Origin of the sequence: Blastomonas aquatica (assembly GCF_014639875.1) — a bacterium.
GTDB classification, from domain to species: domain Bacteria; phylum Pseudomonadota; class Alphaproteobacteria; order Sphingomonadales; family Sphingomonadaceae; genus Blastomonas; species Blastomonas aquatica.
Genome location: NZ_BMGD01000003.1, coordinates 512,847 through 743,532 on the forward strand (window position 1 = coordinate 512,847; position 230,686 = coordinate 743,532).

The following is a 230,686-nucleotide window of genomic DNA, read 5'->3' on the forward strand; positions in this document are numbered from 1 at the left end:
AAAGACCCGATCGCGGCGGCGGTGAGCAAAAAGCGCTCGACCCCGGCGGCATTCGCGCCCGGCGCGAACCGGTCATAGAAGCGCAGCACCGATGGCACGATCCCCGCTGCGCCGTTTGTGGGTGCGGTGACGACCTTGCCGCCCGCCGCGTTCTCCTCGTTCACCGCCAGCGCCCACAAATTGACCCAGTCGATGACGGTCAGCGGATCGGACAGCATCCGCTCCTGCCGCTCCATCAGCCGCGCCAGGATCAGCGGCGCGCGGCGCTTGACGCGCAGACCACCGGGCAGTTCTCCGCCGTTGCGCATACCCCGGTCGATGCACGCCGACATTGCGGTGGCAATCTCGTCGAGCCCCTCGGCAAGCGCCTCGGCATCGCGTGCGGCAAGCTCGTTGGCGCGGGTGATCTCGGCAATCGACAGCCCGGTGCGCGCGGCGATCGCAAGCAGCTCGGCGCCTGAGCAGAACACGTGCGGCGGATCCCACAGGCCGCCCGCGCCCGGTGCGTTCGCAGCGGTTTCGTCCTGATCGACCACCGCGCCGCCCCCGACCGAAAAATAGGCGCGCTGCTCGATCGGCTTGCCTGCGCCATCGAACGCGGTGAAGGTCATTGCGTTGGAATGATAATCGAGCCGTTCGCGCTGCAGAAACAGCAGATCCGCCGGTTCATCGAAGGCGATCGCGTGGCGTTTGCCCAGCAAGATTTCGCCCGACCCGCGAATCGCGGTCACCAGCCGGTCTGCGGCATCGGGATCGCAGCTGCGCGGCTCTTCCCCTGCCAGCCCGAGCAAAATCGCGCGGTCGCTGGCATGGCCCTTGCCGGTGAGCGCGAGCGATCCATAGAGCCGGGTCTCAATTCTGCTCACCCGCTCGAGCAACCCCATTTCGGCGAGGCGTTCGACGAAACGGTTCGCGGCGACCATCGGCCCCATGGTGTGCGAGCTCGAAGGGCCGATGCCGATCTTGAACAGATCGAAGACCGAGGCGACCATAAAAATCCTTGCGGTTGACGGGGAAGGTGCGGTCAGTCCGCAGAAGCGTCCTTAGCGCCAAGCAGGTGCCGCTGCCAGAAGGCCAATGTCGTCCAGAACAGGAAATCGGCATTTTCCTTGCGGCGAAAGCCATGGCCCTCGTTGCGCGCGAGCAGATGCCAAGCGGTACCGCCGCGCGATCGCACCGCATCGATGATCTGGTCCGCCTCGCTTGCGGGAACCCGCGGGTCGTTGGCACCGGTCACCACCAGCAGCGGCATCTTGAGCTCGTCGACCCGGGTCAGCGGGCTGATTTCCTGCAGTTTGGCGCGCAGCTCGGGAACGCGCTCGTCACCATATTCGATCCTTCGCAAGTCCCTGCGATATTCCTCCGTATTCTCGAGGAAAGTCACGAAATTGGAGATGGCTACGATACAGGTCGCGGCATTGAACCGGCGGCTAAACCGGATTGCACTGGCATAGCACATATAGCCGCCATAGCTGCCCCCCGTGACGCCAAACCGGCGCTGATCGAGCGTCGGGTACTTGCCCAGCCGGTCCAGAAACGCGCCGATGTCCTTGACCGAATTCTCGCGCAGATAAGGGCCATTGTCGAGGCTGACAAAGCGTTTGCCAAACCCGGTCGATCCGCGGACATTGGGATAGAACAGAGCAATTCCAAGCTCGTTGATCAGATAGTTGCCACGCCCCAGAAAGCCCGCCGAGGCTTGGCCCTCAGGTCCGCCATGGATCGACATGATCAGCGGGCGCTTGCCGGGGTGGCGCTTGGGGTCGGGGCGATACAGCAATCCGGAAATCGGTTCGCCATCGAAGCTCTTGATCTCTACCAGTTCGGGCATCACGTTGGTGTCAGGATCGAGCCCGCCGGTCTCGCTTTCGGTCCAGCGCGTGATAACCCCGGTCGCGATGTCCAAGCTATAGGCATCGCCTGGCGACTGATTGGAGTAAACCGTAAAGCCAAGCGTTCCCCAAGGCGCGAACTTCATCCCGGAGCCGATTTCGCCGGGCGGAAAGCCTGTCACGACCTGGCTGGTGGCAGTGGCGACATCATACAGGTGCAGTCGCGAAAACCCTGCTTCGTTAACGACATAGGCGATGGTCTTGCCATCCTTGGCGATATCGAAATTGCTGATGTCCCAGCGGCCGCCGTCGATCATCGGCGTAAACATGCCGGTTTCCAGATCGACCAGGCCTAACCGCTGGGTGTCCGAATCCTTGTCGCTCGAGACCCACAACCGTCCGTCAGGGGCGAACTGAAGGTTGCCATAAGCAACCGGGGTCGCATCGCGGGTGACCTGGCGGACCGCCCCGGTTTCGATATCGACGATATGCAACTGGCTGTCGGTCACCGAAATGTAATTGAATGCCAGCAGATCGCGGCCATTGGGGGCGAAATCGATCGCCGCCCAGCCGCCGCTGTCGGTCGACAGCACCCGCCGTGCCGATCGGGGATCGCGCGGGTCCATCACATAGATGTCGTTGTAGACCCCGCTGCGCATGTTGCTGCCATAGGCGACCAGCCTGCCATCATCCGACCACGGCCCCAGCGTGTGGCGGCTTTTGCCGTCGGTCAGCAGTGTCATTCGCCCGGCGGCGAGCGCATATATCTGCGAGACTTCGTTGCCACCGGCATCCTTCTCGACCAGCAGCGTCGATCCATCAGGTGACCAGCTTCCGCCAAAGATCGGTTCCTCCTCGAAGCTGATCTGCCGACGCGCGCTGCCGGGGGCCGCGACCCGGTGCAGCTGCGGGACGTTGCCGAACCGGGTGGTGACCAGCATCGACCGGTCCTGCGGGTGCCAACCGACGAAGCTGGCAGTGCGGTATTCGAGATAGGGCCGGGTGTCTGCCACCAGCGACAGCGGGATCGGCGGCACGCCATCGGCCACCATCGCTGCGGGCGGAGAAGCGGCCGGCAGAGTAGATGGCGGCGAGGCGGGCGGCACGGTCTGGGCTTCCTGCGCGAAGACCGATCCCGAGCCAGACAAGGCGATCAGGCCGCACAGGCTGGTGGCAGCCGCCTTCCATTGTCCCATGCCCATCCGCGATCCTCTCGTGTTCTTGATTGCGCGCTCATCTATGCACGGGGGTGCAGATTGGCAATCGGCACCACGCCTCGCAGGACCCGATTGCAACCGTTTAGGCCCTAGGCAGTCCGGACGACAGGTCCTAGAAGCGCCGTCCATGGACCGCACCGCCACCCGTTCCCACGCCAGCAACGCTCCAACGCCGTTCGTCCTTCTCGACGATGCCCGCACGGATCACGCCAGTGCCCCGCGGTTGTATCGCGATCCAGTGCGGTGTCTTTCGGCAGCCACGGGGCCAGAGCTAGACCGGCTGCTCGACGATCTGCGCGAAGCGGCGCGGCAAGGCCTGCACGCAGCGGGGTGCTTTGCCTATGAGGCAGGCCTCGCGCTCGAACCCCGGTTGCGCCCCTTGCTCGAAGACCTGCCGCCGATGCAGCTTGCCTGGTTCGGTCTGTTCACGAACTATGACGTTATGACACCTGATGAGGTCGATGCCTGGCTGTTGGACGCTGGTGGCAGCGGCGAGGCGTTCCTGACCCCGGCCCGTCCCGCGATGAGCGAAGCCGACTACGCCGCCCGCTTTGCCCGGGTGCACGCATGCATCGCCAGTGGCGACATCTATCAGGCCAACCTCACCTTCCAGAACGCGGCTGCGATTTCGGGTCATCCGCTGGCGTTGTACCGCGCGCTGCGAGGAGGATCGGCAGCAGGGTATGGCGGGGTGGTGTTCGACGGCGCCGACTGGCAGCTCAGCCTGTCGCCCGAACTGTTCTTCTCGCTGCGCAATGGCGAAGTAACCGCACGGCCGATGAAGGGCACCGCGCCGCGCCACAAGGATCCCGAACGCGACGCCGAGGCGGCCCGAGCGCTGGCAGCATCGCAGAAGGACCGTGCCGAGAACCTGATGATCGTCGATCTGCTGCGTAACGACCTGTCGCGGATCGCCGCGCCGGGCAGCGTATCGGTGACCGATCTGTTCCGGATTGAGAGCTATCCCACCGTCCACCAGATGACCTCGACCGTGCGCGCTGCCGTCGCGCCGGGACTGGACGCGGTGGATATCCTGCGCGCGATCTTCCCCTGCGGATCGATCACCGGTGCGCCCAAGATCCGCGCGATGGAGCTGCTGCACCAGATTGAGGCCGGGCCGCGCGGAATCTATTGCGGGTCGATCGGGCGAATCGACCCCGCACAGCAAGGCCAACCCGGGGACGCTGCGTTCAATGTCGCAATTCGCACCTTGCATCTGGCCGCCGATACGCAAAAGGTCAGCGTGGGGCTGGGATCGGGGGTGGTCGCGGACTCGACCACCCCCGATGAATGGCGCGAATGTCTGGTCAAGGGGGCGTTCTTGAAGGCGGCGACGAAGAATTTCGATCTGATCGAGACGATGGGGTTCGATCCAGCTCAGGGCATCGTTCGCCTCGAACTGCATCTGGAGCGGATGAAGGCAAGCGCGGCGGAGCTGGGCTTTTCGTTCGACCGGCATGCGGTGCGCAATGCGCTCAATCATGCCTGTTTCTATCTCGATGCCCCTACCCGCATTCGGCTGTTGCTGGCAGCGACCGGCGATACCGCGATCGAGATGCGCCCTGCGCCCGCACCGATTGCGGAACCGCTTCAGGTGGTGATCCGCGCCATGGGATTGTCACCCGATGATATCCGGCTGGCGCACAAGACCACTGACCGGGCGTGTTACGATCAGCCCCGGCACGATGCATATGCCGACTGCGGCGCAGACGAGGTGGTGTTCGCCGATGCCGACGGGGCCCTTACCGAGGGCAGCTTCACCAGCCTGTTTGTCGAGCGTGATGGCAAGCTGCTGACCCCGCCACTCGCCAAGGGTCTGCTACCCGGCATCTTGCGAAGCGAGCTGATCAATCAGGGGCGCGCGGTCGAGGCGGCCCTGACCGAGCGCGATCTGGCCGGTGGATTCTGGCTCGGCAACTCGCTGCGTGGGTTGATGCAGGCGCGCGTCCTACCTTGATCGACACCTGAATGGCGCCTGTCTAAAAAGCTGAACGCTCGCCTGTGCCGTGGTTCACAGCGGATACAGCCGAAACAGGCCAGGTTTGTGACGGTCAAGCAAAGCCATCCGGCAGGTAGCTTGATTCGCACCAGGTGCGGCTTATGTCGCTCCCAAGACATGTAACCCTGCACGCCGTGACGACGAACACGGGCATGCGGAAATGAGAAACGAGGTCGTTGTGAGCACCATCCTGACATCGGAACTGTTCCGCAACTTCATGGGCGGATTTGTTATTGGCGCGGTAGCCTTGTTTGCGCTGCAACCGGGCGAAGCCGATGCCGCGCGGCACAGTACGGCCATATCGGTCGAAGCCGCCATCGAAAGCCCCGGCACCTGATGACATACCGCACCCGCACCCTTTCTGCGCTTGCGGCGCTCGGCTTGCTGGGTGTGGCCGCATTCTCGCTTGATGGAGGCGCGGTTGCCTTCGCGGCCGAGGAGGCAAAGATCATCCCCGCGCCTAAATTGAAGGTCGCCGAAACCGGCAATCAGCGGGTGGCGATTTTCGCAGGCGGATGCTTTTGGGGTGTCGAAGGTGTGTTCAGCCACATGAAAGGCGTCAAGAGCGCGGTGTCGGGCTATCACGGTGATGGCAAGGCGAATGCCAGCTACAACGATGTGTCGAGCGGGGCGACCCGGCATGCCGAATCCGTGCGGGTGGTTTATGACCCCGCACAGGTCAGCTATGCTCAGCTGCTGCAGGTCTATTTCTCGGTGATTGCCGATCCAACGCTGCTCAACCGGCAGGGCCCCGATACCGGGCGGCATTATCGCACAGCCCTGATCCCGGTGGACAAGAGCCAGGCGCAGGTCGCGCGTGCCTATATCGCGCAGTTGGGCACGTCCGGTGTATGGAAGAAGCCGATCGTCACGACGGTCGAGCCGTACAAGGCCTTCTATTCGGCAGAAGCGTATCACCAGGACTTCATGTTCAAAAATCCTGATCACCCTTATATCCAGCGATGGGATGCGGTGAAGGTGGCCAACCTCAAGCGCGTCTTTCCGTCGCTCTATGTCGCAAAACCGGTGCGCGGCTGATCGCTTCGACCGATTGTCACCATTGCAACCTTCCGGTGCGATGCGTAGGTATGGCGCATGTCCACCGTTAAAGACCATGGCCACAGGCACAAGGAGCATGAGGGCGCCGATCTTGCCCACGCTGCCCGCACATCGCTGGAAGCAGCAGGCGAGCAGTGGACCGACATGCGCGAGTCGATTTTCACCGCTCTGGCTGCAATCGAGAAGCCTGCCTCTGCTTATGATATCGCCGATTCTGTCAGCAAGGCGCGCGGCAAACGCGTTGCGCCCAACAGCGTCTATCGGATCCTCGACCTATTCGTGCGCACCAACCTTGCGCGCCGGGTTGAGAGCATCAACGCTTATATCGCCAATTCGCACCCCGGCTGTCTGCACGACTGCATCTTCCTGGTGTGCGATTCGTGCGGTTCGGCCACGCATATCGATGACGACGGCCTGTCGCGCAGCGTCCGCAAAACCGCTGAGTCCGCCGGTTATGTCGATATCCGTCCGGTGATCGAAGTCCGCGGTCGGTGCGCGCAATGTGACTGAAACTCCGCATTTGCGGAACTGTCCAAAAAACTTTACACTCATATCGCCTTTCCGTGTCGGTCAATCGACAGAGGCTCCAAAGGAGTCTAGGATAAGCGGTTGAAAGGGAACTTAATGACCAATCTGCCCGCAACGCCATTGCTTGATACCGTCGATACGCCTGCAGACCTGCGCAAGCTCAAGCCTGCGCAGCTTCGCCAGTTGGCAGACGAACTGCGGCAGGAAGTGATCTCGGCCGTGTCGGTCACCGGCGGGCATCTGGGCGCGGGTCTGGGCGTGGTCGAGCTGACCACGGCAATCCATTATGTTTTCGAAACACCGCGTGACCGTCTGATCTGGGACGTCGGGCATCAGTGCTATCCGCACAAGATCCTGACCGGCCGACGCGACCGTATCCGCACCCTGCGCACTGGTGGCGGGCTTTCGGGTTTCACCAAGCGTTCGGAGAGTGAATACGACCCGTTCGGCGCAGCGCATAGCTCGACTTCGATTTCCGCGGCCCTTGGCTTTGCCACCGCGAACCAGATGACCGGCGCGCCGGGCAAAGCGATCGCGGTTATCGGCGATGGCGCGATGAGCGCGGGCATGGCCTATGAGGCGATGAACAACGCCGAGCGCGCGGGCAACCGTCTGGTCGTCATCCTCAACGACAACGACATGTCGATCGCGCCGCCGGTGGGTGGGCTGTCGGGCTATCTGGCGCGGATCGTATCCAGCCGCGAGTTCTTGGGCGTCCGCGAGGCGCTGAAGCGTCTGGCGCGCAAGCTGCCCAAGAGCCTGCACACCGCAGCGCGCAAGACCGATGAATATGCCCGCGGCATGGCGATGGGCGGCACGCTGTTCGAAGAACTGGGCTTCTATTATGTCGGCCCGATCGACGGGCACGATATGGACCAGCTCGTCGCGGTGCTCGAGAATGTCCGCGATGCCGCCGAAGGCCCGTGCCTGATCCACGTCGTGACCCAGAAGGGCAAGGGCTATGCGCCTGCCGAAGCTGCTGCCGATAAATATCACGGCGTTGCCAAGTTCGATGTCGTCACCGGCAAGCAGGACAAGGCCGCCGCCGGCCCGCCCGCCTATCAGAACGTGTTCGGCGAAACGCTCGCCAAACTCGCCGAAACCGATCCCACCATCTGCGCGATCACCGCAGCGATGCCTTCGGGCACCGGGGTCGACAAGTTCGCCAAGGCACACCCTGACCGCACGTTCGATGTCGGGATTGCCGAGCAGCATGCGGTGACTTTCGCCGCCGGCCTCGCCGCGCAGGGGATGCGCCCGTTTTGCGCGATCTATTCGACCTTCCTGCAGCGCGCCTATGACCAGGTGGTGCACGATGTCGCGATCCAGAACCTTCCGGTGCGCTTCGCGATCGATCGCGCAGGGTTGGTCGGCGCCGATGGCTCGACCCATGCCGGTTCGTTCGACATCACCTATCTTGCCACCCTGCCCAACATGGTGGTGATGGCCGCGGCCGACGAGGCCGAACTGGTCCACATGACCTATACCGCCGCGTGCCACGACAGCGGACCGATTGCGTTCCGCTACCCGCGCGGCAACGGCATCGGCATTGCGCTGCCTGAGGTTCCCGAGCGGCTCGAGATCGGCAAGGGCCGCATCGTGCGCGAAGGCAAGAAGGTCGCGATCCTCTCGCTGGGCACCCGCCTTGCCGAAGCCCGCAAGGCCGCCGACGTGCTCGATGCCAAGGGGCTTTCGACCACGGTGGCCGATCTGCGCTTTGCCAAGCCGCTCGACGAGGAAATGATCCGTAAGCTGCTCGCGACGCATGATGTGTGCGTCACGGTGGAAGAAGGCGCGATCGGCGGTCTGGGCGCGCATGTGCTGACGATGGCGTCGGACGCTGGCCTGATCGATGCGGGCCTCAAGCTGCGCACCATGCGCTTGCCCGATACCTTCCAGGACCAGGAAAAGCCCGAAGTGCAGTATGCCGAAGCCGGGCTGGATGCCGATGGCATTGTCGACACGGTACTCAAGGCGCTGCGCCACAACAGCGCGGGCGTATCTGTGGTTGGGGATGGCGCGCGCGCCTGATCGCGCCGCCGCCAGCTTTACCACCCGCCATCAGAGCAGGCACAAAAAAGCCCGGGAATCTCACGATCCACCGGGCATTTTTTGTGATCTCGATAAGGCGCGCTTATTGCGGGATCGAAGCCTTGGCGTCCTGGCCATCGCCTTCGGGCGCTGCGACGATATCGCGGGTGGTGGCGCCCTTGTCGGTGGTCTGCGTTCCGGGATCGCCGACCTGAGAGCGGATCGCGGTGTCGGGCGTACCTGCACGGTCAAGCGCTGCGCCTTCGACACCGGTGCGCTGCTGCGGACCACCGAACAGCGCATCAAGCGCCTGCTGGCTGGCAGGTACCGACTGCGGGCGCGCCGCGCCGGGGGTGGGCGGGGTCAGCGCGAAATCGGGCGGGATCACCAAAGGCGCCTGGCGCGATACCGCGAATTCGTCGGGACGGTCGCGGTTGAATACACCGCCGCTCGATCCGCAGGCCGACAGCGTTGCCGCGGCGAGCGTGACACCGGCGATCAGGGGCAGTTTGCGCCCGGGTTTAAACATGGTCATTCTCCGTTTTGGCGGCGGGGGCCATATCGCTAGGTCCGCCAGCCTGAACCCCGGATGTAGGGGCTTCAGATTTGCCGGACTTGTCGCCGATTATCAGAACGCGGGCAAGCAATAACAGCACCCCGATGGTGATCGCGGCGTCGGCAATGTTGAAGATCATGAACGGCCGAAAAGCGCCGAAATGCAGGTCGGCATAATCGACGACATAGCCCAGCCGCGCGCGATCGATGATGTTGCCCAACGCCCCGCCCAGGATCATGCCCAGCGCGATGATGTCCCCGCGCGCGCGCTCTTTCCACATCCACAGCAGCACCACGGTGGCGATGATCCCGGTCAGTGCGACCAGCAGCCAGCGCGCGGTATCGGTCTCGGCGGTGAGAAACCCCATCGAGACGCCGCGGTTCTCGGCCCAGGTCAGGTTGAAGAACGAGGTGATCTCGATCTGCAACCGGCTCTTGAGCGCCAGCGGTCCTGCGACGATGAACTTGGCGATCTGGTCGATCACCAGGATCGCGACGGCCAGTGCGACGCCTTCGGTGCGATAGCGAGCGAGGCTCATGCGGCGCACTCCGCGCTTCCATTTTCGTCATGCTGAACTTGTTTCAGCACCCATCGTGCCGATGCAACCGAAGGCGCGCGGGGCGAAATGGGCCCTGAAACAAGTTCAGGGTGACAGGGAGAGAAATTGGTAGCACTCACGCTAGCATCTCCGTGCAGCGATCGCACAAGGTGCCGTCCTCGGTCACCTCGGGGAGGTGACGCCAGCAGCGGCCGCATTTGTGGTGGGTGGTACGGGTGACTTTGATTGTCTCGACCGCAGCCAATTCTACGTCTGCGGTGATGAACAGTTCTGCCATTTCGGCAGTCGAGAAATCGCCTTGGGACGCTGCATCGCTGCCGACTTTTACTTCGGCCTCGAGGCTGGAGCGGACAGTCTTGTCGCGGCGCAGTGGCTCGATCGCTTCGGTCACGTCGCGGCGCAGCTTGCGCAGACGGTCCCATTTGCGTTCGATGTCATTGAGACCATCAATATCAAGATTGCCTTGGTTGTTACCAAGATCAGGCAGCACTGGCCACTCCAGCAGGTGCACGCTGCCGCCATCGGGATAGCGCGTGGTCCAGACCTCTTCGGCAGTGAACACCAGCACCGGCGCGGCGTAGCGGACCAGCGCCTCGAACAGCACGTGCAGCACGGAACGATACGCGCGGCGCTTGTCGGTGCCATGCGGGTGCGCGGGGCCGATGTCGCAGTACAGGCAGTCCTTGCGGATATCGAAGAAGAACGCCGACAGGTCGTTGTTGGCGAAATCGGCCAAAGTTCGGACATAGGTGTTGTAGTCGAAATCCTCGACCGCCTGGCGCAGCTTGGCGTCCAGATCGGCCAGCAGGTGCAGCACATAGCGCTCGAGCTCGGGCATGGCCTCGACCGCCACGCCTTCGGCCTTCTCATCAAATCCAGCAAGCGCGCCGAGCATGTAGCGGAAGGTGTTGCGCAGCTTGCGGTACTGGTCCGAGACGCCGGCGAGGATTTCCTTGCCGATGCGGTGATCCTCGGTGAAATCGACCGACAGAGCCCACAACCGCAGGATGTCCGCGCCCGAATCCTTGATCAGCGTGAGCGGATCGATGGTGTTGCCCAGCGACTTGGACATCTTCATGCCCTTGGCGTCCATCGTGAAGCCATGGGTCAGCACTGCCTTGTAGGGCGCATGGCCGCGCGTGCCGCAGCTTTCCATCAGCGAGGACTGGAACCAGCCGCGATGCTGATCCGACCCTTCGAGATACAGGTCCGCCCAGGGGCCGACATGGCCTTCGGGCCGCGTCAGATCGGGCCATTTGCCGCTTTCGAGCACGAACGCATGGGTGCAGCCGCTGTCGAACCACACGTCGAGAATGTCGGTGACGCGCTCGTAATCGGCGATGTCGTAATCGGGGCCGAGCAGGGCAGGGGCGGCGTCATCGTTCCATGCATCGACACCGGCCTCACGCATCGCGGCAACGATGCGGGCGTTGACCGCGGGGTCTTTCAGATACTGGCCGGTCTTGCGGTTGACGAACAAGGTGATCGGCACGCCCCAGGCGCGCTGGCGGCTGATCACCCAGTCGGGGCGACCCTCGACCATCGACCGGATGCGGTTCTCGCCCTTGGCGGGGACCCAGCGGGTGTCGGTGATCGCCTGCATCGCGGTTTGGCGGAGTGTCTTAGCCCTCTCCCCTTCAGGGGAGAGGGTTGGGAGAGGGGACTGCGAAGAGGTGAGCGACTGCCCCTCTCCTTCCGCCACTGCGTGGCTCCCTCCTCTCCCCTGAAGGGGAGAGGGCAGGATTGGCGCATCCATCGGAATGAACCATTGCGGGGTGCAGCGATAGATCACCCGCGCCTTCGAGCGCCACGAGTGGGGATAGCTGTGCTGGAAAGCGGCTGCTGACAGCAACGCGCCTGCCACGCGCAGATCTTCGCAGATCGGGCCATCTGGCGCGTTGAACTTGGGGTTGATCACCGACATCCGCCGCTCATCCGCGCCGCCGAGCCAGGCCCAGTCATCGCGATAGCGCCCGTCGCCCTCGACCGCGAACACCGGCTCGATGCCATGCGCCTTGCACAGATCGAAGTCGTCCTCGCCATGGTCGGGCGACATATGGACAAGGCCCGTACCCGCATCGGTGGTAACGAAATCGCCGGGCAGGAAGGGGCGGGGCTTGGCGAAGAAGCCGCCGAGTTCGTGCATCGGGTGGCGGGCAGTGGCTCCGGCGAGCTGCGCGCCAGTACCCTGCCAAACCACGTCCTCAAGGCCCTCAAGACCAAGCCGTGCATGGATAGCACCACTTTCCAGCAAAGCCTTCGAGACCAGCAATTTGTGTCCACGATGTTCGCCAAACGCAATGTACTCAACCTCAGGCCCATAAGCCAAAGCCTGGTTCACCGGAATCGTCCAAGGCGTCGTCGTCCAGATCACCGCATACGCCCCGACCAATTCGGGCGCATTGGGAGCATCGACAATCTCGAACGCCACATCGATCTGCGTGCTCGTCACATCCGCGTATTCGACCTCGGCCTCGGCGAGCGCGGTCTTTTCGACCGGCGACCACATCACCGGCTTGGCGCCGCGATAGAGCTGGCCGGTTTCGGCGAACTTCATCAGCTCCTGCACGATGGTCGCTTCGGCGGCGAAATCCATCGTCAGGTACGGATTGTCCCAGTCGCCGTTGATACCCAGGCGCTTCAATTGCTCGCGCTGGGTGTTCACCCAATGCTGGGCATAGGCGCGGCATTCGGCGCGGAAGGCAACCGGATCGACCTCGTCCTTGTTGAGCTTCTTCTTGCGATACTGCTCCTCGATCTTCCACTCGATCGGCAGGCCGTGGCAGTCCCAGCCGGGAACGTACGGCGCGTCCTTGCCCAGCAGCGACTGGGTGCGGCAGACCATGTCCTTGAGGATATGGTTGAGCGCATGGCCGATGTGCATGTCGCCGTTGGCGTACGGCGGGCCATCGTGGAGGATGAACTTCTCGCGGCCTTTTCGTGCGTCGCGGAGCTGGCGGTAGAGGTCCGCCTCCTGCCAGCGCGCCAGAATAGCCGGTTCCTTCTGGGCGAGGCCAGCCTTCATCGGGAAGTCGGTGGCGGGCAGAAAGACGGTGTCTTTATAGTCCGTGGCGGTGGCAGCAGTCTGGTCAGTCATAGACGCTGGCGCTTAAGGCGCGCAGGGCTTTCAGGCAAGCAATTCCCGCGCGCGCACGCAGTCTGCCTCGATCTGCGCGGTCAGTTCCTCCATCGAGCCGAACTTCGCCTCGGGGCGGATGAAGTGACGCAACGCGACCTCGATCGTCTGGCCATACAGGTCTTCGTTGAAATCGAAGAAATGCGGCTCGAGCAGTTCCTTGGGCGGATCGAACTGCGGGCGGATGCCGAGGTTCGCCGCGCCCTTCAGCACCCGGCCATCGGCGAGGTGCCCGGTGACGGCATACACCCCGTACATCGGCCGCAGATAGCTGCCCATGTCGATGTTCGCGGTGGGATAGCCCAGCAGACGCCCGTTCTTGTCGCCATGCTGGACCACGCCGCGCACCGCAAACGGCCGGGTCATCAGCCGCTCAGCCTCGTCGGGGCGGCCCTGGAGCAAGCATTCGCGAATGCGGCTGGACGAGATGATCGCGTCTTCGGTCGACACCGGGCCGACCGCCTCGCTGCGCAGGCCGAGCAACGCGCCTAGATCGCGTAGTACCTCGATGTTGCCGCCGCGCCCCTTGCCGAAGGTGAAGTCCTCGCCGGTGACCACGCCCTTGGCGCCAAAGCGGGTGACCAGCAGATCCCCGACGAAATTGCCTGCGGTGGTGTTGGCGAGGATCTCGTCAAAGGCGAACACCAGCATGGCGTCGGCCCCTGCCTCGGCGAACAATTGCTGGCGTTGCTCGAGGCTGGTCAGCCGGAACGGGGGGATATCAGGCTTGAAATAGCGCACGGGATGCGGATCGAACGTCGCGATGATCGCCGGGCGTGCCTCGGCCTTGGCCCACGCGATGGCGCGCCCCGCCACGGCCTGATGCCCGGCGTGAAAGCCGTCGAAGTTCCCCAGCGCGATGATGCCCCCGCGCAAGCGTTCTGGCAGCCGCTCGCTGCCCTCCACCCTGATCATGCTAGAGCCTGATGACATGGGATTGCGCCACCGCGAGCGGCGGGCAAAATTTGGCCGATTGCGGCGTCAATCGTCGGTCACTATGCGACAGCATAGCTCCCTCCTTTTTCCTTGCACTCGGCCAAATTTTGCTCCGTCACGGCGGCGTAATCCCATGTCATCAGGCTCATGCCTATAGGGCCTTGCCGGGCAGGGGTTCAATGCCCTGTTTGATGATGCGCAGCGCATTGCCGCCCATGACGGCGCGAATCTCGGCCTCGGTGAAGCCGATGTCGAGCAAGGCCTGCGTCACCTGGACGATCTGGCTGGCGTCGAACCGGGTGGTCACCGCGCCATCGAAGTCGCTGCCGAGGGCAACATGCTCGATGCCGACAAGGTCGCGGACATGGGCGATCGATTGCGCGATCTTGACTGGATCGGTCGAGCACAAGGCCCCGTCCCAATAGCCGATGCCGATGATCCCGCCGGTCGCAGCCACGCCGCGGATCTCCGTGTCGGAGAGGTTGCGGTTGACCTTGCACACCGCCTGCACGCCGCCATGGCTGGAGACGACGGGGCGCCGCGCCATGCTCAATATATCCGCGACCGCAGGATGGCTGGAGTGCGCGATATCGACGATGATGCCCCTGGCTTCCATCGCGCGGATCATCTTGCGACCAAAGGGTGTGAGGCCGCCCTTGGCCTCACCGTGCATCGATCCGGCGAGGTCGTTGTCGAAGAAGTGTACCAGCCCCGCCATGCGCATGCCGACGCCATACAGCCGATCGAGGTTTTCTGCCTTGCCCTCGAGGTTCTGCAGCCCCTCGACCGAATACAGCGCGCCGGTGACCTGTTTGCCCGCAGCTCGCGCGGCGAGCAGTCGGTCGATATCGCCGGCGCGGCGAACCAGCATCAGCCGACCGTCCGAGGCCTTGGCGGCGGCGGCGAGCTTCTGCCCATGCCACATCGATCGTTCATGCACCGAAAACCAGGTGCGGAACGGTTGCAACTGCGCCATTGCCAGCAGGGTGATGTTGTCGGTCTCGGCAGAGTTGCTGTCGTAATTCTGTCCACGCGGGGTCTTGGAGACTGAGGAAAACACCTGCAGCGCCACATTACCTGTCTCGAGCCGGGGCAGGTCGATATGCCCGCGCGCCGCCTTGTCGAGCAGATCGCGTTTCCACAGTAAGGTATCGCCGTGCAGATCGGCGATCTGCAGCGTCGCGTGCAGCTTGGCCGCATCGGCACGGACTGCCGGCAGCGGCTCGTCGGTCACGACATTGGTCTGCGCCTCGAACTGCGCTGGCAGCACGGTAACCACGAACACCAGCCCTGCGACAATAACCAGCAGCAGCCCCAGAGCTATCTTGCGGATCACGGCAGGATCACTTGCGCACCAGCGTGACGAAGCTGAACGCAGGCCGATCGCGATGGTCAGGGTCGGCGGGGTGATCGGTGCGCGCGCTTTCCTGCCAGACATTCGGGTCGAACGCAGGCATCACGGTGTCGCCTGCTGGTTCGGCATGGACCTCGGTCAGTTCGATGCGGTCGGCGCGGGGGAGAAACAGCGTGAAGATCTCCGCCCCGCCGATCACTGCAAAATGCGGCGCATTGGCAGCCGTGATCGCCTCATCGACGCTGTGCACGACTTCGGCGCCCTCTTCGGCCCATTCCTGGCGGCGGGTCAGCACGATATGGCGCCTGCCGGGCAGCAGGCCGGGCAGGCTGTCGAAGGTCTTGCGGCCCATGATCATCGGCTTGTTCTGGGTCAGCGCCTTGAAGTGGCGAAGATCCATCGGCAGGTGCCAAGGCAGGGTGCCGTTCGCGCCGATAACGCCATTGCGCGCGCGCGCCAGCACCAGAAAGATGTCAGGATGGTTCATGGTTGGCTGGCCCCAGGCTCAAGCGAAATGCGTGTGACGTGGCCCATCTTGCGGCCCGGCACCGCGCGGTGCTTGCCGTACAGATGCAGGTGGTTGGCTGGATCGCCAAGCAGTTCGGGCCACTGGTGGGCATCTTCGCCGATCAGGTTGCGCATCTGCGCGCTATGGCACGCCAGCGCGGTTTCACCCAGCGGCAGACCGCAGATCGCGCGGATGTGGTTTTCGAACTGGCTGGTGAACGCGCCTTCGATCGTCCAGTGCCCGCTGTTGTGGACCCGGGGGGCCATCTCGTTGAACACCGGGCCGTCTTTGGTCGCGAAGAATTCGAGCGTCAGCACGCCGACATAGTCGAGCGCTTGCGCCACCTTGGCGGCAAGTGCTCGGGCGGCGGGCACCTGCGCGGTGATCGCGGCACTGGCAGGCACCCTCGAGAGGTCGAGGATCCCTGCGACATGCTCGTTCTGCGCGCTGTCCCAGAAACGGATATCGCCGTCCGGCCCGCGCGCCAGGATCACTGAAAACTCGGCATCGAACTCGACGAACCCCTCGATGATCGCGGGAACACCGCCGGCTTCGTGCCAGCGCGCCACCGGATCGTCGCCGGGCATGACGCGCGCCTGGCCCTTGCCGTCGTATCCCATGCGGTTGGACTTGATGATCGCCGGTATGCCCGAAACCGCGATGGCGGCCGCAACATCGCCTTCGGTCTCGGCAAAGCCATAGGGTGCTGCGCGGCCACCCAGATCGGAGACAAAGCGTTTTTCATCGATCCGGCTTTGCGCGATCTCCAGCGCTTTTGGCGAGGGACGCAGCGGCACCTTGTCCGCGATGGCGGCAAGCGGCGCGACGGGAACGTTCTCGAACTCGTATGTGACGACATCGCAGGCTTCGGCGAACGCCGACAGCGCTGCCAGATCGGTGAAGTCGGCGCTGGTGGTCGCGGCAGAGACCTCACCGCCCGGGCTGGTCGCTTCGGGCGCAAAGATATGGCAGCGATAGCCCAATTGGGCTGCGGCGAGGCTGAGCATCCGGCCCAACTGTCCGCCGCCCATGATGCCGATGGTACTGCCCGGGGAAATCACACCGCTCATACTGGGCGTTCACCCACAGATTCGCTCTGTGCTGTGCGCCACGCATCGAGCCGTTCGGCGAGCGCCGCATCGTTTGTGGCAAGAATCGAGGCTGCGAGCAGCCCAGCATTCTTGGCCCCTGCAGGTCCGATCGCAAGCGTCGCCACGGGGATGCCGCCGGGCATCTGGACAATCGACAGCAGGCTGTCGAGACCGCTCAGCGCCTTGCTTGAAACCGGAACGCCCAGCACCGGAAGCCGGGTCATGCTGGCGACCATTCCGGGAAGATGCGCCGCACCACCTGCGCCTGCAATGATCACCTTGAACCCTGAATCGACCGCGCCTTTGGCGAAATCGATCAGCCGATCGGGCGTGCGGTGCGCAGAAACGATCCGGCAATCATGGCCGACTCCCAGAGCGTCGAGAACAGATGCTGCACCCGACATCGTCTCCCAGTCCGACTGGCTGCCCATGATGATGGCAACCGGCACCGGGTCGGGCTTTTGGGATGGCTCGGCCACGCATTTCTCTCCGCATGATTGCTGGTTGTATCAGCGTCTTAAAGCCAAAGACCGGACCCCGCAATCGCCATGCAACGGAAATTCAAACCCGGCGTCCGACGCACTCATCTGTCCCGCTTGTGCACAGATTATACAAGGTTGACCGAATTTTCATCATGCTGCGCGATGGCATACTTGCTATGTCGATGGTGGGGATCGCATCGAGGGACCTTCAGGTAACACGACATGGAAATGCGCGACGTTCAGGGCGATGTGGGGGTTGTTTCACCCCAGGCCGACATGGCGATGAGCCATGAACAGCTCGCGTTGCTGTGTGCCGATCTGCGCCAGCAGAATGCGCAGCTGTCAGCCCGTGTGACGGTACTTGAGGACGAAATCTGCCGCGATACCTTAACCCCGTTGTACAACCGGCGGCACTTCGAGCAGGCCGTGGCGTTGTCGATCGCCCATTGCCAGCGCTATGGCAGCCGCGCTGCTTTACTGTTTGTCGATGTCGACGACCTGAAGTCGATCAACGATACTCATGGTCATGCCGCAGGGGATGAGGCGCTGCGCGCTGTCGCCGACGTGCTGCTCGCCAATGTCCGTACGACAGATGTCGTCGCGCGGATCGGCGGCGATGAGTTCGCTCTGCTGCTGGGCACTATCAGCGATGCTGACGTCGAGCAGAAGATCGCGCAGCTAAAGGCCGATGTCGCTGCATGGCGTCCGCAGTTTTCCGGCGGCAAACCATGCCTCTCGGCCACCTTCGGACATGCCTTCATTCATCCCGATGACCGTGCCGACAAGGTGTTGGCCCGAGCCGATAGCCAGATGTATCGATCAAAGCGGTCTCGGGGAGCCGCTCGCCGCTGATTGACCGGGTCGATGCGGGCCATCTGGCGAGCTGTATTAGTTTTTACGGATCGCGATCTGCGCAAATCCATGGCGTAAAGCCGGTTGGGACGATGATCGGGTCCGCGTTGTGGTGGCGGCTTAACATCCCGATTGCAACTGCGTCTACCCGCTGCAATGTTGATCTCAAGCGGGTGCAGATTCCAGACACCCGCACAGCGACAGAACAGGGGTTTGCGATGCGATTGAAGACGGTGGGCCTGTTGATGGCCTGTGCAGCCATGTCGGTTCCGGCAGCGGCACAACCGGGACCGGCGACCGGGCAGGTTGCGGTCGATTATTCTACCCAGCTCAAGCAGGGCTTTGCGATCCTCAAGGATTTCAGGTTCGGCAGCGGCGAGACGATGGCCGAATTGCGGATGCATCACGCGACATTGGGTACGCCCAAGCGCGATGCGCAAGGCAGGGTGACCAACGCGGTAATGGTGCTCCACGGTACCGGTGGCAGTGGCATGCAGTTCCTCCAGCCGCAGTTTGCGCAGGAGCTTTTCGGTCCCGGCCAGCCGCTCGACATCACCAAATATTACGTAATCCTTCCCGACAACATCGGCCATGGCAAATCGTCCAAGCCGAGCGACGGGCTGAAGATGCGGTTTCCGGCGTATGATTACACCGACATGGTCAGGGCGCAGCGGCAGATGCTGGTCGAAGGGCTCAAGGTCGATCGGCTGCGGCTGATGATGGGCACATCGATGGGGTGCATGCACGGCTTCGTCTGGGGCCAGGTCGATCCCGGTTTTGTTCAGGCGATGATGCCGATGGCTTGTCTGCCGATGCCGATCGCGGGGCACAACCGGATGTGGCGCAAGGCGGCGATCGAGGGAATCAAGGCCGACCCGGCATGGGCAGGCGGCGAATATAGCGCGCCGCCAATGATGGGGCTGCGCGTGGCTGCCAGCCTGTTGCAGGTCGCAGGCTTCGCACCGCTGTATCTGCAAAAGGCGTTCCCGACTCGCGAGACGGCAGATGAATACATTAACCAGCGGGTCGCGGCGTCGATGAAGGGCATCGATGCCAACGACATCATCTATCAGATCGAATCCTCGCGCAATTACGATCCCTCGGCGACTGTCGAGCAAATGACCATGCCGGTCACCTGGATCAACTCGTCGGACGATTTTATCAACCCGTGGGATTACGGCGTGGCCGAAGACTTCGGCAAACGGCTGCCCGATGGCAAATACCTGCTGATCCAGGCGACGGATGACACCCGCGGCCACGGGACGCACACTTGGGCGAAGTTCTGGAGGGACGAACTCGTCGCGCTGCTTGAGCGTAGCGCGAAGTAAATCCGGCCCGGACCGTTTTCCGGCGAAAGCCGGAATCCAGACTGGCTACAACGCAACCCCGCCCTGGACCCCGGCTTGCGCCGGGGAACGGTCAACGGTCGGATAACCGCCAGCTCAGGCGAACACGCTGGCCAGTTGGTCGCTGCTGGTGCCTTCCTTCGAACCGCGCAGTTCGATGTACACTGCAGCGATACCGGCGGCGCCGACGGCTGCGCTGATCGCGCTGAGCAGCGCGCTGCTGACCACCGTCAGGCTGGGGCTGAGCAGTGACAGCACGCCGATCGGGATCGCGATGATCATGCTGAAGATGAAGAACACCACGATCAGCCCGAGCAGCTTCCAGCGCGCTCCCTTGGTGAGCGCCGAGCTGCGGCTGAGCGATTCGAATACGCCCAGATTTTCGACCATCAGCACAGGCACCGCGACCATCCACATCAGATAGAGGATTACGCCCGGTACGATCAGAAAGAGGAAACCGATCGTCACGCCGAACGCGACGACGATACCAAGCCCAATCAGCGGAAACAGCTTCGCCACCGCACGATTGACGCACTCGCCAAAGTTGACCGGCTTGCCCGCCAGATCATTGGCCGAGGCAACGATCAGCGCAGCCTGAAGCACGATCGAGAGAAACAGGAACACGATATACCCGATCATGCTGGTAAAGATTGCAGCCGGGTTGGCCATCAGCGCCATCGGATCGGATGCATCAGGGGTGAAAAGCAGCCCGATCAGCAACTGCGGAGCGCCGACGATGATCAGCGACAGACCCAGAAACAGTGGTGCGTTGCGCGCAATCACGCCGAAGGTGTTCGAAAATACATTGGAAATGCTGAAGTCAGCAGCTTTGCTGGCCATAACTAGTCTCCCCGGTTTCAAGTCCCATGCGCCCGAATCCTGTTCTTGGCTGCCAGCCTAACAGGCAGGACCGGTGCGTCCAGTGCCTGGCGACACAGGGGATGGGCAAGCGGCCTGTGCCTTTTGCGCAAATCGCCTTGCTCCACCGGGCGCCATCTGCAATCAAACCGGCTGTGACTGCAGGCCCAGCCCTTTCCGCACCCCGCCGCGACGGCTTTGACACGGCCTATACGCAGGTGCGTGGCGAGAGCGACATTCAGTTTGCCCCCAGCTTTGCCAAACCTCCCGATCCGCCACCCGAATGGTGGAGCGATGTCACCCGGTGGCTGTCCGAGGTTCTGGGGCCGCTGGCGCAGGCGCTATCGGCATCCTGGCCGGTGCTCAGCAAGCTGTTGCTCGGCGCTCTGGTTGTTGGGGTTGCTGCGCTGTTGTGGGTGATCCTGGCTCCGTACATTGCCGATTGGCGCGAACGGCGCGCGGTTGCCACAGCCGATTGGGCCCCCGACCGCGCCCAGGCCCGCAAGTTGCTCGAGGAAGCCGATGCGCTCGCGGCACAGGAGAGGTTTGACGAGGCGGCGCACCTGCTGCTGTATCGCTCGATCGAGGATATCGCGGTCAAGCGGCCTGAACTGTTGCGGCCATCGACCACCGCGCGCGAGATCGGCGCGTTCGAGGCGCTCTCGGCGCGCGCGCGATCCGCGTTCTCGGTGATCGCCGGGCACGTCGAGGCGAGCTTCTTCGCGCGCCGTCCGCTCGATCGCCAGGCGTGGGACAGTTCGCGTGAAGCCTATCGCGCCTTTGCGCTGGATGGCGGCTGACATGGCAGGAAAACCGTTGACAGCGCAATCTGCGGCGGGCCCAGGCGGCAGCAGCGCCAATCCCTTTGCGCGTGGCACGGTGCTGCTGATGGTCGCGATCGGTTTCGCGGCGTTTCTGGCGCTGCTGTACGCCATCGGTGCGGGTGGATCGCTGCGCCCCTCAAACAATGGTGCGGCGCATGGCGCGTCGGCCAGCTCGATCGGCTATTCGGCGCTCGGGCAACTCCTCGAAAAGACCGGCACAAAGGTCAGCTTTGGCCGCAGCGCCAATGCGCTGCAGCAACAGGACCTGCTGATCGTGACCCCTGCAGTCACGGCCGATCCGGAAGATCTTGCGGCATTGGTCAACCAGCGCGCGTTCATTGGCCCCACCATCATCATCCTGCCCAAATGGCAGGTGACCCCCGAACAGGGACTGAAGACCGGCTGGGTCAGGCTGGAATCACCGTTCCTGGCGATCCAGGCGCCGCAGGTTCTTTCCAGGCTGGTACAGGTACGGACCAGGCTCGAGGGGCTGGACAATGCCTTTATCCCGGTTCCGTTCATCCAGCCGGAAAAGCCGCAGGACCGCGGCACGATGATGAAGCAGGCGCTCACATCGCGAGTCACGATCAGCGGCGACAAACTCAAGACCGTGCTCTCCGATCAGGCGACCGGTCGCGCTCGGGTGGCGGTTATTGACGATGGCGGCTGGTACCCCTCGCTTGATGCCAGCGCGCCCGCAAACCCTGAAAGCAACCCCGGCGTGCAGCAGGGCCGTTACCCGGTGGTCATCGTCGCCGATGCCGATCTGATGAACAACATGGGGCTCGCCAACCGCGACACCGCGCGCCAAGCGTTGCAGATCATCGATTCGGCCTGGTCGGGTGGCGGCCAGGGCGTGGTGTTCGACCTCACCCAAAATGGCCTCGGCACATCGGACAACCTGCTTTCGGTTGCCTTCCGCCCACCGTTTGTCGGTGCGGTGATCGCGCTGGCTCTGGCCGCGATCGCCTTTGGCTGGATGGCGTTCTGCCGCTTTGGCCCTGCACTGGCCGAAGCTCAGCCGTTCGGTTTCGGCAAGACCGCTTTGGTCAAGGGCAGCGCGGGGCTGGTCCGGCGGCTGGGGCGCGATCATCTGACAGCGCCCGCTTATGCCGATCTGGTGCGCGACAGGGCCGCGCGATCTTTGGGATTGCCGCCGGGCCTTTCGCACCAGCAGATCGATGACCGGCTGGCCATTGTATCCCCCGATGCCGAAGGCCGCAGCTACGAAACATTGAGCGCCAATATGCGTGCGGCGCGCGATCGCCCCTCGATCGTGTCGGCGGCACGCGCGCTCTATGCCTGGAAAAAGGAACGTTTGGGATGAACATTGCCGATATCAACGCGCTGGGCGGGCGCATCCGGGCAGAGATGGCCAAGGCGATCATCGGCCAGGACGACACGATCGATCATATGCTGATCGCGTTGTTCTCGTCGGGCCATGTTCTGCTCGAAGGGCCGCCGGGGACAGCCAAGACCTTCATGGCGCAGTGCTTTGCCGCGTGCCTGTCGCTGGATTACGGACGCATCCAGTTCACCCCCGATCTGATGCCGGGCGATATCGTTGGCTCCAATCTGTTCAACTTCCAGACGAGCCAGTTCACCCTGACCCGCGGGGCGATCTTCACCGATCTGCTGCTTGCCGACGAGATCAACCGCACCCCGCCCAAGACCCAGGCCGCATTGCTCGAGGCGATGCAGGAGCGCAGCGTGACATTAGACGGCACCCGCCATGCGCTCTCTCCGCACTTCATGGTGGTCGCGACGCAGAACCCGATCGAGCAGCAAGGCGTGTATCCGCTGCCCGAGGCGCAGCTCGATCGCTTCCTGTTCAAGCTGCTGGTCGGCTATCCCAGCGCCGAGGAAGAAACGCGGATCGTTGCCGAATATGGCAGGCGCACCGGGGCGCAGCCGCCATCGGCGTTCGACATCCAGCCTCAGGTCAGCGGCGAAGATCTCGTCGCCGCGCGCGCAGCGGTGGGTGAGGTCAGGCTGGTCGAGGATGTGGTCGCCTATATCGTACGGCTGGTGCGCGCGACGCGTGAGACCGCCGATTTCGAAAGCGGCGCCAGCCCCCGCGCCGCGATCATGCTGGCCAACGCATCGCGGGCGCGTGCTGCTCTGCAAGGACGCGATTATGTGATCCCCGACGACGTCAAGCAGCTCGCAGCCTCGGTGCTGCGTCATCGTACCTTGCTCTCGCCTGCTGCCGAGATCGAGGGCCGGAGGGTCGAGGCGATCGTCGCCGATCTGGTCGAACGCACAGAAGCGCCGCGTTGATAGCCTTCTACCCCAGTCTGCGCGCCGGGCTGCTGATCGCAGCAGGCGCGCCGGTCTCGGTGCTGCTCGCGGCGCTGTCACCGGGACTGTGGGCGCTGGGGCCGGCCTGGTCGGCGGCGATGCTGCTGCTGGCACTGCTCGATGCGCTGGTCGCGGGGCGTGCGCGTTTCATCCGGCTGGTGGTGCCTGCGAGCAGCGAGCTGGGGCAGGCGGTCAGCATCGGGGTGGAGGCAGAGCTTTCGGGCCAGATGCCGGTGCGCCGCGCCGAGGTCAGCATAGCGGTCGAAACCCGGCTGGTGCCCAGTGGTCGCGGCGATGGTGCCTTGGTTGCTTTTGGGCCCTCGGGAACGCTGAGCGGTACGATCAAGCTGCAACCGGTGCGCCGGGGTTCGTTGATGATCGAGAAACTCTGGCTGCGCTGGCAGGGGCCGATGGGGCTGGGCTGGCGTCAGGCCACGCAGGCGAGCGGCGAGAGCATCGCGATCCTGCCCGACATCGCCGCCGTCCGCGCGCCTGCGCTGCAGGTGTTCCTCAAGGAAGCGATCTTCGGCATCCTTGCGCGCCAGATGCGCGGCGAGGGCAGCGAGTTCGAAGCGCTGGTGGAATATCAGCCCGGGTTCGACCGGCGCGCGATCGACTGGAAAAGCTCCGCGCGGCATTCCAAGCTGCTGGCGCGCGAATACGACACCGAACGCAACAACCAGATCGTGTTCGCACTCGATTCAGGTTCCGACATGTGCGAACCGGTTGCGGGGTTGCCTCGGATCGATCGTGCGGTCTCGGCGGCGCTGCTGACCAGCTACGTCGCCTTGAAGGCAGGCGATCAGGTGCGGCTGTTTTCGTTTGCCGCGCGCCCCGAGCGCACCACCCCGTTCGTCTCGGGCAGCCGCAACTTCTTCCGCCTGCAATCCGAAGCCGCGCAGATCGACTATCGGTTCGAGGCGAGCAACTACACGCTCGCACTCTCGACGCTGGCCGCACAGCTGCAGCGGCGCTCGCTGATCGTGGTGTTCACCGATTTCACCGACCCGACCAGCGCCGAACTGATGCTCGAATCTGTCGGGCGGCTGATCGACCGTCACCTGCTGCTGTTCGTGGCGATCGAGGACGAGGAGCTGTTGGGGCTGGTCGATCAGGTGCCCGAAGCCAGCGAGCAGGTCGCGCAGAGCGTTGCGGCCGCAGGACTGCTGGCGCAACGGCGGCTGGTGATCACGCGCCTCAGGCATCTGGGGATCGAGGTGATCGAGGGGCGGCATGACGAGATCGGCACGCGGTTGATGAATGCGTATCTCAAGATCAAGCGGCGGGGGCAGCTGTGACCGGTTCGGCGACCATCACTGGCGAAGAGCAGGCCATCGCGGCTGCAGTTTTGCGCAGCGATCGCTTCCGGCTCGAGCGCGAGGCCGATTGGGTACGGCTCGATGCCATGGTCACCGCGATGGAGCAGGGGCGATTGAAGCGGCTGGCAGACGAGGACGTGCTGGCGCTGCCGGTGCTGTATCGCCACCTGATCTCCAGCCTGTCGATCGCGCGCGAAAGCTCGCTTGATGCCGGGCTCATCGCCTATCTCGAAGCGCTGACGCTGCGCGCTTATTATGTCGTCTACGGTACACGTACGACCTTCGGAGGATGGTGCCGCAGTTTCTTTGGTGGTGGGCTCAGCCGGGCTGTGCGCGCGATCGGGTTCGATATCGCGGTCGCGTTTGCAGCGATGGTCATCGGGGCGGTGCTGGGCTTCATGCTGGTCGAGGCGGATCCGCAATGGTTTTTCCGGCTGGTGCCCGCGCAGTTCAGCGATGTGCGTATTCCCGGAGCCTCGCGCGATGCGCTGCTGGGCACCCTGTTCGGCAAGCAGGAAGGCGATGGGCTGTCGGTGTTCGCCGCTTATCTGTTCAACAACAACGCGCAGGTCGCGATCCTTGCCTTTGCGCTGGGCTTTGCGTTTGGCGTGCCGACGATGCTGCTGCTCGTCTACAACACTGCCACCTTGGGCGCGATGCTCTGGGTGTTCGCCTCGCGCGGGCTGACGGTCGAGTTCGTCGGATGGCTTTCGATCCACGGCACGACCGAACTGCTCGCCATTCTGCTGGCGGGCGCGGCGGGGCTGCATATCGGCAGGGCACTGGGCTTTCCGGGGCGGAGAAGTCACCTCGCTGCGCTCAGTCAATCGGGTCGTACCGCCGCGCAGGTGATGACCGGGGTGATCGTCATGCTGATCTGCGCCGGGCTGCTCGAGGGCTTTGCCCGTCAACTCGTCCAGTCGACCGAAATCCGCTACGCGATAGGCTATGGTATTCTGGCGCTCTGGCTGGCGTATTTCTTCGCCTATCGCCCGAGGCGCAGCTGATGGCGCGGGCAGCCACGCTGGGCCGCACACGCGGGACCGATCCCAGGCTGAGGCGAACCTTGGTAACGCCCGAAGGCGTTGCTCTCGATGTTGCTGTTGCTTCGGCGAGCGCCCGCATCGGTGCCTTGTTTATCGATCTGACCATATTGTTCGGCCTGGTGCTGGGTTTTGTGCTGACCTTGATGCTGCTGGCCTGGGCCTATTCGACCACCGGGCTGCCTGCGGTGTCGGATGGCTTCATGAACTTCCTGTTCGTCCTGTTCATCATTGGACTGTTTCTGGCACGCAACGCTTACTTCCTGTTTTTCGAACTGGGCCAGCGCGCCGCGACGTGGGGCAAGCGTTCGGTCGGGATCCGGGTCGCTTCGCGCGATGGCGGACGGTTGACGGCAGAGGCGATCATCGCGCGCAATCTGTTGCGTGATATCGAGATGTTCCTGCCGCTGATGTTCATGACCTCGGGCGGGTTGCAGGGCACGCTCAGCGAATTCGCCGCTTGGTCGGGAATCATCTGGGTCGGGATTTTCCTGCTGTTCCCGCTGCTTAACAAGGACCGCCTGCGCTGCGGTGACCTGATCGCGGGCACCTGGGTCGTCGATTCACCGCGCTCGGCGCTAGGTGCTGTGGTGGCAAGCGGCGTAACCCCGGCGCTTGCGGCAGGCGACGACATTGCCCTTCCGGCCGATCGCTACCGCTTCGGTGAGCGCGAGTTGTCGGTCTATGGGGAATATGAGCTGCAGATGCTCGAGCAGGTGCTGCGGACCGCCAATCCCGATGCTCTGGAAACGGTGGCCGCCACCATCTGCGCCAAGATTGGCTGGAGTGCACCGGTCGGTGACGAGCAAGCCTTTCTCGAGGCTTATTACACCCAATTGCGCGCGCGGCTTGAACGCGGTTTGCGCTTTGGCAGACGGCGAGCAGACAAAAACAGCTAAACAGATATCAGATGCGGTTTTGCAATATGATTGCCCTCTGCCGTGTCGATGCAACGCTTCGTCGTGCGCGGCGTAATGAAGATGTTGAAATTGAAACTGCCCGAAGAACCAGCGGATCGAGTGATCCGTTTAGTTATATCGGTGACGTTTTGGACTAGAGGGAAACATCATCATGCCAATTCTTAGCCTAATTCTCGTTCTCGTCGCAGTCGGTGTCGGCTTGTGGCTGATCAACAATTACATCCCTATGGATGGCAAGATCAAAAGCATTTTGAATGCCGTGGTTGTAATCGGCGTGATTATCTGGCTGCTGCAGGTGTTTGGTATCCTCGGGTCGCTTCAGGGCGTTACCGTAGGCTGATTGTTTTTCCGGGCCACCTCAGCTGTTCAGCTGAGGTGGCCCGGCATGAATCTCAGACTGCGCGGTTAGGCGAACTGTTCGCCCAACAGCGCAGTTACGCTTTCAGCTAACGGTGCAGGCTGCGCGCGCAAGGTCTGCATCGGGTCGGCAAGCATAGCCTGCGCAGTCTGCCAGGCAAACACCTCCATCACCGCATCCGATCGTTCAGGGCTTTCCATCGCCATCAAACGTGTTGCAGACGGGCCGACTGCTGAAGGCTGGCTGATCAGGCTGATCACCCCATTATCCGCAGCTAGCGTTCGGGGTGGCTCGGTCGATGGTGGAATGCTCGCGCTAGTCTCGGTCGATGCGCGCAAATACACCGTTCGCATGACTGGCGATGCTGCTGGGTCTGGACTGTTGTTGATCATCATCACGCATCCCGGCTAAATTTCTGGCAGAAGATGCCGGAGCGGACCTTAATCGGTCGTTCCCAAACGTGACAGACGCAGATTTAACGATGTTTTGCGGCGGTTCAGCGTCGGTTGGCGCCCAGTTTTGCCCACGCCATATCCGCGAATTCGCACAGCAACGGCCTGGTATCCCGCGGATCGATGATGTCTTCGACCGCGAAATGTTCCGCGCTGCGAAACGGACTGCGCACCTTGTTGAGGCGATCCCGGATGGTCTCGAGATGCGCAGCGGGATCGCTACTGGCCTCTAGTTCCGATTTATATGCGACCTCGACCCCGCCTTCGATCGGCAGCGAGCCCCAGTCGCCGCTGGGCCAGGCAAAGCGATACTGGAAGCGCTCGGCGTTCGACATGGCAGACCCAGCAATCCCATATGCCCGCCGCACGATCACCGAGGCGAGCGGCACCTGCGCGCGATAGATCGCGTTCATCGCGTTGACGCCGTAACGGATGGTACCCGCGCGTTCGGCATCGGCACCGATCATGAAGCCGGGGTTGTCGACCATATGGATGATCGGCAGGCGGAACTGGTCGGCAAGCTTGACGAAGCGCTCGGCCTTTTCGCTGGTCTTGGCCTCCCACGAGCCGCCCAGAAAGCTGGGATCACTGGCGAGCACCGCGACCGGCCAGCCATCGAGCCGGGCGAAAGCGGTGATGACTGCGCGGCCCCAACGCCGACCCATCTCGAACACGCTGCCGCTGTCGAACACCTGCGCCAGTACCCGGCGCATTGCATAAACCTGCGCAGGATTACGCGGCACGGTGTCAAGCAATGCCTCTTCGCGCCGGTCGGTGGGGTCATCGCATCCCGTGCGTGCGGCAAGCGTGTCGACCGATGAGGGCAGATATGACAGGAAACGCCGCGCAACGGTGAAGGCTTCGGCTTCTGAGGCGACTTCTTCATCGACCACACCGTTGCGGCAGTGGATCTCGGTGCCGCCCAGACCTTCCTTGTCGACCGTCTCGCCGATCGCGGCGGCGACAGCAGGCCCCGCGGCGAACAGTTGTGACAGTCCCTTGACCATCACCGAATAATGGCTGGCCACGGTGCGCGCGGCGCCGAGTCCTGCGGTCGGGCCGAGGGCAAGGGCTACAACCGGCACGGTTTCCAGATTGGTGACGATATGGTCCCAGCCCGGAACCATCGGCACATAGGTATAGCCCATCGTCTCAAGCGTCTTGACAGAGCCACCGCCGCCGGTGCCATCGATCATCCGGACCAGCGGAAGCCGCATCTCGTGCGCCATGGCCTCGCACTGGACGAACTTGCGGTGCAGCGCTGCATCGGCTGCACCCCCGCGTACGGTGAAGTCATCGGCGCTGGCGACGACCGGGCGGCCAGCGATATCACCACGCCCGAAGATGAAGTTGGAGGGGGCGAAGTCTGCAAGGTCGCCATTCGCGTCATAGCTGCCACGCCCGGCAATCTTGCCAATCTCGCGAAAGCTGCCCGGATCGAGCAGTCCGTCGATCCGCGCGCGGGCATCCATCTTGCCGCGGCCGTGCTGGCGCGCAACCTTCTCGGCGCCGCCCATGGCTTCGGCCAGCGCGCGGCGCCGGTTGAGCTCGTCGATTTCGTTCTGCCACGTCATGCCAGAACGCTAGCGTGCCGTCTTCACCGGGTCACGCGGGAAAAAGCGTTAGCCCTTGTTGCGCTTGGCGATTGACTGGACCGCACCCAGCGTCAGCTTGACATGGTCGCGATAGTCCATGTCGTTGTGGACGAAGGTCACGCGGCCGTTGGGCGCAACCACCATGCTGGTGCGTCCGGTCATGTTGGCGCGACCCGACAGGCCAACGCCGTAGGCCTGGATCATCTGCGGGGTTGCCTGCGCAACGGCAAACTTGCTCTGGCACGCTTCGGTCGAGAACTTCTTGAGCTCATCGATACCATCGGCGGACAAGCCGATCACGGTCGCGCCGGCCTTTTTGAAGTCATCCATTCGCGTAGCAAATTCATGCGCTTCAGCGGTGCAGCCGCTGGTGAACGCCTTGGGGAAGAAATACAGCACCACCGGGCCCTTCTTGAGCTCGCTCGCAAGGTCGAGCTTATAGGCCTTGCCCGCCTTCGCGCCGGTCGTGGTGAAAAGCGGGGCCTTGCTGCCGATCGCGATCTTGCCTGCATCTGCGGCGTGCGCGGGGGCATCGGCCAGCATCGCAGCTGTGCCAGCGGTCAGTGCGACGGCGGCGAGGGAGAGAGCAAAGGAAGCGCGCATGATGGATGACCCCTGATGTGATGGTATCTGCAAAATTGGTGACGCGCAGGCCGAATTCCAGTGCGTGAGCCGAGCTTGCGGTATTTTTTGTCGATCTGGCCGACCTGCCCAGCCTTGCGGACAGATACAAAAAACCCTCCCCCGGTCAGAGGGGAGGGTATCGTGGTCTCGCGAGGCTTACGCCTTGCGCGTGCCGCTCATAGCCATCGTGCCGAAAGCGCCTGCCTTGATCTGGCCGGTGATGGTGTCGCCATCGACCGTTGCGGTACCTTCCAGCTTCATCGGCATGGGCACTTTCATGTCCATGGTCCAAGTGAGGGTGTCGCCATCGACCTTGCCGTCGTTGATGTCGAGCGCGCCCATCTGGCCGGCGTTCGAACCGGTCCAGGTGTCGCCATCGACATTGACGGTCAGGACCGACTTCTGATCGCCCATTGGCGATTTGGTGACGCAATCATATTGTCCTGCAACTGACATAATAGTTCCTCTCTTCAGGTGGTTGAACCGGGTATCGGCTTATTTGTCTCCGGCTGCCGGGGCAGCGCGGCGAACTTCGATCGGCATGTTCAATGCCTTGAGCTGGTCCTCGATCTTGGCGGCATCGCCGACGATCAGCCAGGTCATCGTCTTGGGGTTGAGCGCTTCGCGCATCGCCCCGTTGAGCTTGTCCGCATCCATCTCGCGATACTGCGCCGCCAGGCTTTCGGCGTAGTTGGTCGGCCGGCCGTACAGCGCGTCAGACTGCATCTGCGAGAGCACTGAGGCCGAGCGTTCATAGGTTCCGGCGAGCTCGAGACTGTTGCCCTTCACGGTGCGATCCAGCTCTTGCGGGGTCACGCCCTTGTCACCGATGAAGCCGTTCATCTGCTCGATGATCGCGGCGACCGACGGTCCGGTCTGGTTGGTCTGCACCGGCGCGAAGATCAGGAACGGCACATCGTTCTTGGGGCGCTGGATCAGCGAGCGCGAGCCATAGGACCAGCCCTTGGTTTCGCGCAGGTCCATGTTGATGCGTGAAAGGAAATCGCCGCCCAGAATGTCGTTGGCGGTTTCCAGCGCGAGCAGGTTGTCGGTGCCCTTGGCGTTGAGCACCTGGCCCGCCAGGATCAGCGACTGCGGCGAATTGGGCCGATCGACCAGGATGATGCGGCCCTGGCCTTCAGGGACGGCCGCGCTGAAATCCTTCTGCAGCAACGCCATGCGGTTCGAGGGCCATTTACCGAAGCGCGCCTCGAGCATTGGCAGCATGTCCTGCAGTGTCGTGTCGCCGACGACGAAGATCGATGCACGCTCGGGCCGCATCCACTGGCTGTGATAGGCTGCCAGCTGGTCGCGGGTCAGCTTCGACACGACCGCAGGATCGCCGGTGCCGGTCAGCGGCACGCCATAAGGGTGGCTTTCGCCATAGAGCAGCGGCGGCAGGTTGCGCAGCGCTATTCCCTGAGGCTGGGTGTTTTCCGCCTCGATCCGGGTGAGCTGCTGCACCCGGACGCGCTCGAGCTCCTTGGCATCGAACGCAGGGTTGCGGATCACGTCTGCGAGCAGATCAAGCGAAGCGCCGAGGTTGGGCTTCATCGCGCTCATCGAGACAATGGTGCGATCAAGGTCCGACGAGGCGTTGATGTTGGTCCCCAGCCGCTCCTGCGCTTCTGCGAGCTGCACCGAATTGAGCGTGCGGGTGCCTTCCCGCAGCAGCGCGATCATCAGGCTGTTGGTCCCAAGCGCCTCCTTGGGATCGCTGGCATAGCCTGCATCGAAGCTGACCGCGACGCGCACCACGGGGACCGCGGTCCGGCGGGCAAAGCGCACCTCGACACCGTTGGATAGCGTGGCTTGTTCGACATCGGGGAAGTCCAGATCAGGCACCGCGCCAGCTTCGGGAAAGGTCGAGCGATCGACGGCTGCGAGCGGGCCCTTGCTGGCAACACCTGCAGTCATCGCCTCGCTGGCCATGGCCGAATAGAATGCCGGAGCTGCCAGCACGCCGGTACGCGTCGCAGGGCCGTCACCCGTTGCCGTACCTGCGCCGGAGACAGCTTCGTCATAGGCATCGCGTTCGCCAGGCAGCACATGCAGCCTGGCGACGGGACGTGTCAGCCACTTGCCCATCGCTGCAGTCACCTTTTCGGGCGTCATCGATGCGAGCCTGTCGAGCTGGGTCTTGTAGAACGCCGGATCATCCGAATAGAGCGCACCCTCGGCGAGCGTCACGGCCTTGCCGGAGAATCCGCCAACCTGTTCCAATCCGGTGATCCGGCCTGCAGCCTCGCGGGTCGCGACCCGCTGGACCTCATCCGCAGTTGGACCCTTTGCGATGAAATCGGCCAGGATGGCATCGAAGCGCTGCGACACGGCATCGACATCGGCGCCCGGCTTTACGTCGACATAGGCTTCGAAGATGCTGCCATGCACGAACGGCAGGGCAGACGCGGTGACCGCCACTGCGGTCTGCTCATCGCGGACCAGGATATTGTCGAGCCGCGAGCTGGCAAGGCCGCCCAGCACGGTGGCGGCCACATCGAGAGCGGCGTAATCGGGATCGTTGAGCCCGGGCACTGTCCAGAAGCGATAGAGCCGCGCGGTGGGGACCTTGTCCTTCATCTCGGCGATTTTTTCGGCATCGAGTGTCGGCAGTGGCGGGTTCAGCTTGGCGACCTCGGGTCCCTTTGCGATATCCCCGAAGTACTTCTCGACCAGCGGCCGGGCTTCCTTGGCGTCGATATCGCCCGCCAGCACCAGGATGGCGTTGTTGGGGCCGTAATGATCGGTGAACCACTTTTTCATGTCGTCGAGCGAGGCGGCCTGAAGGTCGGCCATCGATCCGATCGTCGAGTGACCATAAGGATGCTCGGGCGGGGTCAGCATCTCGATCTGCTTGTACTCGACCAGACCATAAGGCTGGTTGTCCCCTTGGCGCTTCTCGTTCTGCACCACGCCGATCTGGTTGGTCAGCTTTTCCTGGGTGATGCCGTTGAGCAGATGGCCCATGCGGTCGCTTTCAAGGAACAGCGCGCCTTCCAGACCCGCCTTGGGCACGGTCTGGAAATAGTTGGTGCGGTCAAACCAGGTGGTGCCGTTGAAATCGGTCGCGCCCAGTCTTTTCAGATACTCGAAATAGTCGCCTTCCGCGTTTTCCGATCCATTGAACATGATATGTTCGAACAGATGGGCATAGCCGGTCTTGCCCTCTGGCTCGTGCTTGGATCCCACATCATACCAGATCGATACCGCGACGATCGGTGCCTTACGGTCCTCATGAACGATGACGGTCAGCCCGTTGGGAAGCGTGAACTGCTGGTAGGGAATGTTGATGGTCTTGACGAGTTCGGCAACCGGCGCGGCGTCCTGCGCATAAGCAGGCGCAAGGGCCACGGTCATCGCCAATGAAGAGACGGCAAGAAACGAGCGGAAGGGCTTGAACATGAAGAAGAGCCTCTCTTGGGAGCATGTCTGTGCTTGTAGTCTTGATCGTGCGAACACATCCGCCGGCAGCGAGCCCTGCTCACACGTTGTGATGTGAAACCATAATGGCTGCGGGTCCTGATTCAAGCGTCAATCAGGGGCGATAGCGGCGTTTGGCGTGCGGCATCAGCTGTTCACGGGTGAAATAGACGGGCTTGGTCTTGTGTTCGACAAACAGTCTGGCCTGGTCTGCATAATGCGGGTTGTCGGGTCGGGTTGTGGCCGCACCAAAAGGCTGGATCGAGCGCGACGACACCGCGCCATCGGCGGTCCATTCGACGAACTGGATAAAGCTGTCGCCATGGCGTACCGCAAACCGGCCATCCTTCTCGTCGACATCCCACAACGTCGCCGCGCGCAGCGTGTCCGATCCGCCATCCATCGGCAGATCGACATCGCCCTGCCGAAGCCGCAGCACTGTGCCCAGCCTGGGGTCGAGCGAACCAAAATGCTTGGACAGATGCGCGATCGCTCCCGTCAATTCTTCGCGTGCATCGGGAAGAGGCAGGCGGCGATAGCTCTGCCGCATCGCGGGACGCATCAGCATCAGCGCAAGGGCATCGCCCTTGCCCTTGCCATCGAGTTGCCAGTCCCAAGCGCGCAGCAGCGCCTGCGCCTCGCTCACCTTCTCGTCGCCATCGGGCTTCACCGCGAGCAATTGAGCCATCCATTGGGTCGCATAGTCGGACTTGTCATAGCCGACATCGTACTTGATCCGCTCCAGCGTCGCGGCATCGATCTGTCCCGCCGCTTCGAACAGCTTGATCGCCTGCCGCGCGCGGTTGGTCATGTCGGTTTCGATCCCCATCAGCGGCGAGAAGCTGGCAGAATCGAGTTCATCGCCCGGTCCCGCCGCGACATAGGGCGTGTTGTTGGCGTTCATGATGTAGCCCGATGCCGGATTGACCAGCAACGGCACCTTGTCCCAAGGCAGGTGCGCCTTCCAGATCAGGTCGCCGCGGTCGCCGGGCAGCACCCCGCGCCAATTGGCTCCCGGTTTGCGATCCGGGAACAGCGCGTTGTACGACATCGCGATGTTACCAGCGGCATCGGCGTAGATGAAGTTGGTCGCCGGCACCCCCTGGATCGCCATCGCCGCCTTCCACTCGTTGAAGTTCCGCGCCTTGTTGATCCGGAAATACTGCTCGAGCATTTTTAGGTCGTCGATACCGGCATAGCGGATGGCGAACGCGCCTTTGGCGTTCATGATCACCGGACCATGTGCCGAGCGATAGATGGTCTGTGGGTAGGGCAGGGTGAATGGCCCCATCCTGACCTTGAGCCAGATTTGCTTCGCCTCGAGATCGCGCCACTCGCCATCGAGCCGATACTGCGTCCTGTCCTCGTTGAGCACGAGTTTATAGACATCGATCAGGTCGGGGCGGTTGACGGTGTTGGTCCAGCCCAGCGTCTTGTTGTGGCCTAGGAACGGATAGGGCGATCCTGGGAAGGTGGCGCCGGCAAAATCCCAGCCATCTTCCGAATGCACGACGAGCTCGTACCACGCGACACCGCCGCGCCAGGGCTGGTGTGAGTTCGACACCAGCCGGGTGACGTTGTCGGTCGAGCGGGTAGGGGCCACCGCAAAGGCGTTCGACCCGTTCATGTCGGGCTCGGGTCCGATCGGGGTGACCCGCGCGGTTTCCCTGCCGGTCAGCCTCGGGCCGCCCTCGATCGGCAGGTCCTTGCCTTCGACCAGCGCACCGAGCACCGAATCGAGCCCGAAGAAGAACGGCGAGCGCAGCGCAAAGCCTGCGGCGATATCCTGCCCGTTGAGCGGGAACAGCCCGCTCAGGCGAACCTCATCGGGGTGTTTGTCAGCATAATGATTGAGCCCTGCGGCATAGGCATCGAGCAACGCGCGAACATCCGCGGGGAGTGCGCCGTACTTGCGGTCAACCGTGCCGCGGATGTCGAGCAAATGTGCGGCGAAATCGATCTTCGCTCCGTCCTGCCCGGACAGCGCACCCATCCGCGCGCGGGTCATCGCCGCGACCTCCTGCAGCGTGCTGAAGTCATCCTCGGCATGTGCATAGGCGATGCCGTAGGAAACGTCGGGATCGGTCTTGCCGAAGATATGCGGCACACCGAAATCATCGCGGACGATCTCGACGTCATAGGCTCGCGCAGACGGGGCCTTGACCTCTTCGGCCACCAGCGGTTCCCAGATGGCAAGGGCGATAGCTGCAATAAGGATCAGGACGACGAGTCCAATAACGAGACGTTTGACGATACGAAGCATGCCGCGCACCTTATCAGCAGAACACGCGGCGTCTACTGACAATGCTGTAGGTAGTGCGCGGCATTACTCCACGCTGCCGACAGGTTTGGGCCCCAGTCGCGCTTTGCCGCCGAGCGGCGCGAAACGCTCGGGCACCACCCGCGCCACCTTGTTGAAGGCTGCGGCCAATTCGGGGCTTTTGGCAAGAAGCAGATGGGGTTGCGGATCGGTCCACGCTGGCGGCGTGTCTTCCATATAGCGAGGCTGCAGTACAGAAATGGCACCTGCCCGGTGCGTATCATCGGCCAGAGCCTCGAGTGCCCAGGCGATAGCCAGATCATCACGACCGGAGCACATGGCAAAGCCGATCGCACGCGTCGGTGCCTCGGTGCGCATGCTCTCTAGCGTCGTTAGCACGGCTGCCGCCTCGGTGGATCGTCCGAGAGCCTGCAACGAGCACGCGCGCTGGCCTGCGATGATCGCGCGGGCATAAGTCGACCCCTGTTTTTCAGCGATGGGTTGCGCGCGTTCATAGGATTTCAGCGCATCTTCATGGCGCTCCTCGCCAGCAAGCGAAGCGGCGTGGTTGATCGCGAAATTGACAATCCACGAATGCTCGTTGGGGTCGAGCGAGGCAAGTTTGTCGAGCGCTGCAAGGCCCTCCTCGGCACGGCCGCTGGCCCGCAGCGCAATTGCCATGGAATTGATTGCCCAGGCAATCTGCTCGTCAAGGCCGTTGTAATCCATGCCCGGCTCGCGAAACGCCTTTGTTGCATCGATCAGCGGTTCGAGTTCCCCCGATTGCAGCATCGAATAGATCGCCGCAGCAAAACGCTGGGTCATATTGGGCTGTGCCTTGAACCGGGTCGCGGTAATCTGCCGGTCCAGCGTAAGCAACGCAGCCAGATTGTCTCCCGCCCGTGTTTCCAGATAGGGCCACAGGGGGGCATAGCGTCTTTGTGCCAGCATCGCGGCATAGGCGTTGGAGTTGGTCACCAGATCGGCAAGGTCATTGTCCTTGTCGGATAGCAGGCCGGCGTCCGCCTTTGCCTTCAACAGGTTGATCCCTGTTCCGCCGATCACATCGGGATCAAGCTGCCGGAAAGACCGCGCCGAATAGATCGACGACCAAAAGGCCAGCAGAAGATCGGTCCGTTGCGCCTTGAATGCGCTTCGGCTGATTTCAAAGATGACATCCTGCGGGAGCTTGGTCAGCGCCTCGCCGCCATCTGTTGTCGCAACAACATCGATCCGTGCAACTGCCTTTTCGGGCCGGGTGAGAAAAGAATGCAGCGAAAGCGCGACCCGGTCGAACCGCTCCTGCCGACCAAGCGTTGCCTCGGTCCGCTCGATGGTGGACGATGCGTCTTCGTACCGCTTCTCGTCGATCGCGCACCACAGTTCCGCGTTGGCTGCCGCAAAGGTCTCGTCGGGTGCAGGAGCAGGCGCGCGTCGCAGGACTTCTGCGGTCAGCGGAACAAGCTCGTCGCAAAGCCGCGGTTTATCCCGTTCTTCGGCTTCGGCCAGCGCTGCTGCCAATGTTGCATCGTCAAGCTTTGCGGCATCGACCGGTGCTGCATTGAGGGGAATGCCAGTAATGAAGGCCGACATTGCAGTAATCCACACCAGGTACCTTGTTCGGAACTGCCCGGTCGTCAGATTCATCGCAATATCCCCCAGCGTTTGTGCAAAAAATGGACGGATGCAGGGAGTTCGTCAATCGGGTCTTAAAGGATTGGATGAATTGGCAGCAAACGCCGAGCCGTGGTCGATCAGTTGCGGATAGCAGGAATGTTCGGGCCGTGATGCCTCGCAGCCAACCGGCGTCAGGCGACCTGACGCGGCCTGGTCGCCTCGGGCGCGGTTGTGTCGTTGTGCTGGATATAGCGCATATTGGCGATCATCGCATCGACATGTTCGATCCCCACCGGACGGCTGAAAAGATACCCCTGAATGTTCGAACACCCCTGCGAGCGCAGCGCTTCGAGCTGGACGATGTCTTCAACGCCTTCGGCAATGGTTTCCATGCCCAGCGCAGAAGCCAGCGCGGTGATGGCACCGATGATAGCCCGCGAACTGCTGTCAGTGGCCAGATCGTTGACGAAGCTCTTGTCGATCTTGATCTTGTCGAATGGGAACGAACGCAGATAGTTGAGCGAGCTGTAGCCGGTACCGAAATCATCGAGCGCAATCCGGACGCCGCATTCGCGCAACGCATTCAGCATGGCAGTCGTTCGTTCGACGTTTTCGATGAACAGCGATTCGGTCACTTCAAGCTCAAGCCGGTTGGGTGCCAGCTTGGCAGCGTCCAACGCCTGCATGACCATCAGCGGCAGACCCGGATTCTTGAACAGCACCGGCGACAGGTTGACCGCGATCCGTACGCTTTCAGGCCAGTGACGCGCATGCTGGCAGGCCTCGTTCAGCACCCATTCGCTGATCGGAACGATCAGCCCAGTGTCTTCGGCGAGCGGGATGAATTCTATCGGAGACACAATGCCGCGCAGCGGGTGCTGCCAGCGGACCAGTGCCTCAAAGCCCATCACCCGATCCTGCTCAAGACTGAACAGCGGCTGGTAATTGAGGATGAACTGCCCCTCGCGCACCGCCTCGCGCATATCCAGTTCCATCTGGTGCCGCTTTCGCGCCTCAAGGTCCATCGCCTGCTCGAAAAAGCACGAGCAGTTTCGCCCCTCGTTCTTGGCACGGTACAGCGCCAGATCGGCGTTCTTGATGAGCTCGTCCGGGCAATTTCCATCCGTCGGCGCGACCGCGATGCCGATGCTCGAACTCGTCTCCAAACGATGCCCGTCAAGCTGGAACGCCGATTGGAACACGCCGCTGACTCGGTCTGCCAACAGTGCGAGGTTGGCCTGAGGCTCTATCTTGTCGATCAGAATAGCAAATTCATCGCCGCCCTGGCGGCTGATCAAAGCCCCGCTGATCGTGTCACGCAGCCGGTCTGCGACCGCGCGGAGCAATTCATCGCCGACCGGATGACCCAACGTGTCGTTGACCGCCTTGAAGTTGTCGAGATCGAAATACATCACGACGATCCGCTCGTCGCGGGTGCGGCGGGCAAGCGCAAACTCCAATTGCTCGGCAAACAGTTTGCGGTTGGGTAGCCCCGTGAGTTCATCATGCAGCGCGATGTGCGTGATCTTCTCCTCGCGCTCCTTGATCGAATCGACCATCGAATTGAAGCTCACCGCGAGCCTGCCGACCTCATCCTGTGAAGTGATCGAGACCTTCTCGCGCGATCCGTCGCTGATCGCGCGTGCAGCGCGTTCCAGAGCCGCAACCGGCCGGGTGATTCCGCGCGAGACAAGCGCGCCGATCAGGATCGAGATCAGCAGGCCTAGCCCGCTGAGCGCGAGCAGCAGATACTTGATCGGCGCGTATTGCTCCAACGCCGCGCTCAGAGCGTAGCGGAGCACCAGACGCGGCTGCATTGCGTTGTCCATCGAGGCAAGCGGTGTGGACCAATAAAGCGTGCGCTCGCCGCCGATCCGGGTTTCAACAGGAGCCTCGCCGCTGGCTTGTGCAAGGCTCATCCCCCCGGGCAGGTCACCTGCGGTGCGAATGCTGGCGGACATGCCCTTGGGCGCAAGGCCGGACATATCGCGCATCGCTGCGGTGTCCATCGGCCGCGCAATCACCAGCCAGCCGGCAAGATCAGGGATCATTATCGGAGCGGCAACCGCATTATAGAACCGCCCGCTCGCTCGAAAGACGCCGCGATCGGTCCCTGAATCCATGGCCCCCCAAATCGCGTCCTGTTCTGTCGGGGTGAGCGCGGTGCCGGAACTGATGAACTCTCCCTGCAGCGGCACCATGATGGCAAGCGGCACCCCGGCGCGCAGGCGCAGACTGTCGAGTGCACTGACAATCGTCGGCTGGTCGCTGATCGCAAAGGCTTCACGGAAGCCGAAATCGGCCGCTAGCACATCGGCCGAGGTACGCATCTGCGCTGCCTGAAGTTCGAGGATCTTGTCGAACGTGGCCGCGCTGGTCGCCATTTCGCTGGTTGCTACGCCTTCGGCATACCGTTCGACCCCGCCTGTGGCGACGATGATGAACGCGCCGAAAGTGGCCGTGATCACCACCGCGTACCACAAGGTGATACGGGTCGCGAGCGAGCGGTATCGGCCCGATCCAGGAAGCGAAGCAGAATTCATTGCGGGTTAGCTGATCGGACGCAGTTCGACGGAAATGGCCCGCGATGTTGCCTGGCCAGCGCTCAGCGTCACCGCTTCGCTATGCTCGCCAGTCCTGCTCCGCAACGCGGGGTGCCACACCTTGACCGATGCTGCACCGCCGGGGATCTGCGCGATCCTGACCTGGCCGTTGTGATCGGTCTTGGCGGCATAGGGCGTATCGACGACCTTGATGTAGCCGCGCATTTGATCGTGGATCTTGCACCCAAGCGATACGCTGCCGGGAACGGCAAAGGTGTGCGACCGGGTTTCGTCGCGGCCATAAAGCTGGATGTCGATCTTGGCGGCTTTGGAGAAGCTGTAGATGCTGTGCCGCACCTTATCGAGATTGGGGAAGCGCACTGTGGCCCCTGCAGGAACGATGAGTGTCCCCGGGCTGAAGGCGATGTTGGCCTGCGCCATGTCGCTCTTCCAGCCGAAGCGGATCGGCCCGTTGGCGCCGCCCGACTTGGGATACACCATGACCACCGCATCACGGACCGGAAGCCCGTTGGCCTGTTTGACGGTGACCGCCAGAGCAGCAGGGCCTGCGGCTTGGGTGGCGGGAATTGCGATCAGGGCGGTGGCCGTTGCCAGAAACGCAGCGGCGGGCATAAGGCGGGGAATCAGCATGGGTCCGGCCTATCCGTGACCGGTTAACAATTTTTGCAGAAGCCATTCATTTTAAAGAATTATAGCGGGCCTATTGGCGCGAGTGGATAATTTTACATTGCGATACAATCTATGCCGGCCATGCTTAACTTATGATTAGGCAGTTCAGGCTTACCCGTCTGATATGAAAGACCTTTCTGTTCTGCGTGTCGCTGCCTGCCTGTTCAGCCTCTCGGCCTCCACCCTCGTTTCCGCCAACCTGCCAGCCCAGGCACAGGATTTGCGCAATGGCGGCAAGTTGCTGCTCACCAACGGCGTCAGCACGATCGAAGGATCGGGCGGCGGTGGGCTCGCGACGTGGAGCACGATCGCGGGCAATGCCACGCAGGAGGGCATTGGTGGGTCGGTGCACGGAACCGTGATCGAATTGCCCGACTATAACTGGACCAGCTTCGGCGTATCGGTCGGGTTCTTCGACCGGCTTGAACTGAGCTATGCCCGGCAGAACCTCGACACCATCGACATCGGCACCGCGCTCGGCCTGGGGCGAGGCTACACGCTCAACCAGAATGTGTTCGGCGCGAAATTGAAGCTGGCGGGCGATGTCGTTTATGGCGACCCGCTGCTGCCACAGATTGCGATCGGGGTTCAGCACAAGCGCTCGAGCGATGCGGCGGTTGTCGCAGCAGTGGGCGGCGCATCTCCCAACGGCACCGATTTTTATATCAGCGCGACCAAGCTGTTCCTGTCGCAAAGCGTGCTCGCCAATGCGACCGTGCGCTTTACCAAGGCCAACCAGACGGGTCTGCTTGGCTTTGGCAGTGCGACCGATAGCAATCATAAGCCCCAGTTCGAAGGATCGCTTGCCTATCAGCTCTCGCGGCGGTTCGTCGTAGGCGGGGAATACCGCACCAAACCCAACAATCTGGGGATCGCGCGCGAGGATGACTGGGTCGATCTGTTCGCTGCGTATGCCCTGACCCGCAACGTCACCGTAACGGCAGCATATGTCGATCTTGGCAGTATCGCGACAGCGGACAACCAGCGCGGCGCGCTTTTGTCGCTGCAGGCTGCGTTTTGATACCGGACGGGAATTTTTCATGATCAGCATCGCTTTTGCTCTGGCGCTTATGGGCGTGCAGGACCTTCCGGCAGCAGCCGATATCGAGCCTGAGGTGACTACCGAGGTGGCGCCCGCGCCCGCGCCCGCGCCTGAGCCTGAGCTTGAGCGTGATCCGGTCACCGGCGAACTCCCGGTCGATCCCTATGAGATGTCCAATGCGCATGCTGGCGCAACGCCCTTCACCGGCACCGCAATGCGCGATGCATTTCACGGGCAGGAGGGCATTCGCCGCGTCGTTGACAACATGGTCGATCGTGCCGTCATCGATCCGCGAATTTCGGAGATCTTCGTTGCGCACGACCTTGTGAGGTTGCGGCGAACCCTGTTCGAGCAGTTCTGCCACATCCTCAACGCGGGCTGCGACTATACAGGCCGCGACATGGAATCGTCGCATCGCGATCTGGGGCTTCAGGTCGATGACCTCAACGTGCTGGTCGAGAACCTCCAGGCCGCCATGGCAGACGAGAAGGTTGGCTTTGCAGCACAGAACCGGTTGCTGTCGAAACTGGCCCCGATGAAGCGCGATGTCGTGACGCGGTAACCTGTTTTCAAAGGCCGGGTGCCGTGGTATTTACACAGGTGTAAGTGTATTCCGTCCGATGTTGATCAGGTGCCATGATGACCGAACAAGTCTTTCGCCATCCCGACCGCCCTGTGCCGAAGTTCCGGCCGTTCAAGGCGATGCACCATTTCCGCAGGCTGATCGCCGACAAGGAGGACACCGAGCAGGTGTTCCATATCTTCCAGTGCCTGCCGCGCATGGGGCTGGTCGATGAAGCGCGGGCGTTCGTCTACAGCGATTTCGGCAAGGCGTTGCGTGCCAGTGAGCCCTACCTTCCCGATCTGCTCGACGATCACGATCGGCTGCGCGCAATGCCCAGCGGCAGCGTCGCGCATGCCTATGTCGATTTCATGGAGCGCGAGGGGCTCAGCGCTGCGGGGCTGGTCGAGGAGTATGACCGGTTTCAGGGCGGGCGCCGGTTTGGTGATCTGATCGAATGGTACGTCAACCGGCTGCGTGACACCCACGACCTGCTCCATATCCTCACCGGCTATGGCCGCGATGCGCTGGGCGAGCAGTGCGTGCTGGCATTCACCTATGGGCAGAACCCTGCGCCCGGGAACATTTTCATCGCTTATATGGGCGGGCTCAACATGAAGCGGACAATCCGCAGCGATGCGCCGGTGTTCAACGCGATCAACGAGGCACGCGCGCTGGGCAAGGGGTGTCCGCGGATATCCGAACAGTCGATCGCATCGCTGCTCGCCGAACCGCTGGCAGAGGCGCGCAAGCGGCTGAACATCACCCCGCCACGCTTTTACGGCCTGGCGCACGACAGGTTCAGGGCGCGCGGGATCGATCCCTATGATCTGCTCGGCAAGGCGCAGGCCGCCTGAGCGCGATCTCGGCTATTCCGGCAGCGATCGCATCGCCATCAGCACCCGTTCGGCCCATTCGGGGCGGCAGATCAGCAGATCGGGCACATAGGTGTTCGACTGATTATAGGCGAGCGGTGATCCATCGGCGCGGCTGACATGCAGCCCGTGTGCGGACGCGACCGCAACCGGCGCGCAGCTGTCCCATTCGAACTGCCCGCCGGTGTGGAGATAGATCTCGGCCTCGCCGCGAACGATCGCCATCGCCTTGGCGCCGGCGCTGCCCATTGGCAGCAGCTCGGCTTCGAGCACTTCGGCGACTGCCAGCGCTTCTCTCGCGGGGCGGGTGCGGCTGACGACCATCCGCGGGATCGGCGCGCCGGGCGGCAGCGGCTGCGGCTGGTCGCTGCGCAGCACCACATCGAGCGCAGGCAGCGCGACCGCGCCAATGCTGGCGACGCCATCGATTGCCAGCCCCACATGCACCGCCCAGTCGGCACGCTCCTCGCCATATTCGCGGGTGCCATCGACAGGGTCGATGATCCAGACACGCGAATGCGACAGCCGCTCAAGATTGTCCTGTTCCTCTTCGGAAAGCAGACCATCATCGGGCCGCTGTTGGCGCAGCGCGTGGAGCAGGAACTGGTTGGCGGTCTGATCGCCGGCCTTGCCCAGCACCTCGCGCGACAACAGCCCCGAGGTCCGCACCTGCAGCAGGATGCGCCCGGCGGCATCGGCCAGTTGCGCGGCGAGCTCTCCGTCGGTCAGGCTCATTTGAGCGGCATCAGTTGGCGGACGATATGCTCGGCAGCCTCGACCGGGGTCATCGCGACGGTGTTGACCCGGATGTCGGGGCTTTCGGGCGGTTCATACGGGCTGTCGATCCCGGTGAAGTTCTTGAGCGCACCGGCGCGCGCCTTCTTGTACAGGCCCTTGACATCGCGCGCTTCGGCGATCTCGAGCGGGGTGTCGACGAAGATCTCGACGAACTCACCCTCGGGCAGCATCTTGCGGACCATTTCGCGCTCGGCACGGAACGGGCTGATGAACGCGGTGAGCACGATCAGCCCGGCATCCGCCATCAGCTTGGCCACCTCGCCAACGCGGCGGATGTTCTCGATCCGGTCGGCCTCGGTAAAGCCCAGGTCACGGTTGAGCCCGTGCCGGACATTGTCGCCATCGAGCAGGAACGTGTGCCGGTTCATCAGGTTGAGCTGCTTTTCGACCTCGTTGGCGATGGTCGACTTGCCCGATCCCGAAAGCCCGGTGAACCACAGCACCTTGGCCTTCTGGTTCTTGAGCGCGGCATGGACATCGCGGGATACATCGGTCGCCTGCCAGTGGACATTCTGCGCGCGGCGCAGGCTGAAGTGCAGCATCCCCGCTGCCACCGTGGCGTTGGTGATCTTGTCGATCAGGATGAACCCGCCCAGCGTGCGGTTGTGAGCATAAGGCTCGAACACCAACGGCTTGTCGGTGGCGATTTCGGCAACGCCGATCGCGTTCAGCTCGAGCGTCTTGGCAGCCAGATGTTCGAGCGTGTTGACGTTGATCACGTATTTTGGCTGCTGCACGGTCACCGACACCGTCTGGGTGCCCAGCTTCAGCCAATAGGCCCGGCCGACCTGGAGCGGATCATCCGCCATCCAGACGATGGTCGCCTCGAACTGGTCCGCCACCTGAGGCGGGCTGTCGGCGGTCGCGATCACATCACCGCGCGAGCAATCGATCTCGTCGGCCAGGCACACGGTCACCGACTGCCCGGCGAGTGCTTCATCGAGGTCGCCTTCCATCGTGACGATGCGGCTGACCGTGCTGGTCTTGCCCGAGGGCAGCACCCGCACCTGGTCCCCGGGCTTGACCGACCCGGTCGCGATCAGCCCGGAAAAACCGCGAAAGTCGAGATTGGGGCGGTTGACCCATTGCACCGGCATGCGGAACGGCTTGTCGGCATCGAGCGAGGACAGAACCTCGACGGTCTCGAGATGCTCGATCAGCGTCGGCCCGGTGTACCACGGCGTATTGTTCGATCGGGTGGTGATGTTGTCGCCCCTGAAGCCGCTGATCGGCATCGCGGTGAAATTCTCGATGCCGATGCTCGTGGCAAATTCACGGTACTCGGCGACAATCTCGTCGAAGCGGCTCTGGTCGTACTCCACCAGGTCCATCTTGTTGACCGCCAGCACGATGTTGCGGATGCCGATCAGCTGGCACAGATACGAATGCCGCCGCGTCTGGACGAGCACGCCCTTGCGCGCATCGATCAGGATCACGGCAAGGTCTGCGGTCGATGCGCCGGTCACCATGTTGCGGGTGTACTGCTCGTGCCCGGGGCAGTCGGCGACGATGAACTTGCGCTTTTCGGTGTTGAAGAAGCGGTAGGCGACATCGATGGTGATGCCCTGTTCGCGCTCGGCGGCGAGGCCATCGACCAGCAGCGCAAAATCGATGTCCTGGCCTTGCGTGCCCACCTTCTTGCTGTCGTTTTCGAGTGCGGCGAGCTGGTCCTCGAAGATCATCTTGCTGTCGTAGAGCAGCCGCCCGATCAGCGTCGACTTGCCGTCGTCCACCGACCCGCAGGTGATGAAGCGCAGCATCGTCTTGTGCTGATGGATATCGAGATAGGTGTCGATATCCTCGGCGATCAGGGCTTCGGTCTGGTACGCGCTGTCCATCAGAAATACCCTTCCTGCTTCTTCTTTTCCATGCCTGCGCCGCCTGCATCCTTGTCGATGACCCGGCCCTGGCGTTCCGAGGTGGTGGTGAGCAGCGTCTCCTGGATCACCTCGCTCAGGGTGCTCGCGGTGCTTTCGACCGCACCGGTGAGCGGAAAGCAACCCAAAGTGCGAAAGCGGATCGAGCGTTCGGTGATCTGAGGCGCGCGGCCCAGCACTCTGGTCAGCCGCTCGATGTCATCGGCCATGAACAGCTGGCCCTCCCATTCGAAGGTCGGGCGGACCGCGGCGAAATACAGCGGAACGATCGGCACATCGTTGAGCTGGATGTACTGCCAGATGTCGAGCTCGGTCCAGTTGCTGATCGGAAAGACGCGGATGCTCTCGCCCCCGCTGCTGGTTCGGGGGGCCTTGCGGGCGTTGTAGAGGTTCCACAGCTCGGGGCGCTGGTTCTTGGGGTCCCAGCCGTGTGAAGCAGTGCGGAACGAGAAGATGCGCTCCTTGGCGCGGCTCTTCTCCTCGTCGCGGCGCGCGCCGCCAAAGGCTGCGTCGAAGCCGTAGAGGTCGAGCGCCTGTTTCAGTCCCTCGGTCTTCCACATGTCGGTGTGCAGCGGGCCGTGATCGAACGGATTGATGCCGCGTTCTGTCGCTTCCGGGTTCTGGTAGACCAGCAGCTCCATCCCGCTTTCGCGCGCCATCCGGTCGCGTAAGCCATACATGTCCTTGAATTTCCAGGTGGTATCGACGTGCAGCAGCGGAAAGGGCGGCGGCGAGGGGAAGAACGCCTTGCGCGCCAGATGCAGCATCACCGCGCTGTCCTTGCCCACCGAATACAGCATCACCGGCTTGTCAGCCTGCGCCACGACCTCGCGCATGATGTGGATCGCCTCGGCCTCGAGCCGTTGCAGATGGGTGAGGGTGCGGGTCATCGCGCAAAAACTCCGTTCGATATCGCTGATTACATTGGCATGGCACGTGCCGACTTGAACCTCCCATATGGGAGGGTATAGAAAACCCATGCGTTTTGACGATGGCCTGCTGGAAGCACTGCACGAGGGGATGTTTCAGACCCCGCTGTGGGACGGCTTTCTGCATCGATTGCGTACCATGACCGGAGCGCAGATGGCGATGCTCGCCATTCGCCCGCATGGGCAGACAGACGTGGCCGAACTTGTGGCAGGCGAGGGTCCGGCCGGGGTCGTGCGCCAGCTGATGGTTGGGCATGCGATGCGCGAAGGGCGCGGTTATGCTCTCGACGATCTGCTCGACATGACCGACCCACATGACCGTGCGCAGGCTCGCGAAACCCTGCTCGCGGCGCGGATTACCAGTGTGCGCGCCGTGCGTGTGACCGAGGCCAGCGGGGTCGATGGCTGGCTCGCCTGCGCAGGCGGGCGGTCTTTGGGATCATCGGCAGGCGCATTGTTGCTCGGGCTGGCACCGCATCTGCGGATCGCCTTGCGCAATTTTGCCGCGCTCGAGCACGAACGCTTCCGCTCGGCGGTGACCGGCGAAGGGTTCAACCGGCTCAACATCGCGTGGCTGACGCTTGATGCGCAGGGGCGGATCGTCGAATCGACGCAGAATATGGAGCAGATGTTCCAATGGGGCACGCTGTTGCGGCGGGGACGCTACGACCGGCTGGTGCCTGCATCCCCCGCGATCGATCGGCAGTTGACAGGCTACGTCAAGCAGGTCGCGGCGGGTCAGGCGGTGCGGCCGCTTGCGGTCAACCTCAGCCAGGATCCGTGGTTCGACATGCTGGTCGCGCCGCTGCAGGGCGAGACGATCTCGGGCCACCGCTCGGCAGCGGTGATTATCTATGTCAGCGGCGATCGGCGCAGCCAGGCGGATCGCTGCGAGCAGCTGGTCGATCTGTTCGGGCTGCTGCCCAGCGAGGCGCGGCTGGCATGGCTGTTGGCGCAGGCAACAAGCATATCCGAAGCTGCCGAGACGTTGGGGATCACGGTCGAGACCGCGCGCAATTATTCGAAGAAGATCTACGCCAAGACCGGCGCTCGCGGCCACGCTGAACTGGTGCGGGTGATCATGACGAGCGTCCTGGCGCTGAGTTAAGGCTGTAGCAGGTCAGGCGGCGCACCCTGCGTTCTGGCATTGACCTGAATGCTATAGTGTCACATTCCTGTCGGCCATAACCAGACCGGGGCACCAAGCCCCGACTTAAGGGGGTCGTCTTGCGTCACTTATTCTCAACGTCCGTATCCGTGCTCGCGTTCGCCGTCTCCGTTGTTTCCACCCCGGCGCTCGCCAATCCGGTCGAGCAGACCAAGGGCACTTACGAGGACAAGTTCCGCCAGCTCGAGGGCGAGGACTGGCCGACCCCGACCGATTACCGCAACGCCTCAGGCGCGCCGGGCTATCGCTACTGGCAGCAGCAGGTCGACTATGACGTGCAGGTGCGGCTTGACGAGACTAGGCGCACGCTGAGCGGCACCCAGACGGTGCGTTATCAGAACAATTCACCCGATGCTCTGCCTTACCTTTGGCTGCTGCTCGACCAGAACGACTACAAGCGTGATTCGATCGCGGCGATGACCGAGACGGTCTCGGGCGACAAGATCAGCCTGGCCGAAGTGCGCCGGGTCAAGCGGATGCAGGAGTGGGAAGGCGGCTTCACAATCTCGGCGGTGCGCGATGCCAGCGGACGCGCCCTGCCATTCACCGTGGTCGACAGCCTGTTACGGATCGATCTGGGGCAGGCGGTCGCACCCAATGGTGGCGAGACCAGTTTCTTCATCGAGTGGTCGTTCCCGATGGTCGAAAACAAGGTGGTCGGCGGACGATCGGGTTATGAGTGCTTCACCCAACCTGGCGAGGACGGCAACTGCATCTTCGAAGGTGCGCAGTGGTTCCCGCGGCTCGCGGTCTATTCGGACTATGAAGGCTGGCACAACAAGGCGTTTCTGGGATCGGGCGAGTTCACGCTCGAGTTCGGCGATTACCGCGTAGCGCTGACCGTGCCCGCCGACCATGTCGTTTCGGCCACCGGCGTGCTGCAGAACCCCGATGCGGTGCTGTCTGCGGCGCAGCGCCAGCGGCTCGAACAGGCCAAGACCGCGACCAGCCCGGTCTATGTCGTGACGCCTGAAGAGGCGGTCGCGGCAGAACGGAACAAGGCATCGGGCGAGAAGACCTGGGTGTTCGCGGCGGAAAACGTCCGTGATTTCGGCTGGGCCTCGTCGCGCAAGTTCGCCTGGGATGCGCTGGGCGTGAAACAGGATTACGCCGAACAGCCGCTGGTGATGGCGATGTCGTTCTTCCCCAAGGAAGCCCGGCCCTTGTGGGATGCCTATTCGACCAAGGCGATCGCGCACACCATCGACGTCTATGGCAAGTTCGCTTTCCCGTATCCCTATCCCGTCGCGCAGTCGGTCAACGGCCCGGTTGGCGGGATGGAATATCCGATGATCACCTTCAACGGCCCGCGCCCAGTGAAGGACAAGAAGACCGGCAACCTGACCTATACCGAGCGCGCCAAATATGGCCTGATCGGTGTGGTGATTCACGAAATCGGCCACAACTGGTTCCCGATGATCGTCAACTCGGACGAGCGGCAATGGACTTGGATGGACGAGGGGCTCAACACCTTCCTCCAGTTCCAGGCCGAAAAGCTCTGGGACAAGGATTATCCCGTCCGGCGCGGCGAGCCCAAGGACATCGCCGAATACATGCTGTCGACCAACCAGATGCCGTTGATGACGCAATCGGATTCGGTGCTGCAGTTCGGCGCGAACGGCTATGGCAAGCCCGCGACCGCGCTCACCATCCTGCGCGAGACGATCCTGGGCCGTGAACTGTTCGACCGGGCGTTCCGCGAATATGCGACACGCTGGCGGTTCAAGCACCCGACGCCCTATGACTTTTTCCGCACGATGGAGGAAAGTTCGGGCGTCGATCTCGACTGGTTCTGGCGCGGGTGGTTCTATTCGACCGATCACGTCGATATCGCGCTCGACAAGGTGGTGCGCGCGACGATCGAGCCTGCGGATGCGACCGCCGCTGCTGCTGCGCGCAAACGGGAGCGCGATGCCGAGCCCGGATCGCTGACCGCCCAGCGCAACGCTGGTCAGCAGACCGTGGTGGAACGTGATCCTTCGACCCGGGATTTCTACGATGCGGTCGATCCGCTCGATGCCACCGCCGCCGACAAGCGCAAGGCGTCGGAGAGCTATGCTGATCTGACCGCCGAGGAAAAAGAAGCGCGGCAGGTGACCGACAACTTCTACCGCTTCAGCTTCTCCAATCGAGGCGGGCTGGTGATGCCGGTGATCCTCAAGATGGATTTCGCCGATGGGTCGAGCGAGACCGCGCGGATCCCGGCCGAAGTCTGGCGGTACAACCAAAGGGCCGTGACCTGGCAGTTCGTCACGCCCAAGACGCTGACCCGGGCCGAGGTCGATCCGCTGTGGGAGACCGCCGATGCCGACCGGTCGAACAACATTTATGCCGGCCAGATCGCGCCCAAGACCTTGGAAATCGATACGCCCGAGGACGCCAAGAACCGGATGAAGGATTCGGACATGAAGGTGCTGCCCGATTCGCTGCGCACCTATGATGCGCCGCCGAAATGATGCAGCAACGTCTGTTTGCCACCGCACTGGCGCTGGTCGGCGCAGCGACGATGGTCCCGCAGGCCGGCGCGCACCGGGGTCACGATGCGATGAGCGTCGTGACGCTGGGCGAGAACGGTTCGGTCACCGTGTCGCACCGCTTCGAGGCGCATGATCTGGAACCGGCGCTCGCGGAAATCGCTCCTGATGCGCAGACCAGTCTCGACGATCCCGCGGCCATCGAGGAGCTCAAGACCTATCTCCTCGCGCACTTCAGCGTGTCAGCCGATGGCGTGGCCGTGCCGCTCGCGGTGTCTTCGGTCGAGATCGGCGTGCGCGATGTGCGGGTCGATTACACCGGTGTTGTTTCGGGCGAACCCAAGACGCTTGAACTGCGATCGACCATCCTGCGCGACATTTACCCGCGTCAGGTCAACCAGGTCGTCGTTCGGCGCGGCCAGAACGTCCAGACGCTGCGCTTTTCCGGAGGCGAGGCCAAGGTCGTGGCGCTGCGCTGAACGCCCAGCAGGGCGGTCGCGATCAGACCTTGTTCCAGGGGCCCGTGATCGCCAGCGTCATCGCAGGGCTGTATAGATTGACGAACAAGGTCGATCCGTCTGGCGAGAAGCAGGCCCCGGCTAGCTCGGTCTGCAGCCGGCAACGCGCCAGCGTGTAGAGCTTGCCGGCGGGCGTAACACCGCGCAGGTGGTTGTCGACGATCAGCGAATACTGGTCCTCACACACCACCAGATGGCCGTTGGGCGCGACGGTGAGGTTGTCGCCGAAATTGAACATGTCCGGGTCGTCTGACTCGACAAAATTCTGGAGCATCCCGGGAGACGACCGTTCATCGGCTTGCCCCTCGAAGCGGCTGGGGCGATAGCACATCACCTGGCCCAGCTTGGCGGCACCCCCCGATGTGCAGCAGAAATAGATCGAACCGTTACCGAAATGCACGCCTTCGCCGCGCGCAAACCGTGCCGCGCCGGCGGCATGGCCGCGTAGCCGCAGGTCGTCATCGGGGCTGTGCGTGCCGCTAAGGTCGATCCAGCGCACCGGGCGTGCCGCGCCGCGGGGCAGCGTCACGCCGGACCAGTTGCGGGTGTCGTCCAGCCCGCGTTCAACAAACGCCAGCGCCTGCAACCGCCCGCCTGCCGCCAGTCGACCCGGCTGGTCGGGCAGGAAGCGATAGAACAGCGAATCGTCGCGGTCCTCGGTCAGATAGGCAATTCCGGTGGCCGGATCGATCGCGGCGGCTTCATGGTTGAACCGACCCATAGCCTTGAGCGGCACCGGATCGACCAGGCCCTTGTGCGTAGCAGGCACCTCGAACACCCAGCCATGGTCGCGTGCCACGCCATTGCCCGCACGGGTGACATCCTCCTCGCAGGTCAGCCAGCTGCCCCAGGGGGTGATGCCGCCCGAGCAGTTGCGGATTGTCCCGGCAAGGCTCTGGTATTGCGCTTCGACCTTGCCGCTGCGCTGATCGTAGATCAGCGTCGATGTGCCCCCGGGCAGCGCGCGGTCATCATCGGTGCGGTCATAGGCAAGCGCCACCGGGCGAGACCCGAACGGCCCCGAACGATAATGCCGCACCTGCAGTTCGTGGTTGCGGACAAGGGCAACGCGCCCCTCGCCAAGGGCAAAGCACCCCATGCCATCGGCGCGGTCGCCCACGACATGGCCATCGTCCATCGCATCGCCCGCGCGCGAAATGACGCTATAGGCATAGCCCGGTGGCAGATCGAGCACGCCTTGCGGATCCTCGACCAGTCCGGAATTGGCCGACTGCGATGATCGCCCGCCATACGCGCACCCGGCAAGCCCAGCGAAAGCCATGGCGGTCAGGCTTCTGGTAAATTCGCGGCGATCCATCTGGTTCACTTTCTTGATCATGCGGTTTCGTTTTCCGCCTCCCGCGCCGGGACGCGGCGGATCAGGAACACCAGCAGCACCGCAAGCACCGTCATTAGCCCAATCAGCAGCCAGGCATCGTTGATCGCATCAACCAGCGCCTGCCTTTCGACCAGCGGGCGTACCAGTTCCTCGGTGAACTCGTCGGGCGGAGTGCCGATCTGCTCCAGAAACGCATCGCGCGGGATGCCGATCTTGACCGCGGTTTCGACGCTGCCCGCTTGGAGCTTTGCGGCGATGTCCGCGCCATAGGTCGCCGCGCGGCTGAAGATCGTCGTGTCGATCAGTGCCAGACCGATCGCTCCGCCCAGATTGCGCATCAGGTTGAACAGCCCGCTACCATCGGCGACCTTGTCGGTGGAGAGATAGCCCAGCGCGATTCGGGTCGGGGGCAACAGACAGAACATGGTGGCGACCCCGCGCATGATCTGCGGCCAGAGCATTTCGGCGAAATCGGTTTCGGCGCTCTGGCCCGTGCTGGCGAGCAACCCCCCGGCGAACAAGACGAAGCCGAACAGGCTGAGCGTGCGTGCGCCCACTCGTTGCTCGAGGTACACTGCGAGCGGCGCGGCAAGCAGCTGCGCGATCCCCGTCACCAGCATGATCTCGCCGATCCGCAGCGCATTGTGCTCGCGTACCAGTCCCAGAAAGAACGGCATCAGATATGTCGACCCGAAAAGCCCGGCTCCCAGAATGAAGCTGAGGCCACACCCGACCGCAAAATTGCGGTCGCGAAAGCATCGCAGTTCGACCAAAGGCGAGGCCGATCGCCAAGTCCGCCAGACGAACCAGACCGCGCAGGCCGCAAAGCCGATCAAAAGCGCTGCCACCCAGGGCGAGAGCCATCCCAGCGACGGTGCGTCCTTCAACCCGATCTGCAGCGCCGTCAGCCCGGCCGCGAGCAGGAGCAGCGCAACCAAATCGATCGACCGTTCGCTGCGAGCATTGCTCGCGGCACCGCGCAGGGTCAACGCCGCGCCAATCGCTGCGAGGATGCCGGGCACGATGTTGATCCGAAACAGCCAGTGCCACGAATAGGTTTCGGTCAGCCAGCCACCGACGATCGGTCCGACCGAGGGGGCGAACACTGCGGCGACCCCCGCGATGGTGGTCGCAAGCCCCTGCGAGCGTGGCGGGAACAGCAGGAACACCGCCGAAAAAACCGCCGGGATCAGCGTGCCACCGGCAAATCCCTGCACGATCCGCCACCCGATCAGCATCTCGTAGCTATCGCTCTGTCCACAGCCTGCCGAAGCCAATGTAAACACCGAGACCGCGCACACGAACAGCCAGCGCATTCCCATCTTCGCGGTCAAATACCCGGTCAGCGGGATGGCGACGATCTCCGCCGTCAAATAGGCGGTCTGCACCCAGATCATCTCGTCGGGGGTCATCCCCAGTGCCTGTTGAATTGCCGGGAGCGAGGTCGCAACGATCTGGATGTCCAGAATGGCCATGAACATGCCAAGGGACATGCACAGAAAGCCGATCCAGGGCAGGATCCGGTAGCTCAACGTCTCGGTTTGGCTCATGCGTGCCTCGTAACCCAGGCGTCACCGGGTGGCCAAAGGAAACTTCTGGTGGGTTGCCCTGGCGCGATTGTCGGCGCGAGCGCCAACGGATCAGCGCTTGCCGCTCTCTTCGCGTTGGGCTTTGATCTTGTACATTGCTGCCTTGCAGCTGGGCGATGTCTGCTCGACCTTGGCGATCATGCACGCCTCGACCCGCTTGCGGCTCATCGCCTTCATCTCGGCAGGGCACAAGGTGCGCGCTTCACGGGCGCAGGCCTGTTTACCGGGATCCGCTGCCGCATATGCCGGGCCACTCAACGCCACCGCCAGAACCGCGCCCGATACAAGCAGGCGGATAGAGCGAGAGGCTTTGCTGCCTGCGCTGTTTTGTGCACCGGTCATCATCATTCTGTTCAACACCCTTGTTTTCCGCGTGAAATGTCGCGCGCGCACCGCAGTATAGGCCCTGGCGATGCGCTGATGGCGTGGGAAAGGAGTATCCGTCTTCCCCCGGCAGTTCAACCTCAGCGCGACGTGCCGAGGCTCGGCCCCGTCGCAAGCGCGGCAGTGGTGGACATTGACATGGCGCCCGGGGCACCACAGCTAGGCAGGATGTGCAATCGGTACCAGCCCGGCGAACGCCAACGGATCCAGGATCATTTCAACGCCAGGCTGCTGCGCGAATACAATGCGGGCCCGCCGACCGTGCACCCCAAAGAGCCCGGCTGGGTGGTCCGCATCAAGGACGGCGAGACCGTTCTGGAGCAGATGACCTGGGGCTTCCCGATGGTTCTGAGGGGCAAGCAGGGACAGCCGCTTAAGCCCAAGCCGGTCAACAACGCGCGGTTCGACAAACTGGGTGCGTTCTGGAAGCGCTGGGCATCGCAGCCCGATCACCGCTGCCTGATACCAACATCGCGTTACGCCGAAGCCGTTGGTCCAGCTGGGAAAATGACCGAAACGTGGCTTTCGCTCAAGAATGAGCCGCTGTTTGCCTGGGCGGGGCTTTGGCGATCGTCGGAAGAATGGGGCGATTGCTATACCGGGGTGATGACCGAGAACGCACCCGAGCTCGCGGACATCCACGACCGCTCGCCGGTCATCCTGCTGCCGGACCAATGGCAAGCCTGGCTTACCACACCGCTCGAAGACCTCTACCGGTTCGACACACCGTTTCCAGCCGACGCCATGGAGGTCGAGGCGACGTCTGATCTGTGGGCGCGCCCGAAGATGAAAGGAAAAGCAGCATGAAGCCTGAGCGTGACCCGGTAGCGCCGGGACAGCGCAGCGTCTGGGATTTTCCCCGGCCCGCGATCGCTGAACCGTGCGATGCGCATGTCCGGATCGAACATCGCGGCACCATCATCGCCGAGACGCGCGAGGCGGTCTGCACCTTCGAGACGAGCCATCCGCCGAGCTACTACATCCCCCCGCAGGCGATCACCCCGGGTGTGCTGCGACGTGCGACAGGCAGCTCGTTTTGCGAGTGGAAAGGCGCTGCGGTCTATTGGGATGTTGTCGTTGCCGACACTGTCCTGCCGCGGATCGGCTGGAGCTATCCGAGCCCGAGCGCGAGTTTCGCTAGGCTGCGCGACCATGTCGCGTTTTACGCTGGGCCGTTTGATCGGTGCACCGTCAACGGTGAGGTGGTCATTCCCCAACCCGGCGCATTTTACGGTGGCTGGATTACATCGGGCTATGCGGGACCCTTCAAGGGCGGGCCTGGGAGCATGGGATGGTGACCTGCAACGAGGATGGGCAAAAAGCAGGCATGCATCGGACATGGTCTGCACCGACCCCTGGCGAGTGGTGGGCGTTTGCCAGTGGTCTCAGCTGTTGAAATGGAGGGAGCAAGGCGCGGTTTGCGCCGTTCAAAGGGTGAATCAGGCGAGCGCCTTGAATATCGCCTGTGCCAGATCGGCGTGGCGAAACGGCTTGTTGAGCTGAGGCAAGCCCAGTTCAAGCTCACCTCCTGCATAGCCGGTAACGATCAGCACCGGCAGTTCAGGTTTCAACTGTGATGCGCGTTCGGCAAGGCTTGCGCCATTCATCCCCGGCATCATGTAATCGGTGATCATCATATCGACCTGCAGACCGGCCTCGAGTTCGCTCAGCGCCTGGGTCGCGGTCGCGACATCACGAACATGATGACCTATCTCCCGCAGCATCTCGGCGGTTCCAAAGCGGACCACGTCCTCGTCGTCGATCAACAAGATGTTCAACGCTCGCATTTCGGGCAGGTTATGCTGGGATCGAATTAGGGGTTCAGAGAAGGTCGCCGTTTCACGGGCAACCGGAAGAATAAGGTCCGCCTGGGTCCCAGCGCCCAGTTTGCTGCTCAGCGATAGCGAGCCGCCAAGCTGTGCTGCCAATCCGTGCACCATGGAAAGCCCAAGGCCCGTGCCCTTGCCGGTTCCTTTGGTGGTATAGAATGGCTCGATCGCGCGTGACAGCGTTTCCGCGTCCATGCCCGCGCCGGTGTCGCGGAGCGAGATGCACACATAGTCGCCAGACGGAATATCCCTGGTTGGCAGATCGGTAAGCGAAGCCGTGTTCGTCACAATCTCCAACCTGCCCCCGTCGGGCATGGCATCGCGTGCATTGACGCACAGGTTCAAGATGGCGAGTTCCAGTTGACTAGCATCCGCCAGCACCGCAGGCGTATCGAGTGGACAATCGATCTCGAGCCGGATCGCCGGACCGATGGAACTGCGAATCAGGTCCTGCATACCCAGCAGGAGGGCAGTGAGATCGATGGGCTTGGTTTCGAGGGCTTGCCGGCGGGCAAACCCGAGAAGGCGGCTTACCAGCACGCGCGCGCGTTCAGCAGACTCGAGCGCGCCATTGATCAATCGCTTCATGCGCGGATCCTGATCGCCATAACGATGCCAGAGCAGGTCCAGCGCGCCTGTAATCGGTGTCAGTAGATTGTTGAAATCGTGGGCTACGCCGCCTGTAAGCTGGCCAATTGTCTCGAGCTTTTGCGCCTGATGCAGCTTTTCATCCGCGATCTGCCGCTCGGCGACCGCATCTTCGACCCGCCGCTCGAGTGTTTCGTTCAATTCGCGCAGCGCGGTCTGCGCCCGGGTACGAGCCGTCACGTCCTGGAACAAAACCGCGACTTCGTTCCGTGCGGCAGGTTCGATACGGAATGCCGATAGTTCGAGGTGACGGCGGGTGGCCAGCAACTCACGCTCGAAACGGATCGGCTTTCCTGTTTGCAATACATCGCGGTAGAGTTCTATCCAGCCGTCGGCCTCATCGGGGACCAATTCGCGGACCCTGCGGCCGATGGCATTGTCGATCCCGGTGTGCCGCTCATAAGCTGCATTCATTTGTACATGAACATAGTCACTCAGCGGGCCGTGTGCGCCATCGATGAACCGGATGACGCAAAACCCTTCGTCCATCGTTTCGAAAAGGGTTGCGTACCGTGCCTCGCTCTCGCGCAGAGCGACTAGCCTGCTGCGGGCTTCATACTGTCTGCGGCGCGCGCGCAGGGCTGATTGCGCAAGGCTGAGCAATGTGGTCGGGTGGAATGGCCTTTCCAGAAACGTGACGTTGCCCAGAAGCTCAAGATGGCGACCAGCGGCAGGGTTACGCTCCAGCCCACCACCACGGTTTGTCAGCAGAATGAATGGAAAATCCGACCACTCCTGCTGATTACCCAGCCAGCGCACCAGCGGCGCAATATCGCCGGACTGAAGCGCCTCCTCGGTGATGAGCGCAAAAGCGGCGCCATGGTCCAGCTCTTCAATCAAGGCGAGCAGCGACGAGCAGACGAGCGATTCCAGTCCGCCTTCGGACAATAGGGCGCTTGCGATCGCTGCATCGAGTCCGACCGGTGCGAGGACCAGCGCCCGCTCGGAAAGCGTGGCTCGAATCACTGAGGTTTGACCCCGGGCAGTGGAGCTGAACCGACCAGCACCGGAACGCCCTTCAGGACGCCTTGGAAATCGGTCAGTGGCGGGCCGAATGCCATGCCCTGGTTGTTGATGCTATACTCGCGAATGGAGTCCTCGTGCATGCTCATGCGCTTCTTGACCACTGAGATTGCTCTGCGCACCCGGCCCATCGCCTCAAAATAGCGGAGCAAGATGACCGTATCTGCGATGTAGGTTACGTCGACCGGCGTCTTCATGTCCCCGACCAGCCCATGCTGGGCCACTGTGAGAAACGTCGTGGCGCCTTGCCGGTTCAGATATTGCAGAAGCTCGTGAATATGCAGGATGAGGGCGTGCTCGCCGGGCATCGATGCGTTGTAGCCATTAAGGCTGTCGATGACGATCGTGCGCGCACCCAGGGTTTCGACACAATGACGCACGCGGGAAGAAAATTCGCCTGGCGTAAGTTCGGCTGCATCGACCTGTTCGAGGACAAGGTTGCCAGTCTTAATCATCGCCTCAAGATCGATATCGAGTTTCAAGGACCGCTGGATCAGCAGGTCGATTTCTTCATCGAAAACGAACATTGCTGCCCGCTCCCCCCGCGCTACAGCAGTCTTGATGAAGGTCAGCGCGAGAAGCGATTTTCCGGTGCCGGCAGGTCCTAGCAGGAGAACGCTCGATCCGCGCTCGACGCCCCCGCCAAGCAGCGCGTTCAACGCGAGGGAATCGGTTTCAAGCATCGTCCGTTCGAACCTTTTGTGATGCTCGCCGGACACAAGCCGGGGGAATATCTTCACCCCGCCAGTGTGGATCGACAGATCGTGGAAACCTCCCCGGAACCTGCGTCCGCGGTATTTGATCACCCGCATCCTGCGCCGTTCCGGTCCATAATCCGGGGCGACCTCTTCAAGGCGCACGACGCCATGCGCAACCGAGTGCACCGTCTTGTCGTTGCTGTCGGTTGTCATGTCATCGAGCATCAGCACCGTAGCATCCTGGCCGGCAAAGTAGTGCTTCAGCGCCAGAATCTGGCGGCGGTAGCGCAAAGAGCTTTGCGCCAGCAGGCGGATTTCGGAAAGACTGTCGAGCACCACCCGCGAAGGGCGAATTTCCTCGAACTTGTTGAAAATGCGTTTGGTGGTTTCGCCCAGTTCAAGGTCTGAAGAATACAGCAGGCTCTGCTGCTGCCGCTCGTCGAGCAAATTTTCCGGCGGGACCAGCTCGAACAGATCGAGGTTGTCCAAGGACCAACCGTGTGAGCGCGCGGTAGCGTGCAGTTCGTCTTCTGTTTCGGACAGGGAGATGTACAGACAGCGCTCACCCCCGAGCGCGCCGGTCATCAGAAACTGCAGCGCAATGGTAGTTTTACCGGTGCCCGGGTTGCCCTCGAGCAGATAAGATCGCCCGCGCTCGAATCCGCCGCCGAGCACATCGTCCAATCCTTCGATCCCGGTTTTTGCCTGTTGGTTCTCAGTTGTTTCTGTCACGCATCGTCACCTATCGACTTGCTAACTTCCCGGCTTCAACCGAAGCTTGTTATCCGGCCGTGTTCCTTTTTGCCGCTGTTGCCTGATGTCCTGAGTTTTTGCCGCGACTGTTCACACATCGATTTTTCCTTGCTGGACCTCGGAAATTGAAGACGCTTGCGATCATTGCCTGGTTCCCTGCGAGGAACAATCCACGCTGGCACGTACCAGCACATGGTTTCGATCTAGACTGTAGGGAGGATCTTCGACGCGCGGCCGCAAATGTCCGGAATGGTTCAGACGGAGGCCTGCACTCGACAAGCCCGCGCTGGTGGCTGTATTCGAGCTTCATGAAGCTGACTGATGGAAGATGGCATCGGAACGATGTCGGGAACTCGAAGAGTGAAGAGGCAACCAGCCGATTGCTCGCATGTATTAGAGTTATGCCCGAAGCAAATCAGCCATGAGCAGCGGAACCGAATTGCTACTTCAAGAACTCGGGATGTTTGCCCGGGCTGCCAAGACGGTCCATCTTCCGATAATCTTCACCGATGCCAAATCCCCGGGCGATCCGGTGGTGTTCGTCAACGATGCCTTTGTGGCGCTGACCGGGCTGGGCCGTGAGGCAATTTTGGATCAGCCGCTCGATACCTTGCTTGGCGAGGTTACCGATCTCACCAGCCTCTCGGCAATCCGGCGGCAAATGCTGGTGGAAGAGTCCGGGGCATGGGAAATGCCATGCCGCCGTACAGATGGTACGGCATTTACAGCGGCGATATTTTTCAGCCCCGTGGAGGATGATAACGCCATTGTCCGCCGCCACTTTTTCGTCATTGTGGAGCTGGGCGGGCAAGTTGAATGGCTGCTTGAGCAACGCAACGCGATGCACGCGCTATATGCGCAGGCGCCTGGCTTCATCTCGACCTCGACCGGGCCGGAGCATCGGTTCAGCTTTGCCAATGCATCCTACAAGCGGTTCGTTGCGAGGGACGATCTGATCGGCAAGCCTGTGGCGGAAGCCTTGCCTGAAATGGTGGATCAGGGGTTCCTGAAAGTGCTCGACGAAGTGTACCACACCGGCAAGCCCTACACCGGAACCGGGATGCCGATGGGAATCGTTATCCCCGAGACCGGTGAAATCGAGATGCGTTACTGCGATTTCGTCTATCAGCCGGTGCGTGATGCCAGTGGCAAGATCACCGGGCTATTCTGCGAAGGCTATGATGTCACCGAGCAGCGGGAAACCGCCGACCGGTTGTCGATGCTGCAGGCCCAGATGATCCATCTTTCGCGGGTCAATGCGATGGGAACCATGGCCACCACGCTGGCGCACGAACTGAACCAGCCGCTGGCTGCGATCGGAAACTACGCCACTGGCCTCGCACGGATGGCCGAGGCCGGACCGATCGATCGCGAGAACCTCGGCCTTGCGCTGCGGGGGATCCAGGAAGCAACCCAGCGCGCGGGCGATATCATCCAGAACCTGCGCGACCTGACCCGCCGCAGGGGACCAGAGCGAACCAGCTTCGATCTGGGAGATGCAGTCAGCGAATGCATCAGGCTGGTGCAGGCAACGGTACCCCCCAGCATCATCATCACGACGGAAATTGCGCCTGATACCCGGTTGGCGGCGGACAGGGTGCAGATCCAGCAGGTGATCATCAACCTGCTGCGCAACGCCTGCGACGCGGTGATGGCCACCCCGGTCAAGAACGTGACGGTTTCCACCAGAACCGTCGACGCAAACCTGGTGGTCTGCATTTGCGACAGTGGCGCCGGTGTTCCGGTCGAGGTCGCCGAACGGATATTTTCCTGGTCGGAATCTTCCAAGGAGGGCGGAATGGGGTTGGGCCTGTCGATCTGCCGGACGATCATTGAAGCGCATCACGGTCGTATCTGGCTGGAGGACAGCGGGACGGGGGGGTCCGAATTCTGCTTCTCGATGCCCATGCAGGAAGGTCTGCTGCCGACGAAAGGCAGGCATCACAGATGACATCTCCGACAACCCCCGGCAATCCTATCGTTGCGAGCGCTAAGCGCCCGGCGCGCAGAGTCTATATCATCGATGACGACAGCCAGATCCGCAAATCCCTCCATTTCCTGCTCGGTTCGAGCGACATTCATGCTTGGCCATTTTCATCTTGCGGGGATTTTCTCGAGCAGCTTGCCGATCTTGCTCCAGCGCCCATCCTGCTGGATATCCGCATGCCCGAAATCGACGGGCTGCAGATGCTCGAAATCCTTGGTGAGCGCCAGATACCCTGGCCGGTGGTCATCATGACCGCGCACGGCGATGTTTCTATCGCGGTGCGCGCGATGAAGCTTGGGGCAATCGACTTTGTGGAAAAGCCGTACCGACCCGATCTGCTAGACGCCGTGTTGGAGCAAGCCTTCACCCAGCTTGATCGGATGGAGCAATCGGTCCACCGCCGTGATGAAGCTCGGCGGCTGATCGAGCATTTATCAAAACGCGAGCGCGAGATCATCGCAATTCTGATGGAGGGAGTTCTCAACAAGGAGGTCGCCCACCGGCTGGGTCTGAGCATTCGGACGGTCGAGATGCACCGGGGCAATGCCTTGGCCAAGCTGGGACTGCGCAGCGTTGCCGAGGTGGTCACGTTGATCAATGCTGCCAAGCTTGGCCCCGACGGTCTGAATTCCCTGCAGTCCAAGGTCTGACTGGCGCCCCAGGGATTGGGTCGATCAATCTTCCAGACATGCGAAGGCCAGGGTGGAAATAGCGTTGTACGCCTTGAACCCGATCTTGCCAGCGGCAGCCCACTGGATCCGCCCATAAACGCAAGGTGCATTACCGGCTTTGACGATAATGTGCTGGCCGGGCCTCAGGCCGGGACCTGTATCGATCAACATTCCGGTCGATGAGACATTGCGGATCGTTGCGGGGCGAGGGGGGCGGCCCGCAAGCAGGCGAGCAGTCGCGTTGATCTGCTGACGCAATGGGCGCGGTTGATGACCCTCATACATGCCATGATCGACATATTCGGGATCAACATCGAACATCTGGAGAGCGTTGGGAAGATTGAGGCCGAACTGACGACCAAGCACCCATTTGACCGTTCCGGCGTGATAGGTGAGTTCGTCGGTCGTGATGTGCATGACCTGCCCAACGCTCAACTCGACATTGGCTTCGCCCTTCACACCCATTGCCGATGCATCGCAAATCCGCACATCACAGAACACATCGACGGGGTAGACCGTGGCATGCAGGAACACAGTCCGGCGGCGGCTGGTGCGCCGTTCGGAAGGGTCAAACGCCGCAACGCTGGGGGGCGACGGATGAACAAGATAATTGCGAATTTGTTTCAGAAGCATTTTTTTGACCTTTCCCCGACCGATTGCAGACGGTGTTTGGGGCTCAGCGCGTTAACACCGCGTAGTTTGAGATACGGTAGTTCCACGGTATGACGATCCGCGCTCTCGCGTTATCAGCCGCGGCCCTCGGGTGCTTTGTGCCACCTGCAGAGCGAAGGCTTCATTTTCTTCCAATGATGGTTTGCCACCCCTGCGTAAGTTGAGGGTGTTGACCTTGATGCCCGCACACGCCACACGCCGGGCTCATCGTGCTGCTCAGGATTTTTTGCATTTGCCCATACCATTGCCCCGGCCACTTGCCGATCAGTCCTGGCAGGCGATCACCATCACGTCGGGACTCGCATTGGTTGGCGGGCTGACGTTGTTTTCGGTGGCCGATGGTTCATTTTCGCCCTGGGCTGCCTCGCATGGTGTCCGGTTTTTCCTGTTCCTGGCGGTCGCTATCGGAATATCCTACATCCCGGTCACCTTCTACAAGCCTTTGGTCTATCCGGCTCTGGCAGCAAGCCTGCTGCTGCTTGTCGCGGTGCTGTTGCTGGGCGCGATCAAGGGTGGCGCGCGAAGCTGGCTCGACCTTGGGTTCATGCAAATTCAGCCCTCCGAACTCGTAAAGATCGCGCTGCTCGGGGTGCTCGCCCGGTTCTTTGAGACGGTTCCGCCGACCGAGATGCGGTCACTCAGGGCGTTGTGGCCACCCATCGTGCTGACGGCGGTGCCTTTTCTGCTCATCGCGGCTCAACCCGATCTGGGGACGGGTATGTTGCTGCTGCTTAGCGCCGCAATCAGCTGCTTCCTTGCGGGCTTTCCATTGATGTGGTTCGTCGGAGCCGGGCTCGCGATCGCGGTTTCAATCCCGGTCATCTACACGTTCCTGCTGCTTCCGCACCAGCAGCAAAGGCTGACGATCTTTTTGAACCCCCAGGATGACCCGCTTGGCGCGGGGTATCATGTCTCGCAATCGCTGATCGCAATCGGGTCCGGTGGGATTGACGGCAAGGGTTGGCTGGGCGGCAGCCAGAGCCATCTGCAGTATCTGCCCGAAACGCATACCGATTTCATCTTTTCCGCGATTGCCGAAGAGTGGGGCCTGATCGGCGGGATCGTCGTCATCATGCTGTTCGGGCTTTTGGTGCGTTGGGGAATGAAGGTTTCGCGCAAAGCGGGCGGTCGATTTGAAAAGCTGTTCGCGGGAAGCCTGATCAACAGTCTGTATCTTTACATTGCGATCAACCTGATGATGGTGATCGGTCTGGCGCCCGTCGTCGGCATTCCGTTGCCGCTGGTATCTTATGGAGGTTCGGCGATGATGGCCGCGATGCTGTCCATAGGCCTGCTGATGGGAATCGACCGGGCCAATCGGCGCTCCCCCCGCGACATCCGCCCCTGACGGGGGTGGCTATCTCCGCAGAGTTTGGTCGGGGTCGGGGGCCGGGCGGGGGTCGCGTTAGCGCGGCAGCGCCTTGGTTGCGCCTTTTTCCAGCCGAACCCGCGTGATTTTCAGCCCGCTGATCTCTTCGATCGTCAACCGGTATCCTGCAATGTCCAGCCGATCGCCCTTTTCGGGAACAACGCCTTTCTCAGCGAGGACTAGCCCCGCGATGGTAACGATATCTTCCTGTTCGAGGTCGATGTCGTGGTCTTCCGAAAGCTCGGCCAAGGTCACTTCGCCGTCGAGCAAAAGGCTGCCTTCGGGGGTTTCGAAAATCCATTCGGCCTTGGTTTCATCGATCTCTTCGATCAGGTCTTCGACCAGATCATCCATCGTCACAAACCCCAAGGTTCCGCCATATTCATCCACCACCAACGCCGCGTGGGTGCGTTGCTTCTTGAACAGCGCCAGAAGTTCGGTTGCCGTGGTGGTGGCGGCGACCCTGGGGAGCGGCCTGGTGACACCTGATAACGTCGTCAACGTGCCAGACATCCGGGCGCGGATGAAGTCCTTGACGTGCAGCACCCCGCCGATGTCATCGAGCGACCGCGAGTAAACAGGGTAGCGCTGACGCGTGGATGTGCCGAGAAGTGCGGCGATGTCATCGACAGGGGTGTCGAGAGCGATCGCGTGCATCCGCGACCGCGACGTCATCAATTCCTCTGCCGTCCGGTCCTCCATCTCGAAGATGTTCTCGATCAGAATACGTTGAGCTTCGTCGAGTTGGCCGCTCGCGGCAACCTCATCGGTCGCGATCTCGAGTTCCTTGCTGCTGTACAGCAACGAGGTCTTGCCAGGATCGGGGATTCCCAGAATGCGCATCAGCCCGAAAGCGGTCTGGTTCAGCACGAACACCATCGGACGGAAGACAAAACCGAACAATTGCATCAGGGGGTTGATCGACAGGCTCACCTTTTCGGGCAGCTGGAGCGCCAAGGCCTTGGGGATCATCTCACCAAACACGACGTGGAGATAGGTTATGCCGCCCAGCGCGATAACAAAGCCCGCGACGTGCGCCTGATCATAGCTGAATCCGGCACTTTCGAGCCCGGGGTAAAGCCATGCGGCCACCGCTGGCTCACCGTACATGCCAAGTCCGATACTGGCGAGCGTGATGCCAAGCTGGGCAATCGCGATGTAGGAGTCCTTGCCCCCCTCGCGGTCGAACAATTGGACCAGCCAACGCGCGGCAGAGTTGCCGCCCGCCGCGAGGGTCTGCAATCGGCTGCGCCGGGCTCCGACAAGCGCGAATTCAGCAGCAACGAATACGCCGTTGATCGTGATGAGAACCAGGATCACCAGGATCGGAAGCAGATACTCGCTCATACCTCCTGCTCCTCTCGCTGCTCTACCCGGACAAGGACACGCTGGACGGCATATCCGGTCATTTCTTCGACCCGCAGACTGTAGGGCGTGCCCGGGACCAGCATCTTGTCGCCGACCACCGGCAGGCGCCCCAGTTGGTGCCATACCAGCCCGCCGATCGAGTCAGCGCGATCAATTGGCAGCTCGATATCGAACCGGTCGGCAAGCGTTGACAGGCCAACATCGCCGCGCACGCTGCGCCCGCCATCGCGCGCGATGACCAGCTCCTCTTCCTGGTCGAATTCGTCTTGCAGTTCGCCGAACACTTCTTCCAGGGCATCTTCGAGCGTGACCATGCCGGCGATGCTGCCATATTCGTTAATGACCATGGCTGTCCGCCGGCCCTTGTCGCGCAGCGTCTGCCACAGGCGCGGAACGGCCATCATCTCGGCAACGATTAACGGGGATTGTGCCACCGATCCCACCGTCGCCCCCGGGTCGCGTTCGAACGTTGCGAACAATGTCCGCACATGAACGATGCCAACGATGTCTTCGGCATTTTCGCCTGTTACCGGAAAACGCGAAAAGGGTGTGCTGACGACCCTGCCGAGTGCGGCCTCGACCGTTTCGGACGCCTCGACCACGGTCAGCCGGGTGCGCGGTGTCATCACCTCGCGCACGGTGCGCTCGCTGACCTTGAGCGCTCCCGACAGCATGTTGCGCTCATCGGCGTCGATCAGACCACCGGCGGCGCTATCGCGATACAGGCCTTCCAGTTCATCGGGCGAATGGATGTGGGTATGGCTGTGGTCGGTGTTCAGCCGGAACAAGCGCATCAGCGCAAACGCTGTTCCGTTAAAAACGAAGATCAGCGGCTTGAACACCAACAGGCTGGCGCGCATCGGCATCAGCGTCGCCATCGCCAACCGCTCGGGATAGCGCAGCGCCACGGTCTTGGGCAGCAGTTCGCCCAGCACCACCTGCAAAACCGTGACCGCAAGCAGAATAACGATAATCGATGCGGCCGGCCCGCCGATTGGTCCCAGCACCGGTGACAACAAGGGCGTCAGCTGTGCCTGACCATAGGCGCCCGCGATCAGGCTGCTCAGGGTGATGCCGATCTGGCAACCGGCGACATAGGTGTCGAGCCGCTTGGGATCGCGCAGGATCACGAGCAGTCGGTCCGCCGTCCCGTTTCCAGCCTCGGAGATTTCCTGAACCCGCGACTTGCGCGAGCCGACCGTGGCAAACTCCGCCGCCACATAAAGCGCGTTAGCCGCGACCATCAAAAGGATGACGGCTATCGGCATCAGGACACTGCTGAAACTCATAAATCTCCGTCCGAACCGTCAGCAAGACGGGTCCCTTGACCTGAAAACCAACACATCGTCGCAGCAGGCGCTGGCTTCAATCCCCGATGGGTCGGGCCCGCATGCTGAATTCAGACGCCACTAGCGGGTTGTTCGCCAGGCCACCATTCTTTAGTCCTCTCGATCTGTGAGAAAGCGCTAACTTAATCAAGGCCGTGCGCCTTTGCAGTTTTTGGGCGAAATCGAAGCAGACAGAGTTGTGCCGACGCGAGGCAGCAGCGTGATACCCGCGCAGGCTCCCGCCGCACAGTCCAAATCGGGGATCAAAGGTTGCAGCCAAGGGTTTGCGGGCAGGGGCTTAATCGGGTGCTGGCCGCCCCGGTATCAACGGATCGGGTCCTGCCGGGACTATCCCCGTTGGATTGATAAAGTCATGACTTGCGAAGTAGTGATGGCGGATATGCTTGAAGTTCACCGTCTCGGCGATACCGGCCACGTCGTAAAGCCGCCGCGTGAATGCTGAGAGGTTGGGATAATCGGCGATCCGGCGCACATTGCATTTAAAGTGGACGTAATACACCGGATCAAAACGGATCAGGGTTGTCCAGAGCCGGATATCGGCCTCGGTGAGTTGACCGCCGACCAGCCATTCCTGGGCCTCGAGATGCTGCTCCAATTCATCGAGCATCGCAAAAAGAGGTTCGATGGCGTCATCATAGGCACTCTGAGAGGCAGCAAAACCCGCCTTGTAGACGCCATTGTTCACCGCGTCGTACACCTTGTCGTTGAGCGCATCGATCTCTTCGCGATACGGCTGCGGGTACAGATCCAGATCGTTTGCTCCGCATTGATCGAAGGCGGTCCCCAGCATCCGGAGAATGTCAGCGCTTTCGTTGTTCACGATCGTATCGGTCTTGGTGTCCCACAACAGCGGCACCGTGACATGGCCCGAATAGTCGGGCTTGGCCTTGGTGTAGATCTGGTGCAGATTTTCGGCACCCAAAAGCGGATCGGGGGTCACGCATTCGCCGTCACGGAATGACCAGCCACCGTCCTTCATCAACCAGTGGACCACAACCAGTTCGATCGCGCCGGTAAGCCCTTTCAGGTGCCGTGCGATATTGGCGCGGTGCGCCCACGGACAGGCCAGGCTGATATAGAGCCGATAGCGGCCCGGCTCTGCTGCAAAGCCTCCCTTGCCGGTCGGACCAGGCGCACCGTCGGGCGTTATCCAGTTGCGAAAGATGCTGTCGTCCCGCTCGAACGCGCCGCTTTCTTCGTCGCTATAATCCCACTCATCGTGCCATTCGCCGTCCTTGAGGAAACCCATAATCTGACCACCCTTGTTGTGTTGCTATGACCAAAAAGCGAAGCACGCGCGTTTACGTTCCGGGTAATGTTGAAATCACCCACCCAAAGCGAGAATCCAAGCACGAGAACGGCAGGCTCGACAGGCTTCAGCGTCAATTCGGGCCTTGATCAAGCCCGGTTATCTCGCGTGCTTGCAGGAGGGGTGGGCGGCCGCAAAGAGAGTGCCGTGCACTTTGATAGTGGCAGCCAAATGCGCTGGTGCAAGGGCGGTTCGTGTGATGGTGTCACTGTAGCGCGCGCTGCGGGGTACACTGTGTCAAAGGCATCCACATCATGGCTGCAATCTATCGGGAAATGACGCGGTCCGGACCTTTCCCATGACGCAACCAAACATTCCTTCACCGGTATGCTCTTGGTTGCACACATCACCGATCCCGGCCTCGATCATTTTCGCAGCGGTCCGGTGACGCGTCACCAAAATTGACGATTACACCTACGGGTGCGGCACTGACGGTTCCTCCGGGATACCTTGTATGGGAGTCTCAAAGGGTTGCGTATCGGCATCATTTCTCATCTCAAGCACCCCATTGCAGAGCCATTTGCCGGTGGGCTGGAGATGCACACGTTCCTGCTCGCCAAGATGCTGCGGCTGCGCGGTCACGACGTGATTTTGTTCGCCACTGCCAAGTCCGACCCTGATCTGGGGTTAGAGGCGATCTGTTCCGAAACCGCGATCGCGCGGGTCGGAGTTGCCGAAGCTGGCGATGTCGCGTTCTTCCGCGAGCACCACGCCTATCTCACCTTGATGAACGGGCTTCGTACGCGCAACTTCGACGTCATCCATAACAATTCGCTGCATTATCTGCCAGTGTCGATGGCGGACGGGCTGCCGATGCCGATGATCACCACGCTGCACACGCCGCCATTCTGCTGGCTGGAAAGCGGTGTGCGATTGAGCGATAGCCCCAACCATTCGCTGGTGGGGGTTTCGCAGTCGATCCAGCTTCAATGGGCGCATATCAGGGGTGTCGATGCGGTGATCCCCAACGGCATCGATCTCAACAATTTCGCATTTCGGCTTCACGCCGATGCAGATCCCTATCTGGTCTGGTACGGACGGATCGTACCCGAAAAAGGTTTGCACCTGGCAATGGATGCCGCACGGCAGGTCGGGTTGCCGTTGCGGATCGCAGGGCCTGCGCATGACGAGGCCTATTTCCGCGACGAGATCCAGCCGCGGCTAGGGGCCGATGCCCGGCACGAGGGCCATCTTGCGCATGCCGAACTTGCCAATCTGATCGGCGGAGCGCGTGCTTTCCTGTGCTCGCCGATGTGGGATGAGCCCTATGGGCTGGTGGTGGCCGAGGCGCTGGCTTGCGGCGTGCCTGTCGCTGCCTTTGCGCGCGGTGCGATTCCTGAGATCATCGATGCAGGCTCGGGCGTGCTGGCCACGCCCGGCGATGCGGGCTCGCTCGCGCTGGCCACGCTGGCCGCGATGCGGCTCGATCGGCGCGCCTGCCGTGCTCGGGCCTTTGCGATCTGCGATGCCGAGAAGATGATCGATGGTTACGAGGGGATGTATGCGCACATGATCGAGCGCATGCAGGCGCAGGTTCTCGCACCGCGTGCTGGGGCAATTGCGCCGCGGGCAGAGCCCTATCCGCATCACACTCTCCAGACCACAATCCGGGCCATGGTCCATGGGTAACGCGAGTGCGACACGGCTGTGCGTGTGTGTCCCTGCACGCGATGAGGCCGACCGGCTGCCCGTGCTGCTCAAGGCAATCGCGGCGCAGGACTTTCCAGGAGTGATCCCGGTTGCGATCGTCGTCAACAACACGACCGACAACAGCCTTGATGTGCTGGGTCGCTGCTTTGCTGACTATCTTTCCAGGCTCAGTATCGACGTCACCGACGTTCGGTTCGCGCCGCACGAGGCGCATGCAGGATCGGCGCGCGGACTTGCGATGGACCGGGGCGCTGAGATGCTCGGAGACGACGACAGTGCGATCCTGGTCAGCACCGACGCCGATGCACGTCCTCCGGCAAACTGGCTGACGGCGATCGCAACGGGGGTCGCGCGCGGCGCTGACCTGATTGGGGGGCGCATTGCGATTGACCCAAAGGAACCATTGCCTGTCCGGGCCGCCATTCTGCGCGAGGCGCTGGACCGCTATTGGGAGCAGGTGCGTGCGATCGAGGATGAGATCGACCCGGTTGCCTGGGACCTGCCTCCGCGGCACGGCGATCACACTGGCGCAAGTCTGGCGATCACGCTTCGCGCCTATCGCGAATGCGGCGGTGTGCCCAGGATCGGCTCCGGCGAAGACCGCGCACTGGTGATGGCAGCGCTGGCCCGCGGCGCCAAGCTCGCGCATCCTCACGATGTGTGGGTTAACGTCTCACCCAGGCGCGATGGCCGCGCAGCAGGCGGCATGGCAGACGATATGGCGCGGCTGGTGGACGCTGGCGCCGATAGCGCTCCAATCATGATGCCTGATTTCGTTCATTGGCGGGCCCGCGCGGAGTGGCGACGCACGATGCGCACAAGGGCGTCCAGTCCAGCACAAATGGTCCGCGACGAGGCCTTGCTGCCACCTATGCCGCACGACATGGCGCTGGAGGTGATGGCATGACCGCGCGGCCGATCGGCTATTATGTCCACCATCACGGCGCGGGTCACCTGACCCGCGCACGGGTCATCCGCGATGCCACGAACTTGCCGGTAACCATGCTTGGCAGCCGGATTGGCGCAGAGGGCATCGCGCTGCCAGACGACCGGTTGGACGAAGGTTTCGATGGCCGGGATCACGCGGCTGACCGCCCCAAGGTGCTGCACTACGCCCCGCTCGACCACGACGGCATCCGCAGCCGCGTTGCCCGCATCGCCCAGTGGATCGAGCACGCCCGCCCGGCGCTGATGATCGTGGATGTATCGGTCGAGGTGGCGATGCTGGCGCGGCTGGCGTCGGTACCCGTGCTCAATGTCCGTCTCAGCGGTCGGCGCGATGACCCTGCGCACCTCGAGGCGTTTCGCGGCGCACAGGCACTGATCGCGCCGTTCGCGCGAGAGATCGAACATCCGACTACACCCGAGTGGGTTTGCGCAAAGACGTTTTATGCGCCGGGACTCACCGATGCCGCGCCGGTACAGAGCACCGCGAGTGGCGGCGTGCTGGTGATCCTGGGCGAAGGCGGGACATCGCTCACCGCGCAGGCGATCGCAGAGGCCGCCAGCGCCTGCCCGCAGCACCAATGGCGGGTTGTCGGGAACATGTCCGCGCCGCCCGCTTGCCCCACCAATCTGGTGTTCGCGGGCTGGTGCGAGTCTGTCGGCAACGAGGTCGCCAACGCCTCGGTCGTGGTCGGAGCAGCAGGCAATGGCGTCGTCGGGCTGGTGATGGCGTCCGACCGCCCTTTCGTGTGCATCCCGGAGCCGCGCCCGTTCGGGGAGCAGCATGCGACTGCATCCGGGTTGCAGCTTGCTGGCGCGGCCATCATTCACCCGTCATGGCCGGATGCGCAGGATTGGCCCGCGATCATCGCATCGGCGCTTGCGCTTGACCCGGCGGTGCGCCGGACGATGTACGACCCGCAAGCCGCGAGCAAGCTTGCTCGCTGGCTGGAGGAACAGGCCTCTGCCCGGGGCACCCAGGAGATGGCAGCATGAGCATGGCCAGCCTGCCTGTCCCGGCATCTCCTGATTGTGTCGCCGCCGCAGCAGCCCTTGCAGAAAGGCTTGGCCATCTGGGCGCGCGCTACGATGCCGCGCCGGTCTATCCTGCCGACAGCATCGCGCTGATCGTGCGGGCAGGGCTGCACCGGACCTTCGCGCCGGTTGCAAGTGGCGGACATCGGTTCGCAGGCGAGGCAGCGCGCCACCTGGCAATGCTGGACGTTCTGCGGATCATCGGCCGCGCCGACCTCAGCGTCGGCAGGCTGTATGAAGGGCATGTCAACGCGTTGCTGCTGTTCGGCTGGTACGCCACGCCCGTTCAATTGAAGGCGCTCGACCGCTCGCTCGCTGCAGGTTCCATCCATGGCGTTTGGGCGACCGAGCCACCTCCAGGAGTTGCTATCACCGAGTCAGCAAACGGCCCTGTGCTGAAGGGGGGCAAGTCGTTCGCCACCGGCGCGGGCGGAAACTCCCATGCCCTGATCACTGCGCGCAGACCAAGTGGCGAGACCCAGCTGGTGATCGTGCGCGCCGATGACCCCGAGCGCGCCGACCTGTCGAACTGGCGGGTCCGTGGAATGCGCGCGACCGGCAGCGGCAGCTATGCGCTCGATGGGATCGCGGTGACGCACGAAGACTGCCTGGGCGAGGCGGGTGTGTACCACAGCGACCCGTGGTTCACGACCGGCGCGTGGCGTTTCACCGCAGTCCAGCTTGGCGGGATTGAAGGATTGCTAACCGAAATCCGCACGGCGATGCGTCCGGCAGCGCGCGAGGACTCTGTCCAGCGCGCGCGATTTGCCGATGCTGTCGCGGCCACCCGCACCGCCTATCTGTGGGTCCGCGAATGCGCGCTGCGCGCCGCGTCGCAAGATGCCGATGGCCCGGCATTCGCGCAGATGACGCGCGGGATCGTCGAGCGCGCAGGGCTCGACGTGATGGAGGCGGCAGCGCGGATCACCGGCACCTACAGCGCGCTGGACGGAACCCGGATCGACAAGATCAGTCGCGATCTCAGCCTCTATCTGCGCCAGGCAGGACCTGATTACGCGCGCGACCAGGCGGCGCAGGCTTGGCTAGAGCGCGATCCGTGGGGTCATAGGGACCGGTTGTGGTAGACGGGCAATTGAGCGCGCGCAGCCTCTCGGCGCAGCCGTGGCGCAATTTGCGCTGGCTGGTTATCGCGCCGCACCCGGATGACGAGACGCTGGGTGCGGGCGCGCTGATCCACCAGACCGCGCGCGAGAATCGGCTGGCAGCCATCGCCTATTTGACCGACGGCTCAGGCTCGCACCCCGCTAGCGCGGGCCGCGGGCTGGTGAGCGCTCGCAAGCGAGAGGCGGCACTGGCGATACGGCGTCTGGCGGGCGGGCCGGTCAAGACGCTGCATCTCGGCTGGCGCGATGCATCGCCGGCGTGTCCTGGCGAAGCGCTGTTCGAGCGGACCTGCAGGCGGCTGGCGCGGTTGTGCGAAACGCGTCGGGTGGATGCGATCGCGGTAACCGCATTGCACGAGCCGCATTGCGACCACGCCGCTGCAGCCAGGCTGGCCTATGCCGTACGCGATCGCACCAGGCGATTGCTGAGAGTCGCTGAATACATCGTTTGGGCAGAGCGACCTTCATCCCATGACGGCCAGCGATACAGATCTCAGCCCATGCCCCCAGGGCGACGCCGTCACGCGCTCGCCGCGCACCGCAGCCAGACCGGAGCATCGCAGGGCCCCGGGTTCCGATTGCCGCGTTCTTTCAGGCGGATGGCGGGCATCGATATTCTGTATCACACCGGAGAGTGACCATGCGGCACCAGACCAGCCTTGATGCGAAATATTTCGAACAGATGTTCCGCGACAAGCCCGACCCCTGGGGCTTTGAGACCAGCGCTTACGAGCAGGCGAAATATGCGCGTACGCTCGAGGCGCTGGGTGACCGCCGGTTCGATCGTGCACTTGAGGTCGGCTGCGCGAACGGCGTGCTGACCGCACTGCTGGCACCATATTGCGATCGGCTGCTGGCGATTGATATCAGCGAGACGGCGCTTAGGCTTGCGCGCGAACGTTGCAGCGACCTTGCCGATGTCGCGTTCGAGCAGCTTGCGTTTCCCCGGCAGACGCCGGAGGAAAAATCGTTCGATCTGCTGCTGCTGTCCGAGGTCGTCTATTACTGGGACGATGGCGATTTGGAACGCGCCGCCGAGTGGATAGCGCGCACCGTGGTTCCCGGCGGCAAGGTGCTGCTGGTTCATTGGACGGGGGAAACCGACTATCCGCAAAGTGGCGATGAAGCGGTGGAGAAGCTCTACGCGATGCTGACTGACCGGATCGACCTGGTGCGCACCGATCGGCAGCCCGAATATCGGCTCGATCTGTGGCGGATCAGTGCATGATGTCGGTCCTGACCATTGTCCGAAACCGCGCCGGTCATCTGGCGCAACTCGTCGAAGGGCTGCGCCGCAGTATTCAGTTTCCTGCCGAACTGGTGGTGGTGGACATGGCGAGCGATCCTCCGGTCGAGGAGTTCGACGCTGACTTTCCTGTCCGCGTGACGCATCTGGCTAGCGAGCGCTTGCCGCTGGCCCAAGCGCGCAACCTCGCCGCGCGCCATGCATCTAGCGAAAACCTACTGTTTCTCGATGTCGACTGTATTCCCATGCGCGCGCTCACCGGGGCGATCGATCAGGCGCTGGATCAGAATGACGCGCTGATCTGTGCCGAGGTGCTCTATCTTGGCCCTGATGATGCACGCGGGGAATGGGTCGAGGAGGATCTGGCAGGATCGGGCAAACCGCATCCCGCGCGCGAATTTCCCGCGCATGGCATGCGCGCAGAATCCAATCCGGGGCTGTTCTGGTCGCTGGCGTTCGGTATCCGCCGCGCACGGTTCGAAACGCTGGGCGGTTTCGACGAAGCCTATCGGGGCTATGGCGGCGAGGACACCGACTTCGGCTTCCGTGCCGATGCTGCAGGGCTACCGCTGCTGTTTATGGGAGGGCCTGGCGCCTTTCACCAGCACCACCCCAGCCCCAATCCACCGCTTCAGCATTTTGATGACATCGTGCGCAATGCGCAACTCTTCCGCGCGCGGTGGGGCTTCTGGCCAATGGAGGGCTGGTTGCAGCAATTCGAGGCGATGGGCCTGCTTCGCATCGAACCGTCATCGTTGCATGTGCTACGCCGGCCCGCCGGGTCATAGCGGGTGCGGACCCGTCAAAATGTTCCGGGCCTGGGGTACGGGATGTCCCGGGCAGGGAGTACGGGCATACCGGGGGGGCAGGCTTGGCGGGAACCCCACCATCGCTTGCTCGTTCAGATCTCATGACCGCAGTCACAGCCAGACAAACATTGCTGCTCGAAATCAGGCGGCCGAAGATACTCTTTGCCGTCAGTCTGACTCCGACCGGGATCCTGGCCATCGGTGCGCTTACATCAGGCATTCTTCTCGCGACCAGCGTCCTCGTAAAAACGTCCATCAAAGGGTCCGCACAGCCCAAGCGAGGGTGACGTCGGGCAGTTCCTTCTAAGTGCATGTGCTTGCTAGCGTTTCTAAAGTCGGGGTCGTCGGATGTGAGCATTCGCCCTCCTGAAACTAATGCGCACCAGCTAATCTAATTTCTCGAACTTTCAAAATCTCTTGAAACATCGGGGTCGTCGGCTATGGGTCTGCAATGCAACCCGCCGAACCGCCCGCGCTGTCGATTCCCGAGCAGCAGATGATCGACCTGATTGGCGACCAGCTCAAATACCATCGCTTTGCTCGCCCGGCGGGGCGATTGTTCGGATATGCAATCGTCACCGGTGAGGCGTTCACGTCGCAACAGGCAGAGGAGGCGCTCGGGATGAGCGCTGGCTCCGTGAGCAGCGGATTGAAGCCGTTGCTCGATATGCGGCTGTTGCGCCGGGTCGATGTGCGCGGTGACCGGCGTCATCACTATGTTCATGACGAAACCGCGCTCGACCGGATGCTCGAGGTCTCCATTGTCGCGATGGAACGCCACCGCGCCCAGATCCAGCAGCGGTTGCGCTCAGTGACCCGGCCAGGGGCCGCCAAGCGGATCGAGCGCCTGTGCCGCATGTCCGAGATCATCGGCGAGACGATGCAGGAGGCTGCGCGGCGTTTCAGCAGCGAACACGATGATTAAAGCTGATAACACGACCCGGGAGCGCGCTGGCGCGTTGCTGCGTGCAGGATTGCTGTGCGCAACGTTGGCGGGCTGCGCCGCCGTGCCCACACGTCCCGAGCCGCCAGTGCCGCTGCCCGAGCGCTTTGTCGCGCCTGCAGAGGCACCCGCCGGTGACGCCGTTGCGGTGGCCGATCGCTGGTGGACCAGCTTTGGCGACGAGCGGCTCGAACTGCTGGTCGAAGCGGCAGTGAGCGACAATCCCGCGATCGGCCAAGCGGTCGCGCAGACCGAGATCGCTGCCGCACAGGCGCGGATTGCGCGCGCCGACCTCTTCCCGCAGGTCAGCGCTGCGCTCGCTGCCTCGCGGCAGCGCCAGAACCTTGCCGGGCTCGGCCCGATCGGCGCGCTGCCTGGCACGCCTGGCGGGGATCTGCCGAGCGGTTTCACCTTCAACAATTTCTCGACCGCGCTCGAAGTCCAATGGGAACTCGACATCTGGGGTCTGCTGTCGAGCCAGACCGCTGCCGCGCGCGCCGATTTTCTGGCGAGCGCGGAAAACCTGCGGGCCACCCGGCAGGCGATCGCGGCTCAGGCCGGGCGGCTTTATTTTCAGGTCGTCGAGTCGCGCGCACAGCTCGCGGTCGCGCAGACAACCGAAGCAGCGCTGACCGAGATCGAGCGGCAGATCGCCAACCGCGCCCGCGCAGGGATCGCCCCGCCCAGCGATCAGCTGCTCGCGAGCGCCAATCTGGGAGCCGCGCAGGCCGGGGTCGAGCAGCGCCGCGAAGCGCTCGAGCAAGCGACCCGGCAGTTCGAAATTTTGCTGCGCGACTATCCCGCCGGCACCATCGCCACCCCCGACACGCTGCCCGCGGTCCCTCCGCCGCCGCCCGCGGGCTTGCCTGCCGACCTCCTCGTGCGCCGCCCTGATGTCGCCGCCGCCGAACTATCACTGCACGCCGCAGGATACCGGCTCGAGGCCAGCCGGCGCTCCTTCCTGCCCGGAATCGGGTTGACCGGATCGATCGGCACCGCGAGCCAGGATATCGGCCGGCTGTTTGACCCCGGTTCGCTGGTCTGGACCATCGCCGGGCGATTGCTCCAGCCGATCTTCCAGGGCGGGCGGCTGCGCGCGCAGGTCCGCAGCGCCGAAGGCCAGCGCGACGAGGCGCTCGAGGTCTACGCCGAAGTCGCGCTACAGGCGCTCTCCGAGGTCGAGACTGCGCTCGCCATCGAGCAGGTGCTGGCCCGCCGCGAGGCTGCTTCGGACACCGCCGCCCGCGCCGCCGAAGGCGCGGTCGAGATCGCCTTCAACCGGTATCGCGAGGGGCTCGACCCCTTTCTCAACGTGCTCGAGGCGCAGCAGCGCGCGCTGGACAGCCGCAGCGCACAGATCGCCACCCGGCGGGCCAGGCTCGAAAACCGGATCAACCTCCATCTTGCGCTGGGCGGCGATTTCGTCGCGCCCGCCGAAGCGACCAGGAATTGACACGCATGCGTCCTCCCCGCCGCCCCCTTCTTGCACTTGTGGTGCTCTCGGTTGCGTTGCTGACCGCCTGTTCGGAACAGGAGGAGGCCGCCGAGGAAGCGGTGGTGGTGAGCGTTCGCGTCGAACCGGTCCAGCGCCGCGCGCTGCAGGCCTGGGTTTATGGCCAGGGAACCGCGCGCGCGGTGCAGCGCGAGTTCCTCACCTTTGCCGATGCCGGCCGGGTCGAATGGCTCGACCCGCAGCTGAGGCTGGGCAGCAGTGTCGCGCGCGGCAAGCTGATCGCCTATCAGGAGCCTGCGCGCTCTCGCGCCGGGCTCGCCAACGCAGAGGCCGCCCTGATCACGGCACGCAGCGAGATTGCGCAGGCACAGGCCGCCGAACGCGAGGCGCGCGCCACGCTTGAGCTCGCCCGGGTGACGCTCGAGCGTTACCGAACGCTGATCGCGCAAAATTCCGCTTCGCAGCAGGAGTTCGACCGCGCCGAAGCCGAGTTTGCGCAGGCGCAGGCGGCGCAGGCACGGGCGCGGGCCCAGACACGCTCGGCACAAGCGCGCGTCGGTTCGGCGGATGCAGAGATCGCGCAGGCGCGTCTGGTCGTGGGCGATTCGCGGATCGTCTCGCCAATCAACGGGGTGATCTCGCGGCTCAACATCGAACAGGGGCGCTACTTCACCCCGCAGACGGTCCAGACAACCTCCGAGGCGAGCGCATTGCGCACTGTTCCGGTGGTGGTGATCGATCCGTCCGCGTTCGAGATCCGCGTCGATCTGCCCTCCTACGCCTATCGCCAACTGGCGATAGGCTCGCGGGTGATGATCGGCGCGGGCGAGCGTCCTACCGGAAACGCGGCCGAGAACGGTAACGGTGACGCGGCCGCCAGCTCAAGCCTGCCCGGCGGACCGCCGATGCCGGTTGGCGACTACCGTATAGCAGGCACGGTCCACGCGATCAGCCCAGCGCTCGACCCCGAGAGTCGTACCTTCGAGGTGATCATCCGCACTTTGGGCCGCGCGCCGCAGCTGCAGGACGGTGAATTTGTCGCAACCTGGATTGCCCAGCCAACCCGCCAGCCTGCACTCACCGTCCCGCTCAACGCGCTGCGCACCCGTAACAACCGCAGCTTCGTCTTCGTCGTTGATCGCCAGCGCAACATTGCGGTCGAGCGAGAGGTGCGTCTGGGTGTCCAGTCCGAAGGCCGCCAAGCCGTGCTCTCAGGCCTGCGCGAGGGCGACATGGTGGTGACTGCAGGCCGCGCACGGCTGTCGAACGGGGTCGCGGTGCGGATCCTGGGCCAACCGCAGCCCGCCGCAGCGCAACGACCGAAGCGGTGACGAGCGCGATGGCGGACAGCGACCCGGTAGATCGCGAACCGACAGCCGGTGGACACGGGCAGGCAGCAGATGCCGAAACTCCGGAGGTGGCTGCTGCCGGCAGCCTGGTGAGATTCTTCTTCCTCAAGACGACCTTCGGTATTCTGCTGGCCATCACGCTCGCGGTTGGCGGGCTGTTTGCTTATGGCGCGCTCGTCAAGGAGTCGCTGCCCGATCTTGAGATCCCGCAGGCGATCATCAACACCGCCTGGCCAGGCGCCGATCCGCAGACCATGGAGCGCCAGATCACCGAGCGCATCGAGGACGAGATCACGACGCTTCAGGGCGTTCGTCGGGTCGATAGCGCCTCGTTCGACAGCTTTTCGGTCATCTCGGTCGAGTTCGAAGCCTCGGTCGAGGTGAGCGATGCTATGGGCCGATTGCGCGCGGCGGTGAACGATGCCGAGGCCGAATTGCCCGCTGAGGCCGAACGCCCAACAATCAATCAGATCTCAGTCAGCGATCTCCCTATCCTGACAATAGCAATCGCTGGCGACGTCACTCCCGATACGCTCAACCGCGCTGCAGAGCAGTTGCGTGATCGGCTCGAACGGGTCACCGGAGTAAGCGAGGTCGAACTCGGCGGCAATCGCGAGGAGATCGTCCAGGTCCTGCTTCAGCCCGAGCGGATGCTCGCACTGGGCCTTTCGCCGACCCGCGTTCGCGATGCGATCCAGCAGGCCAATCTTGAACAGCCGTTCGGCGAGATCCGCAGCGACGAAATCGGCGCGATCGTCCGCCTCGAGGGTCGGTTCTCGACGATCGAGGAACTGCGCGCACTCCCCGTCGTGCGGCTGAGCGACGGCGCATCGCGGCGCGCAATCCGGCTCGAGGAGGTCGCGACGATCGAGCGGCGGCTCGAGCCCGAGACCACCCGGGCGTTCGTGGGAGGTGCCGAACGCGCATTCGTGCCCTCGGTCGAGATCACCGTGACCAAATCACCCGGGGCCGACACCGTTGCGCTGGTCGACCTGATCCGCTCCGAACTTGCCGCAATCCAGAACGGCGCCGACTGGCCCGATGGTATCGAAACCACGCTGATCCAGGACGAGGCCGAGCAGATCTGGTCCTCACTGAGCGAGGTCTTCGTCTCGGGCCTGCAGGCGATGCTGATCGTCTTCGTCGTGCTGTTCCTCGCCATCTCATGGCGCGAAGGGCTGATCGCCGGGCTGTCGATCCCGATCACATTTGCCGGGGTTCTGCTTGTGGTGCTGCTGCTGGGCTATTCGCTCAACGAACTCGTCATCATCGGCATGGTGATCGCGCTCGGGTTGATCATCGATGTTTTCATCATCATGCTCGAGGGCCTGCACGACGCGATCTATGTTCGCGGCGAGACCTTCGGCCAGGCGGTGCTCTCGACGCTCGACCGGTTCGCGGTCCCCGCAATCGCGGGACAGCTGACCACGATCCTGGCGTTGGCGCCCTTGATGGCGATCTCGGGACCGGCGGGCCAGTTCATCCGCGTGCTGCCGGTGACGACGATCATCTGCCTGGTGCTCGCGCTGATCGTCGCGCTGCTCGTGTCGGTGCCACTGTCGCGCTACCTGCTGGGTCACCAGACCCGAACCGGCGATCAGGAACCCAGTCGCGCGGACCGGTTGACGGCGCGTGCCATGGACCGGCTTGAGGCCTGGCTTGCAGCGACCGTGCTGCTGTCGCGCAGGCGAGCAGGCTTTTGGGTAATGGGCGCGACCGGTATTTTCGCGCTTTCGCTGGTCGCCTTTACCCAGACACCGACCGAATTCTTCCCACAAAATGACGGTGAGCGGCTGGGCATCAACATCGAATTGCCCCCGAGCACGCAGCTTGATGAAACCCAGGCGTTGGCCGACGCGGTGGGTGCGATCCTGCGCGAGCGCCCCTATTTCGCGCATGTGATCAAGCTGGTGGGACGCAAGAGCCCATTTGCCGGGGGCAATGTGGCCGCTGCCCTCCAGCCTAGCGACAGCGAAAACTATATCGGCTTCTCGGCGATCTTCGTCGAACGTGGCGAGCGCGAGGCCAGCTCTTACCGGCTTGCCGAACAGCTGCGTGTCGAGCTCGGCGACTATCTCGATGCCAATGTCGCCGGTGCCGAGCTGCTGGTCGTCGAGGAAGCTTCGGGCCCGGGCTCGGGCGAACCCATTGAAGTCGAGATCCGCGGGCCCGACATGGACGAACTGCAGGTCCTGGCGACACAGGTCAAGGCCATGCTCCAGCGCGTGCCCGGCACCGGCGGGGTGCGCGACAATCTTGGCGCACTGAGTTCGCAGATCGCGCTGCGTCCCGATCGCGAGGCGGTCGATTATCTGGGCGTGACCCAGGCTGAACTGGCAGGCCAGATCCGGATTGCGCTCAGCAATGACGAAATCGGTCGTTTCGCCACCGGCCCGGGGGAGGACGATATCGACATCCGCCTGGGCACCGAATGGCCCAGCCGGCCGGGCGAGGCACGCGGACCGCGCGACCTGGAAGAGATCGCGCTGGTGCGCGCGTTCAGCGAGTCCGGGCGTTCGATCTCGCTGTGGCAACTGGTCGATCCGGTCAGCTCTGAGGGCGCTGTCGCCATCGCCCATAGCGAGGGGCAACGCGGAATCCGTGTTCTGGCAAGCAACGAGGGCCGCACGGTTGAGGACATCATCGAGCAGATCCGCCCCGAACTCGATCGGATGCAGGCCGAATGGCCTGCGGGCTATCGCTATCTGATCGGCGGCGAATCGGCGGATGCGGGCGAGGCCTTCGGCTCGGCGGGTATCGCGCTGGTGGTCGCTATCATCCTGGTTTTCGGGGTGCTGGTGATCGTCTTCGATAGCTTTAAACAGGCCTTCATCATTCTGGCGACAATGCCGTTGGCGCTGATCGGAACTTTTCTTGGTTTCTTCGCCTTCAAGATCCTGTTCTCCTTCTTCGCGATGATCGGCGTCATCGCACTGGTGGGGATCGTGGTGAACAACGGCATCGTCATGGTCGATACGATGAATCGCTATCTCGCTGAGGGACGCAGTGTGACAGAGGCCGCCGCCTCAGGTGCTGCGCGGCGGCTCCGGCCGATCGTCACGACCTCGGTGACCACGATCGCCGGGATGGCACCGCTGGCGATCAGCAGCGATCTCTATCGCCCGCTGACGCTGACCGTGATCCTCGGGCTGATCTCGGCCACGGTGCTGTCGCTGGTGATCGTACCTGCGCTGTATATGCTGCTGACGAAATCGGGATCGCGGGCCAGCGGCCTCGACTGACGCGGTATCCTGGCTTTCTACCCCGGTTAAACATCACCGTCCGCAGGTACGGTCCCGCGCCCGCGCCGTTGACGGTATATGAATAAGCATGCTGTCGAGCACCGCCAGCTCCGCCTCCGAGAAACGATGGCGCATCTGCACGACGCGTCCATGGAAAGGACACGCATAATCCTGTCCGATTACGACATCCTAATGTTGCGCAGCGACCCTGGAGAGGAACTGACCACCTGCAACTGGGCGCCGTCCTCGGGGCTGCTGTTCAGAGGACCACCGCTCGAACATCTTGGCAGGCGGCGGGGTCGATATCGCCGGGGATAAGATGATGGAGGTCAATATCGACACGCCCTGCGGGATCAACTTCATGGACGATCTGGCGGGCGTCGACTTCAGCGGTGCGATAGGGTTTTCCGATCACCGTGGATCGCTGAGCTAATCCGGAACTATCGCGCAAAACATGCGTCAATACTTCATCGAAAACGCATCTTCGGGCGAGATTGCATTGCTGTTTTAGCAAGGCCCTGCCGCATCGTCCGGACTCAACCGATCCAGTGCCCGTGTTGGCGGAGCAGGAAGAAGCCCAAGTGAAGATAACCGACTATATTTCAAGTCGCCCCGCAGTTATGACAGCTGCGGCCATAGGCGTGGTTGCAACAGGCGCGGCAATTGCCGTCGGCATCCGCAAATTCAGCGACACTGGCGATGCGACCAGCAGGATAAGCACCGATGCGCCGCACTGGGTGCTCCATAAACCGTCACAGCGCACGATGTTCGGCAAGTCGGTGCTGATCAACCGTCCGCGCCAGGAGGTGTTCGATGCGTGGCGCGTGGACCGTTTTGCCGAGTTCATGGAAAATGTCGTATCCGTTGAGATCGAAGGTGCTGACGTCGCGCGATGGCATATCAAGGCACCTGCTGGTCGCGAAGTGACGCTGATCAACCGAATAACCAAGACCGATCCTGGCAAGGCGATCTTCTGGCAGAGTGATCCGTCTTCGGACATAGCCAACAGCGGCGAGGTGCGGTTTAGCGATGCGCCTGCTGGTCGCGGCACCTATGTCACCCTGATCCTGGCCTATTCGCCGCCTGGTGGCGAACTCGGGCGGCTGGCGGCCAAGCTGTTCCAGCGCGAACCCGAAATCCAGGCGCGCCGCGATCTATACCGGTTCAAGCAGCTGCTCGAGACCGGCGAGGTTACCACCAATGCATCGCCTTCGGGCCGGTGATCCGAGTCCGTCACCCAGGCCCATATCTGATAACGGTCTCACGACCGGTTTCAGTTTCATATCTGATCCAAGGAAATTCCCATGCGCGCAGTCACCTGGCAAGGACGCCACAAAATCAGCGTCGATACCGTACCCGATCCCAAGATCGTCAATCCGCGAGATGCTATCCTAAAGGTCACATCGACCGCGATCTGTGGATCGGATCTGCACCTGTATGACGGCTACATCCCCGGAATGCGCGCAGGCGACGTCGTCGGTCACGAGTTCATGGGCGAGGTCGTCGAAATCGGGGCGGAGTCGCCGCTGTCGATCGGCCAGCGCGTGGTGGTGCCGTTCACAATAAGTTGCGGCAATTGTTTCTTTTGCGAAAAGCAGCAGTTCAGTGCGTGCGACAACGCCAATCCGTCCGAAACTCGCGACGCATCCGAGATGATGATGGGGCATGCGATGGGCGGGGCATTCGGATATGCCCACCTCACCGGCGGCTATGCTGGCGGACAGGCGGAATATGTCAGGGTACCATATTCGGATGTCGGGCCCGTGGTAATTCCGTCGGAAATGCCCGACGATGATGTGCTGTTTCTGTCCGATATCCTTCCGACCGGTTGGCAGGCGGCGGTCAACGCCGACATCGAGCGTGGCGACACGGTTGCGATTTGGGGCTGTGGTCCCGTCGGGCTGTTCGCCATTCAATCTGCGCTGTTGCTGGGGGCCGAACGGGTGATTGCAATCGATCATTTTCCGTCTCGGCTAAAGCTTGCGCGCGACATGGGTGCCCAGATCCTCGATTATACTCAGGTCGATGTCCGCGAGGCGCTCGACGAAATGACCGGCGGCATCGGTCCTGATGCCTGCATCGATTGCGTCGGCATGGAAAGCCATGGCTTCACACTGGATAACGTGCTCGACCAGGTCAAAGCTCAGTTGATGCTGACCACCGAGCGCCCGCACGCGCTGCGGCAGGCGATCCTTGCCTGTCGCAAGGGCGGGAGGCTCTCGATCCCCGGCGTTTATGGCGGATTTGCAGATAAATTTCCGCTGGGTCAGCTGATGGAGAAGGGGCTGACGGTCAAAAGCGGGCAGACGCATGTCCAGAAATACACCGACGAGTTGCTCGACATGATCAGGGAAGGCAAGTTCGACACGACATCGCTGATATCGCATCACGCGTCGCTAGAGGATGCAGCCGACATGTATCGGAATTGGCACGACCGGCAGGACGAGTACACCAAGATCGTTCTCAAGCCGGCGCTCGCCAGAGGCGTGGTGCAGACCCGCGATCAGCTTGCCATGGCATGATCGATCTCACTTGAAACTGCGGGTTGCCTGCACCAGCAGGTCACCCCGCAGTCGTCAGGACCAAGTTTGCCTTGCGGTGGTCGAGCCGCAGCGGGTTAAGTTTCGCATCCGTCATCACGGCAAGCCGATAGTCGGTGCAGCACCGGTGAATGTCCGCACGGTTGATATCGCAATGTCGTTCACTGGAGCGTGACGAAGGCTCGGCGGTTTGCAATCCGTGCTGTCAAGGGCTGCCGCGAACGCCCGTTGTTGCAGGTGTGCCATTCGATTGGCGACAGTGCGCAAGGCGATGGGATTAAACCCAAAGCCGCAATGCGCGCTTCGCACTTCGATATTGAGCGTTGTCGACTTGTGGGGCTCGAGTGCCAAGAGACAACGCCTTCGGAAACGGGGTCGTTCGCAGAACGGCGGGTCGTGGGAAACGAATCCGTAATCACCGCCATTCGCGGCCTGAGCTGGGCTGTGTCGATTGTCGCCCCAGAGCCGGACGTTCATTTTGTTCGCGCAAACGGGCGGTCTTACCGAAAGCCGGCCTTGGTGCTTGCTAGAGCTTACCATCAGCGTCGCGGTCCAATGTCGGCCACACGGCAACCAAAGCGGTCGACCTCAAGGCTGCTTTGGCCCGAATTACCTCGTAGGCATCTGGCCGAAGAAATATCCGCAAGATATTGCGCAATATACTGCGGAATGATATTAGGCGGCTATGAAACAGCGCGAATTCTATGACGATCCGATCATTCAGAAGGCCTACACGGCCAAAAAGCTGCTTGATCTTGCGTTCCTGATCAAGGCCCAGGTGACCGAAGTTTACGTGCACAGGGGCATGATCTTTCCGGTCAGTTGCTCATCCACCCTCCTGTTCCTCAACAAATGCGGCCCTGCGTCGGTGACCGAGGTGGCGCGGGCGTTGCAGCACCCGCATCAGACCGTGGCGCAGCACCTCACGACACTGAGCAAGCTGAGTATAATCGACAAGCAAGCCGATCAAACTGACCGGCGCCGTGTCGAATATGTCTTGACCGATCTTGGCGCTGCTCAGGCCAAATTGCTGGATGAGTACAACCAGGATGCAGCCCGGGTCTTCGAGCAGCTCGACCAGGACATCGGCACCGATCTTGGAAGCGTACTGGACACCGGGATAGCCGCGCTCAAGCGCCAAAGCATGGGCGATCGCTTCTGGGATCAGTTTGAAGCGGAAACCGTACAGTCATGAAGCGTGCCCTTTACCCCGTGCTGGCCATCGGCGTTGCAGCAGTGCTTTACTGGGGAGTTGCCCCCAGGCAGGCGGAAACCTCAAAAAATGCGAAATCCCTCGGTGGATTTGCGGCAGCCCTGATCGAAGAGGACGCCATTCCGGGCATGGCCGTCGCCGTCGTCAGGGACGGAAAGGTGGTCCACATGCAGGGCTATGGGTTTGCAAACGCATCAACCCGCAGGCCGATGACGCCCGATACGCCGATGAATATTGCCTCGATCAGCAAACCGATCCTGGGCATAATCCTGCTGCAATTGCGCGACCGGGGGCTGCTTGACCTCGATGCGGACGTCAACTCGCTGTTGCCGTTTCGCGTCGAGAACCCTCATGCCCAAGGCGTGCCCATCACCATCCGGCAGCTGGCTACGCACACATCGAGCATCGGCGACTATTATGACACCGCCGATTATCAGGAAGGAGCCGATTCCCCGCTGGCTCTGACCGACTATCTGCGCAGCATTCTCGCGAAAGACGGATCGCGTTATGACAACGGCGCGCACTATCTGGACGCCAAGCCGGGCACTGTGCGCGAGTATAGCAATCCAGGGGCAGGAGTAGCCGGAGCAGCTGCCGAACGAGCAGCCGGTACTTCGCTGTCAGCGTTGGCCAGAGACAACATCTTCGAGCCCTTGGGGATGGCCAATAGCTCATGGTCGTTGGCAGATTATCCCGCTGACACGCTGGCAACTCGGTACGAGGTCTATCAATGTCTGCCCTATACCAGTCTGTGCGCCAGCACGGAGGAGCCCAAACGCAACTGGCTCATTGGCAAAATCTTCAACCCCACTAAGGCTGACCGCCGGCTAAGGGCTTATCCGCAATACGGTAATCCCAATTATCCCGACGGTGGCGTGAATGCGTCTGCGAAGGACTTGGCCATTTTAGCCCAGAGCATTCTGGCAGGCGGCAAAACCAGCGGCGACCCGTTGTTGTCACCCGCCTCGTTCAACGAGATGTTCAAGCTACAGCTGCCACCAAGCATCGACGACCGACAAAGATTTTTCTGGCGGGACCGGTACGGGATGGTTGGCCACTCCGGCTCTGACAACGGCGTGTTCACATGCCTCTATCTTGATCGGGACAAAGGCAACGCCATCGTAATTCTGATGAACCGAACCCCGGATTTACGGACTGAACAAGCCATGGAACGGCTTGTTGAACGCATCAAAATTGACCTCTTGAGGGAGTAGGCCGGCTCCCTCCAAGTCGTAACGCAGTGACCATCTACGTATAGCACACCTCGCGGTCCGTTGGGCAATAGCGGTTCATCTCGCGCCATCCAAATATGACAACCGATGTCAACGAGCAGATTGATCAAGCTGTTCGCTGCTATGGCGAATGGGATTCAGACAGACAGGCCGTTCGCCAATTGACGGACAGGGCAGACCATATCCACTAATCCACCTGGAATGTGTGAACTGATTGGCCGACGGGCGACCATCAATCTCGGCAGCTTCAATGCTCTAAAAAAATGGGGGCATAGCCTAGCTAAGCCCGTTTTTGTTAGTCGCGGGCTTGCAACTGGCCAGCTAGTCGTGCTCGCATCTAACCTTAGGTGCGAGCTTGCCGGGAACGGCCGGTCGTTTAGGAAGCCGTCATTAGCGTAGGCCATCGGAAGGAGAGGAATGTCCCCTGATCCGGCATCCGTGGTCCGAGGCTGCAGTCGACCAGTTTGAGACGTTCGCTACTGCCTTGCGTACGTGCGACCCCGACAATAGCGGTCGTTCTGGTTGATCGAGGCTATATGGCAAGATCGCCCTGACAGCTGACACTCAAAGGCGATTGACCCGCCTTAAAAGCGGCCATCCATTCATTTGCTCTGGCAGCGACAGAACGTGAAGGAAGACAGGGATAGTGTATTGCTCTCTTTGCTCTATTGTGCGGGTGCGCGGAGCAACAACTAGGAATGCGTCACCTTCGTGTTAGGCGCTCCCAATACCGACCAGATCGGCGCAAGAGGCTGGGCCGGCAAGACGCCGAACCTGCTCAATGTTGCTGTGACGCGTTCCAAGGAGGTGATCTACGTTGTCGGCAATCGGTCGCTCTGGCGATCGTCCGGCGTCTTTTCCGATCTCGACACTCAGCTTGTGCGATGGGAGGCTAGACAGTCCAAAGGCAAGAGTGGTGATCGTGCAGAAGCCATTGACTGCTAATGGTTCTGCCGACCTCATCCGGCTGCCAGCTTTTGTTGAGTGCGTCTGGAAGGAAGTTGGACGTCTCCCCGGTTCGGAAGGCCAATTCCGGCTTAATAGCTGTCGTTGTGAGAGGCGGATTAGTTTGGCAAAGTCTGCGCTATGTTCGTGGCCCCCAGCCGTGGGATCGGCTATTTGACGCAGTGGTTAGATGCTCCGTCGTAACATTAAACCACGGTTTCTACAGATATGAAGCGGCTAAAAATCGGCTGCCATACTGAAACATCTGTTAGCGCGCTGCGGTGCCGCTGGTGATGCCCGCCTCAATGAACTGAGCCGCATTGCGGCCGCGTCGGATCTCATAAACGACTGTCGGCTTCAGGAAATTCTCCATCCTGAAGCGGACTAACCGGATCGTCCGCAGGCCTGGACAGTCGAGAAAGGGCTTTTTGCGGGCCGACGAACAGCCGCTTCCAGCGTAGCCGGACATTCCATTCCGCAACGCTGAGCGGCAGAAATGTCCTATCCAACGCTGGTTACTTCCGGCACCTTCCGACCCACTTTCATCGCCTGAAGTCTCCGGCAGTACAAAGCCAGGCCATGTTGAAATAGAACGTCGGCTTTGCCCGTTCGCCGAAACCTGTCGGACGGCCAGCCAACAAGGTTGTGTAAATACTGCCGACCTCGAGCAAGGTCGCTGCGATTGCATGCAGAGGCCGCAACGATTGTAAGCGCCTACGGATAGGCGCGTTACAGGGCTCGCGGATAGCAAGCCCTGTAACGCACAGCACGCGGTGTATACGCGTCAGAAATCCAGACGCAGCGTGGTCGAAATCGCCCGACCGTTGAGCAAACGCCCACGCACGATCCCGCTCGCCGGGATGGTGGCTTCGTCGATCCCGGTCAGCGCGATGGTGTCGAACAGGTTGGTGGCGTTGAGCGACAGCAGCACCCGGTCGACCGGGCGCACCTGGACGAAGGCGTTGGCGGTGACATAGCCCGGCGTCTTCAGCAGATTAACGTCCTGCGCATAGCTGTCGGTTGTGCCGATGAAGACCGCACCCACCGCGAAGCGATCGTTGCTGATCTGCGGCGTCGCCTGGAAGATCAGGTTGGCCTGATGCCGCGGCACGTTGCCCCCCAGCGCGGGGTTGACCCGGTCCCGCACGATGGTCGCGTCGGTATAGGTCGCGCCCGCAGTCAGGCTGAACAGCCCCTTGCGGAAGCTGCCCTCGAACTCAAGCCCCTTGGCCTTGTAATCGCGCGCAATGACGCTGCCATTGGCGGTGTTGATGTTCGAATCCTGCGCTTCGACATGGAAGCCGGTCAGGTTCACGCTCAGGTTCGCGTCGCGATACTTTACGCCGATCTCGGCCTGCTTGACCGGGTCGTAGGCGGCCTGCGGGATGGCGAGCGCGCCGGTGCGGTTGTCGATCACCGCACCGAAAGTGATGCGATCGGCATTGGCGCGCGCGCCGCGGCTGTAGCGCGCGAACACCGCGAACGGATCGGATACGCGGAAGTTGATGCCGGTCGAATAAGACAGATATTTGTAGCTATAGTCGACCGGTGCGGGCGAGCCGACCGGGGTGATGCCGACGCGCTGTTCGGGCGGGGAGATCACGCCGTTGCCGTCGATGTCGCGCGCGACCTGGCCGATCCGGCCGCCGCCCAGCTCGACGCCGAACACCTGGCCCTTCGCGCTGCCCATGTCGTAGCGCAGGCTGGCGCCGATCGACAGCCGGCCGACGCGGTAATTGGCCGACGCGAACGGCGCGTTGACGTCGTAAGCGAGGCGCAGCGTGCGGCGCTGCGTGCCCGACAGCGGGTTGTAGGCGAAGATGCCGCCCGCCGTGACCGGGTTGCCCGCGGCATTGAACACGTCGAGCAGCGCGGCATCGCCGCCGCCGCGGATATCGGTCACCGCGACGCCGTACAGGATCGACGTGTCGATCTCCTGCCGCGCCTTGTAGAAGCCGACCGTCGTGGTCAGGCTATTGGCGCCGATCGCCCATTCGCGGCTGGCGCGGATGTCGTTGGTGATGTTGCCGACGTCCTGCTGGCGGCGATCGCGGATGTTGTAGATGCCGATCAGCCCGTTGCCGTTGAGCGATGCCGGGTCGGCGATCGTCTGGCCGGCATCGGCGCCGCTGGCGTAGCGAAAGCTGCCGCCGGTCGCGCCGAGCCGGGTGAGCGCGGCGGCGGGCGACAGGATCAGGCTGCTGAACGGGCCGATCAGCCCGCCCGAACGGTTGGCGTAGCGGAACCGCTCGATTACGGTCCAGTCGGCGATGTCGAACCGGCCCTCGACCCCGAACGACTGTTCGCGGACCCGCTGGCCGTCGCGGATATCCTCGACGATCGGCTCGTTGCGCTCGTCGAGCAGCGTTACCGACTGCAGCGCGCGCGTCGATAGCGTGTCGCGGGTCGGGTCGAACCCGGGGATCGCCTGCAGCTTGGGATCGGCATCGGTACCCGTCGCGCGCAGCGGCACAGCGTCGTAGAAGGGCGAGCGATCGTCGAGCACCTTGCCGTAGAGGCGGACATAGCCGCTCGCGAATTCCTTGGTGATGTTGGCCTTGATCTGGCCACCGCGCTGGCCATCGAAGCCGATCCGGCGCGGTCCTTCACCCTGGCGGAAGAACCCGCCGACATGATAGCGCACGCTTGGCGTCAGCCGGCCGCCATAGTCGAAATCGGCCCGGAACTGGTCGAAATCGAGCCCCGCGGTCAGCGCGACCGCACCGCCCTCGACCTCGCCGGTCTTGGAGATGAAGTTGATGATGCCGCCGGGCGAATTCGACGCGAAGGTCGACGCCGACCCACCGCGGATCGCCTCAACCTGCGCCAGATTGAGATCGACGCGCAGGAACGAATCCGAGCTGGCACCGACGATGTCGCCGAACTCCATCACCGGCAGGCCGTCTTCCTGCAGCTGCACGAACTTGGCGCCGGACGACGACAGCGGCAGGCCGCGGATCGTGATGTTGGCGATGCTTTCGCCGTTGGGCGCTTCGGACAGGATGCCGGGAATGTTGCGCAACAGATCGCCGATCGAGCGCGGCGCCATCTTGGCGATGTCGTCCTCGCGCAGCGCGCTGGTCGAGGTCGCGCTGTCGAGCCGGTCGCGGCCCTTGGCGACGCCGGTCGAGAAGACTTCGGCGACGGGAGCCTTTTTCTTAGGGGCTTCGGCTGGTACAGTTTCGCGGCCGGTTTGGGCAAATGCAGGCAGGGCGAACGCGAAACATGCCACGCCGGTTAGGAGCAGTTTCTTCATCTTAGGGGCCGCTTTCTTGAAGAATGGTTTCGCAGGATCGGCAAAATTGGATATCCGGCCGCCGGGTCACGCAGGCGTTCGAACGTCCAATGCCTGCTTTGTAGGAGGGCGGGACGCGCAAAGGGCGGGCGAGCGGATATTTTTTCTGTGCAGGCTCGGTGATCGAGGGGCGATCGGAGAATGATCACGACGACGCAGAGGCTAGGGGGCGCCACATGGAACGGGCTCAGATTTACGCGCTGATGACTGCCATCCGAGACGCTGGCCGAGTTTACTCGTTTACTGGTCAAGAGACCGGCGGTCGCGTTGACCTTGGCGGGTGTGCCGTGGGCGCCTGATCGACGATGATTGATCACGCTCTCATCGGCGGGTTGGCCGCCGAACTACCCGTATCCGTCGCTGGGCCCATCCTCCGTCTAAATCCGGGGGTCGGACGAGCCTGCCCCACCGTACACCGTGGATTGCCCGTCACTGGCGGGTGCCCGCGGCACGCCTACCAAGGCTCTGCAAATGGTGCGCTGACGCCTCCTCTCGTAATCGTTGCGATTGGGTCAGCCAGCCACCGACGGAGACACCCGCCGGGCGATGTCCCAGGCTTAGCCGACCAGTTCACGCGCGATAGCGGTGGTCACCTTGGGCTGGGGTTTGCCTGCGCGTGTCATCCCACCGCGCTGGGTGCGAGCGCGACTGGAGTGTTCAGAGGGCACCTGGCCGACATAGGCCATCACCTGTTTGGGAGTGTCGAAACGGGCGAGGTCTCCGACCTCGGTCACCAGCGCCGCGGCGCTGGCCAGCCTGATGCCGCGCAGGGCCTGAAGGTTGCGGACCAACGGCGAAATACGCCATGCCTCCACCGCTTCGCCCAGCGCTGCCTCGAGACGTCCGACCCGTGCCTGCGCTTCCAGCACCCGCTTCGGCATTTCCGCGAAGGCCAGCTGCTTCCTCGCGAAAATGCCGGATACCATCACCGATACCATCAACTGTACGGGGCGTTTATCAAGGGGACCGAGGCCCTTGGTAGCGTCGGCTTCTATGCCCGCGAATCACAGTTGCCATAGGTAGCCTTGGGAGCCACCTGGACTTTTTGAGATGCAGCTCCACCAGTTTCCTGGTGATCCATCAATCGCTGGGCTTGGGCAAATGCGGAAGCTCTCTGCCGGGTTCGCAAAGTCGTGTGTCGGTTGGCCACCCAAACTCGGTCGCTCAGCTCAGCCAATGTGGATATCCGATTGTGAAAGCAGCTGCTGTTCGGATGCCCCAAAGCGGCCGGTCAGCTTTGCGCTCAAAGAGCGCTATTTTCCGCCGCGATCCTCCATCGGCTTTTCCAGCGTTGGAAACTGAATTCCAAGCTGGTCCAGGTAGGTCGGGTATTTCGCCGGGTCATAATAATGTTTGCTGAGTTCGGGTTTGTAACGGGCCATGATGTCGGCGTTGAGCTCAATCGCGGGTTTGTCGTCCGCACCGATCATCGGTACATATTTTTGCGTCTTGGTCTGGATGTTCGTGAAATAGTCCCTCGCCGATTGGCGCAGCTTGGCGTCGGTGAGGATGTCGAGCGTCGTCATCGCAACGACTTTGGCGCCCGACACCACGCCTTTGTGAGCGATCGGTGTCGCCATGGCGATTGCATCTGTCCAGTTGTGCCCGGGGAGATCCGGAATGTTGGATGGATAACGAATTGTGATCGTCGGCACCGTCCAGGAGACATCGCCAATGTCGTCGGATCCGCCGCTCTTGGGCTCGGCCAAAGGCGGCTCGAGCTTCTTGAGTTCGACGGCAAGACCGTCTTGCTTCGGTGCTTGGGCGTTCTTCTGGACGAGCTTTGCGAAAGCTTGTTCATCAGCAGTCCATTTGGGAAGTCCGACCTTCTTGATATTTGCGTAGGCCGCTTCCGCTATGGGCCGGTTGAAGTGTCTGGGGGCCGCAGTGCCAATGATCCGACGCGTGACCGTTGTGCCCGTCATCTGTGCGGCTGCTTCTGAAATCACATTGCCGATGTCGAAGCTGTTCTGGATCTCTGTAAAACCCTGCTCGCGAAAGAAATACCAGACCGACGCCACAGATGGCACGACGTTTGGCTGATCGCCGCCATCGCTGATGACATAGTGCGAGCGCTGCTCGGGGCGAAGATGCTCACGCCGCATGTTCCAGCCCATGTTCATGAGCTCGACAGCGTCGAGTGCCGAGCGACCACGCCATGGTGACCCAGCCGCATGCGCGCTTTCGCCGTTGAACGTATATTCTACAGATACAAGACCTGTGCCCATAGGTTGGCCCCATGCTGTTTCGAGGTTGTTGCCGACATGGGTGAAGAGCACTGCATCAACGCCTTCGAACACACCCTCACGCACCATGAAAGCCTTGCCCGCGACGAGTTCTTCGGCGACACCCGGCCAAAGCACCAATGTGCCAGCTATTTTGTGGCGCTTCATCAGGTCCCTGACGGCCAGCGCCGCGACTATGTTAACCGCCTGACCTGAATTATGCCCTTCCCCATGCCCGGGAGCTCCGGCAACGAGCGGCTCGCGCCACGGGATGCCTGGCTTCTGGTTCGACTTCGGGATGCCGTCAATGTCGCTTCCAAGCGCGATTACCGGACCACCGGTGCCGTTGGTCCAGCTGGCAACCCAGCCGGATGGCAGACCTGCAACGTCACGTTGAATTGCAAAACCTACGCTTTCGAGGATGCCGGTCAGATACTTGGCGGTCTCAAATTCCTGAAACGCGAGTTCGCTGAAGCTAAACAAAGAGTCGTTAATCTCTTGCGCCAGCTTCGCCCGCGCCTCGACTTCGACAACAGACTGAGACTTCAGCGCGCTCACCGGCGGGGCAGCGCACACGGCAGCCGCCGTCCCGACACCCATTAGCCAAGCCGCAGCCCAAATAGCCGACCTTTGACTGATCATCCCGTTCTCCCGTTTTGAAGCAATCCGCATTGTTATCGCCCAGTTGCTCGAAAGCAATCTATCGTTCGGAGGCCTTCGTTCCCGAGTTGCAGCTTCCAATGAAATCCAAGATAACTGCGATTGGCCGATGGCAGGGCTATTGCCGAGAGGGCAGCCTAGGCCATTCCGGCAGTGCGCTTCATGGGGCCGTAGTTAACAGCGGGGTTCGAGCAACGAAATGAGCATGACCGGCATTTGCGACCTGAGCAGGCCAGTCGGCCGCCGACCCAGGCCCGGTCGTTCAGTGGCGTCGACATGAATGGTTGGTCCTGACAGAAGCCGCAGTAGCGGTAATTGATTGCGGGTGCCCGGCAAAGCGACTCAATATCTCGCCATTCAGCTCAGCGTTTCCAATTCAATATATTCAATTGCGTGACAACATCCTGGCCGAAGCAACGATACAGGGTGGAGCCAACCATCGAAACCAGATGCTCAAAGCGCCGCGCCGACCATGCGACCGATACCCGCCGTCAGTCCCATGGCGATAGCACCCCAGACGGTAACCCGTGCGCTGGCGCGCCAAATTGATGCGCCGCCTGCCCTGGCGCCGATTGCACCAAGCAGTGCCAGAAAGACAAGTGAGGCGACCGCAACAGCGATTGATAGGCTTTCGTGCGGAGCCACCACAATGGTCGCGAGCGGCAGCGCCGCGCCCATCGAGAACGTGGCAGCTGATGTAAGTGCTGCCTGGACAGGCCGGGCCGTGGTGACCGACGAAATCCCCAGCTCGTCCCGGGCGTGCGCGCCAAGCGCATCGTGTGCCATCAGCTGACGTGCGACAACGTCAGCCGTTGCCGCATCCAGCCCGCGACCCATGTAGATACCTGCCAGCTCTTCGATCTCTGCGTCGGCATCGTTTGCCAATTCACTGCGTTCACGCGCAATATCTGCATTCTCGGTATCCTGCTGGGAGCTGACCGAGACATATTCGCCCGCCGCCATCGACATCGCGCCTGCGACCAGCCCAGCGGTTCCGGCGATCAGCACGTCAGCCGACTGCGCGGAAGCAGCAGCCACGCCGATGATCAGGCTTGCGGTTGAGACGATACCGTCGTTCGCTCCCATAACGGCGGCGCGCAGCCAGCCAATGCGGGCGACGAGATGGCGTTCGGGGTGAATGTGCAGTCTAGTCATGTCGGGGCGCCTTTCTGGCGATGGCTTATTGGTCGTCGTCACCGATCCAGATGCTGTGACTGTCGATCATGATCCGGCTTATCGCACGCAATGCCTGGGTGCGTGCGAGTATTTCCGCACGGAACATGTCGTGCGTCTGGCGTTCTGCCAGCAGCAGGTCGGCAAGGTCGATCGCTCCCAGATCATAGCCGCGCCGCATCTTGAGCACGGCATCGACCTGGGCCTTGGCTCCCTCCCGGCTGCGTAGCCATGCCTGCCAGGCCGAGTTGGCATTCACCAGATCGCCATCGGCCATTTCGCGCACATCGAAGCCGACCGCCGCCGCCTCGGCAGCGACGGCTACGGCCTCGCTGGATGCGCGGTCCGCGATGGCGCTGCGGTGGCTGCCGCCAAGCGGGATCGTGGCGATCAGGCCAAGACCGGATTCCATGCCATCGCGCTCGCTGAAGGCGCGAACACCGATGGTGGGATCGGCAAAGCGATCCCGCCGGGCGCGGTCCGCCAGAGCCTGCACCCGGTCGGCCTCGGCGCGCGCGGCAAAAATCTCGTGGCTGCGCTGGATCACGAGATTGCGCAGCACCGGCAGACCCGTCTGCGGCAACTCGGGCAGCGGCAGTTCCTGCGCGGCCTGCGGCAGGACTAGACCCGGAAACTGCGATGTTAGCCGTGCGCGAGCCAAGGCCGCCCGGCCCGCCGCCTGCTCGGCCTGCAACCGGGCCGAGCCTAATGCCGCTGCGGCCTGATCGACCTCCAGCGGGGATGCATCGCGCAGTTCGGCGCGGCGTTTGACGCTGGTCAGCGAGCGATCAAGGTTGACCGCCGCCTGCCGGTCAACGGCCTCCTCCGCGGATGACCCAAGCCAGTCCCACCACAATTCCGCCAGCAGCAGCGCAGCCTGGTGTTTCGCATCCTCCATGCGGTTTTCAGCGGCGATGAGGCCGAACTCGCCGGCCTTGCGGTCGAGCGCCGCCTTGCCGGGCAACCGAATCGGGCGGCTGATCGAAGCGTCGAATTCGGTAAAGCGGCCTTCGCGGTCCACCGAACGCTGCATGACGCTGGTGGTGACCGAAAACTCCTGCGTTCCCGCCCGCAACGCCCGGATATCGGCACGCGCCACCTCCACCCGCGCCTTGGCTGCCAGCACCATTGGGTGTTCTTCCAGAGCGATCTGCACCTGCGGATCGGAGGGCAATCCGGTTTGCGCCAGCGCTGTGGCCGAAGTGCCCAGCAGAGCAGCGGCGGCGATCAGCGAGCGGATCATGCCGGTTCTCCTTGAGCAAGCCTGAGATCGCCAGCCTCTCGCTCCGCCCGGCTTTCGCCGAAGCGTTCGTAGAGGATCGGCAGCAGGATGAGCGTCAGCAGCGTCGCGCTGATCAGTCCGCCGATCACCACGATGGCAAGCGGCCGCTGGATTTCGGAACCTGGCCCACTCGCAAACAGCAGCGGCACTAGGCCGAACGCCGCGATGGTCGCGGTCATCAGCACCGGTCGCAGGCGACGAGCCGCACCTTGGCGCACGGCCTCAGCCAATGTCAGCCCAGTTTCACGCAACTGGCGGAAGCAGGTGACCATCACCAGCCCGTTGAGCACCGCGATGCCCAGCAAGGCGATGAACCCGACCGATGCAGGAACCGACAGATATTCGCCCGATACCGCCAGCGAAACCATGCCGCCGACCATGGCAAAGGGGATGTTGACCAGGATCAGCAGCGATGATCGCACCGAAGACAGCGTGGCGTAGAGGACGAGGAAGATCAGCACGAGCGAGATCGGGAGCACCACCATCAGCCGTGCCGAGGCGCGTTGCTGGTTCTCGAACTGTCCGCCCCACACCAGCCTATAGCCCTGCGGCAGCTTTACGTTCGCTTCGATGTCGCGCTTGGCCTCGTCGACATAGCCGACCAGATCGCGACCGCCGACAAAGGCCTGCACCATCGCAAAGCGCGATCCGTTCTCGTGCTCCAGCTTCACCGGTCCTGCGACCTGTGCAATGCTGGCGACGTCGCTGGCGCGCACAAGCTGCCCGGTGGGGGAGCGGTACATCTGGTCTGCGAACGCCTGCGGGCTCATGCCCTCGCTTCCTTGCCCCTTGATCATCACCGGGATACGGCGGTTGCCATCTGTCACCGATCCGGCGCGGACCCCTTCGACGCTGGCGCGCATCATGTCCTGCAGCATGTCCACCGGCATCCCGGCGCGACCTGCGGCCATGCGGTCCATGTCGAGCTGAAGGTAATCGACGGTATCGTTGGCGACCGTCATCGCCTCGGTGGTACCCTCGATCATTTGCAGCCGTCCCTGAATTTCGCCCGCTAGCCGTGAAAGTTCCTTAAGGTCCGGCCCGAACAGCCTGATCACCAGATCACCGCGCGCACCGGTCAACATCTCGGAAATGCGCATCTCGATCGGCTGGGTGAAGCTGGGTTCGATGCCGGGAAAGTCCTGCATCACGTCACGGATCTGGTCGGTCAGCCACGCCTTGTCATCGACGCGCCACGTATCGCGGGGTTTCAGTGCCAGGAAGCTGTCGGTCTCATTCGGGCTCATCGGATCGAGTCCAAGCTCGTCGCTGCCGACGCGCGCAATCACCGCCTCGATCTCGGGCACATCCTTCAGCAGCGCCTGCTGCACCTTCATGTCGCCGGCGGTGCTGTGTTCGATGCCGATGCTGGGCAGCTTCGTCAGCTGCACGATGATCGAGCCTTCATCCATCGTCGGCAGGAAGGTCTTGCCGGTAACGGTGTAAGCACCGCCCGCCAGCAGCAGCGCAACGCCAGCAGCGATGAACACGCGTGGCTTGTGCGCGAACGATGCATTGAGCAGCCGCTCGTAACGCGGTGTCAGTTGCCGCATCAGCCAGGGCTCGTGGTGGCTCTCGCTGCGCTTCAGGCCAAAATATGCGAGCACCGGCACCAGCGTCAGCGACAGGATCAACGCCGAGATCAACGACAGCACGATCGTCATCGCGACGGGCGCGAACAGCTTGCCCTCCAGCCCTTCGAGGGTCAGCAGCGGCAGGAACACCAGCGCGATGATCGCCATGCCCGATGCCACCGGGGTCGCAACCTCTGCGGTGGCAACGAACACGCAATTGAGCTTGCTCGCCCCCTTGTGCCGCGCATCGGACAATCGCTCGACGACGTTCTCGACCACTACCACCGCGCCATCAACCAGCATGCCAACCGCGATCGCCAGCCCGCCGAGGCTCATCAGGTTTGCCGTCAAACCGATGGCGCGCATGCAGATGAAGGTCATCAACGCCGCCATCGGCAGTGCCAAAGCCACGATGACCGATGCGCGGACATCGCCCAGGAACAGCAGCAGCAGGATGACGACCAGCACGATCGCTTCGAGCAGCGCGTCTTCCACTGTACCGACCGCGCGGCCGATCAGATCGGACCGGTCGTAAAACGGCGCTATCGTGACGCCCTTGGGCAAGGTGGCCTGCACCTCGGCCAGCCGGTCCTTGATGCCTGCGACCACCTTGCTGGCGTCTGCCCCGCGCAGGGCAATGACCAGACCCTGCACGGCCTCTGCCGTGCCGTTCTTGGTGACCGTGCCATAGCGGGTCAGGCTTCCCATCCGCACGGTGGCGACATCGCCGATGCGCACGACATTGCCATTGGCGCTGCGCACGACCACCGATGCGAGATCGTCGAGAGATTGGATCGCGCCCACCGAACGCACGATCAGCGCCTCTTCCGCCACCGCCAGACGCCCCGCGCCATCGTTGCGGTTGCTCGCCTCGACTGCGGTCTTGATATCTTCGATGGTGAGGTTGGCCGCTGCCAGCGCCGCAAAGTCAGGCTGCACCTCGAACGTCTCGACCATGCCGCCCAGCGCATTGACGTCTGCGACACCGGGGACAGTGCGCAGCGCGGGCCGAATCGTCCAGTCGAGCAGCCGCCGCTTTTCGGTCAAAGAAATCGGCCCTTCGACGGTGAACATGTAAATGTCCGACAAGGGCGTGGAGATCGGGGCCATGCCGCCTTCGACCGTGGCAGGCAAACCACCGGTCGCATTGGCCAGCCGCTCTGCGACCTGGCTGCGCGCCCAATAGATGTCGGTGCCGTCCTCGAAGTTGATCGTGATGTCGGCAATCGCGTATTTCGCCACGGAGCGCAGCACGGTCTGATTGGGGATGCCAAGCAGTTCCATCTCGACAGGCGTGATCACCCGGCTTTCCACCTCCTCGGGCGTCATGCCGGGGGCTTTCATGATGATCTTGACCTGTGTCGAACTGATGTCCGGGAAGGCATCGATTGGCAGGTTGGCAAAGGCATAAGCGCCGAATGCGGCGAGCCCCAGTGCGATGCCGATGACGGCCAGCCGCATGTTGAGCGCGGCTTCGATGAGTTTGCGGAGCATTACAATCAGCCCCCGGCCAGCAGCATCTTGAGTTCGCTCAACCCCGATACGGCAACCTGCTCGCCAGGCTTGAGGCCACTGGCGACGAAGACCGCGCCATCAGAGCGGCCAGCAACCTCCACAGCGCGTTGCACGAAGCGTTTGCCGGTGCGCACGAACACATGGTCCTTGCCGTCGATCTTGGTCAGCGCGCTGGCAGGGATGCTGGTACCGGATGCCGCGCCGGCGCCATTGATGGTGGCCATCACCGACTTGCCCGCCACCAGCGCGGGCGCGCCATCGATGCGCGCCTTTGCCAGCACCGAACGCGTGGCAGGATCAAGCGAACCGCCGACCGACACTATGGTCCCGGTGACACCCTGCAGCACTCCGGGGCCGGACAGGCTGATGCTCATGCCGGTACGCACCTGTCCTGCCATCCGCTCGGGCAGTTGCAGATCGAGCGTGAAGGCGGTGCTGTTCTCGATCACGAATGGCGCAGATGTTGCCATCACAGGTCCGCCAACCTGCGCGGTCATTGCCGCGACGCGGCCCGAGATCGGCGCGCGCAGCGTGACTTCGCCGCCTGCGCTGGCGCCCGCCTGCCGCAGGATGCGCGCGTTTTCCGATACATCCGTTTGCGCGACGCGGATTTGCGCGTTGACCTCGTCGCCCCGCGCGCCTGCGATGATGCCTTCTTCGACCAGCTGGCGGGTGCGGGCGGCGGTTGCCTGCGCCAGCCCCAGCCTGGCCTGTGCGCGTGCCAGTTCTGCGCCATATTGCAGAGGCTCACGGCTCTTGACCGTGGCGAGCGGTTGCCCGCGCGATACCTGCTGACCGGCGATAACGTAGACCCGCAGGATCGCGCCATCGAATGGTGCGGTGACCGCGACCTGTGCTTCCGGCGGCAGAGTGACGACTGCGGGAACAGTTCCCAAAGGAACGTCCACCGCAGCGGACACCGATTTGGTCTGGATACCCAACCGCTGCAATTGCTGCGCGGTCAGGGTTCCAGGTGCGACCCGAAGATCGGTGGAAACCGAAGCGGGCTGCGGGGTATCGCCCGGCCCGCTCAGTTGGTTGTAGGCAACAAGGCCTGCGACGATGGAAAGCGCAATCGCGCTGGTTGTGATGATTTGCTGCCTGTTCATGACCGGTACCTGCCAGCCGAAGCTGACAGCAACCTGACGGAGCGATCTTTCAGCTGAAGTCGAGGATCAAGGCGCTATTTTGAGGATCGGTGCGGATCGCACCGCCATGCACCTGCATAATGCGATCGACGATGGCGAGGCCAAGGCCCGCGCCATCCGGGCTGGCATGGTCGGCGCGTCGGTTGCGCTGGATCAGGTGGGTGAGCTGCTCCTGCGATAGGCCCGGGCCGCCGTCGACAACGCGGATTGCACGCGTGCCGTCGAGCACCACCTGAACGGTGCCGCCATCCGGCGTCACCCGCACAGCGTTGTCGATCAGGTTGCGCAATGCCGCTGCAATCGCCTCGCGCCTCCCGCGGACCGGCAACGTTTGGCCTTCACTGACCAGCTCGATGGTCCGGCCCTGGGCAATCACCGCCGGGGCACATCTTGCAACGACATCGCTGGAAACCTCAAACAGATCGACATCGTCGGTTGCGGTGGCTGCGGCTTCCTGCGCATCCATTTGCGCCAGCAACATGAGCTGATCGATCAACCGCCGCATCGCAGCGACATCGCCTTTCAACCGTGCAGCAGCAGGATCGCTCATGTCGTCCAATTCCAGCATCATCGCTGCCAGCGGGGTGCGCAACTCGTGCGCAATATCGGCGGCGAATGCTTCCTGGTGCAACGCCGATTGCTCCAGCCTCCCCAGCAGGGTGTTGACCGCCACGGTGAACGGCCGGATTTCGGTCGGCAGCTCACGATCATCGATGCGGATGTTGCGGTCGCGCCCCGTAATGGCGTTCAGCTGCTTTGTTGCAATCGTCAACGGCAGGAACGCCCGCCGCATGACAAACAAGGCTGCGGCAGTCATCGGCACGACCAGCGCGATCACGGGCAACAGCACGTGTTCCACCATTTCGTGCAGCGCGGCCCTCAGCGCGTCTGCCGTTGCCATCTCGGCAAAGCTGATGCGGTATTCGATGAGCACGGCGACCAGCAGGAACGCGGTGCCACCCAACCCGACAACCGCCAGGCCTCGCGCCAGAGACCTGAAAATGGACGTGAGCTGTTGTGCCATTCAGCTGCTCCGCAGCATATAGCCAACACCGCGCACCGTATGCAACTGCCCGGCAAGCCCTGCCTCGTCCAGCTTGCGGCGCAGTCGCGACACAGTGGCCTCTACCGCATTGGGGGTCACCGGCTCGTTGAAGCTGTAAAGCGTGGTTTCGATCGTATCGCGCACCACAACCGTGCCCAGTCTGCGCATCAGCAGTTCCAGCAGGTCAGCCTCACGGCGGGACAGGTCAAGTACCCGCGCGTCGCAGCGTGCCTCACGGCTGACAGGATCGAAGGTGAGCGACCCTGCTTCCAGCATTGTCGATGCGCGCGGGCCAGGCCTGCGCAGCAAGGCGCGGACCCTCGCTGCCAGCTCCTCGATATCCACCGGCTTGACCAGGTAATCATCCGCGCCAGCATCGAGCCCCGCGATCCGGTCTTCTAGCCCGCCACGCGCAGTCAGCATCAGAGCCGGGATCAGCTGGCGCAGGCTGCGCTGGCGCTGCAACCATGCCATACCGTCGCCATCGGGCAGGCCAAGGTCCAGGATGACAGCATCGAAGGCAGCGCTTTCCAGGCAGGCATCCGCCGTCGCCAGGTCAGAAGCGATGTCACAGGAAAAACCCCGCCGGCCCAGACCTTGTGCGATCAGGCCAGCGAGGCGCTCATTGTCTTCCACGATCAGCAATCGCACGGGTCAGGCCTTGTGTGTCGCAGGGCCACTGTGGAACCGCGGCGCCGACTCTCAGTCATTGTCATGATCGCCATCGGTGCCGACTGCCTCGCCTTGCTCATATTCGCCTGCTTCGCTCGATACGCCATCAAAAGCCGTCTTGTCATAGCGCAATATGCCTAGGACAGACATCACAACCACAGCGCCGCCTGCCAGCGCGGCCAGGGCGCGGGGGCGTTCGGACTGCTGCACCGGCAGCCCCGCCGCCGGTTTGCGCCCGGTGATCATGGCGCGGACAAGGTTGTCGCGCGTCATCATCGACATCACGATCACGCCGATCACATGCACCGCAATCAGCCCAAGCAGCCCGTAGGCAATCGTTTCGTGCAGATCCTCGCTGCCGCCTACGCCGGTCAGCTGGACGCCGGTCCACACCACCGCAGCAGTGCCGCCGAGCAGCGCCAGAACCGCCAAGCCACCCAGCGGATTATGGCCCACCGACCGTTCGGCCTTGCCCTTGAGCAATTCGCGCAGATGCGGCAGCAGCGCTCCGGGCCGGACGAAGCTGGCAAAGCGTGCATGCTTGCTGCCGATGAAGCCCCAGCTCAGTCGAAATACGATCAGCACGGCAGCAATCCATCCAGCCGTCATATGCCAGGTCGCGAGCACGCTATCCTCTTCAGACGAAAGAAATGCTACCACGATGGCCGCGACGAGCGACCAATGGAAAAACCTGACGGGCAAGTCCCAAACAGCGATCTGACTTTTTACTGATGCAATACCATGTGCCATAACAGCCTCCTATGAGGTGTTATTGGCCGAGCTACCTGACACCAGCCTGACGGCCGCCGAAATTTTCAGGTCGCCACCTTGAATCTACGTACCCAATGGTCGCTGGATCCAAGTTGACTCAGCAGCATTGGGAAAGGATGGTCACTTTGAGGCCCCCCGTGGCACCTGTGCGCATGTCGTTTCCCGAAAGATGAATTTCAGCACCTGGCACTGTAGCTGGTGCTATGTCTTGACGATCGTGCGAACTCTGGTTGTCGGCTCTTGGCGAAATCTGCCAGTCGACACACCGCCGGGGAACGGCAAATTTGTCCCAGGCCCGGCTGTTCGGACTGATCGAAAGACATGTCCGCTTTTGGGCAACGGGCTGGCAAGCTCTAATGACCGAGATTGGGACGCCAAGTTGACTGGCGGCTTACCGATCCGACTGCCGTCTGCAATGCCTCGACGTGCGATATGGACTGAGCCCGCCCCCTCGGTGGAGACAAGCCTTAAGTTGCAGCATTGGCTTCAGCCAACTCGGCCCGCTCAATCGCTAACGTCATAGAACATCGGATTTCGAAGCCACTCCTCGATAGCCGGTTCCCGCCACCCGCAGCACCGCTCGGCGAGTTTGAACTTCCTGGGGAACGTTCCCGCCTGGATCTTGCGGTACAGCGTCGCCCTGGAAAGCCCGGTGCGATCGAGCACGGCGTTGAGCCTCAAGAACCTGTCGGGTGCATGGGATGCCATGGCCGTTGTCTCCATCTTGTGATGTGATCTGCCCCTGCCTGCCACACAGATTGGCGATGTGCCGCTTCGTGTCAATCGAGCCATTTGCGGCAGTTTCGCAGGCAATAGGGCAGGGGAGCGCTGCTGGTGTGCTGAGGGAAATGGCAGCGTCAGCAGAATATCTCAGCTCACGGCATCTCACTGTGTTTCAGCGTGCAGCAGCGCATTTGTGGTCGCAGCAAAGCTGCGGCGGTTACCCCGCTCGGGCGGGACACAGGGGGCCGTAAATCGCCTCTAGCCACGCCAGGCCAGCGCTCAACCAGCGTTGCTGGTCCTGCACTGCGTTGCGGTGCTTGTCGCATGCGCGCCTTCCGTTGCAGCGTGGCTGCCAGCTCTTCTTCGCCGCCCCCCAGCGCCCCTTCCGGGCCGGGGCCGGATGGAAGGAGACAAGGCCATGGAAAACACTACCACTCGTAACAGCCCCTATACCGAGGTCACCCAGGGTATCATCGCCGATCTCGAGCAGGGACGTCTTCCCTCGGTACAGCCCTGGGACACATCACTTTGCGGCTGCACCATGCCGCACAATGCAGCAACCGACCGGCGCTACCCGGGCATCAATGTCCTAATCCTCTGGGCCGAGGTTGTCATGATGGGCTACGGTTCCCAGCGGTGGCTGACCTACCGCCATGATGGTCACTCCTTCCAAGCGACCGGTCCGATACCATCAAAAATACCATCAGCTTGTTGGTGTGCAGTGATATCTCGCCAGTCCAACTGGCATCATTATATCAGGAAAAACCGCGGAAAACAGCCATTTTAGGCACATTGTGGGATGCTGTGAGAAAGCATCCTGGTGACCCCTACGGGAATCGAACCCGTGTTTCAGCCGTGAAAGGGCCGCGTCCTAACCGCTAGACGAAGGGGCCATCTTCGCGGGAAGCGACCCATTAGGGATTCGCTGCGGTGCAGTCAAGCGCCCTATTGGGGCTGGCACCGCTTTTTCATTATTCCACTGCTGCAAGGTCGTCGATGTGCATTTCAGCGGCGTGGTTGCCGTTCCAGTTGTCGATCTTGACCCGGCCCGCCAGCCAGAAGCGGCGATCGCGCGGGGCACCGAGCAGCGCCTGGCCCAGGGGCGTATCGACGCTGCGAAAGGCCATCGCCTTGAACGATGCGCCGTCATCGCCTGCCACGATCGCACGGACATGCGTGGTGCCGACGACATCGCAGCGCACGATCCGCACCGGGCCGGTGGCCAGCCGCGGTGCGGGCCAGCCCATGCCATAGGGGCCAGCATTCTCCATCCGTTCGATCAGGTCCGGGGTCAGTCCGCGCGGGGCGACCAGCGCATCGACCAGCAGCCGTGACGTACCCGAAGCGGCGGCGACCTTGGCCGCCAATTGCTCCTCGAGGAAATCGCCGAATCGCTCGAGGTTATCGGCGTTGATCGTAAGGCCTGCTGCCATCGCATGGCCGCCGCCAGCGACCAGCAGTCCGGCATCCTTGGCGGCGATGATCGCTGCGCCCAGATCGACGCCCGGGATCGACCGGCCCGATCCCTTGCCGATGCCGTTGCCGTCGACCGCGATCACCAGCGCAGGCTTGTTGGTCCGCTCCTTGATCCGGCCCGCGACGATACCGATGACGCCCGCGTGCCAGCCCTGGCCCGAAAGCAGCGCGACCGCGCGGTTGTGCTGGCTGCCAAGCATCGATTCGGCTTCTTCCTGGACCATCGCCTCGATCGCGCGGCGTTCCTCGTTCAGCCGCGAGAGCTGCGCTGCGATATCGGCGGCCTCGGCCTCGTCCTGGGTGGTCAGCAGCCGGACGCCCAGGTCTGCGGCACCGACGCGGCCGCCGGCATTGATTCGCGGGCCCAGCGCGAAACCAAGATCCGCGCAGACCGGCGCGCGGGTGAGGCGGCTGACGTCGACCAGGGCCGCCATGCCGATGTTGCGCCGCCGCGCCATGATCTTGAGCCCCTGCGCGACGAACGCGCGGTTGAGGCCCTTGAGCTGCGCGACGTCGGCGACAGTGCCCAGCGCGACCAGATCGAGCAATTCCATCAGCGCGGGTTCTGAGCGGCTGGAGAAATAGCCTTGGGCGCGCAACGTGCGGACGAGTGCCGCGCCCAGCAGGAAGGCGACCCCGACCGCGGCGAGGTGACCGTGCGCGGCCGCCTCGTCGTCCTCGTCGAGCCGGTTGGGATTGACGAGGGCAAAGGCGCGCGGCAGCTCTGCAGCGCATTTGTGGTGATCGACCACAACGACATCGACCCCGACGTCATGCGCCATCTGCAGCGCCTCATACGCCATCGCGCCGCAATCGACGGTGACGATCAGGGTCGAGCCCGCCTCAGCCAGGCTGGTGAGCGCCGCGCCCGAGGGGCCATAGCCTTCCATCAGCCGGTCGGGAATGTAGGCGCCTGCATCGAGCCCCAGATCGCGCAGCAGACGGATCAGCAGCGCCGCGCTGGTGGCGCCATCGACGTCGTAATCGCCATAAATCGTGACCTTTTCTTTCGCGATCACCGCCTGCGCAAGCCGATCGGCAGCGCTGTCCATGTCGCGGAAGATCGATGGATCGGGCATGAAGCCGCGGATGGTCGGGGCGCGGTAGCGATCGAGATCATCGCGCGGTACACCTCGGCTGAGCAGCAGCAGCGCGACGAGATCGTCAGGCTCCAGATCGGCATGCCGTCGGTCGCCCTCCGCACCGCGCCAGTGCCAGGGCTGGCCGGTCATCGATTGGGTGATGCCCAGGACGGTTTCGGGGTGGAGTGTGGCCATGGGGCGGTGTTCCTGAATCTCTTAGGCTGGCTGTTTTCCGGCGAAAGCCGGAATCCAGGGCGATGCTGCACAAGCTCGCTCCTGGGCTCCGGCTTTCGCCGGAGAACGGATTTTCTTTGACCCGTGCTCTAAACCGCCCGCCGGTCTTTGGCGAGAGGGTCGCAAATGTCATTGCGCACCGCTAGACCAGAGCCATGACCGACACACCAACCTTGCTGATCGTCTGGCACAGCCGCACCGGCGCTTCGCAGGCGATGGCGCAGGCGGCAGCGGGTGCGGCGGCGGACGAATGCGGGGTGCGGCTGCTCGCTGCCGATGACTCACGGCCTGAAGACCTGCTCGCGGCTTCGGGCTATCTCTTTGTCTGTCCCGAAAACCTTGCCAGCATGACCGGGGCGATGAAGGAATTCTTCGATCGTTGCTATTATCCGGTATTGGGGCAGATCGAGGGACGACCCTATGCGGTGATGGTCGCTGCGGGCTCTGACGGGGCAGGGGCTGTGCGGCAAACTGAGCGGATCGCCACCGGGTGGCGGCTGAAGCGGATCTCCGCGAGCATCATCGTCCGCACCCACGCTCAAAGCCCGGAGGAGATTGCAGCGCCCAAGGTGCTGAGCGCGACCGAGCTTGCGCGTTGCGGCGAACTGGGCGCAATGTTTGGCGCAGGTCTTTCCATGGGCATTTTCTGACCGTAAGACCCTGAAAATCCTCCCCGAAACGGGGAGGGGGACCGCGAAGCGGTGGAGGGGAAGCGGGGTTGTGCACCCCTGTGATCTGTGTACGATCCCGCCTCCCCTCCGTCAGTCCTGCGGACTGCCACCTCCCCGTTCCGGGTGAGGATTTTCGAGTGCGTTTTCAAAGGAGTGTCGCATGCTGTTCCGTACGTCTCTGCTGGCCTTCGCTGCCCTGATCGCCGTTCCAGCCTCCGCGCAGCAGGCCCAGGTGGAAACCCGGCAGGTCGGCACCGCGCGGCTCGAGAATGTGCCTGAGATCCCGCAAGACATCCGCGATGCGGTGCAGCGGTACCAGAACTATCGCGAGGCACGGTTCCAGGATTGGCTGCCCGACGGATCGATGCTGATCACCACTCGGTTCGGATCGACCTTCCAGGTGCACCATGTCACTGCCCCCGGAGCTGCGCGACGGCAGTTGACCTATTTCAACGAGCCGGTCGGCGGCGCGAAGATAGTGCCAGGCAAGGAGCGCTTCGTGCTGACCCGCGATACCGGGGGTGACGAGTGGTTCCAGCTGTTCGTGCGCGATCTGAACGGGCTCGCGCAACCCTTGACCGAGCCGGTGACGCGCAACCAGTCGCCGGTGTTCGCCAAGGATGGCAGCCTGATGGTCTGGTCGCGCGCCACCAAGGGTTCGGCCGATTACGCGATCATGGCCGCCGATCCTGCCGATGCCGACAGCCGCCGTCTGGTGTGGCAGGGCACCGGTGCGGTCGGCCCGCAGGATATCAGCGCCGACAAGGCCACGGTGCTGCTGGGCCGCGGCATCTCGAACCGCGAAAATCAGCTGATGCTGCTCGATATGGCCAGCGGCAAGGTCACGCCGCTCGATTTTACGATCAAGGCCAAGGCCCGGTTCGAAGAGCCCCGCTTCGTCGATGGCGGCAAGGCGATCCTTGCCATCACCAACGCGGGGGGCGATTTCAGGCGGCTGGTGAAGATCGACATCGCTTCGGGGCAGATGACCCAGCTGTCGGACAAGCTGAACTGGGATGTCGAGGCCTATGATCTGTCAACCGATGGCAGGACGCTTGCCTATACCATTAACGAGGATGGCTTTTCGCGCGTGCTGGTATCCTCACTGACCACGCCTGAGGCGATTTCGTCGCCCAAGCTGCCACGCGGGGTCATCACTGCGCTGGCGTTTTCGCCCGATGGCGGCAAGCTCGCGATCAGCCTGACCAACGCCACCACGGCGGGCGATGTGTGGGATGTCGACATGCGCAGCGGCGCAGTGACCCGCTGGACCCAGTCGGAAGCGGGTGAGCTTGATCCGGCAATGCTGGTCGAGCCCGAACTCGTCCGCTTCAAGAGCTTCGACGGGCTTTCGGTCCCGGCCTTCGTTTACCGCCCCAAGAACGCTGGGCCCGATGCGAAGCTGCCGGTGATCATCGATATCCATGGCGGGCCCGAGGCGCAGACCCGGCCGTCCTGGAACCCGGGCGCGCAATATTTCGCGGATGTGCTGGGCGCGGTGGTGATCCTGCCCAACGTGCGCGGATCGGACGGCTATGGCACCAAATACCTCAATCTCGACAACGGACCCTTGCGCGAAGACAGCGTCAAGGACATTGGCGCGCTGATCGACTGGGCGGGCAGACAGCCGGGAATGGATGCGGGGCGCATCGCGGTCTATGGCCAATCCTATGGCGGCTATATGTCGCTGGCGAGCATGACGTTCTACTCGGACAAGCTCGTCGGCGGGGTGGAGCGCTATGGCATCAGCGATTTCATCAGCTTCATGGCCAACACCGAGGCCTATCGCCGCGACAACCGCCGTGCCGAATATGGCGACGAGCGCGACCCCAAGATGCGTGCCGTGTTCGAGCGGATCGCACCGCTCAAGAACGTCGGCAAGATCACCAAGCCGATGCTGGTGATGCAGGGCGCGAACGACCCGCGTGTGCCGCAGTCCGAATCCGATCAGGTGGTAGCAGCCCTGCGCGGCAACGGGGTCGAGACCTGGTACGTGCTGTATGCCGACGAGGGCCACGGCTTCATGAAAAAGGCGAACAACGACCTTCGCCGCGAGGTGGAGACGGTGTTCCTCAGCAAGCTGTTTGCGCAATGAGGACATTTTTCGATCCACGCCAGCATGACCATGCGCCTGCGGTGGAACTCCACAACGGCGCCTATGTGCCGCATGCCGAACATCGCGGGCGGATGGAGAACGTGCTGGCGACGTTGCAGCAGATCGAGGCTCCAGCAGATGCCGGGATCGAGCCGATCCGCCGGGTGCATGGTGACGATTACCTCGCCTTCCTGCAGACCGCGCACCAGCGCTGGGTCGAGGCGGGGCGCATCGGCGACGCGCATGGCTATGCCTGGCCGGTGGTGGGCAGGCGTCCGCTCAAGCTCAACCGCATCGATGCAGATCTGGGCCAGTTCAGCTTCGATGCTTCCAGCCCGATTGCGGCTGGGACCTGGTCGAGTTCTTACTGGGGCGCGCAGTCCGCGATTGCCGCCACGCAGGCGGTGCTCGATGGCGAGCGCGCCGCGTTTGCCTTGTGCCGTCCGCCGGGGCATCACTGCGGCGCGGATTATCTGGGGGGATATTGCTTCCTCAACAACGCCGCAATCGCAGTCGAGGCAGCGATAGCGGCGGGTAAGCGGCGCGTCGCGATCCTTGATGTCGATTACCACCACGGCAATGGCACGCAGGACATCTTCTACGAGCGCGGCGACGTATTGTTCGTCTCGGTCCATGCCGATCCGGTGACCGACTACCCGTTCTTCTGGGGCCATGCCGACGAGCGCGGCGAAGGCGCAGGGGAGGGTGCAACGCTCAATCTCCCATTGCCACGCGGAACCGGGCTGGAGGCGTATCGTGCCGCGCTCGACACCGGGCTACAGGCGATCGGCGATTTCGGTGCGGACCTGCTGTGTGTGTCGTTCGGTGCGGACACCTTTGCAGGCGACCCGATCTCGCAGTTCGCGCTGCAGACAGCCGATTATACGCCCATCGCGCGGTCGATCGCCCAGCTTGATCTGCCGACCGCGATCGTGATGGAAGGTGGCTATGCGGTCGATGCGCTGGGCGCGAATGTCGCGGCGTTCCTGGCGGGGTTCGAGTGACCCAACCCCGCCGAGGCCGCTAAATTATCCCTTGATCTGATCGACCAGTCGCCCGCCCTTGAACAACGCGACGCAGCGGCCCTGCACGGGCAGCTTGTCGAAAGGCGTGTTGCCCGCGCTCGCGGCCATCTTGGCCGAGTCCACCTGCCAGGGCCGGTCGGCATCGACCAGCACGACATCGGCCTCGAACCCGCAGCGCAACGCCCCGGCCTCGACGCCCAGGATGCGCGCAGGATTGGCGGCGATCAGATCGAACAACCGCTGGGTACCGATCACGCCATCGCGCACCAGCCCCAGCGATAGCGGCAGCAGCGTTTCTGCCCCCGCCATTCCGGGCTGCGAATCGGCGAATGGAAGCCGCTTGTCCTCGGGGCCGCGTGGATCGTGGCCCGATGCGATGACATCGATCGTGCCATCGCCGACGGCCTCGATCGCGGCCTGCCGGTCGTCTTCGCAGCGCAGGGGCGGCGACAGCCGCGCAAAGGTGCGAAAGCCGCCCAGCGCGACATCGGAGAGGAATAGGTGCGCAGGCGTGATCCCGGCGGTGACCGTGAGGCCCTCGGCCTTCGCCGCGCGAATCAATGCAAGGCCTGCGCGGGTGGTCACCTGACGGAAATGGACCCGCGCACCGGTCATCCGCACCAGCGCGAGGTCGCGCGCGATCGCGATGCTCTCGGCTTCGGCAGGAGCCTGGGGCAGGCCCAGCCGGGTCGCCATTTCACCTGCCGTTGCCACTGCATTGCCCGACAGGCCATGGTCCTGGCTGTGGACGATCAGCGGCAGATCGAGCATAGCGCAATACTGCATCAACCGGTGCATGACGCCGGTATCAACGATCCAGCGGCGTCCGGTGGCGACAGCGCGGGCACCTGCTTCCTGCATCAGGCCAATTTCCGCCATCTCGCTTCCCGCCAGATCGCGCGTTGCGGCTGCCAGTGGATGCACCCAGAAATCAGGCTTGCCAGAGTAGGCCGCAAAGCGGACGCGGGCCGGATGGTCGAGCGCCGGGTTCTGATCGGGCATCAGCGCCGCGCGGCTGATTCCGCCAAAATGGAACGCGGGCAGATCAATCGCAAAGACGCCCAGGTCGACCAGACCAGGCGCGATCAACGCACCCTTTGCGTCATGGATGTCGTCGTCTGGTCCGGGAGTGACCGCGCCGACCTCGGCGATCCGGTCGCCGATGATCCGCAGCGCGCCGGGGACCGGCTCGGCCTGATCGGCGAGCCCGGTGGGAAGCACCAGACGGCCGTTGACGATGGTCAGCGGGCGGGTGGGCAGCTTGCTCATGCCCAGCCCTCCACGCCGCGCGCGCGCCGGGTCAGCACATCCAGGCACGCCATGCGCATCGCAACCCCCATCTCGACCTGATCGGTGATGCCTGAGCGCTCGACATTGTCGGCGATATGGCTGTCGATCTCGATGCCGCGGTTCATCGGGCCCGGGTGCATCACCAGCGCGTCGGGCCGCGCCATCGCCAGCCGGGCATCGGTGAGCCCATAAAGATGGCGGAACTCGCGCGGCGAGGGGATGAACTGGCCCTGCATCCGCTCGTTCTGCAACCGCAGCATCATCACCACATCGGCGCCATCGAGCGCTTGCGCAAAATTACGGCAGGGGGTTCCGCCCATCGATTCGACCGCAGGCGGCATCAATGCGGGCGGTCCGGCAACGCGCACTTCGGCGCCCAGTGTGGACAGGCAGATCATGTTCGACCGCGCGACCCGGCTGTGCAGGATGTCGCCACAGATCGCGACTCGAAGCCCCGCGATCTTGCCCTTGCGCCGCCGGATGGTCAGCGCGTCGAGCAGCGCCTGGGTCGGGTGTTCGTGGGTGCCGTCTCCTGCATTTAGCACCGGGCAGCCCACCTTGTCGGCGATAAGCTGGACCGCGCCCGAGCTGGCATGACGGATGACGATGGCGTCTGCGCGCATCGCGTTGAGCGTCACCGCGGTGTCGATCAGCGTTTCACCCTTCTTCACGCTCGATTGCGCGGCGTGCATGTTGACGACATCGGCACCCAGACGTTTGCCCGCGATCTCGAACGACAGCAGCGTACGGGTGGAGTTTTCGAAGAACGCGTTGATCAGCGTGAGGCCGGCAAGCCGGTCGTCATGCTTGCTCGCTTGGCGGTTCATGTCGACCCATTGCTCGGCCTCGTCGAGCAGGAACTCGATCTCCCAGGGTTGAAGCCCCGCAATACCCAGCAGATGCCGGTGCGGAAACGCGGCACGCCCGGGCGGATAATCGCTGGCCGGGCGGCGAACGGAGAGGTTTTCTGAAGCTGTCATTAAAGCCCAGCGTCTACGAGCGAATCGGGTTTTGCTCAAGCGCGTTTTGACGCGCAGCGGCTTGCCGCAGACTGAGGTTTGCGGGCTGGACAGCCGCCGCTGCAGCCGCAATGATGCGCACTGACAAGAATGTAAACGGGGAGGATTCTGGATGGAGCTGGTCACCGAAGGTTTGCGTTTTCCCGAAGGCCCGGTTGCGATGCCCGATGGCAGCGTGGTGCTGGTCGAGATCGCGGCAGGTTGCGTGACCCGCGTCCATCCCGATGGATCGCAAAGTGTCATCGCGCAGCTCGGCGGCGGCCCCAACGGCGCAGCGATCGGCCCCGATGGCAAGCTGTATGTGTGCAACAACGGCGGCTTCCATTACATCGAACGGGCAGGGCTGCTGGTACCCCATGGTCAGCCAGAAGATTATTCCGGCGGGCGGATCGAGCGGGTCGATCTCGACACGGGCGCGGTGGAAACGCTCTACAAGGACGGCGACTTCGGCTGCACCCTGCGCGGACCCAACGACATCGTGTTCGATGATGCCGGCGGCTTCTGGTTCACCGATCATGGCAAGACCCGCCCGCGCGAGCGCGACGTCACCGGGGTCTTCTATGCCAAGGCCGATGGTTCGCTGCTCAAGGAAGCCATCTTCCCGATGGAAAACCCCAACGGCATCGGTCTCTCGCCGGATGGTAAAAAGCTTTATGTAGCAGAGACCTATACCTGCAAGCTGTGGGCGTATGACATTGCGGCGCCCGGCGAAATTGCCTTCAATCAGGGGCTTCTGGGCCCCAGCGGGACGTTCCTCTACAGCCCGCCGGGATACACCTTCTTTGATTCGCTGGGCGTTGACGGCGCAGGCAATGTCTGCGTCGCCACGATTGGGCAGAGCGGCATTTCGGTGGTGTCGCCCGAGGGCGCACTGGTCGAATTCGTCGCCACCGACGACCCGTTCACCACCAACATCTGCTTCGGCGGGCCCGACCTCAAGACCGCTTGGATCACGCTGTCGGGCACCGGGCGGCTGGTGAAGATGGACTGGCCGCGCGGCGGAACGAAGCTGAACTATCTGAATATCTGATACCCCGCAGCGTTTTGTGTTTTCCGGCGAAAGCCGGAAACCAGGGCGTCTGCAGCGCAATCTCGCTCCTGGACTCCGGCTTTCGCCGGAGAACGGGAAGGCAAACAAGGACTTGAAACCGTGACCGACCAACGCTGGGCCATCGATATCGACCGCGACCAGATCGCCAGTGCGCAGATCGTCGCCGCGCCTGAAGCCGATCTGCCCGAGGGCGCGGTCGAGATCACGCTCGATCTGTATGCGATGACCGCCAACAACGTTACCTATGCGGTGTTCGGCAAGCCTCTGGGCCTGTTCGGCAACGACCAGGGCTATTGGGATTTCTTCGCCGATCGCGACGTGCCCGGCCGCTTGCCGGTCTGGGGTTTCGCCACGGTCAGCGCCAGTCGGCACGACGGCGTACCAGTGGGGACGCAGCTTTACGGCTATTTCCCGATGGCCAGCCACGCGGTGCTGATGCCGGGCAAGGTCGGGCCGCATGGCTTTACCGACGTGACCCCACGCCGCACCAGCCTGCCGGTGATCTACAACCAGTATCAGCGAATCGAGTCGCTTGGGGACTATCGCGAGCAGGATCATGACTATTGGCCGGTGTTCCGTCCATTGTTTCTCACCGGTTGGCTGATCGCCGATCAGCTTGAGGATGAAGCCGATTACGGCGCCCAGCAGATCCTGGTGGCGAGCGCCTCGAGCAAGACCGCGATCGGGCTCGCGCAGGCGCTGGGCCAGCGTTCCTCGCGACCCCGGATCATCGGGTTGACCAGCGCGGGCAACGCCGATTATGTCGAAGGGCTGGGGCTTTATGATCAGGTGGTGACCTATGATGCCATTGGTTCGATGGACCCAGGCATCGCCAGCGCGATGATCGATATGGCGGGCAACCCCCAGGTCGCAGCCGCGGTGCACAACCATTTCGCCGACGTACTCAAGGCCTCGATCGTGGTCGGCAAGTCGCACTGGGATTCGGCGGATGACGGCACCGCGCTGGCCGGCCCCACACGGCAGATGTTCTTCGCCCCCGGACGCAGCGAAAAGCGCATCGGTGAGTGGGGGCCGGATATCTTCCGCCAGAAGCTCGAAGCCGCGTGGCTTGGATTTGCCGATCTTGCCCCGCGCCTGCTGGGGATAGAGAAGCGCGAAGGTGCCGAAGCGGCGCTGGCCGCCTATATCCAGACGGTCGAGGGCAAGGCCGATGCCAAGACGGGGCTGGTCATCATCCCATGAGCTTTGCAGCGGTGATTTTCGACTTTGGCGGGGTGATCACCTCGTCGCCCTTCGAGGCGTTCAACCGGCTCGAGGCGCAGCGGGGCCTGCCGCGCGACTGCATCCGGCAGATCAACGCGGCCGATCCGGACACCAATGCCTGGGCAAGGTTCGAGCGCGCAGAGATCGACGCTGCAGCGTTCGATGACGCCTTTACTGCCGAAGCGCAGGCACGCGGACTGGATATAAGGGGTGCGGACGTCATCGGCTGTCTGGCAGGCGATGTCCGCCCGCGCATGGTCGATGCCCTCGATGCGCTGAAAGCCGCAGGCTTCATCCTTGGCTGCATCACCAACAATGTCCGTGCGGGCAAGGGATCGGCGATGGTGTTCGACAATGCACGTGCAGCCGAGATCGGTGCGATCATGGAGCGGTTCGACCACGTCATCGAAAGCAGCAAGGCAGGCGTGCGCAAGCCCGACCCTCGGATCTATGCGATGATGTGCGAAGCGCTGAATGTAGCGCCACAGGCGTGCATCTATCTCGACGATCTGGGCGTGAACTGCAAACCTGCCGCCGCGATGGGGATGGCCGCGATCAAGGTGACGGGCGAGGCGCAGGCGCTCGCCGATCTGCGCGGGCTGTTGAACCTTTCAGACGATTGGCCCGGCGCGTGAGGCTGTTGCTCGCCGCGCTGCTGGTCGCGGCCACCGCACCCGTCCAGGCCGACCCGGGGAGGGTCGTCGCGGTAGGCGGCGCGCTGAAGGATGACAATGCGGCTGTTTTCCGCGCTTTGATCGATGCGATGCCCAAGGATGCCCCACAGATCGTGGTGATCCCGGCGGCATCGGGCTATCCTGGGGGTGCAGCCGCGCGGTTCGCCGACGCGCTTGCGGACTATGGCATCGACCGATCGCGGGTGGTGACGGCGCAAGTCGCCATGGTCGATGATCCCGAAACTCCGGACGTCGATGAATCGCGCTGGCAGGGCGGGGCAAGCGCCCCCGATCAGGTCGCCAGCATCGAACGCGCCGGGCTGATCTGGTTTGCAGGCGGCGATCAGGCGCGAATCCTCGCCACGCTGGTCAAGCCCGATGGCAGCGACACGCCGATGCTCGCCGCGATCCGCCAGCGGCTGTCCGATGGCGCGGTCATCGGCGGGACTAGCGCAGGCGCGGCGGTGCTCGGCGAGCACATGATCGGCTGCGGCAGCCCGGATGTCGCACTCACTGCGCCGGTTTCGCGCAAACTTGCCGATTGCGCCGCGAGCGGTGAGGAAGCCGGGGGCACGCCTCTGGTGCTTGCCCCGGGTCTGGGGTTTCTGCCGGGCATGGTCTTCGACCAGCATTTCAGCCAGCGCGGGCGATTGACCCGGCTTGTGCGCGCGGTCGCCTGTGTCGATGCCGATGCGATCACCGGTATCGGGGTGGACGAGGACACGGGCTTTGTGTTCGATCTGGCACGGCAGATCGGTTATCCCGCCGGGCGCGGCACGATCACGCTGGTCGATCCCTCCGATGGACGCAAATCGTGCGACGGCGCGGTGATGGACAACGTCCGGCTCGCGCGCATTCCCGCCAGAACCGAAGACTGAGCACACATGGACAATTTCACGCACAGCCTCGCCGGGTGGGCCTTGGGGCAGGCCGGGCTCAAGCGGATGACCGGCCTTGCCGTGCCGACGCTGATCATCGCGGCGAATCTTCCCGATATTGATGCGGTGCTGAGCGTGCTGGGCACGCAATCGCTGGCGCTGCGGCGGGGGCTGACCCATGGGCCGATCGCGCTGCTGATCCTGCCGCTGCTGCTGACTGCCGCGATGATCGGCTTCGAACGCTGGCAGGTACGGCGGCGCAAGCGGCCAAGGTCTAGGCTGCCGGTGCGTCCGGTGCCGCTGCTGATCCTGGCCTATATCGGCACGCTGTCGCACCCCGCGCTTGATTACATGAACAACTATGGCATCCGGTTGCTCGAGCCGTTCTCGCCGCGCTGGTTCTATGGCGACACGCTGTTCATCATCGATGCGGTGCTGTGGACCATCCTGCCGCTGGGCATCTGGGCCTCGCGGCGCAGGGAAGCGGCGGGCAGGGCGGGATGGCAGCGCCCGGCACAGGCGGTGCTTGTGATGGCTCTGGCCTATATCGGCGGCAACTACGCGTTCTCGGCCCAGGCCGAACACGACACCGCAGTCGCTGTCCGCGCACAGCGCGGTGTCGCTCCCGATCTGGTGATCGCCAATGCGGTGCCGGTGCGTTTCTGGCATCGCGACATGCTGTGGCGTGGCGAGCAGAGGATTGGCCGGGGAAGCGTCAACGCGCTCGATGGCATGACCCCGGTGCTCGATCCCGGCGTCGCGGCCACCAATATGGCGAGCCCATGGATTGCGCGCGCTGCCGAGCAAAACGCTGATGCCAAGGCCTTTTTGTTCTGGGCGCGGATCCCATATGCCAGCCTGACCGATATCCCGGGGGGCAAAAGGGTGATGTTGCGCGATGCGCGGTTCGACAGTTCACCGATTGCCGACCGGTTTACCGTGATCGTCGATGTAAAGGACACGCCATGACCCGCCCCGCTCTCGTCTGGCTGCGCCGCGACCTCAGGCTTGCAGATCAGGCTGCGTTTGCCGAAGCGGCCAGCGCCGGTCCGGTGATCCCGGTGTTCGTGCTCGATGATGAAACGCCCAAACACCGCAAGATGGGGGGTGCATCGCGCTGGTGGCTGCACCACAGCCTTGCATCGCTCGATGCCGATCTGCGCAAGATCGGATCGCGGCTCGTGCTGCGCCGAGGTGTCGCTGCCGAAGTCCTCGCAGATCTGGCGCGCGAGACCGATGCGGCAGCGATCCACTGCCTGCACCACTACGAGCCATGGTGGCGCAACGCCGAAAAGGCGCTCAAGACTGCCTTGCCCGAGGGCTGCAGCCTCGAAAAGCACCACGGCAACTACCTGATGCCGCCGGGATCGGTGACCACCGGCAGCGGCCAGCCGTACAAGATCTACACCCCGTTCTGGCGAGCGCTGGCGCAGCATATGCCGCCCGCCAAGCCCTTGCCCGCGCCGAAAGCGCTTGATGCCCCCAAGGCGTGGCCGGACAGCGATGACCTTGCCGACTGGAAGCTGCTGCCGACCAAGCCCGATTGGGCCACGGGTTTTGCGTCTGAGTGGACCCCGGGCGAGGCGGGCGCTGCCGATCGTGTTGATGCGTTTCTCGCCAAGGCCAAGCACTACGAGGACCGGCGCAATCTGCCGTCGATCGAGGGGACGTCGCGCCTGTCGCCACACCTGCACTTCGGCGAGATTTCACCCGCCACTGTCTGGCACGCGACGATAGAGGCTGGCGGTTCGGTCGAAACCTTCCTCAAGGAGCTGGTCTGGCGCGATTATGGGCAGAACGTGATCGCCCAATACCCCGATTACGGCAAAGCCAACGCCCGCGATGCATTTGACGATTTCCCCTGGCGCGATCCTTCGGACGCGCAGGTCAAGGCCGAGATCGAGGCTTGGGAACAAGGGCGCACCGGTTATCCTTTGGTCGATGCCGGGATGCGCCAGCTGTGGGCTACCGGATGGATGCACAACCGGGTGCGGATGGTCGCCGCCTCGTTTCTGATCAAGCACCTGCTGGTCGACTGGCGGGTGGGCGAGCGCTGGTTCTGGGATACGTTGGTCGACGCCGATTACGGATCGAACGCGACCAACTGGCAGTGGACATCGGGCTCGGGCGTGGATTCGAACATGTTCGTCCGGATCATGGCGCCTCTGACCCAGTCGGAGAAGTTCGATGCGGCAGGCTATATTCGGGAGTGGGTGCCAGAGCTTGCTAGCCTGTCCGACAAGGAGATTCATGATCCCGAAGCGGCAGGCAAGTTCGTGAAGGGCTATCCCAAAAAGATCATCGGGCATAAACAGGCACGCGAGCGCGCGCTCGCGGCGCATGCGACAACAAAATCATAGAGGGAGACTTGGGTGATGCGGGTTTGGACAAGTTTTGCAGCAGCGTGCGCGCTGGCCGTGGGTGCTGGCGGAATGGCGATCGCCAAGGAAGGCGCGCCGCCCGAAGTGAAAGCGATCCAGCAGATGAGCGCCGCCGAGATGGAGCGGGTCCGCACCGCAGGCGCGCAGATCCTGTTCTGGTCCGACGCGCAGCGCTCAGCAAATTTCCGCGCCATGGAGATCCAGTTTCCGGGCACCACCGCCCGGGCGGGTACCGCGCGGGCGCTGCCCAAGGGTGCGGCCCTTCCGGTCAGCGATGCCGAGATCGATGCCTTCATGAACGCGCAGAATGTTGCGGGGCTGATGGTGATTCAGGACGGCAAGGTCCGGCTGGAGCGCTATGGCCTGGGCCTTGGCGCGCAGGATCGCTGGACCAGCTTCTCGGTAGCCAAGTCGTTCACCTCGACGCTGGTCGGCGCCGCAGTCAAGGATGGCCTGATCGCGTCGATCGACGACCCGGTGACCAAGTACGTGCCCGAGCTCACAGGCAGCGGCTATGATGGCGTTTCGGTCAAGCAGATCCTGACGATGACCTCAGGCGTCAAGTGGAACGAGGATTACACCGACCCCAACAGCGATGTCGTCAAGATGCTGTCGGTCCCCGTCGGTCCGGGCGAGGACCCCAACAGCGCGTACATGAAAACGCTGCCGCGCGAAGTCGAGCCTGGTACCAAATGGGTTTACAAGACTGGAGAAACAAACCTGATTGGCGTGATCGTCCAGCGTGCGACCGGCAAGACGCTGACCAAATATGCCGAGGAAAAGATCGTCAAGCCTGCGGGCTTTGAAGGCGACCTGTTCTGGATGGTCGATTCCGCGGGCCAGAATGTCGGCGGCTGCTGCCTGTCTATCCGGCTGGCGGATTATGCCCGGATGGGGCTGTTCGCGATGGAAGGCGGCGCGGGCCAGGTGCCAGAGGATTGGTTTGCGCAAGCGGGCAAGGAACAGGCGCCGATCGGCCTGCCGGGCTTTGGCTATGGCTATCAGTGGTGGACCTATCCCGGTGGTGCGTGGGGCGGGCAGGGCATTTTTGGCCAGGCAATCCTGATCGTGCCCGAAAAGAAGATGGTGATCGCAGTTGTGAGCAACTGGCCCAAGGCGAGCAGCCCGGACCTGCGTCTGCCGCAGCTGCAGTTCTTCCAGAAGCTTGCGATGGCGGCGGACTGACGGCGCCGGAATGACGGACACCAGCGCTCCATCTGACAGCCGCCTGCACAAGGAACTTGCGTCTGCGGGAATCGCTTTTGACCAGGTCGATCATGATGCCGTGTTCACCGTGCTGGAAAGCAGCGCGCTTGAACGCGGTATCCCCGGCGCGCACACGAAGAACCTTTTTCTCAAGGATGCCAGCGGCCAGTTTTACCTGGTGACGGTGCTCGCCGAAAAGCAGGTCGATCTGGGGGCGCTTCGGCATCTGGTCGGAGCAGCGCGGTTCAGCTTCGGGAGCGCAGACGAGATGGCCGAATTGCTGGGGGTGACACCTGGGTCGGTCACCCCGCTGGCCGCGATCAACGATACTCGCGGCAGGGTGCAGCTGGTGCTCGACGAGGTACTCGCTGCGCAGCCGCGCGTGAATGTCCATCCACTGCGCAATACCGCGACGCTGGGGCTGTCGGGGCTCGATCTGGTGCGGATGCTGGTGCGCTGGCGGCACGCGCCGTTGATCGTGCCGGTGCCCAACAAGCGACCCGCAGCTGAACCATCCCAAATTTGAGGGGTGGGCGCATGGCGCCGATTGCTGTAACCCCGACCGGATGACGTCAGCAACCAACCGACCGTTGATCGACAGCTTTTCCCGCACGATTAGCTATGTCCGCCTGTCCGTGACTGACCGGTGCGATTTACGCTGTTCCTATTGCATGCCCGAGCGGATGCAGTTTCTTCCCAAGGCCGAAGTGCTGACGCTCGAGGAACTGCACCGGCTCAGCCTCGCATTCATCGCGCGCGGGATCCGCAAGATCCGGCTGACCGGGGGCGAACCGCTGGTGCGGCGCGAGGTGATGACGCTGATCAACCTGCTGGGACGTGAGCTGGGGCAGGGCCTCGACGAACTGACGCTCACTACCAATGGCACCCAGCTGACGCAGCATGCAGATGCGCTTGCGGCGGCAGGCGTGCGCCGGATCAACGTCTCGCTCGATACCTTGAAGCCCGAACTGTTTGCGCAGCTGACCCGGCGCGACGCGCTGGCGCAGGTGCTCGCCGGGATCGATGCGGCAGATCGTGCCGGGCTGAAGATCAAGATCAACGCCGTCGCGCTCAAGGGCTTGAACGAGGACGAGATGCCGTCGCTGATCGGATGGGCGCACGGGCGCGGGTTCGACGTGACGCTGATCGAGGTGATGCCTTTGGGCGAGGTCGAGGAGGACCGGTTCGACCATTATCTGCCGTTGACCGCCGTGCGTGATCAGCTTGCCCAACGCTGGACGCTGGCCGAGAGCCCGCACAACAGCGGCGGTCCGGCGCGCTATGTCGATGTTGCCGAAACCGGCGGGCGTCTGGGCTTCATCACCCCGCTCACCAACAATTTCTGCGCAAGTTGCAACCGCGTGCGGGTGACCGCCACCGGACAGATTTTCATGTGCCTTGGCCAGAACGACCAGGTCGATCTGCGCGCGGCATTGCGCGGGGACGACAGCGATGCGGCGCTCGATGCTGCGCTCGATCGCGCGATCCAACGGAAGCCCGAGCGGCATGACTTCCACATCGATGCCCCTGGCGCGGCGCCAGCGCTGGCGCGGCACATGTCGATGACCGGCGGCTGAGCGGCGGCGATGGCGCAATTGCTGTTCTTTGGTCGCCTGGGTGACCTGGCTGGCGGGACCGAGCGGGCGCTTGGGCTGAGCGAACCCCATACGATCGCCGACCTGATCGGTATCCTCGGCGCGTGCGACGATCTGCTGGGGAGCGCGCTCGCAGAGCCACGCGTCCGCTATGCGATCAACGGCGCGATCGTCGATGCCGATGCCCTGGTCGAGGACGAGGACGAGCTGGCGTTTCTGCCCCCCGTCAGTGGTGGTTGAGATGCGACAGGATATCCGCATTACCGATCAAGCCTTTGATCCCGAACTGGAACTCGCGGGCTTTCGGGCATCATTGAGCGAGGCTGGCGCGCTGGTCAGCTTTACCGGGCTGGTCCGTCCGGCAGGCAAGGATGGCGATGTCAGCATCTTGAGCCTGCAGCATTATCCCGGAATGACCGAGCGCGGCATCGCCGATGCCGTCGTGAAGGCTGCGGAACGGTGGCCGCTCGAGGCAGCGCTGGTGATCCACCGCGTTGGCGATATGACGCCGCATGACCCGATCGTGCTGGTCGCCACCGCAAGCGCGCACCGCCGCGCGGCTTTCGAGGCGGCCGATTTCCTGATGGATTTCCTCAAGAGCCGGGCGTTGTTCTGGAAGAGCGAAACCGGTGCCGAGGGCAGGCAGTGGATCGAACCGCGCGACGAGGACTATGCCGACGCCGCGCGGTGGGATGACAGCTGACAGCTGACAGCTTTAGCGCCGGGTCAACCGAACACTCGCCGCCCATGCGTCACACGGTCCGCCATCGCCATGGTGGTGAGCTGTGCGTTGACTCGGATGCAGCTCGCCATCACGCTGGCATCGGTGACCAACACGTTGGTGGTGCCGTGGACGCGCTGATCCAGATCGACCACCCCTTTGGTCGGGTCCGCATTGATGGCGTTGCCGCCATGCGGATGGCTGGATGACAACACCACATCGTCGGGTTCTTCGATATGCTCCCAGTAGAAGTTGTCGATCTCGGCATCGCTCATTCCTGCGCGCAACGTCTCGCCGTGCAGCAGGGCGGGATACACCTCGAGCGCACCTCCGGCAAAATGGACTTTGGTCATTGTGGAAAGCGCGCGGCGCAGCACCGCAAGATCGGTCGGCTTGAGCTCGAAGCTCAATTTTCCCTTCTTGATCTCGCCCAATCGGTCGGCGGGGAACAGCGCCCCTGCCGAAGCCAGCCGGTTGTAGTTGAGCATCCGCCGAAAATGCTCGTCGAACCAGCCCGGAACCAGCGAGGCCATGCTCATCGGTGGCTGGAAATGGCTCTCGATCAGGAAATCGCCGCGATCGATGAAGGTCGCCATCTGGTCCTCGTCCCAAGCGAGCACGGGATCGGGCATCAACGCGGGCACCGGGCAGGCGATGTTGAGCGATATGCCCTTGCCCGTACCCCTGATCCCGCTCGCCGATAATATGTTGCTCGACGCGATCGTGCCCGCGGCAACGACAACGCCCTTGGTCACACGAATGGTCTTGGCGCGGCCATCGGGCAGCACCACCTGCACCGATGTCGCCATCCGCCTACCATCGGGTGCGCGGTCGCCCCAGCCGATGTGCGAGACCTCTGCGTGTGGCAGAATGCGCGCCTGGCGCTTGGCCTTGACGGTGGCGTTGTGCAGGAAGCTTTCGGGCATCGCGCGCTTGCGCCCGTATGGACACCCGGTGTTGCAATATCCGCACGACACGCAGTGGTTCGGATCGGTCTTGGCGCCCCAGTTCTTACGGAACCAGCCCGATATGGCGCGCTGATCGAGTGGATCGCTTGACCGGGCGCGATAGGCATCCCAACTGTTGAGCAGCCGGGTGCCGTTGTTGCGCCCCAGCCGGCGATCGATTTCGTGGACACCCAGAATTTTTTCGACGCGCTCGTAGGATGTCTCGAGCACATCGGGATCGACACCCGCGCCCAACGCGCGCCAGGTCGCCAGCACGTCGTTGGCATCGGGATGGGTTTCGCCCTCGCGCTCCAGCCTCAGGCAGATTCCGTTGTTGATGACGGTGGAGCCGCCCACGGTGCGCCCCTGGAAGACGATGATATCGCGATCGCGTGTCGTCTGGATCGCGCCATCCTTGAACAGGCTTGAGGACATATGCGCCTCGTTGGGAGTCATCCGGCTGCTCGGCAAATAGGGGCCCGCCTCGATCACCAGCACTTCATAGCCCTGCTCGGCGAGGTTTGCGGCGGAGACCGCGCCGCCTGCGCCAGATCCAATCACCACCACTTCGACGCTGTCGGGGATCGCGTCCTCACCGACGAAGACTGTGTACGGCAGGTCGTTCGCAATATGCTCCTCGATCAGCGGATCATCGGGCGTACCCGCGCGGGTGCGGTGGCGGGGCAGGGTGAAGCCGATCGCGTTGAACACCGGGTTGGCGCGGTTGGCATCCTCGGCAGCGGCATCGCTGGCGTTTGCATCGTCATGGTCGATCCAGTGGCCGTAATAGCCGGCATAAACGATACCTCGGATCCGGGCCATGTCCTGAAACAGATCGATCCGGCTATGCTTCAGTCGGCGCCTGACCCGCCAGATGCGAAAGCTGCGCGGGGCGAAGTGCCAAACCGGCCCGCCCAGCACGGCCCAGGTCGCTATCACCGAAAAGGCGGTATTGCGCGGCGTGTCGCCTTCGATATTGGCAAACAACCGCTGCAGGTTGTCGACCACCTGGCGTGGGCTGATCGCCATCTGCGCAGGTTCGACAAACAGCGTCTCGGCCAGCCGACGCCAGATCGCAGCCTCGAACGGATTGAACGGTTTTCTGAGCATGCTGCGAATCCCCCCTGATCACAGGGGTTAAACTATCAGCGCAAATGACGATTGTAAGTTTCTGTCGATTATAACGCGTTAATTCATGGCGCAGACGTCTGCCAGCAATGCACCGGAATCGACGGTCAGCCGGTTGAACGATGGCGGTGTCGCCCGTACCCGCTCCGACAATGTCCCCGCGCCGATCAATCGCACCGGTCCGTGCGCGGTGACGACCTGCCGATCAAAGGGATCGTGGACATGACCCGAAAGCACCGCATGGGCACCCGCCGCAGCGATCGCCTCAAGTGCAGCCCTCCCGCCGGTGGTTCGTCCGCTGGTTCTCGTCGCCGCTTCGACCAAGGGGTGGTGCGTCAACACGATCCGACACTTTTCGGACGGGCTTGCTTCGAGCGACTGCACGGCCTCGTGCAGATCACGTCGGCCGACCTTGCCCTTTGACCAGTTGAGCCGCCATTGGGCCCGCGCGGTCGTCGGCAAAGACACCAGATGTACCCCGTCCACGCTCACGCCATCGTGCAACTTCTCCTGCAGCCGCATGACCCGGCCATAGGGCCGCCAGATCCGGCGCACCGGATTGAAGTAGGGAAGGTCATGGTTTCCAGGTTCAACCAACACCGGCACGCTCAGATCGGTCAGCCAACGCTGCGCTGCAGCAAATTCGGCAGAACGCGCGCGCATGGTGAGGTCGCCGGTGATGATCACCGCATCGGGAGTGTCCTGGCCAACGCGCGCAACAAACCAGTCCAAAGCTGCGGTGTCCTCGGCACCGAAATGCAGATCGCTGGCGTGATACAGCAACGTCATGATCGGGCTGCAGGATCGACACCTTCGGGAGAGCAGGTGGTGATGAAATTGTGTGGCGCGTGGCCCAGTCGCAGGCTATCCCCGGGCGCGCACTCGGCAGCCTCCCCATCGATCAACAGCCCTATGGTCTCGGCTTCGCTGACGAGCGTCGCGCGCGCGGCTTCGCCGAGATCAACACGGGGCCCTTCGCGAAAGTCGCCGCCGAGCCAGGCACTGGCGTGCGCGACCACCTCGCCGATATTCGATGCCGTGAAGCCGCACAATGCCATCGAGGATTCCCGGGGTGCTGCAAAGATCGCAGGAAACGTTTCTGTCTGGCCTTCGATGCCCACTTCAGGACCGCTCAGGGTTTCGCTGATCGCCTCGGGGATGGCGGTAAACATCAAGTCGGCGACCTCGGTATGCCGGGCGTTTTCGCGGACTTTGGCCCAACTGGTGGTGGGTCCTGCAATCACGCCGACATAAGCAATGTTGTTACCGATCTCGACCGTGCTCAACCGTCGTGTCCGGCGTTCGGCGCAGGCCCGAGCGACGATTTCCTCACACGAGCTTTCGCCGTGCAGTGCGCGTGCCAGCAGGTTCATGGTTCCGCCCGGCAGGATCAGCACCGCGCCATCCCAGCCCGCAGCCGCCTTGAGCGCGCTGTTGGTGGTGCCATCGCCCGCATAGATCGCTAGGATCCCGACACCAGCGGCATCCAGCTTGTCAGGCGTGGGCAGCGTTTCATCCGGGCAGCGGACGATTCGATCGACCGGTCTGCCGCCATCGGTAAACCATGTTGCGATATCGGCGATCACGTCAGCATCGTAGCTGCCGCTTGCCTCGTTCACGATGAGCCATGTGCATGTCATGTGCGCATTACGCACAAAGGCGGCGATGGGTGCCACAAAAAATTGGGCCGCGCTTCGAGGCGAAGCGCGGCCCAATCTATCAGCGTCTGTTGCTAAGGGTTAGAACCTGGCCCCGGCGCTTACGAAGATGGTGCGGCCGATTCCGCTGACAGGATAAGCCGAACTCGATAGATACGGCTCCTTATTTGAAATGTTGTTGATGCCAGCGGTCACCGAGAAGTTTTCCGCTACATCGACGGTCGCTGCCATGTTGTGCAGCCAGTAATCCGGGGCAAGTCCGGCCGGGCCGAATTCGATGTCAAGCCGTTCGATCTGAACGTCGCTGGCGACTGCCGTGCTGCCGATGTACTGCAATCCGTAGGTTATTGAGACGTTCTCGAGGTTCCATGTGAGCGATCCAAAGCCCGCCCACTCAGGTACGCCAAGTTCTCTGAGACCTGGATTGACTAAATCGGGGTTCAACGGATCAAAGAAGCGGTTCAGCCGTTCCGTCCAGTTGCCTGCAACGCGCAACGCAAAGTTATTTGATCCTAAGGTGAACCGCAGATCAGCTTGAAAATCAACCCCTGACGTTTCGATCCTTCCGAGATTTCGGTCCTGTTGACGAAGGAACGTGAAGCCACGGAAGGTGGGCGATGTGGGGACCGTGTTGCGATCAAAGAAGCTACAGAAGACGTTAGGGAAGGTATCAAGATCGTAGCAGGTGTTGACGATATCTTGGGCCGAAACAACATTGATCGCGTCGGTGATCTTGATCGAGTAATAGTCGGCTGAAACGGTCAATCCAGGGATAAAGCTTGGCGTGAAAACGCCCCCAACCGTCCAGGTGGTGGCGGTTTCTTCTGTCAGGTTTGGGTTGCCTTCACGGGTTCCGGAAAAGCGTGCGGTCAGTGGATCGCGAAAGCCAACAGGAATGCCGGCTGCGCGGCAGTTATTCAAGCGATTCTGGGCGTTGGCTGCATTACCGGCAACCAAACCATCAATAGTGGCTTGGTTGCAAGGATCGGATGGGCGGAAGGTCACGCCTTGGGCTGGATTAAACAACTCAGAGATGTTTGGTGCGCGGATGGCACGCGAATAGGTACCACGGAAGGCTAGATCCCGCACTGGAGCATAGCGACCATTTACGTTCCATGTGAACGTACCACCCACTGTGCTGTAGTCGGCGTAGCGCCCGGCAGCGCCTACTGAAAGTTCATGCGCAAAAGGAAGTTCCCTCAGCAGCGGAATATCGATTTCACCAAACAACTCCTTGACGTTGAAGCTGCCATCGACATTGCTCAACCGGGTCGCTGCATCAAAAACGAGGGACTGGTTTGGCCTGGTTCCGGCTGGTACACCAATTGCCGGTATGTCGCCGATGAATGTACCTGCCGGCCCAGCAGGCGACCCTTCCGGTAGCAAGCCGAGGCGCAATGGATCGAAGAAGCTCTGAGAACGCTCCTTGCGATATTCGGCGCCAATCGAGAACTGTACCGGGCCGCCCGGCAGATTAAAGAAGGCACCTGTATCGCCATTGAGAATGGCGGTGAAAACGGTTTGCTCAAGCCGTGCCGATGTTGTTAGCGGTGTCGTGATGAAGTCTACCGCATCAGCTGATATGGAACTCGTCCCCGCAAGAATGTTAGCGGGACGGCACTGACCGTCACCGGGCCGGAAAGTGAAAAAGCCGCGATAGATGACAGGAAAAAACTGTGAACCGGGGTGCGGCACATTCGACGTGTCCGAACGGCACCTTTGCTGCCCGGTCGCAGGATCTCGCACAACGTCAATTGCTGCAAAGAGCCGGTCGTAAAGCACGCCATTTTCCTGAATGCTGACGTTGTCCGTGCGGCCATAGTTGCCGACAAACTCGTAGCGCAGGTGGGGCGTCAGTTCGCCCTCCAGGCCACCGACAATGCGGTATGTTTCGCGTCTGGCACGCGTGATATTGGCACCAAGGTCTAGCATGTCGCGGCTAACTCGCAGTCCCCCCGCTTCATCTGCATCGGCCTGGATCGCCGCCGGAATGAAAGGGTTATCTGCAAAGATCAGCAAGCTGTCATAGAAGGTATTATAGTTATTCCGGCTCAGCGTGTTGTTGCGAGTGTACTTTGCATCGACCCAAACCCGTGCTTCAGGTGAAAATTCAAAGCTTGCACGAAGGTTCGCATAAATACGTTCTGATTCAGGAATGAGCGACGTTTCGTTGGTGCGTTCGACCGCGCCATCACCACCGAATTGGTTTTCAGCAGTCGAAATGATGCCATCACGAAAAATACGGACGCCGCCTTCCGGCGTAGTGACGTAGCAACCGCCACCACCAAAACCGGTGAAGCCGATATAGCTTTCTTCGCAGTCATTTATGCCATTGCCGTTAATGTCTGCATTAAAAAACCCGAAGTCGCGCCGGAACACGAGGCCCTGGCCTGACGAAATGGCAAATTTGGGGTCTCTTCCAATGGCAAACAACGGTGCACCGGCTGCACGGTCAATCAGTGCTTGTTCGGCTGGTGTTGGAGTGAGCCCCGGGAATGCTGTCGAAAAACCGGCAGCGGTTGGAATGGCAAAACCATAAGGGAACCGTCCAGCCGCAGTTGTAAAGCGAGACGCGAAATTTGGCATGGTGGCAGGATTTATGTCACCCTGTTGAAATCGGCGGAGAGGATTTTCGTACGTCGTGCTGTTGTTCCCGCGACCATTGTTACGGGTGAAGCTCCGCTGGCCGAGCAGCACCTCAAGGTCCTTGGTGTAGCCTGCTGAAAAGGTGATATTGCCTCGACCTTCGGAGAAGTTTTTGCCGTATGTGCCTTCAATGCGATAGCTGCCGCCTGCGCCTTCGGTTGCCAGGCTGGCTTGCGCATCAAGCTGCAGGCCCTCAAAGTCCCTCTTCAATACGTAGTTTACCACGCCGGTCACGGCATCTGCGCCGTAAACTGCAGAGGCGCCGCCGGTAAGCACTTCTACCCGTTCAATCAACGCATTGGGAATGGTGGCGACGTCTACCGTTTGTGAGCCCGCAACGCCCGACACATGCCGCCACCCATCGACGACTACGAGCGTCCGGTTCGATCCAAGTTGGCGCAGATTGAGTGTGGCTTGGCCGATCCCACCCGCGCCCCGTTCAATCGAGTCAGCAACGGTGCCCGAAGAGATGAGCGCAGGAATTTGACGCAGCGTCGCTGTGGAATCGGTATTGCCTGAAAGCCTTAAATCTTGCGCTGTTACTGTGCTGATAGGTTGTGGAGCCGTGGCATTGGCATCGCGTTGCAGCCGGCTGCCGGTAACGATGATGGTACCATCGGCCTGCTCGGCGGTCGTATCGACCTGTTCCTGAGCGTCCTGCGCATAAGCTGCTGAACTGATGATGCCGCTGATGGCCAGCGCGGTCGCCATTGCAGGCAGCGAGACGAGCTGCGCCTTTGTGTTTATCTTGGACATAACTACCCCTAACCAGAATGCATGTGATTAAACGCACCGAACAATATCGGTGCCTGCACTTACTGCCGGTCGCTCAAAGCGTCCGGCCTGGTTCCCCTGCCAGGCCTGTGCGTCCTTTTTGGCGCACAATTTGCCTGATGATGGGTCAAGGCTATTCGCGCTAGCCATAAAGATGCAACAAACGCTTCATCGAGTGTTCATCTTTCTGGCCCGATGTGACAAACCTGCAACAGGATTTCTGCCTGCGTATTCTCTGCTGACACTGGCGCGCACCCCTGCTAATCGCGCGACATGACCGAACTCAAGCACATCCGAAATTTCTCCATCATCGCGCATATCGACCACGGTAAATCGACCCTGGCTGACCGGCTGATCCAGCAGACGGGCGGGCTGACCGAGCGCGAAATGTCCGCGCAGGTGCTGGACAACATGGACATCGAGAAAGAGCGCGGGATCACCATCAAGGCGCAGACCGTGCGGCTGAACTACACTGCCAAGGACGGGCAGTTGTATGAGCTGAACCTGATGGACACGCCGGGGCATGTCGACTTCGCCTATGAAGTCTCGCGGTCGCTCGCCGCGTGCGAAGGCGCGCTGCTGGTCGTCGATGCCGCGCAAGGCGTCGAGGCGCAGACGCTGGCCAACGTCTATCAGTCGATCGAGCACGACCACGAGATTGTGCCGGTGATCAACAAGATCGATCTGCCCGCCGCCGAGCCTGAAAAGGTCCGCAAGGAAATCGAGGACATCATCGGCATCGATGCGTCCGAAGCGGTGCTTGCGAGTGCCAAATCGGGCATCGGCATCGCCGACATTCTCGAGCAGATCGTACTCAAGATCCCGCCGCCCAAGGGCGATCGCGACGCGCCGCTCGAGGCGATGCTGGTCGACAGCTGGTACGACCCGTATCTTGGGGTGGTCATTCTGGTGCGAGTCGTCAACGGCGTGATCAAGAAGGGCCAGAACATCAAATTCATGGCCGGCGGAACCGAGCATCTGGTCGATCGGGTCGGCTGCATGCGGCCCAAGATCGAGACGCTGCCCGAGCTGGCGGCAGGCGAAATCGGCTTCATCACCGCGCAGATCAAGGACATCAGCCAGACCCGGGTGGGTGACACCATCACCACGGTCAAGAACCCTGCCGCCGCGCCGCTGCCGGGCTTCAAGGAAGTGCAGCCGGTGGTGTTTTGCGGGCTTTTCCCGGTCGATGCCAACGATTTCGACAAGCTTCGTGACAGCATTTCCAAGCTGCGACTCAACGACGCATCGTTCAGCTTCGAGATGGAATCCAGTGCGGCTTTGGGCTTTGGCTTCCGCTGCGGGTTCCTTGGCCTGCTGCACCTCGAGATCATCCAGGAGCGGTTGACGCGCGAGTACGACCTCGACCTGATCACCACCGCGCCATCGGTGGTCTACAAGATCCAGCTGACTCACGGTAACGGCGAGCTGGAGCTGCACAACCCGGCAGACATGCCCGACCCGACCAAGATCGACGAAATCCAGGAACCGTGGATCGAGGCGGTGATTTATTGCCCCGACGAGTATCTCGGCAGCATCCTCAAGCTGTGCCAGGACCGGCGCGGCATCCAGAAGAACCTGACCTATGTCGGCGGCCGCGCGCAGGTGACCTACGAACTGCCGCTCAACGAGGTGGTGTTCGATTTCTACGATCGCTTGAAGTCCATCTCACGCGGCTATGCGTCGTTCGATTATTACCAGATCGGCTATCGCGAGGGCGATCTCGTCAAGATGTCGATCATGGTCAATGCCGAGCCGGTCGATGCCTTGAGCATGATTGTCCACCGCGGCACCGCCGAATCGCGCGGTCGCGGCATGTGCGAGCGCCTGAAGGACCTGATTCCGCGCCACCTGTTCAAGATCCCGATCCAGGCAGCGATCGGCGGCAAGGTGATCGCGCGCGAAACGATTGCCGCGATGCGCAAGGACGTCACCGCCAAATGCTATGGCGGCGACATCAGCCGCAAGAAGAAGCTGCTCGACAAGCAGAAGGAAGGCAAGAAGCGGATGCGCGAGTACGGCTCGGTCAGCATCCCGCAGGAAGCCTTCATCGCTGCACTCAGGATGGGCGAGGAATGATCAGGCCGGACGTTCGGGCTGTGGTGGTACCGCCACCGCGCCTACGGGCACATCGATAGCGGGGGGGACGGCGATCACATCGCCGATCTCCTCGGCCTTCGACACCCGCATCGGGATGGCAGTGGCGATGCCATAGCCGATGATCAGCGTGCCGAGGATCGACCACATCGCCACCGCGCCCAGCCCGATCAGCTGCGCCAGCAACTGTCCGCCAAAGCCGCCGCCCTCGGGATAGCCGACGCCGCCGAAGCTCGCACTCATGAACACCGCAACCAGCAATGCGCCTGTCAGCCCGCCGATGCCGTGCAGTGAGAACACATGGTTGCTGTCATCGATCATCAGTGTCCGGGTGACGAACTGTAGCGTGAAATAGCACGCAGGGGCAGCGAGCAGCCCAATCAGGATCGCACCGCCCGGAGAGACCAGCCCAGCGGCGGGCGCGATGGCGGCGATCCCCGCAGTGAGCCCGCAGACGAAACCCAGCGCTGTGACCTGCCGGGTGCGCAGTTTCTCGATCAGCAGCCAGACCAGTCCGCTGACGCAGGCGCCGACATGCGCGTTGATGATCGCACTGCTCGCATCATCGGTTGCAGCGAGCGTCCAGCCACCTGCGAGCGCAAAATTGCCCACGAACAGCATCGATGCGCCCGCAAGCAGCAGTTGCGGGTTGTGCGGGACGATGTCCGCGCCCGTCCAGCCGGTTCGCCGTCCGATGATCACCGCAGCCACCAGAGCCGAAATCCCCACGCAGAAGTGCAGCGCGATTCCGCCTGCAAAATCGAGCACGCCAAGATTGCTCAGCCATCCGCCGCCCCATACCCAATGGGCCACCGGCGCATAGACGATCAGGCTCCACAGCCCGCCAAACGTAAGCGCCCAGCCAAAGCGCGCACGGCCCGCCCACGCACCTGCAACCAGTATCGCTGCCAGCATTGCGCCTGTGATCTGGAACAGGACAAAGGCACTTTCGGGGATGGCAGTGCCAAAGCGGACATTGCCCAGGGCGATCAGCATCCAGGCGTTGCCGCCGCCAATCACCCCGCCGCCAGAATCTCCGAACGCTAGCGTATAGCCAACCACCACCCACAGCAGCGATACCAAAGCCGCGATGGCCGCGCCCTGCAGAAAGACCGGTTGCGACGCGCGCGCAGTGCCGCGGCCTGCCTGCATCAGCAGCACGCCGGGCAACGCAAACAGCATCACCAAGGCCGCAGCGATGAGAACGAATGCGGTGTCGCCCGCATTGGCAGGGTCGACAGCGGCAATGTCCAACCCGCCTGGCATTGCCCATGCAGGGGTTTCCAGGAGTGCAGCGACCACAGCTCCGGTGCGTGCCAGCCTTGCCATCATGCTTGGGACTTTCCGATTTATGCCACCGGGCAACCCGGTTTCAAGCTGGCTCTAGCTCTGCAACAGTTTGGCAAACAATCGATTAACGCAACCGAGGCGCGAACCACGAACTAGCGCTTATCGGCCGCCGATCGGAAGCTTACATCCAGCCTTCGAGCACCTGATCGGGAGGACGGTGGCCGTCGAACCAGAATCGGATGTTGGCGATGACCTTCTCGCCCGCGACCTTGCGGCCCTCGAACGTGGCGCTGCCGACATGCGGCAAAAGCACGACGTTCTTGAGCGCCAGCAGGCGCGGATCGACCTGCGGCTCATGGGTGTAGACATCAAGCCCGGCACCAGCGATTCCGCCCGATTCGAGCGCCTCGATCAATGCGGCTTCATCGACGATTTCGCCGCGTGCGGTGTTGATCAGATAGGCTGACGGCTTCATCAGGCCGATGCGGCGCGCGTCAATGATCCCGCGGGTTTCGGGGCTGCGCGGGCAATGCAGGGTGATGATGTCCGATCCGCTCACCAGCGCATCGAGATCGGGCTCGAAGCTTGCGCCCAGCATCTGTTCGAGGCTCTCTGGCAAGCGCCGGCGATTGTGATAGCGCACATCCATGCCAAAGCCGCGTGCACGGTGCGCCACGGCCTGGCCGATCCTGCCCATGCCAACGATGCCCAACTGCTTGCCGCCGATCCGGTGGCCGAGCATGCCCGATGGGCTCCAGCCTTCCCATTCGCCCGAGCGGACCAGCTTTTCACCTTCAGCCAATCGACGTGGGACCGAGAGGATTAAGGCCATCGTCATGTCGGCGGTGTCGTCGGTGAATACACCTGGCGTATTGGTGATGATGATGCGGCGTGCGCGTGCCGCCTTGAGATCGATATGATCGACGCCTGCACCAAAGTTCGCGAGCAGCTTGAGCCGGTCCCCGGCGTTCGCGATCAGGTCAGCGTCTAGCGTATCGGTCACCGTGGGGACAAGCGCATCGCAATCGGCCATGGCAGCGGCGAGTTCATCGCGGGTGAAGGGGTGGTCGTCTTCGTTCAGAACGACATCGAACAGTTCAGCCATCCGTTCTTCAACCGACGGGGCAAGTTTGCGGGTGACGATGACGCGGGGGCGGGCGCCGGGTTCGTGCTGCGCGGCGGCAGGCTCGGAAGAGGCGTTTGCGGGCATGGTTTTGCTATGCCGCAACCCTGCCAAAGGTCAAGCTGCAGCACTTGCTTGCGGGGCGTTTTTTCCGGTAAGCGATTGCAGACGCGCCACGCCGACCGAGCATCCGGTCGGCGTCTGGGCTGGGGACACGGATATGCAGGGATCATGGCTCAAAAGACTCGTGCTGGGCGGCTGTCTGGCCGTGGCACCGCTGTCGTTGGTCCAGCCAGCCCAGGCGCAGGCCGAGGTCAAAACGCCCTATTGGGCGTCGATCCAGCGCGATGAAGCCTTCGCCCGGGCAGGGCCGATGGCAACCTACCAGATCGAATGGGTGTTCCGGCGCAAGAACCTGCCGGTCAAGGTCGTCAAGCGCTATGGGGAATGGCGGCAGATCGAGGATCCCGATGGCTGGACCGGGTGGATGCACTCCAACATGCTCAGCCGCAAACGCACCGCAATCACCAAAAGCACCGTTGGCGCGATCCGCTCAGCGCCACGCGACAGCGCCAAGCTGATGTGGCGGGTCGAACGCGGGGTCGTCGGATTGTTGGGGGACTGTGAAAGCGGCTGGTGCGAGTTCGATGTCGAGGAGCGCAACGGGTGGATCCGGCAGGACCAGATCTGGGGTGCGGGCGAGCCTTGATCCAGAGCAGAGTTCTGCAGCCCTGACGCCATCAGACCCGCCCACCGCTCGGGCGAGCAATGGGCGGACCGTCATCCTACTGGCGAAAGGACTTACCAGTAGAAATTGGGGATAACGCGAACGATGGTCCCGTTGCGCTGATTCACCAGCAGCATATCGTTATAGTGCCGCACCCAGACCTGTCGCGCACCGGGATTGGGCAGGCGATAATTGCGGAAATTGTTCACCACATAGCGCTGACCGTAAACGTTCGGTGCGACCCGGACGCCGGGACGGAACTGCTGATAGCGGAAGTCCGCGCGAAAAGCCTGGCCTCGGAATGCCTGCCGGTTGGTGCCGCGATACTGGCGGTAATCGCGCAGATCCTCACGGTAGTCCTGGCGCGCATCGCGGACGTCGCGGCGCTGGTCCTGGACATCGCGACGTTGGTCACGCACATCGCGGGCATTGCCAAAGCGGCGCGCATCCTGAAGCTGCTGGCGTTCGCGCTGCAACTGGCGCTGTTCGCGGGTTAGTTCACGCTCAGAGCGGTTAACCTCGCCGCGCGACTGGGCGAAGGCAGGGACGGCGGCGACAGGCAGCGTCGTCGCCAGCATCAATGTGCCGATCAGGGCCTTGGAAAACATCTTCATGGTCGTAACTCCTGTCATGGCCGGAGTGGGGAACCGCTCTGGACATGTTCAGGTTTACGCCGTTCTATATGAACGGGTTGCGAATACGCCGCTCATTTTCAAGAAATGTTGTCGCAAGGTGTAATGAGTGAGATCTTAGATCCATTATTCGTCACCCCCGCGCACGCGGGGGTCCCGCTTTGGCGCGCGGATCGCGCATTAGCGGGATTCCGGCTTTGGCGGGAATGACGAGAAGATCTTACTCCGCCACCTTCGCCTTGGGCAGCAAGTCCGCAGGATCGTTCGCCACGATTCCCAGCACCGTCGCCCAGGCTGCGACATTCTGACGCAGCATCTGCGGGTCGATCTTGTCGAGCGTGTCGTCGGGGGTGTGGTGCAGATCAAAATAATCGGTGCCGTCCTGCTGCAGATCGATCGCGTTGACCCCCAAGGCAACGATCGGGCCATGGTCAGGGCCGCCGCTGGCAACACCCCGGCCGCGCCCGATGCCCATCGAGGCCAGCGCTTCAACGATTTTTGTCTGCATCGCTGCGGCGCTGTCGGGCAGGCGGAAATCGACTTGCCAAATCCGTCCAGCGCCGAAATCCGACTCCATCGCCAGCGCATGGCCTGCCGCGCCGTGCTTCTCGGCATAAGCCTTGCCGCCGAATATGCCGACTTCTTCTGCGCCCCACCAGACCACGCGTATCGTGCGCTTGGGGATGCCTGCGTCCATCACCAGCTTGGCAGCAGCTGCGCTGATCGCGACACCCGCGCCGTCGTCGATCGCGCCGGTACCCAGGTCCCAGCTGTCGAGATGGCCACCGATCAGGATCATACCGGCAGCAGGATCGCTGCCGGGGACCTCGGCGATGACATTGCCCGATTGCGTGGTGCCGATCTGGCGCGGGGTGAGCACCAGCTTCATCTTAACCGGCCTGTTGTCGCGTGCGGCGCGGCGGATCATGCGTTCGAGATTTTCCGCATCGGGGATCGACAGTGCAGCGGCGGGGATCGGACTGACGCCTTCTGCGAAATTGGTACCGCCGGTGTGCGGGTTGCGGTGATAGTCGGTGCCGACCGAGCGGATGACGATTGCGGCTGCGCCCTTGCTGGCGGCGATGTTGGGCCCGCGGCGGCGCACGTCGCCGAACTGGCCATAGCTCGCCCCGGTCTGGGTGCGGGTCATCTTGTGGCTGACGAAGGCGATCTTGCCCTTGAGGCTGCCATCGGGCGCAGCATCAAGATCGGCCATCGTGGCGAAATAGACGATCTCCGCCTCGAGCCCGCGCGGGCCGGTGCTTGCCGAGTTGCCCAGTGCGCTGATGTGCATCGCGCCGGTGTAAGGCGCGGTGACCTCGGCGGTCTCGATCCCGCGGACCCAGGTCTTCATGTCGAACGGTTCGACCCGGACATTGGAAAAGCCCATCGCCTTGAGCCTTTCCACCGCCCATTCGCGCGCTGCAGCCTCGCGATCGGTGCCAGCCAGCCTTGGGCCGATCTCGGTGGTCAGGTCCTCGACGATTCCGTACGCGGTATCGTCCGCTAGCGCCATTTGCTGGAGCGCGGCGGGATCGTGTTGGGCGAGCAGAGGGATGGGCAGGGTGAGCGCGGCCAGAGCCGCCAGGATACGCATGTTCATGGGTAAAACGCTTAGCCAGCCAGACACGCTTTGCCAATGGCGTCTTGCCCGCACGTCGTGCCACCGCTAAGGCGCGTGGCAAATCCTGCCATTTTCACTAAAAGGCGTTTCTCAGCATGGCCGCACAATATTCCTATGTCATGAAGGGTCTGACCAAGACCTTTCCCGGTGCCAACAAGCCGGTGCTCAATGGCATCCACCTGCAATTCTATTCGGACGCCAAGATCGGCATCGTTGGCCCCAACGGTTCGGGCAAGTCGACGCTGATGAAGGTAATGGCCGGCCTCGACAAGGAATACACCGGCGAAGCGTGGCCGGGCGAAGGCATCACCGTGGGCTATCTGGCGCAGGAGCCCGAGCTCGACCCGACCAAGACGGTCAAGCAGAACGTGATGGACGGCGTGCGCCCCGTCGCTGATCTGGTCGAGCGCTTCGACGAGATCAGCAACCTGATGGCCGACCCGCCCGAGGACGCGGATTTCGACGCGCTGATGGAAGAGATGGGCACGCTGCAGGAAAAGATCGACGCGGTCGATGGGTGGACGCTCGACAACCAGCTCGAGATCGCGATGGAGGCCCTGCGCTGCCCGCCGGGCGATGCCGATGTCGCCAACCTGTCGGGTGGTGAAAAGCGCCGCGTCGCCTTGTGCCGCCTGCTGCTGGAAAAGCCCGGCATCCTGCTGCTCGATGAACCGACCAACCACTTGGATGCCGAAAGCGTCTCGTGGCTGGAGCGGCATTTGGTCGATTATCCGGGTAACGTCATTCTCGTCACCCATGATCGCTACTTCCTCGACAACGTCGTGAACTGGATCCTCGAGCTCGATCGCGGAAAATACTTCGTCTACGAAGGCAATTACTCGACCTATCTCGACAAGAAGGCGCAGCGGCTCCAGCAGGAATCGCGTGAGGACGAGGGCCGCCAGAAGGCGATCCAGGACGAATTGGCGTGGATCCGGCAGACCCCCAAGGCGCGGCAGACCAAGTCAAAGGCGCGTATCCGCGCGTTCGACGAATTGGTCGAGGCACAGGAAAACCGGAGCCCAGGCAAGGCGCAGATCGTCATCCAGACGCCTGCGCGCCTCGGCGGCAAGGTGATCGAGGCGCACGGCCTGACCAAGGCCTATGGCGACAAACTGCTGTTCGAGGATCTCTCGTTCATGCTGCCTCCCGGCGGCATAGTCGGTGTGATCGGGGCCAACGGCGCGGGTAAATCGACTTTGTTCAAGCTGATCACCGGCAAGGAACAGCCCGACAGTGGCACGATCGCCATCGGCGATACGGTCAAGCTCGGCTATGTCGACCAGAGCCGCGACGATCTCGACCCCAACCACAATGTGTGGGAAGAAATCTCAGACGGGCTCGATTTCTTCAAGCTCGGCAAGCACGACGTGCCGACGCGCGCCTATGTCGGCGCGTTCAACTTCAAGGGGCAAGACCAGCAGAAAAAGGTCGGCCAGCTCTCGGGCGGTGAACGCAACCGCGTTCACATGGCCAAGATGCTCAAAGAGGGCGGCAACGTGCTGCTGCTCGATGAACCGACCAACGATCTCGACGTCGAAACCCTGCGCGCGCTCGAAGAGGCGCTCGAAAGCTTTGCCGGCTGCGCGGTGGTCATCAGCCATGACCGCTTCTTCCTCGATCGCCTCTGCACGCACATCCTGGCGTTCGAAGGCAACAGCCATGTCGAATGGTTCGAAGGCAACTTCGAAAGCTACGAAGAAGACAAGCGCCGCCGCCTCGGCGACGAAGCTGATCGTCCGACGCGGATGAGCTACAAGAAGCTGACGCGTTAAAGTCTCTCCCTTCCCGCAATCTGCGCCTCCCCCTTGATGGGGGAGGCAGCGAGACTTGGCAGCTTGCTGCCTTAGTCGCAGCGGTGGGGGTGATGGTGCGTCTGGGCACCGGCTGACAATCCGGAGGGGGCACCCCCACCCAACCCTCCCCCATCAAGGGAGAGGGCTTTAGGGTTCGCGATCTCACTCGGTCCCCTGCGAAGGCAGGGGCCGATCTCCTTACGATTGTGCCAGATGCAAGGGCAGGAGATGGATCCCTGCCTGCGCAGGGAAACGGGGCGTCGGTTGCGGGAGGGGAGAGGCTGGTTTACGCCGCCAGCATGCCTTCGAGCCGTCCGCGAATGATCGTCTCCGCTTCGCTCATGATCCGGTCGATCAGTTCCTTGCAGGTCGGCACGTCGTGGATCAGCCCGGCGACCATGCCGCAGCTCCAGGCGCCGGCGTCCATGTCGCCTTCCATCATAATACGCGGATAGACGCCTGCGACCTGCTCGATGATGTCGGTGAACTGCAGGTCCGCGCCCTTTTCCTTCTCGATCACCAGCAGCTTCTCGACCGCCTCGTTGGTCATCACGCGTTCGGTGTTGCGCAGCGAGCGCATCACCAGCCGGGTGTCGAGTTCAGAGGCCGCGACGATCGCCTGCTTGACGTTCTCGTGCACCGGCGCTTCCTTCGTGGCGATGAAGCGGGTGCCCATGTTGATGCCGTCGGCGCCCATCGCGAGCGATGCGACCAGCGAGCGCGCATCGGCCTGGCCTCCGCTAGCGACGAACGGGATATCGAGTTCATCGGCAGCGCGGGGCAGCAGGATCATGTTGGGCACGTCGTCCTCGCCCGGATGCCCGCCGCATTCGAAGCCATCGACCGACACCGCATCGCAGCCGATCGACTGCGCCTTAAGCGCATGGCGCACGCTGGTGCATTTGTGGATGACCTTGATCCCCGCCTCTTTGAGATAGGGCAGCACCGATTGCGGGTTGTTGCCGGCGGTCTCAACCGCCTTAACGCCGTTCTCAATGATCACGCGGACGTATCCCGGGTAATCGGGCGCGGTCAGCACCGGCAGGAAGGTCAGGTTCACGCCGAACGGCTTGTCGGTCAGCGCCTTGCACTTCTTGATCTCGGCATCGAGGTCTTCGGGCGTCTTCTGGGTGAGCCCGGTGATGATGCCGAGCCCGCCCGCGTTCGAGACGGCGGCGGCGAGCTCGGCAAATCCGACATAGTGCATGCCGCCCTGGATGATCGGGTGCTGGATGCCGAAAAGCTCTGTGATCCGGGTCTTCATGAGGCTCTCTCCTGATTGTTCTGTTTGCGGTATCGGTGCGGGTTCAGACGAACAAGGCCACGCTCTGCATTGCGGCCATCACCGGCTCGAGCCGGCTGTTCCAAACGGTCATGTACTGGCTCGAGGCACCATGGTGCGCGTGATGCGTCACCGATTCGAGCAGCCACCAGCCGTTTTCGGTTTCGGGCGCGTCAGTGAGCATGTTGACCTGCCAGTTCATGCTGCTGATGGGGCCAGCGGCATCCATCAGACCCATCGCTGATGGCGGCAGTCCGTCGCCGATGCACAGCAGTTCGGTCATCGCATCGAGCCCGTCGCGCTCGGCAAAGCGGTGCCAGCTGGCAAGCCTGGGCGTGTTCATTCCGAGCTCGAGCCGCTTTTCGGGATATTCCATCTGCGAGGTGAAGAACTCGGGCGGTCCGCTGCGGGTCGAACCCTCGGCGGGGGGAGGGGCGACATCGGGCCGGTGCACGCCCTCGAAATCGATCTTGCTCTCGCGTTTGCTCATGAAGATGAAGGTACCGATGAAGCCCAGCCCATCGGCATTGCGGATCTTGGTCTCGACAAACGCGGTGTTGCGCCCCCGGCGCTGAAGGTCGCAGCTGATTGTGACCTCATTTGCCAGCGGTCCGACGAACGCCACCTGGGCAGAGCGCAGCGGCGGCGCATCAGGCACCGCCAGCCGGGCGCAATGGTGCGCGAGCGCAGACGAAAGCCCGCCATAGGCGGTTCGGCCCTGCATCCAGTCGGAAGGAATGGTAACGGTCCAGCCATTGTCGGCAGGAACAAGCGAAGCGAGGGTTTCAGCCAAATTCATCGCGCGATTAAGACCAGAGAACGCCGCTCAAATCCACCGCAAAATTCAGCCATGCGCGGGGCGTATGGTCAGAAAGCCCCGGTCTAGCCCAGCCAGGCGATCAGCCCGCCGATGACCGTAGCACCGCCGATCGGCGCGACGAACAGCAACAGCACATTGAGGCCAATCGCCTGCATCAGGCGCTTTTGCTGCTGCGCGTCGAGCTGCACCGGGCGCGGCTTGGGCGTGGGTTCGCGCCGGGGCGGATCGATCGGCGGCCAATCGGGGTCGAAGCGCAGGAACATGTCTTAGGTCGCCCCTTATTGCTGCTGGCCAAGCTCGCGATTGAACCACAAGGCAATCAGCGTCGCTAGCGCGCCCGACAGCAGATAGCCGCCTGCGGCCAACAGACCGTAATTGGCCGAAAGCCACAACGCCACCATCGGCGCAAAGCCGGCGCCGATCAACCAGGCCAGATCGGCGGTCAGTGCCGAGCCGGTGTAACGGTGCTTGAGCGGGAAGAACGACGACAAAGCGCCCGAGGACTGGCCAAACGCCAGCCCGAGCAGGATGAACCCGCCGAACATGAACGCGACTTCGCCAGCGCCGCCCGCATCGAGCAACTGCGGCGCAAATCCGCTGAACGCTGCAATGGCAACCGCCGTACCGGCGAGCACCGTGCGCCGACCGTAGCTGTCTGCGAGCCGGCCCGATGCCAGGATCGCGAACACACCCAGCGCCGCCGCCGCCGCCTCGATCAGCAGGAACCGTGCCGGGGATTCTTCGGTGAACAGGAAGACGTAGCTCAGCGGATAGACCGTCACCATGTGGAACATTGCGAAGCTGGCGAGGGGGGCAAACGCCCCCAGAACGATGATTCGCCATTCGCTGCGGATCGTGCTCAAAACCGGTTCCGGCTGCAGCGTCTGGTTCTTGAACAGCTCGGTATATTCGGGTGTCACGACGATGCGCAGACGGGCAAACAGCGCGACGACGTTGATCGCGAAGGCTACGAAGAACGGATAGCGCCAGCCCCATGCGAGGAAATCCTGCGCGGGCAGCGCCGAGATCAGGAACGCGAACAACAAGCTGGCGACAATCAGGCCGAATGGTGCGCCCAATTGCGGGATCATCGCATACCAGCCGCGCTTGCCCTTGGGCGCATTGAGCGCGAGCAGCGAGGCCAACCCGTCCCATGATCCACCCAACGCGACGCCCTGGCCCATGCGGAACAGCGCCAGCAGCAGCGCCGAACCGATGCCGATCGCGGCGTGGCCAGGTAGAAACGCGATCGCTGCGGTTGATCCGCCCAGCAGGAACAGCGCGATGGTCAGCTTGGCTCCGCGACCATACGCACGGTCAACTGCGGTGAAGATCGCGGTGCCGACGGGCCGGGCGACAAACGCCAGTGCGAAGATCGCGAATGACCACAACGTCCCCTGCAGCGGGTCAAGATACGGGAAGACCAGCTTGGGAAACACCAGCACCGAAGCGATGGCATAGACGAAGAAGTCGAAGAACTCCGATGTGCGGCCGATGACGACGCCGATCGCGATCTCGCCCGGGCCAACCGGATGTCCTTCGGCGTTGATGGCACGCGCATCGCGCTCAGCCTCTGTCGTCGGGACGGGTGTCGTCGCCATATCGCGTTTTCCTTGGTGAGTGCGCACATTTATCGATGATGGTTCTATGCAACTTTGATCCAGATCATTGCATTGGACAAAATGTCCTATGTGCGCAGGGCGGTTGCCCATCTAGATGAAGCGGCATGAAGAGCCCTCATTTGTTCATGCGCGCGCGGCCGATCATGGCCGCCATCTGCCTTCTTCCGTTGCTCAGCGGTTGCGGAATGATCGTGCTCGATCCCGCCGGAGACGTCGCTCGGCAACAGGGTGACCTGGTGGTTATCTCAACTTTGCTGATGCTGATCATCATCGTACCGGTCATGGCGCTGACCTGCTGGTTTGCCTGGAAATACCGCGCGGCTAACACACAGGCGACCTACAAGCCCGACTGGGACCATTCGACCCAGCTCGAACTGCTGATCTGGGCGGTGCCGCTGCTGATCATCATCTGCCTGGGCGCGGTGACGTGGGTGGGGACGCATCTGCTCGACCCCTACCGTCCGCTCGCACGCACCGCACCGGGCCAGCCGGTGGGGGCCGACGTCGAGCCGCTCGAGGTTCAGGTCGTCGCGCTGCACTGGAAGTGGCTGTTCATCTATCCTGAGCAGGGCATTGCCACGGTTAACGAACTCGCCGTCCCCGAAGGCCGCCCGCTCAAGTTCCGCATTTCGTCTTCGTCGGTGATGAACAGCTTTTACGTGCCCGCGATGGCGGGGCAGATCTATGCAATGCCCGGCATGGAAACCAAGCTGCACGCGGTGTTCAACGAAACCGGCAACTATGAAGGTTTCTCTGCCAATTATTCGGGCGCGGGCTTCTCCAACATGCGCTTTGGTGTGCGCTCGATGACACCGACGGGCTTTGAGCGCTGGGCAGCGCAGGCCAAGAATCGCGGCACCACGCTGGATCGCGCCACGTATCTCAAGCTCGAGCGCCCGAGCGAAAAGGAGCCGGTGCGCCGTTATGCGACCGTCGAGACCGGACTGTTCGACCGCGTGGTCAACATGTGCGTCGAACCTGGCAAGATGTGCATGCATGACATGATGGCGATTGACCAGCGCGGCGGCATGGGCCGGGCGGGTCTCTACAACGTCCGCGAGCTTTCTTACGACAAGTTCGCCGCGCGCGGCACCGGAGCGACCGCGAGCGACCGCTACATCGCCGAAAACTGTTCCAATCCCGAGCTGCTCGGAACCAGCCTGGCCCGGGTCGAAGACCAACCCGTCGATCTTGCCCAACTGACCGGCGCAGGCCTTTCACGCCCGCGCAGCGGCCCGTTGGCCGCCAAGAGCCAGACCGACAAGCCTTCCTCCGCGCGACCGGCGCTTACCCCGGTCAGCCTTACGGAACCCGCATCATGACCACCGACGCCGTCGTCTCGACTTCCGCTGCAGAGCCTACGTTTTTGCTGGGCAAGCTTTCCTGGAATGCGCTTCCGCATGACCCCATCGTACTTGCGACGATGGTTGTCGTGATCATCGGCGGCGCAGGACTGTTCGCGCTGGTGACCCGCTACAAATTGTGGGGCTATCTCTGGAAGGAGTGGTTCACCACCGTTGACCACAAGAAGATCGGGATCATGTACATGATCCTGGGACTGGTCATGTTCCTGCGTGGCTTTGCCGATGCGATCATGATGCGGCTGCAGCAGGTGATGGCGTTTGGCGGGTCTGAGGGATACCTCGATTCGCACCATTATGATCAGATCTTCACCGCGCACGGCGTGATCATGATCTTCTTCGTCGCGATGCCTTTCATCACAGGGCTGATGAACTATGTCGTCCCGCTGCAGATTGGCGCGCGCGACGTGTCTTTCCCTTTCCTCAACAATTTCAGCTTCTGGATGACCGCAGCAGGCGCAATGCTGACGATGGCATCGCTGTTCGTCGGCGAGTTCGCCGCGACCGGATGGCTTGCCTATCCGCCCTTGTCGGGAATTTCGTACAGTCCCAGCGTCGGGGTCGACTACTATATCTGGGCGCTGCAGATCGCGGGCGTTGGTACGACATTATCCGGCATCAACCTGATCGTCACAATCCTCAAGATGCGCGCGCCGGGCATGGGCCTGATGAAGATGCCGATCTTCACCTGGACCTCTTTGTGCGCCAACATCCTGATCGTCGCATCCTTCCCGGTCCTCACCGCGGTGCTCAGCCTGCTAACTCTTGACCGCTATGTCGGCACCAACTTCTTCACCAACGATTTTGGTGGGTCGTCGATGATGTACGTCAACCTCATCTGGATCTGGGGCCACCCCGAGGTGTACATCCTCATCCTGCCGCTATTCGGCGTGTTCAGCGAGGTCACCTCGACCTTCTCGGGCAAGAAGCTCTTCGGCTACACCTCGATGGTCTATGCGACGGTCGTGATCACCATCCTGAGCTATGTCGTGTGGCTGCACCACTTCTTCACGATGGGCTCGGGCGCGAGCGTAAACAGCTTCTTCGGCATCACCACGATGGTGATCTCGATTCCCACTGGCGCCAAGCTCTTCAACTGGCTGTTCACGATGTACCGTGGCCGCATCCGTTTTGAACTGCCGATGATGTGGACGGTGGCATTCATGCTCACCTTCACCATCGGCGGTATGACCGGGGTGCTGCTCGCGGTGCCGCCTGCCGACTTCGTGCTGCACAACTCGCTGTTCCTGATCGCGCACTTCCACAACGTGATCATCGGCGGCGTGCTGTTCGGCATCTTTGCGGCGATCAACTACTGGTGGCCCAAGGCGTTCGGCTTCAAGCTCAACCAGTTCTGGGGCAAGGTCAGCTTCTGGTGCTGGGTCCCCGGCTTCTGGGTCGCGTTCGCGCCGCTCTACGTCCTGGGCCTGATGGGTGTGACGCGCCGGATGCGGGTCTTCGATGATCCGTCCTTGCAGATCTGGTTTGCGATCGCCGCCGTGGGTGCGTTCATGATCGCCGCAGGGATCGCCGCGATGCTCATCCAGTTCGCGGTCAGCATCTGGAAGCGCGAGGCGCTCGCCGAAACGACGGGCGACCCGTGGGATGGCCGGACGCTCGAATGGGCGACCAGCTCGCCGCCGCCTGCGTACAACTTCGCCTTTACCCCGCGCATCCATGCACTCGATGCCTGGTACGACATGAAGGGTGCGGGCGTCGAGCATCCTGCAGACGGGTACAAGGACATCCATATGCCGTCCAACACGGGCACCGGCGTGATCCTGGCAGCGATCAGCACGGTGTGCGGTTTCGCCTTGGTGTGGCACATCTGGTGGCTGGCGGGCGCAAGCTTTGCCGCGCTGATCGTCACCGCTATCGCGCACACCTTCAACTACAAGCGCGACTACTACATTCCGGCAGCAGAGGTCGCTTCGACCGAAGCAGCGCGGATACGCCAGCTCGCAAGCGCGGGGGCATAAGACGATGGCCAGCAGGACCATAGCGGCAGGCAGCGACGCGCCGGTCTATTACGAGATCGACGAGCATCCGCACCCTGAGGGGCACAGCACCATGCTGGGCTTCTGGATCTACCTGATGAGCGACTGCCTTATCTTTGCGATTCTGTTTGCCTGCTACGCGGTGCTCGGCGGCAACTTCGCCGCAGGACCGGGCCCGCGCGATTTGTTCGACCTCAACCTGATCGCGCTCAACACCGCGATGTTGCTGTTCTCGTCGATCACCTATGGCTTTGCGATGATCGCGATGCAGGGCAAGAACGTGCGGCATACGCAGATGTGGCTCGCGGTCACCGGGCTGTTCGGCGCGGCGTTCCTTGCGATCGAGATCTATGAGTTCGCGCACCTGATCCATATCGGCGCGACACCGCAGCGCAGCGCGTTCCTTTCGGCCTTCTTCACGCTCGTCGGCACGCACGGGCTGCACGTTACCTTCGGGTTGATCTGGCTGGTGACGCTGATCGTCCAGCTCGGTCGTCATGGCCTTAACCCCGCCAACCAGCGCCGTGTTGCCTGCCTCAGCCTCTTCTGGCATTTTCTGGATGTTATCTGGATCGGCGTGTTCACCTTTGTCTATCTGATGGGAATGCTGACATGAGCGCCTCCACCACCGCCGAGGATCCGGCCCTGCACGCTGATACGTCCAACCATGCCGATGATCATCACCACGGCATCGAGATCCCGCACGCCAGCATGCGCGATTATGTCACCGGCTTCGTCCTTTCGGTCATCCTCACCGCCATCCCGTTTGCGTTGGTCATGACCGGCGCGCTCCCCGCGCAGGTAACAGCGGTAGTGATCATGGGCTTCGCGGTGGTGCAGATCATCGTCCACATGGTTTATTTCCTTCACATGAGCCCCAAGGCTGAGGGTGGCTGGACACTCACCTCGCTGATTTTCACGCTGATCGTGGTTGTCATCATGCTGTCGGGGTCGGTTTGGGTGATGAGCAACCTCAATGCCAACATGATGCCCCAGGCGCATCTGGAGAGCCAGATCCCGTGACTTCCCAGCGGCCAGCGGCACGGCCCGTTACTCGGGCCATGCTGGCATCGATGCTGCTGGTGCTGGCATTCGCAGGAGCCGGTCTGGGCATCTGGCAGGTGGAACGGCTGGCTTGGAAGCACGCGCTGATCGTTGCGGTCGAGACCCGCAGTACCGCGTCCCCCGTCGCCGCGCCCGGGCCGGGAAACTGGACCGGCTTGTCTGCAGAGCGCGATGCCTATCGCCGTGTCACCGTCACCGGCACCTTTGTGCATGATCGCGAGGCATTGGTTCAGGCGGTGACCGATCTGGGCGGCGGTTACTGGGTGCTGACTCCGCTAAAAGCGCAAGGGTTCACGGTGCTGGTCAACCGCGGCTTCGTGCCATCGGCAAAGCGGTCCATGGCCAGCCGCCCTGCGGGCAATGGCAATGGCCCCGTCACGGTAACCGGATTGCTGCGGATCACCGAGCCCGAAGGCGGATTCCTGCGCAGCAACGACCCCCAGGCCGACAGATGGTATTCGCGCGATGTCGAAGCGATCGCGGAGGCACGCGGGTTGGATCAGGTCGCGCCCTATTTCATCGATGCCGACGCAACCCCCAACCCAGGCGGATACCCTGTCGGCGGGCTGACCGTGGTGCGGTTCTCGGACAATCACCTGGTCTACGCGCTGACCTGGTTTGCGCTGGCGATTGGCTGCGTGTGGGGCGCAAACATGGTATGGCGTCGGGGATGATTCCTGCTTCCGCTCCAGAAGTTACCGATGCTGTCCGCCGCAACATGGCGCTGCTCATCCAGCTGAGGTGGCTCGCCGTCGGCGGCCAGTTGCTGACCATCCTGGTGGTGCACGGGATGATGGAGATCCCTCTGCCATTGGCGCCGTTGCTGGCGGCGCTGCTGCTTTTAGTGCTGATCAATCTGGGTACGCTGTACATGCTCAAGGGTCATGACACGGGGCTGGAATATGCGCTGTTTGCCGCCTTGCTGTTCGATATCGCCGCGCTCACTTGGCAGCTGCATTTCACCGGGGGTCTCGCCAATCCGTTCGCCGCGCTGTTTTTGCTACAGGTGGTGATCGGCGCGATGTTGCTGCGCCCGTCGGCGTCGTGGACGATGGTTGCTGCGACCTTGTGCGCGCTTGCGATCCTGGCGGCCGATTCGGTCCCGCTTGCGTTACCGCCGGGTCTGCAGGACGACGAGTTCAGCCTGTACCTGCAGGGCAGCTTCGTGTGCTTCGCGCTGATCGCGGTGCTGTTGGTCGCCTTTGTTACCCGCATCGCGCGAAACCTGCGCGAACGCGATTCGGCGCTCGCCTCGATCCGCCAGCGCGCGGCGGAAGAGGACCATATCGTGCGCATGGGGCTGCTCGCTTCGGGCGCTGCGCACGAACTTGGCACCCCGCTCGCGACGCTCTCTGTGCTCGTCAACGATTTCCGCGCGATGCCCGAACTGAAGGCGATGAAGGACCTCGACGCCGACCTTTCCGACATGGAAACCGCGGTGCATCGCTGCAAGACGATCGTGAGTGGCATTTTAATGTCCGCAGGCGAAGCGCGCGGCGAAGCGCCCGAGCGGACCACGATGCGCGCGTTCCTCACCGGCATCGCCGACGAGTGGCGCGAGGCGCGGGGCCTTGGCGTGCTCGAATTTCACGACCGGTTCGGTGCGGATATCGCGATCGTGTCGGATCCCGCCCTGCGACAGGTGATCGGCAACGTTATCGACAATGCGATCGACGTATCGCCAGACTGGGTAAGGCTGGAGGCGGCGCGCGAGGGGGACACTCTGGCACTGAGCATTGTCGATCACGGTCCGGGGTTTCCGGACGAGATCCTGGAAGGACTTGGCAAGCCCTACCGCTCGACCAAGGGCCGTCCCGGTGGTGGTTTGGGCCTGTTTCTGCTGGTCAACGTCCTGCGCAAGCTGGGTGGGGAGGTGCGGGCAGGCAACCGCGAAGGTGGCGGGGCAAGGGTGACCATGCTGCTGCCGCTGGCTGCGATAGCCTATCCTGCAGGAGAAAAGGCATGAGCGATGATCGCCAACTGCTGATCGTCGAGGACGATGAAACCTTTGCCCGAACGCTTCGCCGGTCGTTCGAGCGGCGCGGCTACACCGTCGAATCGGCGGCGAGCCATGATGGACTCCAGGTGCTGCTGGCGGGCGGATTGGTGCCGACCCATGCCGTGCTCGATCTCAAGCTATCGGGCAGCGTTTCCGGGCTCGCGTGTGTGCAGGCGGTGCGCGCTGCAGCGCCGGACGCACGGATCGTGGTGCTGACCGGCTTTGCCAGCATCGCCACCGCGGTCGAGGCGATCAAGCTGGGCGCCGACCACTATCTTGCCAAGCCATCGAACACCGACGATATCGAGGCGGCCTTTGCCCGCACGCAGGGCGATGCCGGCGCCTCGGTCGATGCGCGCCAGTCGTCGATCAAGACCGTGGAGTGGGAGCATATCCACCAGACATTGGTCGATACCGACTTCAACGTCTCGGAAACCGCGAGGCGGCTGGGAATGCACCGGCGCACGCTGGCCCGCAAGCTCGAGAAGCGCCAGCTCAAATAAGCCGAACCTTGGGCGTGTTTAAGCGGCACCGACCATAAAAAAACCCGCCGACCTTGCGGTCCGGCGGGTTTTTAATGGTGGGCGTAGCAAGGATTGAACTTGCGACCCCTGCGATGTCAACACAGTGCTCTACCACTGAGCTATACGCCCACTCGGTGGATTTTCTGCCGCTGCGTTGGCGGCGGCAAGGGCGGTCCATTACAAAGAGCCTGCGCTGGACGCAAGCGGTATTTGAAGCAAATCAGCGCAGGCGACGTCAGAGGCTCTGCGCAAAGGTGCCCCGCGCAAAAACCCGGTCCACCTCGAGCACCAAGTCTTTGAGGTGGAAAGGCTTCGACAACACCCGTGCGCTGGGCGCTGCCTGTTCGGCTTTGAGCGTTACCGCTGCAAACCCGGTGATGAACATGACCTTGGTGGTGGGCGAAACCCGGCCGCAATGCTGGGCCAGTTCGATCCCATCCATCTCGGGCATGACGATGTCGGTCAGCAGCAGGTCGAACTGGTCCTCCTGAAGCAGCGGCAACGCAGCGGTGCCGCGATCCACAGCGACGACCGAATAATCGGCCTTTTCCAGCGCACGTTGAAGATAGGCGCGCATCGCCGGATCGTCCTCTGCCAGCAATATGCGCAACATCGCTTTATCCCTTCGTCCGCCTCGAGCCCCGGTGTATGACCGATGCGGTTAAGATTTTCCAGCGTGCTGTAGACCATTTCCGCCGCTGCCCCGAAGTTGGACATGCGACAGCAGACTGGTAAACGGTCAGGGTCCCGTCGTTGCCCGGCGTTCAGCGGCTTTGACAGGCGCGCGCGTTTGCCGCATGGCTGGTGCCTATGGATATGAGATCCGCCGACCAAGCCCGCACACTGCGGCTGTTCAGCCTGACGGGTCTGGCAGAAGCACGACTGCCGGTGCTGGTGGCGGTGCCACATGCGGGGCGCGACTACCCCGATGAAGTTATCGTCAACTCCCGGGTTGCGCTCCAGGTGCTGCAGAAGCTCGAGGATCGCCATGTCGATATGCTGGCGAGCGGTGCAGTGGCATCGGGTTGCGCCACGCTGGTTGCCCATGCTGCCCGGGCCTGGATCGATCTCAATCGCGCGCCGGGGGAAATCGACCCGCAGATGGTCATCGATGCGCCACGCACGGCTTTCGCGCAACCGAGCGCGAAGGTGAGGGGTGGGCTGGGCCTCGTCCCGCGCCGTCTGGCCGAACATGGCGATCTTTGGCGCAGATCCTGGAGCCGGGAGTCAATCGCCGCGCGGATTTCGCAATTGCATGATCCCTATCACCAGGCGTTGTCCGATGCGCTGGCCGTGTTGCGGGCAAGGTTCGGCTGTGCCTTGCTGATCGATCTTCATTCGATGCCACCGTTGCAGCCCGAAGGTGCAGGCCCTCCACCGCGATTCGTGGTGGGAGATCGCTATGGCCGGTCCGCAGGTGCCAGGCTTTGCGATCTGACAATGCGGACGCTGGGGCAACGCGGATACGATGTGGCGCTCAATCATCCTTATGCCGGGGGCTATGTGCTCGAGCGCCACGGCCGTCCGGCACGCGATATCCACGCGCTGCAGCTCGAGGTGGATCGCAGCCTGTATCTCGATGCTGCTCTCGACCTGCCAGGGCAGGGAATCGTGGCAGTCCGCGAGACCGTGGCACAGCTTATTGAAACATTGGCCGACGACTTGCTCCGCGGAGTCGGCAACATCGCTATCGCTGCGGAATAGCCCAGCGCGCAAGCCTGCAACAAAGAACCGCCTCGTGACGGATCACGAGGCGGCCAAGGTTCAGGGAGGAGGTGCACAAGTGCACCTGTCGAGACGCAAAAGGGGGGGAAGCGTCCCGACAATTTCAATTTAGGATAGAATGCCCCGCGATTCAATGGTTGTGGCAGGAAAAATTCTCGGTCCGATAATTAACTTGCTAATGCGATTAAGTCGCAATAATCTCCTTGGGGCGGCACAGTCGGGTGTCGTAAGCGGTGAGAAGGATGCAATATGGGCTACGCGTGGCAGGACCTAATCGACCGTCCGGCTGAACTTGGGTCGGCAACGTTGTTCGAGGCCCGGTTGGTGGTTTCGCTCAGGATCGCGATCTTTGCCCACAAGACAGGCGCTGATCCGGCGCCGCATGTCGCGGCACGTCTGGGGAGCGTGGCTTTGTCCAATCAGCTGTCGCTGGTCCTTGAAGCCATGGGTCAGGCATGGCCCGAGCCGTTCAGCGTATCGCGCCCGTGTTGTGGTCGGATGTCGCCCGATGAGGCGATGTTCGTTGGCATGCTGCGCAGCGCAATGCGAGGAAACCGCGCTGCGTTCGACCGGCAGACCCGCGAGATGATCGCCGAGGACGCCAGGACGCTGATCTATAACCTGATGTGGCAGATCGGCAAAATGGTTCCCGCCGCGCCAGACGACCGGGTTCAACATCGTCACAGTCAATAAAGCCGGGTTTGTGCAGACGGCAGCGCTCAGCTATCCTCGCCGACATACGCGCGGATAAACTCTGCGATGGCGTGAAACCCGTCGCTGAAGGCAGCGCCGCTGCGCCAGACAGCGGCGATCGATCGCCGGGCGTTCCATCCGGCTATATCGAGCTTTGCGACCACTTCGGCGCTGTGCGTCTCGGAGGCCATGTAGCGTTCAGGCAGAAGCGCCAGACCGATGCCCGAACCGACCATCTGGCGGATGCTGTCGAGGCTCGTTCCTTCATAATCGTGCAGGATGTGCGCGCCCAGCTGGTCGCAGATATCGCGCGTCTGCCGATGATAATGGTGCCGCCTGTCCAGCGTCAGGAACCCTGCACCCTTCAGCGCGGGCGGCGGGATGCCCTTCTGCCCGGCGAGCGGATGGTCCGGAGGCGCGATGACGAACAACCGTTCGCTGAACAGCGGCTCGACCACGATGCCGCTGGCATCGACCGGCATCGGTGCCAGCATCATGTCGAGCGCACCGCGCATCACCTCACGGACCTGATCGTCGGGAATGCCTTCGCGGATATGCAGCCGTAGATCGGGCTGCTGGCGGTGCAGCCCTGCGACGATCGCGGGCATCAGATATGGGCCCAGTGTCGGCGTGATCCCGAAGCGCAGCGTACCGCCGATGCCCTTGCCGGCGCGGCGGGCCAGATCGGACAGATCGCGCACCTGGACCAGAATTTCACGCGCCCGCGCGGCGATGTCCCGGCCCAAAGGTGTCAGCTGTACATCCTGGCCACTGCGGTCGATCAACGACGCATCGAGGCGTGCCTCCAGCGTGCGCAACTGCTGGCTCAACGTCGGCTGCGAGACATGCACCGCAAAGGCGGCGCGGCCGAAATGGCGGTGATCGTCGAGCGCGACGAGATACTGCAATTGGCGAAGGCTCGGCATGGCATGGTCCTGTTTGGCGATAGACAATACCTATCGAGATGGGGCGAGTCTTTCAAATGGTAACAATGATACCTTGTGCCATATTCGCATCATGCCAAGCAGATGGAACGGTCCGTCCCCGAACCGCTCTTGTCCTACCTGCTTGATAGATTCCGCGGCTTGAACGGACACCCCAAGGCTGCGGACAGGGTGGCGCATCGGTCCGCCGAGGTCGCAGCTTGAGCCTCCGGTGCGTCACCCGACTATCTTGTTCGCGATCGTGCGACCCGGGGCCCGCGATCTGCACATGGATCGCTGATCGCAGCTACGCGTCTTCACAATACCCACCATGTCAGGGTTGAAGCATCTCTTCAAACTCATCGCCCAGCTGCAGCGAATCAAGGTCTGCGGCCACCGCGACGAGATCCGCCCGCGCCTGCGCCAAGCGAAACTCGGCATCGAACCTGCGGATCGCGGCATTGGCGGCGGCGTCTTCACGCAAGTTGACCAGGAAGAAGTCGCTCGCGCCTGCCTGAAACAGCCTGCGTTCACCGGCAGCTAACGTTTCCGCTTGAACCTCTTCGTCGCGCGCCAGCACCGCGAGCCGTTCGGCAGCGGTGAGGTTGGTCGAGAGCTGCTCGATCTCGGTGATGATCTGCTCCTCGCTCTGGCGACGGCGCCATTCAAGCGCGGTGATACCGGCTTCAGCCGCAGCCACCTGACCCCTTGCAGCGCGGTTCTGGAGCGGCATCGAGAAGGTGAAGCCGACGATGGTTTCGAACGGATCACGCGATGGGCCGCCCAACCCCACCTGGCCAAAGTCCTTGCCCGCTTCGGCAAAAAGCCTGAGCGAGGGCAGCAGACGGTTGCGCTCAAGCTCAAGCCGTGTCTCGCCCTGCTCGAGTTGCTGTTCGATCAGCTTGATATCCGGGCGTCGCGCCAGCACTGCGGCCGGATCGGTCGCGCGTGCCGCAGGGATCATCGGCAGGTTGGCTGGCAGCTCGGCCGGTGTCGCCACCTGTGGACGGCCGTTGGTGTCTCGCCAGAACAACGAGAGGCGCTGCGCGGCGTTGGCCAGATCGCGCTCGGCAGCCACCAGCAGCGACTGGCGGCGCAGCAGGTTCTGTTCGTTTTCGGTCAGCAGGATCGCTGCGCGTGCGCCCAGTTGCACCTGACGGCGAATGCCAACCTGGCGATCTTGGGCAAGGGCCACCAGCGCGCGGTAGACCTGCACCTGCTGGCCGGCGGCAACCCACTGGCCATAGGCCTGGATCGCGCGTTGCTGAACACCGATGGCGATGATCAGCGCGTCCAGACCGACAATGTCTCGCTCGATCAGCGCATTACGCTGGCCGAACCGGCGATCGTCGATATAGCGATCGCGCAGCAGCGCGAACACGCCCCGCACCTTGAGTTCGCCCAGCTGGTTGGTGAAGCTGTAATCCTCATAAATCGGAAAATCGCCGCGGGATACGCGGTAGCTTGCTTCAAGCTGGCCGCCATTGTTGGTCAACGGCTGAATCGCTTTGCCCTGCAGATAGGTGCCGTCATAAAAACCGGTGACCCGCGAAAAGCCTTCGCCAGTGAACAACAGGTCGAATGCACCTTCGCTGGCCAGAACGCGGCCATCGGCCGCGCGGGTATTGGCCAGCGCCTCAAGAATGGCGGGTGCAAACCGGCGGGACGAGGCGAGGACCTCATCCAGCTGCAGCGCTTGTCCGACGCGGGCTTGATCGGTTTCCGGCGACGCAGACGGAGTCTGTGCCATAAGCGGCGTCGAAATCAGGCTCAATGCCAGCGCCGTCAACCCGGTCTTCAAGATGATGCGGCGCATCACTGTGCCGCCGTCGATCCGGTGGCGTTGCCGGATGGAACGCCTGCCCGTGTCTGGTTTTCCTGCATAAGTGCCGGGTTCTGCAGCGGGAAGTCGTTCAGTTGACGCCACAGTTCAAAGCCGACCGAAACCTCTTCCATCGCAATCCAGCCACGCACATTGGCACCAAGGCGAACATAGGGTTCGCCGGGCCAGCGAGCCTTGCCCTTGGCTTCGCGTACCAGCACTCGAAACAACCCGTTGGTCGAAGCGGCAAGGTCGACCTGTTGGACCTCGCCGTCGAACAGACCGACTGCGGCCGATGGCCATCCGGAAAACTGGATGGCAGGCCAGCCCTCGAATTCGAGCCGTACTCGCTGATCTGGCCTGATCAAGGGCGCATCGCGGCCATCGACATAGATCTCGACGACGCGGCGCGCCTCTGTCGGGGCGAAGGTGGCTAGCACGTCGCCCATCGACACCAAAGTGGCCCTGTCGCCGCCATTGATCCGCTGGATCACGCCGTTACGCGGCGCGCGCACCAGTTGCAGCGATTGCCGCGCCAGATTGATGTCGATCTGAGTCATCGCCGCGCGGGCTTCGGCGACCCTCGCCTCCATTTCGGCTACCCTGATCCGTGCCTGCTCGGCCTCGCGCTGCGAGGCCAGCCCTTCGCGGAACAGCGTACTCGTGCGGCCGACATCGAGCCGCGCGGTGCCCAGCGCGCTCTCGGCCGCAGCCGCCCTGGCCTCGGCCAGGCTGCGTTCGGCACTCAGGCGCTGCAGCAGCAGGGGATCGGTGTCGGTGATCTGGACGATCGGATCGCCTTCCTTGACGATCGATCCATCCTGAACATACCATTTTTCGATCCGACCGGGCACCAACGCGGTGACATTCTGCAGCCGGTCCTGCGGATTGATCGCAATCACCTGGCCAGCGCCACTCGATGTCTGAACCCAGGGCACGTAGATCATGAAGACGACCGAGACCGCGATGCCGATAATCACCATCGCGGCGATGGCGCGCAGGGGGCGGGGAGGGTTTAACCGTGCCAGCGTGTGGAAGCGCGATAATGCCCGATCACGCGATGCCATTGCGCGCCTCCGTGCCCATTCCGGCCGCCAATTGTGCAAACTCTATCGGATTGTCGATGATCCTCTGGCTTTCCTTGCCCAGCCACAGGTATTGGCATGCGTCCTGCGGTTCAGGGCGATAGGTGAACTGGATGACGGTCGATCCTGAATCGCGCATCGCATTCCTGACCTCCGCCAGAATGCCGATATCAACCATATCGAACAGTCCGGTGAGAATGAGGATCCGCGGGCACTTCAGCATCGCGCCGGCGAGTTTGAGGCGGAGCGCTTCCGAATAGGAAAGTGGCCAACCGCTGGTCGAAAGCTGAGTATCCATCCCATCGGGAAGCGCCATCACCCGATCATCCAGCCGCACCAGGGCCAGCGCGCGCAAGACGTCTGCCGAAGTGACGTCCGGCCCGGCCAGCCGAAGATAATCACGGATGCTTGCCTCGACGATCGTCGGCCTGTCGAGCACAATGATCTCGCTGCGCAGCCGGAACATGTCGATCATCGTGATGTCCTGGCCACCCAGGGTCACCATGCCGGTGGCAGGCGAGATATAACGCTTCATGGCATGGGTGAACAAACGTTGCACGTCATGCGACTGCGCTTGGGCGATGAGCTGGGTACCGGCGGCAATGGCGATGTCGAGAGTGATGCCAGGCGCGGTCGCAGGGTGCGTCACTGTGCGCAGGACCAGGTCGCTGCCGGTGATGGTGTCTTCCCCTTCCACCGCTTCTTCTTCCTGCTCGATATGGTGGATCATGCCGATCTCTTCGCATGCGGCGATCAGATCATAGGTCACCTCGAGATAAGTACCCATCTGGCCAAGGCCGAAGAAAGCGGCGGACAGGATCAGTTCTGCCGCCACCAGCTGCCCGATCGAAAGCTCGCCCTGAATGACCAGCCAGCCGCCGAGCGCGAGCAGTCCGGCGCTGGCGAACGCATAGAGCAACAGAAAGGCTACAGTTTGCGACATGGTGTAGCGGAAATGCCTAGCCTTGGCGTTGACATAGGCCGCCGACACGTCTTCGGATCGGTCGAGAGCATAATCGACGTGACGACCCGATTTGTAGAAGCCGTTGGATGCGCCGACATTTTCGAGCCAGCTCGCCGTGGCGTATTTGGCGTGGCTCAGCGCGATGCCGGAGCGGATTGCGCCGCGTGTCCAGATCAGCAGGATCATCAACGCAAAGCCGATAACGATCAGGTTGAAGGCGAGGAAAAACGGGTGGTAGAATGCAGTCACCGTAAAGCCGACCGCAGACTGCAGGATAATCGTAAAGCCGCCGATCAGGAGGCTGGGCAATGCTTTCTGCACGGTATTGACGTCGAAATAGCGGTTGAACAGGTCCTGCCGCTTGCTGTCCTCGAAGAACGGGTTGCGGGCATGGATCGAGCGCAGAGTGATTTCGGCTACCTGCCGCGCAAAGAAGCGCCGTGCGAACAGCTCCATGGTATAGATCCGCAACGCCGAAAGCAGCGCGGCGATCAGCAGCAATCCAAGCAGCGTACCGGCCAGTGTGACCAGCGGCGTCAACAGCGCGGTATTGGCGACCGAATTGATCAGCATCTGCACGGAAATCGGGGTCGCAAGCGACAGCACCGATACGGCGACGCCATAAACCAGCGCCAGCCACATGTAGCTGCGCTCACTTCTCAAAAGACTTATCATCCAGCGCACCGCCTGGCGTGCGCCCATGATTTGCCCAGATTCTGCTGCCATTAACTTGCCTGCCCGTATTTCCAAGGTCGCCCACCGCGAAATAAAGCGTGTGAGTGATAAGCCAATTCGAAAGGCACTGCCACGAGCGATTGGTTTTATCTATCGATAACCCCAGAACTGCGCGAGTGACCTCTCTTGTCAGCTATGCCCGAAAGCCGATGAACTCAGAACGGCAAAAATTGTTCATCGGGTCAGCATCGGTGCCAGATAATGGCCGGTATAGCTGCGCTCGACCTTGGCGACTATTTCGGGCGTGCCCTCAGCGACGATCTCGCCGCCCTTGACACCGCCTTCGGGGCCAAGGTCGATGATCCAGTCCGCAGTCTTGATCACGTCGAGATTGTGCTCGATCACCACCACCGAGTTGCCCTGATCGACAAGCCGATGGAGCACCTCGAGCAGCTTGCGGACATCCTCGAAATGCAGGCCAGTCGTTGGCTCGTCGAGGATGTAGAGCGTCTGCCCGGTCGAGCGGCGGCTGAGCTCCTTGGCGAGCTTGACGCGCTGCGCCTCGCCGCCTGAAAGCGTGGTGGCCTGCTGGCCGACCTTGACGTAGCCCAGACCCACTTCCCACAGCATTGCCATCTTGTCGCGGATCGGCGGGACGGCCTTGAAGAACTCGACCGCGTCCTCGACCGTCATGTCGAGCACGTCGGCGATCGAATGGCCCTTAAACTTCACCTCGAGCGTCTCGCGGTTGTAGCGCTTGCCGCCGCAATCCTCGCAGGTGACGTAGACGTCGGGCAGGAAGTGCATCTCGATCTTGATGAGGCCATCGCCCTGGCACTTCTCGCAGCGGCCGCCCTTGACGTTGAAGCTGAACCGCCCCGGCTTGTAGCCGCGCGCCAGGCTCTCCGGCAATGCTGCGAACCAGTCGCGGATGTTGGTGAACGCGCCCGTATAAGTGGCGGGGTTGGAGCGCGGGGTGCGGCCGATCGGCGACTGGTCGATGTCGATGACCTTGTCGCAATGTTCCAGCCCGGTGATCTTGTCGTGCGGTCCGGCGATGATCCGCGCGCCGTTGAGCGCGCGCGCGGCTCCTGCATACAGCGTGTCGATGGTGAAGCTCGACTTGCCCGATCCCGAAACACCGGTGATACAGGTAAAGGTCCCCAGCGGGATGCTCGCGGTGACCCCGGTCAGATTGTTGGCGCGCGCGTTGTGCACGGTCAGCTTCTTGCCGTTGCCCTTGCGGCGCTTGGCCGGCACATCGATCTTTCGCGTGCCGTTGAGATATTGCGCGGTAAGCGAGCGTTCGGACTTGAGGATCTGCTCGAGAGTGCCCTCGGCGACGATTTCACCGCCATGCACACCCGCGCCGGGTCCCAGATCGACGATATAGTCCGCCGTGCGGATCGCATCCTCGTCATGCTCGACGACGATCACGGTGTTGCCGAGATCGCGAAGCCGCTTCAGGGTGACCAATAGCCGGTCGTTGTCCTTCTGGTGCAGCCCGATGCTGGGCTCGTCGAGTACATAGAGCACACCCGAAAGCCCGCTGCCGATCTGGCTGGCGAGCCGGATCCGCTGCGATTCGCCGCCGGACAGTGTTCCCGAGGTGCGATCGAGGTTGAGGTAGTCGAGCCCGACATTGTTCAGGAAGCCAAGCCGCTCGATAATCTCTTTCAGGATGGCCTTGGCGATCTGCTGCTGCTGCGGTCCCAGCTTGTCGTTGAGCGTTTCGAAAAACGCCAATGCATCAGAAACCGACCGCCGGGTCGAGATCGAGATGTCTTCGCCGACGATCTTAACCGAGCGTGCCTCGGGCTTGAGCCTTGCGCCATCACACACCTCGCAGGGCTGTGCGGTCTGATACTTGCCCAGCTCGTCGCGCATCCACGCGCTGTCGGTCTGCAGCAGGCGGCGGTTGAGGTTGCCGATGACGCCTTCGAACGCCTTCTTGACCTCGTACGACTTGCGCCCATCCTGAAAACGCAGAGTAACCGGCTTGCCGCCGGTGCCGTGCAGGATGATCAGCTTCACCTCGCCGGGCAAATCCTGCCACGGCGTATCGAGCGAGAAGCCGAACTCGCGACCCAGGCTGGCGAGAACCTGCATATAGTAGGGCGAGGGCGGGTTGGACTTGGCCCAGGGCACGATCGCGCCCTTCTTGAGGTTCAGTTCCTCGTTGGGGACGACCAGCTGCGGGTCGAAATACATCTTCTCACCCAGGCCATCGCATGCCGGGCACGCGCCCTGCGGGGCATTGAACGAGAACAGCCGAGGCTCGATTGCCTCGATGGTGAAACCCGATACAGGACAGGCAAACTTTTCGGAGAAGATGATCCGGTTGTCGGGAATTCCGGTCTTCTTCATTCCCTTTTTAGTCCTCTCCCCTTCAGGGGGGAGGGTTGGGAGGGGGGAAGTCGCATCCGTAGCGTCTGCCCCTCTCCCTTCGCCGCTGCGCGGCTCTTCCCTCTCCCCTGAAGGGGAGAGGACGCCTACCGTGCCATCCGCCAGATCGACATATGCCAGCCCCTCAGCCAGCTTCAGCGCGGTTTCGAAGCTGTCGGCCAGCCGCGTTTCAATACCCTCACGCACCGCCATGCGATCGACGACCACTTCGATGTCGTGCTTGTACTTCTTGTCGAGCGCCGGAGCCTCGTCGATCTCGTGGAATTCGCCGTCGATCCGCACGCGGGTGAAACCGGCGCGCTGCCATTCGGCGAGTTCCTTGCGGTATTCGCCCTTGCGGCCGCGCACCACGGGCGCGAGCAGATAAAAGCGCGTGCCCTCAGGCAGCGCCATCACCCGGTCGACCATCATGCTGACGGTCTGCGCGGTGATCGGAAGGCCAGTGGCGGGCGAGTAGGGCACGCCAACGCGCGCCCACAAAAGGCGCATGTAGTCGTAGATCTCGGTGACCGTGGCGACGGTCGAGCGCGGGTTGCGGCTCGTCGTCTTCTGCTCGATGCTAATCGCTGGCGACAGCCCGTCGATATGCTCGACATCGGGCTTCTGCATCATCTCGAGGAACTGGCGCGCATAGGCTGAAAGCGATTCGACATAGCGCCGTTGCCCCTCGGCATAGATCGTATCGAACGCGAGGCTGGACTTGCCGCTTCCCGAAAGCCCGGTGATCACGATCAACTGATCGCGCGGCAGATCGATATCCACGCCCTTGAGATTGTGCTCGCGCGCGCCGCGCACGGAAATATGAGTCAGCATGGAGCGCCTTATGTTCTAATGATGTTCTGGTTGCAAGCCGGGGAATGGCGCGCAAGGGTGTGAACCGACCACAAGCCAAGCAGATGGTGCCCGCAGACGCAGCGCGCAAGGGCGCAGGTGCGACGAATGGAACGCCTTTGCGCGACCTGCGTAGCCGTGATAACCGAGATCAACTTTGGTTTGAGGGAAAAATCACAATGACTAACCGCTTCCTGCGCTCAGCGTCTGCCGCTGCGTTGCTGTCCGCCTGTTTCGCCTTTGCTCCGCTGAGCGCGCAGCAGACCGAACAGCCCGGCACAGAAACCCCCGATTCGGGATCGATGGAGCCTTCGCCGGTCACCGAAAACCCCAGCACGCCTGAAGAACAGGCTGCGCGCGAGGCAGCGAACTCGCGCCAGCTTGAGCTGTCAAACGCACAGCTTCAACAGAACGCTGCAAACCAGGCAGAGTATGAAGCCCGTCGCAGCAGCTATGAAAACCAGATGAGGCTGTATGAAAACACGCAGGAATCGCGTGCTCGTGCAGAGGCCGAGTATGCACAGGTCAAACAGCTGTATGACGCGATTCACGCGCAGTGGGAGGCCGATGTCGCTGCATGCACTGCGGGCAACCGCAAGCGTTGCGCGCAGACGCCGCCTGCGATGCCGCAGTAACATGCTCGAGCCGTCAACGGTGCCGGTCGCACCGTTGGCGGTTTATCCCTTTGGTAATATCAAAGTGAACCGCGCGCCTTGTCCCGGCGCGCTTTCTATGGCCAGATCGCCGTCCATCGCCAGCGCCAGCCTCCGCGAAATGTAAAGTCCAAGCCCGCTGCCGCCATCGCCGCTGCGACCCAGCCTCTCCCATTTGTTGAACAAGCGCTGCTGATCTTCGTCGCTGAGGCCGGGGCCTTGATCGGCAACGGTGACGCTGGCCCAGTCCGCACCGTCATCCAGCCTCAGCCAGATCATCGATCCATCCGGAGCATAGTTGATCGCGTTGCCCAGCAGGTTGAGCAGCACCTGAAGCACCCGGCGGAACTCTCCGATCGCAGGCAGCGTCTCGTCTTCGGCAGGCTTGTCGATACGGATCTGGCGATCGGCGGCCTTGAGCGCGAGCAGACCCGCCGCGCGGCGCGATAGATCGGCAAGGTCTACAGGTTCGCGCGCCGCACTAAACCCAGTCGCCTCGACCGCCTCGAGATCCGCCAGATCGTCAACCAGCGCCAGCAGGTGGCGTCCGGCAGAGGCTATGTCGCTGGCATAGCCTGCATAATCGGCGCGCAACGGACCTTCTAGCCGTCCGCCGATGGTTTCTGCATTGGCGATGATCCGTCCAATCGGCAGCCGCAATGCGGGACCGATCTGAGAGCCGAACAGATGCCCCAATCGCTCGCCATCGAACAGAGGCGGAAAGAGCGGCACTGCCGCCGGGTCGGTTGGCGGGGGTGCTTGGCTTAGCGTCAGGATATGCCCTGGCGAGGTCGCGTCATTGCGCAGCGTGGCGGTCCAGTCGCGTTCGTCGCCGATCAGCCTCACCTTCACATCATCGATCTGGGCAGGGTCGTCGATCGGCTCGCCGGTCAAGCGGCGCAAGACCGCTGAAAGCGGCGCCAACAACAGGCGGTCGCTGTCGTCCGGACCGGGATAACCTTTGGGCGGATCGAACCGAAGGATGCGGCCCAGCGGATCAAGCCGGATCTCTGCGTCCAGCGGATTTGCCGGAAGGCCGGGACCTGTGATTTCGATCGGTTGCGGCAGGGGCTGTTCGTGCCAAAGGGTCAGGATCAGCGTGACGCCATTGGCGTCGGGGCTGCATTCGCACCACATGTCGATGAGTGCATCGGCGGCTGCGGTGGTCACCGGGCGCGACAGCCGCATCCCAAGCCTCAGGCTATGCCGTACCAGCTCAAGCAGCGGCGGAACCGCTAGCTCGCCATTGTCGGTTCCGCCCAGATCGTGGTGCAACCGCAGCAGCGGCTCGTCTGCGTGCATAAGGCGCGCGTTGCGATCGACCCGCGCGGTGCTGGCCGCGAAGGACCGGGCGTTTGATGTTGGCACCTGCGCGTTCACCAAACGGGTCCGAGCATGCTGGCGGGCATGAGGTTGCGCCATCCGGCAACGATCCGCGCGGCATCATCCTGACCGATCGCCGCCAGTGCATTGGCCGAAGGAATGGTGTCCAGCCGCGAAGACGCAATCAGGGCAACCCCCTCGAGCAATCCTGAAGCCGCATTGACCGCGATGTCGCAGGCCCGCAGCAGCACCGCAAACCGCGCCAGATCGGGGTCGCGCACCATATCCACGACATGCTCGACCGGAAGCCCGCTCGCCCTGGCTAGCATGGCGAACACGAGTGAAGGCCCGTTTTCACCGAGCGACCAGTCGTCTCCGGTTCGCGGCAATGCATAGAGGTGGCAGAAACGCATCAGCCGGTGAGGGCGGCCGCGCCGTTCGTCGAAAGCGGCCAGGAGCGTATCGGCGGCTGTCCGCAAAGCGATCGGATCAGCGCCTTGCCGCTCCTGCAGCCACGCGAGCATCCGCTGGACCAGCGCGCTGACGCTCTCGGGGGGCAGTTCGGATAGCTCAATGGTGAACCCTTGCGCGTTGCCGATGAACCGGCTCTGCGCGATGATCAACGCCATCGCGGCTTCTGCGAGCTCGTCCTGCGCATCGCCGACCTGCGCCTCGACCCGCGGCGGCAGTTCGGCCATCGCAAGCCCCACAAGCGGCGCATTACGACACAACCGCGCCTCGATCGCGCGGGCATAGAGCATCCGGGTCGCTCCATTATCTGCCAGCACGATGGCCTGCGCGATAGTTGAAGTGTCCACCCCGTCGGTAGAGGGACAAAGCGCATCGACCAGATGCCGCGCGATCGCATCGACAAATCCGCCGGTCAGGCTGAGATCATCCTCGCGCAGCGCCGCCGCCCCATCGGGTGCCAGACGCTGGCGGACCAGCACCGGCATTGCAGCGGCCAGCCGCGCCTGCTCGTCGGCATGGCGCAGCAACGCTCCAACGTCCCGTAGAGCCGGGCGTGCGGGGGCCATGTCGGTATTCATCGGCTTGACCTAGCAATTGCTGGTTAAAATGCTGTTAGTCGTTGCGCGCGAAAAGCACAGCATGGGACGATCAGATATGGGGCTTTGGCGGTTCGGCCGCAACCGTGCCGGTCCGGGTTTGCCACAGCATCAGACCCACCAGAACCAGGTTCCAGACCATCACGACCGGCAGCATCGCACCGAACGGAATCGCGATGAACGCCGCCGTCGCCAGCAGGCTGGGTGATGCTGCCAGCCGGATCCAGCGACGCGGCAGCGGTCCTTCCAGCCGGCCCAGCACCAGCGCGAGAGCGGGAATGATCAGCGCTGCAAAAAGCCCGGCCAGGCGGTCGGATGCTGCCACCGTGAGCACCGTGATCAGCGTGAAGGCGATGGCGAAGGCGAGATTGCGCGCGGTCTGCTCGCTGTCGCGAACCATGCTGGCAGAAAAACGACCGAACAGGCGGTTGGCGGCATGGCCGGCCAGACGCCCCGTGGCGAGCACGCCCAGCGCTGCCATGCTCCAATCCGCAACCGCCAGACCGATCGCGCCGACCGGCAGCGCAAGCGCGGCAATCCGCAGCGCCGGGCCGACCCAGGGCGCCGCCCAGGCGCGCCGCGCAATCGTCTGCACCGGTGCCATGCGCACCAGCCGTGCACCCATTGCGCCTGAACGTGCGGCCAGTTCCTGCATCGCCAACGCGTCGGCTTCGCCTGCATCGCGAACGATCGCGATCCGGCCAGCCTCGGCCAACGCGAACGGGACGACGTGCCGCCGATAGCCACGCTGGACCGCGAGCCGCAGCAAAGCCGATTGCACGCTCCAGTCCTCGGGCAATTCGCGAGCTTCGACCAGATCGCGCGCCCGCACACAGGCCAGGCCCGCCCAGATATGGTTGATATCGATCCGCTCGAACCGTTCGACCAGCGACCGCGCGCCTTCACCGGGAGCGAAGCTGGTAACGAATGTGCCGGTCTCGCGCGCCATCATCGGGATGTCAGCCGGCGCGACGTAAAGCCCGTCAGCGATGATCAGCAGTTCGTCATCGCTGGCCAGCCGGACGCTGATGTCGGCGACCGATCGCACGAGATGAAAATCAATCCCGCACGATGCGGCATAGGCTTCGATCTGGCGGACGCGCTCGCCGACCGAGCTGACCAAGCACAGGATTTCGCCCGCGCCGGCCTGCCGCGCCAGATCGACCTGAAGCATCGCCAGCTGTCCGTTGGCCAGCGGCAAGGCGCCGCGCAGCGCGGTTCCGTTCGGGACGGTCTCGATCAGGGAAAGCAAGGCGGCGCGCACGCGGGTGATCCGGCTCCGTGTTTATCAGGAGCCGCTCTCTTATCGCCCGGCTGGTCCCCTGCCAACCGGCACGGCACCGATGAAGGTTGGTTCTACGCTTTATTGCCGCTGGGCAGGGTAAGCCCCAAACTCGCCCATCGCGGTATCGAGCTCGCGCAGCACCACCGGGTCTCCCGGAGCGCCATCGAGCGCGCGGTCGGCCAGATCGGAAATCCCCTGGACGCCGAAACTGGCGGCAAGGCTGCGGAGCCGCAACGCGGCGAAATGCCAGTTGGCGTCGCAGCGCGCGCGGCGCAGCAGGTCGATGTGATGCGTGGCGCTTTCGACGAACGCCCCGCGCAGTTCGGCGACCAGGACAGGGTCGCTGCCCACGGCGGCGGCCAGCGCCGCGTTCAATGCTCCCGATTCATAAGCCATGCGGCAGTCGAATAGACGATCCGCCTTAACTTTCGGTTTCTGGGAGACGAAAACATGGTAAGGTTAATGCCATGGGCGAGGGGAAAAAAATCATCGATCTGCGGCATGGCCGGAGTGGGGAAACGCTGGGGGCGCACGAGCCTGAGCCGGACATGGCAGCGCCTGCGCTGTCACCACGCGCGGCCGTGGCTGGTTCCGGGCCAATACCCGAGGATTCAGCAGCCCCCTGGATGGATGAAGACGACGAGCTGACGGTTCCCGAATCGGCGACCCGGTGGACGATCGCGGCTGCGCTGGTTGCTGCGGCCTGGACCGGCGTGTTCGTCTGGGCGTCGATCCCGCAATGGCAGGCCGGGGTTACCCCGGCGCTGGCGGTGCAGGCCATCTCGCAATGGGCGGTCCCGGTGGTCGCGATCCTGGCATTGTATCTGATTGTCCAGCGCAACAGCGTCGCCGAAGCGCGGCGGTTCGCCAAGGTCGCAGGATCACTGCGGGCAGAAAGTGTGGCATTGGAAACCCGTCTGGGTGCCATCAATTCCGAACTCTCGCTGGCACGCGAATTCCTGGCCAATCAGAGCCTTGAGCTTGAATCCTTGGGCCGTGTCTCAAGCGACCGTCTGCGCGGCTTTGCCGATGAACTGCGCACGATGATCGAGGCCAGCGATACGGGGATGCGCGCGATCGGCGAAGTCAGTGAAGCTGCCTCCAACAACATGGACAAATTGCGCAACCATCTGCCGGTGATCGCGAATTCGGCCAAGGACGTGACCAACCAGATCGGCAATGCTGGGCGCACCGCGCAGAGCCAGGTCGAAAGCATGATTGCAGCATTCGAAAAGCTCAATGCCTTTGGCCAGGCCGCCAGTACCCAGATCGGTACGCTGGTGCACGATTCGGATGCGGCGACCGTTCGGTTGGCGACATCGGTCGAAACCAGCGGATTGGCGCTGGCGAACAGCGTTGCGCAGGCGAGCCAGCAGATGGACCAAGCGATCGAAACCGTCGCCAGCCGCCTTGCGAACACCCGCGGCAATCTCGACCGTGCGACCGAAACGCAGGCCGAGGCGCTCGAAGCGACGCTGGCGCAGTTGCGCACATCGGTCGACGCCATGGCCTCTGAGATGGCGCAACGCGCCGCGACCAGCCGAAGCGACATGCGCGCCGCCGCCGATGATCTGGGGCTGACGCTGGGCGCGTTGGCCACCTCCACTGGCGAGAGCGAAGAGACCGTGCGCCGAATGATCAGCGCCGCCGATGCGCAGATCAGCCAGGCCGAAAGCCGGCTGCAGACGCTCGACAGGGAAAGTGCCGACGCACTGGCCCGGCTCGCCTTCACGCTCTCGGCGCTCGACAGCAATGCGATTGCGCTGACCGAAAGGTTGGCATCGGGCAGTGGCCATGCGGACATATTCGATGCCAAGAGCGAACGCCTGCGCGGCCTTTTGGGCAGCATCGAGCAACAGGTTTCGCAGAGTATTCCCGGCGCATTGGCGGCGCTCGACCAGACCACCGAAGCCAGCCAAGGCAAGGTCAGCGATCTGCACGGCGCTGTGTCCGAGGTCGATGGGCAGATGGTCCGGCTGGGCTCGATCCTCGGCAATTTCGAAGAACGGATTGCGGGGCAGACGGTCGAGGTCGGCAAGTTGGCGCAAATCAGCGAAGCAGGCTGGCGCGAGCGGACCGAAGATATCGGTGCGTTGATTGCCGCAATGCAGGCCGCGCGCGAGGAAATCGACCATATCAATGCCAACTCTGCGGTGCGGCTGGTTGAGACGATGCGCGACGTGCAGCGCGAGGCGCATGCCGCCGCCGACGAGGCGCGTCGCGCGATGGACCGCGCGATCACCGGCGCAACCCGCAAGCTGGGCGAAGACAGCGGTGCTGCGCTCGAGAAGGTGTTGCGCGGCAAGGCCGAGGAACTGGTCGGAAAGCTCGAATCGGCGATCAGCCGCGCGGTGGGCGCGACCAGCGATGCGACGCTGCACCTCAAGGACCAGCTCACCCGGGTCGATGATCTTGCGAGCCACCTCGAGCGCCGGGTCGCCGATGCGCGTGAGCTGGCCGAAGAGCGCACCGACAACGATTTCGCGCGGCGATTGGCGCTGCTCACCGAGTCGCTCAATTCCGCAGCGATCGATGTCGACAAGATCCTCTCCACCGAGGTCAGCGATACCGCCTGGTCGGCCTATCTTCGCGGTGATCGCGGCGTGTTCACCCGGCGTGCTGTCCGGCTGATCGACAATGGCGAGGCGAAGGACATCGCCGCAGCTTACGAGAACGATCCCGAGTTCTTCGAGCTCGTGAACCGGTACATCCACGATTTCGAGGCGATGCTGCGCACGGTCCTGTCGACCCGCGATGGCGGGGTGATGGGGGTTACGCTGCTCTCGTCAGAAACCGGCAAGCTGTATGTCGCTTTGGCTCAGGCGATCGAGCGCCTGCGCGATTAATCCCTCTTCGTCGCGCTGACCTCAGCAACTGCCGGGGCATTCTCCCAGCCCCCGCCAAGCGCGCGGAACAGCGCGACTTCGGCCTCGGCACGCGCCGCAGCGGCAGTCCCGGTTGCGGCGCGTGCTGCGAACAGGTTGCGTTCAACCTCAAGCAGTTGCAGCGCATTGTCGCGACCAACCCTGAAACGGATGCGGGTGATCCGTGCGACTTCTTCGGCGGCCGTGGCAGCGGTTTGCAGCGCTTCTTCCTGCTCGATTGCGCCTTTGAGCCGGGCCAGGGCCTGCTCGGTTTCCTGCAACGCGGTCAGGACTGCGCCATCGAATGCCGCGAGCCTGCCATCGGCCTGAGCAGATGCCGCGTTGACCCGGGCACGTGCGATGCCATCGATCGGGATCGACCACGAGATCAGGGGGCCGAGCGAAAAGCCAATATTGTCCGATTCGCCCAGAGCGCCAGGAGAGGTGCCGCCGACCGACAGCGATCCTGCGAGCCGGATCGAAGGATAGAGCGCAGCAGTGGCAACGCCCACCCGAGCGGTATCGGCCGCGAGCCGCGCTTCGGCCGCGCGAACATCGGGGCGACGCGCCAGCAGCGCGGCACCATCGCCAACAGGAATTGGAACGCGCACTCTGGGAGGAACTGCACAGGTGTTCGCCGCGGTATCGGTCTGGCTTGGCGGATCACCGGTGAGTGTCGCCAGCGCAAACAGCGCTGCACTCTGCTCGGCCTCGAACTGCGGGATCTGAGCTTGCGCCTGGGCCACCAGAAGCTCGGCATTGGCGACATCGCGCCGTTGCCCGCGCCCGGCCGTAAACAACCGCTGGTTGAGATCGAGAGTGCGTCGCTGGGCGGTCAGCGACTCGCGCGCGATATTGGCCTGTAACCGGCTTGAGCAGGCAAGCGCATAGGTTCGCGCGACCTCTGCGGCGACGCTGACCCGCGCCGCGTCAAGCTCGGCCGCTGCGGCCAGCGCGTCGCCACGTGAGGCCTCGACCGACCGCCGGATACCGCCAAACAGGTCGACCTCGTAGGAAGCGTCCGAGGCGAGCTGGTAAAAGTCGAAGGTGATCGGCTCGGGCGGGGCAAAGCCGACGCCGGCATTGGCTCCGGTGCCGACCTGGTTTGTCGTCGCGGTACCGCTGGCCGACAGCGATGGCAATTGCGCTCCGCGTGCCTCGCGAACCAGCGCGCGGGCGCGGCGCAGATTCGCACTGGCTTCGCGGACCGACGTGTTGTGTTCCAGCGCGCGGGTCACCAGCGCATCGAGCGCCGGATCCTCGAACAACCGCCACCAGCCCTCGGGCAATGGCGTCTGGGCAAAATGCGGGTCTGCGCTTTCGATAAAGCCAGGCGCTGCCGCAGCCGGGGTGCGGGGACGTTCGAAGTCCGGCCCCACGGTGCAGGCGGCCAGGCTGGCGGTCAGCGCGGCGCAAGCGAGCAGACGGTTTTTGATGGTCATGGCTGGTTGCCCTCCACGATTGGGGTTGCAGGGGGTGCGGCGGGCAGCGGATCCTTGCGCCGTCGGTCGGCCGACCACGTCTTGATCCGGTCCTCGAGCGTCCGCACCATCACATAGAAGGCAGGCGTGAACAGCAGGCCGAAGATGGTTACCCCGATCATTCCGAAGAATACCGCGATTCCCAGCGCCTGACGCATTTCCGCGCCTGGCCCCGAAGAGATCACCAGCGGCAGCACGCCCAGAATGAACGCCAGCGAGGTCATCAGGATCGGGCGCAGACGTTGGGCTGCGGCATGGCGCGCTGCCTCGAGCACCGATTGGCCGTGGTCCTCGTTGTGCTTGGCGAACTCGACGATCAGGATGGCGTTCTTGGCCGCCAGACCGATCAGCACCACCAGCCCGATCTGGGTGAGGATGTTGTTGTCCCTACCCATCACGTTGACCCCGAGGATTGCAGCCAGCAGGCACATCGGCACGATCAGGATCACCGCCAGCGGCAGCACCAGGCTTTCATATTGTGCCGCCAGCAGCAGGAAGACGAACACCACGCCGAGCAGGAAGACGAGGGTACCGGTATTGCCCGCCGCCTTTTGCTGGAAAGCCAGTTCGGTCCATTCGAAATCGAACCCTTGCGGCAATGTCTGCCGGGCCAGTTGCTCCATCGTGTCGAGCGATTGTCCGCTCGAATAGCCGGGAAGGGTATCGCCCTGCAGTTCGGCTGACCGGTAGAGGTTGTAGCGCACCACGCGATAGGCGCCCGAGTCGTTGCGTAGGTTCATGACCGCATCTAGCGGAACCATCTGACCGCTGGACGACCGTGTCCGCAAACGCCCGATGTCGGACACATCATCGCGATACGGCGCATCGGCCTGCGCGGTCACCCGGAAGGTGCGGCCCAAGAAGTTGAAGTCGTTGATATAGCTCGATCCCAGATAGGTGCCGAGCGTCGAGAAGATGTTCTCCACCGGAACACCAAGTTGCTCGGCCCGCGCACGATCGATATCAGCGAACAGACGCGGGGTGCGCGTGTTGAAGGTGGTGAACGCGCCTGCGATCCCCTCGGTCTGATTGGCTGCGCCCATCATCGCGAATGCGGCCCCTTCGAGCGCCTGGAGCCCGGCGTTGCCGCGATCCTCGATCACCATCTTGAAGCCACCGCCGGTGCCAAGCCCGGCCACCGGAGGCGGAGCGATCACCAATATGCTGCCCGCAGTGATGCTGGACATTGCGCCACGCAATTCATTGGCAACCTCGTCCGCGCTGATCCGGGTGCCGGCTTCCTTGAGCGTGATGAAGATCGCCGCAGCGTTGGGAGCGTTGGTGAAGGTCGCGCCGTCGAATCCGGCAAACGCAATGGTGCTGACGACGGATTCGTTCTTGAGCGCGATTCCCTGAGCGGTCTCGAGCGCGGCGGTGGTCCGCTGCAGCGAGGCCCCCGGAGGCATCTGCAAGACCCCGATCAGATAACCCTGATCCTGAGCGGGGATAAAGCCCGAGGGCGTATCAGCAAAGCGCCATCCGGCAACCGCGAGCAGCGCCAGATAGGCCACGCCCATGAACATCAGGCTGCGGATGGTCCGCGCGGTCAGGCGGCCATAGCGTTCCGACAGCTTGGCGAACCCGCGGTTGAAACCGCCGGCAAACCGCTTGCCCCAACCGCGCCAGCCAGCGGGGATGTCACCCTCGTGGTGCGCGCGCGGGCGCAACAGCAGGGCAGCAAGCGCGGGCGACAGCGTCAGTGACACAAACGCGGAAAAGGCCGTGGCGCCGGCGATGGTGACAGCAAACTGCTGGTAGAACGCGCCCGAAATGCCGGGAATAAACGCTGTCGGGATGAACACGCCGCACAGCACCAGTGCGATCGCGATCAGCGCTCCGGAAACTTCATCCATCGTCTTGTGCGCGGCATCGAACGGGCTCAGGCCTTCTTCTTCCATCAGCCGTTCGACATTTTCGACCACCACGATCGCGTCATCGACGACGATCCCGATGGCAAGCACCATGCCGAACAATGACAGGCTGTTGAGCGAGAAGCCGAGCAGCGCGAGGATCGCAATTGCACCTGCCAACGCGATCGGAATCGCGATGATCGGAATGATCGCTGCCCGCCAGCTTTGCAGGAACACCAGTACCACGATCGCCACCAGAATGATCGCCTCGATCAGCGTATTCTGCACCGCGGATATCGATGCTTCGACATAGGTGGTGGGGTTATAGGGGATCGAATATGCCATCCCGGGCGGGAAGTCGTTCGAAGCGCGCTTGAGCTCGTCCTCGACCTCCTTGGCCACGGTCAGTGCGTTCGATCCGGGCAGCTGCGAGATTGCCAGCGCCACGGTCGGGCGGCCGCTGGAAAACGCGTTGATGCTGTAATCCTGAGCGCCCAGCTCGATCCGGGCGACATCCGACAGCCGGGTCAGCGCTAGACCCTCTCGCTTGACGACGATCGCGCCAAACTCTTCCGGAGTGCTCAGGCGGCCTTGTGTCTGGACACCGAGCTGGAACGCGGTGCCGTTTGTATTGAACGGGGGCTGGCCAATCGACCCTGCTGAAACCTGCGCGTTCTGCGCGCGGATCTTGCCGACGATTTCATCGACGGTAAGGTTGCGCGAGGCCGCAAGCTCGGGGTCAATCCAGACGCGCATGTTGTAGTCGCGTCCGCCAAACAGCCGAGCCGAGCCGATGCCATCGATCCGCGAGATGCGATCAATGACCTGCAGCGTGGCGTAATTGGAGATGTACGATTGGGGAAGCGATCCATCAGTCGAGAAGAAGTTGGCGACCAGCAACAGATCGGGCGAATTCTTGCGGACCGTCACGCCGATCTGGCGGACCTCTTGCGGCAGACGCGGTTCGGCGGTGCTGACACGGTTCTGCACCAGCACCTGGGCCTGGTCGACATCGGTGCCTTGGGCGAAGGTGACCGTTATCGCAAGGTTACCGTCGCCCGTCGATGATGACGACATATAGAGCATGTCCTCGACGCCGTTGATCGACTCTTCGAGCGGCGCTGCGACCACGTCGGCGATCGTCTCGGCAGTGGCACCGGGATAGCTGGCGCTGACCACGACGGTGGGCGGGGCGATTTCTGGATATTGTGATACCGGCAACGTCGGATAGGCGACGATGCCGAAAATCACGATAAGGATGGACAGGACCGCCGCGAAGATCGGACGGTCGATGCAGAAATGGGCGATACGCATCGGATTACCGCGCCGTTGCTTGAGCAGGCGCAGGCGCAGTGTTCGGCCGTGCAATCGGAGCATCGCCCTTTGCACGGGCCTTGATCGTACCCTTTCGCGGGGTCACCACCATTCCAGGCTGCAACTGTGCAAGGCCGTCGACCACAATACGCTCTGTCGGCGCGATACCGTCCCGGATGACACGCAGTCCTTCGACCATGGGTCCGGTCGATACCGGACGGGGGGTAACCTTGTTGCCCTTACCGAGTACATAAACCAGCTTGCGGGTCTGGTCGGTGAGAATCGCCTCGTCGGGAACCAGCAGCGCGTTGTAGGTTCCGGACCCCAGCAGCCGCGCGCGCCCGAACATGCCGGGGACGAGGAAGCCATTGGGGTTGTCGACCATGGCATAGGCCTGGATCGTCCCTGTCTCTGGGCTGATGCCGTTGTTGATGAACTCCATCTTGCCGCGCCAGCGGAACTCGGGCTCGTCGGCAAGCTGGATTTCGACCGGATTGGCAGCATATCGCGAGCTGCGGCGCTCACCATCGGCATCCTGACGGATGTATTTGAGATAGAAGCTCTCTGCGCCGTCGAAGCTGAACCGAATGGGGTTGATCCGTACGATGCGGGTCAGTTCGGTCTGGCCGGCAGTGACGAAATCACCGACGTCGACGAGGCGATTGGAAACGCGTCCCGAAATCGGTGCCCGCACTTGCGCAAACGACAGGTCGAGCTGAGCCGCCTGGCGGCGCGCCTCGGCTCCTGCGAGCGTCGCCCGCGCCGACCGCAGCGTCGCAGCGAGATTGTCCGCTTCCTCGCGGCTGATCGCATCAAAACCGAGCAGTTCGGTGCCACGGCTCGCCTGCGACTGCGCGTTGGCGAGTGAGGCGCGAGCGCTTGCGACGCTGGCCTCGGCTTCGGCCAGGGTTGCGCGGAAGGGGCGAGGGTCGATTTCGAACAACAAATCGCCCTTGCGGACATCACGGCCATCGCGGAACGCGACCCGCGAGACGGGACCGGAGACCCGTGCGATCAGCTGCACGTCCTCATCGGCAACAAAGCGCCCGATATATTCGTCCCAATCGATAACGGTCCGCTGAAGCGGTGCTGCGACGGTGGCGGCCTGAGTTGGGGGCGGTGGGGGTGGTTCCGAGCTGCAAGCGCTGGTCAGAAACATCAAAGTTGCCGTGATCACGGCGCATCCGGGGGCAATGCGCATTCTTTTCTTCCAATTTCTAGTGCTGCAGCGCAGCGAAGTGGGGGATACCGTAGGGGAAGTCCAGAGAAAAAAGTTGCAATTAACAACTAATATATGTGAATTTTTTGCACCTCTAGCGTCCGGCCTCGCAATTCTCGCCGTTCCTCATGCGCCGGGCAGGGGCAGCTTGCTCCACCCGCGGCGCATTCGGGCCGCCAGGGCGATCGCCGGACGACCGGTAAGTGCGGCAGTTATCCCAACCGGCAATCGCGCCTGCACCCCGTGTTCGTCGCCTGCCTGCCGCGGCGCCCGCTTGCACAGCATGCACGCGGTACCTATCTTTTAGACGGATTTTTGATTTTCAGGGGGAATGCCTGCCATGTTATACCACGATGCCGACGACGATAACGATCTTGCTGGCCAGGATCGCGCCGGCCAGGGCAAAATCCCCGTCCCCGACCATGTCCAGCAGGCGATCATTACGCTGCTCAAATGGACCGGCGATGACCCGGAGCGCGAAGGCCTGCGCGATACTCCGTTACGCGTTGCGCGCGCGTGGAAGGAATACTGCTCAGGTTATGAGGATGATCCCAGCCTCCACCTCAGCCGGACTTTCGAAGAAGTCGGCGGATATGACGAATTAGTCCTGCTGAAGGGCATACCGTTCCAGTCGCATTGCGAGCATCATATGGCACCGATCATCGGCAAGGCGTCGATCGCCTATATGCCGCGTGACCGGGTCGTCGGTATTTCGAAACTCGCTCGCGTGCTGCACGGCTATTCGCGGCGCCTGCAGGTGCAGGAACGGCTGACGGCAGAAGTTGCCGCCTGCATCTGGGAGCATCTGCACCCGCATGGTGTCGCGGTGGTGATCGAAGCCAGCCATAGCTGCATGACCGCACGCGGCGTGCGCACTCCCGGCGTCAGCATGATCACCAGCCGTTTGCTGGGCTGCTTCCTCGATGATCATCGCTCGCGCGAAGAAGTGATGAGCCTGATGGGGTATTGAGCAACATAAATCCTCCCCGGAACGGGGAGGTGGCAGCCCTTCAGGGCTGACGGAGGGGAAGCCGAATTGTGCATCGTTCAATGCGATGCACCCAGACGCTTCCCCTCCACCGCTTCGCGGTCCCCTTCCCGGTGCCGGGGAGGATGTTAGTAAATCAAAGCTTTTCGAGCATATAGTCCGCGCTGCTGACCTTGAAATCGCCCGGTTCTTCGACGAACAACTTATCGACCACGCCATCCTTGATCACCATCGCGAAACGCTGGCCACGCTTGCCCATGCCAAAGCCGCTGCCGTCCATGGTCAGGCCGACCGCTTCGGCGAAATCGGCATTGCCGTCGGCGAGCATGGTGATCGCGTCTGCATTGGCGCCCTTGCCCCATGCGCCCATGACAAAGGCGTCGTTGACCGCAGTGCAGGCGATCTCGTCGATGCCCTTGGCTTTCAGCGCATCGGCCTTCTCCACGAAGCCTGGCAGGTGGCGGGCCGAGCAGGTCGGTGTGAACGCGCCGGGAACCGAGAACAATGCGACGGTTTTGCCCGCGAAGTAATCCTTGCTCTCGACCTGTTGCGGGCCCTCTGCAGTGGCGCGGACAAATTTGGTGTTGGGAATGGTGTCGCCGACTTTGATCATGGGTGTTGCTCCTGCTGTTGAACGGGTCGAGGCTCATGTTGTCGCGCGTGCGACGCATTGCAAGGCCTCATCGATGGGACGCGAACAGCGCCCGTTGCGGGCTGACACGGAGGTCGATCGAAACATCATATAAAGGAATCTTTATATTTGCTTGAAGGGCCAAGTCTGGCTATGGGAACAGCAGTTTCCGATGGCCCTGTTGGCGCATCGGCCGTTTGACTCAGGAGATTTACCGTGGCCAGTGCCCCGACCCTCGACCGCCCCGATTATGTCGTAGCCGACATTGCGCTTGCCGATTTCGGCCGCAAGGAAATCACGATTGCGGAAACCGAAATGCCCGGCCTCATGTCGATCCGCGAAGAGTATCGCGGTGAGCAGCCGCTCAAGGGTGCAAAGATCACCGGATCGCTGCACATGACGATCCAGACCGCCGTGCTGATCGAAACGCTGGTGGACCTCGGCGCTGAAGTTCGCTGGGCCACCTGCAACATCTATTCGACCCAGGACCACGCCGCTGCTGCGATCGCCGCGCAGGGCATTCCAGTTTTTGCCATCAAGGGTGAGAGCCTCGAAGAGTATTGGGAATACGTCGATCGTATCTTCGACTGGGGCGCTGAAGAAGGCGAAACCTGCAACCTGATCCTCGACGATGGCGGCGATGCCACCATGTTCGCGCTCTGGGGTGCACGCGTCGAAGCAGGCGAAGAGCTGTTCACGCCTTCGAACGAGGAAGAAGAGTTCTTCGTCAAGATCCTGAAGCGTCGTCTGGCCCAGTCGCCGGGTTACCTCACCAAGACCGTGCAGAACATCAAGGGCGTTTCGGAAGAAACCACCACCGGCGTGCACCGCCTGTATGACCTCGCCAAGAAGGGCAAGCTGCCTTTCCCCGCGATCAACGTCAACGACAGCGTCACCAAGTCGAAGTTCGACAACAAGTACGGCTGCAAGGAATCGCTGGTTGACGGCATCCGTCGCGGTACCGACGTGATGATGGCCGGCAAGGTCGCTGTCGTGTGCGGCTATGGCGATGTCGGCAAGGGTTCGGCAGCATCGCTGCAGGGCGCCGGCGCCCGCGTTATCGTGACCGAAATCGATCCGATCTGCGCGCTTCAGGCGGCAATGGACGGCTTTGCGGTGCAGACGCTGGAAGACGTCGTCGCCACCGCTGACATCTTCGTCACCACCACCGGCAACAAGGACGTCATCACCCTCGAGCACATGCGTGCGATGAAGGACATGGCGATCGTCGGCAACATTGGTCACTTCGACAATGAAATCCAGATCGGTGCGCTGGAAAACATGAAGTGGACCGAGATCAAGCCGCAGGTCGACATGATCGAGTTCCCCGGCGGCAAGCGCATCATCATGCTGTCGAAGGGCCGTCTGCTCAACCTCGGCAACGCCACCGGTCATCCCAGCTTCGTGATGTCGGCCAGCTTCACCAACCAAGTGCTGGCGCAGATCGAATTGTTCAAGGGTGCCAACAAGTACGAGAACCAGGTCTACGTTCTGCCCAAACACCTCGACGAGAAGGTCGCGCGGCTTCACCTCGAAAAGCTTGGCGTCAAGCTGACCGAACTGACCAAGGAACAGGCCGAATATATCGACGTGTCGGTCACCGGTCCGTTCAAGAAGGACGAATATCGCTACTGATGCGGGTCTCCTGCTTCGGCGGGATGCAAAATCACAAAAGCCCGCTTCGCATCGCGCGAGGCGGGCTTTTTAGTTTCCGTGCGCTTGCTTCGGTCCGCCTCTCCCTTGATGGGAGAGGCAGCGAGACTTGGTGGCTTTGCCGCCTAGTCGAAGCGGTGAGGGTGATGGTGCGTCCAGGTGCCGCCGGGCAATCCGGAGAGATCACCCCCACCCAACCATCCCCCTTCAAGGGGGAGGGCTCTAGCGCATCGTTGCAACCCTGCCCGGTCCCCTGCGCAGGCAGGGGCCCATCTCCGGATCGTCGTGCCGGGTGAGGGGGAAGAAGATGGGTCCCCGCCTTTGCGGGGATCCGGAAAGAGAAGATGCAGCATCGCTGCGTTTCCTCAACTCGTCGCGCTACCCGTCTTTTTCCGATTGCGCTCGGGCGCAGCGGGGCTAGCGTAAGCGTATACGAAAAACATTCCGGGGAACGTCACCATGAAAGCTATGCATCTGTCCGCCGCCATCGCGGCGCTGGCTTTGTCCATGCCTGCTGTCGCGCAGGACAAACCTGCCGCCTGGGACATCAACGCGCCGCCGATGAAGACCCGCAATATCCCGATCAAGGTCGATGAAGGCACCTGGATCAATGTCGACGTCAGCCCAGATGGCAGCACCATCGTGTTTGATGTGCTGGGCGATATCTACACGATGCCGGTCGGCGGTGGCAGCGCACGGCGGATCGCCGAAGGCCTGGCGTTCGACACGCACCCGCGCTTCTCGCCCGACGGCAGCCGTATCGCGTTTACATCCGATCGCGGCGGCGGTGACAACATCTGGATCATGAACGCCGACGGCAGCAACAAGCGCCAGCTGACCAAAGAGACCTTCCGGCTGCTCAACAACCCCAGCTGGAGCCCCGACGGCCAGTATATCGTTGCGCGCAAGCACTTCACGACCGGGCGCTCGCTGGGCACCGGGGAGCTGTGGCTGTATCACGTCAGCGGTGGCACCGGCGTGCCGTTGGTAAAGCGACCGAACGAACAGCACCAGAAGGAGCTGGGCGAACCCGCCTTTTCGCACGATGGCGCAAGCATCTATTACAGCAAGGATGCGACCGGGGGGCCGATCTTCGCTTATGCGCAGGACAGCAACAGCCAGCTGTTCGTCATCGAACGTTATGACATGGCGACCGGCAAGGTTGAGCGGATTACCGGTGGACCCGGCGGCGCGGCGCGTCCCGAGCCATCGCCCGATGGCAAGTATCTTGCGTTCGTCCGCCGCGAGCGCGCTAAATCGAAACTCTATATTCGTGATCTGACCAGCGGCGAAGAACGCAAGGTCTATGATCAGCTCGACCAGGACGTGCAGGAAACCTGGGCGGTGCACGGGGTTTACCCCAACATGGGCTGGACCCCCGACAGCCTGAAGCTGGTCTTCTGGGCAGGCGGCAAGATCCGCACGATCGATGTCGCCGGTGGCACCGATACCGTGGTGCCCTTCAGCATTGCCGATTCGCGCACGATCATCGACCCGATCCGCCCGCAAAAGCCGGTCGCGCCCGATACCGTGGCGGTCACCATGCCGCGCTTTGCCAGCATCTCGCCTGATGGCAGCCGCATGGTGTTCGAAGCGCTGAGCAAGCTGCACACTCAACCCGCCGCGGGCGGCGCAGTCGCCCCGCTGATCAGCAACGGTGGTACCGATTTCGAGCTCTTCCCTGCCTATTCGCGCGATGGCAGCCAGATTGTCTATGTCAGCTGGGATGACACCCGGCTGGGCGAACTGCGTGTGGTCGGCGCTGGCGGCGGCGAGGCCCGCACGATCAGCACGCAGCCGGGGCACTATCGCCGCCCCCAATTCTCGCCCGATGGACAAAACATCGTCTTTGAAGCGGGCGGCGGGGGCGGCCTCACGTCCGATAGCTGGGGCGGGTCTTCGGGCATATACCGGCTTGACCTGGCCAGCGGCGAGAGCAAGCGGATCGCCAACGAGGGCGAGGAACCGCATTTCGGCGCAACGTCGGACCGCGTGTATTTCAGCAAGCCGATCGCCGGGAAAATGGCACTGGTCAGCACCGATCTCAACGGCGAGGCCGAGCGCACGCATGCCAGCGGCGAACTGGTCAGCGCTTATGCATTGTCGCCTGATGGCAAAACGCTCGCCTTCCGCCAGAACTATGCCGCCTATGTCATGCCATTCATGGCGGGCGCGGTTGATCTTGGCGCAGGCAAGGGTGGCGGTGCGCTGCCTGCAGTCCAGGTCAGCGAAGGCGGAGCGACCTATCTGCAATGGAGCCATGGCGGTCAGCGGCTGAACTGGTCGCTCGGGCCCACGGTCTATTCGGCAGAGGTTGCGCGCGCGATCGGAGCAGGCCCAGCGGCCAAAACCGACGCCAAGTTTGCCGCGCCCAAGACCGGCGTCGCGATCAACGTCAGCGTACCTGCTGACAAGCCCACCGGCACTGTCGCCTTCACCAACGCCCGCATCGTTACCATGGCCAGCGATGATGGCGGTGTGATCGAGAACGGAACCGTGGTGGTCCGCGATAACCGGATCCTCGCTGTCGGTGCAAATGTCGCGGTTCCCGCCGGTGCGCAGACCGTCGATCTGGCAGGCAAGACGATCATTCCTGGGCTGGTCGATGCGCACGCGCATGGTCCGCAAGGCCAGGACGACCTGATCCCGCAGCAGAACTGGAACGCTGTCGCGCATCTCGCGCTCGGCGTTACGACGATCCATGATCCTTCCAACCGGGCGTCCGAGGTGTTTCCCGCTGCCAGCTATCAGCGGATCGGCAAGTACCTTGCCCCGCGAATCTTCTCGACCGGGGAAATCGTCTACGGTGCAAAAGCTGCTGGGGTCTATGCCGAGATCGACAGCCTCGCCGATGCCCGCGCGCACACCAGCCGGTTGAAGGCGCAGGGTGCGCACAGCGTCAAGAACTACAACCAGCCCAGGCGCGACCAACGCCAGCAGGTTGTCGCAGCGTCGCAGGCGGACAATCTGGCCAGCGTCGCCGAGGGTGGATCGCTGTTCGGGATGGACATGACAATCATCGCCGATGGCAACACCACGCTGGAGCACAACATCCCCCAGGAACGGCTGTACGAGGATGTCCGCAGCTTCTTCTCGCAGACCAGGGTCGGTTACACGCCCACCTTGGTCGTGACCTATGGCGGCCCAGCAGGCGATCCATATTGGCGCAGCCACACCGATGTGTGGAACCATCCGATTTTGAGCAAGCATGTCCCCCGCCGCAGGCTGGAGGCCACGACCGTGCGCCGTGAAATCGCGCCGGAAGAGGATTACTCCGATACCTGGTCGGCGCGTGAAGCGGCCGAACTGGCCAAGCGCGGGGTGCCTGTCGGCATCGGTGCGCATGGGCAGGAAGAGGGACTTGCCTCGCACTGGGAGCTGTGGAGCTTCGTCAAGGGCGGCATGACGCCGATAGAGGCGTTGCGTACCGCGACCATCAGCGGCGCGCGCTCGCTGGGCTTCGATAAGGATATCGGTTCGATCGAGGCGGGCAAGCTTGCCGACATGGTGGTCATCGATGGTGATCCGGTCACCGACATCCGCCAGTCCGACAAGATCACGCATGTCATGCTCAATGGGCGGCTATACGAGGTGCCGACGATGAATGAGACGGTGACCGGCACCGCGACCCTGAAGAAGTGGTACTGGGAGAAATAACCAAAATCCTCCCCGAAACGGGGAGGGGGACCGCAAAGCGGTGGAGGGGAGGCGGGATTGCGCGCCGATTGATCGGATGAGCGCGCACGCTTCCCCTCCGTCTCGCCTTTGGCGAGCCACCTCCCCTGAAGGGGGAGGATCAAATGTTAGGTTTGGCCATTTTGCGCAGCCAACAAATTGAGCTACGGCCATCAGCGATGAAGCGGGTGCATTCCAACGAACAATATCGGGCGATTCGGCCATGATGATCGGCAACGGCAGCCTGCTGGTCGTCGCTCTGGTATTTGCCGCGTGGACCGCCGCGGCGATCTGGGCGTTGGTCACGGGGCTTCAGATGCGCCGAGCCGCGGGCACAGCGCGGCGTCAATTGCGCAGGCTCACCCGGTTGATCGAATCCGGCCCGGCTATCCCGCTGATCGTGCGATCGGACTCGCGGATCGAGGGGCCAGAAAAGGTCGCCCGCTGGCTGGGTCTCGCCAAGCTGCCACCCTATCTTTCCGAGCTTGCGCAAGAGGGCAGAGGGTTGTCGCGCGAGGCGCTAGATGCGCTGGGGATCCAGATCACCACCGCGCAGAAAAGCGGCGCGCCGTTCGCGACCGCGATCACCGCGTTGGGATCGAACCGGCAGCTGCGGATCGAGGGTAAGCTCGCCGATCCGCAGACGATCGCGCCGGGCGCGGTGCTGCTGTGGTTGTATGATGCGACTGAGAGCGAGACCCGGATGGCGGCCTTGGTCGAGGCCGAAGCCGAAGCGAAACGCGCATTCGATGCGCTGTCGGGGCTGATCGAGGCCGCGCCGGTCCCGATGTGGTTCCGCCGCGAGGATCTGTCGCTGCTGCTGGTCAACACCGCCTATGTCCGTGCGGTCGGTGGACAGGACGCCGCCGAAGTTGTGCAGGCCGGGCAGGAGCTGGTCGAAACCATCGACGGCCTGACCCCGATGGCGGTCGCCGCCCGCGCGATCGAAAGCAACGCGCCTTCGAGCCGCACCGTCACCACCACCATCGCGGGGACACGGCGCGCGATGGAGATCGTCGACCTGCCCATCAAGGGGCGCGGTGTCGCTGGCTATGCGATCGACGTCCATGATCTGATCCTGGCGCGGCAGGCGACTGACCGGTTCCGTGATGCGCAACGCGATATGCTCGACAACCTGTCCGCCGGTGTCGCGCAGTTCGATGCCCAGCGCCGGCTGATCTTCGTCAACCAGCCGTTCGTGCGGATGTTCGCATTGAAGCCGCAATGGCTGCAGGACGGGCTGGAGTTCGAGCGACTGATCGACCGGATGCGCGAGGCAGGCCGCGTTCCCGAGGTCCGCGACTTCCCCGTCTGGCGCGATGAAAAGCGCGAATGGTTCCATTCCGCCGATCCCAAGGAAGAGGTCTGGCTGCTCACCGATGGCACCCATCTGCGCGCGATTGCCCAGCCGACGCCCGACAATGGCCTGTTGCTGGTGTTCGAGGATCGCACCGAGCAGGTGCAACTGGCGAGCGCGCGTGACACTTTGCTGCGGGTGCGCACTGCGACCTTCAACAATCTGTTCGAGGCGTTGGCGGTGTTCACCTCCGATGGCCGCCTGCATTTGTGGAACACCCGCTTTGGCGCGGTGTGGGATGTCGAGGAGGGCGTGCTCGCGCAGCATCCGCGCGCCGACGAACTGCTCAAGGCAATCGCTCCCCGGCTCAAGCGCCCTGCGCAGATTTCCGCGCTGCGCGAGGTGATCCGCGCCGCTACGCTCGACCGCGTCCAGCGCGCGGGGCAGTTGGTGATGAAGGATGGCCGGGTATTCGATTTTGTCGGCATCCCGCTGCCTGATGCCAGCGCGCTGTTCACCATGATCGACGTGTCCGACGCCAAGAAGATGGAAGACGCGCTGCGCGAGCGCAACGAGGCGCTGGTCGAAGCCGACGCGATCAAGACGCGGTTCCTCGCCAATATGAGCTATGAATTCCGTACCCCGCTGACCTCGATCGGCGGCTTTGCCGAGCTGCTCGCCAGCGGGGTCGCAGGGCCCCTGTCCGATCAGGGGCAGGACTATGCCAAGGCGATCATCGATTCGGTCGAGCGGCTGTCGGCGCAGATCAACATGGTGCTCGATCTCAGCCAGAGCCAGGCAGGCACGCTGCCGCTCAAGCTCGAGCCGACCGATATCGGTGCGTTGCTGGTCGATGTCGCCAAGAGCGCGTCGGGACTGGCGGGGGGACGCAACATCTCGCTCGAGCTAGACGTCAATGGTGGCCCGGGCAGCGCCGAGGTCGATCGCGCGCGGTTTGGCCAGGCGATTGCGGCGGTGGTCGATAACGCGCTGCGCTATACGCAGGAGGGCGGCCGGGTGCTGCTGCTGGGCGATCGTTTCCGCAGCAAATTGCGGATCGTGGTTTCGGACAATGGTCCCGGGCTCGATGCCCGGGCACAGGCGCGCGCGCTCGATGGCGTGCTGCAGGCCGATGAGGCAGGCGGCAAGCCGGTGCAGAAGCGTTCCGGACTTGGGCTGCCGCTCGCGCGCAATCTGATCGAGGCGCATGGCGGGCGGATGGAGCTGATGAGCGAACCCGGCGCGGGTACCATCGTCACCATCCTGATGCCATGACAATTCGGATCGCATCGTTGGAGGCCATGCAGGCGGTGGGCGCTGCACTGGCCGAGGTCGCACGGCCCGGCGATGTCATTGCGCTGTCGGGTGATCTGGGAGCGGGCAAATCGACATTGGCGCGGTCTATACTCGCTGCACTCGGTTTTGCAGGCGAAGTGCCCAGTCCGACATTCGCGCTGATCCTTCCCTATGACCCGCCCGAGGTGCGAATTCCGGTGATCCATGCCGATTTTTACCGGCTCGACGGCGCGATGGAGCTTGACGAACTGGGGCTCGACGCAGGCGATCCCGCGCTGTTGATCGCCGAGTGGCCCGAGCGGGTTGGCGGGCTTGCCGGACCCGATACGCTGGAATTGCGGATCGAGGGCACCGCTGCTAGCGAGCGCGCGGTAATTGCGCGTGCCGGGGCCAACTGGCAGGCGCGCTGGCAGCAGATTGCAGGTGGTGTGACTTGAACGAACGAGATTCGGTGATCCGGGCTTTTGCCGAAAATGCGGGCTGGGGCGCGGCGGAAATCGCACCGATCCCCGGTGACGCATCGTTTCGCCGTTATTTCCGGCTGATCGAGGCCGATCGCCGGGCTATCCTGATGGATGCACCGCCGCCTGAGGAGGACCCGCGCCCGTTCCTCGATGTTGCACGGTATCTGACCGCACAAGGCCTGCGGGCACCCGAAATCCTCGCGGCTGACGCGGCGACAGGGCTTGTGCTGCTCGAGGACTTCGGCGATGTCCGCATGCGCGAGACCGTCGATGCATCCGACGCGGACACCGAGCGTGCGATCTATGCCAGAGCCCTCGAAACGCTGGCACATCTGCACGATCGCCCGGCAGCGATCGTTCCTTTGTATGATCGCGCGGTGTATCAGCGCGAAGTCGGGCTGCTTACCGAATGGTACTGCCCCGCGCGCGGGCTGGACATCGATGCCGATGGCTATGTCCGTGCCTGGGACAAGGTGCTTGATGCGATGGACCCTTCCGCACCGCACGTGACGGTTCTGCGCGATTATCATGCCGAAAACATCATGCTGCTCGACAATGGCGGGCAGGGGTTGCTCGATTTTCAGGACGCGTTGGTTGGCGACCCTGCCTATGACCTCGTCTCGCTGCTGCAGGATGCGAGGCGCGATGTATCGCCTGCGCTGGAGGCCGAGATGATCGAGGCGTACCGTGCGCTGGCGAACCCGGCATATGATTTCGATACCGCTTATCACGTTCTCGGCGCGCAGCGGAATGCCAAGATCGTCGGCATTTTCGTGCGGCTTTGGAAGCGCGACGGCAAGCCGCGTTATCCGCTGATGATCCCCCGCGTATGGGCCGCGATGGAGCGCGATCTGAAGCATCCTGCGCTATCCCCCGTCGCGGCCTGGTTCGATGCCAACATCCCGGCGGAGCTTCGTGACCCCGCAGGGACGCTGGGCGGCGAGTTCGCCTTGTGAGCGGAAGCGCGCCTTTCGCCCGCACGGCGATGGTCATGGCCGCAGGGCTGGGCAAGCGGATGCGTCCGCTGACCATCACCACGCCCAAGCCGCTGGTCCGGGTTGGCGGCAAGCCGTTGATCGACCATGTGATGCAGCATCTTGGCGCGGCCGGGATGCAACGGGTGATCGTCAACGTGCATTACCTTGCCGATGCGCTCGAGGCGCATCTGAAGGCGCGCGATTATCCGTTCGAACTGATGATCTCGGACGAGCGCGACCTGCTGCTCGAAACCGGCGGCGGTCTGGTCAAGGCGCTGTCGATGATCAACGAGGATCCGTTCTTCTGCCTGAACAGCGACAATATGTGGCTGGAAAGCGCGCGCTCGTGCTTTGACGAGCTTCGCGCCGCGTGGGACGATAGCCAGATGGATGCGCTGCTTTTGCTGGTGCCGCACAGCCGCGCGGCGAACTATCAGGGTGTCGGCGATTTCCACCTCGACCAGATGGGCCGCATCATCCGGCGCCGTCCGGGCCGGGTCGCGCCGTATATCTATACCGGCATCCAGTTGCTCTCGCGGCGGCTGCTGACAGGCGCGCCCGAGGGGGCGTTTTCGACCAACTTGCTGTGGAACCGGGCTATTGCAGCAGACCGCCTGTACGGTGTCGTGCATATGGGCCAGTGGTTCGATGTCGGCACCCCCGGCGCGATCGGCCCGACCGCAGAGGCCCTGTTGAATGCCTGATCGGGTGCGGACCAGCGTTTATGCCATCGGGGCGCAGCGAGGGTTTGCGGATGTTCTGGCGAGCGGGCTGCTCGGCCGGTTTGGCAAGGACCCGATGGCGCTGGCGCGGGTCACATTGCTGATTCCCAACCACCGCGCGGGCCGCGCAATCACCGAGGCACTGGTGCGCCATGCCGCCAATGGCCTGCTGCTGCCGCGCATGGCACTGATCGGCGATCTCGACCTCGACGAGAGCCTGGGCGCGTTGCTCGATCCGCTGGGCGAGGGGGAGGTAATCCCGCCTGCGGTCGATCCGCTTGAGCGTCGCTTCCGTCTGGCCGCAATCATCGCGCGCGAGGGTGCACGCCGTCCCGGCGCGCAGGACCCGGCCGAGGCACTGCGGCTGGCGAACGAATATGCCCGCGTGCTCGATCAGTTGCAGGTCGAGGAAAAGACGCTCGATCAGCTCGACGCGGTCGATGTCGAAGCGGACCTGGCCGACCATTGGGCGCAGGCGCGCGACCTGTTCCTGCGCGTCGGCAGAGCCTGGGCGCTGGAACTGGCAGCCGAGGGCAAGCTTGACCCCGCCGAGCGCCGCAACCGGTTGCTTCGCAAGACGGCGGAGCACTGGCAGGCGAGCCCGCCTGCGGCTCCCGTGATTGCTGCGGGGATCACCACATCGGCTCCGGCAATCGCGCGATTGCTGCGCAGCATTGCGCATATGCGTCAGGGCAGGGTGGTGTTGCCCGGGCTCGATCTGGAGATGGACGCGCCGCTATGGGAGGCGATCGGCGAACCGGTTCCCGTGACCAAACCCGGCGAAGCGCCACCTGCCGAACGACCAGCGATCACCCACCCGCAATACCACCTCAAGCAGCTGCTCGGCGTGATGAGCGTCAGCCGCGCCGAGGTCGAGCCCTGGCTGCCAGAGCCGAAGACCGGACTGGTCGCCGACCGGGCACGATTGCTGCGCAGCATTCTCCTGCCTGCGCGGCTGAGTGACCGCTGGGTGACTCTGCCTGCAGCCGATCGTCGCACCAAGGGCATCCGCATTATCGAGGCTGCCGATCCTGACGAGGAAGCGCAGACGATCGCGCTGCTGGTGCGTCAGGCGCTCGATGTGCCCGCACGCCGTGTGGCCATCGTCACCCCTGACCGAACGCTGGCCGCGCGCATAATCGCGCATCTCAAGCGCTGGAATGTTGAAGCGGACGACAGCGCGGGCGAGGCACTGCCGGTCACCCCGCCGGGGCGTTTCCTGCTTGCGATCGCCAATTGTCTCGCGGATGATTTCGCGCCTGTGGCATTGCTCGATCTGCTCAAGCACCCGCTGGCACAGGCAGGTGATGGACGGCTCGGCTGGCTCGAGCACGTCCGCGCACTCGATATGCGGTTGCGCGGTCCGCGCCCTGCGCCGGGGCTCACTGGGATCGATGCGAGCATCGGCAAGCCCGAACTGCGTGCGTGGTGGGAAGGGACCAAAGCGCTGCTCGCTCCGATCGCCCGTTTCCCGCGCGATCCGCAGCCGCTGTCCAGTGTCATCGAGGCGGTTGTTGCCACCGCCGATGCGTTGAGCAATCAGGCAGTATGGAACGGCATTGCGGGGCGGTCTGCCTCCGATCTGATCCAACAACTGCTTGCGCGATCTACCAGCCATGATCCGCTGGTCACACCGGCCCAAGCCGTCACGATCCTGTCGCGGCTGATGGCCGAGAAGGCGGTTCGCCCACCGTTCGGCAAGCATCCGCGTGTCGCGATCTATGGTCTGCTTGAAGCAAGGCTGCAAAGCTCCGACCTCGTCATCTGCTCCGGATTGAACGAAGGCGTCTGGCCACAGATCCCGTCACCCGATCCGTGGCTGGCACCAATGGTGCGCAACGCTTTGGGGCTGCCGCCGCTGGAGATGCGGGTTGGTTTGGCGGCGCAGGACCTTGCCGGTGCGCTCGCTTCGCCCGAAGTCGTGCTGACCCGTGCGATGCGCGATGGCAGCGCGCCGACGGTCGCCTCGCGCTTTCTGCTGCGCTTGCAGGCTGTCGCATCGGGCAAGGATATGGAAGATCCCGACGCGCTGGCATTGGCGCGCGCGCTTGATCGCCGGATGCCCAAGGTCAGCATCGACAAGCCCGCACCGCGTCCCTCTCGATCGCAACGCGCGGTCAAGCTGTCGGTCACCGAACTCGACCGGCTGCGCGCGGACCCGTTCGCTTTCTATGCCAAGCGCATCATGGCGTTGCGCTCGCTCGACCCGATCGATGCTGAGCCCAGCGCGGCGTGGCGCGGGATACTGGTCCATGAAATCCTCGAGCTGTGGCACAAGCATGATCATCTCGATCCGGTCGCGCTGGTTCCGCGCGCCAACCAGTTCCTCGCCAAGGCCAACGTCCACCCGCTGATCAAGGCGCTGTGGCGGCCACGGCTGGTCGCAGGCCTTGAATGGGTGGTGCAGCAGACGCTTGCCCATGCCGAAGCGGGTCGCCGGATGATCGATGCCGAACGCAGCGGCAGCATGCTGGTCGATGGGGTAAAGATCTCGGGCAAGGCCGATCGGATCGACCGGATGCCCGACGGAACGCTGGTGGTGGTCGATTACAAGACCGGCAAACCGCCCTCGGCGGCGCAGGTGCAGACTGGCTTTGCGTTGCAGCTCGGACTGCTCGGTATGATCGCCCAGCGCGGCGGGTTCAACGAGGACCCCCAGCTTCCCCCGATCAGCGGGACCGCGAGCGATTTCGAATACTGGTCGCTGACGCGGCACAAGGATAGCGACACCGGTTTCGGATATGTCGATAGTCCGGTGTTGAAGGGCCGCAAGAAAAGCGGGCTTCCGGCAGATCAGATTATCCCCACCAGCGAGCAATTTTTGCGCGAGGCACTGGCCAACTGGATCATGGGTGATGCGCCGTTCGAGGCCAAATTGGTTCCCGACCATGCGCTGTACACCGAATATGATCAACTGATGCGGCTGGCCGAATGGTATGGCCGCCAGGGAGCGCGAGCATGAACGGCGGTCCCTCCAGCCTGCATCCGCTGCATGGCGATCAGGCACTGGCGGTGTCGCCAGCCGATCAGGTATGGCTCAGCGCGTCTGCAGGCACCGGCAAGACGCAGGTGCTGACCGCACGCGTCTTCCGTCTGCTGCTCGAGCCCGGGGTCAATCCCGATGCGATCCTGTGTCTGACCTTCACCAAGGCGGGCGCCAGCGAGATGGCGAACCGCATAAATGCGCAGCTCGCCGCCTGGGTGCGTATGAGCGACACCGCCTTGGGGTCCGACCTGCGCTGCATCGGAGCGCCGGTCGATCCCGATACGCTGGTGCGCGCACGCCGTCTGTTCGCGCGCGTGCTCGATGCACCGCAGGGGGGCCTGCGCATCCAGACGATCCACAGCTTCTGCCAGTCGTTGCTCGCCAGCTTCCCCGAAGAGGCAGGGCTTACGCCTGGCTTCCGCCCGATCGAGGACCGCGACCGGGTACAACTGGCGCGCGATACGCTGGGCGCAATGCTGGTCGAGGCCGCGCGCAACAGCGATACCCGGCTCTCCGACAATCTCGAAGCGATGAGCCTGCGTCTCGGGGCCGAGTCAACCGAGAAGTTCCTGATGCGCTGTGCGGCCAAACCCGACGCGATGGACGTGCTGAAGGGTGATATCCGCCCCTACATCAACGCTGCTCTTGGCCTGAAGCGCGACGAGGATGGCGGCGATCTTGCCCGGCTGTGCAGCGACAGCCTGTTCGATATCGACAATCTGGAAGCGCTGCAGGACAGCAACCTCCGGTGGGGCACCGCGACGGGCGCGAAGGTCGCCGAAAACATTCAGACCTGGCTCGACATGGATGATGATGAGCGGCTCGAGCATCTCGATCTTGTCTGGCTGACGGTCGCCAAGGCCGATGGCGACCCGCGCAAATGGTCGACCTTTTCCGTCAAGATCGACCCTGATTATGTATACAAGGCCGAAAGCCTGTATTCCGACCTGTCGGCGCTCAAGGAGCATATCGCGCTGATCGGCTTTGCCGGCGACTATGCGCGGGCGCTTGAAGTCGGGCGGGCGTTTGCGTGGAGCTTTGCCGAAGCCAAGCGGCAGGCCGGCCTGCTCGACTTCGACGATCTGATCCGCGCGGCGGCGGATCTGCTGTCCGGACGCACGATGGCGCAGTGGATCGCCTTCAAGCTCGACCAGCGCTTCGACCATGTGCTGGTCGATGAGGCGCAGGACACCAACCCCAGCCAGTGGGCGATCGTCAACGGGCTGATCGCGGATTATTTTGCCGGGATGGGCAGCAAGGCCGACCGCTTCCGCACGCTGTTCACGGTAGGCGATTTCAAGCAGGCGATCTTCGGCTTTCAGGGTACCAGCCCGCAATATTACGCCGCCGCCCGGCACCGGATCGGCACGTTTGCGCGCGATGCCGGCCAGGCATTCCTCGACCTCAGCCTCGACCGCAGCTTCCGCTCGACTCAGCCGGTGCTGGATCTGGTCGATGCGGTGCTGGGTGATTTGGGACCGGCCGCGCTGGGCATTACCGATGACGCGCTCCCGCTCCACGAAGGACGCACCGGGCCGGGCGTGGTCGAGCTTTGGCGACCGGTCGGCGAAAGCTTCGAGGACGAAGCAGAGTCCGAGGTGGAAGGCTCCGAAGAATGGCTGTCGGGCGCGGAGCTTCAATTCGCGCATCAGCTTGCCGAACGGATTGCGCGCTGGCTGGATCCGGCTTCGCCGCAGCGGCTATGGCTGGCGCGGCGTTCGGATGGGAGCGCGGGCTGGGCCGGCGCGGGCGATATCATGATCCTGCTGCGGCGGCGCGGTGATCTGGCCTCGCTCATCGTTGCGCGGCTGTACGCAGCCGGGGTTCCTGTTGCGGGCATCGACCGGCTAAGGCTGGGCCAGCCGCTGGCGGTGCAGGATCTGGTCGCGGCGATCCGCTTTGCGCTGCAACCGCTCGATGATCTTACCTGCGCGGCATTGCTGGTCTCGCCCTTGTGCGGGTGGACGCAGGAAGAGTTGCTGCAGTACGGCCATCGTCCGGACAAGCGCGCCTTATGGCCGCACCTGCGCGATCAGGCGCGCGACGATCCGGCGTTGCTTTCGCGGCTCGATACGCTCTATGCGTTGCTCGGCATGGCGGATTTCGGCACCGCGTATGATTTCCTCGAGCAGGTGCTGACCGGTCCCGTCCAAGGCCGCGCGCGTCTGGTCGCGCGATTGGGTGAAGAGGCGCTCGACCCGATCGCCGAGCTGCTTTCGCTGGCACAGAAGTTCGCGGCCAGCCATGACGGCGGGCTGCAGGCGTTTCTTCACTGGTTCGATGCGGGCGACGAGGAGATCAAGCGAGAGCTTGCCGGGCAGTCCGACATGGTTCGTGTGATGACGGTGCACGGCTCCAAGGGCCTGCAGGCACCAATCGTGATTCTGGCCGACGCGTGTGTCGATCCCACCCGCAAGGTGGACAGCAGCTTTGACTGGCCGGTCGAGATCGTTGGCGCCGATGCCAGCTTCAGCCTGCCGGTCTACAGCCTGCCCAAGGCCGAGCGGGTCGGGCTATTGGCCGATGCGCACGAGGCAGCGCGCGAGGCCGATATGGAGGAGCACTGGCGGCTGCTCTATGTCGCGATGACCCGCGCTGCCGAAAGGCTGTACATCGGCGGGACCCTGGGGCGCCGCGCCAAGGAACCACCCGAGCTCAGCTGGTACGCCGCGATCGAGCGCAGCTTCATGGCGCTCGGCTGCGACTGGGTCGATCCGGGCGACGGCGCCTGCCGCATCTACGGCACTGGCGAAGTCGCGGCACCCGGCCCGCAGGTCTCTCTCGCTTTCGATACCACTCGATCGATAACGCTGCCCGATTGGGCGCTGACCGCTGCCGCGCCCGAGCAGCGCCCGCCGAGCCCGCTGGCGCCATCTTCGCTGGGCAAGGACGATGCCGCCAGCCCGCCGGTCTTCGGGCCGGACCTTGCCAAGGCGGCGCAGCGCGGGCTGATCATGCACAGCCTGTTCGAGCGTCTGCCCGCCGTCGCCCCCGATCAACGCCGCGAAGCTGCGCGGCGTTGGCTGGCGAGCCAGCACGGCATTGGCGATGGTTCCGAGGCTGGCGAGATCATCGATGCGGTCAGCGCGGTGATCGATCATCCCGAATGGGCGGACATCTTCCACGCGGACGCTCTTGCCGAGGCGCCGATCGCGGCGGTGGTGGGTCTCAACGTGGTCACCGGGACCGTCGACCGCTTGCTGATCGAGCCCGACCGGGTGCTGGTGGTCGATTTCAAGACCAGCCGCCGCCCGCCCAGCAGCCTCGAGCAATTGCCGGTCGCGCATGTCCGGCAGATGGCAGCCTATGTCGCGGCGCTGCGATTGATCTTCCCCGGGCGCGCGGTGCAGGCGGGGTTGCTCTATACGGCAACGCCACAGCTGTTCATGCTGCCCGAAGCCTTGCTGGCCGCGACGAAGCTGGACTAACGGGCGGCACACGAATAGTTGCAGGTTCACGCCTTGAGCGGGCTGCCTGCCGCGCTTACATTCCAGACCAAGTGATGAACCTGGATTCAGGTTTCGAAAAAGGAGTTACCCCCGATGGCCACCACTGCAATCAGCGATGCAAGCTTCGATGCCGATGTGCTGAAATCCGACAAGCCCGTTCTGGTCGATTTCTGGGCCGAATGGTGCGGCCCCTGCAAGATGATCGGCCCCGCTCTCGAAGAGATCAGCGAAGAGCTGGCGGGCCAGGTCACCATCGCCAAGATCAATATCGACGACAACCCTGATGCACCCGCCAAATACGGCGTGCGCGGAATCCCCACCATGATCCTGTTCCACAATGGCCAGATCGTGGAGACCAAGGTCGGCGCCGCTCCCAAGAGCGCGCTCAAGAGCTGGCTGGAAGGCGCACTTCCCGCTTAACCCAATATCGCCGCCGCCTCATCCCACAACCGGGGTGAGGCGGCGGCGATCATTCCAGTGCGGCGGTCGCCGGGCAGATAGCGCGATCCGTCGAGCCGCGCGGCCTTGCCGCCGGCCTCCTCGACAAACAACACACCTGCGGCATGGTCCCAGGGGAGCGTGCGCTCGAACAGCGTCACGTCGTTCTGGCCCAGCACCAGCCGGGGATATTGCTCGGCTGCACAGCGGGGAATGTCGACAAGTCGAAACCTGCCTTCGGATGCGCGGGTGATCGCGCTGCGGCGTGGTTCCTCGATGAACAAGGTCGAGATCGCCGCAACGGGCAGCGGCTCGCCGCTCTCGCGCGCGGTCACCGGTGCATCGTTGATGAACGCGCCTCCGCCACGCACCGCGTGGCACATGCGATTGGCCAGCGGATCGTAAATCCAGCCTGCCACTGTCTCGCCGCCTTCGATCAAAGCGATCAGGATGCCGAATGGCGGGCGCCCGTGCGCATAGTTATGGGTGCCGTCGATCGGGTCGATGATCCACGCGACGCTGTCATTGACGCGTTCGATCAATGCCGGGTTGGCCTCGACCCCCTCCTCGCCGACAATGCTGGCATCGGGCAGGATCGCCGCCAGACCCGCACTCAACCGCCGCTCGCTTTCCTTGTCTGCGACTGTCACCAGATCGCCGGGCGTCTTTTCGCTGATCTGCGCTGACGACAGCTGCTGATAATGGTGCAGCACGACATCGCGCGCGACAGTGCGGATCAGGTCGGCGACGGGCGTATAGAGCGTGTGCATTTCCATCAGCTCCGGTAATCGGCGTTGATCGAGATGTAGCCGTGGGTGAGGTCACAGCTCCACACCGTGGCGCGACCCTTGCCGATCCCGAGATCAGCCTCGACCAGAATATCCTGTCCCCTGAGATGGGCAGCAACCGGGGCCTCGTCATAGCCTTCGACCACGACGCCCTGGGCTGCGACCTCGACCCCGCCGAAGCGGATCGACAGCAAGTCGCGTTCAGCAGGTTCGCCGGCCTTGCCGACCGCCATCACGACACGGCCCCAGTTGGCGTCCTCACCTGCGATCGCGGTCTTCACCAGCGGCGAGTTGGCAATGCTGAGCGCGATCCGGTGCGCGCTGTCGTCGGATGCCGCGCCGGTGACGCGCACTTCGATGAACTTGGTCGCACCCTCGCCATCGCGGACCACCAGATGCGCAAGCTGGCGGCACAGATCGGCGAGCGCCGCGGCAAACGCATCCGTGCCAATGCTGTCCATCGTCTCCAGCCGGGGGTGATCGGCCTGGCCGGTGGCGAAGGCGAGCACGGTGTCGCTGGTCGAGGTGTCGCTGTCGACGGTGATGCAGCTGAAGGTGGTGCGGTTAGCCGCGCTCAGCATTTGCTGGAGCAGCGCAGGCGCGATGCTGGCATCGGTGAAGATATAGCCGAGCATCGTTGCCATGTCCGGCGCGATCATGCCCGATCCCTTGATCACGCCGACCAGATCGACACGATGGTCGCCGATCATCGCGCTGGTGGTCGCGGCCTTGGCAAAGGTGTCGGTGGTACCGATCGCGTCGGTCAGGTCGCGCCAGCTGCAGGGTGACGCTGCGAACGCAGCCTCGAGACCGGCACGGGCCTTGTCCTGCGGCAGGGGAACGCCGATCACGCCGGTTGCGGAGACGAACACTTCATGTGCGGAACAGGCCAGCTGTGCCGAGACCGTGTCGACGACCATCTGCACGGCAGCGCGGCCCTTGCCGCCGGTGAACGCATTGGCGTTGCCCGCGCTGACGACCAGTGCGCGGGCGCTGCCCAGCGACAGCGCGCTGCGGCACCATTCGACTTCGGGCGAGGGGCACTTGCTGGTGGTGGTGACGCCTGCGACCGACGTGCCGGGCGCCAGCTCGACAAAGCTCAGGTCACACCGATCCCACGCCTTGTAGCGCGCGCGCGCGACACGGGGCATCACTCCGGCAATCGCCGGAAGTTCGGGGAAGGGGAGCGCGAGCGGCGAAACGGTATGGGACATGGTGTAATCCAGATAGCGAACACTGCGCCCGGCACTAAACCCGTTTTCGGTGCACGCAAGCGTTTTGCCCCGATGACCGGCGGGTGGTATCTGGATCTGAATAAATCAAGCTCTTGGTGCGGGCGGTGGGACTCGAACCCACACTCCTTGCGGAACCGGATTTTGAGTCCGGCGCGTCTACCATTCCACCACGCCCGCCAAGAGCGGCAGCCTATAACGGGTCGGAAAATTCCTGCAACCCGCAAAAGCTGCCGCTGATAGGCTTTGCAATCAAAGCTTCAAGTCGCGCTCGATCGCCTTCTTGGTCGCGTTGCCGTAAGGCGGCAGGAAGCCAGCGAGCTTGGCGACATCGATCCGCGGCTGGCTGTAGATCGATTTGGCATGGCTGAAGGTACGGAAGCCATCGAGCCCGTGATACGCGCCCATGCCCGAGGGGCCGACACCACCAAACGGCAGGTCTTCCATCGCGACATGAAAGATCGTGTCGTTGAGCGTCACGCCACCCGACACGGTGCGATCGGTGACCTTCTTCGCCTCGGCTGCGTCTTCGCCGAAATAATACAGCGCCAAAGGACGGTCGCGCCCGTTGACGTAGTCGATTGCCTCATCGACGGTCGAATAGGTCTTGATCGGCAGGATCGGACCGAAAATCTCGTCCTGCATCACCTTCATGTCGTCGGTGACGTTGCGCAGGATGTGCAGCGGCATCTTGCGGCTGTTGGCGGACTTGAAATCCTCGCCTGCAGGATTGACCTCGATCACCTCTGCGCCTTTCTCGCGCGCGTCGTCGAGATAGCCGCTAAGGCGCTCATGATGCCGCTCGTTGACCACCGCGGTGTAATCATCGTTAGTCAGCAGCGTCGGGTACAAGGTGCTTGCCGACTGCTTGATATTGTCGATGATCTCGCTCTCGTCCTCGCGCGGCACATAGAGGTAATCGGGCGCGATGCAGATCTGTCCGGCATTGAGCATCTTGCCCATGGTGACACGCTGCGCGGCCCTGGCCTTGTCCGCCCCGCGACCAATAATCGCAGGCGACTTCCCGCCGAGCTCCAGAGTGACCGGCACAAGGTTATTTGCGGCGGCGCGCATGATGTGGTGGCCGACACTGGTCGCGCCGGTAAACAGCAGATGGTTGAACGGCAGTTCCGAAAACGCCTTGCCCACATCAGGGCCGCCAGTGAAAAATGCGACTTCGCTGGCGTCGAAAAACTGGGGGCCAAGCTCGGCGAGCAGGTTCGATGTATTTTCGGTAAATTCGCTGTTCTTGATCATCACCCGGTTGCCGGCAGCCAATGCTCCGATGGCAGGGGTCAGGCACAGCTGAATCGGGAAGTTCCACGGCGCGATGATGCCGACCACGCCCAGCGGCTGATATTCAACGCGCGCACGGGCACCCAGGATGCCGAGCGGAAATTGAACAGGGCGCCGTTCCGACTTGGCCCAATTGTCCATATGCTTGAGCGCATGGCGCCCGCAATTGAGCACGCTGACAATGTCGGTCATCTTGGACTGGTCGGCGCTGCGATGACCGAAATCCTCGCTCATCGCGGCGACCAGAGCATCGGCATTGTCATGCACCAGCTTCATGATACGCTTGATCCGGTCCTTGCGGACCGACATCGGCACGGGAAGCTCTGCCAGAAACGCAGCCTTTTGCCGGTCAAGAACGTCGCTGAGATGGTCAGCCTGCAAGGGGGCGTCGGTCTTGGTCGCCATTTATCATCTCCCGGTATCGTTGTCGTTTTGCCACGAATGGCGTGATCGGTTGCGTACTCAAATGGCATTCGGCAAAGAGCGCACGTGCCCGAACGCGCCTTATTTTGTCGGCGTCAGCTTGAGCAGTCGCCCCTTCGAGCCACGAGCGCCATCTTCCAGCACCCAGATCGCACCATCCGGTCCTTGCTCGACCTCGCGGATACGGCCTTCCATGGTGAAATTGTCGGCCATTGCAGCATTCTCGCCATCAAGCTTTACGCGAACCAGCGCCTGACCGCTCAGTGCACCGATGAAGGCGCTGTTCTTCCACGCGGGAAACATGTCCCCGGTATAGATCATCAGGCTGCTGGGCGAAATCACCGGGGTCCAGAACACCTTGGGCGGCACAAAACCGTCTTCGGGGGAATGATCGGGAATGTCACGTCCGTCGTAATGAACGCCGTTCGAAACCTTGGGGTAGCCATAATTGGCGTTGCGCTTGACCAGGTTGAGTTCGTCGCCGCCCTTGGGGCCCATTTCCGAGTTCCACAGATTGCCTGCGCTATCGAAAGCCAGGCCCAGCGGATTGCGATGGCCATAAGACCAGATCTGCGCCTTGATGCGGCCCTGATCGTACATCGGATTGTCCGAAGGGATACCTCCGGTCGGCGTCAGACGGATGATCTTGCCCAGGTTCTGGTCAAGGTCCTGCGCAGGATCGAACTTCTGCCGCTCGCCCGACGAGATGTACATCATGCCATCGGGACCGAAGGCAATTCGGTGGCCGTAATGGCCCTTGCCGCTGACCTTGGGCTCCTGCCGCCAGATAACCTGCATGTCAGTCAGGCTAGCGTTGCCATCGGCAGCCATCACCATCTTGGCGCGCGCAACCGCAGCGCCGCTGGTATCGCCTTCACCCTTTTCGGCGAAGCTGAGATAGACATAGCCGTCGTTGGTGAAGTCGGGCGAAAGCACGACATCTCCAAGGCCGCCCTGGCCACCATAAGCGACATCCGGAGTGCCGGTCACGTCAACCATCGCAGGCTTGCCGTCGGCGCCAAAGGTCACGAGCTTGAGAACACCTTTCTTCTCGGTGACCAGCGCGCGGCCATCGGGAAGGAAGGTCATCGCCCAAGGCTCATCAAAAGTGGCAATGCTTGCTGTTTCGAAGGGCGGACGGTCCACAGGCGAGATTGCCGCGACTTCGTTCGCCGCGTCGCCATTGGCCACGGCTTCCTCGCTGCTGGTGCACGCAATCAGGATGAGCGGCAGCGCTGCGCTCAGGGTCAGTCGGTGCATCAGGTTATCTCCATTTTTCATGATTTTGATCATCGCTATCCGGGTGGCAGATTGCAAACGATTCGGGACCTTCTTGGTGGATCGGTCCGCTTGATGGGGTGGCGCTGCTTGCGAACGCAAGGGCCTTACGGCAAAGACGCACGATGACCCAATCCGGTTCCCGTACTTTGCCTAAATCGCTTCGATCTTCGATGCCCTTTCCGTCGGTTGCGGGGGTTGATGAAGCGGGCAGGGGGCCGCTGGCGGGACCTGTGGTAGCCGCTGCAGTCATCCTGTGCCCCGACGGGATCGTGGGCCTTGCCGACAGCAAGGTGCTGAGCGCTGCAAAACGCGCGCGGCTGGAGGCGGAAATCCGCGCGCATTGCGTGTTCGGCATCGGGATCGCGAGTGTCGAGGAGATCGATGCCATCAACATCCTGCAGGCGACCATGCTGGCGATGACCCGTGCGGTCGAGGCGCTGGGGTCAGACCCAGGCGAGGTTCTGGTCGATGGCAACCGGCTGCCCCGTTGGCGCTACAGGGCACAGGCGATCGTCAAGGGCGATGCGCTGCATCCGTGCATCTCGGCAGCCTCGATCATCGCCAAGCAGGAGCGCGACCGGATGATGCGGGCTGCCGCCGCCCAGCACCCGCATTATGGCTGGGAGCGCAACATGGGTTATGGCACCGCAGAGCATCTCGCCGCGTTGCGCGAGCATGGCCCTTGCGGCCTACACCGTCGAAGCTTTGCTCCGGTGGCGCAGGCCGCGCTGCTGTAATGCAATTTTTTTGCAGCCCGAGTCCTTCGAGTCACACCACTAGGCGTTGAGTCTCGACTGGTTAACAAGACTCAACATCTGGATTTGGACTCATTGTGTTCTCTGTTTTTTGAGCTGCGTTAACCATTTTAACACCGGGAAACCTTAGGGTTTTGACCTTGACCGATGGTCGCCAAGGACTCATGCAGGCCCCTGTTCAGGGTCAAATGGGGGGTTGAAAATGGTTCAGGTCGGCGAAATGATGGCGCCAGTGTTGCGGAAGGCCAAGGCGCCCGCACGCGCCAAGCCGATGGTCCGGCCAGAACTGCCACTGGGCCAGATATTGCGCGGCGATTGCATCGAGGAAATGCGCAAGCTTCCCACCGGATCGATCGACATGATCTTTGCCGACCCGCCGTACAACCTGCAGCTGGGCGGCGATCTGTTCCGTCCTGAGGGTGGCCGTGTCGATGCGGTCGACAACGACTGGGACAAGTTCGACACCTTCGCCGCTTATGACCGGTTCACCCGCGAATGGATGACCGAGGCGCAGCGCATCTTAAAGCCCGATGGTTCGATGTGGGTGATCGGCAGCTATCACAACATCTTCCGCGTCGGCGCGACGTTGCAGGACCTGGGCTTCTGGATCCTCAACGACATCGTTTGGCGCAAGGCCAATCCGATGCCCAATTTCCGCGGCACGCGGTTTACCAACGCGCACGAAACGCTGATCTGGGCGTCGCGCGACGAGAAGTCGAAGTACACCTTCAACTATCGCGCGATGAAGACTTTGAACGACGAATTGCAGATGCGCTCGGACTGGGTGATCCCGATCTGCGGCGGCCAGGAGCGGTTGAAGCGCGGCGGAACCAAGGCGCACCCGACGCAGAAGCCCGAGGCGTTGCTGTATCGCATCCTGCTCGCCTGCACCAATCCGGGCGACGTCGTGCTCGATCCCTTCTTCGGCACTGGCACCACCGGCGCAGTCGCCAAGCGTCTGGGCCGCGAATGGATCGGCTGCGAACGTGACGCCACCTATATCGATGTGGCCGAAGAGCGCATCGCTGCCGCGCTGCCGCTCGATGAATCGGGCTTGAAGACGATGCAGTCGCCCAAGAGCCAGCCCCGCGTCGCCTTCGGCACCTTGGTCGAAACTGGGTATATCCAGGTTGGCGCCGTGCTCACCGACAAGGCGCACAAGCACCGCGCGACGGTGCGCGCCGATGGCTCGCTGCTCACCGGGGACTTGACCGGTTCGATCCACAAGATCGGTGCCGAGTTGCAAAACGCGCCGTCGTGCAACGGCTGGACCTACTGGCATATCGAAACCAAGGACGGCCTCAAGCCCATCGATCATCTGCGGCAGACCTATCTGCTCGCCACCGAGCCCTGAGGCGCATGTCCGGCAAAGTCTATGTCCGCCCGGTGGGGCTGGCCGAAAGCCCGCAGACGTTTGCCGGGGCGACCATCCGGCTGGGCAGCAGCCTGGTCTGGTGTCATTTGCTGGCGATCGAGACCTATGACGCTGGCAGGCTGACCGCACGGCGGATCGTCCCGGTCGATGGCTTTGTCGATGCGCTCGAAACGCTGCCGGACGATCAGGCCGAAAGAGCCCGCGTCCAGTTTGCCAACCTGTCGCGCCAACATGCGCCGCTGGCGCTGGGCGAGCGGATGCTGCGGTTCGACCAGCCGCAGGTGATGGGCATATTGAACGTCACCCCCGACAGTTTTTCCGATGGCGGTCGCTTTACCGACGACCCCGCGAGCGCGGCCGACGCCGGCTTTGCCATGCTGACCGCAGGGGCATCGCTGATTGATATCGGCGGCGAATCCACCCGGCCCGATGCGCCTGTGGTGTGGGAGGGCGACGAGATCGCCCGCGTCGTTCCCGCAATCAGCGCGCTGGCGCACAGCGGCGCGATCCTTTCGGTCGATACCCGCAAGGCCTCGGTGATGGAGGCGGCGCTCGAGGCAGGCGCGCATATCGTCAACGATGTCTCGGCACTGCTGTTCGATAGCCGCGCGCTCGATGTCGTGGCGCAGGCCGGATGCCCGGTGGTGCTGATGCATGCGCCATCGCAGGGGCAGAACCCGCACACCGGCCCCGGCTACGGCAATGTCGTGACCGATGTGTTCGACTGGCTCGAGGCGCGCATCGCTGCCGTGATCGCGGCAGGTGTCGCGCGTGACCGGATCATGATCGATCCGGGCATCGGCTTCGGCAAATGTCTCGCAGATAACCTTGCGCTGATCAACGCGTTGCCGTTGTTTCATGCACTGGGCCAGCCGATCCTGTTCGGCGCGAGCCGCAAGCGTATGATCGGTGCCTTGTCCAACGAGGCTCCGGTCGATGCTCGGCTCGGCGGATCGTTGGCATTGGCGCTGAGTGCGATCGGGGCGGGTGCGCAGATCGTCCGCGTCCACGATGTCCCCGAAACTGTGCAGGCGGCGCGCGTATGGCGCGGATTGCGCGATGCCGCCTTGACGATGCCGGGTCTGGGCTGACACACCGGCGGTCATGACCAGCTTCGTTCTCTCGCTCGCCATGCTTACCGCGATGGCGCTCATCGCCGGGGCCATTTTTCTGCTCCGTCGCGGCCAGCGCAAGCAGCCGGTGCTGATGCTGATCCTGGCTGCGGTGATGATCGGCAATGTCGTGATCTGGTCGATCCCGACCGAAGGTGGCAACGCGCTGGTGGACCAAGCGGAATTTCCGACAGACTGACCGCCGCCGTTCGACCAATAATGCTGAAAAATAAATGGTCGGGGAGAGAGGATTCGAACCTCCGGCCCCTGCCTCCCGAAGACAGTGCTCTACCAGGCTGAGCTACTCCCCGACCCAGACTTCATGATGCCTTGCGGCGCCTGGGAGGCAGGGGCGTGCCTATAGCCACGGTGCGGGCCCCATGCAAGCCAGCATTTTGCGTTTTCATGGCCGCCGCAATGGCAAGCCGTTTTGCTGCATGCTAGACCGCCGTCCATGGACACAGCATTGCAGAGTCGCGCAGAGCATCGCGCGCAGCCGCGCCATTTCGAGTGGCAGTATCTTGATCTTTTGCGGCAGATCTGGACCACAGGTCACGAACGCGCGGATCGCACCGGAGTCGGCACGCGCTCGCTGTTCGGCGCGACGATGCGGTTCGATCTTTCGGACAATGCGATCCCGCTGCTCACCACCAAGCGGGTGTACTGGAAGGCAGCGGCGCGCGAGATGCTGTGGTTCCTCACTGGCGACACAAACATTCGCGCGCTGGTGGCGCAGGGGGTGCACATCTGGACCGACTGGCCGCTCGACAGCTATCGCAAGGCCACGGGTGAGGCGATCGACCGCGATGCGTTCGAAGCGCGGATCATCGCAGATGCCGAATTCGCCGCGCGGTGGGGCGATCTCGGCCCGGTCTATGGCAAGCAATGGGTCAATTGGCCGGTCTATGAACCGGCGGGTGAGGGGCTGTTCCGCAAGCGCCCGCAAGGGATCAACCAGATCGCCGAACTGGTCGAAAGCCTGCGTAATAATCCCGGCTCACGCCGCCATATCTTCGAGGGCTGGAATGTCGCCGAGCTCGACCAGATGGCGCTGCCACCGTGTCACAAGACCTACCAGTTCTTCGTTGCCGACGGGAAGCTGACCGGGCTTTTGTATCAAAGGTCCTGCGATCTGGCGCTCGGCGTGCCGTTCAACATCTTTTCCGCCGCGCTCATCATCCGGATGCTGGCGCAACAGTGCGATCTGCAGCCGGGGGAGCTGATCTGGAACGGCGGCGATGTGCATCTGTATCTCAACCACCGCGATCTGGTCGAAACCCAGTTGGCGCGTGAGCCGAACGGTGCGCCGAAGCTTGAGATCGCGAATCGTCCGGCGAGTATTTTCGAATATGCGATCGACGATTTCTTGGTGCGTGATTACGCCCCGCAGCCCCATATCTCGGCGCCCGTCGCAGTGTGAAGGGCAGCACTATTGACCTATCGGAAATCCTGAAATAATATGTCTCGACGGTGCAATTAGTCGAAAGGCCAGCAAGAGCCCTGCCGGCTGACCCAGCACAGACCCGAGAGGATTTTTGATGGCCGATGGTCCTTTGAGATCGAACCTGCAGCCGCTTGCGCTTCACGTTCCCGAACCGCGTTCGCGCCCTGGCGACCCTGTCGATTTCAGCGATGTGATCGTTCCTGCCGCTGACAGCATGGCGCGGCCCGACGAGGCGGTGTCTCCGCATGACATGCGCGATCTGTCGTTCGGGCTGGTGCGCGTGCTCGACGATGAGCACCGCGCTGTCGGGGCCTGGGATCCCCGGCTTCCGCACGAAACCCTGCTCAAGATGCTGCGCACGATGGCGCTGACCCGCGCATTCGACGAGCGGTTGTATCGCGCGCAGCGGCAGGGCAAGACCAGCTTCTATATGAAGTGCACCGGCGAGGAGGCGACGTCGGTCGCCGCTGCCGCTGCGATGCAGGGCGATGACATGGTGTTCCCGAGCTATCGCCAGCAGGGCATCCTGATGTGGCGTGGTTATGCGCTCACCGAGATGATCAACCAGATCTATTCGAACCGCGGAGACAAATTGAAGGGTCGCCAGCTGCCGATCATGTATTCGGTGCCGGAACTCAGCTTCTTCACCATCTCGGGCAACCTCGCGACGCAATATCCGCAGGCGGTGGGCTGGGCGATGGCGAGCGCGATCAAGGGCGATACACGGATCGCCAGCTGCTGGTGCGGGGAAGGGTCGACCGCAGAAGGCGACTTCCACAGCGCGATGACCTTCGCGTCAGTTTACAACGCGCCGACCATTCTCAACGTCGTCAACAACCAGTGGGCGATCTCGAGCTTTTCAGGCTTTGCCGGGGCCGAGCGGACGACCTTTGCCGCGCGCGCGATCGGCTATGGCATCGCCGGACTTCGGGTCGATGGCAATGATGCGCTGGCGGTCTATGCCGCGACGCAATGGGCGGCCGAGCGGGCGCGCTCCAACAAGGGCCCGACGCTGATCGAGCACTTCACCTATCGCGCCGAAGGGCACAGCACCTCGGACGATCCAAGCGCCTATCGCAGCGCGCAGGAAAGCGCCGAATGGCCGCTGGGTGATCCGATCCATCGCCTCAAGCAGCATTGCATCGCGCTGGGCATCTGGGACGACGAGCGGCACGCCGCAATGGATCTTGAGCTGGCCGAGATGGTGAAGGCCGCGACGAAGGAAGCCGAGAAGAACGGCGTGCTCGGCCATGGCATGCACCAGCCGTTCGAAACGATGTTCGAGGACGTTTTCGAGGAACTTCCCTGGCATCTGCAGGAGCAGATGGCGCAGGCGCTGGAAGAAAGGGCCGCAAAATGGCCGAAGTGATGCAGGATTACGCAACGTCCGAAGCGACCAACGAAGGCGCCGCTGATCAAACGGCGACCAAGACGATGAACATGATCGAGGCGATCAACAGCGCCATGGACGTCATGATGGACCGCGACCCCGATGTCGTGATCATGGGCGAGGATGTCGGCTATTTCGGCGGCGTCTTCCGCTGCACCGCAGGGCTGCAGGCCAAGCACGGCAAGACCCGGGTGTTCGACACCCCGATCAGCGAATGCGGTATCGTCGGCGTCGCGGTCGGCATGGGGGCCTATGGCCTGCGTCCGGTGCCCGAAATCCAGTTTGCCGACTATATCTACCCCGGCATCGACCAGTTGATCTCTGAAGCGGCGCGGCTGCGCTATCGCTCGGCGGGCGAGTTCATCGCGCCGATCACGGTGCGCTCGCCTTTTGGCGGCGGCATCTTCGGTGGTCAGACGCACAGCCAGAGCCCCGAGAGCCTGTTCACGCATGTCTCGGGCCTCAAGACGGTAATTCCCTCGACACCCTATGACGCCAAGGGGCTGCTGATCTCGGCGATCGAGGACAACGACCCGGTCATCTTCTTCGAGCCCAAGCGGATCTATAACGGCCCGTTCACCGGCTATTATGATCGCCCGGTCGAGCCGTGGTCGAAGCATGCGGCGTCGAAGGTGCCGACCGGTCACTATCGCATCCCATTGGGCAAGGCGAACATCGTGCGCGCGGGCGAAGCGTTGACCATTCTCGCATATGGCACGATGGTGCACGTCGCGCAGGCGGTGGTCGAGGCCAACGGCGTCGATGCTGAGGTAATCGATCTGCGCACGCTGCTGCCGCTCGATATCGAGACGATCGAGGCCTCGGTCAAGAAGACCGGGCGTTGCCTTATCGTGCACGAGGCGACCCGGACCAGCGGTTTCGGCGCGGAACTCTCCGCTTTGGTGCAGGAGCGCTGCTTCTATCACCTCGAAGCCCCGGTCGAGCGAGTCACCGGTTTCGACACCCCATACCCGCACAGCCTGGAATGGGCGTATTTCCCTGGCCCGATCCGCATCGGTCGCGCCATTGCCAAGATCATGAAGGACTGACCCGCCATGGCAACTTTTACCTTCAACCTGCCTGACATCGGCGAAGGCATTGCCGAAGCGGAAATCGTGGCGATGCACGTCAAGATCGGTGACCGGATCGAGGAAGACAGCCGCATCGCCGACATGATGACTGACAAGGCGACCGTCGAGATGGAATCGCCGGTGTCTGGCACCGTTACCAAGGTGGCAGGCGTCGAGGGCGATGTCATCGCGATCGGATCGATGCTGGTCGAGATCGAGATCGAAGGCGAGAGCAGCGATGCCGGCGCCGAGCCGGTGACAGAGACTGCACCCCAGCCGAAGCCCGAGACGATCGAGGTGGAAACGCCCAAGGCGCCGCCGGTTGAAGAGTCTGCCGCTGTGGTTGCGACGCCCGCGCCTGCGCCTGCAGCGCCTAAGGCAGCAGCGGCGCCAGCTCCGACGCCAGCGCATGGCAGTGCCAAAGTGCTGGCATCGCCCGTCGTCCGCCAGCGTGCGCGCGATCTGGGGATCGATCTGGCCAAGGTTCGGCCCACCGAGGGCACGCGCATCCGTCATGCCGATCTCGACGCCTATCTGAACTATGGCGGTACCCGGTCGGGTCCTGGCCGGGCTGCGGATGAAGAAATCCGCGTGATCGGCATGCGCAAGCGAATCGCGCAGAACATGGCCGAATCGAAGCGCAACATCCCGCACTTCACTTATGTCGAGGAAATCGACGTGACGGCGATGGAGGACATGCGCAGCCAGATGAACGCAGGCCGCGGGGATCGCCCGAAGCTGACCGCGCTGCCGATCCTGATCGCGGCTATCTGCAAGACGCTGCGCGACTATCCGATGCTCAATGCGCGCTACGATGACGAGGCCAATGTGGTCACGCGCTCGGGCGCGGTGCATTTGGGCATCGCGACGCAGACCGATGCCGGGTTAATGGTACCGGTGCTGCGCGGCGCCGAATGCTTGAGCGTCTGGGATATGGCGAGCGAGATCGCGCGCCTCGCCGATGCGGCGCGCAGCGGCAAGGCAAAGAGCGAGGAGCTGTCCGGTTCGACGTTGACGCTGACCTCGCTTGGCCCGCTCGGCGGGATCGCGACGACGCCGGTGATCAACCGGCCCGAAGTCGCGATCATCGGCCCCAACAAGATCGTCGAGCGCCCGATGGTGGTCGATGGCCAGGTCGTCATCCGCAAGATGATGAACCTGTCGATCTCGTGCGATCACCGCGTGGTCGATGGCTATGATGCGGCCAGCTTCGTCCAGGCGCTCAAGCGCCGGATCGAGACGCCGATCTACATTTTCGCGGATTGAAGATGAGGTTCGCTAGATAATCGTCATCCCCGCGAAGGCGGGGGTCCCGCTTTTGCTCGGCGGTCGCTGAAGCGGGATTCCCGCGTTCGCGGGAATGACGGGGGTCATTTGACCCTAGGTTTTCACCGCACGATGGCGCGGAACGTCACCCGGCGGGTTTCACCCTGCATCAGCCGGTCGCCGACCTGCCAGCGCAGATGGGTGACATCATCGGGGTTGGCGGGGCGCCAGCTGCCATCGCCGAGCGACACCCTGAGGTCCGGCAACAGCCCCCAGCTGCGACCGCCATCGATCGACACCATTTCGCTGCCATCGACGGTCTCGTCGAGGCGTACTGTGCGGGGAAGGGGGTTGGTGACGGTAAAGCCCTGTACCGGGCGTTTGCCGACATTGCGATACTCGACGACATAGATCAGCCGCTCGCCTGGGCTTACCTGGCGGGCAGGCTCAAGCCGCACGCGCCGCGCGCCGCTGCCCTGCGGGTCGATCTTTTCGACGAAGATGGATGATTTTGTCCGAACATCGCCCGATGCGAACGCCGCGACCGGCGCCACCATGGCGAGCAGCGCGATTGTGGTGCGCAGCATTATCTACCCCGATTTGCCCCTGCCGACTGTATCCGGCTTGAGCGATGATTAGGCGCCAGCAGCGAACATATGGTTAACAAGTCTCAGGGTTTTTGAGGCATCAGGGCCTTCGATGTCGCTGGATTGTGTGTGGCAATCGGTGCAGATATACCCGGTACAGCCCGGTTTGCGGGCCGAGGGCATCACCATTTATGTCTCTACCGCCATCAGATCCCATTTTGCCCGACGAACTGCGCCGTGACCGGCTGCTGGCCGCGCTTGCGCTGATCGCGGGTGTCGCGCTGTTCCTCGCCTTTCCGTTCGCGATGCGCGCCGGGGCGGAGTTCTTCCTGCCGCTCGCTGTTGCGATCGTGCTGTCGATCGCACTGGTTCCTGCACTCGAATGGATGGAGCGGCGGGGGCTGCCGTCGATGGCGGCGGCCTTTTTGTGCCTGGTGCTGTTTCTGGTTATTGCCAACGGCGCGCTCGCGGTGATCGTGGTCCCGGCGGCGGACTGGTTCCTGCTGCTGCCCGATCGCATCCCCAAGATCATGGAAAATCTGGGGCCATTGATCGATCTCTACTCCGATCTGCAGAAGTTCGTTGATGATACCACCCGGTTGGTGTCGGGATCGATGGTGAAGGCACAGAACGCTGCGGTGGCATCGCCCGAATCGCTGCTTGACCTGTTTGCCAGCGCGGCCCCCGGCGTGGCGCTGCAGATGGCATTCGTCGTGCTGCTGATCTTCTTCTTCCTTGCCGGATGGACCAAGCTGCGCGAAAACGCGATCAGCAGCCGGGGAAGCTTCACCGGTGCCATGGCGACCGCACGGGTGATCCAGAACGTGGTGTCGGCGACGTCGGCGTATCTGACCACCATCACGCTGATCAACCTGCTGCTCGGCCTTTCGGTCGGCGTGGTGGTGTGGATGCTGGGCATGGAGTCTCCCGCGATGTGGGGTGGCATCGTCGCGCTGCTCAACTTCGTGCCCTATCTGGGGCCCGTGCTTGCGGCGATACTGCTCGCGCTGGGGGGTCTGATGAGCTTTGGCGATCTATGGACCGCACTGATTCCCGCCAGTGTCCAGGTCGTGTTTCATCTGGTCGAGGCCAACCTGATCACGCCGGCCGTGCTGGGCCGCCGTTTGACGATGAACCCGCTGCTGATTCTCGTGTCGCTGAGCTATTGGGCGTGGGTGTGGGGCACCACCGGCGCATTGCTGGCGGTTCCGCTGCTGATCATCATCCAGACCGTGGTTGCAGCTGCGGGCAAACCGGACATCGCGGGCTTTCTTTTCGAATCCGGGACGCTCACGCGTCACCCGCGAGAGGGGGAAACCGCGCCCACCGAACCTTTATCGCCTGTTCGCGGGAAAATTTGAATCACGTGTTGACAGGTTGGCAGGTCGCTTATATCAGCCGCGCTCCAACACGATGCGGGTGTAGCTCAGTTGGTTAGAGCGCCGGCCTGTCACGCCGGAGGTCGCGGGTTCGAGCCCCGTCACTCGCGCCATTGGACTGGAGTTCAGCTCCGGAAAAATGGTCACTCGCACGTGTTGGAAACTTCCCGGAATGAGCGCTACGAGGCGTCACCATGTGCGATTGGTTGCCCCTTTCTCAGGCGCTCCAGCGACCGGTTTCCATCCAGATCATCAGCGGCCGCATTGGCAGGATCCAGACGATTCCTGCGATGCAATAAATTACCGATTGCACCGCAATGTGCCAATCGCCGATCACGCTTGAAAAGCTCGCAACGATCACGGCCCAGATGGTGATAATCGCAAGGATGGCGAGAATGCCCACAGGCTTGCGCAGGGTCGGCTTCATGAAATTGCTCTTTTGTTGACCGGCAGCAGAACTTGCTGCTCGGTGATCACCGCATCAAGCGGCATGTCATGGTCTTCGCACGGCACTGCGTCGACCTGTTGCACCGTCCACCCCAAACCAATGCGGCGCGCGGCAGGGTGTTTGGCGCACCAGCCATCATAATGTCCGCCGCCCTGGCCCAGCCGGTTGAGCGCGGCATCGAAGGCGATCAGCGGCATGAACAGCGCATCGGGTGCCACCTCGGGCATTGCCCTGTGCGGCTGAGGCCCCCAGGGGCCTTTCTCGAGCGTTTGTTCCGACCCCGTCCAAAGCCTGAAGGTCATCGGCCCTTCGGGTGAAGCCGTCCATGGCAGCGCGATCATCTTGCCCATGTCGAGCATGTGCGCGGCATAGTTCGCGGTCGGAACTTCGCCGGGCACGGCATGATACAGGCCAACCGTTTCGGCAGCATCGATCAGCGGCAGGATGATGCGGGGAGGGCGGCCGAAGATCAGTGCGCGGTGCGAGTTGGGCAACGCCTGCCAGTGAGCCAGCCGTGCAGCCCGCATGGTCCGCCGCAGTTCACGCTTGATGCTGATCACGCCGGTCACTGAAACGATCTGTCCAAAATCCGAAATCCGGGCACACTATACAAAAGCCGGACACACTAGAATGTCCGGGAATTGTACAGGCCATGGTTGGAACCGCCTTGGCCGTTTGCTGGAATATCCTCTGACGCCAGTAACGTCAGGTGGGCGCCGTGTACCGTTGGCCGGAGCCAGGGCAGGGACAGCTCCCTTGATAGATGTATCGCCTCAGGGATGTTCGCTGCAGCTCGTACCAGGCAGTCCCGACATTGATTTAGGACTGATTGGCCCGCTTCTCAAGGCCTTCTGCCAGATTCTCGATCCGGTGGGCCAACTGCTCGATCGCCAGGGCGGCCTGATCGATGGCCTCATCCTGTCCAAGCCAATCGCCCTGGCCTTCGATCGGCTCGGGAGGCGCTTCGTTGGTTGCCAGGATCTCGGCCTCGCGGTCCTGGGCTTCGGCGAGTTCGTCGGCGAGCAGCAGTCCGGCAAAAAGCAGTGCGCGGGTCTCGGTCAGGCCGCCAGAAGCGCCCGCTTTGCGTCCGGCGGCATCGAGCATCGCACCCAACCGGGCGAGATGCTGCTCTTCACCCGGCTGGCAGGTGACGTTGTAGATGCGGCCAGCGATCGAAAGGCGCATGTCTGGCATCGCGATGCTATTCCTTTCCGGCCAGCAGTGCGTCAAGCCCGGTAAGCGCCTGCGCTGCTGCTACCTTCAATCGGGCATGCCGCTCGGCAAGATCGCTTCCATCTTGACTGACGCCGAGGCTGGCATCCCCGTCACGCTGAGCCTGCGCTGTTTCCAGCCGTGTCAAAGCTCGCTCCATCTGTCCAATAGCAAGGATAAGTCGTTCATTTGCCATGAAATGACCTTAACACCAATTGTGACAAACGCAATAAATTGCGCCGACGCCGGGTTTGCAGAACTTGACGCGGTGCAACATGGACACCAAAGGGTGACGCCAAAGCCGACTCGTCGCGCGCTTGTGGAACCTCGAGCTTTTGCGGTGCGACGCGATTACGGCGCTGTTCGATGTTCTGTGTGGAGATGTTACAGGCGATGTCAGTGGTTTTTGAAGATCTCGCCAATGCCGTCCGGGCACTGTCGATGGACGCCGTTCAGGCCGCCAACAGCGGTCACCCCGGCATGCCGATGGGAATGGCTGATGTCGCCACCGTCTTGTTCGGCGAGTATCTGAAATACGATGCATCGGCGCCCGACTGGGCCGATCGCGACCGGTTCGTATTGTCGGCAGGCCATGGATCGATGCTGATCTATTCAGCGCTGCACCTGACGGGCTATGCCCGTCCGACGATCGAGGACATCCGCAATTTCCGGCAGCTGCACAGCCCGTGCGCCGGCCACCCTGAGAATTTCGAGCTCCCGGGCGTCGAATGCACCACCGGCCCGCTGGGCCAGGGTCTGGCGATGGCGGTCGGCATGGCGATGGCCGAGCGGCATCTAAATGCCGAGTTTGGCGATGACCTGATCAACCACCGCACCTGGGTGGTCGCGGGCGATGGTTGCCTGATGGAAGGCATCAACCACGAGGCCGTAGGGCTTGCCGGGCACCTCAAGCTTGGCCACCTCAATGTTCTGTGGGACGACAATCGCATCACCATCGACGGCGCGACCGATCTGTCGACCAGCGAAGACATCCGTGCGCGCCACACTGCATCTGGTTGGCATGTCGTCGATTGCGACGGACATGATGCTGCATCGATCCGTGCTGCCATGGATGCAGCAATTGCCGACCCGCGCCCCTCGCTGATTGCGTGCGCCACGATCATCGGCAAGGGTTCGCCCAATAAGCAGGGCACCTCGGCCACCCATGGTTCGCCGCTGGGCACCGCCGAAGTTGATGCCGCGCGCGCTGCTCTCGGCTGGAAGCATGCGCCGTTCGATGTTCCGCAGGACATCCGCGATGCCTGGGCCGCATTCGGGCGCCGCAGTGCCGAGACCCACGCTGCATGGGCAGCGCGCCTGGCCGCGTCGGACAAGGCTGCCGAGCTCAAGCGCCGGATGGCGGGTGATCTGCCGCAGGGATTTGGCCTGTCGCAGCACATCGCCGGCCTGCTGGCCGAGCCGCAGAAGGTCGCAACCCGCAAGGCATCCGAGCTCGCGCTCGAGGCGATCAACCCGCGCCTGCCCGAAACAGTTGGCGGGTCGGCGGATCTGACCGGATCGAACAACACCAAGACTGCGGGTCTTGGAGTGATGAGCGCTGGCAGTTACGGCGGACGCTATGTCAATTACGGCATCCGCGAGTTCGGCATGGCCGCGGCGATGAACGGCATGGCGTTGCACGGCGGCGTCATCCCCTATGGCGGCACCTTCCTGGTATTCTCCGATTATTGCCGCGCCGCGATCCGCTTGTCGGCGCTGCAGCGTCAGCGGGTCGTCTATGTGATGACGCATGACAGCATCGGCCTGGGCGAAGACGGCCCGACCCATCAGCCGGTCGAGCATGTCATGAGCCTGCGGATGATGCCCAACCTGCTGACCTTCCGGCCAGGCGACGCGGTGGAAACCGCCGAGTGCTGGGAACTGGCGCTGCAGGCCAAGGACACCCCGACGGTGCTCGCGCTGACTCGCCAGAACCTGCCGCAGTTCCGCCGCGTGGAAGCCGAAGGAAATCAGTGTGGTCGCGGTGCTTATCGGATCAAGTCGTCCGGCAACAAGCGGCAGGTGGTGTTGATCGGTACGGGATCGGAAGTGTCACTGGCACTGTCGGTCGCCGAGGCACTCGAGGCCGCCGGGATTGGTGCCGACGTCGTGTCGATGCCGTGCTGGTCGCTGTTCGATGCGCAGCCGCAAAGCTACCGGTCGGAATTGCTGCCCGCCGACGTCCTCAAGGTCTCGATGGAAGCAGGGGTCACTTTTGGTTGGGAACGCTATGTCGGCCCCGATGGTCTTAGCTTCGGCATCGACAGCTTTGGCGCTTCGGCACCGATTGATGCTTTGTTCGACCATTTCGGGTTGACCGCAGACAAGATCGCCCCCGTTGTGCGCACCGCACTGGCTCAGGGCTGAACCTTTTTACTGAATTATCGCAGGAGAATTTCCGATGGCAGTCAAGGTTGCAATCAATGGTTTTGGTCGTATCGGCCGCCTGGTGGCGCGCGCGCTGCTCGAGCGGACCGACCACGACCTTGAACTGGTCGCGATCAACGACCTGGCCGATGCCAAGTCGAACGCCCTGCTGTTCAAACGCGACAGCGTGCATGGACCTTTCCCTGGCACCGTCGAAGCCGTCGGCGATACCATTGTCGTCAATGGCAAGGCGATCAAGGTGACCTCGGAGCGCGACCCCGCCAAGCTGCCGCATGGCGAAATGGGCGTCGATATTGCACTGGAATGCACCGGCTTCTTTGCCGACAAGGAAAAGGCCAGCGCCCACCTGACCGCAGGTGCCAAGCGCGTTCTGATCTCGGCGCCTGCTGGTGGCGCGGACAAGACCATCGTGTTCGGCGTCAATCATGACGTGCTGACCGCAGACGACCTGGTCGTGTCGAACGCCAGCTGCACCACCAACTGCCTTGCGCCGATGGCCAAGGTGCTGAACGATCTCGTCGGTATCGAACGCGGCCTGATGACCACCGTGCACAGCTATACCAACGACCAGAAGATCCTCGACCAGATTCACAGCGACATGCGCCGAGCGCGTGCTGCTGCGATGTCGATGATCCCCACCACCACTGGTGCCGCGCGCGCGGTGGGTTTGGTGCTGCCCGAGCTCAAGGGCAAGCTTGATGGTTCGGCGATCCGCGTTCCGACCGCCAATGTCAGCCTGGTCGACCTCACCTTCACCCCGGGTCGTGACACCAGTGTCGAGGAAATCAACGCCGCGCTCAAGGCCGCGTCCGAAGGCGCGCTCAAGGGCGTGCTGGCCTTTACCGACGAGCCTTTGGTTTCGATCGACTTCAACCATGATCCTGCCAGCTCGACCATCGACAGCTTGGAAACCTCGGTTATTGATGGCAAGTTGGTCCGCGTGATCAGCTGGTACGACAACGAGTGGGGCTTCTCCAACCGCATGGTCGATACCGCAGGCGTGATGGCAGGCCTGGTCTGATCGTCACCAGCAACTCCAGAAAGACCGGTATGTTCAAGACCCTTGATGATCTGATTTCCGACCGTCATGGGTTGGCGGGCAAGCCGGTTCTGGTCCGCGAAGATCTGAACGTGCCCATCCACGAAGGCCAGGTATCCGACGATACCCGGCTTCGTTCGGCGATGCCGACACTTGCCGAACTCGCCGATCATGGCGCCAAGGTGCTGGTGCTGGCGCATTTCGGCCGCCCCAACGGCAAGGTCGATCCGGAATTCACGCTGCGGCCGATCGCCGAAGCGCTGGGCGAAGTGATGGGACGGCATGTCGGCTTTCTGGCGTCGCCCGACCGGCATGCGATCGATGTGCTCGAACCGGGTAGCATCACGGTGCTGGAAAACAGCCGTTACTATCCCGGCGAGGAAAAGAACGACCCGGTGCTGACCAAGCAGATAGCAAGTCTGGGCGACTTCTACGTCAACGATGCCTTTTCCGCTGCGCATCGCGCGCACGTGACCACCGAAGGTCTGGCGCATCTGCTGCCGGCGTTTGCGGGCCGCGCGATGGAAGCAGAGCTCAAGGCGCTCGAGGCGGCCCTAGGCAAGCCCGAGCATCCGGTCGCGGCTGTCGTCGGTGGCGCTAAGGTATCGACCAAGCTTGATGTCCTGACGCACCTGGTCGGCAAGGTCGATCATCTGATCATCGGTGGCGGCATGGCCAATACCTTTCTGGCCGCGCGCGGCGTCGATGTTGGTAAGTCGCTGTGCGAGCATGATCTGGCTGACACCGCCAACGCCATCCTTGATGCTGCCGACAAGGCCAATTGCATTGTGCATCTTCCTTACGATGTCGTGGTGGCGAAGGAATTCGGCGCAAACGTTCCGTGCCACACTGCCAACGTCCACGAGGTCGCAGCCGACGAGATGATTCTTGATATTGGTGCGTCGGCGGTCGAGGCGCTGTCCGATGTGCTCAAGACCTGTCGCACTTTGGTCTGGAACGGCCCGCTCGGTGCGTTCGAATATCCTCCGTTCGACACTGCCACGGTCGCGCTGGCGCGCACGGCGGCTGCATTGACGCGCGAAGGAACGCTGGTGTCGGTCGCAGGTGGCGGGGATACCGTGGCTGCGCTCAATCATGCTGGCGTTGCAGATGATTTCTCTTTTGTTTCAACTGCGGGCGGCGCTTTCCTGGAATGGATGGAAGGCAAGGTCCTGCCCGGCGTCAAAGCGCTCGAGGCCTGACACGCATCCAGTTTCAACCATAAGCCTGGCACAGACCTCAAGGGAACTCACATGACCGACACCGCAACCTTCGACAAGATGTTCGCCCAGATCGAGACCGGCGCAGGCTTCATCGCTGCGCTCGACCAAAGCGGTGGTTCGACCCCTAAGGCGCTCAAGGGCTACGGCATCGAGGACGCTGCATGGGGCAGCGAAGAGGAAATGTTCGCGCTGATCCATGGCATGCGCAGTCGCATCGTGACCTCTCCTTGCTTCAACGGCGACAAGGTAATCGGTGCGATCCTGTTCGAGCGCACCATGGATGGCGAAGCGGGAGGCAAGAGCGTACCTGCATTGCTGTGGGAACGCGGCGTGGTGCCGTTCCTCAAGGTCGACAAGGGCCTTGAAGACGAAGCCGACGGCGTGCAGATGATGAAGCCGATCGGTGGCTTGGGAGACCTGCTCGACCGCGCCAAGGCCAAGGGCGTGTTCGGCACCAAGATGCGTTCGGTGATTTCCTCCGCCTCGCAAACGGGCATCGCCGCGATCGTCCAGCAGCAGTTTGCAGTGGCAGGCGAAATCCTCGACCACGGCCTAATCCCGATCATCGAGCCCGAAGTGAATATCAAGAGCGAGACGCGCGGCCAGTGCGATGAAATTCTGCTCGCGGAGACGATGAAGGCGCTGGGCGCGCTGCCCGAGGGCCGTCGCGTGATGCTCAAGCTGTCGTTGCCCGCCAAGGCCGGTCGGTTCGCCGATCTGGTCGCGCACCCTGCGGTCATCCGCGTGGTTGCATTGTCGGGTGGCTTCAGCCGCACCGATGCCTGCGTCGAACTGGCCAAGAACCCGGGCGTCATCGCCAGCTTCTCGCGCGCTCTGCTCAACGATCTCAAGCACCAGATGAGCGACGAAGAGTTCGACGCCTCATTGGGCGGCGCGATCGATGAAATTCACAAGGCGTCGATCGCTTGACCGGCTGCGAGCTTTACCTGATCTCCCCGCTCGATGTCGGCGGGGATTTTCCTGACCGGCTGCGCTCGGCGCTGGAGGCAGGCCCGGTGGCGGCGTTCCAGTTCCGCGTGAAGGATATCGACCAGCACGAGGCGGCAAGGCTTGCCGCGCCGCTGCTCGAAATCTGCCGCGAGCATGATTGCGCGTTCATCGTCAACGATGACGTCGCGCTCGCCAAAAGGCTGGGCGCGGACGGCGTGCATCTAGGGCAGGGGGATGGCGACCCGCGCGAGGCGCGCGAGGAACTGGGCAAGGATGCGCAGATCGGCGTGACCTGCCACAACAGCCGCCATCTGGCGCTGGAAGCAGGCGAGATGGGCGCGGATTATGTCGCGTTCGGCGCCTTCTTCCCAAGCAGCACCAAGGACGCCAAGATCACGGCCGAGCCGGAGATTCTGGAATGGTGGTCATCGATGATGGAGCCGCCCTGCGTTGCCATCGGCGGTATCACACTGGATAACGCTGCGCAGATCATTGCGACAGGTACGGATTTTATCGCTGTGTCGGGCGGGGTGTGGAACCACCCCGAGGGGCCGGCTTTAGCCGTGCGAAAGTTCTTTGCGCTTCTGGGCAAGGACACCGGCACTGACATCGGCTGATCCATCCAGACGGCTGAGGTAGCTGACGAAGTCGGCCTCGAATTCCTCAACCCCCGGCAATGCCTCGCCGCGCCCGGAATGGTCCGCATCGACCTGGTTGCGAGACTTGCCGAAAATGCCCGCTGCGGGGGTTTTAATGCTGAACAAGGGCATATTGATGTAATCCGGTTTCGGGCGCTTCATAGCAGCTTTTGCCGATGGTTATCATTTACTGAATATGTGGCCTGCAAGATAGTAAGAAACAGCCATTGTGGGGGCAACGCGGGTGTGGCTTTGCGCCGTCGGCGCTAGGCGATAGCCGGGCACCGAACAAGATACCCCATCTCTCCAAACCCCTTGCCATCGCGCGCCCTTGCCCCTAGAGCGCCTGTCCATTCCCTGAAATCTAATGGAAACGAGCCCTCGCATGAAGATCAGCGGTGTCGATATTCGCCCCGGCAATATTCTGGAACATGAAGGTGGCATCTGGAAGGTCGGCAAGATCCAGCATACTCAGCCCGGCAAGGGCGGTGCCTTCATGCAGGTCGAGATGAAGAACCTCGAAGATGGCCGCAAGACCAACATCCGCTATCGTAGCCAGGATACGGTCGAGAAGGTTCGTCTGGACACCAAGGACTTCCAGTTCCTGTTCGCCGATGGCGAGTCGTTCGTGTTCATGGACGAAGAAAATTTCGAACAGATCACCATCGCGGCCAAGCTGCTGGGTGATGAAGCCGCCTTCCTGCAGGACGGAATGCAGGTCACGCTCGAAATGTATGACGAACGCCCGATCTCGGTACAACTGCCCGATCATATCGAAGCCACGATTGTCGAAGCCGACGCCGTGGTGAAGGGGCAGACCGCCTCTTCCAGCTACAAGCCAGCCATCCTCGACAATGGCGTACGCGTCATGGTTCCGCCGCATATCAGCAGCGGTACGCGGATCGTCGTTGATGTCTATGCCAAGGAATATGTCCGCAAGGCGGATTGATCGGACCCGTTTTCATGCCTGCCATTTCAGCCATTATCCGTGTCATGGAAAGCGCCGCGCGCAAGGCCGGAGGCCGTCTGCGCCGCGACTTTGGCGAGGTGGAGCACCTTCAGGTCTCGCAAAAGGGCCCTGCGGACTTCGTCTCCAAGGCCGATCAGCGCGCCGAGCGTATCCTGTATGACGAACTCAGCAAGGCGCGTCCCGGCTGGGGTTTCCTGCTCGAGGAAGGCGGGGAAATTCCGGCCGACCCCGGCAAGCCGCGCTTCGTAATCGATCCGCTCGATGGCACCAGCAACTTCCTCCATGGCATCCCCCACTTCGCGATTTCGATCGCCGTACAGGAGCCGACACTGGACGGTAAGGGATGGGGTGAGATCAGCGCATCGCTGATCTATCAGCCGGTGACCGACGAAAGCTATTGGGCGGAAAAGTCGCGCGGCGCATGGCTGCATGATCGGCGTCTGCGGGTGTCGGGCCGTCGCAGCCTCAACGAGGCGCTGATCGCGACCGGCATTCCGTTCCTGGGACATGGCGACATGGCCGAATGGACCCGTATTTTCGGGGCGATCGCGCCTGAGGTTGCCGGCATTCGTCGGTTCGGCGCAGCCTCGCTCGATATGGCGTGGGTTGCCGCCGGCAAGTTCGACGGCTTCTGGGAAAGCGGTCTCAAGCCCTGGGACGTCGCTGCCGGCATTCTGCTGGTGCGTGAGGCGGGCGGCTTCGTGACCGATTATCGCGGTGGTGCCCAACCGATGGAGCGCCAGCAGGTGATTGCCGGCAACGACTCGCTGCACTCGCGGCTACACAAGCTTCTGGTTGGCGCGCTGCGCTGAACCTTTGACTGATCGAGGTCCGCGCGATCATTCGGTAATGTATCGCCGATATTGCCGCATCTGATTGAGCCAGACGTCGAGGTTCTCATCGAACATCGCCTGCGGAAGGCCGCCCTTGTCGGTATCGACATTGATCACCAGCACCGGACCGCTCTGCTCGTCGCGATAGACGCGGACAAATCGCCTGGTACGGTTCCATTCGTTCAGCTCTTCAAGGCTGAAGCCCTTCCGGTCGTTGAACCCGAAATAGAATTGCACCGTCTTGCAGTCGGCCAGGTGCTCGTTAAAGGTCATCAGCGCGATCAGGAACGGCATGTTGTCATACGCGCTCTTGATTTAGCGATTGCCGCCTGCCAGCTGCTTTGACTCGCTAGGCAGGCCCCGCGCGGTCAGGATGGCTATGATCGTATCAGGATTGGTAGCGGACACAGTTTGTGCCGATGCCGACGGCGCGGCAGACACGGTCAGCGCTGCTGCCGTAGCCAAAACAACTGCTTTTGCGCCTAGCATTATCCCGATTCCCGGTTGCCACGTCTATAATGATGAGTGGTCTGACCAGCGTGTGAGTATGCCTTCGCAGATTGTGCCCAAAGAGACGGATTTGCGCAACAATTTGCTGTTTTTCGTGGGTTGTGCATCGCTGCAAAAAAGGGGGGTCATGCTGCTTGCGATAGCAGCCTTGCTGGCTTAAAGACCGCGCAAGCAACACGCACAAGCGGGATACGCACATGGCCGAATATCTGCCAATTTTGCTGTTCCTGGCGGTCGCTCTGCTCTTGTCGGTGGCATTTGTTTTCCTGCCGATCGGGGTATCGCGGCTTACCGGAGCGCACAAACCCACCGTCGCCAAGCTGAGCGAATATGAATGCGGTTTCCCCGCCTTCGAGGACTCGCGCAGCCAGTTCGACGTTCGCTTCTATCTGGTCGCTATCCTGTTCATCATCTTCGATCTCGAAGCTGCGTTCCTGTTCCCTTGGGCAGTGACGGTGCTTGATCTGGGTTGGGAAGCCTGGGGCGCTATGATGGTATTTCTGACCATCCTCACCGTGGGCTTTGTTTACGAATGGAAAATGGGAGCACTCGATTGGGAGTAGTTTCGCAAGCCGCCGGGCCGCAAGCTGGAACTGCAGGGGCACTCGTCCCCGGCACCGGTACGTTGCCTGACGTAGGTTTCCTTAACGACATCAATTCCGAGGTCGCCGACAAGGGTTTTCTGGTCACGTCGACCGAAGAGCTTTTTCAATGGGCGCGGACTGGTTCTTTGTGGTGGATGACTTTCGGCCTGGCCTGTTGCGCCGTGGAAATGATCCACGTCAGCATGCCGCGCTATGACATGGAACGCTTCGGTGTCGCGCCGCGCGCGTCGCCGCGGCAGTCGGACGTCATGATCGTCGCTGGGACGCTGTGCAACAAGATGGCCCCGGCACTGCGCCGCGTGTATGATCAGATGTCCGAGCCGAAATATGTCATTTCGATGGGCAGCTGCGCCAATGGCGGCGGCTATTATCATTACAGCTATTCGGTGGTGCGCGGTTGCGATCGCATCGTGCCGGTGGACATTTATGTCCCCGGCTGCCCGCCGACCGCCGAAGCTTTGCTTTACGGCGTGATGCAATTGCAGCGCAAGATCCGCCGGGTGGGCACGATCGAGCGCTGAGTTACGGGTCAAGAAGGTCTGCTGTGGAGGCTGGCCGCATAAGGGACGCACATGGGACATTCGGCGCCACGTTATGCCGTTCTGGAAGGCTTGGGCGAATCTGTCGCCGCGACGCTGGGTAACCGGCTGATCGCGACGCGTTTTGCGCAAGGTGAATATTGCTTCACCGTTCACCGCGAGGTGATCGCCGAGGCGCTCGACCTGCTGCGCGATCTGCACGAATACCAGCAACTGGTTGAAATCGCTGGCGTAGACTATCCGGACCGCGCCGAACGGTTCGAGGTGGTCTATTGCCTGCTGAGCCTCACCAAGAACCACCGCATTCGCGTTGCCTGCAGCACGGACGAAGATACGCCGGTGCCGACCGTCACTACGATCTGGCCAGTTGCCGGTTGGCTCGAGCGCGAAGTCTACGATATGTACGGCGTGATCTTCGCGGGAAACCCCGATTTGCGCCGGATTCTGACGGATTACGGTTTTCGTGGCCACCCCTTCCGCAAGGACTTCCCGCTCACCGGGTATAGCGAAATGCGTTATTCCGAAGAGCAGGGCAGGGTCATCTATGAACCAGTGAAATTGGCGCAGGATTTCCGCAATTTCGACTTTACCTCACCTTGGGAAGGCGCGGACTACGTGCTGCCGGGTGACGAAAAGTCGCTGGGCGGCCCGCCACAGGTGGACAAACCGAAAACCACCGAAAAGCAATCGGATACCGGTGCCGGCAAGGAAGCCAACAAAGAGGCGGTCAAGACCAGCCCCGAGGCTTCCGCCCAGAAGTCTGCCGACAAGAAGGATGACAAGGCATGACCGCCGAGGCTCTCTCCAACGATCTGGACTCTGGGTTGATCGAGCAGGATTCGACCGCCGGCGATCTTGCAATCCAGAACTACACAATCAACTTTGGTCCCCAGCATCCTGCTGCGCACGGTGTGCTGCGGATGGTGATGGAACTCGACGGTGAGATCATCGAGCGGATCGATTGCCATGTCGGCCTGCTGCACCGCGGCACTGAAAAGCTGATCGAGTACAAGACCTATCTGCAGGCTCTGCCTTATTTTGACAGGCTCGACTACTGCTCGCCGCTGGCGATGGAATACAGCTATGTGCTCGCCATTGAAAAGTTGCTGAACCTCGAAGTTCCGCTGCGTGCGCAGTATCTGCGGGTGATGATGGCCGAGCTGACGCGCATCAAGAACCACATGCTCAACCTGGGTGCGCACGTTATGGACGTCGGGGCGATGACCCCCAATCTGTGGCTGTTCGAGCTGCGCGAAGACTGCATGAACTTCTATGAGGCGGTGTCCGGCGCGCGGATGCACGCCGCGTGGTTCCGCCCTGGCGGGGTTCATGAGGATGTTCCGCTCAAGGTGCTCGCCGAGATTGGTGATTGGGTCGATACGCGGCTGCCACAACTGTTCGAGGATGCGATCAGCCTGGTCGCCGATAACCGCATCTTCAAGCAGCGCAACGTCGATATCGCGGTTGTTTCGAAGGACGATGCCGTGCGCTGGGGCTTTTCGGGTCCGATGATCCGGGGCAGTGGCATAGCCTGGGACCTGCGGAAATCGCAGCCGTACGATGTCTACGACCGGATGGAGTTCGACGTTCCCGTCGGCACCCGTGGCGATTGCTATGACCGCTTCATGGTGCGCGTCGAGGAAGTCCGCCAGTCCGCGCGGATCATCAAACAGTGCCTGCGTGAGATGCCCGAAGGCCCGATCGCATCATTGGATCGCAAGGTCGTGCCGCCCAAGCGCGGTGAGATGAAGCAATCGATGGAAGCTTTGATCCACCACTTCAAGCTTTACACCGAGGGTTTCCACGTGCCTGCAGGCGAAGTTTATGTCGCCACCGAAAGCCCCAAGGGCGAGTTTGGCGTTTATCTGGTCGCAGACGGCACAAATAAACCCTATCGCTGCAAGATTCGTCCGACCGCCTTTTCGCATCTCCAGGCAATGGATTTCATGTGCAAGGGCCACATGCTCTCCGATGCGACAGCTGTTCTGGGTGCAATCGACGTGGTGTTCGGGGAGTGCGACCGGTGACGAGACCTTTCTTCCCGATATGGGTGTACTTTGCGGTGGCCGTGTTTATCGCGCTGAGCGCATTCGGCGTTGCGCAAGTTGCAGAAGGCATGGGAATGCCCTTCGTGCTGGTCGCGACCATTGCCTGGATGACTTTCTCCATTTCCCGCCAGCGTAAAGAGCAAAGCAATGGCTGACGCAGCACACATTCCCGATGAAGCTGAAACCCGCGCCCGCTGGGGTGGTTTTGCGTTCACCGCTGAAAACCTCGCGAAGGCGCAAACCTATATCGCGCGTTATCCCGAAGGGCGTCAGCGTTCGGCGGTGATGCCGCTGCTCGATCTTGCGCAACGCCAAGTTGGCGCCGATACGCAGACGCAAGGCTGGCTGCCGGTTCCCGTGATCGAATATGTCGCGGCAATGCTCGATATGCCGTTTATCCGGGCCTATGAGGTCGCAAGCTTCTATACGATGTACAATCTCGCGCCGGTTGGTCGTTTCCACGTTCAGGTCTGCGGCACAACGCCGTGCCTGCTGCGCGGATCGGACAATGTTATGGCGGCATGCGCCAACAAGGGACTGGTCAAGGGCAAGACCACGCCCGACGGCCTGTTTACGCTGACCGAGGTCGAGTGCATGGGCAATTGCGCCAACGCGCCGATGGTCCAGATCAACGACGATAACTTCGAAGACCTGGATTACGACAGCACGACGCGCATTCTCGAGGCACTGGCGGCGGGGGAGAGCCCCAAGCCGGGCACTCAGATCCCGGGACGCCACACCAGCGAACCCGAGGGTGGACCGACCACGCTCAAGGCGATGGTCGACGCCAATCATGATTATCGCGGGGAATGGTGATGAGCTTTGATTTCCTCTCCGACAAGGATCGGATTTTCACCAACGTTTACGGGTTCCAGCCCTGGAACCTGAAATCGGCTGAAGCACGCGGTGACTGGGACAACACCAAGGACCTGATCGCTTGGGGCCAGGACAAGATCATCGACGAGATGAAGGCGTCGGGGCTTCGCGGCCGTGGCGGCGCGGGCTTCCCGACCGGCATGAAGTGGAGCTTCATGCCCAAGGAATCGAAGGACGGCCGTCCCAGCTTCCTGGTTATCAACGCCGATGAATCCGAGCCGGGCAGCTGCAAGGACCGCGAAATTCTGCGCCATGATCCGCACAAGCTGATCGAAGGCGCGCTGATCGCAGGGTTCGCGATGCGGGCGCGCGCCGCCTATATCTATGTGCGCGGCGAATACATCCGCGAGGCGCAGGTGCTTCAGGCGGCAGTCGACGAGGCGTATGAAGCAGGCCTGATCGGCAAGAATGCTGCCAAGTCGGGCTATGACTTCGACGTGTTCGTGCATCGCGGCGCAGGCGCATATATCTGCGGCGAAGAAACCGCGATGATCGAGAGCCTTGAGGGCAAGAAGGGCCAGCCGCGGCTTAAGCCTCCATTCCCTGCTGGCGCAGGTCTGTATGGCTGCCCGACCACGGTCAACAACGTTGAATCCATCGCGGTCGTGCCGACGATCCTGCGGCGCGGCGCGAGCTGGTTTGCCAGTTTCGGGCGTGAGAACAACAAGGGCACCAAGCTCTTCCAGATCAGTGGCCATGTCGATAAGCCCTGCGTGGTTGAGGAAGCGATGAGCATCCCATTCCGCGACCTGATCGAAAAGCACTGTGGCGGCATTCGCGGCGGCTGGGACAATCTGCTCGCGGTGATCCCCGGCGGCTCGTCGGTGCCATTGGTCCCGGCAGCGCAGATCATGGACGCGCCGATGGACTTTGATGGCCTCAAGGAAGTCGGATCGGGCCTCGGCACCGCTGCGGTGATCGTCATGGACAAGTCGACCGACATTGTTCAGGCGATCAGCCGGCTGAGCTACTTCTACAAGCATGAAAGCTGCGGCCAGTGCACGCCGTGCCGCGAAGGCACCGGGTGGATGTGGCGCGTGATGGAGCGGATGCGCACCGGCGATGCTGATATCAGCGAAATTGATACGCTTTACGAAGTCACCAAGCAGGTCGAAGGCCATACCATCTGCGCGCTGGGCGATGCCGCAGCGTGGCCGATCCAGGGCCTGATCAAGCACTTCCGCCCTGAAATGGAGCGGCGCATTGTGGAAAAGCAGGGTAACCCCCCGATGATGGAGGCAGCGGAATGATGAGCATGAAACTGGCGACGTTCGGTATGGTCGGTCTGTCGCTTCTGGCGACGCCTGTCGTGGCAATGAATGCAGCATCGGGGTGGTGGAACGTTTCGGACACCGTCGTGAACCGCACACTCAAGCGCAAGGACAGCGAAGGGGCTGAATTTACCCGCGCTTATGCCCTGTGTACAATTAAGCGCTATCGCAAGGGCACTGAGGCGCTGCTCGCCACCCCGCGCGATTCCGAAGCTGCCCGCGCCGCTGGGCGCAGTTTGCAGGGGATGAACTTCCACTGCATGCCCGAAGGCGCCTTCACCTTTGATGGCCAATCTATCCGCGGCAACCTCGCTGAAGCGATGTTTTGGCAGCATTATGCCGATGTTGATGTCATCTCTCTTTCGGTGCGGACCGACGAGGTGGGGCAGAAGGAAAGCTTCGCCGACTGCTCGGCCGACGCGGACCTTGCAACCGTGCGCACGCTGATCGCGACCGAGCCTGGCAGTGCCGACGAGACCGCGCAGCTGAACAGCCTGATGCCCCGTCTGAACGAATGCCTGGCCAAGACCAGCTTCCGCGGTATGGACAACGCATCTGCGCGCGCGCTGCTGGCTGAGGCTCTGTACCGCGCGGCAAAGCGCGGCGAGAGGAGCTGAGGCTATGGTCCGGTCTGCACTCCTTCTGGGTCCGATCATGCTAGCTGCGGCGCCTGCCACGGCGGCGGACAATCCATATGAGTTGGTTGACAAGCAGGTTGTGCTTGATGATTTTGCCCGCTGCGTTCTGGAGCAGGCTCCCAAGCGTTCGCGCGAACTGCTGGCCACGGCCGTGGATAGCGCCGAAGAAAAGAAACTCGCTATCGCGTTGATGACAGGGCTGCCAGCCTGCACCAAGGGGCGGCCGGTCTTGACAATGAAAACCGGCGAAGCCCGTGGTGCGCTGGCGGAAGCCGTATTGAAGTCAGATGGCGATCTGGCTGCTCATCTCGCTTCGCTCGAACCTGAAAAAGCGGAGCGCCCGACTGAGACCGATGGGCGCAAGTTCGTCTACGCTTATGCCCCTTGCCTGGCACTGGCTAGCCCTGCCAATGCACGCGGCCTGATCGTGACCGTTCCCGGTTCGGAAGATGAGAAGTCGGCGATGCTGGGCTTTGATGCGAGCCTCAAGGATTGCATGCCGTCGGGCTTTTCATACCAGCTAAATATTCGCGATGTGCGCAATCACGTCGCCACTGCATTGTACGACCGGGCGATGGCATCGTCCGGCGGCGGAGACACGAATGCCTAAGCTTACCGTAGATGGAATTGAGGTCGAAGTCCCCCAGGGCGCGACCGTGCTGCAGGCTTGCGAGGCTGCCGGTAAGGAAATCCCGCGTTTTTGCTATCACGAGCGGCTGAGCATTGCCGGCAACTGCCGGATGTGCCTGGTCGAGGTGAAGCCCGGGCCGCCCAAGCCGCAGGCGAGCTGCGCGTTACCCGCGATGGACAACCAGGAAGTCCGCACCAATTCAGACATGGTGAAGAAGGCGCGCGAAGGCGTCATGGAATTCATGCTGATCAACCATCCGCTCGATTGCCCGATCTGCGATCAGGGCGGCGAGTGCGATCTGCAGGACCAGTCGGTGGCCTATGGCCGCGGCGGTTCGCGCTATGACGAAAACAAGCGCGCAGTTACCGAAAAGTACATGGGGCCTATCATCAAGACGGCGATGACCCGGTGCATCCATTGCACGCGCTGCGTGCGCTTTGCCGAGGAAGTTGCCGGTACCGAACAGATCGGTGCAGTCGGTCGCGGTGAGAACATGCAGATTACCAGCTATCTCGAAAAGGCGGTTTCGTCCGAGCTTTCTGGCAATGTCATTGATCTGTGCCCGGTCGGCGCGCTGACCTCTCGGCCCTATGCCTATGAGGCGCGGCCGTGGGAGCTCAAGAAAACTCTGGGTATCGACGTGATGGACGCGGTCGGCACCAACATCCGCTTCGACAGCCGGGGCAGGGAAGTGCTGCGGGTGCTGCCGCGCGTCAACGATGACGTCAACGAGGAATGGGCGCACGACAAGTCCCGTTATGCTGTCGACGGTCTGATGCGCCGCCGGCTCGACCGGCCTTATGTGCGCACCAACGGCAAGCTGGTCGAGGCAACCTGGGCGCAGGCGTTCGAGGCGATTGCTGCGGTGAACGCCGGGTCGAGCGTTGCCGCTGTCGCGGGCGATCTGCTCGATTGTGAAACCATGTTCGCCGCGCGCGAACTTCTGGCCATGATGGGCTCGTCGCTGATCGAAGGCCGCCAGACCGGTTTGAAGTACGACGTGTCGAGCCTGGCTGCAGTCAATTTTAACTCGACGCTGAACGGAATCGAGACCGCTGATGCGATTCTGCTGGTCGGCACCAACCCGCGTTGGGAAGCGCCTCTGGTCAACACCCGCATCCGCAAGGCGATCAAGCATGGCGCCAAGATCTACGCGATCGGTGCCGAGATTGATCTGACCTACAAGGTTGCGTGGTTGGGCAACGACATGAGCCTGCTGGGCAAACTGCCCGACGGCGTCGCCGAGGTGTTCAAGGGCGCCGAGCGTCCAGCATTGATCATGGGTGGTGGTGCCTTGGGCGTTGAAGGCGCGATGGGCGCGGCGTTGGTACTTGTCGATACATTCAACATGGTCCGTGATACCGAAGACGGCGCCTGGAACGGTTTTAACGTGTTACATATGGCAGCATCGCGCATGGGCGGATTGATGCTTGGCTGGGCGCAGCCCGGCGGTATCGCCGATCTGGTTGCGGCCAAGCCCAGACTGTTGTTTGCACTGGGTGCCGATGAGGTCGATTTCAGCCAGTTTGAAGGCAGCTTCAAGGTGTTCATCGGCCATCACGGCGACAAGGGTGCTGCGGCAGCCGACGTCATCCTGCCCTCGGCGGCCTATTCTGAAAAGAACGGCACCTATGTCAATGCCGAGGGCCGCGTCCAGATGAGTGACAAGGCCGTGTTCGCGCCGGGCGATGCGCGCGAGGACTGGTCGATCCTGCGGGCATTGTCCGAGGTTCTGGGACACAAGCTGCCGTTCGATACGTTCGGGGAGTGCCGCGCGGCCATGCGGGCTTCGGTTCCCGCACTGGGTGTCGAGGGTCTCGCGTCGTTCGAGTGGGCGCCCCCCGTGCTCGACGCGACGGCCAGTGGTCCGGTCGGCTATCCGATCAAGGATTTCTACCTCACCAACGCCATCGCGCGCGCCAGCAGCACGATGCAGCGCTGTTCGGCTGAACTTCTCCATGGCGAACCCATTCTGGAGGCCGCGGAATGACCGAGTTTTTCCAATCGTCTCTGGGCATGGGCTGGGGCTGGTTCGTCGCCAACGTTATCCTGATCCTGCTGATCGCGCTGCCGGTCATGCTGTCGGTCGCGATCGTGATCTATATCGACCGCAAGATCTGGGCGGCAGTGGCGTTGCGCCGCGGACCCAATGTCGTTGGCCCTTTTGGTATATTGCAAAGCTTTGCCGATGCCTTGAAGGTCTTCCTGCAGGAAACGATCATTCCATCGGGCGCGAACAAGGGGCTGTTCCTGATAGCGCCGATCATCACGTTTACCGTGGCCTTGCTCGCCTGGGCGGTAATCCCGTTCGATCAGGGCATGGTGCTGGCCGATATCAATGTTGGCCTACTCTACATTCTGGCGATCTCATCGCTTGGCGTTTATGGCGTGGTGGTCGCGGGCTGGGCATCTAACTCGAAATACCCGTTTTTCTCCGCGCTTCGCGCAGCGGCGCAGATGATCAGCTATGAAGTCTCGATCGGCTTCATCATCGTTACTGTGGTGCTATGGGCTGGTACCTTCAACATGACCTCCATCGTTGAAGCGCAGCAGGGCCACGGGCTCGGTATCATCAATGCTTTCGGCTTCAATCTGCTGCTATTTCCGATGGCGGTAATGTTCCTGATTTCCTCGCTGGCAGAAACCGCGCGCGCGCCGTTCGATTTGACCGAGGCCGAAAGCGAACTGGTGGCAGGCTATCAGACCGAATATTCGTCGATGGCCTTTGCACTGTTCTGGCTGGGCGAATATGCCAACGTTCTGCTTATGTGCACCCTCAATGCGGTGCTGTTCTGGGGTGGCTGGCTGCCGCCGGTGGATTGGGCACCGCTGTATGCCATTCCTGGCATCTTCTGGCTGATCCTGAAGATCGCCGCGTTCTTCTTCATCTTCAGCTGGGTCAAGGCCACCGTGCCGCGTTATCGTTATGACCAGCTGATGCGGCTGGGCTGGAAGGTGTTCCTGCCGATTTCGCTGCTGTGGATTTTCCTGGTGTCGGGCTACCTGATGCTGACCAGATACGGGATCTGATAGACATGTTGCAGACACTCAAGGCGTTCACGCTCTATGAGTTTGTGAAGGCGCACGCACTGACCTTGAAGTATTTCTTCAAGCCCAAGGCGACAATCAACTATCCGTTCGAAAAGAACCCGTTGTCCCCGCGTTTTCGTGGTGAACACGCGCTGCGCAGGTACCCGAACGGCGAGGAACGCTGCATCGCATGCAAGCTGTGCGAAGCAGTGTGTCCTGCCCAGGCGATCACGATCGAGGCGGAACCCCGCGAGGATGGCAGCCGCCGCACCACGCGCTACGACATCGACATGACCAAGTGCATCTTCTGCGGTTTTTGCCAGGAAGCGTGCCCGGTCGATGCCGTGGTCGAAGGGCCAAATTTCGAATACGCGACCGAAACCCGCGAGGAGCTGATCTACGACAAGGGCAAGCTGCTTGAGAACGGCGACAAATGGGAACGTGCCATTGCCGCCAACCTTGAAGCCGACGCCCCTTATCGGTAAGGCGCACTCTCATTCGATTCATCGTGATGTGTTGACCGCTGGGAGAGGCGGAATGCGCATCCTACACCAGACCCGCTCGATTGGGCGTTCCGGGGGCTGACAAGCTTTGATCCAGATATTTGCCTTTTACCTGTTCGCATCGGTGGTGATCGCCAGCGGTGCGTTCACCATCCTGGCTCGCAACCCGGTGCATTCGGTGCTCTGGCTCATCCTGGCGTTCTTCAATGCGGCGGGGCTCATGATCCTGATCGGCGCCGAGTTTATCGCGATGCTGCTGGTGATCGTCTACGTCGGCGCGGTCGCGGTGCTGTTCCTGTTTGTTGTGATGATGCTGGACATCGATTTTGCCGAACTGCGTGGCGGCTTTATGAAGAACCTGCCGCTGGGCCTGGCGCTCGCGGCGGTTTTCCTGGCCGAACTGGTGTTCGGCATAGGCGCCTATCGCGCGGGTAATATCGAACTTGGCGAACACGCGCTGAACCCCGCACGGATGGGCGCAAGCAACATCCAGGCGGTGGGAGAGCTGCTCTACACCCGCTATGTATTCCTGTTCGAAATGGCAGGCCTGGTGCTGCTCGTGGCGATGGTCGGTGCGATTGCGCTGACACACCGCAAGCGCGCCGGTGTCCGCCCACAGAACATCGGCTCGCAGGTTCGCCGCCGCCCCGAAGAGGCAACACGCAATATGCAGCCCGTCGTTGGTGAAGGTGTCGAGCTATGATCGGTATCGAGCATTATCTGGTGGTCAGTTCCATCCTGTTCGTGATGGGGGTGCTGGGCATCTTCCTCAACCGCAAGAACATCATCATCATCCTGATGGCGATCGAGCTTATCCTGCTTGCGGTCAACATCAACCTGGTCGCGTTCAGCGTGTTCCTCGGCGACATGGTGGGCCAGGTGTTCGCCATGTTCGTGCTCACCGTTGCGGCGGGCGAAGCGGCGATCGGGCTCGCCATTCTGGTTATCTACTTCCGCGGACGCGGCACGATTGCGGTTGACGACGTCAACCAGATGAAGGGTTAAGCACATGGCCATCACCCTGATCGTCTTCCTGCCGTTGCTGGCAGCCATTATCGCTGGCCTGGGCAACCGGATCATCGGCAACGTACCTGCCAAGCTGGTGACGACCGCAGCTTTGTTTGCCGCTTGCGCACTGAGCTGGCCGATATTCCTTGGCTTTCTGAGCGGTTCGAGCACCGAATATGTCGTGCCGGTATTGTCCTGGCTTCGGTCGGGCGATCTGCAGTTCGACTGGGCACTGAGGGTCGATACGCTGACCGCCGTCATGCTGGTCGTGGTGACGTCGGTCTCGGCGCTCGTCCACCTGTATAGCTGGGGCTATATGGACGAGGATCCGGACCAGCCACGGTTCTTCGCCTATCTCTCGCTGTTCACCTTTGCCATGCTGATGCTGGTGACCGCCGACAATCTGGTGCAGATGTTCTTCGGTTGGGAAGGCGTGGGGCTCGCCTCGTATCTGCTGATCGGGTTCTGGTTCCGCAAGCCCTCTGCAAACGCCGCCGCTATCAAGGCGTTCGTCGTTAACCGCGTCGGCGATCTCGGCTTCATGATGGGCATCTTTGGCACCTTCCTCGTGTTCGGCACCGTTTCGATCCCTGCGATCTTGGCGGCAGCACCCGGCATGGAAGGTGCGACCATCGGCTTCCTTGGCGGACGCTTTGACCTGATGACCGTGCTGTGCCTGTTGCTGTTCATCGGCGCGATGGGCAAGTCGGCGCAGCTCGGCCTGCACACCTGGTTGCCCGACGCGATGGAAGGCCCGACCCCTGTGTCGGCACTGATCCATGCCGCGACCATGGTGACCGCAGGTGTGTTCATGGTTTGCCGGCTGTCGCCCATGTTCGAGGCCAGCCCGATCGCGCTGACGGTCGTCACCATCGTCGGTGCAGCAACCTGTTTCTTCGCCGCGACGATCGGTACGACGCAATGGGATATCAAGCGCGTCATCGCCTATTCGACCTGTTCGCAGCTCGGCTACATGTTCTTTGCTGCTGGCGTCGGCGCTTATGGCGCGGCGATGTTCCACCTTTTCACACACGCTTTTTTCAAGGCACTGCTGTTCCTGGGCGCTGGTTCGGTGATTCATGCGATGCATCACGAGCAGGACATGCGCTATTATGGCGGCCTGCGGAAGCACATCCCGCTGACCTTCTGGGCAATGCTGACAGGAACGCTCGCGATCACCGGTGTGGGTATCTACCATCTGGGTGTTGGCTTTGCAGGCTTCTGGTCGAAGGATGCGATCCTTGAGGCGGCCTACGCTTCGGGCTCACAGGCCGGCATGACAGCATTCTGGGTCGGCACGGTGGCTGCGCTGCTGACCAGCTTCTACAGCTGGCGTCTGATGTTCCTGACCTTCTGGGGCAAACCGCGCTGGATCCAGTCCGAGCATATCCAACACAGTGTGCACAAGACACCGGAACAGGCCGGCGCTGACACGACCGGCGGCTATCACCCGCATGAAAGCCCGCTGGCCATGTTGTTGCCGCTTGGACTGCTGGGCATTGGCGCGGTGATCGCTGGGCAGGTCTTCCATGACGCATTCCTCGATCAGGCTGGCTTCTGGAACGGGTCGATCACCTACAATGCAGACTTGATGCATGCGATGCACGAGGTGCCGACGCTGGTGAAGTATGCAGCCTCCATCGTGATGGTCATTGGTTTGGCGGTTGCCTGGCTGTTCTACATCCGCAACACCAGCCTCCCCGGCAAGGTTTCAGCCGCGCTAGGACCAGTTTACCGGTTCGTGCTCAACAAGTGGTATTTCGACGAGCTTTACAATGCCGTCTTCGTCAAGCCATCGCAGGCGCTGGGCCGCTTCTTCTGGAAGGCGGGTGACGAGGGCACGATCAACCGCTTCGGTCCGGATGGCGCAGCAGTGCTGGTCACGTCGGGCAGCCGCATTGCGGTGAAGCTCCAGTCCGGTTTCCTTTACAGTTACGCCTTGGTGATGCTGCTCGGTCTTGTGGCCGCCCTTACCTGGCTGATGGTGCGCTGACATGAACGATCTGGGATTTCCTGTGCTGTCGCTGATGCTGGCCGTTCCGATGGCGGCCGCGGTTGCGTGCCTGTTCGTCAGCGCCAATACCGCG

Annotated in this window: 194 protein-coding genes, 5 tRNA genes and 1 other RNA gene (2 of these 200 only partly in view); 113 read left to right on the forward strand and 87 right to left on the reverse strand. The window is 62.6% G+C overall.

Features of this window, described 5'->3' with window-relative positions:
- Both IEW00_RS10400 and IEW00_RS10405 read right to left on the reverse strand, forming a co-directional pair.
- Positions 1-992 carry the 5' portion of an L-serine ammonia-lyase gene (locus tag IEW00_RS10400; protein ID WP_188514312.1) on the reverse strand. The gene continues 391 nt to the left of window position 1, outside the view, so the window shows 992 of its 1,383 coding nt (coding positions 1-992); it begins with the start codon at positions 990-992; its stop codon lies beyond the left edge, outside the window.
- A gap of 32 nt (positions 993-1,024) precedes the next feature.
- Complete coding sequence (locus IEW00_RS10405) at positions 1,025-3,034, reverse strand: S9 family peptidase (RefSeq protein WP_229736958.1); 2,010 nt, start codon at positions 3,032-3,034, stop codon at positions 1,025-1,027.
- A 142-nt stretch (positions 3,035-3,176) separates the two neighbouring features.
- Here IEW00_RS10405 and pabB point away from each other — a divergent pair, with 142 nt between their 5' ends.
- From pabB to dxs, 5 genes are all read left to right on the forward strand, one after another.
- Positions 3,177-5,006, forward strand: a complete 1,830-nt coding sequence (gene pabB / locus IEW00_RS10410; protein ID WP_188514313.1) for an aminodeoxychorismate synthase component I — start codon at positions 3,177-3,179, stop codon at positions 5,004-5,006.
- Between the two features lie 202 nt (positions 5,007-5,208).
- A complete protein-coding gene (locus IEW00_RS10415; RefSeq protein ID WP_188514632.1) occupies positions 5,209-5,385 on the forward strand; it encodes a hypothetical protein in 177 nt (58 codons plus the stop codon).
- A complete protein-coding gene (gene msrA / locus IEW00_RS10420) occupies positions 5,385-6,086 on the forward strand; it encodes a peptide-methionine (S)-S-oxide reductase MsrA (RefSeq protein ID WP_188514314.1) in 702 nt (233 codons plus the stop codon). The genes IEW00_RS10415 and msrA overlap by 1 nt, the downstream gene beginning before the upstream one ends.
- Before the next feature lie 57 nt (positions 6,087-6,143).
- Positions 6,144-6,617, forward strand: a complete 474-nt coding sequence (locus tag IEW00_RS10425; RefSeq protein ID WP_188514315.1) for a Fur family transcriptional regulator — start codon at positions 6,144-6,146, stop codon at positions 6,615-6,617.
- Between the two features lie 114 nt (positions 6,618-6,731).
- Entirely contained in the window at positions 6,732-8,666 is a 1,935-nt protein-coding gene (dxs, locus tag IEW00_RS10430) for a 1-deoxy-D-xylulose-5-phosphate synthase (protein WP_188514316.1), read from the forward strand.
- 103 nt (positions 8,667-8,769) lie between these two features.
- Here dxs and IEW00_RS10435 read toward each other — a convergent pair whose 3' ends face one another.
- The 8 genes from IEW00_RS10435 to purE form a co-directional block, all read right to left on the reverse strand.
- On the reverse strand, positions 8,770-9,195 hold the full coding sequence (locus IEW00_RS10435; RefSeq protein WP_188514317.1) for a DUF3035 domain-containing protein: 426 nt from the start codon (positions 9,193-9,195) through the stop codon (positions 8,770-8,772).
- Positions 9,188-9,760 (reverse strand): signal peptidase II, encoded by a 573-nt coding sequence (gene lspA / locus IEW00_RS10440; protein WP_188514318.1) that lies wholly within the window; start codon positions 9,758-9,760, stop codon positions 9,188-9,190. The genes IEW00_RS10435 and lspA overlap by 8 nt, the downstream gene beginning before the upstream one ends.
- 136 nt (positions 9,761-9,896) lie before the next feature.
- Positions 9,897-12,878, reverse strand: coding sequence for an isoleucine--tRNA ligase (gene ileS / locus IEW00_RS10445; RefSeq protein WP_188514319.1), 2,982 nt, complete (start codon positions 12,876-12,878; stop codon positions 9,897-9,899).
- 30 nt (positions 12,879-12,908) lie between these two features.
- On the reverse strand, positions 12,909-13,832 hold the full coding sequence (locus tag IEW00_RS10450; protein ID WP_188514320.1) for a bifunctional riboflavin kinase/FAD synthetase: 924 nt from the start codon (positions 13,830-13,832) through the stop codon (positions 12,909-12,911).
- A 172-nt stretch (positions 13,833-14,004) separates the two neighbouring features.
- Positions 14,005-15,189 carry a dipeptidase gene (locus tag IEW00_RS10455; RefSeq protein WP_188514321.1) on the reverse strand — a complete coding sequence of 395 codons (1,185 nt, stop codon included), beginning with the start codon at positions 15,187-15,189 and terminating at the stop codon, positions 14,005-14,007.
- A gap of 7 nt (positions 15,190-15,196) precedes the next feature.
- Positions 15,197-15,694: a dihydrofolate reductase gene (locus IEW00_RS10460; RefSeq protein WP_188514322.1), complete on the reverse strand. Its 498-nt coding sequence runs from the start codon at positions 15,692-15,694 to the stop codon at positions 15,197-15,199.
- Positions 15,691-16,785 carry a 5-(carboxyamino)imidazole ribonucleotide synthase gene (locus IEW00_RS10465; RefSeq protein ID WP_188514323.1) on the reverse strand — a complete coding sequence of 365 codons (1,095 nt, stop codon included), beginning with the start codon at positions 16,783-16,785 and terminating at the stop codon, positions 15,691-15,693. Before IEW00_RS10465 ends, IEW00_RS10460 begins: the two co-directional genes overlap by 4 nt.
- Positions 16,782-17,237 carry a 5-(carboxyamino)imidazole ribonucleotide mutase gene (gene purE, locus IEW00_RS10470; RefSeq protein WP_188514601.1) on the reverse strand — a complete coding sequence of 152 codons (456 nt, stop codon included), beginning with the start codon at positions 17,235-17,237 and terminating at the stop codon, positions 16,782-16,784. The genes IEW00_RS10465 and purE overlap by 4 nt, the downstream gene beginning before the upstream one ends.
- Before the next feature lie 273 nt (positions 17,238-17,510).
- Here purE and IEW00_RS10475 point away from each other — a divergent pair, with 273 nt between their 5' ends.
- Both IEW00_RS10475 and IEW00_RS10480 read left to right on the forward strand, forming a co-directional pair.
- Positions 17,511-18,140, forward strand: coding sequence for a GGDEF domain-containing protein (locus IEW00_RS10475; RefSeq protein ID WP_188514324.1), 630 nt, complete (start codon positions 17,511-17,513; stop codon positions 18,138-18,140).
- A 218-nt stretch (positions 18,141-18,358) separates the two neighbouring features.
- Positions 18,359-19,468 carry an alpha/beta fold hydrolase gene (locus IEW00_RS10480; RefSeq protein WP_229736959.1) on the forward strand — a complete coding sequence of 370 codons (1,110 nt, stop codon included), beginning with the start codon at positions 18,359-18,361 and terminating at the stop codon, positions 19,466-19,468.
- A gap of 114 nt (positions 19,469-19,582) precedes the next feature.
- Here IEW00_RS10480 and IEW00_RS10485 read toward each other — a convergent pair whose 3' ends face one another.
- Positions 19,583-20,326, reverse strand: coding sequence for a hypothetical protein (locus IEW00_RS10485; protein WP_188514325.1), 744 nt, complete (start codon positions 20,324-20,326; stop codon positions 19,583-19,585).
- Positions 20,327-20,499: 173 nt separating this feature from the next.
- Between IEW00_RS10485 and IEW00_RS10490 the strand changes: the two genes are divergently transcribed.
- From IEW00_RS10490 to IEW00_RS10520, 7 genes are all read left to right on the forward strand, one after another.
- Entirely contained in the window at positions 20,500-21,144 is a 645-nt protein-coding gene (locus IEW00_RS10490) for a hypothetical protein (RefSeq protein WP_188514326.1), read from the forward strand.
- A gap of 16 nt (positions 21,145-21,160) precedes the next feature.
- A complete protein-coding gene (locus IEW00_RS10495) occupies positions 21,161-22,495 on the forward strand; it encodes a DUF4350 domain-containing protein (RefSeq protein ID WP_188514327.1) in 1,335 nt (444 codons plus the stop codon).
- Positions 22,492-23,448, forward strand: a complete 957-nt coding sequence (locus IEW00_RS10500) for an AAA family ATPase (protein WP_188514328.1) — start codon at positions 22,492-22,494, stop codon at positions 23,446-23,448. Before IEW00_RS10495 ends, IEW00_RS10500 begins: the two co-directional genes overlap by 4 nt.
- Complete coding sequence (locus IEW00_RS10505) at positions 23,445-24,767, forward strand: DUF58 domain-containing protein (RefSeq protein WP_188514329.1); 1,323 nt, start codon at positions 23,445-23,447, stop codon at positions 24,765-24,767. Before IEW00_RS10500 ends, IEW00_RS10505 begins: the two co-directional genes overlap by 4 nt.
- On the forward strand, positions 24,764-25,795 hold the full coding sequence (locus IEW00_RS10510) for a stage II sporulation protein M (RefSeq protein WP_229736960.1): 1,032 nt from the start codon (positions 24,764-24,766) through the stop codon (positions 25,793-25,795). Before IEW00_RS10505 ends, IEW00_RS10510 begins: the two co-directional genes overlap by 4 nt.
- Positions 25,795-26,730: an RDD family protein gene (locus IEW00_RS10515; RefSeq protein ID WP_188514330.1), complete on the forward strand. Its 936-nt coding sequence runs from the start codon at positions 25,795-25,797 to the stop codon at positions 26,728-26,730. The genes IEW00_RS10510 and IEW00_RS10515 overlap by 1 nt, the downstream gene beginning before the upstream one ends.
- A gap of 172 nt (positions 26,731-26,902) precedes the next feature.
- Entirely contained in the window at positions 26,903-27,091 is a 189-nt protein-coding gene (locus tag IEW00_RS10520) for a Thivi_2564 family membrane protein (RefSeq protein WP_188514331.1), read from the forward strand.
- Between the two features lie 65 nt (positions 27,092-27,156).
- Here the strand turns inward: IEW00_RS10520 and IEW00_RS10525 are convergent, their stop codons facing one another.
- The 9 genes from IEW00_RS10525 to IEW00_RS10565 all read right to left on the reverse strand — a co-directional run bounded on the left by IEW00_RS10525 (position 27,157) and on the right by IEW00_RS10565 (position 40,271).
- Positions 27,157-27,462 carry a hypothetical protein gene (locus tag IEW00_RS10525; RefSeq protein ID WP_188514332.1) on the reverse strand — a complete coding sequence of 102 codons (306 nt, stop codon included), beginning with the start codon at positions 27,460-27,462 and terminating at the stop codon, positions 27,157-27,159.
- A 143-nt stretch (positions 27,463-27,605) separates the two neighbouring features.
- Positions 27,606-29,135, reverse strand: a complete 1,530-nt coding sequence (locus IEW00_RS10530; protein WP_188514333.1) for an acyl-CoA carboxylase subunit beta — start codon at positions 29,133-29,135, stop codon at positions 27,606-27,608.
- A gap of 48 nt (positions 29,136-29,183) precedes the next feature.
- Positions 29,184-29,759 (reverse strand): peroxiredoxin, encoded by a 576-nt coding sequence (locus IEW00_RS10535; protein WP_188514334.1) that lies wholly within the window; start codon positions 29,757-29,759, stop codon positions 29,184-29,186.
- Between the two features lie 177 nt (positions 29,760-29,936).
- Positions 29,937-30,236, reverse strand: coding sequence for a hypothetical protein (locus IEW00_RS10540; RefSeq protein WP_188514335.1), 300 nt, complete (start codon positions 30,234-30,236; stop codon positions 29,937-29,939).
- 39 nt (positions 30,237-30,275) lie between these two features.
- A complete protein-coding gene (locus tag IEW00_RS10545; protein ID WP_188514336.1) occupies positions 30,276-33,182 on the reverse strand; it encodes a M16 family metallopeptidase in 2,907 nt (968 codons plus the stop codon).
- A gap of 133 nt (positions 33,183-33,315) precedes the next feature.
- The gene (locus tag IEW00_RS10550; RefSeq protein WP_188514337.1) at positions 33,316-35,463 is read right to left on the reverse strand and encodes an acylase; all 2,148 of its coding nucleotides are present in this window, start codon (positions 35,461-35,463) and stop codon (positions 33,316-33,318) included.
- A gap of 63 nt (positions 35,464-35,526) precedes the next feature.
- Positions 35,527-37,107 carry a tetratricopeptide repeat protein gene (locus IEW00_RS10555; RefSeq protein ID WP_188514338.1) on the reverse strand — a complete coding sequence of 527 codons (1,581 nt, stop codon included), beginning with the start codon at positions 37,105-37,107 and terminating at the stop codon, positions 35,527-35,529.
- Positions 37,108-37,268: 161 nt separating this feature from the next.
- Positions 37,269-39,620 (reverse strand): putative bifunctional diguanylate cyclase/phosphodiesterase, encoded by a 2,352-nt coding sequence (locus tag IEW00_RS10560; RefSeq protein ID WP_188514339.1) that lies wholly within the window; start codon positions 39,618-39,620, stop codon positions 37,269-37,271.
- 6 nt (positions 39,621-39,626) lie between these two features.
- Positions 39,627-40,271 carry a cupredoxin domain-containing protein gene (locus IEW00_RS10565; protein WP_229736961.1) on the reverse strand — a complete coding sequence of 215 codons (645 nt, stop codon included), beginning with the start codon at positions 40,269-40,271 and terminating at the stop codon, positions 39,627-39,629.
- Positions 40,272-40,434: 163 nt separating this feature from the next.
- On the opposite strand from IEW00_RS10565, the gene IEW00_RS10570 reads away from it, so the two are divergent.
- The 3 genes from IEW00_RS10570 to IEW00_RS10580 all read left to right on the forward strand — a co-directional run bounded on the left by IEW00_RS10570 (position 40,435) and on the right by IEW00_RS10580 (position 42,771).
- Positions 40,435-41,331 (forward strand): DUF3034 family protein, encoded by an 897-nt coding sequence (locus IEW00_RS10570; protein ID WP_188514340.1) that lies wholly within the window; start codon positions 40,435-40,437, stop codon positions 41,329-41,331.
- A gap of 19 nt (positions 41,332-41,350) precedes the next feature.
- On the forward strand, positions 41,351-41,914 hold the full coding sequence (locus tag IEW00_RS10575; protein ID WP_188514341.1) for a group I truncated hemoglobin: 564 nt from the start codon (positions 41,351-41,353) through the stop codon (positions 41,912-41,914).
- 74 nt (positions 41,915-41,988) lie between these two features.
- On the forward strand, positions 41,989-42,771 hold the full coding sequence (locus IEW00_RS10580; RefSeq protein WP_229736962.1) for a Coq4 family protein: 783 nt from the start codon (positions 41,989-41,991) through the stop codon (positions 42,769-42,771).
- A 12-nt stretch (positions 42,772-42,783) separates the two neighbouring features.
- On the opposite strand, the gene IEW00_RS10585 is transcribed toward IEW00_RS10580, so the two are convergent.
- Genes IEW00_RS10585 through cysD form a run of 3 tightly spaced genes read right to left on the reverse strand, consistent with a single transcriptional unit; the run spans position 42,784 to position 46,354 of the window.
- Positions 42,784-43,524 (reverse strand): 3'(2'),5'-bisphosphate nucleotidase CysQ, encoded by a 741-nt coding sequence (locus tag IEW00_RS10585; RefSeq protein ID WP_188514343.1) that lies wholly within the window; start codon positions 43,522-43,524, stop codon positions 42,784-42,786.
- Complete coding sequence (gene cysN, locus IEW00_RS10590) at positions 43,521-45,425, reverse strand: sulfate adenylyltransferase subunit CysN (RefSeq protein WP_188514344.1); 1,905 nt, start codon at positions 45,423-45,425, stop codon at positions 43,521-43,523. The genes IEW00_RS10585 and cysN overlap by 4 nt, the downstream gene beginning before the upstream one ends.
- On the reverse strand, positions 45,425-46,354 hold the full coding sequence (gene cysD, locus IEW00_RS10595) for a sulfate adenylyltransferase subunit CysD (RefSeq protein WP_188514345.1): 930 nt from the start codon (positions 46,352-46,354) through the stop codon (positions 45,425-45,427). The genes cysN and cysD overlap by 1 nt, the downstream gene beginning before the upstream one ends.
- Before the next feature lie 88 nt (positions 46,355-46,442).
- Here cysD and IEW00_RS10600 point away from each other — a divergent pair, with 88 nt between their 5' ends.
- The 3 genes from IEW00_RS10600 to IEW00_RS10610 all read left to right on the forward strand — a co-directional run bounded on the left by IEW00_RS10600 (position 46,443) and on the right by IEW00_RS10610 (position 50,514).
- Positions 46,443-47,501 (forward strand): helix-turn-helix transcriptional regulator, encoded by a 1,059-nt coding sequence (locus tag IEW00_RS10600; RefSeq protein WP_188514346.1) that lies wholly within the window; start codon positions 46,443-46,445, stop codon positions 47,499-47,501.
- Between the two features lie 149 nt (positions 47,502-47,650).
- Entirely contained in the window at positions 47,651-50,017 is a 2,367-nt protein-coding gene (locus IEW00_RS10605) for a M1 family metallopeptidase (RefSeq protein ID WP_188514347.1), read from the forward strand.
- Complete coding sequence (locus IEW00_RS10610) at positions 50,014-50,514, forward strand: DUF6702 family protein (protein ID WP_188514348.1); 501 nt, start codon at positions 50,014-50,016, stop codon at positions 50,512-50,514. Before IEW00_RS10605 ends, IEW00_RS10610 begins: the two co-directional genes overlap by 4 nt.
- A 22-nt stretch (positions 50,515-50,536) precedes the next feature.
- On the opposite strand, the gene IEW00_RS10615 is transcribed toward IEW00_RS10610, so the two are convergent.
- The 3 genes from IEW00_RS10615 to IEW00_RS10625 form a co-directional block, all read right to left on the reverse strand.
- Positions 50,537-51,892 carry an alkaline phosphatase PhoX gene (locus tag IEW00_RS10615; RefSeq protein ID WP_229736963.1) on the reverse strand — a complete coding sequence of 452 codons (1,356 nt, stop codon included), beginning with the start codon at positions 51,890-51,892 and terminating at the stop codon, positions 50,537-50,539.
- Positions 51,889-53,442 (reverse strand): DHA2 family efflux MFS transporter permease subunit, encoded by a 1,554-nt coding sequence (locus IEW00_RS10620; RefSeq protein ID WP_188514349.1) that lies wholly within the window; start codon positions 53,440-53,442, stop codon positions 51,889-51,891. Before IEW00_RS10620 ends, IEW00_RS10615 begins: the two co-directional genes overlap by 4 nt.
- A gap of 90 nt (positions 53,443-53,532) precedes the next feature.
- Positions 53,533-53,829 (reverse strand): hypothetical protein, encoded by a 297-nt coding sequence (locus tag IEW00_RS10625; protein WP_229736964.1) that lies wholly within the window; start codon positions 53,827-53,829, stop codon positions 53,533-53,535.
- A gap of 204 nt (positions 53,830-54,033) precedes the next feature.
- On the opposite strand from IEW00_RS10625, the gene IEW00_RS10630 reads away from it, so the two are divergent.
- Positions 54,034-54,672, forward strand: a complete 639-nt coding sequence (locus tag IEW00_RS10630; protein ID WP_188514350.1) for an SOS response-associated peptidase — start codon at positions 54,034-54,036, stop codon at positions 54,670-54,672.
- On the forward strand, positions 54,669-55,163 hold the full coding sequence (locus IEW00_RS10635; RefSeq protein WP_188514351.1) for a DUF427 domain-containing protein: 495 nt from the start codon (positions 54,669-54,671) through the stop codon (positions 55,161-55,163). The genes IEW00_RS10630 and IEW00_RS10635 overlap by 4 nt, the downstream gene beginning before the upstream one ends.
- Before the next feature lie 141 nt (positions 55,164-55,304).
- Here the strand turns inward: IEW00_RS10635 and IEW00_RS10640 are convergent, their stop codons facing one another.
- On the reverse strand, positions 55,305-57,308 hold the full coding sequence (locus IEW00_RS10640) for an ATP-binding protein (RefSeq protein WP_308419326.1): 2,004 nt from the start codon (positions 57,306-57,308) through the stop codon (positions 55,305-55,307).
- Complete coding sequence (locus IEW00_RS10645; RefSeq protein ID WP_188514352.1) at positions 57,305-58,795, reverse strand: ATPase domain-containing protein; 1,491 nt, start codon at positions 58,793-58,795, stop codon at positions 57,305-57,307. Before IEW00_RS10645 ends, IEW00_RS10640 begins: the two co-directional genes overlap by 4 nt.
- Positions 58,796-59,237: 442 nt before the next feature.
- Here IEW00_RS10645 and IEW00_RS10650 point away from each other — a divergent pair, with 442 nt between their 5' ends.
- Positions 59,238-60,767 (forward strand): sensor histidine kinase, encoded by a 1,530-nt coding sequence (locus IEW00_RS10650; protein ID WP_188514353.1) that lies wholly within the window; start codon positions 59,238-59,240, stop codon positions 60,765-60,767.
- Positions 60,764-61,453, forward strand: coding sequence for a response regulator transcription factor (locus tag IEW00_RS10655; RefSeq protein WP_188514354.1), 690 nt, complete (start codon positions 60,764-60,766; stop codon positions 61,451-61,453). The genes IEW00_RS10650 and IEW00_RS10655 overlap by 4 nt, the downstream gene beginning before the upstream one ends.
- A 24-nt stretch (positions 61,454-61,477) precedes the next feature.
- Here the strand turns inward: IEW00_RS10655 and IEW00_RS10660 are convergent, their stop codons facing one another.
- Positions 61,478-62,107 carry a hypothetical protein gene (locus IEW00_RS10660; protein WP_188514355.1) on the reverse strand — a complete coding sequence of 210 codons (630 nt, stop codon included), beginning with the start codon at positions 62,105-62,107 and terminating at the stop codon, positions 61,478-61,480.
- A gap of 283 nt (positions 62,108-62,390) precedes the next feature.
- On the opposite strand from IEW00_RS10660, the gene rodA reads away from it, so the two are divergent.
- Positions 62,391-63,494, forward strand: coding sequence for a rod shape-determining protein RodA (rodA, locus tag IEW00_RS10665; RefSeq protein WP_229736965.1), 1,104 nt, complete (start codon positions 62,391-62,393; stop codon positions 63,492-63,494).
- 57 nt (positions 63,495-63,551) lie between these two features.
- Here the strand turns inward: rodA and IEW00_RS10670 are convergent, their stop codons facing one another.
- The 3 genes from IEW00_RS10670 to IEW00_RS10680 all read right to left on the reverse strand — a co-directional run bounded on the left by IEW00_RS10670 (position 63,552) and on the right by IEW00_RS10680 (position 67,481).
- The gene (locus tag IEW00_RS10670; protein WP_188514357.1) at positions 63,552-64,862 is read right to left on the reverse strand and encodes a hemolysin family protein; all 1,311 of its coding nucleotides are present in this window, start codon (positions 64,860-64,862) and stop codon (positions 63,552-63,554) included.
- Positions 64,859-66,172 carry a hemolysin family protein gene (locus IEW00_RS10675; protein WP_188514358.1) on the reverse strand — a complete coding sequence of 438 codons (1,314 nt, stop codon included), beginning with the start codon at positions 66,170-66,172 and terminating at the stop codon, positions 64,859-64,861. The genes IEW00_RS10670 and IEW00_RS10675 overlap by 4 nt, the downstream gene beginning before the upstream one ends.
- A gap of 337 nt (positions 66,173-66,509) precedes the next feature.
- Entirely contained in the window at positions 66,510-67,481 is a 972-nt protein-coding gene (locus IEW00_RS10680) for a glutathione S-transferase family protein (RefSeq protein WP_188514359.1), read from the reverse strand.
- Positions 67,482-68,012: 531 nt separating this feature from the next.
- On the opposite strand from IEW00_RS10680, the gene IEW00_RS10685 reads away from it, so the two are divergent.
- The 15 genes from IEW00_RS10685 (at position 68,013) to IEW00_RS10755 (ending at position 86,304) form a co-directional block, all read left to right on the forward strand.
- Complete coding sequence (locus IEW00_RS10685; protein ID WP_188514360.1) at positions 68,013-69,170, forward strand: glycosyltransferase; 1,158 nt, start codon at positions 68,013-68,015, stop codon at positions 69,168-69,170.
- Positions 69,163-70,098, forward strand: coding sequence for a glycosyltransferase family 2 protein (locus IEW00_RS10690; RefSeq protein ID WP_188514361.1), 936 nt, complete (start codon positions 69,163-69,165; stop codon positions 70,096-70,098). Before IEW00_RS10685 ends, IEW00_RS10690 begins: the two co-directional genes overlap by 8 nt.
- Entirely contained in the window at positions 70,095-71,132 is a 1,038-nt protein-coding gene (locus IEW00_RS10695; RefSeq protein ID WP_188514362.1) for a glycosyltransferase, read from the forward strand. The genes IEW00_RS10690 and IEW00_RS10695 overlap by 4 nt, the downstream gene beginning before the upstream one ends.
- On the forward strand, positions 71,129-72,256 hold the full coding sequence (locus IEW00_RS10700; RefSeq protein ID WP_229736967.1) for an acyl-CoA dehydrogenase family protein: 1,128 nt from the start codon (positions 71,129-71,131) through the stop codon (positions 72,254-72,256). The genes IEW00_RS10695 and IEW00_RS10700 overlap by 4 nt, the downstream gene beginning before the upstream one ends.
- Entirely contained in the window at positions 72,250-72,933 is a 684-nt protein-coding gene (locus IEW00_RS10705) for a PIG-L deacetylase family protein (RefSeq protein WP_229736968.1), read from the forward strand. The genes IEW00_RS10700 and IEW00_RS10705 overlap by 7 nt, the downstream gene beginning before the upstream one ends.
- 2 nt (positions 72,934-72,935) lie before the next feature.
- A complete protein-coding gene (locus IEW00_RS10710; RefSeq protein ID WP_188514363.1) occupies positions 72,936-73,523 on the forward strand; it encodes a class I SAM-dependent DNA methyltransferase in 588 nt (195 codons plus the stop codon).
- Entirely contained in the window at positions 73,520-74,329 is an 810-nt protein-coding gene (locus IEW00_RS10715) for a glycosyltransferase family 2 protein (protein WP_188514364.1), read from the forward strand. Before IEW00_RS10710 ends, IEW00_RS10715 begins: the two co-directional genes overlap by 4 nt.
- Positions 74,330-74,801: 472 nt before the next feature.
- The gene (locus tag IEW00_RS10720; protein ID WP_188514365.1) at positions 74,802-75,275 is read left to right on the forward strand and encodes a MarR family transcriptional regulator; all 474 of its coding nucleotides are present in this window, start codon (positions 74,802-74,804) and stop codon (positions 75,273-75,275) included.
- Complete coding sequence (locus IEW00_RS10725) at positions 75,268-76,746, forward strand: efflux transporter outer membrane subunit (protein WP_188514366.1); 1,479 nt, start codon at positions 75,268-75,270, stop codon at positions 76,744-76,746. Before IEW00_RS10720 ends, IEW00_RS10725 begins: the two co-directional genes overlap by 8 nt.
- A gap of 5 nt (positions 76,747-76,751) precedes the next feature.
- Positions 76,752-78,077: an efflux RND transporter periplasmic adaptor subunit gene (locus IEW00_RS10730; protein WP_188514367.1), complete on the forward strand. Its 1,326-nt coding sequence runs from the start codon at positions 76,752-76,754 to the stop codon at positions 78,075-78,077.
- Between the two features lie 8 nt (positions 78,078-78,085).
- Positions 78,086-81,337, forward strand: coding sequence for an efflux RND transporter permease subunit (locus IEW00_RS10735; RefSeq protein WP_188514368.1), 3,252 nt, complete (start codon positions 78,086-78,088; stop codon positions 81,335-81,337).
- Positions 81,338-81,957: 620 nt separating this feature from the next.
- Positions 81,958-82,560, forward strand: a complete 603-nt coding sequence (locus tag IEW00_RS10740) for an SRPBCC family protein (RefSeq protein WP_229736969.1) — start codon at positions 81,958-81,960, stop codon at positions 82,558-82,560.
- 81 nt (positions 82,561-82,641) lie between these two features.
- A complete protein-coding gene (locus IEW00_RS10745; RefSeq protein WP_188514369.1) occupies positions 82,642-83,859 on the forward strand; it encodes a zinc-dependent alcohol dehydrogenase in 1,218 nt (405 codons plus the stop codon).
- A 703-nt stretch (positions 83,860-84,562) separates the two neighbouring features.
- The gene (locus IEW00_RS10750; protein ID WP_188514370.1) at positions 84,563-85,072 is read left to right on the forward strand and encodes a MarR family winged helix-turn-helix transcriptional regulator; all 510 of its coding nucleotides are present in this window, start codon (positions 84,563-84,565) and stop codon (positions 85,070-85,072) included.
- Complete coding sequence (locus IEW00_RS10755) at positions 85,069-86,304, forward strand: serine hydrolase domain-containing protein (RefSeq protein ID WP_188514371.1); 1,236 nt, start codon at positions 85,069-85,071, stop codon at positions 86,302-86,304. Before IEW00_RS10750 ends, IEW00_RS10755 begins: the two co-directional genes overlap by 4 nt.
- A gap of 1,747 nt (positions 86,305-88,051) precedes the next feature.
- Here the strand turns inward: IEW00_RS10755 and IEW00_RS10760 are convergent.
- The 11 genes from IEW00_RS10760 to IEW00_RS10810 form a co-directional block, all read right to left on the reverse strand.
- Entirely contained in the window at positions 88,052-90,523 is a 2,472-nt protein-coding gene (locus IEW00_RS10760) for a TonB-dependent receptor domain-containing protein (RefSeq protein ID WP_188514372.1), read from the reverse strand.
- A gap of 596 nt (positions 90,524-91,119) precedes the next feature.
- Positions 91,120-91,488, reverse strand: coding sequence for a transposase (locus IEW00_RS10765; RefSeq protein WP_229736970.1), 369 nt, complete (start codon positions 91,486-91,488; stop codon positions 91,120-91,122).
- A 327-nt stretch (positions 91,489-91,815) separates the two neighbouring features.
- Complete coding sequence (locus IEW00_RS10770) at positions 91,816-93,345, reverse strand: amidohydrolase (RefSeq protein ID WP_229736971.1); 1,530 nt, start codon at positions 93,343-93,345, stop codon at positions 91,816-91,818.
- 555 nt (positions 93,346-93,900) lie between these two features.
- Complete coding sequence (locus IEW00_RS10775) at positions 93,901-94,602, reverse strand: VIT1/CCC1 transporter family protein (RefSeq protein ID WP_188514374.1); 702 nt, start codon at positions 94,600-94,602, stop codon at positions 93,901-93,903.
- Between the two features lie 25 nt (positions 94,603-94,627).
- Complete coding sequence (locus tag IEW00_RS10780; protein ID WP_188514375.1) at positions 94,628-95,863, reverse strand: TolC family protein; 1,236 nt, start codon at positions 95,861-95,863, stop codon at positions 94,628-94,630.
- Positions 95,860-98,970 (reverse strand): efflux RND transporter permease subunit, encoded by a 3,111-nt coding sequence (locus IEW00_RS10785; RefSeq protein ID WP_188514376.1) that lies wholly within the window; start codon positions 98,968-98,970, stop codon positions 95,860-95,862. Before IEW00_RS10785 ends, IEW00_RS10780 begins: the two co-directional genes overlap by 4 nt.
- 5 nt (positions 98,971-98,975) lie before the next feature.
- On the reverse strand, positions 98,976-100,100 hold the full coding sequence (locus tag IEW00_RS10790) for an efflux RND transporter periplasmic adaptor subunit (RefSeq protein WP_188514377.1): 1,125 nt from the start codon (positions 100,098-100,100) through the stop codon (positions 98,976-98,978).
- 49 nt (positions 100,101-100,149) lie between these two features.
- Entirely contained in the window at positions 100,150-101,163 is a 1,014-nt protein-coding gene (locus tag IEW00_RS10795; RefSeq protein ID WP_188514378.1) for a sensor histidine kinase, read from the reverse strand.
- On the reverse strand, positions 101,164-101,835 hold the full coding sequence (locus IEW00_RS10800) for a response regulator (protein WP_188514379.1): 672 nt from the start codon (positions 101,833-101,835) through the stop codon (positions 101,164-101,166). It lies immediately after the preceding gene.
- 51 nt (positions 101,836-101,886) lie between these two features.
- Positions 101,887-102,558: a cytochrome b/b6 domain-containing protein gene (locus tag IEW00_RS10805; RefSeq protein WP_229736972.1), complete on the reverse strand. Its 672-nt coding sequence runs from the start codon at positions 102,556-102,558 to the stop codon at positions 101,887-101,889.
- Between the two features lie 573 nt (positions 102,559-103,131).
- On the reverse strand, positions 103,132-103,335 hold the full coding sequence (locus tag IEW00_RS10810; protein ID WP_188514381.1) for a helix-turn-helix transcriptional regulator: 204 nt from the start codon (positions 103,333-103,335) through the stop codon (positions 103,132-103,134).
- A gap of 433 nt (positions 103,336-103,768) precedes the next feature.
- Between IEW00_RS10810 and IEW00_RS17510 the strand changes: the two genes are divergently transcribed.
- The gene (locus IEW00_RS17510) at positions 103,769-104,137 is read left to right on the forward strand and encodes an ArdC-like ssDNA-binding domain-containing protein (RefSeq protein ID WP_229736973.1); all 369 of its coding nucleotides are present in this window, start codon (positions 103,769-103,771) and stop codon (positions 104,135-104,137) included.
- Positions 104,138-104,168: 31 nt separating this feature from the next.
- On the opposite strand, the gene IEW00_RS10820 is transcribed toward IEW00_RS17510, so the two are convergent.
- Positions 104,169-104,243: transfer RNA gene (locus tag IEW00_RS10820), tRNA-Glu, on the reverse strand.
- Between the two features lie 78 nt (positions 104,244-104,321).
- Complete coding sequence (gene recJ, locus IEW00_RS10825; protein ID WP_188514382.1) at positions 104,322-106,103, reverse strand: single-stranded-DNA-specific exonuclease RecJ; 1,782 nt, start codon at positions 106,101-106,103, stop codon at positions 104,322-104,324.
- Between the two features lie 194 nt (positions 106,104-106,297).
- On the opposite strand from recJ, the gene IEW00_RS10830 reads away from it, so the two are divergent.
- The 3 genes from IEW00_RS10830 to IEW00_RS10840 all read left to right on the forward strand — a co-directional run bounded on the left by IEW00_RS10830 (position 106,298) and on the right by IEW00_RS10840 (position 109,912).
- Entirely contained in the window at positions 106,298-106,792 is a 495-nt protein-coding gene (locus tag IEW00_RS10830; protein ID WP_188514383.1) for a flavodoxin family protein, read from the forward strand.
- Between the two features lie 181 nt (positions 106,793-106,973).
- A complete protein-coding gene (locus tag IEW00_RS10835) occupies positions 106,974-108,908 on the forward strand; it encodes a S9 family peptidase (protein WP_188514384.1) in 1,935 nt (644 codons plus the stop codon).
- Positions 108,905-109,912, forward strand: coding sequence for a histone deacetylase family protein (locus IEW00_RS10840; RefSeq protein ID WP_188514385.1), 1,008 nt, complete (start codon positions 108,905-108,907; stop codon positions 109,910-109,912). The genes IEW00_RS10835 and IEW00_RS10840 overlap by 4 nt, the downstream gene beginning before the upstream one ends.
- A gap of 24 nt (positions 109,913-109,936) precedes the next feature.
- Here the strand turns inward: IEW00_RS10840 and IEW00_RS10845 are convergent, their stop codons facing one another.
- Both IEW00_RS10845 and IEW00_RS10850 read right to left on the reverse strand, forming a co-directional pair.
- Positions 109,937-111,202 (reverse strand): dihydroorotase, encoded by a 1,266-nt coding sequence (locus IEW00_RS10845; RefSeq protein ID WP_188514386.1) that lies wholly within the window; start codon positions 111,200-111,202, stop codon positions 109,937-109,939.
- On the reverse strand, positions 111,199-112,203 hold the full coding sequence (locus tag IEW00_RS10850; protein ID WP_188514387.1) for an aspartate carbamoyltransferase catalytic subunit: 1,005 nt from the start codon (positions 112,201-112,203) through the stop codon (positions 111,199-111,201). The genes IEW00_RS10845 and IEW00_RS10850 overlap by 4 nt, the downstream gene beginning before the upstream one ends.
- Positions 112,204-112,354: 151 nt before the next feature.
- Between IEW00_RS10850 and IEW00_RS10855 the strand changes: the two genes are divergently transcribed.
- The 11 genes from IEW00_RS10855 to IEW00_RS10905 all read left to right on the forward strand — a co-directional run bounded on the left by IEW00_RS10855 (position 112,355) and on the right by IEW00_RS10905 (position 121,954).
- On the forward strand, positions 112,355-113,272 hold the full coding sequence (locus tag IEW00_RS10855) for an SMP-30/gluconolactonase/LRE family protein (protein ID WP_188514388.1): 918 nt from the start codon (positions 112,355-112,357) through the stop codon (positions 113,270-113,272).
- Between the two features lie 120 nt (positions 113,273-113,392).
- A complete protein-coding gene (locus tag IEW00_RS10860; protein ID WP_188514389.1) occupies positions 113,393-114,496 on the forward strand; it encodes a DUF2855 family protein in 1,104 nt (367 codons plus the stop codon).
- Positions 114,493-115,152, forward strand: a complete 660-nt coding sequence (locus IEW00_RS10865) for an HAD-IA family hydrolase (protein ID WP_188514390.1) — start codon at positions 114,493-114,495, stop codon at positions 115,150-115,152. Before IEW00_RS10860 ends, IEW00_RS10865 begins: the two co-directional genes overlap by 4 nt.
- Positions 115,149-116,069: a cyanophycinase gene (locus tag IEW00_RS10870; protein WP_188514391.1), complete on the forward strand. Its 921-nt coding sequence runs from the start codon at positions 115,149-115,151 to the stop codon at positions 116,067-116,069. Before IEW00_RS10865 ends, IEW00_RS10870 begins: the two co-directional genes overlap by 4 nt.
- A 6-nt stretch (positions 116,070-116,075) precedes the next feature.
- Positions 116,076-117,038, forward strand: a complete 963-nt coding sequence (locus IEW00_RS10875; RefSeq protein WP_188514392.1) for a metal-dependent hydrolase — start codon at positions 116,076-116,078, stop codon at positions 117,036-117,038.
- The gene (locus IEW00_RS10880) at positions 117,035-118,429 is read left to right on the forward strand and encodes a cryptochrome/photolyase family protein (protein ID WP_188514393.1); all 1,395 of its coding nucleotides are present in this window, start codon (positions 117,035-117,037) and stop codon (positions 118,427-118,429) included. Before IEW00_RS10875 ends, IEW00_RS10880 begins: the two co-directional genes overlap by 4 nt.
- A gap of 15 nt (positions 118,430-118,444) precedes the next feature.
- Positions 118,445-119,635, forward strand: a complete 1,191-nt coding sequence (locus IEW00_RS10885; RefSeq protein ID WP_308419329.1) for a serine hydrolase domain-containing protein — start codon at positions 118,445-118,447, stop codon at positions 119,633-119,635.
- Positions 119,636-119,645: 10 nt separating this feature from the next.
- Entirely contained in the window at positions 119,646-120,182 is a 537-nt protein-coding gene (locus IEW00_RS10890; RefSeq protein WP_188514394.1) for a prolyl-tRNA synthetase associated domain-containing protein, read from the forward strand.
- Between the two features lie 40 nt (positions 120,183-120,222).
- Positions 120,223-121,233 carry a GTP 3',8-cyclase MoaA gene (gene moaA / locus IEW00_RS10895; protein WP_188514395.1) on the forward strand — a complete coding sequence of 337 codons (1,011 nt, stop codon included), beginning with the start codon at positions 120,223-120,225 and terminating at the stop codon, positions 121,231-121,233.
- A 9-nt stretch (positions 121,234-121,242) separates the two neighbouring features.
- A complete protein-coding gene (locus tag IEW00_RS10900) occupies positions 121,243-121,491 on the forward strand; it encodes a MoaD/ThiS family protein (RefSeq protein ID WP_188514396.1) in 249 nt (82 codons plus the stop codon).
- A gap of 1 nt (position 121,492) precedes the next feature.
- The gene (locus tag IEW00_RS10905) at positions 121,493-121,954 is read left to right on the forward strand and encodes a molybdenum cofactor biosynthesis protein MoaE (RefSeq protein WP_188514397.1); all 462 of its coding nucleotides are present in this window, start codon (positions 121,493-121,495) and stop codon (positions 121,952-121,954) included.
- A gap of 23 nt (positions 121,955-121,977) precedes the next feature.
- On the opposite strand, the gene IEW00_RS10910 is transcribed toward IEW00_RS10905, so the two are convergent.
- The 4 genes from IEW00_RS10910 to IEW00_RS10925 all read right to left on the reverse strand — a co-directional run bounded on the left by IEW00_RS10910 (position 121,978) and on the right by IEW00_RS10925 (position 129,107).
- On the reverse strand, positions 121,978-124,029 hold the full coding sequence (locus IEW00_RS10910; RefSeq protein WP_188514398.1) for a GMC family oxidoreductase N-terminal domain-containing protein: 2,052 nt from the start codon (positions 124,027-124,029) through the stop codon (positions 121,978-121,980).
- 78 nt (positions 124,030-124,107) lie between these two features.
- Complete coding sequence (locus tag IEW00_RS10915; protein ID WP_188514399.1) at positions 124,108-124,836, reverse strand: metallophosphoesterase family protein; 729 nt, start codon at positions 124,834-124,836, stop codon at positions 124,108-124,110.
- Positions 124,833-125,687, reverse strand: a complete 855-nt coding sequence (locus IEW00_RS10920; RefSeq protein ID WP_229736974.1) for a diacylglycerol/lipid kinase family protein — start codon at positions 125,685-125,687, stop codon at positions 124,833-124,835. The genes IEW00_RS10915 and IEW00_RS10920 overlap by 4 nt, the downstream gene beginning before the upstream one ends.
- Before the next feature lie 99 nt (positions 125,688-125,786).
- A complete protein-coding gene (locus tag IEW00_RS10925) occupies positions 125,787-129,107 on the reverse strand; it encodes a TonB-dependent receptor domain-containing protein (protein ID WP_229736975.1) in 3,321 nt (1,106 codons plus the stop codon).
- Positions 129,108-129,398: 291 nt separating this feature from the next.
- Here IEW00_RS10925 and lepA point away from each other — a divergent pair, with 291 nt between their 5' ends.
- Positions 129,399-131,204, forward strand: coding sequence for a translation elongation factor 4 (gene lepA / locus IEW00_RS10930; RefSeq protein WP_188514401.1), 1,806 nt, complete (start codon positions 129,399-129,401; stop codon positions 131,202-131,204).
- On the opposite strand, the gene IEW00_RS10935 is transcribed toward lepA, so the two are convergent.
- On the reverse strand, positions 131,205-132,524 hold the full coding sequence (locus IEW00_RS10935) for an ammonium transporter (protein ID WP_229736976.1): 1,320 nt from the start codon (positions 132,522-132,524) through the stop codon (positions 131,205-131,207).
- Between the two features lie 169 nt (positions 132,525-132,693).
- On the reverse strand, positions 132,694-133,722 hold the full coding sequence (locus IEW00_RS10940; protein WP_188514403.1) for a 2-hydroxyacid dehydrogenase: 1,029 nt from the start codon (positions 133,720-133,722) through the stop codon (positions 132,694-132,696).
- A 133-nt stretch (positions 133,723-133,855) separates the two neighbouring features.
- Between IEW00_RS10940 and IEW00_RS10945 the strand changes: the two genes are divergently transcribed.
- Positions 133,856-134,344, forward strand: a complete 489-nt coding sequence (locus IEW00_RS10945; RefSeq protein ID WP_188514404.1) for an SH3 domain-containing protein — start codon at positions 133,856-133,858, stop codon at positions 134,342-134,344.
- A 92-nt stretch (positions 134,345-134,436) separates the two neighbouring features.
- Here IEW00_RS10945 and IEW00_RS10950 read toward each other — a convergent pair whose 3' ends face one another.
- Together IEW00_RS10950 and IEW00_RS10955 are read right to left on the reverse strand one after the other, a co-directional pair.
- Complete coding sequence (locus IEW00_RS10950; RefSeq protein ID WP_229736977.1) at positions 134,437-134,976, reverse strand: RcnB family protein; 540 nt, start codon at positions 134,974-134,976, stop codon at positions 134,437-134,439.
- A gap of 238 nt (positions 134,977-135,214) precedes the next feature.
- On the reverse strand, positions 135,215-136,597 hold the full coding sequence (locus tag IEW00_RS10955; RefSeq protein ID WP_188514405.1) for a M20/M25/M40 family metallo-hydrolase: 1,383 nt from the start codon (positions 136,595-136,597) through the stop codon (positions 135,215-135,217).
- A 116-nt stretch (positions 136,598-136,713) separates the two neighbouring features.
- Between IEW00_RS10955 and ettA the strand changes: the two genes are divergently transcribed.
- The gene (ettA, locus tag IEW00_RS10960) at positions 136,714-138,393 is read left to right on the forward strand and encodes an energy-dependent translational throttle protein EttA (protein WP_188514406.1); all 1,680 of its coding nucleotides are present in this window, start codon (positions 136,714-136,716) and stop codon (positions 138,391-138,393) included.
- 307 nt (positions 138,394-138,700) lie between these two features.
- On the opposite strand, the gene IEW00_RS10965 is transcribed toward ettA, so the two are convergent.
- The 4 genes from IEW00_RS10965 to IEW00_RS10980 form a co-directional block, all read right to left on the reverse strand.
- Positions 138,701-139,678 (reverse strand): NAD(P)H-dependent flavin oxidoreductase, encoded by a 978-nt coding sequence (locus IEW00_RS10965; protein WP_188514407.1) that lies wholly within the window; start codon positions 139,676-139,678, stop codon positions 138,701-138,703.
- A 43-nt stretch (positions 139,679-139,721) separates the two neighbouring features.
- Positions 139,722-140,489, reverse strand: coding sequence for a thioesterase family protein (locus IEW00_RS10970; protein ID WP_188514408.1), 768 nt, complete (start codon positions 140,487-140,489; stop codon positions 139,722-139,724).
- 89 nt (positions 140,490-140,578) lie between these two features.
- Positions 140,579-140,779, reverse strand: a complete 201-nt coding sequence (locus tag IEW00_RS10975; RefSeq protein ID WP_188514409.1) for a hypothetical protein — start codon at positions 140,777-140,779, stop codon at positions 140,579-140,581.
- Between the two features lie 15 nt (positions 140,780-140,794).
- Positions 140,795-142,117: an MFS transporter gene (locus IEW00_RS10980; protein WP_188514410.1), complete on the reverse strand. Its 1,323-nt coding sequence runs from the start codon at positions 142,115-142,117 to the stop codon at positions 140,795-140,797.
- Between the two features lie 125 nt (positions 142,118-142,242).
- Between IEW00_RS10980 and cyoA the strand changes: the two genes are divergently transcribed.
- The 7 genes from cyoA to IEW00_RS11015 are packed head-to-tail and all read left to right on the forward strand — an operon-like array spanning position 142,243 to position 149,063.
- Positions 142,243-143,460 carry a ubiquinol oxidase subunit II gene (cyoA, locus tag IEW00_RS10985; protein ID WP_188514411.1) on the forward strand — a complete coding sequence of 406 codons (1,218 nt, stop codon included), beginning with the start codon at positions 142,243-142,245 and terminating at the stop codon, positions 143,458-143,460.
- The gene (cyoB, locus tag IEW00_RS10990) at positions 143,457-145,478 is read left to right on the forward strand and encodes a cytochrome o ubiquinol oxidase subunit I (RefSeq protein WP_188514412.1); all 2,022 of its coding nucleotides are present in this window, start codon (positions 143,457-143,459) and stop codon (positions 145,476-145,478) included. The genes cyoA and cyoB overlap by 4 nt, the downstream gene beginning before the upstream one ends.
- Before the next feature lie 4 nt (positions 145,479-145,482).
- Positions 145,483-146,112 (forward strand): cytochrome o ubiquinol oxidase subunit III, encoded by a 630-nt coding sequence (cyoC, locus tag IEW00_RS10995; RefSeq protein ID WP_188514413.1) that lies wholly within the window; start codon positions 145,483-145,485, stop codon positions 146,110-146,112.
- A complete protein-coding gene (cyoD, locus tag IEW00_RS11000; protein WP_188514414.1) occupies positions 146,109-146,519 on the forward strand; it encodes a cytochrome o ubiquinol oxidase subunit IV in 411 nt (136 codons plus the stop codon). Before cyoC ends, cyoD begins: the two co-directional genes overlap by 4 nt.
- 38 nt (positions 146,520-146,557) lie before the next feature.
- The gene (locus IEW00_RS11005) at positions 146,558-147,235 is read left to right on the forward strand and encodes an SURF1 family protein (RefSeq protein WP_188514415.1); all 678 of its coding nucleotides are present in this window, start codon (positions 146,558-146,560) and stop codon (positions 147,233-147,235) included.
- Entirely contained in the window at positions 147,232-148,527 is a 1,296-nt protein-coding gene (locus IEW00_RS11010; RefSeq protein WP_229736978.1) for an ATP-binding protein, read from the forward strand. The genes IEW00_RS11005 and IEW00_RS11010 overlap by 4 nt, the downstream gene beginning before the upstream one ends.
- Positions 148,524-149,063 carry a response regulator transcription factor gene (locus IEW00_RS11015; RefSeq protein WP_188514417.1) on the forward strand — a complete coding sequence of 180 codons (540 nt, stop codon included), beginning with the start codon at positions 148,524-148,526 and terminating at the stop codon, positions 149,061-149,063. The genes IEW00_RS11010 and IEW00_RS11015 overlap by 4 nt, the downstream gene beginning before the upstream one ends.
- Before the next feature lie 75 nt (positions 149,064-149,138).
- On the opposite strand, the gene IEW00_RS11020 is transcribed toward IEW00_RS11015, so the two are convergent.
- Positions 149,139-149,213 (reverse strand) — tRNA-Val (locus IEW00_RS11020).
- A 106-nt stretch (positions 149,214-149,319) separates the two neighbouring features.
- On the reverse strand, positions 149,320-149,697 hold the full coding sequence (gene cpdR / locus IEW00_RS11025) for a cell cycle two-component system response regulator CpdR (RefSeq protein WP_188514418.1): 378 nt from the start codon (positions 149,695-149,697) through the stop codon (positions 149,320-149,322).
- Positions 149,698-149,894: 197 nt separating this feature from the next.
- Here cpdR and IEW00_RS11030 point away from each other — a divergent pair, with 197 nt between their 5' ends.
- On the forward strand, positions 149,895-150,788 hold the full coding sequence (locus IEW00_RS11030) for an N-formylglutamate amidohydrolase (protein WP_229736979.1): 894 nt from the start codon (positions 149,895-149,897) through the stop codon (positions 150,786-150,788).
- A 270-nt stretch (positions 150,789-151,058) separates the two neighbouring features.
- The gene (locus IEW00_RS11035) at positions 151,059-151,502 is read left to right on the forward strand and encodes a hypothetical protein (RefSeq protein WP_188514419.1); all 444 of its coding nucleotides are present in this window, start codon (positions 151,059-151,061) and stop codon (positions 151,500-151,502) included.
- A 26-nt stretch (positions 151,503-151,528) separates the two neighbouring features.
- On the opposite strand, the gene IEW00_RS11040 is transcribed toward IEW00_RS11035, so the two are convergent.
- The 5 genes from IEW00_RS11040 to uvrA all read right to left on the reverse strand — a co-directional run bounded on the left by IEW00_RS11040 (position 151,529) and on the right by uvrA (position 160,190).
- Positions 151,529-152,428, reverse strand: a complete 900-nt coding sequence (locus IEW00_RS11040) for a hydrogen peroxide-inducible genes activator (protein ID WP_229736980.1) — start codon at positions 152,426-152,428, stop codon at positions 151,529-151,531.
- 331 nt (positions 152,429-152,759) lie between these two features.
- Positions 152,760-154,241 (reverse strand): TolC family protein, encoded by a 1,482-nt coding sequence (locus IEW00_RS11045; RefSeq protein WP_188514420.1) that lies wholly within the window; start codon positions 154,239-154,241, stop codon positions 152,760-152,762.
- A complete protein-coding gene (locus IEW00_RS11050) occupies positions 154,241-155,314 on the reverse strand; it encodes an HlyD family secretion protein (RefSeq protein WP_188514421.1) in 1,074 nt (357 codons plus the stop codon). Before IEW00_RS11050 ends, IEW00_RS11045 begins: the two co-directional genes overlap by 1 nt.
- Positions 155,301-157,022: an ABC transporter ATP-binding protein gene (locus tag IEW00_RS11055; protein WP_229736981.1), complete on the reverse strand. Its 1,722-nt coding sequence runs from the start codon at positions 157,020-157,022 to the stop codon at positions 155,301-155,303. The genes IEW00_RS11050 and IEW00_RS11055 overlap by 14 nt, the downstream gene beginning before the upstream one ends.
- A gap of 183 nt (positions 157,023-157,205) precedes the next feature.
- A complete protein-coding gene (uvrA, locus tag IEW00_RS11060; protein WP_188514422.1) occupies positions 157,206-160,190 on the reverse strand; it encodes an excinuclease ABC subunit UvrA in 2,985 nt (994 codons plus the stop codon).
- 197 nt (positions 160,191-160,387) lie between these two features.
- On the opposite strand from uvrA, the gene IEW00_RS11065 reads away from it, so the two are divergent.
- Complete coding sequence (locus IEW00_RS11065) at positions 160,388-160,843, forward strand: hypothetical protein (protein WP_188514423.1); 456 nt, start codon at positions 160,388-160,390, stop codon at positions 160,841-160,843.
- 42 nt (positions 160,844-160,885) lie between these two features.
- On the opposite strand, the gene IEW00_RS11070 is transcribed toward IEW00_RS11065, so the two are convergent.
- From IEW00_RS11070 to IEW00_RS11085, 4 genes are all read right to left on the reverse strand, one after another.
- Positions 160,886-162,163: a sensor histidine kinase gene (locus tag IEW00_RS11070; protein WP_188514424.1), complete on the reverse strand. Its 1,278-nt coding sequence runs from the start codon at positions 162,161-162,163 to the stop codon at positions 160,886-160,888.
- 74 nt (positions 162,164-162,237) lie between these two features.
- The gene (locus tag IEW00_RS11075) at positions 162,238-163,233 is read right to left on the reverse strand and encodes a hypothetical protein (RefSeq protein WP_188514425.1); all 996 of its coding nucleotides are present in this window, start codon (positions 163,231-163,233) and stop codon (positions 162,238-162,240) included.
- Between the two features lie 70 nt (positions 163,234-163,303).
- Positions 163,304-164,515: a hypothetical protein gene (locus tag IEW00_RS11080; protein WP_188514426.1), complete on the reverse strand. Its 1,212-nt coding sequence runs from the start codon at positions 164,513-164,515 to the stop codon at positions 163,304-163,306.
- A 99-nt stretch (positions 164,516-164,614) separates the two neighbouring features.
- Complete coding sequence (locus IEW00_RS11085) at positions 164,615-164,932, reverse strand: Hpt domain-containing protein (RefSeq protein WP_188514427.1); 318 nt, start codon at positions 164,930-164,932, stop codon at positions 164,615-164,617.
- Between the two features lie 71 nt (positions 164,933-165,003).
- Between IEW00_RS11085 and IEW00_RS11090 the strand changes: the two genes are divergently transcribed.
- Positions 165,004-167,382 (forward strand): coiled-coil domain-containing protein, encoded by a 2,379-nt coding sequence (locus IEW00_RS11090; protein WP_188514428.1) that lies wholly within the window; start codon positions 165,004-165,006, stop codon positions 167,380-167,382.
- Here the strand turns inward: IEW00_RS11090 and IEW00_RS11095 are convergent.
- From IEW00_RS11095 to IEW00_RS11105, 3 genes are read right to left on the reverse strand one after another with little or no spacing between them, the layout of a single operon-like run.
- The gene (locus IEW00_RS11095; RefSeq protein WP_188514429.1) at positions 167,379-168,842 is read right to left on the reverse strand and encodes an efflux transporter outer membrane subunit; all 1,464 of its coding nucleotides are present in this window, start codon (positions 168,840-168,842) and stop codon (positions 167,379-167,381) included. The genes IEW00_RS11090 and IEW00_RS11095 overlap by 4 nt on opposite strands.
- Positions 168,839-172,045 carry an efflux RND transporter permease subunit gene (locus IEW00_RS11100; protein WP_188514430.1) on the reverse strand — a complete coding sequence of 1,069 codons (3,207 nt, stop codon included), beginning with the start codon at positions 172,043-172,045 and terminating at the stop codon, positions 168,839-168,841. Before IEW00_RS11100 ends, IEW00_RS11095 begins: the two co-directional genes overlap by 4 nt.
- Before the next feature lie 4 nt (positions 172,046-172,049).
- Entirely contained in the window at positions 172,050-173,204 is a 1,155-nt protein-coding gene (locus IEW00_RS11105; RefSeq protein WP_229736982.1) for an efflux RND transporter periplasmic adaptor subunit, read from the reverse strand.
- Between the two features lie 400 nt (positions 173,205-173,604).
- On the opposite strand from IEW00_RS11105, the gene folE reads away from it, so the two are divergent.
- Positions 173,605-174,234: a GTP cyclohydrolase I FolE gene (folE, locus tag IEW00_RS11110; protein WP_188514432.1), complete on the forward strand. Its 630-nt coding sequence runs from the start codon at positions 173,605-173,607 to the stop codon at positions 174,232-174,234.
- A gap of 154 nt (positions 174,235-174,388) precedes the next feature.
- Here the strand turns inward: folE and IEW00_RS11115 are convergent, their stop codons facing one another.
- The gene (locus IEW00_RS11115; protein WP_188514433.1) at positions 174,389-174,865 is read right to left on the reverse strand and encodes a peroxiredoxin; all 477 of its coding nucleotides are present in this window, start codon (positions 174,863-174,865) and stop codon (positions 174,389-174,391) included.
- 234 nt (positions 174,866-175,099) lie between these two features.
- On the opposite strand from IEW00_RS11115, the gene ahcY reads away from it, so the two are divergent.
- The 9 genes from ahcY (at position 175,100) to trxA (ending at position 191,822) form a co-directional block, all read left to right on the forward strand.
- A complete protein-coding gene (gene ahcY / locus IEW00_RS11120; protein ID WP_188514434.1) occupies positions 175,100-176,518 on the forward strand; it encodes an adenosylhomocysteinase in 1,419 nt (472 codons plus the stop codon).
- Positions 176,519-176,995: 477 nt separating this feature from the next.
- Positions 176,996-180,193: an amidohydrolase family protein gene (locus tag IEW00_RS11125; RefSeq protein ID WP_229736983.1), complete on the forward strand. Its 3,198-nt coding sequence runs from the start codon at positions 176,996-176,998 to the stop codon at positions 180,191-180,193.
- Positions 180,194-180,434: 241 nt separating this feature from the next.
- Positions 180,435-182,783: a sensor histidine kinase gene (locus tag IEW00_RS11130; RefSeq protein WP_188514435.1), complete on the forward strand. Its 2,349-nt coding sequence runs from the start codon at positions 180,435-180,437 to the stop codon at positions 182,781-182,783.
- A complete protein-coding gene (tsaE, locus tag IEW00_RS11135; protein ID WP_188514436.1) occupies positions 182,780-183,241 on the forward strand; it encodes a tRNA (adenosine(37)-N6)-threonylcarbamoyltransferase complex ATPase subunit type 1 TsaE in 462 nt (153 codons plus the stop codon). The genes IEW00_RS11130 and tsaE overlap by 4 nt, the downstream gene beginning before the upstream one ends.
- Positions 183,238-184,224, forward strand: a complete 987-nt coding sequence (locus IEW00_RS11140; protein WP_188514437.1) for an aminoglycoside phosphotransferase family protein — start codon at positions 183,238-183,240, stop codon at positions 184,222-184,224. The genes tsaE and IEW00_RS11140 overlap by 4 nt, the downstream gene beginning before the upstream one ends.
- A gap of 29 nt (positions 184,225-184,253) precedes the next feature.
- Positions 184,254-184,949, forward strand: coding sequence for a nucleotidyltransferase family protein (locus IEW00_RS11145; protein ID WP_188514438.1), 696 nt, complete (start codon positions 184,254-184,256; stop codon positions 184,947-184,949).
- Positions 184,942-187,929, forward strand: coding sequence for a PD-(D/E)XK nuclease family protein (locus tag IEW00_RS11150; RefSeq protein ID WP_188514439.1), 2,988 nt, complete (start codon positions 184,942-184,944; stop codon positions 187,927-187,929). The genes IEW00_RS11145 and IEW00_RS11150 overlap by 8 nt, the downstream gene beginning before the upstream one ends.
- Positions 187,926-191,381: a double-strand break repair helicase AddA gene (gene addA / locus IEW00_RS11155; RefSeq protein WP_188514440.1), complete on the forward strand. Its 3,456-nt coding sequence runs from the start codon at positions 187,926-187,928 to the stop codon at positions 191,379-191,381. Before IEW00_RS11150 ends, addA begins: the two co-directional genes overlap by 4 nt.
- A gap of 114 nt (positions 191,382-191,495) precedes the next feature.
- On the forward strand, positions 191,496-191,822 hold the full coding sequence (trxA, locus tag IEW00_RS11160) for a thioredoxin TrxA (protein ID WP_188514441.1): 327 nt from the start codon (positions 191,496-191,498) through the stop codon (positions 191,820-191,822).
- Here trxA and IEW00_RS11165 read toward each other — a convergent pair.
- From IEW00_RS11165 to IEW00_RS11185, 5 genes are all read right to left on the reverse strand, one after another.
- Positions 191,819-192,610 carry an inositol monophosphatase family protein gene (locus tag IEW00_RS11165; RefSeq protein WP_188514618.1) on the reverse strand — a complete coding sequence of 264 codons (792 nt, stop codon included), beginning with the start codon at positions 192,608-192,610 and terminating at the stop codon, positions 191,819-191,821. The two genes, trxA and IEW00_RS11165, sit on opposite strands and share 4 nt — an antisense overlap.
- Positions 192,611-192,615: 5 nt before the next feature.
- Positions 192,616-193,842, reverse strand: coding sequence for a bifunctional glutamate N-acetyltransferase/amino-acid acetyltransferase ArgJ (gene argJ, locus IEW00_RS11170; protein WP_188514442.1), 1,227 nt, complete (start codon positions 193,840-193,842; stop codon positions 192,616-192,618).
- 114 nt (positions 193,843-193,956) lie between these two features.
- Positions 193,957-194,040, reverse strand: a tRNA-Leu gene (locus IEW00_RS11175).
- A gap of 72 nt (positions 194,041-194,112) precedes the next feature.
- Entirely contained in the window at positions 194,113-195,561 is a 1,449-nt protein-coding gene (locus IEW00_RS11180) for a coniferyl aldehyde dehydrogenase (RefSeq protein WP_188514443.1), read from the reverse strand.
- A 99-nt stretch (positions 195,562-195,660) separates the two neighbouring features.
- Entirely contained in the window at positions 195,661-196,860 is a 1,200-nt protein-coding gene (locus IEW00_RS11185; protein ID WP_229736984.1) for a PQQ-dependent sugar dehydrogenase, read from the reverse strand.
- Between the two features lie 170 nt (positions 196,861-197,030).
- On the opposite strand from IEW00_RS11185, the gene rnhB reads away from it, so the two are divergent.
- The 4 genes from rnhB (at position 197,031) to IEW00_RS11205 (ending at position 200,301) form a co-directional block, all read left to right on the forward strand.
- Complete coding sequence (gene rnhB / locus IEW00_RS11190; protein ID WP_229736985.1) at positions 197,031-197,597, forward strand: ribonuclease HII; 567 nt, start codon at positions 197,031-197,033, stop codon at positions 197,595-197,597.
- 241 nt (positions 197,598-197,838) lie between these two features.
- Entirely contained in the window at positions 197,839-198,969 is a 1,131-nt protein-coding gene (locus IEW00_RS11195) for a site-specific DNA-methyltransferase (RefSeq protein ID WP_373282635.1), read from the forward strand.
- Between the two features lie 5 nt (positions 198,970-198,974).
- The gene (folP, locus tag IEW00_RS11200) at positions 198,975-200,081 is read left to right on the forward strand and encodes a dihydropteroate synthase (RefSeq protein ID WP_188514446.1); all 1,107 of its coding nucleotides are present in this window, start codon (positions 198,975-198,977) and stop codon (positions 200,079-200,081) included.
- A 13-nt stretch (positions 200,082-200,094) separates the two neighbouring features.
- Positions 200,095-200,301, forward strand: coding sequence for a hypothetical protein (locus tag IEW00_RS11205; protein ID WP_188514447.1), 207 nt, complete (start codon positions 200,095-200,097; stop codon positions 200,299-200,301).
- 35 nt (positions 200,302-200,336) lie between these two features.
- Here the strand turns inward: IEW00_RS11205 and IEW00_RS11210 are convergent.
- A tRNA-Pro gene (locus IEW00_RS11210) sits at positions 200,337-200,413 on the reverse strand.
- A gap of 143 nt (positions 200,414-200,556) precedes the next feature.
- On the opposite strand from IEW00_RS11210, the gene thyA reads away from it, so the two are divergent.
- The 4 genes from thyA to IEW00_RS11230 all read left to right on the forward strand — a co-directional run bounded on the left by thyA (position 200,557) and on the right by IEW00_RS11230 (position 205,272).
- Entirely contained in the window at positions 200,557-201,522 is a 966-nt protein-coding gene (gene thyA / locus IEW00_RS11215; RefSeq protein WP_188514448.1) for a thymidylate synthase, read from the forward strand.
- A gap of 118 nt (positions 201,523-201,640) precedes the next feature.
- Entirely contained in the window at positions 201,641-202,915 is a 1,275-nt protein-coding gene (locus IEW00_RS11220) for a thiamine pyrophosphate-dependent enzyme (RefSeq protein WP_188514449.1), read from the forward strand.
- A 65-nt stretch (positions 202,916-202,980) separates the two neighbouring features.
- Complete coding sequence (locus IEW00_RS11225) at positions 202,981-203,985, forward strand: alpha-ketoacid dehydrogenase subunit beta (RefSeq protein ID WP_188514620.1); 1,005 nt, start codon at positions 202,981-202,983, stop codon at positions 203,983-203,985.
- Between the two features lie 6 nt (positions 203,986-203,991).
- Positions 203,992-205,272, forward strand: a complete 1,281-nt coding sequence (locus IEW00_RS11230; protein WP_188514450.1) for a dihydrolipoamide acetyltransferase family protein — start codon at positions 203,992-203,994, stop codon at positions 205,270-205,272.
- A gap of 122 nt (positions 205,273-205,394) precedes the next feature.
- On the opposite strand, the gene IEW00_RS11235 is transcribed toward IEW00_RS11230, so the two are convergent.
- Complete coding sequence (locus IEW00_RS11235) at positions 205,395-205,859, reverse strand: hypothetical protein (RefSeq protein ID WP_188514451.1); 465 nt, start codon at positions 205,857-205,859, stop codon at positions 205,395-205,397.
- A gap of 191 nt (positions 205,860-206,050) precedes the next feature.
- Here IEW00_RS11235 and IEW00_RS11240 point away from each other — a divergent pair, with 191 nt between their 5' ends.
- Both IEW00_RS11240 and IEW00_RS11245 read left to right on the forward strand, forming a co-directional pair.
- Positions 206,051-207,220, forward strand: coding sequence for an AI-2E family transporter (locus IEW00_RS11240; RefSeq protein WP_188514452.1), 1,170 nt, complete (start codon positions 206,051-206,053; stop codon positions 207,218-207,220).
- A gap of 54 nt (positions 207,221-207,274) precedes the next feature.
- Positions 207,275-207,351: transfer RNA gene (locus IEW00_RS11245), tRNA-Asp, on the forward strand.
- Between the two features lie 104 nt (positions 207,352-207,455).
- Here the strand turns inward: IEW00_RS11245 and IEW00_RS11250 are convergent.
- The 5 genes from IEW00_RS11250 to IEW00_RS11270 all read right to left on the reverse strand — a co-directional run bounded on the left by IEW00_RS11250 (position 207,456) and on the right by IEW00_RS11270 (position 209,058).
- Complete coding sequence (locus IEW00_RS11250; RefSeq protein WP_188514453.1) at positions 207,456-207,665, reverse strand: DUF2842 domain-containing protein; 210 nt, start codon at positions 207,663-207,665, stop codon at positions 207,456-207,458.
- Positions 207,662-208,255, reverse strand: a complete 594-nt coding sequence (locus tag IEW00_RS11255) for a 5-formyltetrahydrofolate cyclo-ligase (RefSeq protein WP_188514454.1) — start codon at positions 208,253-208,255, stop codon at positions 207,662-207,664. The genes IEW00_RS11250 and IEW00_RS11255 overlap by 4 nt, the downstream gene beginning before the upstream one ends.
- An 86-nt stretch (positions 208,256-208,341) precedes the next feature.
- A non-coding RNA gene (ssrS, locus tag IEW00_RS11260) (6S RNA) lies at positions 208,342-208,498 on the reverse strand.
- Positions 208,499-208,505: 7 nt separating this feature from the next.
- Complete coding sequence (gene zapA, locus IEW00_RS11265; RefSeq protein ID WP_188514455.1) at positions 208,506-208,880, reverse strand: cell division protein ZapA; 375 nt, start codon at positions 208,878-208,880, stop codon at positions 208,506-208,508.
- A 7-nt stretch (positions 208,881-208,887) separates the two neighbouring features.
- A complete protein-coding gene (locus IEW00_RS11270) occupies positions 208,888-209,058 on the reverse strand; it encodes a hypothetical protein (protein ID WP_188514456.1) in 171 nt (56 codons plus the stop codon).
- A gap of 233 nt (positions 209,059-209,291) precedes the next feature.
- Between IEW00_RS11270 and tkt the strand changes: the two genes are divergently transcribed.
- From tkt to IEW00_RS11305, 7 genes are all read left to right on the forward strand, one after another.
- Positions 209,292-211,265: a transketolase gene (gene tkt / locus IEW00_RS11275; RefSeq protein ID WP_188514457.1), complete on the forward strand. Its 1,974-nt coding sequence runs from the start codon at positions 209,292-209,294 to the stop codon at positions 211,263-211,265.
- Between the two features lie 34 nt (positions 211,266-211,299).
- Entirely contained in the window at positions 211,300-212,307 is a 1,008-nt protein-coding gene (gene gap / locus IEW00_RS11280; RefSeq protein ID WP_188514458.1) for a type I glyceraldehyde-3-phosphate dehydrogenase, read from the forward strand.
- A 29-nt stretch (positions 212,308-212,336) separates the two neighbouring features.
- Positions 212,337-213,527 carry a phosphoglycerate kinase gene (locus IEW00_RS11285; RefSeq protein ID WP_188514459.1) on the forward strand — a complete coding sequence of 397 codons (1,191 nt, stop codon included), beginning with the start codon at positions 212,337-212,339 and terminating at the stop codon, positions 213,525-213,527.
- A gap of 51 nt (positions 213,528-213,578) precedes the next feature.
- Positions 213,579-214,478: a fructose bisphosphate aldolase gene (locus IEW00_RS11290; protein WP_188514460.1), complete on the forward strand. Its 900-nt coding sequence runs from the start codon at positions 213,579-213,581 to the stop codon at positions 214,476-214,478.
- On the forward strand, positions 214,475-215,116 hold the full coding sequence (gene thiE, locus IEW00_RS11295; RefSeq protein WP_188514461.1) for a thiamine phosphate synthase: 642 nt from the start codon (positions 214,475-214,477) through the stop codon (positions 215,114-215,116). The genes IEW00_RS11290 and thiE overlap by 4 nt, the downstream gene beginning before the upstream one ends.
- Positions 215,117-215,522: 406 nt before the next feature.
- Positions 215,523-216,086 carry an elongation factor P gene (efp, locus tag IEW00_RS11300; protein ID WP_188514462.1) on the forward strand — a complete coding sequence of 188 codons (564 nt, stop codon included), beginning with the start codon at positions 215,523-215,525 and terminating at the stop codon, positions 216,084-216,086.
- A 14-nt stretch (positions 216,087-216,100) separates the two neighbouring features.
- A complete protein-coding gene (locus IEW00_RS11305) occupies positions 216,101-216,919 on the forward strand; it encodes an inositol monophosphatase family protein (protein WP_188514463.1) in 819 nt (272 codons plus the stop codon).
- 27 nt (positions 216,920-216,946) lie between these two features.
- Here IEW00_RS11305 and IEW00_RS11310 read toward each other — a convergent pair whose 3' ends face one another.
- On the reverse strand, positions 216,947-217,255 hold the full coding sequence (locus tag IEW00_RS11310) for a YbjN domain-containing protein (protein WP_308419331.1): 309 nt from the start codon (positions 217,253-217,255) through the stop codon (positions 216,947-216,949).
- Between the two features lie 64 nt (positions 217,256-217,319).
- On the opposite strand from IEW00_RS11310, the gene IEW00_RS11315 reads away from it, so the two are divergent.
- The 17 genes from IEW00_RS11315 to IEW00_RS11395 all read left to right on the forward strand — a co-directional run.
- Entirely contained in the window at positions 217,320-217,610 is a 291-nt protein-coding gene (locus IEW00_RS11315) for a hypothetical protein (RefSeq protein WP_188514465.1), read from the forward strand.
- Positions 217,611-217,647: 37 nt separating this feature from the next.
- Complete coding sequence (locus tag IEW00_RS11320) at positions 217,648-218,013, forward strand: NADH-quinone oxidoreductase subunit A (RefSeq protein WP_188514466.1); 366 nt, start codon at positions 217,648-217,650, stop codon at positions 218,011-218,013.
- Positions 217,983-218,576, forward strand: a complete 594-nt coding sequence (locus IEW00_RS11325; RefSeq protein ID WP_229736987.1) for a NuoB/complex I 20 kDa subunit family protein — start codon at positions 217,983-217,985, stop codon at positions 218,574-218,576. Before IEW00_RS11320 ends, IEW00_RS11325 begins: the two co-directional genes overlap by 31 nt.
- A 51-nt stretch (positions 218,577-218,627) precedes the next feature.
- Positions 218,628-219,383, forward strand: a complete 756-nt coding sequence (locus tag IEW00_RS11330) for an NADH-quinone oxidoreductase subunit C (RefSeq protein WP_188514468.1) — start codon at positions 218,628-218,630, stop codon at positions 219,381-219,383.
- Positions 219,380-220,621 (forward strand): NADH-quinone oxidoreductase subunit D, encoded by a 1,242-nt coding sequence (locus tag IEW00_RS11335; protein ID WP_229736988.1) that lies wholly within the window; start codon positions 219,380-219,382, stop codon positions 220,619-220,621. Before IEW00_RS11330 ends, IEW00_RS11335 begins: the two co-directional genes overlap by 4 nt.
- On the forward strand, positions 220,618-220,797 hold the full coding sequence (locus tag IEW00_RS11340) for a hypothetical protein (RefSeq protein WP_188514469.1): 180 nt from the start codon (positions 220,618-220,620) through the stop codon (positions 220,795-220,797). The genes IEW00_RS11335 and IEW00_RS11340 overlap by 4 nt, the downstream gene beginning before the upstream one ends.
- A complete protein-coding gene (gene nuoE, locus IEW00_RS11345; protein ID WP_188514470.1) occupies positions 220,790-221,458 on the forward strand; it encodes an NADH-quinone oxidoreductase subunit NuoE in 669 nt (222 codons plus the stop codon). The genes IEW00_RS11340 and nuoE overlap by 8 nt, the downstream gene beginning before the upstream one ends.
- Complete coding sequence (nuoF, locus tag IEW00_RS11350; RefSeq protein WP_188514471.1) at positions 221,458-222,768, forward strand: NADH-quinone oxidoreductase subunit NuoF; 1,311 nt, start codon at positions 221,458-221,460, stop codon at positions 222,766-222,768. Before nuoE ends, nuoF begins: the two co-directional genes overlap by 1 nt.
- Positions 222,765-223,406, forward strand: coding sequence for a hypothetical protein (locus tag IEW00_RS11355; protein ID WP_188514472.1), 642 nt, complete (start codon positions 222,765-222,767; stop codon positions 223,404-223,406). Before nuoF ends, IEW00_RS11355 begins: the two co-directional genes overlap by 4 nt.
- Before the next feature lie 4 nt (positions 223,407-223,410).
- Complete coding sequence (locus IEW00_RS11360; protein WP_188514473.1) at positions 223,411-224,037, forward strand: hypothetical protein; 627 nt, start codon at positions 223,411-223,413, stop codon at positions 224,035-224,037.
- Positions 224,030-226,048, forward strand: coding sequence for an NADH-quinone oxidoreductase subunit NuoG (gene nuoG / locus IEW00_RS11365; RefSeq protein ID WP_188514474.1), 2,019 nt, complete (start codon positions 224,030-224,032; stop codon positions 226,046-226,048). The genes IEW00_RS11360 and nuoG overlap by 8 nt, the downstream gene beginning before the upstream one ends.
- On the forward strand, positions 226,045-227,088 hold the full coding sequence (gene nuoH / locus IEW00_RS11370; RefSeq protein WP_188514475.1) for an NADH-quinone oxidoreductase subunit NuoH: 1,044 nt from the start codon (positions 226,045-226,047) through the stop codon (positions 227,086-227,088). The genes nuoG and nuoH overlap by 4 nt, the downstream gene beginning before the upstream one ends.
- Before the next feature lie 5 nt (positions 227,089-227,093).
- Positions 227,094-227,573, forward strand: a complete 480-nt coding sequence (gene nuoI, locus IEW00_RS11375; protein ID WP_188514476.1) for an NADH-quinone oxidoreductase subunit NuoI — start codon at positions 227,094-227,096, stop codon at positions 227,571-227,573.
- A gap of 106 nt (positions 227,574-227,679) precedes the next feature.
- Positions 227,680-228,294 (forward strand): NADH-quinone oxidoreductase subunit J, encoded by a 615-nt coding sequence (locus tag IEW00_RS11380; RefSeq protein ID WP_188514477.1) that lies wholly within the window; start codon positions 227,680-227,682, stop codon positions 228,292-228,294.
- Positions 228,291-228,596, forward strand: a complete 306-nt coding sequence (nuoK, locus tag IEW00_RS11385; RefSeq protein ID WP_188514478.1) for an NADH-quinone oxidoreductase subunit NuoK — start codon at positions 228,291-228,293, stop codon at positions 228,594-228,596. The genes IEW00_RS11380 and nuoK overlap by 4 nt, the downstream gene beginning before the upstream one ends.
- A 4-nt stretch (positions 228,597-228,600) precedes the next feature.
- Positions 228,601-230,592 carry an NADH-quinone oxidoreductase subunit L gene (gene nuoL / locus IEW00_RS11390; protein WP_188514479.1) on the forward strand — a complete coding sequence of 664 codons (1,992 nt, stop codon included), beginning with the start codon at positions 228,601-228,603 and terminating at the stop codon, positions 230,590-230,592.
- Between the two features lies 1 nt (position 230,593).
- On the forward strand, positions 230,594-230,686 hold the beginning of the coding sequence (locus IEW00_RS11395) for an NADH-quinone oxidoreductase subunit M (protein WP_188514480.1). The gene runs 1,449 nt beyond the window's last position; only the first 93 of its 1,542 coding nucleotides appear in the window; it begins with the start codon at positions 230,594-230,596; its stop codon lies beyond the right edge, outside the window.

Coding starts and splice junctions, on each gene's coding strand:
- IEW00_RS10940 (WP_188514403.1), bottom strand. CDS start 133,722: ATGCCCGCAAACGCCTCTTCCGAGCCTGCCGCCGCGCAGCACGAACCC.
- msrA (WP_188514314.1), top strand. CDS start 5,385: ATGACATACCGCACCCGCACCCTTTCTGCGCTTGCGGCGCTCGGCTTG.
- IEW00_RS10980 (WP_188514410.1), bottom strand. CDS start 142,117: ATGGCGACGACACCCGTCCCGACGACAGAGGCTGAGCGCGATGCGCGT.
- IEW00_RS10415 (WP_188514632.1), top strand. CDS start 5,209: ATGAGAAACGAGGTCGTTGTGAGCACCATCCTGACATCGGAACTGTTC.
- cyoC (WP_188514413.1), top strand. CDS start 145,483: ATGGCCAGCAGGACCATAGCGGCAGGCAGCGACGCGCCGGTCTATTAC.
- addA (WP_188514440.1), top strand. CDS start 187,926: ATGAACGGCGGTCCCTCCAGCCTGCATCCGCTGCATGGCGATCAGGCA.
- IEW00_RS10635 (WP_188514351.1), top strand. CDS start 54,669: ATGAAGCCTGAGCGTGACCCGGTAGCGCCGGGACAGCGCAGCGTCTGG.
- IEW00_RS11320 (WP_188514466.1), top strand. CDS start 217,648: ATGGCCGAATATCTGCCAATTTTGCTGTTCCTGGCGGTCGCTCTGCTC.
- IEW00_RS10760 (WP_188514372.1), bottom strand. CDS start 90,523: ATGAAGAAACTGCTCCTAACCGGCGTGGCATGTTTCGCGTTCGCCCTG.
- IEW00_RS11075 (WP_188514425.1), bottom strand. CDS start 163,233: ATGAATACCGACATGGCCCCCGCACGCCCGGCTCTACGGGACGTTGGA.
- folP (WP_188514446.1), top strand. CDS start 198,975: ATGTCCGGCAAAGTCTATGTCCGCCCGGTGGGGCTGGCCGAAAGCCCG.
- IEW00_RS10810 (WP_188514381.1), bottom strand. CDS start 103,335: ATGGCATCCCATGCACCCGACAGGTTCTTGAGGCTCAACGCCGTGCTC.
- IEW00_RS10910 (WP_188514398.1), bottom strand. CDS start 124,029: ATGCTCAGAAAACCGTTCAATCCGTTCGAGGCTGCGATCTGGCGTCGG.
- IEW00_RS10740 (WP_229736969.1), top strand. CDS start 81,958: ATGACAGCTGCGGCCATAGGCGTGGTTGCAACAGGCGCGGCAATTGCC.
- IEW00_RS10520 (WP_188514331.1), top strand. CDS start 26,903: ATGCCAATTCTTAGCCTAATTCTCGTTCTCGTCGCAGTCGGTGTCGGC.
- IEW00_RS11035 (WP_188514419.1), top strand. CDS start 151,059: ATGGGCTACGCGTGGCAGGACCTAATCGACCGTCCGGCTGAACTTGGG.
- IEW00_RS10710 (WP_188514363.1), top strand. CDS start 72,936: ATGCGGCACCAGACCAGCCTTGATGCGAAATATTTCGAACAGATGTTC.
- IEW00_RS11250 (WP_188514453.1), bottom strand. CDS start 207,665: ATGAAGCCGACCCTGCGCAAGCCTGTGGGCATTCTCGCCATCCTTGCG.
- IEW00_RS11070 (WP_188514424.1), bottom strand. CDS start 162,163: ATGCACGCAGACGAGCCGCTGCTGCGGTTGCACCACGATCTGGGCGGA.
- IEW00_RS10615 (WP_229736963.1), bottom strand. CDS start 51,892: ATGATCAAGAAAGTGAACCAGATGGATCGCCGCGAATTTACCAGAAGC.
- ileS (WP_188514319.1), bottom strand. CDS start 12,878: ATGACTGACCAGACTGCTGCCACCGCCACGGACTATAAAGACACCGTC.
- IEW00_RS10610 (WP_188514348.1), top strand. CDS start 50,014: ATGATGCAGCAACGTCTGTTTGCCACCGCACTGGCGCTGGTCGGCGCA.
- IEW00_RS11335 (WP_229736988.1), top strand. CDS start 219,380: ATGACCGCCGAGGCTCTCTCCAACGATCTGGACTCTGGGTTGATCGAG.
- IEW00_RS11100 (WP_188514430.1), bottom strand. CDS start 172,045: ATGCGTATCGCCCATTTCTGCATCGACCGTCCGATCTTCGCGGCGGTC.
- IEW00_RS11115 (WP_188514433.1), bottom strand. CDS start 174,865: ATGATCAAAGTCGGCGACACCATTCCCAACACCAAATTTGTCCGCGCC.
- IEW00_RS11240 (WP_188514452.1), top strand. CDS start 206,051: ATGTCTCTACCGCCATCAGATCCCATTTTGCCCGACGAACTGCGCCGT.
- zapA (WP_188514455.1), bottom strand. CDS start 208,880: ATGCCAGACATGCGCCTTTCGATCGCTGGCCGCATCTACAACGTCACC.
- IEW00_RS10865 (WP_188514390.1), top strand. CDS start 114,493: ATGAGCTTTGCAGCGGTGATTTTCGACTTTGGCGGGGTGATCACCTCG.
- IEW00_RS11235 (WP_188514451.1), bottom strand. CDS start 205,859: ATGCTGCGCACCACAATCGCGCTGCTCGCCATGGTGGCGCCGGTCGCG.
- IEW00_RS10835 (WP_188514384.1), top strand. CDS start 106,974: ATGCTGTTCCGTACGTCTCTGCTGGCCTTCGCTGCCCTGATCGCCGTT.
- IEW00_RS10480 (WP_229736959.1), top strand. CDS start 18,359: ATGCGATTGAAGACGGTGGGCCTGTTGATGGCCTGTGCAGCCATGTCG.
- IEW00_RS11010 (WP_229736978.1), top strand. CDS start 147,232: ATGATTCCTGCTTCCGCTCCAGAAGTTACCGATGCTGTCCGCCGCAAC.
- IEW00_RS10545 (WP_188514336.1), bottom strand. CDS start 33,182: ATGTTCAAGCCCTTCCGCTCGTTTCTTGCCGTCTCTTCATTGGCGATG.
- argJ (WP_188514442.1), bottom strand. CDS start 193,842: ATGTCCCATACCGTTTCGCCGCTCGCGCTCCCCTTCCCCGAACTTCCG.
- nuoI (WP_188514476.1), top strand. CDS start 227,094: ATGTTGCAGACACTCAAGGCGTTCACGCTCTATGAGTTTGTGAAGGCG.
- IEW00_RS10575 (WP_188514341.1), top strand. CDS start 41,351: ATGATCAGCATCGCTTTTGCTCTGGCGCTTATGGGCGTGCAGGACCTT.
- trxA (WP_188514441.1), top strand. CDS start 191,496: ATGGCCACCACTGCAATCAGCGATGCAAGCTTCGATGCCGATGTGCTG.
- IEW00_RS11330 (WP_188514468.1), top strand. CDS start 218,628: ATGGGACATTCGGCGCCACGTTATGCCGTTCTGGAAGGCTTGGGCGAA.
- IEW00_RS11315 (WP_188514465.1), top strand. CDS start 217,320: ATGATCGTATCAGGATTGGTAGCGGACACAGTTTGTGCCGATGCCGAC.
- IEW00_RS11125 (WP_229736983.1), top strand. CDS start 176,996: ATGAAAGCTATGCATCTGTCCGCCGCCATCGCGGCGCTGGCTTTGTCC.
- tkt (WP_188514457.1), top strand. CDS start 209,292: ATGTCAGTGGTTTTTGAAGATCTCGCCAATGCCGTCCGGGCACTGTCG.
- IEW00_RS10900 (WP_188514396.1), top strand. CDS start 121,243: ATGGCGCAATTGCTGTTCTTTGGTCGCCTGGGTGACCTGGCTGGCGGG.
- nuoH (WP_188514475.1), top strand. CDS start 226,045: ATGACCGAGTTTTTCCAATCGTCTCTGGGCATGGGCTGGGGCTGGTTC.
- thyA (WP_188514448.1), top strand. CDS start 200,557: ATGGACACAGCATTGCAGAGTCGCGCAGAGCATCGCGCGCAGCCGCGC.
- cysD (WP_188514345.1), bottom strand. CDS start 46,354: ATGACCCGCACCCTCACCCATCTGCAACGGCTCGAGGCCGAGGCGATC.
- IEW00_RS10920 (WP_229736974.1), bottom strand. CDS start 125,687: ATGACATGCACATGGCTCATCGTGAACGAGGCAAGCGGCAGCTACGAT.
- IEW00_RS10525 (WP_188514332.1), bottom strand. CDS start 27,462: ATGCGAACGGTGTATTTGCGCGCATCGACCGAGACTAGCGCGAGCATT.
- IEW00_RS10450 (WP_188514320.1), bottom strand. CDS start 13,832: ATGATCAGGGTGGAGGGCAGCGAGCGGCTGCCAGAACGCTTGCGCGGG.
- IEW00_RS11285 (WP_188514459.1), top strand. CDS start 212,337: ATGTTCAAGACCCTTGATGATCTGATTTCCGACCGTCATGGGTTGGCG.
- IEW00_RS10655 (WP_188514354.1), top strand. CDS start 60,764: ATGACATCTCCGACAACCCCCGGCAATCCTATCGTTGCGAGCGCTAAG.
- IEW00_RS10560 (WP_188514339.1), bottom strand. CDS start 39,620: ATGAATTCTGCTTCGCTTCCTGGATCGGGCCGATACCGCTCGCTCGCG.
- nuoG (WP_188514474.1), top strand. CDS start 224,030: ATGCCTAAGCTTACCGTAGATGGAATTGAGGTCGAAGTCCCCCAGGGC.
- IEW00_RS10405 (WP_229736958.1), bottom strand. CDS start 3,034: ATGGGCATGGGACAATGGAAGGCGGCTGCCACCAGCCTGTGCGGCCTG.
- efp (WP_188514462.1), top strand. CDS start 215,523: ATGAAGATCAGCGGTGTCGATATTCGCCCCGGCAATATTCTGGAACAT.
- IEW00_RS10780 (WP_188514375.1), bottom strand. CDS start 95,863: ATGATCCGCTCGCTGATCGCCGCCGCTGCTCTGCTGGGCACTTCGGCC.
- IEW00_RS10540 (WP_188514335.1), bottom strand. CDS start 30,236: ATGTCAGTTGCAGGACAATATGATTGCGTCACCAAATCGCCAATGGGC.
- uvrA (WP_188514422.1), bottom strand. CDS start 160,190: ATGCTGACTCATATTTCCGTGCGCGGCGCGCGCGAGCACAATCTCAAG.
- recJ (WP_188514382.1), bottom strand. CDS start 106,103: ATGGCCACACTCCACCCCGAAACCGTCCTGGGCATCACCCAATCGATG.
- IEW00_RS10830 (WP_188514383.1), top strand. CDS start 106,298: ATGACCGACACACCAACCTTGCTGATCGTCTGGCACAGCCGCACCGGC.
- IEW00_RS10735 (WP_188514368.1), top strand. CDS start 78,086: ATGGCGGACAGCGACCCGGTAGATCGCGAACCGACAGCCGGTGGACAC.
- IEW00_RS10425 (WP_188514315.1), top strand. CDS start 6,144: ATGTCCACCGTTAAAGACCATGGCCACAGGCACAAGGAGCATGAGGGC.
- IEW00_RS11085 (WP_188514427.1), bottom strand. CDS start 164,932: ATGGCTTATGAATCGGGAGCATTGAACGCGGCGCTGGCCGCCGCCGTG.
- tsaE (WP_188514436.1), top strand. CDS start 182,780: ATGACAATTCGGATCGCATCGTTGGAGGCCATGCAGGCGGTGGGCGCT.
- IEW00_RS10955 (WP_188514405.1), bottom strand. CDS start 136,597: ATGAACATGCGTATCCTGGCGGCTCTGGCCGCGCTCACCCTGCCCATC.
- IEW00_RS11195 (WP_373282635.1), top strand. CDS start 197,839: ATGGCGCCAGTGTTGCGGAAGGCCAAGGCGCCCGCACGCGCCAAGCCG.
- IEW00_RS11040 (WP_229736980.1), bottom strand. CDS start 152,428: ATGCCGAGCCTTCGCCAATTGCAGTATCTCGTCGCGCTCGACGATCAC.
- IEW00_RS11015 (WP_188514417.1), top strand. CDS start 148,524: ATGAGCGATGATCGCCAACTGCTGATCGTCGAGGACGATGAAACCTTT.
- IEW00_RS11360 (WP_188514473.1), top strand. CDS start 223,411: ATGGTCCGGTCTGCACTCCTTCTGGGTCCGATCATGCTAGCTGCGGCG.
- pabB (WP_188514313.1), top strand. CDS start 3,177: ATGGACCGCACCGCCACCCGTTCCCACGCCAGCAACGCTCCAACGCCG.
- IEW00_RS10925 (WP_229736975.1), bottom strand. CDS start 129,107: ATGTCCAAGATAAACACAAAGGCGCAGCTCGTCTCGCTGCCTGCAATG.
- IEW00_RS11095 (WP_188514429.1), bottom strand. CDS start 168,842: ATGACCATCAAAAACCGTCTGCTCGCTTGCGCCGCGCTGACCGCCAGC.
- lspA (WP_188514318.1), bottom strand. CDS start 9,760: ATGAGCCTCGCTCGCTATCGCACCGAAGGCGTCGCACTGGCCGTCGCG.
- IEW00_RS10515 (WP_188514330.1), top strand. CDS start 25,795: ATGGCGCGGGCAGCCACGCTGGGCCGCACACGCGGGACCGATCCCAGG.
- IEW00_RS10795 (WP_188514378.1), bottom strand. CDS start 101,163: ATGGCACAACAGCTCACGTCCATTTTCAGGTCTCTGGCGCGAGGCCTG.
- IEW00_RS10485 (WP_188514325.1), bottom strand. CDS start 20,326: ATGGCCAGCAAAGCTGCTGACTTCAGCATTTCCAATGTATTTTCGAAC.
- IEW00_RS10675 (WP_188514358.1), bottom strand. CDS start 66,172: ATGAGTTTCAGCAGTGTCCTGATGCCGATAGCCGTCATCCTTTTGATG.
- IEW00_RS11090 (WP_188514428.1), top strand. CDS start 165,004: ATGGGCGAGGGGAAAAAAATCATCGATCTGCGGCATGGCCGGAGTGGG.
- IEW00_RS11220 (WP_188514449.1), top strand. CDS start 201,641: ATGGCCGATGGTCCTTTGAGATCGAACCTGCAGCCGCTTGCGCTTCAC.
- IEW00_RS10435 (WP_188514317.1), bottom strand. CDS start 9,195: ATGTTTAAACCCGGGCGCAAACTGCCCCTGATCGCCGGTGTCACGCTC.
- IEW00_RS10975 (WP_188514409.1), bottom strand. CDS start 140,779: ATGTTCCTGCGCTTCGACCCCGATTGGCCGCCGATCGATCCGCCCCGG.
- IEW00_RS10670 (WP_188514357.1), bottom strand. CDS start 64,862: ATGAGCGAGTATCTGCTTCCGATCCTGGTGATCCTGGTTCTCATCACG.
- IEW00_RS10885 (WP_308419329.1), top strand. CDS start 118,445: ATGCGGGTTTGGACAAGTTTTGCAGCAGCGTGCGCGCTGGCCGTGGGT.
- IEW00_RS17510 (WP_229736973.1), top strand. CDS start 103,769: ATGGAAAACACTACCACTCGTAACAGCCCCTATACCGAGGTCACCCAG.
- IEW00_RS10845 (WP_188514386.1), bottom strand. CDS start 111,202: ATGAGCAAGCTGCCCACCCGCCCGCTGACCATCGTCAACGGCCGTCTG.
- IEW00_RS10620 (WP_188514349.1), bottom strand. CDS start 53,442: ATGAGCCAAACCGAGACGTTGAGCTACCGGATCCTGCCCTGGATCGGC.
- IEW00_RS10460 (WP_188514322.1), bottom strand. CDS start 15,694: ATGAACCATCCTGACATCTTTCTGGTGCTGGCGCGCGCGCGCAATGGC.
- IEW00_RS10550 (WP_188514337.1), bottom strand. CDS start 35,463: ATGCTTCGTATCGTCAAACGTCTCGTTATTGGACTCGTCGTCCTGATC.
- IEW00_RS10745 (WP_188514369.1), top strand. CDS start 82,642: ATGCGCGCAGTCACCTGGCAAGGACGCCACAAAATCAGCGTCGATACC.
- IEW00_RS11325 (WP_229736987.1), top strand. CDS start 217,983: ATGGAAAATGGGAGCACTCGATTGGGAGTAGTTTCGCAAGCCGCCGGG.
- IEW00_RS10790 (WP_188514377.1), bottom strand. CDS start 100,100: ATGAACAGGCAGCAAATCATCACAACCAGCGCGATTGCGCTTTCCATC.
- IEW00_RS10755 (WP_188514371.1), top strand. CDS start 85,069: ATGAAGCGTGCCCTTTACCCCGTGCTGGCCATCGGCGTTGCAGCAGTG.
- IEW00_RS11205 (WP_188514447.1), top strand. CDS start 200,095: ATGACCAGCTTCGTTCTCTCGCTCGCCATGCTTACCGCGATGGCGCTC.
- IEW00_RS10765 (WP_229736970.1), bottom strand. CDS start 91,488: ATGGTATCCGGCATTTTCGCGAGGAAGCAGCTGGCCTTCGCGGAAATG.
- IEW00_RS11145 (WP_188514438.1), top strand. CDS start 184,254: ATGGTCATGGCCGCAGGGCTGGGCAAGCGGATGCGTCCGCTGACCATC.
- IEW00_RS11065 (WP_188514423.1), top strand. CDS start 160,388: ATGACTAACCGCTTCCTGCGCTCAGCGTCTGCCGCTGCGTTGCTGTCC.
- IEW00_RS11005 (WP_188514415.1), top strand. CDS start 146,558: ATGCTGGCATCGATGCTGCTGGTGCTGGCATTCGCAGGAGCCGGTCTG.
- IEW00_RS10500 (WP_188514328.1), top strand. CDS start 22,492: ATGAACATTGCCGATATCAACGCGCTGGGCGGGCGCATCCGGGCAGAG.
- IEW00_RS11045 (WP_188514420.1), bottom strand. CDS start 154,241: ATGCGCCGCATCATCTTGAAGACCGGGTTGACGGCGCTGGCATTGAGC.
- cyoA (WP_188514411.1), top strand. CDS start 142,243: ATGAAGAGCCCTCATTTGTTCATGCGCGCGCGGCCGATCATGGCCGCC.
- IEW00_RS10625 (WP_229736964.1), bottom strand. CDS start 53,829: ATGATGATGACCGGTGCACAAAACAGCGCAGGCAGCAAAGCCTCTCGC.
- folE (WP_188514432.1), top strand. CDS start 173,605: ATGTTATACCACGATGCCGACGACGATAACGATCTTGCTGGCCAGGAT.
- purE (WP_188514601.1), bottom strand. CDS start 17,237: ATGGGCAGCCAGTCGGACTGGGAGACGATGTCGGGTGCAGCATCTGTT.
- IEW00_RS10715 (WP_188514364.1), top strand. CDS start 73,520: ATGATGTCGGTCCTGACCATTGTCCGAAACCGCGCCGGTCATCTGGCG.
- dxs (WP_188514316.1), top strand. CDS start 6,732: ATGACCAATCTGCCCGCAACGCCATTGCTTGATACCGTCGATACGCCT.
- IEW00_RS10855 (WP_188514388.1), top strand. CDS start 112,355: ATGGAGCTGGTCACCGAAGGTTTGCGTTTTCCCGAAGGCCCGGTTGCG.
- IEW00_RS10890 (WP_188514394.1), top strand. CDS start 119,646: ATGACGGACACCAGCGCTCCATCTGACAGCCGCCTGCACAAGGAACTT.
- IEW00_RS11150 (WP_188514439.1), top strand. CDS start 184,942: ATGCCTGATCGGGTGCGGACCAGCGTTTATGCCATCGGGGCGCAGCGA.
- IEW00_RS10530 (WP_188514333.1), bottom strand. CDS start 29,135: ATGACGTGGCAGAACGAAATCGACGAGCTCAACCGGCGCCGCGCGCTG.
- IEW00_RS10650 (WP_188514353.1), top strand. CDS start 59,238: ATGAGCAGCGGAACCGAATTGCTACTTCAAGAACTCGGGATGTTTGCC.
- IEW00_RS11165 (WP_188514618.1), bottom strand. CDS start 192,610: ATGCACACGCTCTATACGCCCGTCGCCGACCTGATCCGCACTGTCGCG.
- ettA (WP_188514406.1), top strand. CDS start 136,714: ATGGCCGCACAATATTCCTATGTCATGAAGGGTCTGACCAAGACCTTT.
- IEW00_RS10465 (WP_188514323.1), bottom strand. CDS start 16,785: ATGAGCGGTGTGATTTCCCCGGGCAGTACCATCGGCATCATGGGCGGC.
- IEW00_RS10945 (WP_188514404.1), top strand. CDS start 133,856: ATGCAGGGATCATGGCTCAAAAGACTCGTGCTGGGCGGCTGTCTGGCC.
- nuoF (WP_188514471.1), top strand. CDS start 221,458: ATGAGCTTTGATTTCCTCTCCGACAAGGATCGGATTTTCACCAACGTT.
- moaA (WP_188514395.1), top strand. CDS start 120,223: ATGACGTCAGCAACCAACCGACCGTTGATCGACAGCTTTTCCCGCACG.
- cysN (WP_188514344.1), bottom strand. CDS start 45,425: ATGGACAGCGCGTACCAGACCGAAGCCCTGATCGCCGAGGATATCGAC.
- IEW00_RS10580 (WP_229736962.1), top strand. CDS start 41,989: ATGATGACCGAACAAGTCTTTCGCCATCCCGACCGCCCTGTGCCGAAG.
- IEW00_RS10915 (WP_188514399.1), bottom strand. CDS start 124,836: ATGACGTTGCTGTATCACGCCAGCGATCTGCATTTCGGTGCCGAGGAC.
- IEW00_RS10700 (WP_229736967.1), top strand. CDS start 71,129: ATGAGCATGGCCAGCCTGCCTGTCCCGGCATCTCCTGATTGTGTCGCC.
- IEW00_RS11030 (WP_229736979.1), top strand. CDS start 149,895: ATGGATATGAGATCCGCCGACCAAGCCCGCACACTGCGGCTGTTCAGC.
- IEW00_RS10775 (WP_188514374.1), bottom strand. CDS start 94,602: ATGACTAGACTGCACATTCACCCCGAACGCCATCTCGTCGCCCGCATT.
- IEW00_RS10880 (WP_188514393.1), top strand. CDS start 117,035: ATGACCCGCCCCGCTCTCGTCTGGCTGCGCCGCGACCTCAGGCTTGCA.
- IEW00_RS10475 (WP_188514324.1), top strand. CDS start 17,511: ATGGAAATGCGCGACGTTCAGGGCGATGTGGGGGTTGTTTCACCCCAG.
- lepA (WP_188514401.1), top strand. CDS start 129,399: ATGACCGAACTCAAGCACATCCGAAATTTCTCCATCATCGCGCATATC.
- IEW00_RS10660 (WP_188514355.1), bottom strand. CDS start 62,107: ATGCTTCTGAAACAAATTCGCAATTATCTTGTTCATCCGTCGCCCCCC.
- IEW00_RS10750 (WP_188514370.1), top strand. CDS start 84,563: ATGAAACAGCGCGAATTCTATGACGATCCGATCATTCAGAAGGCCTAC.
- nuoK (WP_188514478.1), top strand. CDS start 228,291: ATGATCGGTATCGAGCATTATCTGGTGGTCAGTTCCATCCTGTTCGTG.
- IEW00_RS11055 (WP_229736981.1), bottom strand. CDS start 157,022: ATGGCAGCAGAATCTGGGCAAATCATGGGCGCACGCCAGGCGGTGCGC.
- IEW00_RS10965 (WP_188514407.1), bottom strand. CDS start 139,678: ATGAAGACCCGGATCACAGAGCTTTTCGGCATCCAGCACCCGATCATC.
- IEW00_RS11355 (WP_188514472.1), top strand. CDS start 222,765: ATGATGAGCATGAAACTGGCGACGTTCGGTATGGTCGGTCTGTCGCTT.
- gap (WP_188514458.1), top strand. CDS start 211,300: ATGGCAGTCAAGGTTGCAATCAATGGTTTTGGTCGTATCGGCCGCCTG.
- IEW00_RS10850 (WP_188514387.1), bottom strand. CDS start 112,203: ATGACAGCTTCAGAAAACCTCTCCGTTCGCCGCCCGGCCAGCGATTAT.
- cyoB (WP_188514412.1), top strand. CDS start 143,457: ATGACCACCGACGCCGTCGTCTCGACTTCCGCTGCAGAGCCTACGTTT.
- cyoD (WP_188514414.1), top strand. CDS start 146,109: ATGAGCGCCTCCACCACCGCCGAGGATCCGGCCCTGCACGCTGATACG.
- IEW00_RS10565 (WP_229736961.1), bottom strand. CDS start 40,271: ATGCTGATTCCCCGCCTTATGCCCGCCGCTGCGTTTCTGGCAACGGCC.
- IEW00_RS10535 (WP_188514334.1), bottom strand. CDS start 29,759: ATGCGCGCTTCCTTTGCTCTCTCCCTCGCCGCCGTCGCACTGACCGCT.
- IEW00_RS11305 (WP_188514463.1), top strand. CDS start 216,101: ATGCCTGCCATTTCAGCCATTATCCGTGTCATGGAAAGCGCCGCGCGC.
- IEW00_RS10725 (WP_188514366.1), top strand. CDS start 75,268: ATGATTAAAGCTGATAACACGACCCGGGAGCGCGCTGGCGCGTTGCTG.
- IEW00_RS10695 (WP_188514362.1), top strand. CDS start 70,095: ATGACCGCGCGGCCGATCGGCTATTATGTCCACCATCACGGCGCGGGT.
- IEW00_RS10585 (WP_188514343.1), bottom strand. CDS start 43,524: ATGAGCCTGACCGACGGAGAGCTCGCCGCGCAACTGGCCGATGCCGCC.
- cpdR (WP_188514418.1), bottom strand. CDS start 149,697: ATGTTGCGCATATTGCTGGCAGAGGACGATCCGGCGATGCGCGCCTAT.
- IEW00_RS10555 (WP_188514338.1), bottom strand. CDS start 37,107: ATGAATCTGACGACCGGGCAGTTCCGAACAAGGTACCTGGTGTGGATT.
- IEW00_RS10785 (WP_188514376.1), bottom strand. CDS start 98,970: ATGCTCCGCAAACTCATCGAAGCCGCGCTCAACATGCGGCTGGCCGTC.
- IEW00_RS11185 (WP_229736984.1), bottom strand. CDS start 196,860: ATGAAAAATGGAGATAACCTGATGCACCGACTGACCCTGAGCGCAGCG.
- IEW00_RS11290 (WP_188514460.1), top strand. CDS start 213,579: ATGACCGACACCGCAACCTTCGACAAGATGTTCGCCCAGATCGAGACC.
- IEW00_RS10875 (WP_188514392.1), top strand. CDS start 116,076: ATGGACAATTTCACGCACAGCCTCGCCGGGTGGGCCTTGGGGCAGGCC.
- IEW00_RS11270 (WP_188514456.1), bottom strand. CDS start 209,058: ATGGAGCGAGCTTTGACACGGCTGGAAACAGCGCAGGCTCAGCGTGAC.
- IEW00_RS10840 (WP_188514385.1), top strand. CDS start 108,905: ATGAGGACATTTTTCGATCCACGCCAGCATGACCATGCGCCTGCGGTG.
- IEW00_RS11130 (WP_188514435.1), top strand. CDS start 180,435: ATGATGATCGGCAACGGCAGCCTGCTGGTCGTCGCTCTGGTATTTGCC.
- IEW00_RS10950 (WP_229736977.1), bottom strand. CDS start 134,976: ATGAAGATGTTTTCCAAGGCCCTGATCGGCACATTGATGCTGGCGACG.
- IEW00_RS10720 (WP_188514365.1), top strand. CDS start 74,802: ATGCAACCCGCCGAACCGCCCGCGCTGTCGATTCCCGAGCAGCAGATG.
- IEW00_RS10600 (WP_188514346.1), top strand. CDS start 46,443: ATGCGTTTTGACGATGGCCTGCTGGAAGCACTGCACGAGGGGATGTTT.
- IEW00_RS11225 (WP_188514620.1), top strand. CDS start 202,981: ATGAACATGATCGAGGCGATCAACAGCGCCATGGACGTCATGATGGAC.
- nuoE (WP_188514470.1), top strand. CDS start 220,790: ATGGCTGACGCAGCACACATTCCCGATGAAGCTGAAACCCGCGCCCGC.
- IEW00_RS10570 (WP_188514340.1), top strand. CDS start 40,435: ATGAAAGACCTTTCTGTTCTGCGTGTCGCTGCCTGCCTGTTCAGCCTC.
- nuoL (WP_188514479.1), top strand. CDS start 228,601: ATGGCCATCACCCTGATCGTCTTCCTGCCGTTGCTGGCAGCCATTATC.
- IEW00_RS10905 (WP_188514397.1), top strand. CDS start 121,493: ATGCGACAGGATATCCGCATTACCGATCAAGCCTTTGATCCCGAACTG.
- IEW00_RS11105 (WP_229736982.1), bottom strand. CDS start 173,204: ATGTTTCTGACCAGCGCTTGCAGCTCGGAACCACCCCCACCGCCCCCA.
- IEW00_RS10630 (WP_188514350.1), top strand. CDS start 54,034: ATGTGCAATCGGTACCAGCCCGGCGAACGCCAACGGATCCAGGATCAT.
- rnhB (WP_229736985.1), top strand. CDS start 197,031: ATGCCCTTTCCGTCGGTTGCGGGGGTTGATGAAGCGGGCAGGGGGCCG.
- IEW00_RS10690 (WP_188514361.1), top strand. CDS start 69,163: ATGGGTAACGCGAGTGCGACACGGCTGTGCGTGTGTGTCCCTGCACGC.
- IEW00_RS11230 (WP_188514450.1), top strand. CDS start 203,992: ATGGCAACTTTTACCTTCAACCTGCCTGACATCGGCGAAGGCATTGCC.
- IEW00_RS10730 (WP_188514367.1), top strand. CDS start 76,752: ATGCGTCCTCCCCGCCGCCCCCTTCTTGCACTTGTGGTGCTCTCGGTT.
- IEW00_RS11180 (WP_188514443.1), bottom strand. CDS start 195,561: ATGGCGACCAAGACCGACGCCCCCTTGCAGGCTGACCATCTCAGCGAC.
- IEW00_RS10680 (WP_188514359.1), bottom strand. CDS start 67,481: ATGGGTTTCCTCAAGGACGGCGAATGGCACGATGAGTGGGATTATAGC.
- IEW00_RS11050 (WP_188514421.1), bottom strand. CDS start 155,314: ATGGCATCGCGTGATCGGGCATTATCGCGCTTCCACACGCTGGCACGG.